Raw genomic sequence first — 228,745 nt, 5'->3', positions numbered from 1 at the left:
CAAGGGAATTTCATGCTTGAGCTGATCCGGAGTGATCAGGGTTTCGTTGGAGGCAACGTTAAGGTCGTCGATCGGTAAATCAGCCATCGTGTTACTCGTCAGGTCACGGGTGCCGGCCGCCAGCAATCCCCGTGCAGCGGAGCACAGCATGATTGAGCGCAACGGGGAGCGGAACCTTAGCGCGTTAACCCGCTGCTCGACAATGGGCAGCGACGGGTTTAATCCGCCCCCTGGCGCCTGAATAAACGGTTCACCTGCTCATGGGAGAACTCGGCGGCGTGTTGTTCGACCCATTCCAGGGCCAGGGCGGCAGGGTCGCAGGTGTTTGCCAGTTGCTGGCAGTGGCGTTCAATCCGGCAGATCTGTTCGACCATGCGTGCGCCAAACAGGGTCTGTTCATCGGTAAAGGCGATGCCGACCAGATAGCCCCGCTTGCGCTTTAGGCACCAGGCAACGAACCCGGAATAACAGGCCAGTGGACCCAGGCTGGGGATGCGCATCTGCAGGGCGGTGCCGCAGCGCCAGGCGCGTGGGGATTGGCAGGCCACACCGCCGAGGCTGATAGTGTGCAGCCGCCCCCGGGAAATATCGGGCTGCTCGCCCAGTGTCAGTTGGACTGGCACGTCACTGGGGTGGGGCAGGAAGCGCGCCATGGACGAGAACTCCTGTTGTGGGCTCTTCGATTTTGTTTTCGACCAGTATAGTGAAGGCCATGGAACTGACCGATTTCGATGTGGACAAGTGTCTGCTCGCCTTGCCAGGCGTATCCCTGCTGATTTTTACCAGTGCCGGTTGCGCCAGTTGTCGCTGGGCTCGTGTGCATTTACCGGGGCTGGCGCTGCCTGTCGCGCGCTTGTGCTGGATCGATGCCAGCGACAATGGTGGGGCGGTCGAGCGCTATGGGGTCTTTCATCTGCCGGCGCTGTTCGTTGTCCGCGATGGCGAGTTCTACGGGGCCCTGCACGCGCGGCTCGATGCCGCCGAGTTGAGTGCCCAGCTGGAAATGGCCCTGGGCCGGGTTCCCGAAGACCTGCCTTGAACGTGTTGCCAGATTTGCCCCAATCAATGATGAACCCGGAGAAGAACATGGCCAAAGGTTTGACTGACAAGCTGGTACTGGCGATTTCTTCGCGAGCGCTGTTCGATCTCAGCGATAGCCATAAGGTCTATCTGGCCCAGGGGGTGGAAGCCTATCGTAAGTACCAGATCGACCATGAGGAAGAGACGCTAGAGCCCGGGGATGCCTTCCCGCTGGTCAAGAAGCTGCTGAGCCTGAACGCCAGCCTGGGTCGTTCGCGGGTCGAAGTGGTCCTGGTGTCGCGCAACAGCGCTGATACCGGGTTGCGCGTGTTCAATTCGATCCAGCACTACGGGCTGGATATTTCCCGTGCGGCCTTTGTCGGTGGACGCAGCCCTTACCCTTATCTCGCGGCATTTGGCTGCCATTTGTTTTTGTCGACCCACGCCGATGATGTGCGCAGTGCCCTGGATGCCGGTTTTGCGGCGGCCACCATTCTTTCCGGAGGCGCACGGCGGGCGGCCAGCGGCGAGTTGCGGATCGCGTTCGATGGCGATGCCGTGCTGTTTTCCGACGAGTCGGAGCGTGTCTATCAGGCGGGCGGCCTGGAAGCGTTCCAGGCCAGTGAGCGACAGTCTGCCCGCGAGCCTTTACGGGGTGGCCCGTTCAAGGGGTTCCTGGCGGCGCTCAACCTCTTGCAGCGCGAGTTTCCCGAAGCCTCCTGCCCGATTCGCACGGCGTTGGTCACCGCGCGTTCGGCGCCGGCCCATGAGCGGGTGATCCGCACCTTGCGTGAGTGGGATATCCGTCTGGATGAGTCGCTGTTTCTTGGCGGCCTGGAAAAGTCGGCATTTCTCGAGGCGTTCGCTGCCGATGTGTTTTTCGATGACCAGGCCGGCCACTGCGAAAAGGCCCGGGAAGTGGTCGCCACCGGCCATGTGCCCCATGGCATCAGCAACGAGCAAGAGATTTAGGGATATTGCGTTGTTTCGCGTAAGACTTGTATTCGTCAGGGCGCTGCTAAGCTGAATCCATCTCCGTCATTTGGGCATTTGGGAGGTCGCATGATTCACTCCATGCTGTACGCCACCGACCTTGGTCTCTACGCTCCCTATGTCATGCAGCATGCACTGGCACTGGCGCGAACCTTCAAAGCCGACTTGTATGTGGTGCATGCCGTAGAACCCATGGGATTGTTTGCTGAATCGGTGTTGCAGAGTTATCTCGATGAACAGGCCCTGAATGATTTCCACAGCCAGGGGCTGAGCGCGGTAATGGCCAGTATCGAGCAGCGGGTACTGGACAGTTTTCGAGAGGAGTTGGGGGAGGGGCAGCAGGACCTGGCGACCATCCAGTCAGTGCGGGTGATTCAGGGCGACCCGGCCCAGGTGATTCTCGACCAGGCAGCCAAATTGTCGGTTGACCTGTTGATCGTCGGCAGCCATACCCAGGGAGCCGGTGGTGAGATCCCGCTGGGGCGCACGGCGGCGCGGGTTCTGCAGCTGTCCCAGGTGCCGGTTTACCTGGTGCCGCTATTGCAACGGCGCCGGCATGGCGATGTCTGAGGGGAGGCATCTGCGTCGTTTTGATAAAAAGTTCTAGATTTATTGCTTCAACCATTAATATAGTTATATACCGTCGCTGATACCTGTGGCGTCTATCTGCTTTGAGGGAATGATATGAAGCTTCAACAACTGCGCTACATCTGGGAAGTGGCGCACCACGACCTCAACGTTTCGGCAACCGCTCAAAGCCTTTACACCTCCCAACCGGGTATCAGCAAACAGATCCGCCTGCTCGAAGATGAGCTGGGCGTCGAGGTGTTTGCCCGTAGCGGCAAGCATCTGACCCGCGTGACGCCAGCCGGCGAGCGGATTATCACCACCGCTGGTGAGATCCTGCGCAAGGTCGAGAGCATCAAGCAGATCGCCCAGGAGTTCTCCAACGAGAAAAAGGGCACCCTGTCGATTGCTACCACCCACACCCAGGCGCGCTATGCATTGCCGCCGGTGATCAGCAACTTTATCAAGCAGTACCCCGACGTCGCGCTGCATATGCACCAGGGGTCGCCGATGCAGATCGCCGAAATGGCCGCCGACGGCACCGTCGACTTTGCCATTGCCACCGAGGCGCTGGAGTTGTTCGGTGACCTGGTGATGATGCCGTGCTACCGCTGGAATCGTTGCGTGGTGGTGCCCCAGGGGCACCCATTGACCAAGCTGCCGAAGTTGACCCTCGAAGCGCTGGCCGAATACCCGATCGTGACCTACGTCTTCGGTTTTACCGGCCGCTCTAAGCTTGACGAAGCCTTCAGCCACCGGGGGCTGACGCCCAAGGTGGTGTTCACCGCGGCCGACGCCGACGTGATCAAGACCTATGTGCGCCTCGGTCTGGGTGTGGGGATCGTCGCCAAGATGGCGGTCGATACCAAGCTCGACAGCGATCTGGTCGTGCTCGATGCCAGCGAGCTGTTCGAGTCCAGCGTGACCAAGATCGGTTTCCGTCGCGGCACCTTCCTGCGTGGCTTTATGTGCGACTTTATCGAGAAATTTGCCCCGCACTTGACCCGTGAAGTCATGGCCAAGGCGATCCAGTGCCATAACAAGCAAGAGTTGGAAGAGTTGTTCGAAGGCGTCGAATTGCCAGTGCACTGATACCGGCACAGATCAAAAAGCCCCGACTGGTTCGGGGCTTTTTGGTGAATGGCGCTTTGTCTTCTGTCGCGGCGGCCTCGCTTGCGAGCAGGTTTCCAGATCTCGCGCGCTTCAGGCCTTGCTGATCAGATTGCCAGCGTGCAGGCCACATTCCTTTTGCGTGGCTTCTTCCCACCACCAGCGACCTTCACGTTCGTGCTGGTTTGGCAGGACGGGGCGGGTGCAGGGTTCGCAGCCAATGCTGATAAAACCGCGCTCGTGCAGGCTGTTGTAGGGCAGCTCGAGCATGCGGATATAGCCCCAGATCTCCTCGCTGCTCATCTGGGCCAACGGGTTGAACTTGTACAGCGTGCGCTCGGGTGTGGAGAACGCACTGTCGATTTCCAGGACCGCGACCTGGCTGCGGGTGCCGGGGCTCTGGTCGCGGCGCTGGCCGGTCGCCCAGGCGGTCACGCCCGCCAGCTTGCGGCGCAGCGGTTCGATTTTGCGGATGCCGCAGCATTCGCCATGGCCGTCCTTGTAGAAACTGAACAGGCCCTTTTCCTTGACGAAGGGTTCGAGCCGGGTCTGGTCCGGCGAGACCAGCTCGATCTGGATCTGGTAGTGCTCGCGCACCTGCTCGATAAAGCGATAGGTCTCGGGGTGCAGGCGACCGGTGTCGAGGCTGAAGACCTTGACGTTCTTGTTCAGTTTCCAGGCCATATCGACCAACACCACGTCCTCGGCGCCGCTGAAGGAGATCCACAGCTCATCGCCGAACTGGGCGAAGGCCAGCTTGAGGATGTCCTGGGCAGACTTGTTGGCATATGTCGCGGCGAGTTCAGCGACGTCGAACGGTTGGCTCATCAGGCGGCTTCCTACAGTCATTGGCGCTTTGCGCTCGTATAGGCGGGCGATATTAACAAAAAACCAACGGCTACTGGCCCGTTCCTCTGCGTTGCAGAGCCCGCGACGAGTCGCTAGAGTGCCGGCTCGCTTCGTTCAACTACCTTTAAAAATCTAGGAGTGTCCTGTGGAAATTGCCTGTCTCGATCTGGAAGGGGTACTGGTTCCGGAAATTTGGATCGCCTTTGCCGAGAAAACCGGTATTGAATCGCTGAGGGCAACCACCCGGGATATCCCCGACTACGACGTGTTGATGAAGCAGCGCCTGCGGATCCTCGACGAGCATGGCCTCAAGCTGTCGGATATCCAGGAAGTGATTGCTACGCTCAAGCCCCTGGACGGTGCCATCGAGTTCGTCAACTGGTTGCGCGAGCGCTTCCAGGTGGTGATTCTCTCCGATACATTCTATGAGTTTTCCCAGCCGCTGATGCGTCAACTGGGCTTCCCGACGCTGCTGTGCCACCGCCTGATTACCGACGAGACCGATCGCGTGGTCGGCTATCAGCTGCGTCAGAAGGATCCCAAGCGTCAATCGGTACTGGCATTCAAGAGCCTGTACTACCGGATCATCGCTGCCGGTGACTCGTACAACGACACCACCATGCTGGGCGAGGCCGATGCCGGGATTCTGTTCCATGCCCCGGAGAATGTGATTCGCGAGTTTCCGCAGTTCCCGGCCGTGCACACTTTTGCCGACCTGAAGCAGGAATTCCTCAAGGCGTCCAATCGTAAGCTGAGCCTGTAAGGGCGATTTGGCCGCTGGCGGTGCATCGTGTGCCGCCAGCGGTTCCTGTTATCCCGATCCTAAAGACTCTGCAAGGTATCGAGCAGCACCTTCACCTTGGTGATCGACTCCTGATATTCGTCCTGCCACACCGAGTCGGCCACAATCCCGCCGCCGCCCCAGCAGCAGACCTGCCCCGCCTTGACCAGCAGGCTGCGGATCGCGATCGAGCTGTCCATTTCCCCCCGCACATCCAGATACAGCAGTGAGCCGCAGTAGAGGCCGCGTCGTGTCGGCTCCAGTTCGTCGATGATCTGCATGGCGCGAATCTTGGGCGCGCCGGTGATCGAGCCGCCGGGGAAGCTGTCGGCGATCAGGTCCAGGGCGTCCTTGTCGGCCGCCAGCTCGCCGGTCACGCTGCTGACCAGGTGATGGACATTGGGGTAGCTTTCCAGGCTGAACAGCTCCGGCACACGGACCGACCCTGTGCGGCAGGTGCGGCCCAGGTCGTTGCGCAGCAGGTCGACGATCATCAGGTTTTCCGAGCGATCCTTGGCGCTGGCCAGCAACTCGCTCGCATTGGCTGCATCCTCGCAGGGCTCGTGACTGCGTGGGCGGGTGCCCTTGATCGGACGTGTTTCGACCTGGCGCTGGCTGACCCGTACGAAGCGTTCGGGCGAGAGGCTCAGAATCGCATCGCCATCCGGCAGGCTCTGAAAGCCCGAGAATGGCGTTGGGCAGGCTCGGCGCAGCGCTTGATAGGCCACCCAGGGATCGCCCTGGCAGGCGGCGCGAAAACGTTGGGTAAAGTTGACCTGGTAGCAGTCGCCCGCCTGGATATAAGCCTGGATACGTTCGATGGCCTGGCGGTACTCATCGATGGCGAGGTCGGGGCGCATGGGGGCTGCCAGTCGGAAGGTGCTGCTCTGCACCACGGCTGGCTGGCCAAAACACTGGATCAATCGCTCGCGCTGGGCCGGCGCCAGGCTGGGATGAAACACCAGTTGGCTGGTGCCCAGTTGGTGATCGCTGATCAGGGCCCAGGCATATAGGCCGAAACGTGCGTCCGGCAGGTGCAGGTCATCCTGGGCCTGACCGGGCAGGTTTTCCAGGCGCCGGCCAAAGTCATAGCTCAGGTAACCGATCAGTCCGCCGGCGAATGGCAGCTCCAGGGGCGCTGGCAGGCAGGCGTCGCCCAGTGTGGCGAGGGCATTGCGCAGGCGGTGGGTAAAGGCGCGGCCGCTTTCATCCGGCAAGACCGTCAGTTCTTCTTCGGGCCAGGCACTCAGCAGATCGTAGCGCCCGCGCTCGGCCACGGGCCGGCCACTGTCGAGCAGGATCGCACCGGGGGCGTGGCGGATCACCGCGAAGTAGTCGGCGGGGTCAGGGCGATAAGGCAGGGGGTGTACGGAACAGGTCGACATGAGCGGGGTAAATCAGCCATGGAGTGCGCGGCTGGCGATTGTAGTCCCCTGTGGGACTGGCTCCTAGAGGGGATGTCGTCCAGGCATGCCGCGAGGGCGTTTGCCGAACAGGCCCGCGCCCTGGGAGGGGGCGGGCTCGATCATCGGCAGCGTCAGGCGGGCGGGACGTGCCCGAACAGCTCCTGGGCAAAACGTACGCGCTCTTCGGGGGTTTCCTGGATGCCTTTGGCTGCCAGCTCTTCCAGATGGGCTTCGACCGCGTGGGTGCGATGGGTCAGGCCGCAATCGTTGGCAATCTGGATATTCAGGCCGGGGCGGGCGTTGAGTTCCAGAATCAGCGGGCCCTTGTCCTGGTCCAGCACCATGTCCACGCCGATATAGCCCAGGCCGCACAACTCATAGCAGCCCGCGGCCAGCTTCATGAAGCCGTCCCAGTTGGGCAGTTGCACGCCGTCTACCGCATTGGTGGTGTCCGGGTGCTTGCTGATGATGTTGTTCAGCCAGGTGCCGCGCAGGGTCAGGCCGGTCGCCAGGTCGACACCCACGCCGATGGCGCCCTGGTGCAGGTTGGCCTTGCCGCCGGACTGGCGTGTGGGTAGGCGCAGCATGGCCATGACCGGGTAGCCCATGAGCACGATGATGCGGATATCCGGCACGCCTTCGTAGCTGATGCTCTTGAAGATCTGGTCGGGGGTGACCCGGTACTCGATCAGCGCCCGATCGCGGTGTCCGCCCAGGGAATAGAGGCCGGTCAGGATGCTGGAAATCTGGTGCTCGATTTCCTCATGGCTGATGATCTTGCCGGACACGGTGCGGTAGCGATCCTCGAAGCGGTCGGCGATCACCAGGATGCCGTCACCGCCGGCGCCCTGGGCCGGCTTGATCACGAAGTCGCTGCGCCCGCCGATGATTTCGTCGAGCTTGTCGATTTCCTTCTCGGTGGAAATGATCCCGTACATTTCCGGCACATGGATGCCGGCCTCGATCGCCCGCTCCTTGGTGATGATCTTGTCATCGACAATCGGGTACAGATGGCGCTTGTTGTACTTGAGGACATAGTCCGCATTGCGCCGGTTGATACCCATGATGCCCTTGGCTTCCAGGGCCTTCCAGGTTTTCCAGAAACCGAACATCAGGCTTTTTCCTTCAGGAAGGCCTTGAAGCGCACCAGCTCGGTCAGGCGGTAGCCGCGATAGCGACCCATCGCCAGCATGAAGCCGACCAGAATCAGCAGGACTGCCGGGAAGGTGAACACGAAGTAGATCAGTTCCGGCACGCTCATCAGCAGGTGGGCGATGGACGCGGCGAACAGCGTGCCGATCGCGACCTTCATGGCGTGGCCACCGCCGCGCTCTTCCCAGGTGATCGACAGGCGTTCAATGGTCATGGTCAGGATCACCATCGGGAACAGTGCGACCGACAACCCGCGTTCCAGGCCCAGTTTGTGGCTAAACAGGCTGATGGCGGCGATCAGCACGACCACAAAGGTCAGCACCACCGACAGGCGCGGCAGCATCTGCAGCTTGAGATGCTCCAGGTAGGAGCGTAGCGACAGGCCCAGGGCGGTAATGATGGTGAACAGCACAATACCGAAGCCCAGCTGGGTTTCACGGAAGGCCAGGGCGATCAGGACCGGGGTGAATGTGCCGAGGGTCTGCAGGCCGATCAGGTTGCGCAGGACCAGGATCACCAGGACGCCAATCGGGATCATCACCATGATCATGAAGGTCTGCTGGGTCTGCAGCGGCAGGCCGTACAGCGAGTATTCGAGGAAGTCGGCGTCGGTGTTCTCGTCGGTCAGCTTGGCCAGGCGGATGGCGTTCATCTCGCTGTTGTTCAGGCTGAAGCTGACGTTGGCTTTCTTGCCGCCATCGACGGTGATCAGGTTGTCATCGCCGGTCCACCAGAGCAGGCGGTCGCTGGGCAGGCCTTGTTCGCCGGTGTCCGGGTTGAAGTACAGCCAGTCCGTGCCATTGAAGCTGCGCAGCCACAATTCGGGGCTTTGCGGCTGATCGGCGACCAGGCGGATGGTATGGACTTTTTCCAGTGGCACGTGGGCAATCGACAGCAGGAGTTCGATGACCTTGGCCTTGTGCGGCGTCGACGTGTCGCCGGCCAGCAACAGCTTGACGTTGTCGTCGTTGAGATTGTTGACCCGCTTGATGGTTTCGCCAATAAAGGTCTCGACATCCGCCGAGTGCTGGCGGATCGGCGCGAGCAGGGCTTCGGCAGCGATTTTTTCCGGGCCTTCGATGGCAATGCTGTCGCGGAAGGTCGGGCCTTTGACCTTGACCTTCTCGGCGGTGTAGCGCTTGGTCAGCACCAGGCGGTAGTAGAGGGTCTGGTTGCCGTTGGCGCGGCGCGCGGACCAGGTCACCTTGCGGTTGCCGTCGACCCGATTGACGCTTACGCCATAGTTGTTGGAGATAAAGCTCTCATTGAGGCTGACGTAGTCGCGACTCAGTGGCGGCACGAACATCTGCACCTTCACCGGGTCCTTGCCCGTGGCGACGAACTCGACCTTGGCGTCGATGTTCCACAGGTCGTCGGTTTCATCCTCGGTCACCGGGATGCCGAGCACGAAGATCTGATAGGCCGTAACCGTGATCCCCAGAACGACCAGGATGGCGATCAGGACTTTCAGATGAAGGGTAAGAGAACGCATGTGAATTACTCTGCGGTTTGAGCGTCGGTGGCGCAGGCAGGCTTGCCAGCAGCGTATTTAAGGCTAGGGTCGACCAGCGCGTCGAAGTGTTTGAGCGCTTCGGAGCCAATCAGCAACGGGTATTGGAAGGCGCTGCGATCGGTCAAGTTCACTTCGATCGTGCGCAAGGCAGTGCCCATGCAGATATCCAGGTTGATCACCGGGCGGGCCGTGTAGGCCTTGCCCTCGTCCGGGTCGTAGTCGCCGGAGCGGCGCTTGATCTTGCTGACGCGGGCCAGCGGGCGTTCGATGGGGTGCGAGTGAGCGGCGTCGATGGCCAGGTAGAAACGGACCCAGCTCTCGCCATTGCGCTTGAAGCGCTTGATATCGCGGGCACTGAGGGAGGCCGTCTTGGCGCCGGTGTCGAGTTTGGCAGCGACCTCCAGGTCGAGCCCGGCCAGGCGCGCATATTCATTCAGGCCGTAGACGGTTTTCTCGCCCGCCACGCTGAGGCCTGGCAGGCAGAGTAGGCAACACAACAGGGGGAAATGCTTGAGTCTCATAAATCCAGACGCTGTCTCGTGCAATCTTGGTTCAAGGTGACCGGCAGTACAGCGCAAGCTTCCTCGTGCATCTGTCAGAAAAACATGACAGTTAAGGCGTCTCTCGACGCGGCCGGCATTCTAGCATGCTGATTGTGTGGCGCCAGCGTTGACGGGGCTCTTTATAGGGCAGGAGAAATCAGCGGTTTATTAGACGATTGTCGACAATAGCTATTTTTACTTTGACTGTATGCGGGTAAATCGCTAGTTTTGACGGTATTGATTTTTAAGGTGTCGACAATATGTTGGATCAGCTGGAATCTACGGCTTCTGCCCAGGTCGACTCGGAAACCCTCTCCGAGAACGTCTTCCGGCGTATCCAGGCGGCAATCGTCCAGGGCGATATCGCGCCGGGCAGCAAGATCTCGGAGCCGGAACTGGCGCGCACGTACGGTATCAGCCGTGGACCGCTGCGCGAGGCGATCCATCGCCTGGAAGGCCAGCGTCTCCTGGTGCGTGTGCCCCACGTCGGGGCTCGGGTGGTGTCCCTCAGCCAGGCCGAACTGATCGAACTCTATGAAATTCGCGAATCCCTCGAAGGCATGGCATGCCGCCTGGCAGCCGAACGCATGAGCGATGAGCAGATCGCCGAGTTGCGTCAGGTGCTCGACACCCATGAGCGCGATGCGGCGTTTCAGGCCGGCGTCGGCTACTACCAGCAGGAAGGTGATTTCGACTTCCACTACCGCATCATCCAGGGCAGCGGCAACCGCACCCTGACGCAGATGCTTTGTGGCGAGCTGTATCAACTGGTGCGCATGTACCGCATCCAGTTCTCCGCGACGCCCAACCGCCCACGCCAGGCGTTTGCCGAACACCACCGAATTCTCGATGCCATTGCCGATCGCGACGGCGAATTGGCCGAGTTGTTGATGCGCCGCCATATCGGCGCCTCGAAACGCAATATCGCGCGCCACTACCAGGACGGCGCCCAACAGACAGCCACTCCACGAGGTGAGTCATGACCCAGGGTTTCAACAAGAACACGCCCGGCCAACGTTTCCGCGATGCGGTCGCCAGCGAACATCCTTTGCAAGTGGTCGGCGCGATCAATGCCAACCATGCGCTGCTGGCCAAACGTGCCGGTTTCAAGGCGATCTACCTGTCGGGTGGCGGCGTCGCGGCGGGCTCCCTCGGGGTGCCGGACCTGGGCATTACCGGCCTGGATGACGTGCTCACCGACGTGCGCCGCATCACCGATGTCTGCGACCTGCCGCTGTTGGTGGATGTCGACACCGGTTTCGGTTCCTCGGCCTTCAACGTTGCCCGTACCGTCAAGTCGATGATCAAGTTCGGCGCTGCCGCGATCCATATCGAAGACCAGGTCGGGGCCAAGCGCTGCGGCCACCGTCCGAACAAGGAAATCGTGTCTCAGCAAGAGATGGTCGACCGCATCAAGGCCGCCGTCGATGCCCGCACCGATGACAGTTTCGTGATCATGGCGCGTACCGATGCGCTGGCGGTCGAAGGGCTGGAAGCGGCGTTGGACCGGGCGGCGGCGTGCATTGAGGCGGGCGCCGATATGGTCTTCCCCGAGGCCATCACCGAGCTTGAGATGTACAAGATCTTTGCCGACCGGGTCAAAGCCCCGATCCTGGCCAACATCACCGAATTCGGCGCGACCCCGCTGTACACGACCGAACAACTGAAATCGGTGGATGTTTCCCTGGTGCTGTACCCGCTGTCGGCGTTCCGCGCAATGAACAAGGCGGCCGCGAACGTCTACGGCGCGATCCGCCGCGACGGCACCCAGCAAAACGTGATCGACACCATGCAGACCCGCATGGAGCTCTACGATGCCATCGACTACCACGTCTTCGAACAGAAGCTCGATGCATTGTTTGCCCAGAAAAAAAGCTGAGCAGGATCCCGCCGGCGCCCCGAACCGTGTCGCCGCCGGCGGGAGTGGTACTCCCTAACAAATTCAAGATTGGAGCGAACAATGGCTGAAGCAAAAGTATTGAGTGGTGCCGGACTGCGTGGCCAGGTGGCCGGGCAGACAGCCCTGTCGACCGTCGGCCAGGCGGGTGCCGGCCTGACCTATCGTGGCTACGACGTGCGTGAACTGGCCGCCGAGGCGCGCTTCGAGGAAGTCGCCTACCTGCTGCTCTACGGCGACCTGCCAACCCAGGCCCAACTGGCGGCCTATATCGGCAAGCTGCGGACCTTGCGTGACCTGCCGCAAGCCTTGAAGGAAGTGCTCGAGCGCATTCCTGCCCAAGCCCACCCGATGGATGTGATGCGCACTGGCGCTTCGTTCCTTGGCAACCTGGAGCCCGAAGGCGATTTCTCCCGCCAGCACGATGCCACCGACCGGCTGCTGGCCGCGTTCCCGGCGATCATGTGCTACTGGTATCGCTTCAGCCATGAAGGCCTGCGCATCGATTGCGTGACCGACGAAGAATCCCTGGGCGGGCATTTCCTGCACCTGTTGCACGGCAAGACCCCGAGCGAGCTGCACCGCAAGGTGATGGACGTGTCGCTGATCCTTTACGCCGAGCACGAATTCAACGCCTCGACCTTTACCGCTCGGGTCTGTGCCTCGACGCTGTCCGACCTGTTCTCCTGCGTGACCGCAGCCATTGGTTCGTTGCGCGGCCCACTGCATGGCGGTGCCAACGAAGCCGCGATGGAGATGATCGAGCGCTTCCAGACCCCGGCAGAGGCCATCCAGGGCACCCTGGGCATGCTTGAGCGCAAGGACAAGATCATGGGCTTCGGCCACGCGATCTACAAAGACAGCGACCCGCGCAACGAGGTCATCAAGGGCTGGTCGAAACAGCTCGCCGATGAAGTCGGTGACACCGTGCTGTTCCCGGTGTCCGAAGCCATCGACAAGACCATGTGGGAGCAGAAGAAGCTCTTCCCCAACGCCGACTTCTACCATGCCTCGGCGTACCACTTCATGGGGATCCCGACCAAGCTGTTCACGCCGATCTTCGTGTGCTCGCGCCTGACGGGCTGGGCTGCCCACGTGTTCGAACAGCGCGCCAACAACCGCATTATCCGTCCGAGCGCCGAGTACATCGGCGTTGAACAGCGCAAGTTCGTGCCAATCGAACGCCGCTGACCGGCGCCGGCCACCACCCCGCGTCTACGGACGACGGGGTGGGGACTGGCCGGTTCCCCGACCTTACCGTGATCGAGTCCCCACACCATGAACACTGAACACCGCAAATCCTTGCCCGGCACCGCGCTGGACTATTTCGATGCTCGCGCGGCCGTCGAGGCGATCAAGCCCGGCGCCTACGACACGCTGCCCTACACCTCTCGCGTACTGGCCGAGAACCTGGTGCGTCGCTGCGATCCGGCGACGCTCAAGGCGTCCCTGGGGCAGTTGATCGAACGCAAGCGTGACCTGGACTTTCCGTGGTTTCCGGCGCGCGTGGTGTGCCATGACATTCTTGGCCAGACCGCACTGGTCGACCTGGCCGGCCTGCGGGATGCCATCGCTTCCCAGGGCGGTGATCCCGCGTTGGTCAACCCGGTGGTGCCGACCCAGTTGATCGTCGACCACTCCCTGGCCGTGGAATGCGGCGGCTACGACCCGGAGGCGTTCACCAAGAACCGTGCTATCGAAGATCGGCGTAATGAAGACCGTTTCCACTTTATCAACTGGACCAAGAAGGCCTTCAAGAACGTCGACGTGATTCCGCCAGGCAACGGCATCATGCACCAGATAAACCTGGAGAAAATGTCGCCGGTGATCCAGGCCCGTGAAGGCGTGGCATTCCCTGATACTTGCGTAGGCACCGACAGCCATACGCCCCATGTCGATGCGCTGGGTGTGATCGCCATCGGCGTGGGCGGCCTGGAAGCTGAAAGCGTGATGCTGGGGCGCGCCTCGTGGATGCGTTTGCCAGAGATCGTCGGCGTCGAACTGACCGGTCGCCTGCAACCGGGCATTACTGCCACCGATATGGTACTGGCGCTGACCGAATTCCTGCGCAAGCAGAAAGTGGTGGGGGCGTACCTGGAGTTCTTCGGCGAAGGCGCCGCGGCACTGACCCTGGGCGACCGGGCGACCATTTCCAACATGGCCCCGGAATACGGCGCCACGGCGGCAATGTTCTATATCGACCAGCAGACCATCGACTACCTCAAGCTTACCGGCCGCGAAGACGAGCAGGTGCGCCTGGTCGAGACCTACGCCAAGCAGACCGGGCTGTGGGCCGAGAGCCTCAAGCGCGCCGAATACGAGCGTGGCCTGCAATTCGACCTGTCCTCGGTCGTGCGCAATATGGCGGGCCCCAGCAACCCCCACGCCCGTGTCGCCACCAGCGACCTGGCAGCCAAGGGGATCAGCGGGCAATGGGACGAGGTGCCTGGGCAAATGCCGGATGGCGCGGTGATCATTGCGGCCATCACCAGTTGCACCAACACCAGCAACCCGCGCAACGTGATTGCCGCCGGCCTGCTGGCGCGCAATGCGAACAAGCTCGGGCTGACCCGCAAGCCGTGGGTCAAATCGTCCCTGGCGCCTGGTTCGCGAACTGTGGAAATGTATCTGGAGGAGGCCGGGCTGGGCAGCGATCTGGAGCAACTTGGCTTTGGTATCGTGGCGTTTGCCTGCACCACCTGCAACGGCATGTCCGGTGCGCTGGACCCGGTAATCCAGCAGGAAATCATCGACCGCGACCTGTATGCCACGGCCGTGTTGTCGGGTAACCGCAACTTCGACGGGCGTATCCATCCTTACGCCAAACAGGCGTTCCTCGCGTCACCGCCGCTGGTGGTCGCCTACGCCATTGCCGGGACCATCCGTTTCGATATCGAGAAGGATGTACTGGGCCTGGACACCGAGGGCCGGGAAATCCGCCTGAAGGATATCTGGCCCAGCGACGAAGAAATCGATGCGGTGGTCAAGGCGTCGGTCAAGCCGGAGCAGTTCCGCAAGGTTTATATCCCGATGTTCGCCGTTCAGGAAGACACCGGGCCGAAGGTCAGCCCGCTCTACGACTGGCGCCCGATGAGCACCTATATTCGCCGTCCGCCGTACTGGGAAGGGGCGTTGGCCGGTGCGCGGCCGCTCAAGGGCATGCGCCCGCTGGCGGTGCTGCCGGACAACATCACCACGGATCACCTGTCGCCGTCGAACGCGATCATGCTCGACAGTGCCGCTGGCGAGTACCTGGCCAAGATGGGCCTGCCCGAAGAGGACTTCAACTCCTACGCGACTCACCGTGGCGACCACCTGACGGCTCAGCGCGCAACCTTTGCCAACCCGAAACTGTTCAATGAAATGGTCACGGAAAACGGCAAGGTCAAGCAGGGTTCCCTGGCCCGTGTCGAACCTGAAGGCCAGGTGATGCGCATGTGGGAAGCCATTGAAACGTACATGGAACGCAAGCAGCCGCTGATCATCATTGCCGGTGCGGACTACGGTCAGGGGTCGTCCCGTGACTGGGCGGCGAAGGGCGTGCGCCTGGCCGGTGTCGAGGCGATTGCCGCCGAGGGCTTCGAGCGTATCCACCGCACCAACCTGGTCGGCATGGGGGTCCTGCCGCTGGAGTTTGCCCCGGGCACCACGCGTCTGACCCTGGGTATCGACGGCACGGAAACCTACGACGTGGTCGGTGAGCGCACGCCGCGTGCAACCCTGACTTTGGTCATCCATCGCCGTAATGGCGAGCGTCTGGACGTGCCCGTGACCTGCCGCCTCGATACCGCCGAAGAAGTCTCGATCTATGAAGCGGGCGGCGTGCTGCAACGCTTTGCCCAGGACTTCCTCGAATCGAGTTCGGCCGCCTAAGTGAATTGCCGGGGCCTGGTGCCCCGGTCTTAACAGGAATGACTTCCATGGCTCATGTTGCGCAAATCAAGATTCCCGCCACCTATATGCGTGGTGGCACCAGCAAGGGCGTGTTCTTCAGCCTCGAGGACCTGCCGGTCAGCGCCCAGATTCCTGGCGCGGCCCGTGATGCCTTGTTGATGCGGGTGATCGGCAGCCCCGATCCCTACGGCAAGCAGATCGACGGCATGGGCGCGGCGACTTCAAGCACCAGCAAGACGGTGATTGTCGCGCGCAGCGCGCGCCTGGAGCACGATGTCGATTATCTGTTTGGCCAGGTCTCCATCGATACCGCCTTTGTCGACTGGAGTGGCAACTGCGGCAATCTGTCGGCGGCGGTGGGGGCGTTTGCTATTGCCAGCGGCCTGGTGGATGGCAGCCAGATTCCGCGCAATGGCGTGGCCATCGTGCGGATCTGGCAGGCGAATATCGGCAAGACGATTATTGCCCATGTGCCGATCACCGATGGCATGGTCCAGGAGACCGGTGATTTTGAACTCGACGGCGTGACCTTTCCGGCCGCCGAAGTCCAGCTGGAATTCCTCGACCCTGCGGCGGATGAAGAGGGGGGCGGTGGTTCGATGTTTCCCACCGGCAACTTGGTCGATGAGCTGCAGGTGCCGGGTGTCGGTACCTTGAGCGTGACGATGATCAACGCCGGCATTCCGACGATTTTCGTCAATGCCCGGGATGTCGGCTATCAGGGTACGGAGTTGCAGGACGCAATCAACGGCGACGCCAAGGCCCTGGCCATGTTCGAGAGCATTCGTGCCCACGGTGCGGTGCGGATGGGACTGATTGCGCATATCGACGAAGCGGCCAAGCGTCAGCACACGCCCAAGGTGGCTTTTGTCGCCGGCCCGGCCGACTACGTGTCGTCCAGCGGCAAGGCGGTGGCGGCGGCGGATATCGATCTGTTGGTGCGAGCGTTGTCCATGGGCAAGTTGCATCACGCCATGATGGGCACCGCGGCGGTGGCCATTGGTACGGCGGCGGCGATACCGGGGACCCTGGTCAGCTTGGCGGCCGGTGGCGAAGCCCGCAGTGCCGTACGTTTTGGCCATCCATCGGGCACGTTGCGCGTCGGTGCCCAGGCCCGTCAGGTCGACGGCAACTGGGAAGTGACCAAGGCCATCATGAGCCGTAGTGCGCGGATTTTGATGGAAGGTTGGGTCCGCGTGCCTGGCGATAGCTTCTAACCTTTCACGCCATCACCTCTCCCTGCACCCGCTCGCGCCTGCCGGGAGAGGTGAATACCCAGAAAATAACAGTGAACAGCCTGATCGAGGAATGCCGAACATCCCACTGATTTGAATGGAGTGCATCACTCATGAGCGCCAATGTTGACCTCAACGATCGCCCCGACTACGACACCGTCCTGCAGACTATTGCCGACTACGTACTGAACTATCGCGTCGAGTCTCGCGAGGCCCTGGATACGGCCCGCAACTGTCTGATGGATACCCTCGGTTGTGGCCTGCTGGCCTTGCGTTTTCCCGAATGCACCAAGCATCTGGGGCCGTTGGTGGAGGGCACGATCGTGCCATTGGGCGCGCGAGTGCCTGGAACCTCGTTTCGCCTGGATCCGGTCAAGGCCGCCTGGGATATCGGCTGTATCGTGCGCTGGCTCGATTACAACGACACCTGGCTGGCCGCCGAGTGGGGCCATCCCTCCGATAATCTCGGCGCCATCCTGGCGGTCGCCGATCACCTTTCGCAGAAGCGCGTGGCCCAGGGCGAAGCACCACTGAGCATGCGGGCGGTGCTGGAAGCGCTGGTCATGGCTCACGAGATCCAGGGTGTGTTGGCCTTGGAGAATTCCTTCAATCGGGTCGGTCTCGACCATGTGCTGCTGGTCAAGGTCGCATCCACGGCGCTCACCGCCAAATTGCTGGGCGCCAATCGCGAGCAACTGCTCTCGGCACTCTCCCATGCCTTTGTCGATGGACAGGCCCTGCGCACCTATCGTCATGCACCGAATGCCGGTTCGCGCAAATCCTGGGCGGCGGGCGATGCCAGCAGTCGTGGTGTGCGCCTGGCGGATCTCGCAATGCGCGGCGAGATGGGCATTCCAGGGGTCTTGAGCGCGGCGCAATGGGGCTTCTACGATGTGCTGTTTTGCCACACCAATAAGGACCTGGCGCTAAAACCGGCGGATCAGCGGGTCTTTCGGCTGTCCCAACCCTATGGCAGCTATGTGATGGAAAACGTGCTGTTCAAAATCCGTTTCCCGGCCGAGTTCCACGCGCAAACGGCCTGTGAGGCTGCGGTGACGCTGCACCCGCAGGTCAAGGGCCGTCTGGCGCAGATCGAGCGGATTGTGATTACCACCCATGAATCGGCTATCCGCATTATTTCCAAGGTCGGCAAGTTGGCCAATGCCGCCGACCGTGACCATTGTCTGCAATACATGACGGCCGTGCCGCTGATTTTCGGCGACCTGGTGGCCGAACAGTACGAGGATGACTTTCACGCAGCCCATCCGCTGATCGATGAGTTGCGCGAGGAAATGGTGATTGTCGAAGAACCGCGCTACAGCCGCGAGTACCTGGAAGCCGACAAACGTTCCATCGCCAATGCCGTCCAGGTGTTTTTCAGCGATGGGACGAGCACGGAGCAGGTGGCGGTCGAGTATCCCATTGGCCATCGTTGGCGGCGTGCCGAGGGGATTCCACTGCTTGAAGAGAAGTTTCGCGCCAATCTGCTGACCCGCTTCACGGTCCGGCGCAGCGCCGAAATCCTGGCTTTGTGCAAGGACCAGGCAGCGTTGGAGGCGACGCCGGTCCGTCGGTTTGTCGACCGTTTCGTGAGCTGATCGAAGGCTGGCACGCAAAGGGCTCCCGGGCTTTTTGCGGGGCTTCCAGGCCCAGTTCAGGCCCTGCGGGTGGGTACCTTGCTGATGGCAAAGCCGGCCAGCAGCGTTATGCAATAGAGGATCAACTCCAGGGAAAGCACTTGGCCTTCGTACCAGGCGCCGATGATCACCGCGAACACCGGAAAAATAATAAACACAAACGACAGCACAACCGGACTCAGGCGCTTGAGCAGCACGAAGTAAGCGATAAAGCCGCCGACCGAGGCAACCAGGCCCAGGTACAGAAGGGCGGTCCAGGAACGCTGGCTGATCGCGCTGAGATCCGGCGCCTCCAGCCACAGGCCCGTGGTAAACAGCATCAGCCCGGCAATACCGATGGGTAGGGTGTTGTAGGTGATGACGCTGATGGCGCTGCCGCGGCGCTTGGTCAGCACGTAGCACAAGGCATGCATGATCGCGGCCGCAAGAATGGCCAGTACCCCCAGTCCGCTGGCGCTATCGAGGTGCAGACCCTGGCTGCGAATAATCATGAACAGGCTGGCGAAGCCCACGGCGATGCCGAGCATTTGCCGGCCCTGGATTTTTTCACGTAGCAGGATCGCGGAAAAAATCAGGATAAACACCGGCATGCAACTGAACAGTAGGGCGGTCAGGCCCGAAGAAACCTGCATTTCGCCATAGTTGAGCAGGTAGTACGGCAGGCTGAAGTAGCACAGCGTGACAAACGCCAGGAACCCGAACTGGCCTCGGGGAAACCGCAGCGGTTCGCCGCGCCAGTAGGCAAAGCCGAGAAACAACGGAAATGCGATCAAAAAACGCAGGCCGGCAGCGGTCAGCGGCGGCACGCTTTCGACGGCGATCTTGATGCCGAGCCAGGTCGTCCCCCAACTGAGGCAGACAACCAGAAACAGCGTGCAGGTGAGCAGGGACGCCAGTGTGGCAGTCTTGGGGGCGGGTAATGTATCGGTCGGACTTAATGACATGGTGTTATTCGCTCGCTGACAGGACGATGACCGCGATATTTGCGCTAATCTGCGCGGTATAACCGGTTAATCGACCCTATTGAGGCCAGCAATGACAGTCAAAGCCTATAACGACATGGTGGCAATAATGCGGGCCGGGCTGGTCTCGGGCGGCGGGCTCAAGTACCGACGCCTCTGTGAGGCCGTGGTGGCCGGTATCGACTCCGGGCGCATCGCCCCGGGCGGCAAGCTGCCGCCGCATCGCTGGTTGTCGTATCAGTTGGGGGTGACGCCGGGAACCATCAGCCGAGCCTATGGCGAACTGGAGCGGCTGGGGCTGGTGGTCGCGCGGGTCGGTGATGGCACCTTTGTTCGCCAGAGCGGCGTGGAGCGTCAGCGCGACGAAGGCTTTCGCAATGCCGATGATGAGGCGGCGACCTGCCTGGACATGAGTCGCAATATGCATATCCCCGTGGGCGAGCCCGATCTACTGGGGCGCAGCCTGCAAGCCCTGGCCGGTGATCCCCAGGCGTTGGGCGTGCTGGGAGGCTATGCCCCGGAGCAGGGCTATCTGCGGCATCGCCAGGCCGGAGCCGACTGGATGAGTCATGCCGGGTTTGTCGCCGATCCGGCGCGAGTCATCTGCGTCAACGGCGGCCAGCATGGATTGCTTTGCGCCTTGATGGGGTTGTTTCGCGCCGGCGATACCCTGGTGACCGAATGCCTGACCTATCCGGGGCTGATCAGCGCAGCGCGGATGCTTGGCCTGCGCCTGGTCGGGCTGGAAATGGACGAGCAGGGGGTGTTGCCTGCCGCGCTCGATGAGGCCTGCCGAGCCCATCGGGTGGCCGCACTGTATTGCACGCCAACCCTGCAAAACCCAACGGCAGCGGTGCTGGATGGGCGGCGGCGCCAGGCTCTGGTGGAGATTTGCCGTCAGCACAATCTGCTGATTCTGGAGGACGAAGCCGATGGGGTGCTGCTCCGGGAACGGCCGTTGCCGCTGAGTGACTTCGCCCCGGAGCGCACGGTGATGCTCGCGAGTCTGAGCAAGGCCCTGTCATCGGGGTTGCGGGTCGGCTATCTGCATGCGCCGCAACCCTTGGTCAGCCGTCTGGCGGCGGCGGTGCGGGCGACCTGCTGGATGGCGACGCCGCTGATGCAGGAGTTGGCGGCGCGCTGGATCGAGGACGGTACGGCGGCGCGCCTGCTGGCGCGACAGATCGACGAGGTGGCTCGGCGCAAGGCGCTGGTGGTGGACCGGTTGGCGGGGCTGGCTTATCGCACCCATGCCCGCAGCCCGCATTTCTGGATCGAGGTGCCGGCCCCTTGGCGGGCATCGCAGATCGAGCGTGAGTTGCGCGCCTGTGGCTATCGCATTGCCACGGCAGAAGCGTTTGCGGCAGGTCAGGGGGCTGTGCCGCAGTTTGTTCGGGCGAGCGTGTGCAACCAGGTCGCAGACGATGGGCGATTGATCGCCGGGTTCACGGCGCTGGCGGCAGCGCTAAAGCAGGATGAGGTGCATGGGCTGGGCTGAAGGCGCCGACTCGCACCCTGTGGCAGTGCGAGTCGGCGTGGCGCTTATTTGAAGCGGCGTTCGACGCCTTTTTCCACAAGGATCTTCGCGGAAATTTCTTCCACGGAGAAATGGGTGGAATTGATGTGGGGGATGTTCTCGCGGCGGAACAGGTTTTCCACTTCGCGTACTTCGAATTCACATTGGGCGTAACTGGAATACCGGCTGTTGGGCTTGCGCTCGTGGCGGATGGCCGTGAGGCGATCCGGGTCGATGGTCAGGCCGAAGAGTTTGTGCTGGTGGGCGCGCAGGGCCGTGGGCAACTGCAGGCGTTCCATGTCTTCTTCGGTCAACGGGTAGTTGGCGGCGCGGATGCCAAACTGCATGGCCATGTACAGGCAGGTCGGGGTCTTGCCGCAACGCGATACGCCGACCAGGATCAGGTCGGCCTTGTCGTAGTAGTGGGTGCGGGCGCCATCGTCGTTGTCGAGGGCGAAGTTCACCGCCTCGATGCGCTCCATGTAATTGGAGTTGTGACCAATGGAGTGGGACTTTCCTACGCTGTAGGAAGAATGCTCAGTCAGTTCCTGTTCAAGAGGGGCCAGGAACGTCGAGAAAATGTCGATCATGAAACCATTGGAAGTCGCGAGAATCTCACGAATATCCTGATTGACGATGGTGTCGAAAATAATTGGGCGGAAACCGTCTTTTTCGGCGGCGTTATTGATTTGTTGTACCATTGCGCGGGCTTTTTCCACGCTGTCGATGTACGGGCGCGTGAATTTGGCGAAAGTGATGCTTTCAAACTGCGCCAACAGGCTTTGGCCGAGCGTTTCGGCGGTAATACCCGTGCCGTCGGAGATAAAGAAGGCAGATCGTTTCATTTGCGCTTTGGGCCTTAAGCTGATGACGAATCTTGGATATGATAGGCAGGATTTGCCGGCCATGAATGGCGGGCATTCTCACTTATTTTCCAGGTCCAGGCCACCGTCGCTGAGCCGAGCTCCTACACCGTGAGCCGCCAGCACTTTGAGCTTTTCCAACACAGTTAGTGGAGAGATCACCTTGGTAGAGTACGTAGTTTCCCTCGATAAGCTCGGCGTCCATGATGTGGAGCATGTGGGGGGCAAGAACGCATCCCTGGGCGAGATGATCAGTAACCTCGCGGGCGCCGGTGTTTCCGTGCCCGGCGGCTTTGCGACTACGGCCCAGGCTTACCGTGATTTCCTTGAGTTGAGCGGTCTGAACGAACAGATCCACGCGGCGCTCGATGCCCTGGACGTCGACGACGTCAACGCCCTGGCCAAGACCGGCGCGCAGATCCGTCAATGGATCATGGAAGCCGAGTTCCCTGAGCGTCTGAACAGCGAGATCCGTACCGCGTTCGCCGCACTGTCGGCCGGCAACCCGGACATGGCCGTTGCCGTGCGCTCCTCGGCCACCGCCGAAGACCTGCCGGACGCCTCCTTCGCCGGCCAGCAAGAAACCTTCCTGAATATTCGCGGCGTGGAAAACGTGATCCGCGCAGCCAAGGAAGTGTTTGCCTCGCTTTTCAACGACCGTGCCATTTCCTATCGCGTGCACCAGGGCTTCGACCACAAACTGGTCGCCCTGTCGGCTGGCGTGCAGCGCATGGTCCGTTCCGAAACCGGCACCGCCGGTGTGATGTTCACCCTCGACACCGAGTCGGGTTTCCGTGATGTGGTCTTTATCACCGGTGCCTATGGCCTGGGCGAGACGGTGGTCCAGGGCGCGGTCAACCCGGACGAGTTCTATGTGCACAAGGGCACGCTGGAAGCCGGTCGTCCGGCAATCCTGCGTCGCAACCTGGGCAGCAAAGCGATCAAGATGATCTACGGCGACGAAGCCAAGGCTGGTAAATCGGTCAAGACCATCGATGTCGACAAGGCCGACCGTGCGCGTTTCTGCTTGAGCGACGCCGAAGTCAGCGAACTGGCCAAGCAGGCGATGATCATCGAGAAGCACTACAAGTGCCCGATGGACATCGAATGGGCCAAGGACGGTGACGACGGCAAGCTGTACATCGTCCAGGCACGTCCCGAGACCGTGAAGAGCCGCACTTCGGCCAATGTCATGGAGCGTTACCTGCTCAAGGAAACCGGCACCGTGCTGGTGGAAGGCCGGGCGATCGGTCAGCGTATCGGCGCCGGCAAGGTCCGCATCATTCGTGACGTGTCCGAAATGGACAAGGTACAGCCAGGCGACGTACTGGTCTCGGACATGACCGACCCGGATTGGGAGCCGGTCATGAAGCGCGCCAGCGCCATCGTGACCAACCGCGGCGGGCGTACGTGCCATGCGGCGATCATCGCCCGTGAGCTGGGGATCCCGGCTGTCGTGGGCTGCGGCAATGCGACGCAGCTACTCAAGGATGGCCAGGGCGTGACCGTTTCCTGCGCCGAAGGCGATACCGGTTTCATCTTTGAAGGTGAGCTGGGCTTTGATGTGAAGAAAAACTCCGTCGATGCCATGCCTGATCTGCCGTTCAAGATCATGATGAACGTCGGTAACCCTGATCGGGCCTTCGATTTTGCCCAACTGCCCAACGCGGGTGTGGGTCTGGCCCGCCTGGAATTCATCATCAACCGCATGATCGGCGTGCACCCCAAGGCACTGCTCAACTACGCCGGCTTGCCGCCAGAGATCAAGGACAGCGTCGACAAGCGCATTGCCGGTTACAACGATCCGGTGGGCTTCTATGTCGAGAAGCTGGTTGAAGGCATCAGCACACTGGCTGCCGCGTTCTGGCCGAAAAAGGTCATCGTGCGTCTCTCGGACTTCAAGTCCAACGAATACGCGAACCTGATCGGCGGCAAGTTGTACGAGCCGGAAGAAGAAAACCCGATGCTGGGCTTCCGCGGTGCGTCGCGCTACATCAGCGAAACCTTCCGTGACTGCTTCGAGCTCGAGTGCCGTGCACTCAAGCGCGTACGCAACGAGATGGGCCTGACCAACGTCGAGATCATGGTGCCGTTTGTGCGCACCCTCGGCGAAGCCAGCCAGGTGATCGATCTGTTGGCGGAAAATGGCCTGGCGCGCGGTGATAACGGCTTGCGCGTGATCATGATGTGCGAGCTGCCGTCCAACGCCATTCTGGCCGAGGAATTCCTCGAGTTCTTCGACGGTTTCTCCATCGGTTCCAACGACCTGACCCAGCTGACCCTGGGCCTGGACCGCGACTCCGGGATCATTGCGCACCTGTTCGACGAGCGTAATCCGGCGGTCAAGAAGCTGTTGGCCAACGCCATTCAGGCGTGCAACAAGGCGGGCAAGTACATCGGTATTTGCGGCCAGGGCCCGTCCGATCACCCGGATCTGGCCAAATGGCTGATGGAGCAGGGGATCGAAAGCGTTTCGTTGAACCCGGACTCCGTACTGGAAACCTGGTTCTTCCTGGCCGAAGGTCAGGGCGCGCTCTGATCCACGAGTGAAGTGCCGGCCAGCCCTAGTGGCTGGCCGGTATTTCTAAAGTTTGTAGGGCGGGTTCCATCACGAGCACCGCCCTTTTTTGTGCAAGAGCATTATGCAAAGCAGCAGTCATCTTTTTCCTGTCGCCTTGATCAGCGCCGAGCGTCGCGGCGATCTGAGCGAGGACGTCTATCGCCTGAAGCCGGGCAACAGCCCGGACAGCAGCGTCCAGTTGGCAGTGACCCGCCTGGGCATGGCCGACGAGCCCGCTGCGCGTGGCATTCCTGTGGTGTTGCTGCACGGCAGCTTCTCCAATCGCCGGTTCTGGTTTTCGCCCAAGGGCATCGGGTTGGGGGCTTATCTGGCCCGGGCGGGCTTCGATGTCTGGATTCCGGAGATGCGCGGGCATGGTCTGTCGCAGCGCAACCGCCTGTATAGCAAGAACCGAGTGGCCGATTATGCGCGCTACGACCTGCCCGCCATCGCTGCGTTTGTCCGCGAGCAAAGCGGCCAAGTGCCGCACTGGTTGGGGCATTCGCTGGGGGGCATTACCCTGGCCGCCGCCCTGGGTGGGCATTATCTCGGTGCGCCGGGAGTGGCTTCGGTGGCGTTTTTTGGTAGCCAGATCAGTCGTACCTACTGGCCGTTGAAAATCCCGCCGGTGGAGTGGGGCGGGCGTTTCCTGCTCAAGCGTTTTGCTCAGTTGTCGGGTTCGCGCCTCAAGCGTGGGCCGGAAGATGAGCCCATCGGGCTGGCGCTGGAAAGCATGCGCTGGCATGGTCTGTTCGGTCGCTTTGGTGATGCCGAGCGTGACTGGTGGGCGGGCCTGGCCGAAGTCAATCTGCCTGTGCTTGCGGTGAGCGCGGCCGCGGACGTGCAGGACCCGACCTGGGCCTGCCGCAAATTGTTCGAGCAGTTTGCCTCCGAGCAGCGCCAGTTTGTCTGCCTGGGCCGCAAGCAGGGCTTTACCTCGGATTTCGGGCATGTCGAGATGCTGGTCAGCAAAGCGGCGCAGGCTGAAGTCTGGCCGCTGGTCGCGCGCTGGCTGAACGATCAGACGAGCCCCGTGCTGACTGAAGCGCCCGCTCTGGAGCAGGTAACCTAGACGTTTTGGTCATTCCGCTTGGCACAGCTAACCGCTAAGATGTGACGCATTATGTCGTTCCGGTCATTTTCGGTTTCTGGTTCGACCTTGTGTTCGTTGTAGGCGGGTTCCGGCTTAAACATCATGGCCCGCAACTCGTTTCAGCCTACACAGACGATTTCTCGATGTTTCCCGTATTCCTTTTTTGATAGGAGTTTCTCGATGAATCATTACCTCACGCCTGATCTGTGCGACGCCTACCCCGAACTGGTGCAGGTGCTGGAACCCATGTTCAGCAATTTCGGCGGCCGGGACTCCTTTGGTGGTCAGATCGTGACCGTCAAATGCTTCGAGGATAACTCGCTGGTCAAGGAGCAGGTGGATGTCGATGGGACGGGCAAGGTGCTGGTCGTCGATGGCGGCGGTTCTCTGCGTCGCGCCCTGCTGGGTGACATGCTTGCCGAAAAAGCCGCCAAGAATGGCTGGGAAGGCCTGGTTATCTATGGCTGCATCCGTGATGTCGATGTGATCGCCCAGACCGACCTCGGCGTCCAGGCGCTGGCCAGCCATCCGATGAAGACCGATAAGCGCGGCATTGGCGACTTGAACGTGGCAGTGACGTTCGCGGGCGTGACGTTCCGTCCGGGCGAGTACATTTATGCTGACAACAATGGCGTGATCGTTTCGCCAAGTCCGCTGAAGATGCCGGAGTAACCAGGCGTTCGGGCCTGAGGGGTGAGGATGTTCGAAGAGGAAAACGCGCAGTGGGGGCTGGTTCATGCCCTGGTCCTGGACGGTAAGGGCGGTGCGCGTTCGATCGCTCGGACGCAGTTGGACGATCTGCAGTTGCAGCCTGAGGAAAGCCTCTGGCTGCATTGGGATCGTAGTCACCCGCAGACCCAGACCTGGCTGCGCAAGGAAAGCGGACTCAGTGAGTTCAGCTGTGACCTGCTACTCGAGGAGAACACCCGGCCGCGGTTGTTGCCGTTGCCCGAGCACGAATTACTGCTGTTCTTGCGTGGGATCAATCTCAATCCCGGTGCGGAACCGGAGGATATGGTCTCGGTACGAATCTTCGCCTCGGCCCGACGCGTGATCTCCCTGCGGCTGCGCCCGCTGCGGGCCACCGATGAACTGCTGGTGCAGCTCGCCGATGGCAAGGGCCCCAAGAACAGCTCCGAACTGATCCTCTACATGGCCCAGTACCTGACACACAAGGTTCAGGACCTGGTGGGCGAGCTGTCGGAAGTGGTCGACGCCGAAGAAGAAAAGCTTGATGCCGATGAACGGTATACACCGGAGCATGGCGAAATTTTGCAGATCCGGCGACGGGCCGCCGCCTTGCGTCGATTTCTGGCCCCGCAGCGGGATATTTTCGGCCAACTTACCCGAAGCAAGCTACCTTGGTTCGCGGACGATGATGGCGACTACTGGAATGAATTGAATAACAGCCTGACCCGCTACCTGGAAGAGCTGGAATTGACTCGCGAGCGGGTCGGGTTGGTGCTGGAGGCGGAAGACCGGCGGTTGAGCGTGCGTATGAATCGCACCATGTACCGTTTCGGTGTGGTTACCGGGATCTTTCTGCCGATGAGTTTTCTGACCGGTTTGCTGGGTATCAACGTCGGTGGCATCCCGGGTTCCGAGAGTCCATACGGTTTTCTGATTGCCTGCGTCATGATGATTGGCGTGGCGTCGGGGCAATGGTTGTTATTCCGACGATTGCGCTGGGTTTAATTCCCTGGGCCATGTGACCCGGTGATTTTTGATCGCGTCTTTCACAGACATCCCGAGAGGTGCGATATGCACGATCCGTTCGAACAGTCCCTGCGGGACATGCTTAAAGCGTCGCCGTCCTGCCGTGATGATGATGCGTGCCTCGGGCGAGTCCTGAAAACGGCCAATCGCCAGGTCGGGGCCGGTGATCTATTTGGTTTGCTGGGGCGCTGGCTGCAGGCAATGATGATTGCCCTGAACAATGGTTCGGCCCATGTGGCGCCGGTTTCGCGTCGTAAAACTACTGCTCGCACTGCTGATAAGGCTGATTGAATATGGGAATTGATCTCTGGACTCAGAGTCTCGTGGCAGCGATGACTGCCCTGTGGACCAAAGTGGCTAATTTTATCCCCAATCTGTTCGGGGCTCTGGTCGTTGTCTTGCTCGGCTTTGTGGTCGCCAAGCTACTCGACACGCTGCTGTCCAAGTTGCTGGCCAAACTGGGTCTTGATCGCCTGATGGGCGGGACCGGCCTGACGAAGCTGTTGGGGCGTGCCGGGATCCAGGTGCCGATCTCGACCTTGATCGGCAAGATCGTCTATTGGTTCATCCTGTTGATTTTCCTGGTCTCGGCAGCTGAGTCCCTGGGGCTTGAGCGCGTTTCCGCGACCCTGGACATGCTGGCGCTCTACCTGCCGAAAGTATTCGGCGCGGCGCTGGTCCTGCTGGTGGGGGTTTTGCTGGCCCAGTTGGTCAATGGCCTGGTGCGTGGCGCAGCAGAAGGCGTAGGGCTGGACTACGCTAGTGGGCTGGGGCGGATTGCTCAGGGGCTGGTCATTATCATCAGTATCTCGGTCGCGATCAGTCAGCTGGAAGTCAAAACCGATCTGCTGAACCATGTCATCGTCATTGTTTTGATTACCGTTGGTCTGGCCGTTGCCTTGGCAATGGGGCTGGGTAGTCGGGAAATTGCCGGGCAGATCCTGGCGGGAATCTATGTGCGCGAGTTGTACCAGGTTGGACAAGAAGTGCGGGTTGGCGAGGTCGAAGGCCAGATAGAAGAGATTGGCACGGTTAAAACCACGTTGTTGACCGAGGAGGGTGAGCTGATTTCCCTCTCCAATCGGATCCTGCTGGAGCAGCATGTGAGTAGCCGCTAATCCGGCAAACCCTGCTAATGTACGCCGCCGCAAAAAAGCCTGAGTTTCTCGGCTGCGGCGGACATTGACCTGACTGTCGGCCTGACTCGTTTTGAATAAGACCCAATCGCTGTCCATGCGTTACGACCCGCGCGAGCTCTCCGATGAGGAGTTGGTGGCGCGCTCGCATGTGGAGCTGTTTCACGTGACGCGCGCGTATGAAGAGTTGATGCGCCGCTATCAACGAACCTTGTTTAACGTTTGTTCTCGTTATTTAGGGAACGAACGCGATGCCGATGATGTCTGTCAGGAAGTGATGCTCAAGGTGCTCTACGGCCTGAAGAACTTCGAGGGTAAGTCGAAGTTCAAAACATGGCTATATAGCATCACTTATAACGAGTGCATTACACAGTACCGAAAAGAGCGGCGAAAGCGCCGCCTGATGGATGCGTTGAGTCTCGATCCACTTGAGGAAGCGTCTGAAGAGAAGGCGCCAAAGCCCGAGGAGAAGAGCGGACTTGACCGCTGGTTGGTTTATGTTAATCCGATTGATCGTGAAATTTTGGTGCTACGCTTTGTTGCGGAACTGGAATTTCAGGAGATTGCGGACATAATGCACATGGGTTTGAGTGCGACGAAGATGCGATACAAGCGTGCTCTTGATAAATTGCGTGAGAAATTTGCAGGCATTGCTGAAACTTAGTTCGGCGCAAATATCTCTTACGTGCAGGCAGGTTCTGTTAGACTTGCCGCCGAGTTGTCCCCCGGTATGCGGGACTGCTTCACAATCACCAGATGGGGATTTAACGGATGAAATTGAAAAACACCTTGGGCTTGGCCATTTCTACTCTTGTAGCCGCAGCTTCGTTCGGCGCTCTGGCACAAGGCCAAGGCGCGGTCGAAATCGAAGGCTTCGCCAAGAAAGAAATGTTCGACAGCGCCCGCGACTTCAAAAACAACGGCAACCTGTTCGGCGGCTCTCTGGGCTACTTCCTGACCGACGACGTAGAGCTGCGTCTGGCCTACGACGAAGTTCACAACGTTCGTAGCAATGACGGCCGCAACATCAAGGGCGCGAACACCGCTCTGGACGCTCTGTACCACTTCAACAACCCGGGCGACATGCTGCGTCCATACGTCTCGGCTGGTTTCTCCGATCAGAGCATCGGTCAGAACGGCAACGGCGGTCGTGACCGCTCCACCTTCGCCAACCTGGGCGGTGGTGCCAAGCTGTACTTCACCGACAACTTCTACGCTCGTGCCGGTGTTGAAGCGCAATACAACATCGACAAAGGCGACACCGAGTGGGCGCCAAGCGTCGGTATCGGCGTTAACTTCGGTGGCGGCTCCAAGCCAGCTGCAGCACCTGTTCCAGCTCCGGCTGAAGTGTGCTCCGACAGCGACAACGATGGCGTGTGCGACAACGTCGACAAGTGCCCGGACACCCCAGCCAACGTGACCGTTGATGCTGATGGCTGCCCAGCAGTTGCTGAAGTGGTTCGTGTTGAGCTGGACGTTAAGTTCGACTTCGACAAGTCGGTTGTTAAGCCTAACAGCTACGGCGACATCAAGAACCTCGCTGACTTCATGAAGCAGTACCCACAAACCAGCACCACCGTTGAAGGTCACACTGACAACGTCGGTCCTGATGCCTACAACCAGAAGCTGTCCGAGCGTCGTGCAAACGCCGTTAAACAAGTTCTGGTCAACCAGTACGGCGTTGGCGCTGGCCGCGTTAACTCGGTTGGTTACGGCGAATCCCGCCCAGTTGCTGACAACGCAACTGAAGCTGGCCGTGCCATCAACCGTCGCGTAGAAGCGTCGGTTGAAGCTCAAGCTAAGTAATTAGCTAAGCGCTCGGAAAAGCCCGGCTTATGTCGGGCTTTTCTTTGCCTGCGATTTTTGCGGTGTGCCTCGCTTGCGTGGCATTGCCCCGGCTATAATCGCCACCTATTTTGCCGCCACCCGAGGCCAATTCGCCCATGTATAACCTGGCCCGCCAGCTGTTGTTCAAACTCTCCCCGGAAACCTCCCACGATCTGTCGCTTGACCTGATCGGTGCTGGCGGCCGTTTGGGGCTCAACGGTCTGTTGTGCAAGGCGCCGGCGCAATTGCCAGTCAATGTCATGGGCCTGGATTTTCCCAATCCGGTCGGCTTGGCTGCCGGTTTGGACAAGAACGGTGCGGCCATCGATGGTTTTTCCCAGCTGGGTTTCGGCTTTATCGAAATCGGTACGGTAACGCCACGGCCTCAGCCGGGTAATCCCAAGCCACGGATCTTCCGCTTGCCTGAAGCCGAGGCGATCATCAATCGCATGGGCTTCAATAACCTGGGTGTGGACAATCTGCTGGCACGCGTCAAGGCGTCGAGCTACAAGGGCGTTCTAGGCATCAATATCGGCAAGAACTTCGATACCCCGGTAGAACGTGCGGTCGATGACTACCTGATCTGTCTGGACAAGGTGTATGCCCACGCCAGCTATGTAACGGTCAACGTCAGCTCGCCGAACACGCCCGGGCTGCGCAGCCTGCAATTTGGTGACTCACTCAAGCAACTGCTCGAGGCCCTGCGCCAGCGCCAGGAAGACCTTGCGCAGCAGCACGGCAAGCGCGTGCCACTGGCAATCAAGATTGCCCCGGACATGAGCGATGAGGAGACTGTGGAGGTCGCGCGCGCGCTGGTCGAGTCGGGTATGGATGCCGTGATCGCGACCAATACGACCCTGAGTCGTGTCGGCGTGGAGGGGTTGGAGCATGGCGACGAGGCGGGTGGTCTCTCCGGTGCGCCAGTGCGCGACAAAAGCACGCATACCGTGAAAGTACTCGCGGCTGAGCTGGCGGGGCGCTTGCCGATCATCGCCGCTGGCGGCATCACCGAGGGGCGCTACGCGGCGGAGAAAATGGCCGCAGGTGCGAGCCTGGTCCAATTGTATTCCGGCTTTATCTATAAAGGCCCGGCGTTGATTCGCGAGTCGGTGGATGCGATCGCGGCTTTGCCGCGCTCCTGATTGATTGGCCCCCATTAAAAAGGGCTCCTCGAAGGAGCCCTTGGGCCGCAGCCCGCCGCCTGGATGAGGCGTGCGTGGTGAAGGTTTACTGATTCAAATTGTAGTGTCGGTATGTGCCCTGATCAGCCGACCGCGTGAAGTTCGTTGAGTCTGTGGATGCCCGCAGTGCCGGTCATACCGTCCCAGTTGTCGCCGCGTCCTTCTCGCCAGCCGTTAATCCAGGCTTGGCGCACTGACGGTAGAGTAAAGGGGCAAAGCTCACGGGATTTGCCATGAACGCCGTATTGATATCCGCGTAAAAATGCTCTTTCCAACGGATCACGCTTAAGTCTTCTCATAGGGTGTTGCCCTCACTGGTTGACTGTAGTTATGTCCTGTCGGCCTCTGGAAAGGCCGGGCAGAATGTATCTGCCGTTGGTGCTCGCTGCCGGCGTCGCGAGCTTGCTGTTGCGGCCATTGCGGCTGCAACCTGTGTTGAGTTCTAACCAATGCGCCGTGGAGAGGGAATGATCGTTTTGTCATAAGGACGTAACGATAATGGTGCTAAGGCCATAAGGTGATTGGCTCCCATGGCCGGGTGTTAGCGGCAAAGCCAGCTATGATCAGGTTTTGGCGGGAAAATGAGGTTAATTCTCGCTCGCGAATACCGACCTGTTGCGCTCGGGTATTATTCGACGAAGGGTCTGCGTGAGACATTTTGTAGCAACTCTTTTTAACTGCCTTGCGTCTAATTTCATTCGACCTATGGGTCGGAGGGTATTTCGCGAGGTGGAAGGGCACAGATTCGTGCCGCACGGGCGCTCTTCAAGAAAAGCGCTCGATCGAAACCGAACGGGCAATGCGTTGCCCCTTCACTGATGGCTTCAAAGCCTTGGAATTCCCATGTCGGATCGTTACGAACTCTTCCTCACCTGCCCCAAGGGTCTCGAAGGCCTACTCATCGAGGAAGCCGTTGGGCTTGGCCTTGAAGACGCGCGCGAGCACACCTCGGCTATTCGCGGCACGGCCGATATGGAGACCGCCTATCGCCTGTGCTTGTGGTCGCGCCTGGCCAACCGCGTGCTGTTGGTCCTCAAGCGCTTCCCGATGAAAGACGCTGAAGACCTGTACCACGGTGTCCTCGATGTCGACTGGCAGGAGCATATGGTCCCGGATGGCACGCTGGCGGTGGAGTTCAGCGGGCACGGTTCGGGGATCGACAACACCCACTTCGGCGCCTTGAAGGTCAAGGACGCGATTGTTGACAAGCTGCGTACTCCAGCCGGTGAGCGGCCATCCATCGACAAGATCAGCCCGGACCTGCGCATTCACCTGCGCCTGGATCGCGGCGAAGCGATCCTGTCCCTCGATCTCTCCGGGCACAGCCTGCACCAGCGCGGATACCGTCTGCAGCAAGGTGCGGCGCCGCTGAAGGAAAACCTGGCGGCAGCGATCCTGATTCGTGCCGGCTGGCCGCGAATCGCCGCCGAAGGCGGCGCATTGACCGACCCGATGTGCGGTGTGGGTACTTTCCTGGTCGAAGGCGCGATGATCGCAGCCGACAGGGCGCCCAACCTCAACCGCGAGCATTGGGGCTTCGATGCCTGGCTGGGCCATGTCCCGGCGCTGTGGAAAAAATTGCATGACGAGGCGACGCAGCGCGCCGAGATCGGCATGGCGCAGCCGCCGCTGTGGATTCGCGGCTACGAAGCCGATCCGCGGCTGATCCAGCCGGCGCGTAACAATATCGAGCGCGCTGGGCTGAGCCACTGGGTCAAGATCTACCAGGGAGAAGTCGGGACTTTCGAGCCGCGCCCGGACCAGAACCAGAAAGGCCTGGTGATCTGCAACCCACCCTACGGCGAGCGACTGGGTGATGAGGCGAGCCTGCTGTATCTCTATCAGAATCTTGGCGAACGTCTGCGCCAGGCTTGTCTGAACTGGGAGGCGGCGGTATTCACTGGCGCCCCGGACCTGGGCAAGCGCATGGGGATTCGCAGCCATAAGCAGTATTCCTTCTGGAACGGCGCCTTGCCCTGCAAACTGCTCCTGATCAAGGTGCAGCCGGATCAGTTTGTCACTGGCGAGCGACGCACGCCCGAACAGCGTCAGGTCGAGCGCGAACAGGCCGAGGCCGTTGCCCCGGCCGATCTGGTCGCCCCTGGCAAGTACGAGAAGTACAACAAGAACGGCAATCCGATCAAGCCGGCACCCGCGCCCGTGGTCGAACAGGCTCGCTTGAGCGAAGGCGGACAGATGTTTGCCAATCGCCTGCAGAAAAACCTCAAGCTACTGGGCAAGTGGGCCAAGCGCGAAGGGATCGATTGCTATCGCGTCTACGATGCCGATATGCCGGAGTACTCCCTGGCCATCGACCTGTATCACGATTGGGTGCACGTCCAGGAGTACGCTGCGCCCAAGTCCATTGACCCGGAGAAGGCCCAGGCGCGTCTGTTCGATGCCCTGGCGGCGATTCCCCAGGCTCTGAATGTCGACAAGAGTCGTGTCATCATCAAGCGCCGTGAGCGCCAGAGTGGCACCAAGCAGTACGAGCGCCAGAGCGCCCAGGGCAAGTTAACCGAAGTCAGCGAAGGCGGCGTGAAGTTGCTGGTTAACCTGACAGATTACCTGGACACGGGCCTGTTCCTCGACCATCGGCCAATGCGCATGCGCATCCAGAAAGAGGCCGAGGGCAAGCGTTTCCTCAATCTGTTCTGTTATACCGCGACAGCCAGCGTGCACGCGGCCAAGGGTGGCGCGCGCAGCACCACCAGCGTCGACCTGTCGAAAACCTACCTCGACTGGGCGCGGCGCAACTTCTCGCTCAATGGTTTCTCCGACAGGAACCGGTTGGAGCAGGGCGATGTCATGGCGTGGCTGGACACCTGCCGCGATGAGTTCGATCTGATCTTTATCGATCCGCCGACGTTCTCCAACTCCAAGCGCATGGAAGGCGTGTTCGATGTGCAGCGCGACCATGTGCAGTTGCTGGATCTGGCCATGGCGCGTCTCGCTCCTGGCGGCGTGGTGTATTTCTCCAACAACTTCCGCAAGTTCCAGCTCGACGAGCATCTGGGCGAGCGTTATGCGGTGGAGGAAATCACAGCCAAGACCATCGATCCTGACTTCGCTCGCAACAGCAAGATCCACCGTGCCTGGAAAATAATGGCTCGTTGATAACCGCCAAGGCACCGGGACCGGTTTTTCCGGTTTCGGTGTCGTTTTACGGCTAGTCAAACAAGCGGCGAGTGGCTATAAATCTGTCAAAGCCTAGGTGACGCTCAGGTGCGCCGGCGTTGTGAGTTGCGCGTATGCCGTTGCCTGCCATCAAACAGAAGCAGTTGAACTTGATCAGCGAGCGGGCGTGGGCCTGGATCGTTGCGGTCTCGGCGTTGCTCATGGGCGGGCTGTTGAGCGCCTTGCTGGCGCTGGCGCTGGATCATCTCTATCAGCGTCAGTTGCAGCAGCGTTTCGATCTGCTGGTGGGCGAACGACTCAGTCGTATTGAAGAGCGCTTCGATGATCAGGTGCAACGCCTGGATAGCCTGCGCCGCTTCTTCGTGAGCTCCGATTCAATCTCCCGCCAGGAATTCGATGGCTTTGCCGGACCGTTGCTATTGCGCACTCAGGCGTATGCCTGGGCCCCGCGCGTTGCGGGTAACGAACGTGCGGCCTTCGAGCAGCAGGTGCGCGAACAGGGCCTAGTCAATTTTTCGATTCGTGAACTGGATGCCGATGGTGTGCTGCAGTTGGCCGGGCCGCGCGCGGAGTATGTGCCGCTACTGTACAGCCAGACCCTGAGCGTGCTCGATTCACCCCTGGGCTTCGATCTGCTGGCCCAGCCCTTGCGTCGCTTGACCCTGGAGCACGCCCGCAGCAATGGCAACATGGCTGTTTCGCAGCCGATGAGCCTGGTTGGGGTCGAGCCGGCGTATGCCCGGGGTGTTCTGTTGGTGGCGCCGGTTTCGCGGCTCCCGTCGGCGCAGGTTCCCTCGCCTCAACCCTATGGCTATGTCACGGCGGCGATCAGCATGCGCCAACTGCTGGCCGATGGTTTGCCGGCGCCGGGGGAAGACAATCTGGCGGTGCGGATTCTCGATCTTTCCACCGAGGGCGCGCGCGAAGTGCTGTTCGACTCAGTCAGTCCCGCCGCGCCGAGCTCGCTGAGGGCTACCAGGCGGTTGCGCCTGGCGGACCATGAGTACGAAGTGGATGTGCGTCCCAGCGAGGCGTTCTTTCTTGCCAATCACTCGTTTGCCAATGTGGTCGGGTTGCTGGGCGGCTTGTTGAGCGTGCTGCTCAGCATTCTGCTGTATGTGCTGGTCAGTCAGCGACGCCGGGCGTTGAGCCTGGTCGAGCAGCGCACCGCGCAGTTGCGCCAGCGCGAGCGAGAGTGGCGCGGCGTACTCGACGCGGCGACACAGGTGGCGATTATCGCTACCGATCTGCGTGGGGTCATCACCACATTCAATGCCGGTGCCGAACAGATGCTGGGGTATGTCGGCCCGCAAGTACTGGGACGATTGCGGCTCGAGGATCTGCTGCTGGCGGAAGAACTGCAGCGGCGGGCCCAGGTGCTGGGGCGTCAGCAGGGGACCCCGATACCGTTGTCCCAGGCGATGCTGGTCGAGATCAAGGAGGGCGATGGGCACGAAGGTCGGGAGTGGACGTTGGTGCGGCGCGACGGCAGTTGCCTGTCAGTGAGCATGCTGGTGACGCCCATGCTGGATGAGGATGGGGTATGCGCCGGGCATCTGGCGGTGTGCATCGATATCACTGAGCGCAAGCGCGTGCACGAAGCCCTGGCGGCTCGTGATCGCCTGTTGGAAAAACTCAGCGCCCATGTGCCGGGTGGGATTTATCAGTTCCGCCTTAGCCTCGATGGGCGTTCCTGCTTTAGCTACACCAGCGAAGGCCTGCGCGATATCTATGAAATCGAACCGCAAATATTGCGGCACGATGCCCAGCCGGTGTTCGAGCGTATTCACCCGCAAGACCTGTCTCGGGTGCTCGCATCGATCCGTCACTCTGCCGAGGGGCTTGGCCCCTGGCGCGAGGAATATCGCGTGTGCCTGCCCGCGCGCGGCGTGCGCTGGGTGCGTGGCGAAGCGACGCCGGAGCGGCTTCCGGGCGGAGATGTGCAGTGGCACGGCTATCTTTCCGATATCACCGATTTGAAGCGGGTCGAGGAGGAGTTGCGCACGCTATCGGTAACCGACGCCCTGACCGGTGTGCACAATCGTCGCTTTTTTCAGGAGCGTCTCCAGGCCGAGTTGACGCGGGTGGCGGAAGGAATGGGGGAACTGGCGGTGATCATGCTCGATATCGATCACTTCAAGCGGATCAATGATGTGCATGGTCATGCTGTCGGTGATCAAGTCTTGAAGGAGGTCTGCCTGCGCATTGGGCGGCGCTTGCGTAGCAGCGATGTGTTCTGTCGGTTGGGCGGCGAGGAGTTTTTGGTCTTGTGCCCGGCAACCAATGCCGCGCAGGCGCAGATGCTGGCTCGGCAGCTGTGGGAAAGCTTGCGCCAGGTGCCATTCGAAGCCGTGGGCAGTGTGACGGCAAGTTTTGGTGTGGCCTGCTGGCGTATGGGGGAGGGCGGCGATGCGTTGTTGCTGCGTGCAGACTCGGGCGTCTACGCGGCGAAGCAGGCGGGACGTGACCGGGTTCAGGCTGAGTTGGCTTAAAAAAAACAGCGACTAGGCAGCAAGCAGCAGCTTGCTGCTTAGTCGTTTGCGGTTGCTGTTAAGGCTGCTGGGCGACCAGCTTCGGTTGGCGATACAGGTCGAGCAGGACCTGGTCCAGCACCGACGAGGCGCCCCACGGTTTTGGATCGTTGAGGATCGCGACCACGGCCCAGGTATTGCCATTGCTGTCGCGGCTGAAGCCGGCAATGGCGCGGACGGTGTTCAGGGTGCCGGTCTTGATATGGGCTTCGCCGGACATGGCGGTGCGTTTCAGGCGTTTGCGCATGGTGCCGTCCATTCCCGCGATAGGCATGGAGCTGATGAACTCCGCGGCATAGGGGCTTTTCCAGGCGGCTTGCAGCATCGCCGCCATTTCTCGGGCGCTGACGCGTTCGGCGCGGGAGAGGCCTGAGCCGTTTTCCATGACCAGGTGCGGCGCGGTGATGCCTTTTTGTGCCAGCCACTGACGGATAACCCGCTGCGCGGCCTTGGCGTCGTCGCCATCGGCATCATTGCGAAACTTGGCGCCAAGGCTCAGGAACAACTGTTGGGCCATGGTGTTGTTACTGTATTTATTGATATCGCGGATGATTTCCGCCAGGTCCGGCGAGAAGGCGCGGGCCACGACGCGAGCGCTCTTGGGCACGGCGTCGAGGCGGTCCTTGCCATGGATGGTGCCGCCCAGTTCCTGCCAGATCGCGCGCACGGCGCCAGCCGCATAGGTGGCGTGGTCGAGCAGTGACAGGTAGGTCTGCGAGCTGCAGCCATCGGCCAGTTGCCCGCTGACGGTGACCAGCGTGGTGCCATCGGCCTGTGCTACCGGGTTGTAGCGAACATCGCCAGTGCATTGCTTGGTATTGGCAATCTTGACCTGGTTGTCGATGCGGATCCGGGCAATCGGTGGTTCGACCGAAATTAGTACCTTGCCGGCCTCGTTGCGCGCGACGAAACGCAGGGCCTTGAGGTTGACCAGCAGCGAGTCGGGCTTGACCAGGAAGGGCTTGTTTTCGTCATTGCCGTCGTCGTTGAAAACCGGCAGTTGCGGTTGCAGGAAGTGGCTGCGGTCGAGCACCAGGTCACCGGTGACCTGTTGTACGCCATTGGCGCGAAGGTCGCGCATCAGCAGCCAGAGTTTTTCCATGTTCAGCTTGGGGTCGCCACCGCCCTTGAGGTACAGGTTGCCGTTGAGCACCCCATTGGCCAGTGTGCCGTCAGTGTAGAACTCGGTTTTCCACTGATAGGTCGGACCAAGCATTTCCAGCGCAGCGTAGGTGGTGACCAGCTTCATGGTCGAGGCCGGGTTGACCGAGACATCGGCATTGAACACGGTCGGTGTGCCTGGGCCATTGAGTGGCAGCATGACCAGCGACAGCGCATCGTTCTGCAGCTTGTTGTTTTTCAGCGCCTGCTGAACCTTGGGCGAGAGCGTGGTGTTGACCGGTCCGGCATTGGCATTGATGGCCAAAGGCAGTAGCAGGCCGGCGAGAAGCAGTGGACGGAGCGATTTGAGCATATGAAATAAAACCCTGCTGCAAAGGGGAAACGAGGGCGTGTAAAAAAGCCCTCAGTGGTCATGAAAGTGTCGGCATTATGCCTTATGGCCGGTGTAGTTGCGCCGCTGCATGGCGGTCTGGGCAGCGTTTTTTTGCAGCGGGCGACCGAGGGTTCCGAGAGAGGCGGGCAATCGTCGGCCGAAGCTGCTAAAGTGCCGCGGTTATTACTCAAGAGGATTGTTTCATGGCCACTAACCGTTCCCAGCGTCTGCGCAAAAAACTCTGCGTTGATGAATTTCAAGAGCTGGGTTTCGAGCTGAACCTGGATTTCAAGGAAGATCTGGCTGAAGAGGCTATCGACGCATTCCTCGACGCATTCCTCAAAGAAGCCATGGAAGCCAATGGCCTTGGCTATGTTGGCGGCGATGACTACGGTCTGGTTTGCCTAGGCAAGCGTGGCTCGGTCAGCGAAGAGCAACGCGCGACTGTCGAAGCCTGGCTCAAAGGCCGCAGCGAACTGACCAATGTTGAAGTCAGCCCGCTGATTGACGTCTGGTACCCGGAAAAGCCGATCAATCCGGTAGCCTGATGTCATACAAAAAAGCAGCCGTTATCGGCTGCTTTTTTGTTTTCGCTCGCTGAACCCCTCGCTCCTCGCCTCGCCCTCGCGCCTTACCTCCCTCACTTCGTATTCCCTGACTGACCTTGCCGGGCATCTGCCGGGATAGCGTGTGGGCGACAGATACGAAAACGGACAGGTCAGGCCTGTCCGTTCTGGTCGTGCGCGCAGGGTTTAGTCGTAGATAACCTTCTTCTTCCAGTCATCGGCTGCATCGGTCTTCAGGCCTTCGGTCAGCTCGTTGGCATCGTCGGGTGCAGCTTCGTTCTTGCTCAGCACCATGGAGTTGGCGCGGGCCAGCAGCTTCTCCATGTACTGCAATTGCTCGGCATAGAGGGCCGGTTCCGTCTGCTTGCGCAGGTACTGTACGCCGCGCTCGAAGGCCAGGCGGGCCTGGCCCGGCTGGTTCTGCTGGAGGGCGTGCTGGCCGAGGTTGTTGAAAAACTCGATATGCAGCAAGACCAGGATATGGCGGATCTCCTTGACCCAGCGCTTGGCTTCATTGGCAGGCAAAACGCCGTCCTGGGCCGCGCGGACCACTTGGCCATGCAGTGCCTCCAATAGGAAGCGGACATCCTTGGCCTTGACTTCGGTCTGGATCGGGTTGGGCGGGTTGTTGATCGGGATGGACTCGCCTTGGCCGATCAGGGTTTCGAGCTCGCTCACTCGGGCTCTGAGGTTGGCATTGGATTTCTCCAGTTGGAGCAGGCGTTGAGTGGCATTGAGCTCCAGGCGAGTCAGCAGCAGCTTGAGTGCTGGCGACATCAATTGTCCGGGGAAGGTCTCGGAGATTTCACTGCAACGGCGCAGACGGTCGTTGAGTTCGATCTTGTGCCGGGCTTTCTCCAGTTTATTGTTCTCCACTACATGGTTCATGTAGCCAATGGTGATCAGTAAAAAGATCCCGGCTATGACTAGCAGGGTGATCATGAGTGGGGTCACCGTTAAAACCTCTTCGGGGTGGTGTATGCGAGTGTAGTGACTAGTCTTGCAGACGGATAGATTGGATGGTAGCGCAGGACCTGACGAGGACCAGGAGGGTCTTCTCTATAAAGAGGTGCACATTGCCATCAAATTTCGTGGGCGACTATAACGTCTAGTCGCTCGTCATAAAATAGACGTCAAAGGTCAGGCGTCGAGAATCTCTCTGTCAGCCCCAAAGTACCGGGAAGTCATTGATTTAAATAAATTTATATCTGGGGGTTGACGACTTCCCAATCCATCCATAGAATGCGCGCCACTTGCAGCGTAAAGCACACAGCGAAGCGCCAAAGAGTAGTGAATGTTGTACGTGTGTCCCCTTCGTCTAGTGGCCTAGGACACCGCCCTTTCACGGCGGTAACAGGGGTTCGAGTCCCCTAGGGGACGCCATATGCGGGAATAGCTCAGTTGGTAGAGCACGACCTTGCCAAGGTCGGGGTCGCGAGTTCGAGTCTCGTTTCCCGCTCCAATTTTAAACAGCTTTGCCTTCGGGTGAAGTTGAGTGAAACCAGAACCAAGTCTTCGGATGCGGATCTGGGCACTGGGACACACACCATGTGTTCCGGGCAGCGTGTCCCCTTCGTCTAGTGGCCTAGGACACCGCCCTTTCACGGCGGTAACAGGGGTTCGAGTCCCCTAGGGGACGCCATTTGCGGGAATAGCTCAGTTGGTAGAGCACGACCTTGCCAAGGTCGGGGTCGCGAGTTCGAGTCTCGTTTCCCGCTCCAATTTATACAAAAACGCCGCTCAATAGAGCGGCGTTTTTGTTTGTCTGCGATTTGCATTGTCCATTGCCGCAGCGCCCAGGCAGGCCGCTTAGATACCGGCTGCGCGGGGTTTCGCGGCAAGGATCAGAGTGTCAGCAGCAGTCGGGCGGCGAAGGCGATCAGAATCACCCCCATGGTTCGTTCGAACCAGTGGCCCAGGCGCAGAAATGCCTGGCGCACGCCAGGGCTAGAGAACAGCAGGCTGACCAGCACAAACCACAACGCATTGACGCCGCACATCCACACACCATAAAGGGCCTGAATGGGCAGGGGCGTTGAGGCACTGACGAGCGTGGTGAAGATGGCCAGGAAAAACAGCGTGGCCTTGGGGTTGGTGGCGTTAGTCAGGAAGCCGATCATAAAGGCCTTGCTCCAGCCTTGGCTGGCGGCCTCGTGCGTCGGCGCCTCGGTGTCGCCGTTCGTCGCACGTGGTTTGCTGCGTAGCAGGCTGATGCCCAGGTAAAGGATATAGGCGCCACCGACCAGTTTGGCGATATTCAATAGCCACGGCGCACTGTGCATCACGGCGCCAATGCCCAGTAGGGTGTACAGCACATGGACCGAAATCCCAGCGCCAATACCCAGGGCCGTCATCAGGCCGATCAGCCGTCCATAGCGCACGCTTTGGCGCACTGTCACGGCGAAATCGGGGCCTGGGGCGACGACGGCCAGGAAGTGGATACCCGCGAGGGCAAGAAATTCGGGAAGGTAATGAGAAAGCATGGCGGTTCCAGGGGGCGCGAGAGGTGCAGAGGGGGCAGCACGGGTTTATGTGCCGCTGTTTTTATTATAGGAACGGCCTTGTTCTGTGATAATCCATTCAGAAATCAATGGACCTGTGCGCTATGAGCATCAATCCCTCTCTGTCCCTGTTGCAGGAAATGGCCGTTTTCGTACGGGTGGTCGAGACCGGCAGTTTTTCCGAAGCGGCACGTCAACTCGATTTATCACCTTCGGCGGTCAGTCGGGCGATCTCCCGGCTGGAAAAGGCCCTGGCGACTCGGTTGATGCAGCGCACCACGCGCAAACTGCGCCTTAGCGAAGCCGGGGAAGAAGTCTTCAAACGCTGTCGAGAGATGGTGGATGCAGCGCGCTCGGTCATGGAGATCAGCGGGCAGCACACCCAGGAGCCCGAGGGCCTGATTCGAGTTAGTGTGCCCAAGGCGGTCGGGCGTTTTGTCATCCACCCCCATATCGCGGATTTTCTGCGGCTCTACCCGCGAGTCGATGTGCAGATGATTCTCGAGGATCGCTATGTGGATCTGATCGACGACAATGTCGACCTGACCATTCGCATCACCGATCGGCCGCCGCCAGGCCTGGTTGGGCGCCAGTTGCTACCCATCGAGCATTTGCTCTGTGCGACGCCGCGCTATCTGGCCGAGCATGGTACGCCGCAGCATCCCCATGACCTGCTGGAGCACAGTTGCATCTACCTGGGCGAAACGCCGAGCGACGCCCGCTGGAAGTTCAAGCAGGGCAGCAAGACCGTGACGGTCGGGGTGCGCGGTCGTTATGCGGCCAACCATGCCGGCGTTCGCCTGGATGCGGTGTTACAGCATGTCGGTATTGGCAGCTTGCCGTACTTCACGGCTCGCCATGCTTTGGAACAGGGAACGATTGTTCAGGTGCTGGCGGCGTGGAGTTTTCTGGCGTCCTACCATGGCGGTGCCTGGCTGTTGCATGCGCCAACCCGCTATTTGCCGCCCAAGTTGCGGGTCTTTATCGATTTCCTGGTCGAGCGTATGGCGCTTGAGCCGACCCTGGGCAAGCCGGAACGACAAGCATGAAAAAGGCCCGCCGGATGAGCCGTGCGGGCCTTGGTCTGCCCTGTTCAGTGGCTCAGTGCTTACTGTCCTGGGCGGAGAGCGCCAGCAGCTGTTTTTCCTGATTCCAGTCGAAGGGCTCGTCGTTTTGTTCGGCTTCAAAGCGCCGCTCTTCGAGGGCCTGATACAGCTCCAGCTCTTCGTCGGGCATAAAGTGCAGGCAGTCGCCGCCAAAGAACCACAGCAGGTCGCGCGGCACCAGGTGGGCAATCTGCGGGTAGCGCTGGATGACCTGGCACAGAATGTCCTGGCCCAGGTACTGGCTTTCGATCGGGTCTACCGGCAGAAGCAGCATCAGCTCATCGAAGCGCTCCATAAATAGCGTGTGGCTTTCTTCGGGTACCTGTTCGGCTTCACCCAGGGCGACCAGGATGCTGCGCAGGTGCGATAGCAGAACGAGATTGTGGTCGAGATCGGTGTTGGCCATGACAAGGCTCCTCAAGGGAAAAACGGGCGCGCGAGTATAAAGCCCTCGGCGCCCGCTGTCCTGTCGACTAGCGGATCTTTCCTGCGCTGGGCAGCAGTTCCTGCTTGCTGAACGCATCGACATCGATCACCTTGCGTCGCGCGGCTTCGGCGTCGCGCAGGCTTTGCGCCTCAGCGGGTTGCAGAACCCCGGCCTCGAGCGCTGCATCGATGCTCGATTCGCCTGGTGCCGGTTTGACTTGCCCGCTCTTGAGGGCCTGGTGGAGCTTTTTGTGCAGCGGTTGATTGGCGTTCAGCAGGTCGCAGGCGTGCTGCAGGGCACCCACCGGGTCATCTGCCGAGTGTGGGCGATAGCATCCGGCAAGCAGTTCTTCGAGTGCCGGGTCGCCCTTGGCGCGGCCGATGATGGCTGCGACCTCGGCGTCTAGTGTGTCCGACGGACCGGTATGCCGGCGGCCAAATGGAAACACCAGGACGCGCAGGAGGCAGCCCAGGGTCCGGCTCGGGAAGTTTTGTAGCAGCGCGTCCAGGGCATGTTCCGACTGACCGAGGCTTTCCTCCATGGCCCAGTGCAGCAGGGGCTGGAGATACTCCGGGGAGCCCTGGTCGTGGTAGCGCTTGAGCGCAGCCGAGGCCAGATAAAGGTGGCTGAGCACATCGCCAAGGCGTGCCGACAGGCGCTCGCGACGTTTGAGTTCGCCGCCGAGCAGCATCATGCTCAGGTCGGCGAGCAGGGCGAACGCGGCGGCCTGGCGGTTGAGCGCGCGGAAATACCCCTGGCTGATCCGATCACCCGGCGCGGGTTCGAAATGCCCCAGGCCCAGGTTCAAAACCAGGGTGCTCGCGGCATTGCTGACGGCGAAACCGATATGCCTGAGCAACAGGTCATCGAACTCGACCAGGGCCTGGTCGCGGTCTTCCCGCCCGGCCAGGGCCATTTCCTTGAGTACGAAGGGATGACAGCGAATCGCCCCCTGTCCGAAGATCATCAGGTTGCGCGAAAGGATATTGGCGCCTTCCACGGTGATGAAGATCGGCGCTCCCTGCCAGCTGCGGCCCAGATAGTTGTTGGGGCCCATGATGATGCCCTTGCCACCGTGTACGTCCATGGCATGGCCAATGCACTCACGGCCGCGCTCGGTCAGGTGATACTTGAGGATCGCCGACAATACCGAGGGCTTTTCCCCCAAGTCGACGGCATTGGCTGTCAGCATGCGGGCGCTGTCCATCAACCAGGCATTGCCACCAATGCGCGCCAGTGCTTCCTGGATGCCTTCGAAGGCGTTCAGCGGCACATTGAACTGCTCGCGGACCTGGGCATATTGACCCGTTACCAGGCTGGTGAACTTGGCCGCGCCGGTACCGACCGCCGGCAGGGAAATCGAACGCCCGACGGACAGGCAGTTCATCAGCATCATCCAGCCCTTGCCGAGCATCTTCTGGCCACCGATCAGGAAGTCCAGGGGGATGAACACATCCTTGCCCGAATTGGGGCCGTTCATAAAGGCGGCGCCCAGGGGCAGGTGGCGCTGGCCGATCTCTACGCCAGGCGTATCCGTGGGGATCAGTGCCAGGCTGATACCCAGGTCTGCTTCCTCGCCCAGCAGATGGTCGGGGTCGTGGGCCTTGAAAGCCAAGCCCAGTAGGGTGGCGACGGGGCCAAGGGTGATGTAGCGCTTTTCCCAGTTCAGGCGTAGGCCGATCACTTCTTCGCCTTGCCATTGGCCTTTGCAGATAATGCCGGTGTCCGGCATGGCGCCGGCGTCGGAGCCGGCGAGCGGGCCGGTCAGGGCGAAGCAGGGGATGTCATCACCGCGCGCCAGGCGTGGCAGGTAGTGGTTGCGTTGCTCGTCGGTGCCGTAATGCAGGAGTAATTCCGCTGGGCCGAGGGAGTTGGGCACCATCACGGTGGATGCCAAATCGCCACTGCGGGTCGCCAGTTTCATTGCGACCTGGGAGTGGGCATAGGCGGAAAACCCTTTGCCGCCGAACTCCTTGGGAATGATCAGGGCGAAGAAGCCATGTTCTTTGATATGGGCCCAGGCAGCGGGCGGCAGGTCCATGTGCTGGCCGATCTGCCAATCACTGACCATGGCGCAGAGTTCTTCGGTAGGACCGTCGATAAAGGCCTGTTCTTCTTCGGTGAGCGCGGCTTTGGGATAAGCCAGCAGTTGGTTCCAGTCGGGCCGGCCACTAAACAGTTCGCCATCCCACCAGACGGTGCCGGCATCGATGGCATCGCGTTCGGTTTCGGACATGGGGGGCAGCACATTCTGGAACCAGCGAAAGAGCGGGGCGCTGAAATAGCGGCGGCGTAAGTCCGGCAAGAGCAAGGGCGCTGCCACGGCGGCCAGCAGTAACCAGAAGATCACCAGCAGCCAGCCAGGGGCATGGCTGAACAGGCCCATGGCCAGTAGATAGGCCGCGACAACCCCCAGTGCCGGCAGGGGCGAAATCCGGCGATGGGCCAGGTAGGCGATTCCGATGACCAGAACCACTATCCACAACAGCAGCATATTTATTCCTCCGTGAAGACTAGGCAAAACATAGGTGAGTCTAGTCGGCATCTGACAAAGCAGGGGTTAGAACAAACCGCCACAGGTAGGCGCGAGCTTGCTCGCGATGGCGCCAAGTGCGTTGTGGCTGGCCAGGCGGCCCGGGGTTTTATCGCGGGCCAGCTGGTTTTCACAGCGCAATGGGCGCCCGGAACTTGGCGCAAACGTCGTTATCGGTGGCTCAGGCATCTGGCTAGACTCAAGTCTTCTCCGGGAGGGCATGTGAATGCACCAGTACCTGTGTCCAAGTCGCTTCATCGATAGTGACCACCCGTCAGTGGTGGAGTTCGCTGAACGTCATCGTGGTGTCAGTCGCGATCCGCGTGAGCAGGCCGTCAGCCTCTACTACGCGGTGCGCGATAGCGTGCGCTACAACATCTACGCATTCAGTCGCGACCCGCAGACCCTGCGTGCCAGCCATGCGCTGGCCGTTGGCCAGAGCTATTGCGTACCCAAGGCGACCTTACTGGCGGCCTGCGCTCGGCATTGCGGGATCGCGGCGCGTATTGGCCTGGCCGATGTGCGTAATCACCTCTCGACGCCCCGGGTACTGGCCTTGCTCAAGAGTGAGGTGTTCGCCATGCACGGGTATACGGAGTTGTATTTGCAGGGGCGCTGGGTCAAGGCCACGCCGGCCTTTGACCTGGGCCTGTGCGAGGCATTTAACGTAGCCCCGTTGGCGTTCGATGGCGAGACGGACAGCGTGTTTCAGGCCTACACCCAACACGGGCAGCGTCATATGGAGTATCTGCTGGACCATGGGCAGTTTCCTGACGTTCCCGAGGATCTTTTCTTTGGACATTTGGCGGTTTGCTATCCGCATTTGTTCACTGATCAGGCCGTCCCCATCAAAGGTGATTTGCGCGCAGATTTGAGCCGTGATTGATCGCGCGTAGACTGCTCCCGCCGTTCTTTTCCTATTTGGGTGTATCTGGGAGTAGGTAATGCTGAAGATCTGGGGTCGAAAAAACTCATCCAATGTCAGAAAGGTTCTGTGGTGTGCTGAGGAGTTGGGGCTGCCCTACGAATCACTGGCGGCTGGCGGTGCGTTTGGCGTAGTCGATACGCCGGAGTATCGAGCAATGAATCCCAATGGTCGGATTCCGCTGATCGAGGACGCCGGTTTTGTGCTGTGGGAATCAAACACCATCGTGCGTTACCTGGCCGATAAACATGCGCCAGGTACCGCCTGGTCGCCCCGGGACCCGCAGGCCCGTGCCAGCGCCGAAAAATGGATGGACTGGACGACCTCTTCCTTTGCCGGGCCGTTTCGCGACGTGTTCTGGGGCATCCTGCGTACCCCGGCCGAGCAACGGGATTGGCTGCAGATCAATGCTGCGCAAAAACGCTGTGCCGAGCTGCTGTCGATGGCAGATCAGGCACTGGCGACCCAGCCTTACCTTTGCGGCAGTGAAATAGGCGTTGGCGATATCCCCCTGGGCAGCTTTATCTATGCCTGGTTCGAGATGCCTATCGAACGCCCCCCAATGCGCCATTTAGAGGCGTGGTACACGCGCCTGAAAGAGCGTCCGGCGTATCAGCAGGCGGTGATGACCGCGTTGACCTGATAGTCATTATCGATTTTCGTGACTGTACTTGTGCGGCGCTGACAAGCACCATGCCGTCACGTGTCGCCATTGTATTTTCGTGACCCGCTCTTATTTGTATTTTTTTCCTCACTTCTTGGTGCGTAGATCCGTTATGAGTTCCGCTCTGTCAATCCGGCAGCTAACCAAAACCTACGGCAACGGTTTCCAGGCCCTGAGTGGTATCGATCTGGATGTAGCCGAAGGTGATTTCTTCGCTTTGCTCGGCCCCAACGGGGCCGGTAAATCCACAACCATCGGAATTCTCTCGACCCTGGTGAACAAGACCAGTGGCACGGTGAATGTCTTTGGCCATGACCTGGATCGCGAGCCCGCGGCGCTCAAGCGCTGCATTGGCGTGGTGCCCCAGGAGTTCAACTTCAATCAGTTCGAGAAGACCTTCGATATCGTGGTGACCCAGGCGGGTTATTACGGCATCCCCGCGAAGATTGCCAAGGAGCGCGCCGAGCAGTACCTGACGCAGCTCGGTCTGTGGGACAAGCGCGATACGCCTTCGCGGTCGCTGTCCGGCGGCATGAAGCGACGCCTGATGATTGCCCGGGCGCTGGTGCATGAGCCGCGCTTGCTGATTCTCGACGAGCCGACGGCGGGTGTGGATATCGAGCTGCGTCGTTCGATGTGGACCTTTCTGACCGAGCTGAACCAGAAAGGCATCACCATTATCCTGACTACCCACTATCTGGAAGAGGCCGAGCAGCTGTGTCGTAACATAGGCATCATCGACCACGGCACCATTGTTGAAAACACCAGCATGCGCCAGCTTCTGGGCCAGTTGCATGTCGAGACGTTCCTGCTTGACCTCAAGCACAGCCTGAAAGTCGCCCCGCAACTGGTCGGCTATCCGACGCGGCTGATCGACGAGCATACGCTCGAGGTGCAGGTGGACAAGGCCGTTGGCATGACTGCGCTATTCGGCCAGTTGGCCTTGCAGAACATCGAAGTCACCAGCCTGCGCAACAAAACCAATCGTCTTGAGGAGCTGTTTGTGTCCCTGGTGGAAAAAAACCTGGCGAAGGTGGCGATATGAGCGCCGAGCTGAAGCCCAACCTGGTCGCCCTCAATACCATCGTCTATCGCGAAATCCGCCGTTTTACCCGGATCTGGCCGCAAACGCTGCTGCCGCCGGCCATTACGATGGTCCTGTACTTCGTGATCTTCGGTAATCTGATCGGTCGGCAAATCGGTGATATGGGTGGCTTCACCTATATGGAGTACATCGTGCCGGGGCTGATCATGATGTCGGTGATCACCAATGCTTATGGCAACGTGGTTTCCAGTTTCTTTGGCGCCAAGTTCCAGCGCTCCATCGAAGAGCTGATGGTGTCGCCGGTATCACCCCATACCATCCTGATCGGCTTTACCCTGGGCGGCGTGCTGCGCGGATTGATGGTGGGCGTGATCGTCACGCTGCTGTCGTTGTTCTTCACCCAGTTGCAGGTTCATCATCTGGGCGTGACAGTTCTGGTGGTGGTACTGACCGCGACGATCTTCTCCCTGCTGGGGTTTATCAACGCGGTCTTTGCGCGCAATTTCGATGATATCTCGATTATCCCGACCTTCGTGCTGACACCGTTGACCTACCTGGGTGGCGTGTTCTACTCGATTACGCTGCTGCCGCCGTTCTGGCAGACCGTGTCGCTGGCCAATCCGGTCCTGCATATGGTCAATGCCTTTCGCTACGGCATTCTCGGGGTGTCTGATATTCGTATCAGCATTGCTATTGCCTTTATGGTGGTGGCCACCATCGTGCTGTATATCGGTTGCGCTAGATTGCTGGTCAGCGGGCGTGGCATGCGTCAGTAAAACGAGCTACTGAAACGCCAACGGCCTCCCTAGGGAGGCCGTTGGCGTTTTTTAAGGGCGGTTTTTGCGGCGTTTCCACTGCCTGGCCACCCACCAGCGCCAGTAAAGCATGGTCAGGCAATAGGCAAGGGCGCCAAGCACCAGGCCAGAGACCACCGAACCGAGCAGAAAGGGTTGCCAAAGGGTCGACAGCTGGCTGCTGATCCATTCCCAGGTCAACTCGTCCGGCAGGGTTCTGGCCGGCGTATTCATCAGCCAGGCCCCGAGCTGGTAGGTGCAGAAAAAGACCGGCGGCATGGTGATCGGGTTGGTCAGCCAGACCAGGCTCACGGAGATCGGCATATTGGCGCGCACCGAGATCGCCAGGGTGGCTGCCAGCAGCATCTGCATGGGAATGGGGATAAAGGCCGCGAACAGACCAACCGCCATGGCCCTGGCTACCGAGTGGCGATTGAGGTGCCAGAGGTTCGGATCATGCAGCAGGGTGCCGAGAAAGCGTAAGGATTTATGTTCCCTGATGCTCGTGGGCTCTGGCATGTAGCGTTTGAATAATCGACGCGGCATAAGGGTTCTCGCTCGGTCCAGCGCACAAGTATGCCCGGATTCTATGGGTGGAAAATTCAGACTTTGTGACAAAAAATAATGCAGCGCCGCCCCTGCTGCGCTAAGCCGGGAGAAGGACCCGCTCAAAGGCTGCTTGATATGCGCACAGGGATGTTTGCGTTGGGGTTGGGCCTGTTGGCCCTGCGCTTTACCCCGGTTCTGCCGCCGGGCTGGGTACTGCTGCTCTGGGCAATATTGGGGCTGATGCTGCTGCCTTTTCGCAGCTATCCGGTGGCATTGTTTCTATGGGGCTTCAGCTGGGCCTGTTTCAGTGCGCAACAAGCGTTGGATCAACGTTTGGATGGCGCACTGGAGGGGCGCACGTTGTGGGTTGAGGGGCGAGTCGTCGGATTGCCCGAGCGCGGGGAGGCAACGGTGCGCTTTGAGCTGCTGGACGCCCAATCCAGGCGCGCGCGCTTGCCTCAGCGCATACGACTGTCCTGGCCGGCAGGGCCGCCGGTGCTCAGTGGCGAACGCTGGCGGCTGGCCGTGACCTTCAAGCGTCCGGTCGGGCTGCTCAACCCCCATCTCTTCGATTACGAAGCCTGGCTGTTGGCCAAGCGCATCGGGGCCATTGGCTCGGTCAAGGCCGGGCATCGGCTCACGTGCGCCCAAGGTAGCTGGCGCGATCCGCTCAGGCAGCGTTTGGCCCGGGTCGACACCCAGGGGCAGGGCGCCGGGCTGGCGGCATTGGTGCTGGGCGACGGTTCCGGATTGCAGCGTGAAGACTGGCAGGTGTTGCAGGAGACCGGCACCGTGCATCTGCTGGTGATCTCCGGCCAGCATATTGGTCTGTTGGGAGGGCTGGTTTATGCGCTGGTTGCCGCCCTGGCGCGCTATGGATTATGGCCCAAGGGCTGGCCGTGGCTGCCTTGGGCCTGCGGCTTGGCGTTTGTCGCGGCGCTGGGATACGCCGCGCTGGCGGGCTTTGGCGTGCCGGTCCAGCGCGCCTGCCTGATGTTCGCCATGGTGTTGTTGTGGCGTTTGCGCTTTCGCCATCTGGGTGTCTGGTGGCCTTGGCTGGTGGCCTTCGACGTCGTGCTACTGCTGGAACCCCTGGCCAGCCTGCAGCCGGGCTTCTGGCTGTCATTTGGGGCTGTGGCCATTTTGCTGTTCGGCTTTAGCGCGCGTCTGGGGGGCTGGAGCCTGTGGCAGACGGTGTGGCGTCCGCAATGGCTGATTGCTTTGGGCCTGTTGCCGCTGTTGTGGGGGCTGGATTTGCCGATCAGCTTCAGTGCACCCCTGGCCAATCTGCTTGCGGTGCCCTGGCTGGGGTTCCTGGTGCTGCCCTTGGCCTTGCTCGGTACCTCGCTGTTGCCGGTGCCCTATGTGGGAGAAGGTCTGCTTTGGCTGGCGGGAGGCCTGCTCAAGCTGCTGTTTCAGGTGCTGGCAGTCTTGGCCGGCTGGCTGCCGGCCTGGACGCCGCCCGCCATTGGCCTGTGGTTCTGGCTGGCGACAGTGCTCGGGGTCTGGCTGCTGCTATTGCCCAAGGGGGTGCCCCTACGAGTGCTGGGGTGGCCGCTTTTGCTGTTGGCGATCCTCGCACCGGTGGAGAAACTGGCTTATGGGCGGGCCGAGGTCTGGCAACTGGATGTCGGCCAGGGATTGGCAATTCTGGTGCGCACGCGCAATCACGCGATGTTGTACGACGCGGGGCCGCGTGTCGGTGATTTCGATCTGGGCGAGCGCGTGGTGTTGCCGTTTTTGCACAAGCAGGGGGTGGCTGGGTTAGACGTGATGCTCATTAGTCATGCCGATAGCGATCATGCCGGGGGGGCATTGGCGGTGCAGCGTGGTATCCCGGTCAAGCGGGTTCTGAGTGGTGACGCACCGGCCTTGCCCGAGGCTTTGGCGGCGCTTCCTTGTGCGGGGGCGGCCGACTGGCACTGGGATCAGGTCAGTTTTTCGCTGTGGCAATGGCCCGAGGCGGTCGATAGCAACCAGCGCTCATGCGTGCTGCAGATCGAAGCCAATGGCGAGAAGCTGCTGCTGACCGGAGATATCGACATCCATGCCGAACGGGCCTTGTTGGCGAGCCCCTTGGGTGTGCCAAGCCATTGGTTGCAGGCGCCGCACCATGGCAGCCGCAGTTCATCGTCGATGGGCTTCCTCAAGGGCGTGGCACCCAGGGCGGTACTGATCTCTCGCGGTCGTAGCAATTCGTTCGGGCATCCCCATCCCTGGGTGATGGCCCGTTATCGGGCGTTGGGTATGCAGGTCCATGACAGTGCGCAGGCGGGGGCCGTGCGCTTGCGCCTGGGCGAGTTCGGGCCCGCCGAACCTGAGCGTGAGCGGCGGCGCTTCTGGCGTGGCGCCGGATCGGGCGGTGAATAGCCCGAGTATTTATGCGACATCTCGACCTTCGGTGCCAGGTCGCCCCTATGTTAGAGTGACGCACTTTTTCGAAGGGGCTTTCACTGTGTGGGAATTGGTTAAATCCGGTGGCTGGATGATGTTGCCGATCATTCTGAGCTCGATCGCTGCGCTGGGCATCATTGCCGAACGCCTGTGGACCTTGCGGGCCAGTCGCGTGACCCCGGAGCATTTGCTCGGGCAGGTCTGGCGCTGGATCAAGGACAAGCAGCTGGACAAGGAAAAACTCAAGTTGCTGCGCGCCGATTCGCCATTGGGCGAGATCCTCGCCGCCGGTCTGGCCAATTCCAAGCACGGCCGTGAAATCATGAAGGAGTGCATCGAGGAGGCCGCGGCTCGGGTGATCCATGAGCTGGAGCGCTACCTCAATGCCCTGGGCACCATTGCCGCGATGGCGCCGCTGCTCGGCCTGCTCGGTACCGTGCTGGGCATGATCGATATTTTCAGCTCGTTCATGGGCTCGGGCATGACCACCAATGCGGCGGTGCTCGCGGGGGGGATTTCCAAGGCCCTGATCACTACGGCGGCGGGTCTGATGGTCGGGATTCCTTCGGTCTTCTTCCATCGATTCCTGCAGCGCCGTGTCGATGAGCTGGTGGTCGGCATGGAGCAGGAAGCGATCAAACTGGTTGAAGTCGTCCAGGGGGATCGCGATGTGGACTTGGCTGGGAGCAACGCGTGAAATTCCGCCGCAAGCCCCGGGAGACCGTTGATATCAACCTCGCGTCGTTGATCGATGTGGTGTTTATCCTGTTGCTGTTTTTTGTTGTGACCACCACGTTCACCCGTGAAACCCAATTGCGTGTCGAGCTGCCTGAAGCCGTGACGGGCGCCTCGGCCGATGACCAGAATGCCAAGCAGTTGGACATTGCCATCAGTGCCGACGGCGTGTTCTCGGTAAACAACCAGGTGCTGCCGAGCAATGACCTGGCCAGCCTGGTGGAGGCCTTGCAGAAGGAATCCGCGGGTGACACCAGCCTGCCACTGTCCATCAGTGCCGACGGCAAGACCCAGCACCAGGCGGTGATTACCGCAATGGATGCGGCCGGTAAGCTGGGCTTCAGTCATTTGCGCATGACCACTGTTGAGGCAGCATCGGCACCCTGATGGCCATGACCGACCGATTGCTCGACGCCTGGTATCGAGGGCATCCGGCCCTGACACTGTTGCGCCCGTTGGAAGCGCTCTATCGCCGCGTCGTGCTGCGCAAGCGTGAACGTTTCGTGGCGGGCGAGGGCACGATCTATCGACCTGCCGTGCCGTTGATCGTGGTGGGTAACATCACGGTGGGCGGGACCGGCAAGACGCCGCTGATTCTCTGGTTGATCGAGCACTGCCAGCGCCAGGGCCTGCGGGTCGGGGTGGTCAGTCGTGGCTATGGCGCCAAGCCGGCGCAACTGCCGTGGCGGGTTCGCGCCGAGCAGAGCGCGCAAGAGGCCGGGGACGAGCCTTTGCTGATCGTTCAGCGCAGTGGTGTGCCGCTGATGATAGATCCGGACCGTGGGCGGGCCGTCGACGCGCTGCTGGCTGCCGAGTCGCTGGACCTGATTCTGTCCGACGACGGTCTGCAGCACTATCGCCTGGCGCGTGACCTTGAGCTGGTCCTGATCGACGCGGCGCGAGGCCTGGGCAATGGGCGCTGCTTGCCGGCCGGACCTTTGCGCGAGCCAGCCGAGCGTTTGGCGACAGTCGATGCGGTGCTATTCAATGGCGCTGGCGAGGACCGCGAGCAGGGCTTCGCGTTTCATCTGCAGCCTAGTGCATTGGTCAATTTATGCACCGGCGAGCGCCAGCCCCTGCAGTACTGGCCTGCGGGCCAGGCGCTGCATGCGGTGGCCGGAATAGGTAATCCGCAACGTTTCTTCAGTACCCTTGAAACGCTACACTGGCGGCCGGTCAGGCATGCATTTGCCGATCACGCCCAATACAGTGCGGCGCTGTTGAATTTCACCCCGTCATTGCCGCTGGTGATGACCGAGAAGGACGCGGTGAAGTGCCGTGCCTTCGCCGAACCGCACTGGTGGTATCTGGCGGTCGATGCCGTGCCCTCGCCGGCATTTATCGCCTGGTTCGACACGCAGCTGCTGCGTTTGCTACCGGGGCGTCTCTCGCCTTAACCCCGCTTTTAATCAGGGAAACTCCATGGACACCAAACTGCTCGACATCCTGGCTTGCCCGATTTGCAAGGGCCCGCTCAAGCTCAGCGCCGACAAGACCGAGCTGATCAGCAAGGGCGCCGGCCTGGCATACCCGATTCGCGATGGCATCCCGGTGATGCTCGAAAGCGAAGCCCGTACCCTGAGTAACGACGAGCGTCTGGATAAATGAAGCCGGATTTCACCGTCGTCATTCCATCGCGCTTCGCCTCCACGCGTCTGCCTGGCAAGCCCCTGCAAATGATTGCGGGCAAGCCGATGGTTCAGCACGTCTGGGAGCAGTCCTGCAAGAGCAGCGCCCAGCGTGTGGTGATCGCCACTGACGATGCGCGCATTGTCGACGCCTGCCGGGCCTTTGGTGCCGAAGTGGTGCTGACTCGCGAGGATCATGAATCCGGCACTGATCGTTTGGCCGAAGTCGCGAGCCAGCTGGGTCTGGCGCCGGACGCGATCGTGGTCAATGTGCAGGGCGACGAACCGCTGATTCCGCCAGCGGTCATCGACCAGGTGGCGGCCAATCTGGCGGCTCATGGCGAGGCACAGATGGCCACTCTGGCCGAGCCGATCGATAGCCTGGAAGCGTTGTTCAATCCGAATGTGGTCAAGGTGTTGAGTGATATCAACGGTCTGGCCCTGACCTTCAGCCGTGCGACGCTGCCCTGGGCGCGGGACGACTTTGCCGTGAGCCGCGAGCAAATACCGCAGGGCGTGCCGTATCGTCGGCATATCGGCATCTACGCTTACCGTGCTGGTTTCCTCCACGACTTCGTGGCATGGGGGCCGTGCTGGCTGGAAAATACCGAGCGGCTGGAGCAGCTTCGCGCGCTTTGGCATGGCGTGCGGATCCACGTCGCTGACGCGCTGCAAGCGCCACCGGCGGGGGTGGATACGCCTGAAGATCTTGAGCGCGTTCGGCGCCTGCTGGAGGCCTGATGCGGGTTCTGTTTGTCTGCCTGGGAAATATCTGCCGTTCGCCTACTGCTGAAGGTGTGTTGCGGCATAAATTGCGCGCGGCCGGTTTGGCTGAACGGGTCAATGTGGCCTCCGCGGGTACGGGTGACTGGCATGTTGGCAAGGCGCCGGACCGGCGCAGCCAGGCGGCGGCGTTGCGCCGTGGCTACGACCTGTCTGCCCAGCGGGCACAGCAGGTGAGTGGCGCAGACTTCCAGCGCTATGACCTGATCCTGGCGATGGATCAGAGCAACCTGCGTAATCTCGAGGCATTGCGCCCGGTCCACGGCACGGCCGATCTGGACCTGTTTCTACGTCGCTACGAAGGGGTGGTGGATGAAGTGCCCGATCCCTATTACGACGGTGACCAAGGTTTTGAACAGGTCCTGGATCTGATCGAGCGCGCCTGTGATCGGCTGGTGGTCGAATTGAAGGGGCGTCTATGACCCTGCACCTGCAAACGGCGGTGTCTCTCAAGCCTTACAACAGTTTTGGGGTCGACGTACGCGCGCAACTGTTTGCCGAGGCCCATAGCGATGCCGACGTGCGTGAAGCCCTGGCATGCGCCCAATCCCGTGAGCTGCCATTACTGGTTATCGGTGGCGGCAGCAACCTGCTGCTGACGGCCGATATTCCGGCGCTGGTGCTGCGCATGGCAACGCGTGGGTTGCGGGTGCTGAGCGATGACGGTGTGCGGGTTATCGTCGAGGCGGAAGCGGGGGAGGCCTGGCATCCCTTTGTCCTGTGGACGCTGCAGCAGGGCTTGTCCGGGTTGGAGAATCTCAGCCTGATTCCTGGGACCGTCGGCGCTGCGCCCATGCAGAATATCGGCGCCTATGGGGTGGAGATCAAGGATGTGTTCGCCGGCCTGACCGCGCTGGATCGCCAGAGCGGTGCCTTGCGCGAGTTCACGCTGGAGGAGTGCAATTTTGCGTATCGCGACAGCCTCTTCAAGCACGAAGTCGGCCGTTGGCTGATTTTGCGCGTGCGCTTCGAGCTCAAGCGCACGACGCAGTTGCATCTGGACTATGGTCCAGTGCGTCAGCGTCTGAGTGAGCAAGGTATCGAGCAGCCGACGGCCAGTGATGTCAGCCAGGCCATCTGCAGTATTCGCAGCGAGAAACTGCCGGACCCGGCTGTGCTGGGCAATGCCGGTAGCTTCTTCAAGAACCCGATCGTGTCCGCGGTGTTGGCGGCACAGATCAAACTCAGTTACCCGGGCCTGGTCGGTTATCCACAGGCTGATGGCCAGGTGAAGCTTGCGGCGGGCTGGTTGATCGAGCAAGCCGGCTGGAAGGGCTTTCGTGAGGACGATGCCGGTGTGCATCGCTTGCAGTCGCTGGTGTTGGTCAACTACGGCACGGCCACGGGCCTGCAACTGTTGCACCTGGCGCGGCGGATTCAGCAGGACGTCTGCGAGCGCTTCAATGTGAGCTTGGAGATGGAACCTAATCTGTACTGAGTGGCAGAGGTAAACCAAAGGCCCCGCACGGAGAACCGTACGGGGCCTTTTTTGTGAGCTTTACGCTGACGACTTCTGCGCGTTCCTGGACTCGCTGGGCTGCGGGCAGGCATAAAAAAGCCCCGCCTGGCTAACCAGGCGGGGCTTTTAGTGGCGCAGGGAATCAGGCGAGGGGTTTAGGCTCGTGCTCTTCTTCCTGGGCCTTGGCGTTGTGCTCTACCACTTCCTCTGCCGATTGCAGGTTCTCGTCGATCACCGGGGCAGTTTCCTGCGCGGCTTCGGCAATGACGGCAACGGGTTCGGCGACGGCTTCGACCGCCGGTGCTGCAGCAGCGGCCAATTCGGCCTCTTTCTGCAGGCGCTCGGCTTCACGCTTACGACGACGCACTTCGCGTGGGTCGTTCGGCGCTCGGCCATTGCTGGTCAGCGCGTTGGCGGGGGCTGCTTCGGCAACGGCTTCGGCAGGCGCTTCGACCACGGCAACCGGCTCGACCACTGGCGCTTGCGGCGCTTCCTGGACGGCGATCACTTCGGTGACGGCTTCAGCAGTCACTGCAACAGGCTGCGGCTCGATAGTGGCTTCGATCTGCGCGGCTTCACTGGCTTGAGCTTCGACAACAGGCTCGGCAGCAACCGCCACGGCGGGTTCGAAAGCCGCTTGTTCGCGGACAGGCTCTTGGGCGACGGCTTCAACCGCTACAGGCTCGACGACTGGAGTGGCTTCAACGACAGCCTGGGCTTCGGTAGCTGGAGCTTCGACAACCTGAGCCTCGATAACCTGAGCTTCGTGCGATGCCTGGGCAGGGACCTGTTCGGCCTGCGGTGCGCTTTCGGCCTGCGGTGAAGGTGTGTGAGCGACCTCGGCTGTTTCTACTTCGCCGCTTACTGGCGTTTCAATGACAGCGGCCGTGGCGCGCTCGGCTTGCTCGTGCGCCTGGGCTTCAGCCGGAGCGCTGATGACCGAGCTGGCGACTGCGGCGGTAACGGCCAGGCCGGCAGCCAGTTCGGCGCTGGTGGCTTCGCTGCCTTCTTCGCCGGACTCTTCCGAGCCTTCGATGACATTGCCGTCGGCATCGCGTTGACGCTCGCGACGGTTACTGCGACGACGCTGGCCACGGGAGCGGCGGCGTGGACGATCGCCTTCGGCGTTGTCCTGGCTTTCGTCCTGCAGTTGCTCTTCGCCTGGCAGCACTTCTTCTTCGCTCGACGCGGCGACCACTTGTTCAGGGCGCGGCTGGCGCTCTTCACGTGGGGTGCGTGGCTGACGCTCTTCGCGTGGCGGACGGGCTGGACGCTCTTCGCCGGCAGCTGCTGGAGCTGCTGGAGCTGCGTCGAGTGGCTCGCGCAGTTCGCGGACGCGCTCCTCACGGCCTTCGCCGCGTGGCTTGCGGTCTTCACGTGGCGCGCGTGGTTGACGCTCTTCACGCGGAGCGCGAGGTGCGCGTTCTTCGCGGGCGACTGCTGGAGTCTCTTCGCGGGTCTCGCGTGGGGCACGCTCTTCACGTGGTGCGCGCTCTTCACGTGGGGCACGTTCTTCGCGTGGCTTGCGCTCGTCATCGCGACGGTTGTTGCGATTGCGGCTCTGCTGGCGGCCGTTGCGACGCTCTTCATTACGTGGCTGGCGTTCGGTGGTCGGCTTCTCGACCACGGCGGGAGCGGCAGGCTCTTCCTTGGTAGCGAACAGGCTGACCAGCGATTTCACCAGGCCCTTGAACAGGCTTGGCTCGGCAGGGGCGGCAACCGGTGCGACAGGGGCGGCGGCTTCGCTTGGAACCGGTGCGTTGGCACGGGCCGGCGCGGTCTTCACGGCGGCTTCCTGGCGGACCAGGGTGCGGGTCGCGGCGGCCGGCTGGACTTCCTCGACTTCGGCGGCTGCCGCTGCGATTTCGTAGCTGGACTGGTTGGTGTGAGCTTCCGGGCTGTCGTCACGCAAGCGCTGCACTTCGAAGTGCGGCGTCTCGAGGTGATCGTTCGGCAGGATCACGATACGGGCGCGGGTGCGCAGTTCGATCTTGGTGATCGAGTTGCGTTTTTCGTTGAGCAGGAACGCAGCGACCGGGATCGGCACCTGGGCGCGAACTTCGGCAGTGCGGTCTTTCAGGGCTTCTTCTTCGATCAGGCGCAGGATCGCCAGGGACAGCGATTCAACGTCACGGATGATGCCGGTGCCGTTGCAACGCGGGCAGACGATGCCGCTGCTTTCACCCAGGGAAGGGCGCAGACGCTGACGGGACATTTCCAGCAGGCCGAAACGCGAGATACGGCCGATCTGGACGCGTGCACGGTCAGCTTCCAGGCATTCGCGGACTTTCTCTTCCACGGCCCGCTGATTCTTGGCAGGGGTCATGTCGATGAAGTCGATGACGATCAGGCCGCCGATGTCGCGCAGGCGCAACTGACGGGCGATTTCTTCGGCGGCTTCAAGGTTGGTCTGCAGTGCGGTCTCTTCGATGTCGCTGCCTTTGGTGGCACGCGCCGAGTTGATGTCGATGGACACCAGGGCTTCGGTCGGGTCGATCACGATGGAGCCGCCGGAAGGCAGTTCGACGACGCGCTGGAAGGCGGTTTCGATCTGGCTTTCGATTTGGAAGCGGTTGAACAGCGGAACGCTGTCTTCGTACAGTTTGATCTTGCTGGCGTACTGCGGCATCACCTGGCGAATGAAGGTCAGGGCTTCGTCCTGGGCTTCGACGCTGTCGATCAACACTTCGCCGATGTCCTGGCGCAGGTAATCGCGGATGGCGCGGATGATCACGTTGCTTTCCTGGTAGATCAGGAATGGCGCGGAGCGATCCAGCGAGGCTTCTTTGATGGCGGTCCAGAGTTGCAGCAGGTAATCGAGGTCCCACTGCATTTCTTCGCTGCTGCGGCCCAGGCCGGCAGTGCGCACGATCAGGCCCATGTCGGCTGGAGCGACCAGGCCGTTCAGCGCTTCGCGCAGTTCATTGCGCTCTTCGCCTTCGATGCGGCGCGAGATGCCGCCGGCGCGTGGGTTGTTCGGCATCAGGACCAGGTAACGGCCGGCGAGGCTGATAAAGGTGGTCAGGGCTGCGCCCTTGTTGCCACGTTCTTCTTTCTCGACCTGAACGATCACTTCCTGGCCTTCGGTCAGGACGTCTTTGATGTTGACGCGGCCTTCGGGGGCTTTCTTGAAGTATTCGCGGGAGATTTCTTTGAGGGGCAGGAAGCCGTGGCGCTCGGAGCCGAAATCGACAAAGGCAGCCTCAAGGCTTGGTTCGATACGAGTAATCCGGCCTTTATAGATATTGGCCTTCTTCTGCTCGCGGGCACCGGATTCGATATCCAGATCATAGAGGCGCTGGCCATCTACCAGTGCAACACGCAACTCTTCGGGTTGAGTTGCGTTAATCAACATTCTTTTCATGTAGTACCGTCGGTTTCCGGGCTGCCGGAAACGGCGTTCGGCACACACGACTTCTCACGGTCGGTGTCAGGTGCGTCAGGAGTGGTTGGCCACTCCAGTGTCTAGCGAGGTTCGACCAAAGGGGGCGAAGTCGCGACTGACACGTCCTGCTTGCTGTGGTGACCAAAGGCACCTGTTAGCAAAAGCTTGATCAGGAGGAGGAATCAACCGCGGCTGTGGACGATATGAAGCGTCTTGATAAAGCCTAGTGCTACACAGTCCGACGGTTGTGCATCTCCACCCTACACGTATCCCTGATAATTCGGGTGCTGCCGCGCGCAGAATCCGCAACGGGTTGGCATTTACCGTGTTCTTCACAAAGGAAGTTCACGCATCATGGCTAATTTAGGCGTTGTTTCCGAAGCATTCGTCGAGGTGTGGTTCGGGACTGACTGCACTTTGTGAACTGGCCGTAAATATCGGCGCGGTAGGCGAGTAGTTACTCTGCTTTCCGGCTCGCTTCAGGCCTCATGTCACCTGCGCTTGTTACAGTCCAGAACTTCCCTTTAATAATGAAAGCCCCGTAGGACGGCCTCGCGTCCTGATGAATTGCGTTGGTCAGGGCCGGCTGTTTGCCGTTTGTCCTCTGTCCAGGCCGCTTTTGGCGGCGTTCGCGACTATAGCAGCAATGATTAAGTGCTTCAATTCCATAAAAAATTGTTATGATTCGCACCATGACGACTACTGCCCCCTCGACCCCAGGCGTCCAACTGCTTGAGGTCTCGCCGGAATATGCCGGCCAAAGAATTGATAATTTCCTACTTGCCCGACTCAAGGGCGTTCCCAAGACCTTGATTTATCGCATTTTGCGTAAAGGCGAAGTGCGCGTGAACAAGGGGCGGATCAAGCCCGAATACAAGTTGCAGGCCGGCGATATCGTGCGTGTTCCGCCGGTACGGGTACCCGAGCGCGATGAGCCGGTGCCTTTGGCTCAGGGGTTGCTGCAGCGCCTGGAGGCTTCGATTGTTTTTGAAGACAAGGCGCTGATCGTGATCAACAAGCCGGCCGGTATTGCGGTGCACGGTGGCAGCGGACTGAACTTCGGGGTGATCGAGGCGTTTCGCCAGTTGCGCCCGGATGCCAAGGAGCTCGAACTGGTTCATCGCCTGGATCGGGATACGTCGGGTCTGCTGATGATCGCCAAAAAGCGCAGCATGTTGCGCCATTTGCACGCGGCACTGCGCGGCGATGGTGTCGACAAGCGTTACATGGCGCTGGTCCGCGGTCACTGGGCAACTTCGATCAAGCAGGTGCGCGCGCCGCTGCTCAAGAGCAATCTGCGCTCTGGCGAGCGGATGGTTGAGGTCAACGAGGAAGGCAAGGAAGCGTTGACCGTGTTCAAGGTGCTGCGTCGCTTCGGCGAGTTCGCCACGATGGTCGAGGCCAAACCGGTGACGGGACGGACCCATCAGATTCGTGTGCACACCTTGCATGCCGGGCACTGCATTGCCGGCGACAGCAAGTATGGCGACGAGGATTTCTCCCGCGAGATTCGCGAGTTGGGGGGCAAGCGGTTGTTTTTGCATGCCTACATGCTGACGGTGCCGCTGCCCGAGGGTGGCGAGCTGAAATTGCAGGCGCCAGTGGATGACATGTGGGCCAAGACGGTGGAGCGCCTGAGTGCATCCTGATTACCAGCTGCTGATTTTCGATTGGGATGGCACCCTGGCCGACTCCATTGGTCGGATTGTCCAGGCGATGATCGAGGCGTCCGTCACTTTCGGTTATGCACCGCGGGATGAGTTGGCCATCAAAGGCATTATTGGCCTGGGTTTGCCTGAGGCGATACGCAGTCTCTATCCGCATATCAGCGATGATGAGCTGGTCGCGTTTCGTCAGTGCTATGCCCAAAGCTATATGGCGCTGGATGTTGAGCCCTCGCCACTGTTTCCCGGTGTGGTCGAGTCGCTAGAGGCGTTTCGTCGCCAGGGCTACAAACTGGCGGTGGCTACCGGCAAGGCGCGGCGTGGGCTGGATCGGGTGCTCGGCGCCCATGGGTGGCAGGGTTATTTCGATATCACGCGCGCGGCGGATGAGTCGGCCAGCAAGCCGCATCCGTTGATGTTAGAGCAGATTCTTGACCATTGCGGTGTTGCGGCGCGCCAGGCCTTGATGGTGGGTGATTCCTCGTTCGACTTGCAAATGGCCAACAATGCCGGCATGGATTCGGTGGCGGTAGGCTATGGGGCGCTGGATCTGGGGGCGTTGCAGGCCTATCGGCCGCGGCTGGCGATAGAGCGTTTTTCCGAGCTGCAGACCTGGCTGGGCCGGGGTGTTGCTTAAATACGGTATTGGGGTGAGTGGACATGGCTGACGAATGGAAGGCTCCGGCCCCGGCAAACACCGAGGGCGGCGAAGATAAAAGCTGGAAGTTGCTGGAAAAAACCCTCTTGGTGGGTGTTCAGGAGCAGCGTCGTTCGCGGCGTTGGGGGATCTTCTTCAAGCTGCTGACCTTTGTGTATCTGTTTGTCGCGTTGGCGCTGTTCACGCCACTGATGGATATGGAAAAAAATGCCGCGAGCGGTGCCAGTTATACGGCCTTGATCGAGCTGCGCGGGATGATTGCGGACAAGGAGTCGGCCAGTGCCGATAACCTGGTCGGTAGCCTGCGGGCGGCCTTCGAGGATCCCAGGGTCAAGGGGATTGTGCTGCGCATCAATAGCCCGGGCGGCAGCCCGGTGCAGTCGGGTTATGTCTATGACGAGATCCGGCGCCTGCGTGGCTTGCATCCGGATACCAAGGTGTATGCGGTCATCAGCGACCTGGGCGCCTCCGGCGCTTACTACATTGCCAGTGCGGCGGACCAGATCTATGCCGACAAGGCCAGCCTGGTGGGCTCCATTGGCGTAACAGCGGCAGGCTACGGCTTTGTTGGCGCGATGGAGAAGTTGGGGGTTGAGCGGCGTGTCTACACCTCGGGTGAGCACAAGTCGTTTCTCGATCCGTTCCAGCCGCAAAAGCCCGATGAAACGCAGTTCTGGCAGGGCGTGCTCGACACCACTCATCGTCAGTTCATTGCCAGCGTCAAGCAGGGGCGTGGTGAGCGCTTGAAGGACAAGGAGCATCCCGAGCTGTTCTCGGGGCTGGTCTGGTCCGGCGAGCAGGCTTTGCAGCTGGGGTTGATCGATGGGTTGGGCAGTGCCAGTTCGGTGGCGCGTGATGTGGTCGGTGAAAAGGACCTGGTGGACTTTACCGTGCAGGAGTCGCCTTTTGATCGTTTCTCCAAAAGACTGGGAGCCAGCGTTGCCGAGCATCTGGCAATGTGGATGGGCTTTCAGGGGCCAAGCTTGCGGTGAACCTGATGCGAGTATGAAAAAAACCGGTCTTTTGACCGGTTTTTTCAATTCGGGTGTGGGGCTTTAGGGGAGGTCGACGCCTTCTGTGAGCAGCATGTCTACCAGGCGGATGAGTGGCAGGCCGATCAGGCTGGTGGCGTCGGGTCCTTCGGTGCTTTGAAACAGGCTGACGCCCAGGCCTTCAGCTTTGAAGCTGCCGGCGCAGTCATAAGGCTGTTCTGCCAGCAGATAGCGCGTGATCCGCTCGGGGCTGAGTTCGCGCATATGAACGGTGAAGGGAATGCAGTCTACCTGGCAGTGCCCGGTCTGGCTGTTGAGTAGCGCCAGGCCAGTCTGGAAGGTTACGCGGGTGCCGCTGGCGGCGCTAAGCTGCTCAAAGGCCTTGGCGAAGGTGTGAGGCTTGCCGAGTATGCGGCCATCGAGCACGGCAACCTGGTCCGAGCCGATGATCAAGTGGCTTGCATGGCTACCGGCAAGGGCTTGGGCCTTCTCGCGTGCCAGGCGTTGAACCAGGTCGCTGGCCGTTTCGCCAGGGCGAGGGGATTCGTCGATATCCGGCGAGCTGCAAGTAAAGGGCAGGCGCAGGCGGGCGAGCAATTCGCGGCGATATATCGAGCTTGAAGCGAGCAGCAGCGGCAGCATGAGTCTCTCCTGAAGATGGACGCTGATTCTAGCCAGCTGGTCAGCGGGCGGACAGGGCTGAATTTCCTTTGACATGGCTGGGGGCATCCCTATAATGCTGCGCCTATGTTGAATGACCCGATTCCACCTCACGTTGACCCGCGCAAATTGGCTGACCGTGGCACCACCCTTCAAGGTGAACTGCTGCTGGCCGATTTGGAGAGACTCTGCGACCCGCTTTCCGACACTGTCGGTACGGTGCAGGCGAAATTCATTTTTGAGCGCGACGAACGTAAATCTGTGGTTATCCACAGTGCTATCGACGTCGAAGTCAAAATGGTTTGCCAGCGTTGTCTTGAGCTGGTCACCCTGCCGATCCACAGCGAATGCAGTTACGCTGTGGTGAAAGAGGGTGCGAATACCCAGTCGTTACCGAAAGGTTATGACGTGCTGGAACTGGGCGAGGATCCTTTGGATCTGCAGGCTTTGATCGAGGAAGAGCTTTTGCTTGCCTTGCCCATTGTGCCTGCTCATCATCCGGAAGAATGCCAGCAGCCGGACGGGCTCGAAGAGCCTGAGCCGAGCGAGGACGAGGTAACGCGGTCCAACCCGTTCAGTGTATTGGCGCAGTTAAAGCGTGACCCAAACGTTTAGGAGTTAATCAATTATGGCTGTTCAGCAGAACAAAAAATCCCGCTCCGCCCGTGACATGCGTCGTTCGCACGATGCTCTCGAGGCAAGCACTCTGTCCGTAGAAAAGACCACCGGTGAAGTTCACCTGCGTCACCACGTATCGCCAGAAGGCGTATACCGTGGCCGTAAAGTGATCGACAAGGGCGCTGACGAGTAAATCTTGTCCGCTCAGATCATCGCGATCGACGCAATGGGCGGGGACTTCGGTCCCCGCAGCATTGTCCAGGCCAGCCTCGCCTGCCTGTCTGCTACGCCCTCGTTACACCTGGTCCTTGTCGGCCAACCCTCCCTCATTGAAGAACTGATCGCCAGCCAATCGGCTGTGGATCGCTCGCGCCTGACGATTGTGCCGGCCATGCAGGTTATCGGCATGGATGAGCGGCCGGCGCAGGCCTTGCGCGGCAAGCCGGACTCCTCGATGCGCGTGGCGCTGGAGTTATTGCGTGATGGCAAGGTCCAGGCCTGTGTCAGCGCGGGCAATACCGGGGCGTTGATGGCCTTGTCGCGCTACATCCTCAAAACCCTGCCGGGCATCGATCGGCCGGCGATGGTCGCAGCGATTCCGACCGAGGCCGGCTATTGCCAGTTGCTTGACCTGGGGGCGAACGTTGATTGCAGTGCCGAGCACTTGCTGCATTTTGCCGTGATGGGCTCGGTGGCGGCCGAGGCGCTCGGGGTCGTGCGTCCGCGTGTTGCCTTGCTGAATATCGGGACCGAAGAAATCAAGGGGAATCAGCAGGTCAAGCTGGCGGCGAGCCTGCTGCAACAGGCGCGTGGCTTGAATTACATCGGTTTTGTCGAGGGCGATGGCTTGTATCGCGGCGAAGCGGATGTGGTGGTGTGCGACGGGTTTGTCGGCAATATCCTGCTCAAGTCCAGCGAAGGTCTGGCCACGATGATTGCGGCGCGGATCGAACGTCTGTTCAAGCGTAACCTGGCGTCGCGCATGGTGGGGGCTTTGGCATTGCCGTTGATGAGGCGCCTGCAGGCCGATCTGGCGCCGGCCCGACACAATGGTGCGAGCTTTCTGGGCTTGCAAGGCATTGTCGTAAAGAGCCATGGCTCGGCCGGCGTGCAGGGGTTTCAAAGTGCGATTCAGCGGGCGTTGATCGAGATTCAGGAAAACCTGCCGGAGCGCTTGCATGGCCGCCTGGAAGATCTGCTGTCTTAGGCGATTTTTTGGGTAAGTGCTTAAATGTGACCGCTGGGAACCTTTAGCCATCCAACTGTCAGTTTCTCGCGTCCGCGTTGGCGGAACGTCAATTCTTCGACGACCAGATTATTAGGGGCTTGTTACATGTCTACATCCCTCGCATTCGTCTTTCCGGGACAGGGATCGCAGTCCCTCGGCATGCTGGCCGAGTTGGGCGCGCAGTACCCGGTGATTATCGACACTTTTAAAGAGGCCTCCGCGGCTTTGGGTTACGACCTGTGGGCATTGACCCAGGAAGGCCCGGTTGAACTGCTTAACCAAACCGATAAAACCCAGCCCGCCATTCTGGCCGCCTCCATTGCGCTGTGGCGCCTGTGGTTGGCCGAAGGTGGTGCGCGTCCGGCTTATGTGGCCGGTCACAGCCTTGGCGAGTACAGCGCACTGGTTGCCGCCGGCAGCCTGAGCCTGGGTGATGCGGTCAAGCTGGTCGAGCGTCGTGGGCAATTGATGCAGGAGGCCGTGCCGGCCGGGCAGGGCGCCATGGCGGCGATCCTGGGGCTGGACGATGCCGATGTGATTGCTGCTTGCGCCGAATCGGCCCAGGGTGACGTGGTCAGTGCGGTGAATTTCAATTCCCCTGGCCAAGTGGTTATTGCGGGTAGCAAGGCGGCGGTCGAGCGGGCAATGGACGCGTGCAAGGCGCGAGGCGCCAAGCGTGCCTTGCCGTTGCCGGTCAGCGTGCCTTCGCACTGTGAGCTGATGCGTCCGGCTGCCGAGCGCTTTGCCGAGTCGATCGCGGCGATCGACTGGCAGGCCCCGCAGATCCCTTTGGTGCAGAATGTCAGCGCAGCCGTGGCTGCCGACCTCGAGACACTCAAGCGTGACCTGCTCGAACAGCTCTATAAGCCGGTACGCTGGGTCGAATCGGTCCAGTGCCTGGCGGCCAACGGCGCGACAGAACTGGTCGAGTGCGGTCCGGGTAAAGTCCTGGCGGGCCTGAACAAGCGTTGCGCCGATGGCGTGAACACTTCCAACCTGAATACCCCGGATGCCTTCGAAGCCGCTCGCGCGGCACTGGTCTGAATTAGGAGAAGCCTGCATGAGTCTGCAAGGTAAAGTTGCACTGGTTACTGGCGCCAGCCGTGGTATTGGCCAAGCCATCGCTTTGGAATTGGGGCGTCTGGGCGCTGTGGTGGTGGGTACCGCCACTTCCGCTTCCGGTGCCGAGCGTATCGCGGCGACCCTCAAGGAACATGGTATCCAGGGCACGGGCCTGGAACTCAACGTCACCAGCGATGAGTCGGTAGCGGCGGTGTTGGCGAGCATCCAGGAGCAATTCGGTGCGCCGGCGATCCTGGTCAATAATGCCGGTATCACCCGCGATAACCTGATGATGCGCATGAAAGACGACGAGTGGCACGATGTCGTCGACACCAACCTGAACAGTCTGTTCCGCCTCTCCAAGGGTGTTTTGCGTGGCATGACCAAGGCGCGTTGGGGGCGAATTATCAGTATTGGTTCGGTTGTGGGTGCCATGGGCAACGCAGGCCAAGTAAACTATGCCGCCGCCAAGGCCGGTCTGGAAGGTTTCAGCCGCGCGCTGGCGCGTGAAGTCGGTTCGCGGTCGATTACGGTCAATGCGGTAGCGCCTGGGTTTATCGATACCGATATGACGCGTGAACTGCCGGAAGCACAGCGTGAAGCGCTACTGACACAGATTCCGCTGGGCCGTCTGGGGCAGGCACAGGAGATCGCGCAAGTGGTCGCTTTTCTGGCGTCGGACGGTGCGGCATACGTTACCGGGGCTACAATCCCGGTGAACGGCGGGATGTACATGAGTTAAATGTGACGGATTGCATCAAAAAAATGTCATACGAGCTGTCTAAAATCCGTTATAAAGCTGCAATTAATTTATAGGCAGGTGGTGGGTGCGGTTCGAGGAGGAAGCTTTCAGTTGAAAAGCTGAAAAGCCTTTCTATACACTTACCCACTGGCCAGCTGCCTGAATTTGTCCATTAGGAGTGAAAACAAGGTATGAGCACCATCGAAGAGCGCGTCAAGAAAATCGTTGCCGAGCAATTGGGCGTTAAAGAAGAAGAAGTGACCAACAGCGCTTCCTTCGTTGAAGACCTGGGTGCCGACTCGCTTGACACCGTTGAGCTGGTGATGGCTCTGGAAGAGGAATTCGAGACCGAAATCCCTGACGAAGAAGCCGAAAAAATCACTACTGTACAAGCTGCAATCGATTACGTTACTAGCCACCAGGCTTAATAGCTTGTAATCGTCGCTTGCTGTCATGGAAAAACCGCACTGCCATCATGGCGTGCGGTTTTTTCTTTAGGCGTGATGCAAAGTGTCGTCAATAGAATAAAGGAGAGTGCTGTGTCGCGTAGACGCGTCGTAGTCACCGGTATGGGGATGTTGTCGCCACTGGGTACGGATGTTCCGAGTTCCTGGGAAGGCATTCTGGCTGGTCGCAGTGGCATTGGTCTGATCGAACACACGGACCTTTCTGCCTATACCACCCGTTTTGGCGGCTCGGTAAAAGGCTTCAACGTCGAGGAATACTTGTCGGTCAAAGAGGCCCGCAAGCTCGACCTGTTTATCCAGTACGGATTGGCGGCAGGTTTTCAGGCTGTGCGTAATTCCGGCCTGGAAGTGACCGATGCCAACCGTGAGCGCATCGGCGTGGCCATGGGGTCGGGTATTGGCGGTCTGACCAATATCGAAGAAACCAGCCGCACGCTGCACGATCAGGGCCCACGACGGATTTCGCCGTTTTTTGTGCCAGGCTCGATCATCAATATGATTTCCGGCTTCCTGTCCATCCATCTGGGTGTCCAGGGGCCTAACTACGCCATCGCCACCGCCTGTACCACCGGTACGCACTGCATTGGCATGGCGGCGCGCAACATTGCCTACGGCGAAGCCGATGTGATGATTGCCGGCGGTGCCGAAATGGCGGCTTGTGGCCTGGGTATGGGCGGCTTCGGCGCTTCGCGCGCACTGTCCACTCGCAATGACGAGCCGGCCCGTGCCAGCCGTCCATGGGACAAGGGCCGTGATGGCTTTGTATTGTCCGATGGTGCCGGTGCGCTGGTACTCGAAGAGCTGGAGCATGCCAAGGCGCGTGGTGCGACCATCTATGCCGAGCTGATCGGCTTTGGCATGAGTGGTGATGCTTACCATATGACATCGCCACCGGCTGATGGTGCAGGCGCGGCGCGTTGCATCGCCAATGCCCTGCGCGATGCCCGCCTGAACGCTGACCAGGTGCAGTACGTCAATGCCCACGGCACTTCGACGCCGGCTGGCGATCTGGCTGAAGCTGAAGCGATCAAGACTGTCTTCGGCGAGCACGCCTACAAACTGGCGGTCAGTTCGACCAAGTCCATGACTGGCCACTTGCTGGGCGCCGCAGGCGCCATCGAGGCGATCTTCAGTGTGCTGGCGATCAATAGCCAGGTGGCTCCGCCGACCATCAACCTCGATGAGCCCGATGAAGGCTGTGATCTGGACTTCGTCCCGCACGAGGCACGCAATATGCCGATCGATGTGGTGCTGTCCAACTCCTTCGGCTTTGGGGGAACCAATGGTTCCCTGGTGTTCCGCCGGTTCGCCGAGTAATGCAAAGCTGGGTCGACGGCCTTCCGGTCGATGATCTGCCGCTCAAGGATCGCGGCCTGGCTTACGGTGATGGTCTGTTCGAGACCATCGCCGTCACGGCCGGGCAGCCAATCTTGCTGGAGCGGCATCTGCAACGTCTGGGCGATGGCGGTACCCGCCTGGGCATTGCCCTTGACCTGAGGCTGATTCGCGCTGAAATCCTCGCGTATGCCGGCGGTCTGGATAATGGTGTCCTCAAGCTGATCATCACCCGCGGTGATAGCCTGCGTGGTTATGCAGCGGTGGTGGGCGCGCAGCCGCGACGGATTCTGCAAGGCAGCCCGCCTGCGGCCTATCCGGCGAGCCACGGTAAAGACGGTATTCGCTTGTTTCCCTGCACGACACGTCTGGCCGAGCAACCGTTGCTCGCCGGCCTCAAACATCTGAATCGGCTGGAGCAAGTCTTGGCGCGTGCCGAATGGCACGATAGCGAACATGCCGAAGGTTTGATGCTGGATGTTTCTGGGCGGGTGATCGAAGGGGTATTCAGCAATCTTTTCCTGGTGTGCGGTGGCGTGCTGCTCACTGCTGACTTGCGTCGCTGCGGTGTGGCGGGGGTCATGCGTGCCGAGCTGCTGGCCCAGGCCGAGCAGTTGGGGCTTGAGGTCAGCGTGACCGATATCAGCCTGGAGCAGTTGCGCCAGGCCGATGAAATCTTCCTGTGCAATAGCGTCTACGGTGTCTGGCCGGTGCGTGCTTTTGCCGACCTGAGCTGGCCGGTTGGGCCGCTCACCCGTAAACTGCAACGCATTGCCCGTGTGCTACTGGATGCCTGATTCGTGAGACGTAAACTCTTGGTGCTGCTGGAAATCGCGTTGGTGCTGGCAGGCTTGCTGCTGGCTGGCGCGGCGTGGAAGGTGCACTCGGTGCTGGAGCAAAAACTGGACGTGAGCCAGGAGCAATTGTTGGATGTCCCCAATGGCTCGACGCCTGGCGGTACCTTCAATCGTTTGCAGGCCAGCGGGATTGTCCAGGACGCGTTTTGGCTGCGCCTGTATTGGCGGTTCAACCTGGACGGCCAGCCACTGCACAGTGGTGAGTATCGCCTGGCCCCTGGTATGAGTGTCCGCGACCTGCTGGGCCTCTGGCAGCGAGGCGAGGTGGTTCAGTACAGCCTGACGCTGGTCGAGGGTTGGAACTTTCGCCAGGTTCGCACAGCGCTCGCCAAGCATGAAAAGCTGGAACAGACTCTGGCCGGCTTGAGTGACAGCGAGGTCATGGAAAAGCTGGGTCACCCCGGTGTTTTCCCCGAAGGCCGCTTCTTCCCGGATACCTATCGTTTTGTACGGGGCATGACCGACGCCGAATTGCTGAAAAAGGCATACGAGCGCCTGGAAGATGTTTTGGCTCAAGAGTGGGATAAGCGCGCGCCTGATTTGCCTTACACCGAACCCTATCAGGCGCTGATCATGGCCTCCCTGGTGGAAAAGGAAACAGGGGTGCCCCATGAGCGTGGGCAGATTGCCGGTGTCTTTGTGCGACGTATGCGTATTGGCATGCCGTTGCAGACTGATCCAACCGTGATCTACGGCCTGGGCGAACGCTACAACGGCAAGCTGAACCGTGCCCATCTGCGCGAACCAACGCCCTACAACACTTATGTTATTGCCGGTCTTCCGCCGACGCCCATTGCCATGGTCGGTCGCGAGGCCATTCATGCGGCCTTGCATCCGGTCGCGGGCAGTAGCCTGTATTTTGTCGCCCGTGGCGATGGTAGCCATGTGTTCTCCGATGATCTGGATGCCCACAATTCGGCCGTGCGCGAGTACCAGCTCAAGCGCCGCGCAGACTATCGCTCCAGCCCGGCGCCCGCCGCACCGAGTGCAACGCCGCCCGCGAGCGTACCCGCCGACCCCGAGCCGCAAGGCCGGCCATGACTTTTATTAAGGACCGCCCGTGACTGGCTTGTTTATTACCCTGGAAGGCCCCGAAGGGGCTGGCAAGAGCACCAATCGCGAGTACCTGGCCGAGCGCCTGCGCGCCGCCGGCATCGACGTGGTGCTGACGCGTGAACCCGGTGGTACGCCGCTGGCGGAGCGTATTCGCGAGCTTCTTCTGGCGCCTAGTGACGAGGCCATGTGTGCCGATACCGAGCTGTTGCTGGTGTTTGCTGCGCGGGCCCAGCATCTGGCCGAAGTGATTCGCCCCGCGCTGGCCCGTGGCGCCGTGGTGCTTTGTGATCGTTTCACCGATGCCACTTACGCTTACCAGGGCGGTGGACGCGGCTTGTCGCCTGAGCGTATCGCGGTGCTCGAACAGTTTGTCCAGAACGGTCTGCAGCCGGACCTGACGCTGGTCTTCGATCTGCCGGTGGAAGTCGGCCTGGCCCGGGCCAGTGCCCGCGGTCGGCTGGATCGTTTCGAGCAGGAAGGCCGGGTGTTTTTCGATGCGGTGCGCAGTACCTACCTCAAGCGTGCGGCCGCTGATCCGGTGCGTTACCGGTTGGTTGATGCGGCGCAATCGCTGGAGCAGGTTCAGCAGGCGCTCGATGTGCTGATGCCGCACCTGCTGGAGCGCTACCGTGGCTGAGGCCTACCCCTGGCAGGAGAGTCTCTGGCAGCAATTGGCCGGACGTACCCAGCACGCCCATGCCTATCTGCTGCACGGTCCGATCGGTATCGGCAAGCGTGCCCTGGCCGAACGGCTGATGCACCGCCTGCTCTGTCAGCGTCCCGTTGGCCTGAATGCCTGCGGTGAGTGCAAGTCCTGCCTGCTGCTGGCGGCCGGCAGCCATCCGGATAACTACATTCTCGAGCCGGAAGAGGCGGACAAGGCGATTAAGGTCGACCAGGTGCGTGATCTGGTCAGTTTCGTCGTGCAGACCGCCCAGTTGGGCGGGCGCAAGGTCGTGCTGATCGAGCCGGTCGAGTCGATGAACATCAATGCCGCCAACGCCTTGCTCAAGAGTCTCGAAGAGCCGTCGGGCAATACCGTGCTGCTGTTGGTTAGCCATCAGTCCAGCCGGCTGCTGCCGACCATTCGCAGTCGTTGTGTGCAACAAGCTTGCCCGCTGCCCAGTGAAAGCATCAGTCTGGAGTGGCTAGCCAAGGCCCTGCCGGACTGTTCCGCCGAAGAACGCGTGGAACTGCTGACGCTGGCCGCAGGTTCGCCTCTGGCGGCGGTCAGGCTGCAAGCGCAGGGCATACGCGAACAGCGGGCCCAGGTTGTGGAAGGGGTCAAGAAACTCCTCAAGCAGCAGCAATCGGCGACCCAGTTGGCCGAAGGCTGGAATGCGATTCCCTTGTTGCTGCTATTCGATTGGTTCTGTGACTGGTCGAACCTGATGTTGCGTTATCAGCTGACTGAAGATGAAGAAGGCCTGGGGTTGCACGATATGCGCAAAGTCGTGCAGTACCTGGCGCAAAAGAGCGCGCGAACCAAGGTGCTGAATATTCAGGACTGGATTCTCGCCCAGCGCCAGAAGGTCTTGGGCAAAGCTAATCTCAATCGCGTGTTGCTGCTTGAAGCGCTGCTGGTGCAATGGGCCGCTTTGCCTACCCAAAACTGACCGCCAGCGCCTAGAATCAACCGTCTAGCCTTACAAGGGAGTTTGCATGAACGAGCCCATCAGCCCAGGTCCACGCAATGGCATCCTGTCCCTGACGATCAAGGACAAATCCGTGCTCTATGCCGCCTATATGCCCTTTATCAAGAATGGCGGTCTGTTTATCCCCACCCATAAGCATTACCGGCTGGGTGATGAGGTGTTCATGCTGCTCAACCTGATGGACGAGCCGGAAAAACTCCCGGTGACCGGCAAGGTCACATGGATCACACCCAACGGAGCGCAGGGTAATCGTGCCGCCGGTATCGGGGTGCAGTTCAATGAAGACGACAACGCCGCGCGCAGTAAAATCGAAACTCACCTGGCGGGCGCCCTGAAGTCCGACCGTCCCACCCACACCATGTAGTTGCCGCTTCCCATGTTGGTAGATTCTCACTGTCACCTCGATCGCCTTGACCTGAGCGCCCACGACGGCTCCCTGGATGCTGCACTGGACGCCGCCCGCCAGCGAGGTGTCGGGCATTTCCTGTGCATTGGCGTGAGCGTCGACAATGCCGCTGAGGTCAAATGCCTGGCCGAGCGTTATGCCGATGTCGATTGTTCGGTGGGGGTGCACCCACTGGATGTACAGGCCGACGCCGTGCCGGCCCTCGACTGGTTGTTGGCTGAGCTGGAGCACCCGCGGGTGGTGGCCATCGGCGAGACGGGCCTGGATTATCACTACGAGCCCGAGGCGGCCGAACTGCAGCAAGCGTCTTTCCGTCTGCATCTGCAAGCAGCGGCGCAGACCGCCAAGCCGGTTATTGTCCATACCCGGGGTGCCCGCGCCGATACCCTGGCCCTGCTGCGCGAAGCACAGCTGCCCCATGCCGGCGTCCTGCACTGTTTTACCGAAGACTGGGAGATGGCCAAGGCAGCGCTGGACCTGGGGTTCTATATCTCGTTGTCCGGCATTGTCACCTTCCGCAATGCGGATGCGCTGCGCGATGTGGCGAGGCAAGTACCGGCCGATCGCCTGCTGGTGGAAACCGACTCGCCGTACCTGGCGCCGATTCCCTATCGAGGCAAACCCAACCTGCCGCAGTATGTGCGTGAAGTGGCCGAGTACCTGGCGATGTTGCGCGGTGTGCCTTTCGAGCGCTTCGCCGAGCAGACCACGGAGAATTTCTGTCGTTTGTTTCCCCTGGCCCACGTCGCGGGGCGGGGCTAGGCGCTGAATCGCAGGCAAAAAAAACCCGGGTTCTGGGGGGTGAATCCGGGTTAAGACCATTAGGAGTAAAACAAAGGCACGCTGTCCGTTGGCGCCTTTATCGGCGAGGCACTTGGGGGAGATGCCGCGCCGACATCTCAAGTATTGGCCAGGATTGCGTTGCGTCCAGTCGCGACTGTCTATTTTTTAAACAGATTTGGAATACAGGCGCTTCGGAAGTGTTCTCATCGACGCGGCTTGTTTGCCCGACACTGGGGCGACGCGATTGCGAGGTGGCGAGGTATTTCTGACTGCTGTGGCCCTATTCGTTGGCGCTGAAAACAAAACGGGCTCGGATGTTCCGTGCAATTTGGCCCAAGTTAGGCATAATACCCGGCTCCGATTTTAGCCCCTACAGACCTTTTCTCATGCAAAAAGAACCTCGTAAGGTCCGTGAGTTTCGTCGCCGCGAGCAAGAAATTCTCGATACCGCGCTCAAGCTGTTCCTTGAACAAGGCGAAGATAGCGTCACCGTCGAGATGATCGCGGATGCCGTCGGCATCGGCAAAGGGACTATCTACAAACACTTCAAGTCCAAGGCCGAGATTTATCTGCGGCTGATGCTCGACTACGAGCGCGACCTCAACGAGTTGTTGCACTCGGCCGATGTCGACAAGGACAAGGAAGCGCTGTCGCGCGCCTACTTCGAGTTCCGCATGCGTGACCCGCAGCGCTATCGGCTGTTTGATCGTCTTGAAGAAAAGGTGGTCAAGGGCAATCAGGTGCCGGAAATGGTCGAGGAGCTGCACAAGATTCGAGCTTCGAATTTCGAGCGCCTGACCCTGTTGATCAAAGGCCGGATCAGTGAAGGCAAGCTAGAAGACGTGCCCCCCTACTTTCATTACTGCGCGTCCTGGGCGCTGGTCCACGGTGCGGTGGCGCTCTATCACTCGCCGTTCTGGAGTAATGTGCTGGAAGATCAGGAAGGCTTCTTCCAGTTCCTGATGGACATCGGCGTGCGTATGGGCAACAAGCGCAAGCGCGACGGCGATACTCCCCCGGCCGTCGAATGATTCACCCATGAGTGCGCCATGTTTGTGGTCCCTGGCGCCTGACTCCGGGAATATACTGAGGGGTGGGGCTTGCTAAAAACTGATTTTGAAGTCAGCTTTTAATCGGGCTCGATAATCCACTCCGGAGTGCTTCATGATCGTTGATCGTCAAGGCAGGCGTTTTCGCAATCTGCGCATCAGCCTGACCGCCGCCTGCAACTACGCCTGTACTTACTGCGTGCCCAACGGCAAGCGGCTGGTGGCTGCACAGGATGAGCTGTCGGCCGAGGCGATGGCGCGTGGGGTGGCGTACCTGATCGAGGCGGCCGGGATTGAACGCCTGCGGATTACCGGCGGCGAGCCGTTGGTCAGCCCCAAGCTGGAAGCCTTTATGGCGGCGGTTGGCGGTATGGGGCTGGACGATATCAGCCTGACCACCAATGGCCAGCTCCTGGCGCGCAAGTTGCCGCTATTGCTGGGCGCGGGCATCCGCCGTTTGAATGTCTCCCTGGATACACTCGACCCGCAGGTCTTTCGCGATATTGCCCGGGGTGGCGATCTGGCCACCGTGCTGGACGGTATGCGCCAGGCAAAAGCGGCGGGGATGAAAATCAAGGTCAATATGGTGCCGTTGCGCGGGCAGAACCTCGATCAGGTCATGCCGTTGCTGGAGTATTGCCTTGAGCATGGCTATGAACTGCGGTTTATCGAGTTGATGCGCATGGGCCACCTAGCCCGGGAGCCCAATGCTTTTCTCCAACAGTTCGTTAGCCTGCAGCAATTGCTCGATCTGATTGGTGCGCGCTACGAATACCTGCAGGCCTCGGCGCCGATCGACGCCACGGCGATACGCTACGAGATCCCCGGGCAGGGTTACTTTGGCGCGATTGCCAATGAAAGCGTGCCGTTTTGCCGAACCTGTTCGCGTCTGCGTCTGTCTTCCACGGGCTGGTTGCACGGCTGCCTGTCCTCAAGCAATCGCCACTACATCGGTGACTTGCTCGACAAGCCACGCCACGAGGCGTTACCGGCCTTGCAGGGACTGTTGGTCAAGGCGCTGGGTGACAAACAGGACGTGGCTTTCTCCGGCGGTGCCACGGTCATGAAGATTATTGGCGGTTGATAAGCGCAGGTGCTTCCCGGCGTCGATTGACTGATCTGGCGCGGAAGCTGCATCCCTGGCGCATTCGCCGGTTTTCCGTCACCGGCCACTGGAGGTTAGGATGCGTAGCCTGGTTTTGCTGCTGACGTTTATGGTGTTGGGTGGCTGCATGAAAGTCAGCGATCTGGGTGAGGGCGCCCGCTATCATTTGAGCGATGCCGGGATTCTGGATCATAGCGATACCCGTCGGACCAGCTCGTTTCGTTTGCAGCCCGATTCCTTTATCTATATTGCCCAGGGCGCCTTTGTACCGCCAGGCGGCGCCTACCCGCGACCGAACGTAGTGGCTGAAGAAGCCTTCGACGGTTTTGTCGAGTATTTCCCCATGGTCCGCCGTGCCCGTGCGCCCGTCGGTTTGAACCAGGCGATGGGCGAGGCGCGTGATGCCGGTGCCCATTATCTGCTGTACACCCGTTTTGCCAAGGCCGATGACCGCATTGGCAACAGTGATGAGTGGCTCGACCAGGAAGCCGTCGATCGCTTGGGGATCGACACTGGCGTGATTCAGATCATGTTGATCGAGACCAGTACCCAATATCTGATCGACACCGCACGCATTCGCAGCCGCGGCGGTTTACTGACGTTCCACGACAACAAGCCGCAGGACCAGATCGGTGCGCCACTGGCACAGTACGCCCGTAGCCTTCTGGGCCTGAGCGACTGAAGCCATACAGGGAGAACACTATGAGTGGCGCAGGCAAGGCCAACGATTTGTTGGCGCAGATTCCCAGCTCGGGCAAAGGCTTGCCGCCAGTGCATTTGTGGAACCCGGATTTCTGTGGCGACATCGATATGCGTATCGCCCGTGATGGCACCTGGTACTACCTGGGCACGCCCATCGGGCGTAAGCCTATGGTCAAGCTGTTCTCCACGATCATCCGCCGCGATGGCGACGATTACTTTCTGGTGACCCCGGTGGAAAAAGTCGGCATCAAGGTTGACGATGCGCCTTTTGTGGCCGTGACCCTGGATGTCGAAGGCGCGGGCGAGCAGCAGGTGTTGTACTTCAATACCAACGTCGAGGAGCGGGTCGAGGCCGGCCCTGAGCACCCGTTGCGGGTGATGCTCGATCCGCTGACCGGCGAGCCTGCGCCCTATATCCATGTGCGCAGCAATCTCGAGGCGTTGATCCATCGCAATGTCTTTTATCAACTGGTCGAGTTGGCCGTCCCGCGGCAGATCGCAGGGCAGTCGTGGCTGGGTGTCTGGAGCGCCGGCGAGTTCTTTGCGATCGGCGTGGAGCCTTGAGGCCAGGTGCGTCTTGCGCGATGGCCCTTCTGCGGCGTTCCATCGGCCCTGTTTCTCCTGATCCGGTGCTAGGCGTATCGGTCCGCGCGCCTTAGCATGGCGCCTTCTGATCCAAAGCGGAGTGGCGTTGATGCCTTTTGAAATACGTGAAGCCCGGCCCAGCGATGCGCCACAGATCCTGGCGTTCATCACCGAACTGGCCGAGTACGAGCGCGCCCGTCATGAAGTGATCGCCAGCGTGGTGGATATCGAGCGCAGCCTGTTCAGCGAAGGGGCCACGGCTCATGGGCTGATTTGCCTGCGTGAAGGTCAGCCGGTGGGTTTTGCGGTGTTCTTCTTCAGCTATTCGACCTGGTTGGGGCGCAACGGCCTGTACCTGGAAGATCTGTACGTCACGCCCGAGCAGCGAGGTACGGGGGCCGGCAAGAAGTTGTTGCGCCACTTGGCCCGCATCGCCTGTGCCAATGACTGCGGTCGGTTGGAGTGGAGTGTTCTGGACTGGAACGAGCCGGCGATCAACTTCTATAAATCCATCGGTGCGCAGCCCCAGGATGAGTGGGTGCGCTACCGCATGGACGGTGACGTCCTCAGGCACTTCGCCGAGTCGAGCGAGTAAGTCTGCGCTCAATGCGCTGGCATGGGGGGCAGGGTTCCCAGCAGGGACACGGCCGCCACGGCCGCGAGGCCGAACAGCCATTCGAAGGTCACGCTGGTGCGCAGCACTGGCAGGCGCCCGGCACGACTGCTCAGCAGATTGAACAGCGCCAGCAGCAACATGACCGCCACCAAGGCGGCCTTGATCAGCAGGATCAAGGCAAAGCCCTCGAATAGCGGACTGGGCCAGTAGGTGCCAGTCATCATGCGAATATTGACCAGGCCGCTGAGCAGGATACCGGCGACCAGTGCATAACCCAGAGTGCTGAAGCGCCGCAGGAGCGCGGCAAGGTCCTTTCCGGCGCGCTGCGACAGTACGTAGAGCAGTAGCAGCAGGCCGCCAAGCCAAGCCCCGACACAGGTCAGGTGGATCACTTGATTGAGGATCAGCAACTGGCCGCTCACGCCTTCGAGCATTGCTCCGTGGCCAATCGGGGCGAGCGTGGCCAGTAGCGCGAAACTGAGGGGCAGGTTGAGCGCCAGCTTGGTCGTGCCTAGCAGGCAGCCTAGAAGCAGCAGGCTCAGCCCCAGGTGCCAGCTCCAGACCTGGCCGAACAAGGTGCTGCCCAGCACCAGGCCCAGCGTTGCCGGATCCAGCGCATCCGATGGGTTGCCGGTCATCGATACCGTGACCAGTAGCAACCAGGCCACGGCGCTGAGCAGGCCCAGCCACGCCAGTACTTGCAGGCCTCTACGCAGTGCACGGTCCAGCCCAGGCAAAGGGGCGCTTCCCAGTAACAGGGGCCTGAACAGGCAGGCCCCGAACAGCAACAGCACTGCGGAAAAATGGACGAAGCGACAAGCAATCATTGCGTCGTGCATGGGCTCAGGGCATGACCTTGAACGAGTAGTTGCCGCTGCTCTTGTGGGTGTCGACGGACACGGCCTGCCACTCGACCACGTAGTCGCCGGCGGTCAATGGCTGCTCGGGTGTGACAATCAAGGTTTTCTTGTCGCCGGGGGCTGTGGCGATGCTCTTGAGGACGAGCAGGGCATTGTCGCGGCGCAACACGACGTTGGTGAATTTCTCTTCGACGCCTTCGCTGAACACCAGTCGCAGTTCCTGGGTCGGGCCAGCGTGGCTGCCGGAAGCGGGCGTGGCGCTTTGCAAATGGGCGTGGGCGAGGGCGCCTGTTGCAGTGCCCAGGCAGAGGAGCAGGGTGCTGGTACGGAGCAGGCGATGGAAGAGTGAAGCAGGCATGGTCGATAACCTCGGCAGAAGAAAACGAGGCCGATTGTAGGCGCGTGCGCTGCCCAGGTCGCTACAGGATGTTATTTCTGTGTGTTTGTTTCGTGCGTCATGGGCTTCAGGTGATTTAAAATCACGCCCTGTATTTTGCCCACTGCGCTTTTGGCGCCAGAGAACATTTTTTCATGCCGACCCGCCTGAGCCTTGTTTGTCATGCCCGTACCGAGGCTCAGCGCCTGGGGCAGTTTCCGCTGGATGAGTCGGTCGAGCCCAAGGGGCTGGCCAAGGCCGCCGAGCTTGCCAGTAGCCTGAAGAAACCGGTGCGCATCCTCAGCGCGCCGGAAGCGCGTGCCTGGCAAACGGCCGAAGCCCTGGGCAGCAGTATCGAGATCGTTCCCGAATTGGGGGATTACGACTTCGGCGAGTGGCAGGGCCAGCGCCTGATCGACCTGCAGGAAAGTGCCGAACACAGCCTTGCCGCCTGGCTCGACGACCCACAGGCGGCGCCCCATGGCGGAGAATCGCTGCAACAATTGTGCAGCCGGGTTGGCGCCTGGCTCGATGGCTTTCGCGAAGACGGCCACTTTATTATCGTCAGCCACCCGTTTGTGATTCGTGCAGCGATTCTGCATGCCTTGGAGGCAGGTCCAGCCTCGTTCAACTTTATTGATGTAGCGCCGCTGGCGGTGGTCGATCTGCGTTTTCAGGGGCGCTGGCGATTGCGTCTCTGATCCATCGCTCAAAGGCCCCGGTAGGGAACTGAAACATGACACAGAATATCTACGACACGCCGGCTTTCTTCGAGGGCTACAGTCAGCTGGAGCGTTCGCGTCATGGCCTCAGTGGCGCGCCGGAATGGCCGGCGCTGCGCGCGTTGTTGCCGGATTTGCAGGGCGCGCGGGTGATTGATCTGGGGTGCGGCTACGGTTGGTTCTGTCGCTGGGCGGCAGAGCAGGGCGCGTCTTCGGTGCTGGGGCTGGATGTCTCGCAAAAGATGTTGGCGCGGGCACAGTCAAGCAATGACGCGGCCTCGATTCGCTATGTCAGAGCGGACCTGGAGCATCTGGAACTGCCTGGCGCCAGTGCCGAATTGGTGTACAGCTCGCTGACGCTGCATTACATCGAGCATTTGGCGCACCTGTTCCGCCAGGCTTATCAGGCTCTGGTGCCGGGCGGATGGCTGGTGTTTTCCATCGAGCACCCGATCTTCATGGCGCCCGTCGAGCCGGGTTGGTTGATCGCTGCTGATGGGCGCAAGGTCTGGCCGCTGGACAGCTATCAGGTGGAGGGCCCCAGGGTGACTGACTGGTTGGCGAAGGGAGTGATCAAGCAGCATCGCACTGTGGGAACCCTGCTCAATCTGTTGATCGGTGCCGGATTCATGCTCAAACACGTCGAGGAGTGGGGGCCGACGGACGCCATGATCGCCGCGCAGCCGGCGCTGGCAGAGGAGCGCGAGCGGCCGATGCTGCTGTTGGTGGCGGCGCAGCGTCCTCGGTAGTGGTAAAGCCCGTGTCTGCCAGGCAGGCACGGGCTTTGTCGTCAGGCCTTGAGGCTGGCCATATCGATCACGAAGCGATACCGCACGTCGCCCTGGATGACCCGGGTAAAGGCTTCGTTGATCTGGCGGATATCGAGCATTTCGATGTCACAGGTGATGCCGTGTTCGGCACAGAAATCCAGTACCTCCTGAGTCTGCGCCATACCGCCGATCATCGAGCCGGCCAGCACCCGACGCTGGGTTACCAGGTTGGCCGCATGCAAGGGCGGTTCAACAGGCTCGATCAGGCCGACCAGGATATGCACGCCGTCGAAGCTCAGGGTTTCCAGGTAGGGGTTCAGGTCGTGCTGCACCGGGATGGTGTCCAGCAGGTAGTCGAAGTGGTTGGCTGCGGCCTTCATCTGTTCGGGGTCGGTGGAGACGATCACGTGATCGGCGCCCTGGCGGCGGCCTTCCTCTGCCTTGGCTGGCGAGCGAGTGAACAGTGTGACTTCGGCGCCCATGGCCTTGGCGAACTTGATGCCCATATGGCCGAGGCCGCCCATGCCGAGAATCCCGACCTTGTCGCCGGCCTTGATCCCGTAGTGCTTGAGCGGTGCATAGGTGGTGATGCCGGCGCAGAGAATCGGCGCGGCACTGGCCAGGTCGAGGGCATCGGGAATGCGCACGACGAAATGCTCGCTGACCACGATGCTGTTGGAGTAACCGCCCATGGTGTTGCTGCCGTCGACTCGATCGGGCGAGGCGTAGGTCAGCGTCGGACCTTGCAGGCAATACTGTTCAAGGTCGGCCTTGCAGGCTTTGCACTCGCGGCACGAGTCGACCATGCAGCCGACGCCGACCCGGTCGCCGACCTTGTAGCGCGTGACGCTGCTGCCGACGGCGGTGACCTTGCCGACGATTTCATGCCCGGGCATCAGTGGATAAACAGCAATGCCCCATTCATTGCGGGCCTGGTGAATGTCGGAGTGGCAGACGCCGCAGTAGAGAATGTCGATGGCGACATCGTCGGCGCGGGGCGTGCGTCGTTCGAAGGTCATGGGGGCGAGGGGGGCGGTGGCCGATTGAGCGGCATAGCCGATGGCGGTGTACATAGTGATAAGCCTCGCAAAGATGACGACAGGTGAGGCGAGTCATTTTCCCCGGCATCGGGCGTAGCGACCATGACGAATCCTCCGTGTGTTTTGCCTATTCCTCCGGCATCACCGGGTTGGCGCTCGAAATGCGCGGCTAACCTGCGATGATGCCGTCATTCCTTTTTTGTGAAGTTGTTGCCATGCAGTTGACCCGTCATCTCGATGCCAATGCCGCGCTGGTCGCGTTGCTCGAACCCCTTGCGACCCGCGATGGATTTGCCCCCACGGGGCTGCGCGGCGTGCAGGTGCTGCGGGCCAGCTGCGATGTCGCCCGGGGGCCGCAGATCTACGAACCGAGCCTGATGATCATTGTTCAGGGCAGCAAACTGGCCTATCTGGGGCCGCGTACCCTGGAATATGGCGCGGGGCACTATCTGGTGCAGGCGATGCCTGTGCCGTTCGAATGCGAAACCTTTGCGGCGCCCACCGGGCCGTTGCTGGGAATTGCCGTGGGGATTGACCGGGCGGTACTGGGTGAGCTGGTTCTGGCCATGGGCCTGATGCCCGGGCGACCGGCATCGGTCCAGACGCCGGAGTCGATGAGCTCGGCGGTACTCGATGATGGGATGCGCGGGTGTGTCGAGCGGCTGCTGCATTGTCTGCACGATCCGCTGGAGTGCCAGATCATGGGCGCGGCGCGCATACGCGAGCTGCTCTTTGCCGCTTTGCGCGGGCCCCAGGCCGATGTGTTGCGCGCGCTGGTCGAACAGCAAGGGCAATTTGCTCGGATTGCGCTCTCGTTAAACCACCTGCATGCCCATTACACCGAGCCGCTGAATGTCGACACCCTCGCGGGGTGCGCGAATATGAGCGCCTCGACCTTCCACGAGCATTTCAAGCGCAGCACGTTGCTGTCGCCGGTGCAGTATCTCAAGCGCCTGCGCCTGCTGCGCGCACGCCAACTGCTCCTGGGTGAGGGCATGGGCGTGGCGCAGGCGGCGCATCGGGTCGGCTATCAGAGCACGTCGCAGTTCAGTCGCGAATACAAACGCTACTTCCAGCGTAACCCGGGCGAAGAAGGTGGTTTGCCTGTGGCTTCGGCCTGGTCCTGATCCGGCCTGAGCCCAGCCCATGAAAAAAGGCTCCCGAGGGGAGCCTTTCTATCTGACTTACATATTCGGGTAAGTCGGTCCGCCAGCGCCTTCGGGAGTGACCCAGGTGATGTTCTGGGACGGGTCCTTGATGTCGCAGGTCTTGCAGTGCACGCAGTTCTGCGCGTTGATCTGGAAGCGCTTCTCGCCGTCTTCCTGGGTGACGACTTCGTACACGCCGGCCGGGCAGTAGCGCTGCGCAGGCTCGTCATAGAGCGGCAGGTTCTTGCTCAGCGGAATGCTTGGGTCAGTCAGCTTCAGGTGGCAAGGCTGTTCTTCTTCATGGTTGGTGCCGGAGATAAACACCGAGCTCAACTTGTCGAAGCTCAATTTGCCATCGGGTTTGGGGTAGTCGATCTTCTTGCAATCGGCCGCCAGCTTCAGGCAGGCATAGTCCGGCTTGGTGTCGTGCAGGGTAAACGGCAGCTTGCCGCCGAAGATATTCTGGTCCACGAAGGTGAAAGCTGCGCCCAGCAGGGTGCCGTACTTGTGCATCGCCGGGCCGAAGTTACGGCTGGTGAACAGTTCTTCATGGAGCCAGCTGGATTTGAATGCATCGACGTAGCCAGTGAGCTCATCGCCACCTTCGGAACCGCCAAACAGCGCCGTCGCCACCGCTTCGGCGGCGAGCATGCCGGACTTCATGGCCGTGTGGCTGCCTTTGATCTTGGCGCCGTTAAGGGTGCCCAGGTCGCAGCCGATCAGGGCGCCGCCCTTGAAGACCATTTTTGGCAGCGAGTTCAGGCCGCCCTTGGCCAGGGCGCGGGCGCCGTAGCTGATGCGCTTGCCGCCTTCCAGGTATTGCTTGAGGACCGGGTGATGCTTGAGGCGCTGGAACTCGTCGAACGGCGACAGGTAGGTGTTGCCATAGGACAGGTCGACGATGAGGCCGACCACCACCTGGTTGTTTTCCAGGTGATAGAGGAACGAGCCGCCGGTGTTCTCGTTGCCCACGATATCCAGCGGCCAGCCGGCGGTGTGGACCACCAGGCCTGGTTGGTGCTTGGCCGGGTCGATTTCCCAGATTTCCTTGAGGCCAATGCCGTAGTGCTGGGCATCCGCGTCGCTGTCGAGGTCAAAGCGTTTGATCAGTTGCTTGCCGATATGGCCACGGCAGCCCTCGGCGAACAGCGTGTATTTGCCGCGCAGTTCCATGCCGGGGGTATAGAGGCCTTCCTTGGGATGGCCTTCACGGTCGACGCCCAGATCACCGGTAACGATGCCTCGGACCACGCCGTTCTCATCGAACAGGGCTTCCTGGGCGGCGAAGCCCGGGTAGATTTCCACGCCCAGGTTCTCGGCCTGCTGGGCCAGCCAGCGGCACAGATTGCCCAGGGAAATGATGTAGTTGCCATGGTTGTGCATGGTCTTGGGGACAAACAGGTCGGGTACCTTGATTGCGCTTTCGCCGTTGCGCAGTACGTAGATATCGTCGCGTTTGACTTCGGTGTGCAGTGGCGCGCCGAGTTCTTTCCAGTCCGGGAACAGTTCGTTCAGAGCGCGAGGCTCGAATACGGCGCCGGACAGGATGTGGGCGCCGACTTCGGAGCCTTTTTCGACAACGCAAACGCTGATTTCCTGGCCAGCCTCGGCGGCTTTCTGCTTCAGGCGGCAAGCGGCGGACAGACCTGCGGGGCCGGCACCGACGATAACCACGTCGAATTCCATATATTCGCGTTCCACAGACTCTCTCCTACTCAAGGCTCAACAGGTTTTTCTAATTTTGGAGTTTTGGTGATCGGCTTCGCTATCGCTACGTCCAGATGGACGGGATCGTGAAACAGCCATCGTTCTCTCTTGGCGGCGCATTATATCTACACCACTATCAGCGTCCAATACAAACGTTTGTTTGAATTTCCCGCAAGCCAGGTAAATCAAAGAAGCGCGGCTTAAAACTGGCCGTTTTGCCGTATTGACCAGAAAAGGCGATCCGGTCAAGATACGGTCGGTTTTGCGCTCGCCGTAGGCTGACTGTGGGTTCCAAGAGCACCTCGAAAGACCGGGCAAGGGCAGTACAAGCAAGGCGATAGGCCGCTTGGGCGCGAAGTTTACACGTCGAAGGGATGAATGACCCGCGGGTCACGCCTGACCGACGGTCGTTACCGGCGAATCGTTTGCGCACTGTGGCAGTGCCGGCGTTTTTGGAGGTGCCCTTGAGCGCCGATGAGCATCAACCGCCAGGTTCGCCTAGGCGACTTTCTTTTCACCGGAGAGTAACGAGGAATCCATGAAGGTTCTTGTAGCTGTCAAACGAGTGGTCGACTATAACGTCAAGGTTCGCGTCAAGGCGGACAACTCCGGCGTCGACCTCGCCAACGTCAAGATGTCGATGAACCCTTTCTGCGAAATCGCAGTGGAAGAAGCCGTCCGCCTGAAAGAGAAAGGCGTAGCGACTGAGATCGTCGTCGTCTCCATCGGTCCGACCACGGCTCAAGAGCAACTGCGCACCGCGCTGGCTCTGGGTGCCGATCGCGCCATCCTCGTCGAATCCGCTGACGAACTGAACTCCCTAGCCGTGGCCAAGCTGCTCAAGGCCGTGGTCGACAAGGAACAGCCTCAACTGGTGATCCTGGGCAAACAGGCCATCGACAGTGACAACAACCAGACCGGCCAGATGCTGGCTGCGCTGAGCGGTTACGGTCAGGGCACTTTCGCCTCGAAAGTCGAAGTCAGCGGCGACAAAGTGGCCGTGACCCGCGAAATCGACGGCGGCGCGCAAACAGTCTCCCTGAGCCTGCCTGCCATCGTCACCACCGACCTGCGTTTGAACGAGCCGCGTTATGCGTCCCTGCCAAACATCATGAAAGCCAAGAAGAAGCCTCTTGAAGTGCTGACTCCAGACGCTTTGGGCGTTTCCACCGCCTCCACCAACAAGACCCTGAAAGTCGAAGCGCCGGCGGCACGCAGCGCTGGCATCAAGGTCAAGTCGGTGGCTGAACTGGTCGAGAAACTGAAAAACGAAGCGAAGGTAATCTGATCATGACTATCTTGGTAATCGCCGAACACGATAACAAGGCCGTTGCGCCGGCCACGCTGAACACCGTGGCGGCTGCCGCGAAAATCGGTGGCGACATTCACGTGCTGGTTGCCGGCCAAGGCGTAGGCGCCGTGGCTGAAGCCGCCGCGAAAATCGCTGGCGTGGCTAAAGTGCTGGTGGCCGACAACGGCGCCTACGCACACCAACTGCCGGAAAACGTCGCTCCGCTGGTCGCCGAGTTGGGCAAGGGCTACAGCCATATCTTGGCTGCCGCGACTTCCAACGGCAAAAACATCCTGCCACGCGTTGCCGCGCAGCTGGACGTTGACCAGATTTCCGAGATCATCTCGGTTGAAAGCGCTGACACCTTCAAGCGTCCGATCTATGCCGGTAACGCCATCGCTACCGTGCAGTCGTCGGCGGCCGTGAAAGTGATCACCGTGCGTGCCACCGGTTTCGACCCGGTTGCAGCTGAAGGTGGTTCCGCGGCTGTTGAAGCCGTTGGTGCTGCGCACGATGCAGGCAAATCGTCCTTCGTTGGCGAAGAGCTTGCCAAGTCCGATCGCCCTGAGCTGACCGCTGCCAAGATCGTCGTTTCCGGCGGCCGTGGCATGCAGAACGGTGACAACTTCAAGCACCTGTACGCACTGGCCGACAAGCTGGGCGCGGCAGTCGGCGCTTCCCGCGCTGCAGTCGACGCCGGTTTCGTGCCGAACGACATGCAGGTCGGTCAAACCGGCAAGATCGTCGCACCACAGCTGTACATCGCCGTCGGTATCTCCGGCGCGATCCAGCACCTGGCCGGCATGAAGGACTCCAAGGTGATCGTTGCGATCAACAAGGACGAAGAAGCGCCGATCTTCCAGGTGGCCGATTACGGCCTGGTCGCAGACTTGTTCGAAGCCATCCCTGAGTTGGAGAAGCTGGTTTAATCCAGACGCTTCACTTATAAAGAGCCCGGTCATTCCGGGCCGTGGAACGCGATGGGCACTACGGTGTGTCAGCGCGATCGCCGCGGCTCGGGATGGCCGGGTTTTTTATTGTCTTTGGTTTTAAGTGAAGAGGTGTGCCATGGAACTGCGTCGCTTGAGAGGCCTGTTTTTGCTGCTGGGCCTGTCGGTCTTGCCTGCGCTGGGGCTGGCCGCTGGCAAGTGCGAGCGTCTGGTGGTCACCGGCAGCCCGGATGCCCCGCCTTATCTCTGGCAGGACCCCCAGGACCCCAAGCACCTGATCGGTGCCAGCGCCGACCTGCTGCAGCAGGTGGCGCAGGAACTGGGGCTCAAGGTCGAGTTGCTCTATGCCGGCAAGCGCTCCCAGGCGCTCGACGAGGTGCGTGCCGGACGCATGGATATGTTGGTCGATGCGCCCCTGACGCTCAGTGAACTGGAGTCGCTGGACTACATTCACCCGCCGTTGGTGCGCAATGACTACTTGGTCTGGACCCGCAAGGATTCGAGCCTGGTCTACAACGGTGTGGCGGACCTGCATGGGCATGTCGGCGGGGTGTCGGCCAAGGCACGCCTGACCCAGCCTTTCCAGGCCTATGCCAAGGCGCAACTGACGCTGCATCCGGCGCCGACTCTGACCGAGGCCTTCCAGAAGCTACTGCTGGGCGAGGTCGAGTACATTTTGGCGGGGCGCTATTCCGGCATGGCCATGGCCCAGACCCTGGGCATGGCCGACGACTTGCTGGTGCACAGCCAACCGGTCGACGAGCCGGGGCTGTTTCTCGCGCTCTCCCACAACTCCGCCTGCAATGATCCCTGGTTGCGCGGACAGTTGGCCAAAAAGATGACAGAATTGCCCGCGTCCGGCCTGTCCGAAGCCGTTCTGCAACGCAATCTGGAGCGCTGGAAGGCACAGCTTCAGCAAGCCCCAAGTGCCCCAAAACAGTAGGGATATTTAGTGAGTATTCGACCTCTATTCGTGGCCGTGAGCCTGGTCGCCCTGGCAGGTTGTGCGGCCGATCCAGTACCGACCGAACAATTGCGCCTGACCGAGCAAGCCGTGGAGCAGGCCCGGGCTGTGGGGGCGAGCGCCGATCAGGTGCCTGAATTGAAACTGGCCGAAGACAAGCTCGCCAAGGCCCAGCGCAAAATGAACAGCCGATCCTATCGCGATGCGCGCCGCCAGGCCGAACAAGCCGAGCTGGATGCCCGATTGGCAGCGGCGCGTGTGCTGACCGAGAAGAGCCAGGAAGAATTGAATGTGCTGAACACCCGGATCACGCGTTTGCGCAAGCAGTTGGGAGATGTTCAATGAACGCCTCCAGCCGATTGGCCAGCCTTGCGTTGCTACTCGCTTGCAGCAGCCTCTACGGGTGCGCCAGCCAGCAGAGCAGCGAAGCGGCACTGCAACAGGCAGCCAATGATTTTCAGACCGTCAGGGAAGATGCCAATGTGCTGCGTATCGCGCCCAAGGACGTGATACGGGCCGGCGAATCCCTGGCCCGCGCTGATCGCCTGTCCAGCTATTGGGGCAGTGGTGATGATGTGGTGCATTACGCCTACTTGAGCCAGCGCTACAGCGAAATCGCCCGGGAAAACACCGAGATGGCGATGAACCAGGAGCGTGCGGCCAAGCTCGAACTGGAGCGTCAGCGTCTGCAACTGGCGTTGCGCGAGTCCAAGTTGCTCAGCGTTCAGCAGCAAGGCAAATGGCTTGAGGAGCAGATCATCAGCCTGGCGACCACGCAAAGTGATCGCGGTCTGGTGATGACCCTGGGCGATGTGTTGTTCGATACGGGCGAGGCGGACCTGAAGCCTTCGGCCAACCGTACCGTGCTCAAGCTGGTGCAGTTTCTGCAGCTCAACCCCAAGCGGGTGATCCGGATCGAGGGTTACACCGACAGCACCGGCGGTCATGAGGACAATCTGAAGCTGTCTCGCGATCGCGCCCAGGCCGTGGCCGATGTACTGGTTGATCTGGGGATCAACGAGAAACGCATCGAAGTCCAGGGCTATGGCGACGAGTATCCGGTGGAGGCCAATGCGTCCGAGCGCGGGCGCGCGCAGAATCGTCGGGTGGAGATCGTGTTCTCCGATGAGAGCGGCCAATTGGGTGCGGCACGCTAGTCTCCCCAACCGCTCAATCGACCCGGCCTCGTCAGACGCCGGGTTTTTTGTGTCCGGCCGACGTGAGGCCGGTTCTCGATGGTCGGGATTATCCTGGCGCAGCCGTACAGTTTTTCGTCGCGTGCCACTGTAATGTCGACTATTGTGCAAACTGTGCCAGTACACTTCCAAACTGTTCCGGTATCTTTTGCGCCAAGAATAAAATGCCCGTGAAATCGAGTGCTGCGTCATGACCAATCTTTTGCTCTATCAACGTATTGCTCAGCAACTGGCCGAGGATATTCGCCGTGGCGTCTATCAGCCGGGAGAGCGGGTGCCTTCGGTGCGCAAGATGAGCTCGCAGCTCAATGTCAGCCATGCCACGGTGCTCCAGGCGTATGCCAACCTGGAGGATCAGGGGCTGATTCGCGCCCGGCCGCAATCCGGCTACTACGTACACCAGACGCCGGCCCTGACCGCACCGACTCCGGACATCGCCCGTGTCGAGCGTCCTGGCCTTGTCACGCGCAGCAGTATCATCCAGCAGGTCTTGGTCGAGTCCCGGCGCGAAGGGGTATTTCCCTTTGGGGCGGCGGTGCCTTCGGTCGATTATTTGCCGGTACGGGCGCTGCACCAGCAGTTGGCCAAGGTCACGCGCTTCCATAGTCCGCGGGCCTTCAGCTATATGTTCAGCCCGGGCTTCGAGCCCCTGCGACGCCAGGTGGCGATCCGCATGCGCGACGCCGGGGTGGTGGTCGACCCTTCGGAAGTGGTCATTACCCATGGTTGCGTCGATGCCCTGCAGATGTCCCTGCGGGTGCTGACCCGTCCGGGCGATCTGATTGCCGCCGAATCGCCGACCTATTACGGCCTGCTGCAACTGGCCGATCTGCTGGGGCTCAAGGTTATCGAGATTCCCAGCGACCCCTCCACGGGCATGAGCCTGGAAGCCCTGCAACTGGCGGCCAACCAGTGGTCGATCAAGGCCCTGGTGTTGACCACGCGCCTGAGCAACCCCCTGGGCGGCACCATGCCGGAAGAGCGGCAAAAGCAGCTGCTGCGCCTGGCATCGGATTTCGATATCCAGATTGTCGAGGACGATATCTATGGCGAGCTGATGTTCGAAGTCGGCCGAACCAAGGCGCTCAAAGCCTACGACCGTCTGGACCGGGTGATCTACTGTTCAAGCTTCTCCAAGACACTCTCACCCGGTGTGCGGATCGGCTGGATGATCGCCGGCAAGTTCCAACAGGAAATTCAGCGGCTGCAGACGTTCAGTACGCACTCGGCTTGCAGCGTGACACAGATGGGGGTCGCGGCTTACCTGGAAAACGGTGGTTACGACCGGCATCTGCGCTTTATCCGTCAGGAGTACCGCAAGAACCTCAGTGCGTTCCAGCTGGCGGTGCAGCAGTACTTCCCCGAAGGCACGCAAATGACCCGTCCGACGGGCGGTTTTATCCTTTGGGTCAGCCTGCCGGGACGGGTCAATACTCAGGAGCTGCATGTGCGTGCACTGCAGCAGGGGATCAGCATCGCGCCGGGGTTGATCTTCAGTAATACCGAGCAGTTCAACCATTGCATCCGCCTCAACTGCGGTATTCCCTGGAACCGCGAGGCCGAGCGGGCGCTGATGACCTTGGGGATGCTGGCCAACCAGCTGTGCCAGGAAACCGCCAGCGGGATGCTCTAGTAGGCCGCTTATCGAGACTTGTCATGGGGCGCACAACAAGCGAGCATATTGTTCCTTTGTTGTTAGCGCCCGTGTGTTCATGAAATTGATTCGCCCCCTGGTTCTGTTGTTGACCTGCCTGCTGGGTACCCTGAGTGCCAGCCACGTCGCGGCAGCGCCCCAGGAAAAGCCTAAGGCGAGCGTGCCAGCCAAGGCGCCCACCGCAGCGAAGAAGCCGGCGGCCAAGAAAGCCAGCGTGTCGAGCAAGCCTGTGGCGAAAAAAGCCGCGCCGGCCAAGAAGCGCCCGCCCATTGCGAGCAAGTCCAAGTCGGCCCGGGAAGTTGCCAAAACGAAGCTCAAGTCGGCCAAGCTGGACCTCAGCCTGCCACCGGAACTGGTCAAGGAACTGTCCCCCAAGGGCGCGGTACCCTTGCCCAAGCATGAGCCGCTGCTTCCGCCGATGTTCGGCGAAAAACCTGCGCCTGAAAGCCCGTTCCAGCTCAACGGACGGCTGCTGAGCAATGAAATGAACCTGCAATTGCGCAACGAGAGCCGCCAGGACATCGAAGGCGCGGCCATCGATTTCGAATTCAAACAGTAAGTAGCGACCGTCTGTCGGTATCTGCCCGTTGACCGGGCAGTCATCTGTTGTGGGTCGGCAAAACCATTGAATGATTCTTTTAAAACAGCTGTTTTAGCGAGTAGTATGCCGTGTCGTCAAAATATTTGGTTACATTCCGGGGGCTGTGTCCATGAACTGCCGTGAAGGTTGTGGTGCCTGCTGTATTGCGCCATCCATCAGTTCCGCAATTCCCGGGATGCCCAATGGCAAGGCTGCGGGTGAGCGTTGCGTGCACCTCTCGCCGGAGTCGCTTTGTGCGCTGTTCGGCCAGCCCGAACGGCCCGCCGTTTGCGGCGCTTTCCAGGCGGACCCGCAGGTGTGCGGCGAGAGTCGGGAGGAGGCGATCCGCTTGCTTGGCTGGTGGGAAGAAATGACGGCAGCCTAGGGTTTGATGACCTTAAATGAACGGAACTTCGACAATAAGGAATAAGACAATGGTTTCGCTGCATAAAATGGCTGTGATCTGCGGTTTGACGGCCTTGCTGGCCAGTGTGGCCCAGGCTGAAGACTGGCAAGTCGCCAAGGATCAGGACGGCATCAAGGTTTCCCTGAGCGAAGTGGCCGGCTCCAAGTACAAGGCTTACCGGGGTGTCACCACCATCAAGGCCAGCATGGCCAAGGTGCGCGGTTTGCAGGAAGACGTTGCGGGAGCTTGCGCGTGGATCCACGAGTGCAAGTCGCAGAAGGTGCTCAAGCACGAAGGCGACCAGAGCTGGACCTATACGCAGTTCAATACGCCGTGGCCGGTGACGGCGCGCGACTCGGTGCTGCATATCACCACCAGCGAAGCGGCAGATGGCAGCGTGACCCGCAAGCTTGAAGGTGTGCCGAGCTATATTCCGGAAGAGAAGGGCTTTGTCCGGGTCGCTCAGGTCGAAGGGTTCTGGAAGCTGGTGCCCAAGGGTGACCTGATCGAAGTGACTTACCAGGTCCACACCGAGCCGGGCGGTAGCGTGCCTTCCTGGCTGGCGAACAAGTTCGTCGTCGATGCGCCGTTCAACACCCTGCAAGCGCTCAAGCAGCGCGCTGAAAAACCTTAACGTCACGCTCTGGAAAACGGCAGGCGCGGGCGGCCTCGCGATGGGTCCTAGTACCCCGCGGGGCTGTTTGCCCCGGGCCAGGGCCGGCTGCTCGCTCTTGCAGATTGTTGACGTAAAACGGCGCCTTTATCCCTTACACCTGAACGATTCATCCTTGCTCCGGGTCGACATGCTGTGGGCCCATTTTGCGGCCTGCCCTGGAGGCTTAGATGCAACAGTGGCAAGTCACCTTTGTCGATGACCATGGTGTAAAAACGGTCGAGTGCTTTGATTGCGAGTGGGAACCGAGCCTGGAAGAGGCGGCGCGGCTGGTACGTGCAAAGCTGCTGCCGGTAACGGCGAAACTGGACCTCAATGACCTGGAAGGGCGGGCGTCGGACCCGACCGTGAAAAGCCTCAAGGAACAGAACAGCATCCAGATCCTCGGTATCACCCGGCGGCCATGAGCCGTGCCTTGCCTATCGTGCTCGCCGCTCTGGCGCACGCACGGCCCCCGCGCTACTCTGCAAGCAAGATCAGCGAATGATTCGCTAAGGTCTGGTCTTGTCAGCTACATGCTTGTTTCCCGTCGGCCCGTTTCACGGGTTATCGCTCGCCACGTTCTGTGACGGGCGCGGGAATGCGGAAAAGTCTATCCATCGGTTTTGAGGAGGACGTTTCATGAGCACAGCCTATCAAGAAGACATCAGCAGCCACGTACTGCGCCGCATGAAAGAAGGCGGTTTCGATTTTGCCCGTATCCACCCCATTGAGTTCTACGCGATCTTTCCCGACGAGGAGCGGGCCCGCAGGGCGGCTGGACAGTTTCGCGGTGAGTCCCTGAATGCCCAGGTTGGCCTGAGAGATGACGGTGCCTGGTGCCTGGAACTGAGCAAATTGATGTTCGCCACTTATGGGGGAATTGGCGATTTTGAGCAGAACTTCGAAGCGGTCGTCGCGCCTCTGGGCGGGATTGCCGAAGGCTGGGGCGTCAAGCACGAGATTCGCCCGATGCATGCCTGACCTTCCACGCACGTTTGAATAACGGCTGACCTTCGGGTCGGCCGTTTTTATTTGCCCAAAAAAAGGCCACCCAAGCAGGTGGCCAAAAGGGAAGTTCGTGGACGGCGCGCATCCTGTCTGCCGGCGCAACCCACCTTGGGACTGCGCTCGCTTGCCGCGTGCTGGCCATTCTCTGCCATCCGTCTGCTGCGATGAAATCAACTCTGTCTATGCTGGTCATAGTGACCAGTCTGCTTCGCAATGAGGCGCGGGTGATTGCGTTGGGGCATTTACCGCACAGCAATGGTGCGGTGTTTGTCAGGAGATTATCCAACCGATTGATATTAAAGCGTTTATGCCAATGGCACGGGCCTTGCGAAGGCCCTATGACCGGGTGACAAGGAGTACGGCATGATCCGCACCTATTTTGACGAGATGTACGATGCCGGCGGCCAGGTCCGCCCGCATTACCGGGAGTTCGCCCGCTGGCTGGCAGAGACGCCACAGGAGTTGCTGGCGCAGCGGCGACGCGAGGCCGACCTGCTGTTCCATCGCGCCGGGATCACGTTCACCCTGTATGGGGATGAGCAGGGCACGGAGCGGCTGATTCCGTTCGATACCATTCCGCGCAGTATCCCGGCCAGTGAATGGCGGACGGTCGAGCGCGGCTGCATCCAGCGGGTCAAGGCCTTGAACATGTTTCTGGCCGACCTGTATCACGGGCAACGCATTATCAAGGCCGGAATCATCCCAGCCGAGCAGGTGCTTGCCAACGAGCAGTATCAGTTGGCCATGCAGGGGCTGGACCTGCATCGCGATATCTACTCGCATATTTCCGGCGTCGATCTGGTGCGTGATGGCGACGGTACCTACTACGTCCTCGAAGATAATTTGCGTACCCCCAGCGGTGTCAGCTACATGCTCGAAGACCGCAAGATGATGATGCGCCTGTTCCCTGAGCTGTTTGCCGCCCAGCGCATTGCGCCCATCGATCATTATCCGAACCTGCTGCTCGATACCCTCAAGAGTTCCAGCCCGCTGGATGACCCCAGCGTGGTCGTGCTGACGCCCGGGCGCTTTAACAGCGCGTTCTTCGAACATGCGTTTCTGGCGCGGGAGATGGGCGTCGAACTGGTCGAGGGCGCGGACCTGTTTGTGCGCGATGACAAGGTGTTTATGCGCACCACCGACGGGCCCAAGGCGGTCGATGTGATCTACCGTCGGCTCGACGACGCCTTCCTCGATCCGCTGGCCTTCAATCCTGACTCGATGCTGGGGGTGCCCGGGCTGCTGTCGTCCTATCGCTCCGGCAATGTCGTCCTGGCCAACGCCATCGGCACCGGGGTGGCGGACGACAAGTCGGTCTACCCGTTCGTGGTCGACATGATCCGCTTCTATCTCGACGAGGAGCCGATCCTGAAAAATGTACCGACCTGGCAATGCCGCAAGCCGGATGAACTGTCCCACGTGTTGGCCAATCTGCCCGATCTGGTGGTCAAGGAAACCCAGGGCTCCGGTGGTTACGGGATGCTGGTCGGGCCAGCCTCGACCCGCGCGGAAATCGAAGCGTTCCGGGCGCGGATCAAGGCCAAGCCCCACGCGTATATCGCCCAGCCGACGCTGTCATTGTCGACGTGCCCGACGTTTGTCGAAAACGGTATCGCCCCACGCCATATCGATCTGCGCCCGTTTGTGCTGTCGGGCCGCGAAACCCGTGTCGTGCCCGGCGGGCTTACCCGTGTGGCGTTGCGCGAAGGCTCCCTGGTGGTCAACTCGTCCCAAGGGGGCGGTACCAAGGACACCTGGGTGGTCGAGGATTAAGGAAGCCTGCCATGTTAAGTAGAACTGCCTCGGATTTGTATTGGATGTCGCGTTACCTGGAGCGTGCGGAGAATCTCGCCCGCATGCTGGATGTCGGCTATTCGCTGTCGCTGATGCCCCAGGATGGTCGCGGGGATGGCCTGCACGAAGTGGCGATGCCGCTGCTGATTACCGGCACCCTCGACGATTACCTGGAGCGCCACGGCGAGTTGCATGCCGAACGGCTCCTACATTTTTTTGCTCTGGACGCGGCCAACCCGGCCAGCATCTACAGCTGCCTCGGCGCAGCGCGCGCCAGTGCCCATGCGGTACGCGGGCGGATTACCGCGGACATGTGGGAAAACATCAATTCGACCTGGCTGGAGATCCGCGGGATCGCCGAGCAGGGCCTGGGTCGCTATGGTATGAGCCGTTTCTGCGAGTGGATCAAGGAGCGTTCACACCTGTTCCGCGGGGCTTCCTACGGCACCATCATGCGCAATGATGCCTTTCGCTTTATTCGCCTCGGGACCTTTATCGAGCGGGCCGACAACACTCTGCGTCTGCTTGATGCCCGCTATGAAATGGCCGGCGACCAAGGCGAAGCGGTCAGCGATGGCACCGCTCATGCCTACTACCAGTGGAGCGCGCTGCTGCGGGCGCTGTCCTCGTTCGAGGCCTATACCGAAATCTATCGGGATGCGCCCGGTGCCCGGCATGTCGCCGAGCTCCTGCTGTTGCGTGCGGATGTGCCGCGCTCACTGCGCGCCTGTACCGAGGAGATCGACCAGATACTCGCCAGCCTGCCTGGCACCAACGGTCGTACGGCCCAGCGCCTGGCGGCGGAAATGGACGCCCGGCTGCGTTACACCGGCATCAACGAAATCCTCGACGAAGGCCTGCATGCCTGGCTGACCGAGTTTATCCCGCTGGTACGCCAGCTGGGCAACGCTATTCACAGCTCCTACCTGGAGGCCGCATGAGACTTTCCATCAGCCACGAGACCACCTATCACTACGAAAATCAGGTGCGGGCAAGCATTCAGTATCTGCGCCTGACGCCCCATGACAGCGAACGTCAGCATGTGCTCAGTTGGCAGCTCGAACTGCCCCGGCCGGTACGCGCCCAACTCGATCCCTTTGGCAATATTCTCCATGTGCTGACCCTGGACGAACCCCATGAAGCCATCATCATCGGTGCCCGTGGCCAGGTGGATATCGACGAGCTGCGCGAGGCCGAGCACGAGAGCCAGTCCGCGCTGCCGTTCCTGCGTATGACCCGGCTGACCGAACCCGATGAGGCCTTGCGAGCGTTTGCCGAGCAGCAATGTCGCCAACGCCGCGATCGCACGGCGCTCATCGACCTGATGCAGGGTCTCAACCAGCAGATGGCCTATACCCCGGGAGCCACCGAGGTCGACACCAGTGCCGCCGAGGCGTTTGCGCGCCGGGCCGGGGTCTGCCAGGACCATACCCATGCGTTCCTGGCCTGCGCCCGCAGCCTGGGCATTCCTGCACGCTATGTGTCGGGCTATCTGTACAGCGAGAGCAGTGAGCACCTGGCCAGCCATGCCTGGGCCGAAGCCTGGCTCGAGGGTGCCTGGTACAGCTTCGATGTGACCAACCAATTGTCCCGGCCCGAGCGCCATCTCAAGCTGGCGGTGGGCCTGGATTACCTGGATGCCTGCCCGGTCCGTGGCATGCGCCGAGGCGGTGGCTGCGAGCAGATGCACGCCAAGGTGCTGGTGGCGCCGATGCCCGTGCTCAGCGTCCAGCAGCAGTAAGTAGTGGCGTCATGGGCCGGGAGCCACCGGCAGGGGCACTTTGCGCCCGGCCATGTGGCGTATGTAGCTGATCAGTGCCGTCAGGTCGTCGTCCGATAAGACCTCGGCGGAGAACCCCGGCATCTTCGCCTCGGGCCATTGGCGCAAACTCTGCGGGTTGCGGATATAGCGCTCGAGTGTGCCCGCGACAAAATACTCGGTGGGGTTGAACGGCAGGTTCAGGTCCGGGCCCATCCGTGCATCGCCTGCGCCGTTGAGGCGATGACAGGCCAGGCAGTTCTGCTGGAAAAGCGCGTAGCCGCGAGTGATCGGGTCATCGTCCGCCAACCCTGGTGCCGGACGCAAGGCCGGGAAACGGCTGTCCAGAGGCGGCAGACGGCGGATGCTGGCCAGTTGAAAGGGCCACTGCTCGGGGCTGATCGGCCCGGCCTGAGGATCGGTCCAGATCAAGTAGAACGGCCCGGCACTGGGTTTACCGCGGGCAATGGGCGGCCAGGGTGTGGCGGGATCTTCAATGGCCAGCCAGGCCCTGGCCCCCTGGGTGGCGAGCAGGGGCTTGGCGGCCATTTCCGCGGCAAAGCCGTCGCTGGCGCGGGCCTGCAGGTGATCTTCGGGTTGGACACCTTCGAGCAGCGCCTTCAGCGGCACCGCACGATAGCGCATCGTGCGTTTGTAGGTGACGTCGTTATCGACCTGCACCGTCTGCGCCAGGGGGTGTTCCAGCAGTTCGCGGGTCTGCCAGGTCTGGGACGAATCGCCCAGGTCCACGGTCAGTTCGCCAGCGTGCAGGGCGGTGGTGTTTAGCAGGGCGCTGATCAAGGTCAGCAAGACGAACTGGCGCATGGTGCGAGTGGTGCATCCTTAAGGGGCAAGCCTGGTTGATAGCCTTTTGAATGGCGATGGGCAAGGGGCTTGTTGATGATGTGGCGGGTGGGGCAACAACGCGCGAGCACGTTGGCTTCTGCAGCAAATGCGCAGGGCGCCCAGCCCGGCTGTTAGCCGGGGGCACTAGGGGAGGGACGGAGTCGCCATTGGTTTACCCGAGGACCTTGCTCAGGTTCGGCAAAATCAATAGCAGCGTGGTCGCGAAAACAATAAGACTCGCCTGGCGGAGCTTCGATGGTTTAAACATGGCTGACTGCCTTTTGTTGTTATTCCTGAGTGCTGCGCGCTCGTTCTGTCATTCACTGCCCACATTGCCCCTGGATAACATCCGCCTCGCAAACCGGTAATCGAGGCAGTGAAAGTGCGCAGATTTAACCTTAGGGCCCGCGCCGCCCATGGCTTAGACCCATTCAATTGCGATTTTTTGGTTTTTTCGACTAAAAAGAAATAAGGCTCCGTGCCATCCATCAAGCAAGCCTTCTGCTAGACACTTTCGACCTGTCGAAGGGCTGTTTACGCGCGACCTACCGTTCGTCTGAGCAGCACCGTCAAGGGGGCTGAGCGTATCGGTCATTGCATCCGCCGCTGCCGAGCCTATGGTGAAGGCGCTGTATTCCCTAGCCGTGCACTGGTTCGAGGATGTCATGACCCAAGCCTTTATTTTCGATGCGATACGCACGCCCCGTGGCAAGGGCAAGGCCGACGGCGCGCTGTACAGCGTCAAGCCGGTCAACCTGTTGGCCGGATTGCTCAAGGCGCTGCAACAGCGCAATTGCCTGGATACCCGCGAGGTGGACGATATTGTCCTGGGCTGCGTGACGCCGGTCGGCGACCAGGGGGCTGATATCGCCAAGACGGCGGCCTTGGTGGCCGATTGGGATGTCAGTGTGGCGGGGGTGCAGATCAACCGATTCTGTGCTTCAGGGCTGGAGGCGGTGAACCTCGGGGCGATGAAGGTGCGTTCCGGCTTCGAGGACCTGGTGGTGGTCGGCGGTGTCGAATCGATGTCCCGGGTGCCGATGGGCAGCGATGGTGGGGCCTGGGTCCTCGATCCGCAGACCAATCTGCACAGCCATTTCACGCCCCAGGGGATTGGCGCCGACCTGATCGCCACCCTGGAAGGCTTCAGTCGCGAAACGGTCGACGGTTTTGCCCTGCGTTCCCAGCAACAGGCTGCGCGCGCTCGGGCCGAGGGCGCCTTCGCCCGCTCCCTGGTGCCGGTTATCGATCAGAACGGCATTGTTCTGCTCGACCACGATGAGTTTATTCGTGCCGACTCGACCCTCGAAGGCCTGGGCAAACTCAAGCCGAGCTTCGAGGCGGTTGGCCAGATGGGCTTCGATGCCACGGCATTGCGGGTCTACAGCCATGTCGAGCGAATCAATCATGTCCACACCCCTGGCAACAGCTCGGGCATTGTCGATGGGGCGGCTTTGATGCTGATCGGCTCCGAGGCCAAGGGCCAGGCGCTGGGCCTGCGCCCACGGGCGCGTATTATCGCCACGGCGGTAACCAGCACCGACCCGACCATTATGCTGACCGGTCCGGCGCCTGCCACACGCAAGGCCCTGGCCAAGGCCGGCCTGCGGATCGAGGATATCGACCTGTTCGAGGTCAACGAGGCATTCGCCTCGGTGGTCCTGAAATTTATCAAGGACCTGCGCGTCGACCCGGCGAGGGTCAATGTCAACGGCGGTGCCATTGCCCTCGGGCACCCTCTGGGGGCCACCGGCTGCGCGATTCTCGGCACCCTGCTCGACGAGCTGGAGGCACGGCAATTGCGCTATGGCCTGGCCACGCTGTGCGTCGGCGGCGGCATGGGTATCGCCACCATTATTGAACGTCTTTGACTCCGACCGGGAAGCTCACCATGACCGAAGCCATCCGTTACGCCGTGGACCAGGACCGGATTGTCGTACTGACCCTCGATATGCCCGGCCAGACGGCCAACACCATGAACGCGCAATACCGTGAAGCCATGCAGCGCTGCGTGGCGCGTTTGCAGGCTGAGCGGGAGAACATTGCCGGGGTGATCATCACCTCGGCCAAAAGCAGCTTTTTCGCCGGTGGCGACCTCAATGAACTGATCAAGATCACACCGAACGATGCCCAGGCTTTCTACTCGATGGTGCTGCAACTCAAGGCGCAACTGCGGGCGCTGGAAACCCTGGGCAAGCCCGTGGTCGCCGCGATCAATGGCACGGCCCTGGGCGGTGGCTGGGAGATCTGCCTGGCGTGCCATCAGCGCATCGTGCTGGATCATAAGGCTGTGCGTCTGGGCTTGCCGGAAGTGACCCTGGGCCTGCTGCCGGGCGGTGGGGGTGTGGTGCGGATGGTGCGTTTGCTGGGTCTGGAAAAAGCCTTGCCGTATTTGCTCGAAGGCAAACAACTGACGCCGACCCAGGCCTTGCAGGCCGGGCTGGTGGATCAACTGGCCAGCGATCCGGCCGATTTGCTGGCAAAGGCACGGGCCTGGATTCTGGCTAATCCCGCGGCTCAGCAGCCCTGGGATGCTCGGGGCTATCAGATCCCCGGCGGTACGCCGGCCAGCCCCAAGGTGGCGCAGATGCTGGCCATCGCCCCTTCGATTTTGCGCAGCAAAACCCAGGGCTGCCTGCCGGCGCCGGAGAAAATCCTCTGTGCGGCGGTGGAGGGCGCCCAGGTCGATTTCGCGACGGCGCAATTGATCGAAACCCGCTACTTCACCGAGCTGACCACGGGCCAGGTGGCCAAGAACATGATCGGCACCTTCTGGTTCCAGCTCAATGAAATCAAGGCGGGTGGCTCGCGCCCCGAGGGTTTCGCGCCTTATGTGACACGCCGGGTCGGCGTGCTCGGTGCGGGCATGATGGGCTCGGGGATTGCTTATGTCAGTGCTCTGGCGGGCGTTGCCGTGGTCCTCAAGGACTTGACCCTGGCTGCGGCGCAAAAAGGCAAGGACCACTCGGCGGCGCTGCTCGACAAACAGCTCGCGCGCGGGCAGATCAGTCAGGAGCGCCGTGACGCGCTGCTCGCGCTGATTCAACCCAGTGACGACGAGGCTGACCTGGCGGGCTGTGATCTGGTGATCGAAGCGGTGTTCGAGGACCGTGCGCTCAAGGCCCAGGTCTCGGCTGCCGCCCAGCGCGTGGTGGGCAATGATGCGGTCATTGCCTCCAACACCTCGACCTTGCCCATCAGTGGACTGGCCAAGGCAGTGGCACGCCAGGAGCGCTTTATCGGCCTGCACTTCTTCAGCCCGGTGGACAAGATGCCGCTGGTGGAAATCATTCGGGGTGCCCGCACCAGCGATGAAACGCTGGCGCGGGCTTTCGACTTTGTGTTGCAGATCCGCAAGACGCCCATTGTGGTCAACGACAGTCGTGGTTTCTTTACCTCGCGGGTCTTCGCCACCTATACCAACGAAGGCATTGCCATGCTGGGTGAGGGAATTGGCGCGCCGATGATCGAGACCGAGGCGCGCAAGGCCGGTATGCCGGTTGGGCCTCTGGCGGTGTCCGACGAGGTGTCGCTGAGCCTGATGAGCCATATTCGCCGGCAGACCGCCAGCGATCTGCAGGCTGAAGGGCTGCCAGTTGTCGAGCATCCGGCCACGGCGGTGATCGACCTATTGGTGGAAGAGTTCAAGCGCCCGGGCAAGGCGGCTGGCGGCGGTTTTTATGATTATCCGGCCGGCGCGCCAAAGCACTTGTGGCCGGGGCTCAAGGCCCGCTTCGAGCAAGCCGATCGGCAGATCAGTCCGCAGGATGTGCGCGACCGTCTGTTGTTTATCCAGGCGTTGGAGACGGTACGTTGCCTGGAAGAGGGGGTGCTGCAATCGACGGCCGATGCCAATATCGGCTCGATCTTCGGCATCGGCTTTGCCAGTTGGACGGGCGGCGCGCTGCAGTTTATCAATCAGTATGGCCTGAAGGATTTTATTGCCCGCGCCCAGTACCTGGAGGCGCAGTACGGCACACGTTTCGCGCCGCCGGCACTGCTATTGAACAAGGCCGCCGTAGGCGAACACTTCTGATCCTGCCCTTGTAGAGACGAGCGTACTGGCGATCTTTTAGCGCTTGCTGACAGGCTAGAAAATCGCCAGCGCGTCGGCTCCTGTAACCCTTCGCCCGGTTGTTTCCTGACCTGAACGGCATTAGGCTCACCACTCCCTTATTGGCCTAATCGTGTCGGGTACTTTTTATGTCGTTACGCATCTGTATTCTGGAAACCGATGTCCTGCGTCCGGAACTGGTCGATCAATATCAGGGCTACGGGCAGATGTTCGAGCGGCTGTTCTCGCGCCAGCCGATTGCCGCCGAGTTCACGGTCTATAACGTGTTGCAGGGCAACTATCCCAGCGATGACCAGGTGTTCGACGCGTATCTGGTCACCGGCAGCAAGGCCGACTCCTTCGGCACCGACCCCTGGATCCAGACCCTCAAGAGCTACCTGCTGACGCGTTTCGAGCGCGGTGACAAATTGCTGGGCGTATGCTTCGGCCATCAGTTGCTGGCGCTGCTGCTAGGGGGCAAAAGCGAGCGAGCCAGCCAGGGTTGGGGTGTCGGCACGCATAACTATCAAATGGCCGCCAAGGCGCCGTGGATGAGCCCGGTCGTCGAAGAACTGACCCTGCTGATCAGCCACCAGGACCAGGTCACCGCATTGCCGGACAATGCCACGGTCATTGCCTCCAGCGAGTTCTGCCCGTTCGCGGCTTACCATATCGACGATCAGGTGCTGTGCTTCCAGGGGCACCCGGAATTTATCCACGACTACTCCCGTGCCCTGCTCGATCTGCGCCAGCAGGCCCTGGGCGAGCAGATCTACCAGACGGGCGTGGCCAGCCTTGAGCGCGACCATCACGGCACCACGGTCGCGGAGTGGATGATGCGTTTTGTCGCGCACAAGGCCTCTTGAAGCCCAGTGCGCCGGCTCACTCGAACTGACACCGAGCGGCTGGCGCCAACTCAGAGCCAGCCGGACCGCTTGAAGCTGGCCCACAAGGCCGTGCAGCCGCAGGTGATGAACCCCAGCACGCCGAAATAGCCGTAGTGCCATTGCAGCTCCGGCATATTCTGGAAGTTCATCCCATAGATCCCGGCCACCGCTGTCGGGAACGCCAAGATCGCCGCCCAGGCCGCGAACTTGCGTTGCACGATACTCTGGCGCGATGCCTCCAGCAGCACACCGATCTCGATGGTCTGGCTGGCAATGTCGCGCAGGGTGGTCAGGTCTTCCATCTGCCGCGTGACATGAATCTGCACATCGCGGAAGTAGGGGCGCATATTCTTGTCGATAAACGGAAAGGTCAGGCGTTGCAGTTCTTCACTGATCTCGACCATCGGCGCCACATAGCGCCTTAGACGCAATACATCGCGGCGCAGACCGTGCAGGCGTTGCAGATCGCCTTCGCTGAGGGAACTGTTGAGGATGTTCCGTTCCAGTTCGTCGATTTCGGCATGGATCGCTTCACTGACCGGCTGATAGCACTCGGTCACGAAGTCGAGCAGGGCGTAGAGCACGAAGTCCTCGCCATGTTCGAGTAGCAGCGGTCGCGCTTCGCAGCGCTGGCGCACAAAGGCATAGGACGCCGAGTGGCCATTGCGGGCGGTAATGATGTAGCCGTTGCCGGCAAAGATGTGGGTCTCGATAAACTCCAGCTTGCCCGCCGTGCGCACGGGCGAGTAGGTCACGATAAACAGGGCGTCGCCAAAGGTCTCCAGCTTGGGTCGGCTGTGCTTCTCCAGGGCATCTTCGATGGCCAGTTCATGCAGGTTGAACTGGCGCTGCAGATTGCTCAGTTCCTGGGCGTTGGGCTCTTCCAGGCCGATCCAGACAAAGTGGTCGGGCTTGGCGGCCCAGGCGCTGCCCTCGTCGAGGGTAATTGAAGTGACTTTCTTGCCGGCGCTGTATACCGCCGCTGCAACGACTCTACCCATAGTGCTGATCGCTTCTTCTTGTCAGGTCCTTGTGACCGGCAAGCTTAGCCCTCAACCCCCTCCGGGAGCGAGCGGCCCGGCGAAATGCTCAGTGGGCGAGGAGTTGGCGGTCCATGGCTTCGATGCATTCGCGCATCTGCTCGCGGCACTGTTCGATCAACTGCGGCAGATCATCCAGGCTCAGCCCGGCGGTGGGAATGGCCGGCAGGGAGCGGATCAGGATCTCGCCACTGTGCCAGCGATTCAGGTGCATATGCTTGATATAGCTGCTGACACAGACCGGGACAATGGGCACGCCGGCGGCGATAGCCATCTGGAAGGCGCCTTTTTTGAAGGGCAGCAAGGCTTCGCCAAAATTGCGTGTGCCTTCCGGGAACACCCAGATCGAGGTGTCCTTGTGTTGCAGGGTCTCGGTGGTGGTCAGCATCGACTCGCGCGCCTTGCGGCCATTGCTGCGGTCGATCAGCACATTGCCGGCCAGCCAGAACAACTGGCCGAACAGCGGTACCCACTTCAAGCTCTTCTTGCCGATGCAGACAGTGCGGCGCGGCACCACATTGCCGAAGACGAAGAGGTCGTAGTTGGATTGGTGATTGGCCACGATCACGCAGCTATTGGGCTTGTCCATCAGGGGGCCGACTTCGGCCCTGACCTTCAGCCCGAGGATGCGCATGGCGGGCCAGGCATAGAGGCGGGCACACAGACGACTATTGTCCGGGTTGAAAGGGCGGCAGAGCCCCAGCAACACGCCGAGTATCCCGGCAACGACGAAATGCAGCCCCATCAACAACATACGCACGAGAAAAAGCATCAATGGGGCTCACTGGGACAAAAGGTCGCGCAGTGTACGGATGTGCTCTGTTTTCGGCAATTGCCTACAAATGTGTAAGAGATCAGCTGTTTATAAGTAGATGTTTCAGCTTTGTCGGCAGGAACGAGCGTGCTGGCGATGGAATCCCGGACTAGAGCCTCATCGCCAGCCTGACGTCGGTCAATCAGCCCAGATGGCCCTGGTCGAGAATGATCGCGTCATCCAGGGCTTCAAGCAGTGCCTTGCGCACCTTGAGCTTGGTGTTCTTGTGCGCCGTCATATTGATCTTCTTCAACTGGCGTGCGGCGGCCAGCGCTGCGGCCTGCAATTCACCGACCGGCACCACCTTGTCGAGGAAGCCGGCATCCACGGCGTTTTGCGGGTCGAACATCTCGCCGTTGATCACTGAGCGATGGAAGGCCGACTTGCGCAGGCGGTCGCGGGCCAGCTCGATGCCGGCATGGTGCATGGTCATGCCGATCTGCACTTCATTCAGGCCGATGCTGAAAGCCCCCTCGACCCCGATCCGGTAGTCGGCGGACAACAGTAGGAACGCACCCTTGGCCACCGCGTGGCCGGGGCAGGCGACGATTACCGGGAAGGGGTGGGACAGCAGGCGCCGAGACAATGTCGAGCCTGCCGTGACAAGGCTGACCGCCTCCTTGGGGCCGGCCGTCATGACCTTGAGGTCATAGCCGCCGGACAGAATGCCAGGCTGCCCGGTGATGATCACAATGGCCCGGTCGGTCACGGCCTGATCCAGCGCCTGGTTAAAGGCGGCGATGACGTCCGGAGAAATGGCATTGACCTTGCCGTTGCTCAAGGTCAGGGTCGCGATACCGTCTTCCAGATGGTAAGAGATCAACTCACTCATGACGCAATTCCTTGTAATAGAAGTGAGGCAGACGTTACCCAGCCCGCGCACGCAGGTAAAGCACCAAGGCTGACTGGTGAGTCAGGGCTTGCGCCCGGACCGCCGTGATCCGGCGGCGAGGCCTAAGCGCTAAAGCGCTTGGCCCGAAGAATGGCGGTTTTGCCCTGAGCGGCGGGCGTCAGGATTGGGCGGATGCGTTAAGCGCATGAAAATTCTGAAAAAAACCTTTGCCATCGAAAGACCTTTCGACTACATTAGCGCGCCTCGACAGACTGAACTGGTTTGACGAGATACGGTGAAGTGTCCGAGTGGCTTAAGGAGCACGCCTGGAAAGTGTGTATACAGGAAACTGTATCGAGAGTTCGAATCTCTCCTTCACCGCCACATTCTGAAAACGCAAACCCCTGATTTTCCTAGAGAAAGTCGGGGGTTTGTGGTTTTTGGTATCTGAAAAATGGCCATATGGGACTGATATGGGACTGAACGGCAAATTCTGACCTTGGATTGTGGTGCCTTGGCGACGTCTCACGACCATCAACGGCCTCTCTTTGGAAACAACACCGAGAGCAATTCAGAGTCATGAAAGCTTTCTTCAAAGATAAGAAACGAGTGGTAGCTCTCTTGCGACACTCTTGAAGTCGCCGTAACCTAAAGCGTGTATCAAAAAAATATCGGTAAAATGCCTAAGGAAACTCAGTGCTCTTTCTCCATTCTGCTGAGCTTGTTACAAATATAAAAGGCTCCAAGGTGTAAGCTGATAGGCACCTTGTTAACATTAGTCCATAAGGAATAAGGCAATGTCTGTAACTGCTAAGGATCAAGCTGATGTTGAACCACAGTTTGTCAATGAGGAGCCTCTTGAAGCTAGTAAATCTTCGCAGCAAAGAAGGTCGTTCTCGAAGCTTCGTAGAGAGTTAAGTGATGATGAGCTATTGTCCCCAGCAGTTCAGCGGCTATTGATAGATGAGATTGAGAGGTTGGAGAAGGTTGCAGTTGAGCTTTCTTGTTTTAAAGAAGAGTTTCACAAGGCGGACAAAAGGACTGGAGTTCTTGAAGAACGCTTTAAGGTTAAAATTAGTGTAGAGCTAATACATTTTGCTTCGCTTTCAGCCGGCGCCGCGCTTCTAGGTTTCGCCCCATCAATATGGGAGAACCAACCCACAGCGACTGTTTTGTTTGTTGTTGGTGCGATTTTGGTGTTGGTGGGAATAATTGCAAAGGTAGTAAAGCCATGAAATTTAAAGTTTTGAGAGTTGCGGAGCCAGGGTCTCTTGAGAAAGAACGAGTAGTCCTAAAGGCCGTTACTGAAGTAGACATTGGTGACTACCTTCTAGCTCAGACAGGGAAGGGTAAAGACACAGGTGTTACTAACAAAATTCACAATGCCTACTGGTTTCCAGATAGAGAGATTGAAGCTGGGGATTTAGTTGTTCTATATACCAAGGCGGGAAAGCGTTCAGTAAAAGAGAATGAGCAGAATAAATCGTACTTTTATTACTGGGGTAAAACGGCTCCGGTGTGGGATGCCTCCGACAGATCTGTTGTTCTTATGGAAATTAGCTCCTGGGAAAGCTTAAAGGAAAGCACATAGTGATCGCGCAATATTGCAAGTGATTATTTGTCGGTAATAGGTGGTAGTCGGCCAGAAGCGGGGTTTAATTTCTCCAGACTAATGCATTGCATAAGCGTTGGAATGTTCAGGATGCCGCTTAAATTAAAAATCCCCCCGTGCTTTGTCTAAGTTTGGGGGGGCTTTCATTAATCCACGGATACCACACTCCATGAACTGGTATTTCCCAGCCGGTTGGATTGCTATAGCTTTAGCGCTAGCTGCAGCATCCCCACGACATCCGGCCCGTCCTCATTGATCCACGTCCCATAGTGCTGTCGGATCATATTCCCGTTGGTGTGTCCCATCTGTTCGGCGATCCAGTCGATTGACGCTATCCCCGTGGTCAGCAGCTGACTGGCGTACGTATGCCGGCACTGGCCTGGCCCACGATAGCGGACCCCGGCCGCGAGCAAGTGAGCCTTGAAAAACCTGTCGCGCACCACGAAGTCGCTGACATGCGGTAGGCCGCTTTTCGTATTCAAGAAGACAAAGTGCAGGTTGTGCTGCCTTACCGTCTTGTTGTCCCGCTCAACAATATCAACGGTTTTCGCCTTCTTTTTTCGATTCAATGTATCGATCTTCTGCAGCGCATCCCAGGCCGGGGCCAGCAGGCGAACCTTGCGCGTCGATCGCCGGGTTTTCGTCACGCGGTAAGCCCCGCGCACCTTGGACCGGCGGAACGTCACCGTACCTTGTTCCACGTCGACATCCTCCCAGGCCAGGGCGATGGTCTCGGATACCCGGGGTCCGGCCCATATCATGAACTGAACCATCAACAGTTCTTGCGTGCGGTTGGTGGGGATTTCCAGGATCTGTTTGATTTCCGCCCTAGTGAACGGGTCCGGCGCTTCGGGATCTGGCAGACGCACCATCAAACCCTCGGTCGGGTCGTGGGCAACTTTCATCCTGGTGCGATACAGCTTGAACACCTGGCGCACGTTGCTGATGATGTCGCGGATGGTCTTGTTCTTGAGCGTTTTAGATAGGGGCCCCTGGATCCACTCCTGCAGGTCCAGATGGTCGATCCTGTTGATCTGTACCGTCCCCCAGCGCGGCCGCACGTGAACTTCTGCCTTGTTGGCGTAGCCCCGATAGCTCGACGCCGCCACGCTGTTGGCCTTGATCTTTAACCACAGGTCTAGATAGTGCCCGAAGGTGTTTTCCATCGGCTTGGTCAAATTGGGGAAGTGCCGTGCCTCCCCGCTCTTATCTGGTGCTAAGTAGGGTGGCAGCTAGGTGTTCCTAGACTGTTTGGCTGAGAGCTTCTTCGGCGTTCGATTACCTCTGCAACTGCCCGTCGAACTGTTCGAGGGCTACCAGGGCAATCAGAGCGCCATGATCGCGGTCCTTCCAGGACTGCGCCCGGGCGCCACCATCAACCAGGGCGAGCGGATCACCAGCGTGACCCTTGCCGGCAATCAAATGGCGATCAAATGGACGACGCAATCCGTCGCAGCGTAGAGCGGCAATTCCCTGAACTGAGCGGCGGCTACCATCTGCCGCGCTTCGGCCGCGTGGTCGCGGTCCTGGATGCGCCGGCGGCGCCCGGGCTGTGCGACGACTTTCGCCCGCGCTTCGGCGTCGACGTGGAAGTGCTGACCGCCGATGGCGAGCCAGATCCGGACCTGCCGATCCTGACTGGCGTGCCACTGCCGGCACCCATGGGCGGGCAAGAAGCCGGTATGTATGGCTTTCCGGAGGAAGGCACCATCGTTGTGGTCAGCTTTGCCTATGGCCTGCCGAACAAACCCTTCATCACCCAAATCCTGCCCCACGGCCTGAGCCTGCCCCGGGTGCTGAAGGGCGACATGGTGTGGCAGCACAGCGAGGCCTGCCAGCAACGTGTCGACGCCGACGGCAACTGGTTGCGCCAGACTGACGGCAAGATCCAGGACCAGGCGATCGAGCGGGAAGTGGAAGCGCTGGAGAGCAGTGAGCGCTTCCAGAATCACACCAGAACGGTGGACGACCATTCGACCGAGTCAGTGGGTGGGATCAAGAAGATCGAGGCGCTGGGAGCACTCAAGCTGTTCTCGGGTGGGTCTGCGAGCCTGGCGGCTGTAGACGACCTGCACCAAGCGACTGGTCGGGATCTGAACGTGGTGGTCGCGCAGAAGCACAACGCCACCGTGGGCGGGGACATGCAGCAGCGGATTCAGGGCTTGCGTGAGAGTGTGGCGAGTGGCAGCCAGAGACTGCAGGCGCCGAAAAACTGGGTGGGGTCTAGCAGCGTTAACATCTTCAGGGCGGTTGGTGACCTCCTCGATTTGGTGCAGGAAATGAATAGCCAGCTCGCCATACACACTCACGGGCCGACACCAGTACCGTCAAACACAGCAGCATTTGTACAAGGCGCCGCAAAGGCGGCGGTGATGTCTGCGAAATTGGGAGCTATCACTCTGTAACTCCACGTGGATGCCTTATTTTCGAAAATAATAGTATGCTCATTGCCATAGGGTATTAATACTGAGCGATTGTGAAGGGAGCAGCTCTGCATGGAAGAAGATTTACTCTTGCCTGAAACTGCTCGGCAAGTAGTTTTCGCTTGGTGGAATACAAGCTTAGCGCCTTCTGGGGTGAGTAGGTCCACTGCCGAGCAAAGAGTTATTGCGTGCTCAGTTGTGATGTATTTGATTAAGGTATGCGAGGCGGATTTTATTGCGCTTGGTGAAATGTCGGAAGAAGATTTGAAGTATCTGGAGAATACTTGTGACCTTTCGGGTTATTCGTTTTCGTCGGAAATAACTTCAGCAGGTAAATCTGTTTTTGATATTTGTTATATTTATAATCGGCAAAAAATATTTGTTAGCGATAGTAAGGATGTGTTGTCTGTTAAAGGCACTTCCACTTTGAAGATAGCAAAAAAACTTGAGCTGGTTGTGAATGGCTCTGAATCGCTTTTTTATATTTTTGTTTCACACTGGCCTAGCCGACTTTGGTGCGCGCAAAATGATGCGGATAGGCACGTGTTTGGTATTCGTCTTCGCGACTCAATCGACCAGATTGCGGCAGATACAGGCTCAAGCCAATTTATTGTTCTACTCGGAGATTATAACGACGACCCCTTTGACTCATCTCTGAGTCAGCAGGTTATGGCGAGTAGGGATATAGATTTGGTGGAGCGCAGACCTCATCTATTTTATAATCCATTTTGGAAATATTTGTCGAAGCAAACCAGCGAACATCAGGTTTCGGGAAGTTACTACTATAAGTCCGGAAAGATAACAAGGTGGCATACTTTCGATCAGATTATTTTTTCTCACGCATTTGTTAGTTCGAATGAGTGGTCTTTATCTAAGAACTGCGATCATGTTGTTGAAATCCCGGAATTTACGAATTTAGTGAAAAGCGCTCATTCAAAATTTGATCATCTCCCAGTCTTTGGGATTATTGAGAAGGTTGCTCATAATGGTTGACTTTATTGGTTCGTTCAACAAGGGGCAGGAAGCAGCAAAAAAGGCTGAGGATAATAAAGATGAAATTGATTCGGTTTTTGAAATCATGAATCAGCAGCTCGGGGATGCAAGCGAGGGGAAGCTGAAGGTTGAGATAATTTTTAAGTCAAATCCATTTCTTGATTTTCTTACAGTCGCTGCAAAATCTGCATCTAGTGGTAGTTATTGGGCAATAGCGGCCCTGAACCCGCTGGCCGAGAGTTACGCGCCTAAGGAAATCGCAAAATGGAAATCTGATCCAAATGGTTACCCTTGTTTGGTAATCACTGATGCGGAAGAGATGTATTGCGAGGATAAAGCAGCCTTAGAGAAAGCGCTTAGCTACCTGCTCGCTCGCCCAGAGGTCGGTAAAATATTCCGGTCTGTAATGAATCAAAAGCGAAAGGTAGAATCCGATAGTCAGCCTGACCGATAAAATATCATGAGTTTGTATCCGCGTTGCGGAGCCCTGACTCTAAAATCTTGGAGGCAGGGCTCGCCCAAAACCAGAACAACGGTCTAGGTAGTGATTACTGTGAGTCGTCGTCCTCAAATCTCTTCTTGATGAAATCTTTCGCAACAGGACCGAGCGCGTCGGTGATGACCTTGATTTCGGCCTTCGCCTTCGCATTTTTTCCGGATAACGTACCTGTCTCCGCCACTGCGAATTTCACGTACAGCGGAGTGATTTGACGGGAGTATTTACCTGGTTCGTCATGTTTGTCAGCCTTACTGTCGAAGGGGTAGGTGACTGGCTTGGTCGCGTTCGATCCGCCGTATCCTAGTGACTTGACCATCAGGGGTGGATTGCTCCCTGTCTCGCCTACCGTAACTCCCGAGACGCTGATTGCATCTGGCATTGATTCTTTAAGCTCGCCGTCAACGTAATAAGATATTGCACCCGCAGCGGAGAGGCCTATCTTGCCCAGGCCTTTCCCCTCGTCTTTGGTCAGTGCCGCGCTAGTTCTTGAGGCAGCGAGCATTGGCACAAACTGAACGGCTGCCAGCTTGTCTTTCTTCGGGTCGAACTCAGTAAGTTTGAGTAGCAATATCATCTGGGGGACAGTTACGCTTTCCGGTTGCGTACCTTTGGCCTCTGTCGTGGTGTATCTGTATCTGACTAGGGCAAGGCATGGCAGCCTCTTCAACTCATCTGAAGTCGTAGTCCATGTTGCATTCCAAGTACTGCTTGACCGTTCTTGAATCTTCTCGACTTTGTCATTTACCGCCATGACCCCCAAATCCCATGCGGCACTGCCGATAGCGGTAAGCACTGCCGCCCCGGCCGGGGCAACGAGGCCCGCTTTGACACAATTGCTCCTGTAGTTTTCAGCAGTCGGATCTTTGCCGAACAGCGTGTCCCAGCTCCCATCCCTATCCACGGGCACTACAGCGCTGTATTCCGCATCTGTAGCGGAAGGCTCTATTTTTGATGAGGTAATTATTGACCACGATTCACAACCAGTTAACGCCAAAGAAAATACTGCTACTACTACAGTTTTGAGGCGCTTCATATGTGACGCTCCATGTGTCAGATATAGCTTATGTGGCAATGTGCTATCGCCAGTTTAGGTATAGCCAACTGTAGAAGTACCTGCAACAAATTGGCGTTGGGCTTTGTTTGGTGAACAGAAAACTCGCGCGCTTCGTGCAAACACCTTCTACTGGCCAACTTCTGCCGCGTAAACCGGCTGGAGCGGGTCGACTTCTGCTTCTGTTGGCAAGAAGAGTGCTGGTCAAATCGAATGCAAATCGGTCGTCAGATACGGTGCAATTTCCCACTACCGCATAGATTCGCCCGAGAAGTATGAAAAATGGCTCACGACAAAAAAACTTTTTGAAAAACCACTTATCCCCCTCCCGCCGATGGGCCTTGCGTCCCTTTTTTGTGCAAACGGGTAGTGTGGTGAAAACGGTGCCTCCGCCCAGGCCCGCTGCGGGCTCCGGGGGATATTTTGTAATTGCACAGAGTGCAAGGCTTTGCAAAAAAGTGTAGTGGCCTTGCACATGCGTCACGGGGCGGCAGAGGCGTGGCCAAACAGGCGAGGTGCCCGGTTTACGGGGACTATGGTTTTGAAAACCTACTGCAGGCGGTGTTTTAGTTTTTGGAACCGTTCGGATCAGGGGCCTACCAGCCGCTATAGATGCCTACGCAAAAACGACTGCGAGGCCCAGCCTGTCTAGGTTTTAAGCATTCTGAGGCATTGCACAGCATCACCATCAATTTCAGGCTGACACTACTAATCAACGGCGCATGGAAAAAAGCACCGGAACGATGGGGTGCATGGCTATTTTTCTGGCGAGGGGCGGGAAAAGGGTAATTTTAGTAATCGGTGGGTCAGAACGGGCTGGAGCCCTTATAGGTCGTGGCTTTCAGTCATTACCTTGGGGGGTAATATTAGGTAATGGACGAGGTAATATTTTGCTCAGGCCCCCATTTTGCTGGGGTTGGCGGCTCACTGGCATTACTCGCTGTGAAAGTAATTTCCTAACCACTTAATTACCTTTTTATTACCTCTATAAAACCCTATCAACTATCTGATTTTATTGGGCTTTATCCGAGTTTTGACAGCTCATTACCAAAATTACCTTTTTCCCATGCCTCAACATAAATCGTTCAAAACGCCTGTTGTGACCGTTTTCTGCAACCTGGTGCATTTAAGCCATGGGACTGGCATGGGACTGATCCGGCGCACACCATCGGGCTGCAGCCCTTATAAACCGGGGGGGCTTGGTTTCGAAAACCGCGAACGGGTAGTTTCGAATCTCTCCTTAACCGCCACATTTAGAGAAGCCCCGGTAGTTAACAGCTCCGGGGCTTTTTGCTGTCTGGCTTTCACAAAGCTGGCCTGAAAAGCCTGTTGCGCGCGGCGTAAGTTGCCCCCGTGATGCGTAGGGGCAGGCTCGTATCGAAGGTGCGGTCTGCTTTGCTGCTCAGATCGAGCGCTGATTGACTCGTTGCGATAGCGCTTCAGCGGACTCCTTGCGTTCTGAATAGCGATCGACCAGGTCGGGGCGCTCGCGTAGCAGCAGGGTGAACTTCACCAATTCTTCCATGACGTCGACCACCCGGTCGTACAGCGCTGACGGTTTCATCCGGTTTTGATCGTCAAACTCCAGGAAGGCCTTGGGCACCGACGATTGGTTTGGGATGGTGAACATCCGCATCCATCGTCCCAGGACCCGGAGTTGGTTGACCACGTTGAAGGATTGCGAGCCGCCGCTCACCTGCATGACCGCCAGGGTCTTGCCCTGGGTAGGGCGCACGGCCCCCATGGCCAGGGGAACCCAGTCGATCTGGGCCTTGAATACCGCGGAGAGGGCGCCGTGTCGCTCGGGCGAGCACCAGACCTGGCCTTGCGACCACTGCATCAGCGCCAGCAGTTCCTGCACTTTTGGGTGCTCGACGGGGGCGTCATCAGGCAGTGGGAGTCCGCAGGGGTTGAAGATGCGTGTCTCAGCGCCGAAGTGCTCCAGCAAGCGGGCGGCTTCCTCAACCAGAAGTCGACTGAAAGAGCGGGGGCGGGTCGACCCATATAGCAACAGGATGCGGGGCTTGTGGTCTTGGCTCTGTGTGTCTTGAACCAGGGCGTCATTCAGGTTGGGAAGGTGTTGCGGCATGGACGTCTCCGGGCTACAGGGTGCCGATATGTTTAAGTGCCAGGTGCAGGTCGTTTCTGCTTAGTTGGTCAAGGGGCAGCGCCAGGAATGCCCGGCAGCGCACCTCGATGTGGGCAAGGGTGGTATGAAAGGCGGCTGAGATCGCGTCTTCGCTGCCTATGACCTCGGATGGATCTTCTAGGCCCCAATGCGCTTTCAAGGCGGGACCGAAGTACACCGGGCAGGCTTCACCTGCGGCCTGGTCGCAGACGGTGATGACAATGTCCGGCGGGGCGCTCTCAAAATATTCGACCCCTTTGCTGCTTAAGCCATCGGTGGCAATGCCCGCTTCCTCAAGGGTTTTCAGGCTGCGGGGCAGTACTCGCCCCTTGGGAACGCTGCCAGCGCTGACCGCGTGATACCCCGCCGGCGCAAGGTGGTTGAACAGGGCTTCAGACAAAATGCTGCGACAGCTATTGGCGGTACACATGAAAAGAACGTTCACCGTTCTTCCTCCATGGCGTGGCGATATCGGGTTCCGCTCGGATCGCCGAGGCGGATCGGTTTATTCACAACCGCCAGTGTGACGAGTGTGGTCCAAATGTCGGATCAGCAGCAGGCCGCCGTTCGAACAGGGCGGTCGCCCATAAGGTGCAGTCGCGCACTGTCCTGGTGGAGCCACTCGGCATTGGCATGCAGCGTCGTCTGCAGGACAGCGCGAACCCAGTCCGCAAGATCGGGATTGAGTCTGTAGTACACCCATTGGCCTTGCCGGCGGTCGGTCAGCAACCCGCAAGCGCGCAGTTGGGCGAGGTGGCGGGAGACCTTTGGCTGGCTGTCGTTGAGCGCGCAGACCAGTTCGCATACACAGAGCTCGCCTTCGCGGGCAATAAGCAGCGTGGCACGGGCTCGGGTTTCATCGGCCAGGCACTTGAACACGGCCGGTGGGGTCAGGGTTGGTGTCATCGCAAGGGATCGCTATTAAATATGGAGGTATGAATATTCGTATTTCCATATATTAAAACAAATCCTGCTCTATCGTGCACAAAGGCTGCGCTCGCTGAAGGGGGCAGGGCGGTGATGGACGATTGGAATTCGCTGGGGTGCTACTTGTCACGGCTTTGATTGAAGAGCCCCGAAGCGCTGACGGGCAGGAATTGCCGTTCGTCGGTCATCTCGATTTCGTTTAAACCTTTGCGGCATTGGGTCTTCAGAACTTATGCGGGAAATAAACTCGCCACTGTTCTGGAGATTGTTTTATGCCACGCAATGCCGTGAAGTCCGTTCTCGTTTCCTGCGTGTTTAGCCTGTGGGCATGTGCCACGGGGAGTGCGCTTGCCGCAAGCCCCGTCGAGTTTATCGAGCAGGCCAGGACCGCGGGTATTGCCGAGATTGAAAGCAGCCGGCTGGCTATTCAGAGAACTTCGGCGACGGACATCAATAGTTTTGCCGTTGAGATGATCAAGGATTACACCAATACCAATCGTCACTTATCGGAGTTGGCCGATCGCCTCGGGTTGAGCCTGGCGCCTGTCGAGCAGTTGGAGCAGCAGGCCAGGGCGGCCATGTTCGAGGCTCCGCAAGGGGATGGATTCGATGCGGCTTATGTCGTCCATCAGATCGAAGCGCATGAGGCGATGATCAAGCTGTTTCAGCAGCAAGCCGAGGATCCCGAGGTTCCGGCTTTGCAGGAACTGGTCAGACAGACCTTGCCCACGCTGGAAATGCATTTAGCCATGGCGAAAAAGCTGCAGATGACTCATCGCCAGGACGAGTAAGGGACGGCTAACCAGGGCTAGCCTGGGCGGCTTGAGGCCGCCCAGGTCGCGATTGACCAACAGCCTCAGCTCAGGCAGTCAGGGCCAATGTGGGCGTATCGGCTTGCGCGGTGCTCTCGACGACAGGAGGTTCATCCTCTTCGCGTACTCGCGAGGCACGACCCACGAGCAGCGGGTCGGGGGCGTAGGCGATACTGAGGTCCTTGTCCGGATAGTCCAGCTCATGCAGGAAGTGGCGGATGCAGTTGATCCGTGCACGTTTCTTGTCGTCGGACTTGATCACCGTCCACGGTGCATCGGCGGTATCGGTGTGGAAGAACATCGCCTGTTTGGCGGCGGTGTACTCGTCCCACTTGTCCAGGGACTTGATGTCGATGGGCGAAAGCTTCCAGTGCTTGAGCGGGTCGTCGCGGCGCGAGATAAAGCGGCGCAGTTGCTCTTCGCGATTGACCGAGAACCAGAACTTGAACATCAGCACGCCGCTGTTGCAGAGCATGCGCTCCAGTTCCGGGGTCTGGCGCATGAATTCCAGGTACTGCAGAGGGGTGCAGAACTCCATGACCCGCTCGACCCCGGCGCGGTTGTACCAGGAGCGATCAAAGAAGACCATTTCCCCGGCGGTGGGCAGGTGCTGGATATAGCGCTGGAAGTACCACTGGCCTTTTTCCTGCTCCGAAGGTTTTTCCAGGGCCACGATTCGCGCGCCGCGCGGATTGAGATGCTCCATAAAGCGCTTGATGGTGCCGCCTTTGCCGGCAGCGTCACGCCCTTCGAACAGGACCACGATGCGCTGCCCGGTTTCCTTCACCCAGTTCTGCACCTTGAGCAGTTCGATCTGCAGTTCGTTCTTGGCCTTTTCGTACTCGGCACGGCGCATGCGGCTTTGATAGGGGTAGCTGTCCGGCAGTTGGGCCGAGACGCTGTCCTCGATGGCGGCTTGAGGTGCTTTGCTGATTTGCAGGGCCTTGGACTCTACGCCAGCGGCGTCGGTCTTCACCTCGGCAACGGCAACGGCAACGGTTACCGGGGCGGGCTTGGCCGTGCGTGGGCGACGGGGGCGTGGTGCGGTGGCTTTGCGCGGTGCAGTCTTGCTGGCGGTGGTGCTGGCGACCGATGCCTGCTTCGTGCTGGCAGTGGGCAGGGGTAGGGCGGTGGAATCTTCACTCATGGGAGGGCCTGTTTCTCGTTCAATGTCCTCCGGTCATTCTTAGGGCTACGAAGCAAAGGGCCGTTGATCCTGGTCAAGTTTCTTACAAGGAAAAGGCGGTAATGGGGTGGGATTTTTCCCTGCGCTCTACGACCCTTTCCCCTGGCGACGTATTACTCGTCAATTTCGTTGAAAGAACAGTATTCCTGCCAGTCCATTCCCAGGGCTTCGGCCACTTCGCGATGGACCTCCAGGCGCATGGCGTGGAGCTCTTCCGGGGTCTGGGCGACCAGTTGCAGGGTCAGTTCCCAGGGCTCGATGCCTTGCGCTTGCGCTTCGTCTTCAAACGCCCATTGAAATTGCTGGGCCTGTTCGGTCGGGCTCAGGGCCTGGGTTTCTTCGCGCAGATGGGGGTTGGCATCAAGGAACCGGGCGAGGGCGAGCTCGTTTCTGGATTCTTTGGCGATCATGGGGCGCTCACAGGGCAGGGATTCGGGGCGGCTACGCTAACGATTTCGCCCAGGGAAGAAAAGCCCCGGCGGCGCGAAGGTTGCCAGCGGCTTCAGGCTGCGCGCGTCTTGCGCTCGCACAGCCTGAATGGGGTTTGTGGGGCGCGGCCTTGGTTAGTTGCGCCGGCCCAGCAGCAGGCCGACGACCAGCCCGAAGCCTGCCGAGATCGCTACGGTCTGCCAGGGGTGGCCACCGATGTAGGTTTGCGTGGCCTCGACCATCGGCTTGGCGCTTTCACGCACGTTGCTGACCGAGTCCAGGGCCTGTTTGAGTTTCAGGCTGACCTGCGCACGCAGGGTTTCGCCTTCCTCGCCGACGAGGTTCGCACTGCTCCTCAGGAGTTTTTCCGATTCCTCGATCAGCGCTTGCAGGTCGCTGAACGCCTGGTCCTTGATTTGCTCACCGTTGGCTTGTGCGGCGGTTTTCCGAGCCATTGCAGTACTCCTTGCGGGTCAATGATGGGTCGGACAGTGGAGTCGATTGCGGGCGGAAAAGTTGCAAACTTTCTAATTCGCCCATCAGTCGGCTTACAATCCCGACCTGGAAATATCGCTATACAGTGTAAGATATTGCTTATTTTGCGCTGTAGGAATTCTTATGAGCTTCAATCTGGCCAACAAATCCCTTCCCGAACGTGCGGCCCTGGAAGACGAGAAGGCGCGCCTGTTCGATCTTTGGCAGAACAACCTCGGCAAGGCCAAAGGCGAGGCGGCCCGTCTGTTTGGCGAGCGCTCCAAGCGCAAGGGCAAGTGGGCCGAATGGGTGCGGGCGGAGTTGGATGGTATGTCGCCGCCGGAGTTTTCCAATATGGTCCGCAGTGAAGTCAATCGTCTGATGGCGGCCAAGTAAGGCGCTTGGCGCCTACTGGACCGCGATAATGCTGAAGCCCTGACGGCTGCCGGCGACCACTATTTCCACTTCATCCTCTTCCCGTTTGCCCAGCAGGCTTTGGCCCAGCGGCGCGCGCGGCGTGATCACCGTGACCTGCTGGCCTTCGACGTCGAGCTTGAGCCCCGCACCCGCGGGGGCTAAAAACAGCTTCTGCTGCTGGCCGTTGCTATTTTCCAGGGTGAGCAGAGCGCCAAGGTGAATGCCCTGTGCATCGTCGTAGGGTTGGGCGTCCAGTTCCTGGCAGGCTTTGAGTGCGGCTTTTATCTCTTCGACGCGTCTGGCTTGGCCGGTTGCCAAGTAGGAAGCTTCCAGCCCTAGGGTGTCGTACTTGTTCTCCGCAATGTTTTCTTCGTGGGTCGCTGCTTCATAGGCGGTTTGTGCGGCGCGCTGGGCGACTTGCAGATCGGCGCTCAGCTTGGCGAGCAGGGCCTGGTGCAGGGTGAGCTTGTTCATGGGGGCGGGCTACTCAATCGCACAATTGCAGGACATTGGCCCGGCTCTTGTCGCTGGGGGCCGTCTGGTCCTGTTGCAGCCAGAACTGGCATTGGGGGTTGGACAGGTTGCGCGGATTGCTGCGGGCCTGTTCGAGGTTCTGTTGCTGCTGCTGTTTGTGCAGGTTTTGCTGGTATTGCTCGAACATCGGGTTGCTCGGTTCGGCCGTTTTTGGCGTGGCGACAGGTGCTGGCTCCAGGTGTCTGGCCATTACGGCCAGGGGTTGAGGCCACACCAGGGTTGCCAGTAGCCAGGCGCTGATTAACAGGGCCAGGCCTCCCAGCCAGATCCCCAACGCGATGCTGGCGATCAATTGCCACGGGTTGAGGTTGATGGTGTGTGGGCGCCGAGGTGCTGGGCGATGGGGCATGATGGCCTCCTGGCAGGCTCATTAGGTTGGGCTGACGGCGATTGTCGCACGGGGTGCCGACAGAAAAACCCACTTAGCCCTTCTGTACGCGATGATTTATGCGGACAATCGCCGCCTTTTAGTTGGAGAGCCCGGAATGCGAGTGACCTGGGATATTTTTTGTACCGTGGTGGATAACTTCGGCGATATCGGGGTGACCTGGCGCCTGGCCCGACAATTGGTCGCGGAGCATCAATGTGCCGTGCGCTTGTGGGTTGATGATCTGCGTGCCTTTGAGCGTCTGTGCCCGGCCATCCAGGTCGATGCCGCCAGGCAATGGCAGCAGGGTGTCGAAGTCTGTCGCTGGCAGGGCGAATGGCAACCCACGGCTAGCGCCGATGTGGTGATCGCTGCGTTCGCCTGCCAGTTGCCCGACGCCTACCTGGAGGCCATGGCGGCGCGGGAGCAAGCGCCGCTGTGGCTCAATCTCGACTATCTGAGTGCCGAAGACTGGGTGGTGGGGTGTCATGGTTTGCCCTCGCTGAAGCATAAAAACGTACAGAAATACTTTTTCTTTCCCGGGTTTCAGGCGGGTACGGGCGGTTTGCTGCGCGAAGGCGGCTTGCTGCTCCAGCGTGAGGCTTTTCAGGCGGATGCCGCGGCGCGCAGCGTTTTTCTCGCCAGCCTGGGCGTGGTGCCGGCGCCCGACGCGCGGTTGGTTTCTTTGTTTGCCTACGAAAACACCGGGCTGGCCAGTTGGCTTGACGCCATGGCGACAGGGGGAACACCTACCCATCTATTGGTGCCTGAGGGGCGGGTACTTGCGGATGTACTGCGCTGGCTGGACCTGGAGCAGATGACGCCGGGAATGGTACAGGTGCGTGGCGCGCTGACCCTGCAGGTGCTGCCTTTTGTCCCGCAGGATGACTACGATCGCCTGCTCTGGAGCTGTGACTTCAACGCGGTGCGCGGCGAGGATTCCTTTGTCCGGGCCCAATGGGCGGCCCGGCCGATGCTGTGGCATATCTACCGTCAGGAAGACGATATTCATCTGGATAAACTCGAGGCGTTTCTGCACCTCTATACGGCGGGCCTGTCGCCGGACGCTCGGTTGGCGCTGCAAGGGTTGTGGCGGGCCTGGAATGTGGGCGGGGAGATGGCTGGGCACTGGCGCGAAGCCGAGCGGCACTGGCAGGAATGGTTCGAGCACGCTGAACGCTGGTGTCTGGAGCAGGCCTCGCGACCTGATCTTGCAGCGGCGCTGGTACAGTTTTATCGAAATTGGCTATGATACGCGGCCTAGCGATTTGTAAACTCCATCCAAATTCGGATATTCGTAATGAAAACTGGTAAAGAACTGAAACCCGGTACCGTGATCCGTATCGACAACGACCCTTGGCTGGTTCAGAAAGCTGAGTTCACCAAGTCCGGTCGTAACAGCGCAATCATGAAGACCAAGCTGAAGAACCTGTTGACTGGTTACAAGACCGAAACCGTTTACAGCGCCGACGACAAGCTGGATGACGTAATCCTCGACCGTAAAGAAGCGACCCTGTCCTTCATCAGCGGCGACACCTACACGTTCATGGATACCACTGACTACACCATGTACGAGCTGAACGCCGAAGACATCGAAAGCGTTCTGCCATTTGTTGAAGAAGGCATGACCGACGTTTGCGAAGCCGTGTTCTTCGAAGATCGTCTGGTTTCCGTAGAGCTGCCGACCACTATCGTGCGTCAGGTTGACTACACCGAAGGTTCCGCCCGTGGCGACACCTCCGGCAAGGTCATGAAGCCTGCCAAATTGAAAAACGGTACCGAGCTGTCGGTTGCTGATTTCATCGAAATCGGTGACATGATCGAGATCGATACTCGTGAAGGCGGTTCCTACAAAGGCCGTGCTAAATAAGCGCTGCTTTTACCGCTTCCACAAAAAAGCCCGACCTTTGAGTCGGGCTTTTTTGTGGGCGCTATTGGGTGGGCGTTCCAGCGATGGCGCGTATCAGACGGTCACATGCAGGCGCACATCGACATTGCCGCGGGTGGCGTTGGAGTAAGGGCATACCTGGTGCGCGGCTTCGACCAGGGCTTGGGCGGCTGCCAGCTCCAGGCCGGGCAGGTTGATATGCAGGTCGATGTCCAGGCCGAACCCGCCCGGAATCTGCCCAATGCCTACATGGGCAGTGATCGAGGCGTCGTTGGGGATAGGTTGTTTGCCTTGGTTGGCGACGAATTTCAGGGCACCGATAAAGCAGGCAGCGTAGCCGGCGGCGAACAGTTGTTCCGGGTTGGTGGCCTGGTCACCGGCACCGCCCAGCTCTTTGGGGGTGCTGAGTTTGACGTCGAGGATGGTGTCGCTGGAGATCGCGCGGCCATCACGGCCTCCGGTGGCGGTGGCGACGGCGGTATAGAGCGTTTGCATGATGGCTTTCCTTATTTGTCCGCAAATAGTTTGCGCGCTAATCAATTGAGTGGTTAATTTATAGCGCAAATATATTGTGCGCAAGATAAATTTTCGTCGGCAGCGTTTCGCCGTGCGCGCGTGATGGGGGGCAAGTCTAGGGTCTGCAGGCCTCGACGCCGCGGTACCGCGACGTCGCTCGGTCTGTCAAAGGCTGTTTTGCAGGTTGTTGCGTAGCGCCAACAGTTCGTTCTGCAGCGTGCGCAGTTGCTCCACGGAACGGCCGCTGCTGCTGTGGATGCATTGCGGAATGTCCGTGGCCTGGTCGCGTAGCACACGGCCTTTGTCCGTCAGGGTGACGATGACCACGCGCTCATCTTCGGTGCTGCGGGTCCGGCTCAGCAGGCCTTCGGCTTCCAGGCGCTTGAGCAGTGGCGTCAGAGAGCCGGGATCGGTCAGCAAGCGGTTGCTGATCTCGCCTACCGTCAGCCCATCTTTTTCCCAGAGCACCAGCATGGCCAGGTACTGCGGATAGGTCAGGCCGAGGGCTTGTAGCAGGGGTTTATAGATTTTGGTCATCAACAGCGAGGTGGAATGCAGGGCAAAGCACACTTGGTTGTCGAGGAGCAGGGCGTCGCAGGTGTCCGGGGAAGCACTTTTCATGGTGAAACCTATGTCGTGGCTGCGATGAATTTAGCGGGCGAGCCTTTAATGCGCCAGATAAAGCTGTGGCTCAGTGCCAGTTCAGATCACTGAGCAGGGCGAGATCCCAGGGTGGAATGGGGCAGAATCGGCTTTTCAGGAACTCCAGCAGCAAGTGGCTGCGCGAGTCGGTGTTGTGCTCCAGGCGCAAGGCATAGATGCCGCTAGCTTCAGCCTCCGGCAGCCCGCTTTCACAAAACAGTGGCTGCAATTCACCGCGCAGCAGGTACTCACTGGCCAGCCAGGTTGGCAGGTGGGCAATGCCCAGGCCGGCCAGCGCCCCGCACAGCAGGGTTTCGGCGTTGTTAGCGCTCATGCGCATGCGGCGCGGACGGTGCAGTTGCATCTGGCCATCAATCTTGAAGCGCCAGGCGAAGGGCGGCGCCAGGGTGTCCCAGTCGAGGCCGTCGTGCTCGCTCAACTGGGTCGGGTGCTCGGGTACGCCGTGTTGCTGCAGGTACTGCGGGCTGGCGCAGGCGATCCGCACCATATGGGCCAGGGGGGTGGCGACCAGGCGCGTGTCGGCCAGGGGGCCGGCGCGCAGGACCAGGTCGACCTTGCCCAGGCTGCTGCCGTGCATGTCGACGAAGCTGTCGATCAGATGCAGTTGCACATCCAGCCCCGGGTAGACGACCAGGAAGTCGGCGATTGCCGGTGCCAGATGGCGACGCCCGAACGGGGCGGGCGCATCGACGCGAATCAGGCCTTCCGGCGCATTACTCAGCGAGACGGCTTCGGCCCTGGCCAGGCGCAGTTCGGCGACGATGCGGCGGGCGCGCTCGGCAAAGGCCAGGCCCGCCGCAGTGGCTCGCACCGCATGGGTGCTGCGGATCACCAGGCGGCTGCCGACGGCACTTTCCAGGCTGTCTATGCGCCGTGCCACGGCCGAAGGGGTCAGTGGGTGGCGTCGGGATGCCGCCGAAAAGCTGCCGGTTTCCAGTACGTCGAGAAACAGGCCCAACTGTTCGGTGAGGGTATTGGGGTTCATGGAAATGACCGGCTATGCGAGTTTGGCACAGCCATTGTGCGCGGCTGTGCGTTTCCGCGCTAGCCTGGACTCGATAGCATGTAGCGCTCTGCTGGGGGAATGACTGTGATCGATTTGGTGATGTATGGGCTGCTTGGGGCGGCGCTGGGGACGCTGGGCGGGCTGTTTGGCATCGGTGGCGGGCTGATTGCCATTCCGGTGCTGGGGCTCTTGTTCGGCCTGGACCAGCAACTGGCCCAAGGGACGGCACTGGTTATGGTGGTCCCCAATGTGCTGCTGGCGCTGTGGCGTTATCACCAGCGGACGCGGATCGAGTTGCGCCACGCGCTGCCGTTGGCGTCCATGGGCTTTTGCTTTGCCTGGCTGGGCTCGATCTGGGCGGTCGGGGTGGATGCACAAAGCATGCGGCTGGGGTTTGTCGTCTTTCTGCTCGCACTGGGTGGCTACAATCTGCTGCGGATGTTTATGGCCAGCCCCAAGGCCAGTGGCGAGATGCGCTACGCCTGGCCTTGGCTGGGCGTTTTGGGGGCGGCGTCGGGGACCATGGGCGGCGTGTTTGGCGTCGGTGGGGCGGTGGTCGCCACGCCGCTACTGACCAGCGTATTCGGCACCAGTCAGGTAGTGGCCCAGGGCTTGTCCCTGGCCCTGGCGGCGCCCAGCACCACGGTAACGCTGGTGACCTACGGCGTGCATGGCCAGGTGGACTGGCGGATGGGGGCGGCCCTGGCAGTCGGTGGTTTGCTGAGTATCAGTTGGGGAGTGAAGTTGGCCTACGCAATGCCGGAGAAACTTCTGCGTGGGTTGTTCTGTGGCTTTCTGGCGCTGTGCGCGGTGATGCTGGCCTTCAAGGTCTGACCCGGGCCCTGAGCCTGCATAGGAGCGAGCAGCCTCGCTCCTGTGGGAAGCGGCGCTAGCGTTTGACCTGCTTCAAGGTCTCGGCAATCAGGAAGGCCAGCTCCAGGGACTGGTCGGCATTCATGCGCGGATCGCAGTGGGTGTGGTAGCGGTCCGACAGCCCATCCTCGGTAATCGGTCGTGCGCCGCCAATGCATTCGGTCACGTTCTGGCCGGTCATTTCGATATGGATGCCGCCGGCATAACTGCCTTCGGCCTGGTGGACCTGGAAGAACTGTTTGACCTCGGTCAGGATCTGGGCGAAATCCCGGGTCTTGTAGCCGCTGCTGGCCTTGATGGTGTTGCCGTGCATCGGATCGCTGCTCCAGAGCACCTGCTTGCCTTCGCTTTCCACCGCGCGGATCAGCCCCGGCAGATGGTCGCCGACCTTGTTCGCGCCCATGCGCACGATCAGGTTGAGGCGGCCCGGATCGTTGTCCGGGTTGAGCGTGTCGATCAGGCGAATCAGCTCCTCGGTCTTCATGCTCGGGCCGACCTTGACCCCGATCGGATTGTGCACCCCGCGCAGGAATTCGACGTGCGCGCCGTCGAGTTGGCGGGTACGGTCGCCGATCCAGAGCATGTGCGCGGAGCAGTCATAGTAATCGTTGGTCAGGCTATCGCGCCGTACGAAGGCTTCCTCGTAGTTGAGCAGCAGGGCTTCGTGGGCGGTGAAGAAACTGGTTTCGCGCAGTTGTGGCGAGCTGTCCATGCCGCAGGCGCGCATGAACGCCAGGGTTTCGTCGATGCGGTCGGCCAGTTGGCTGTATTTTTCGGCCAGGGCGGAGTTGGCGATAAAGTCCAGGTTCCATTTGTGCACCTGGTGCAGGTCGGCAAAGCCGCCCTGGGCGAAGGCGCGCAGCAGGTTCAGCGTGGCAGTGGCCTGGTGGTAGGACTGGAGCAGGCGCTCCGGGTCTGGCACGCGGCTCTTTTCATCGAAGCCAATGCCATTGACGATATCGCCGCGATAGGCCGGCAGGGTGATGCCGTCGATGGTTTCGTCATTGGCCGAGCGCGGCTTGGCGAACTGGCCAGCCATGCGCCCCACTTTTACCACCGGGCAGCCGGCGGCAAACGTCATGACAATGGCCATCTGCAGCAGCACCTTGAAGGTGTCGCGGATTTTCGCGGCCGAGAACTCGGCGAAGCTTTCCGCGCAATCGCCGCCCTGGAGCAGGAAGGCGCGACCCTGGGTGACTTCGGCAAACTGGCGGCGCAGTTCCCGGGCTTCGCCGGCGAATACCAGCGGCGGATAGCTGGCCAGGCTTTGCTCGACGCGCAGCAAATGGGCGGCATCGGGGTAGTGCGGTTGCTGCTGGATCGGCAGGGCGCGCCAGCTGTCGGGGCTCCAGGGTTGGCTCATCACGGACTCTAGTGTTTTACGGGCGGAGCGCTATGTTAGCAGTAATTAGTGCGTGACCTGCTCCGCCAGCCTGGCTGACAATTAGCCCTTTTGTGCCCCCTGGCGGGCGACTGCGGCAAGGAGATGAAATGACCGAGGAGCGCGTCGAGCGGCTGCTCGCCGAAGTGCATGACGACTTCGGCATGATCCGGGTGTTGGAAGTGGACGACTATCGCTTCCTGGAGTTCGGTGATGCCATCGAGCAGAGCTGCGTCTTCACGGCCGACCCCAGTTGGCTGGAGTACGACTACACCCGAGCAATGCTGATCGGTGCGTTGTGCCATGAGGCGCCGGAGACGGCGCTGTTTCTCGGGCTGGGCGCGGGAACCCTGACCCAGGCCTGCCTGAAGTTCCTGCCACTCGAAGATGTCGAAGCCATCGAGCTGCGTCCGGACGTACCGCGCTTGGCGATTGAATACCTGGGACTGGACGATGATCCCCGGCTCTATATCCGGGTTGGCGATGCCCTGGAACTGCTCGATAGCGCCGAGCCTGCGGACCTGATCTTTGTCGATCTCTATACCGACCTTGGCCCGGGAGCGGGTCACCTGGCCTGGACCTTTCTGGAAAACTGTCAGAAACGTCTGAATCCCGGCGGCTGGCTGGTGATCAACCAGTGGGCCACGGATGATGGCAAGCCGTTGGGCGCCGCCCTGTTGCGCGGTTTGTATCACCGTCACTACTGGGAGCTGCCGGTGAAAGAGGGCAATGTGATCCTGATTGTGCCGGCGGACCTGGAGCAGACGCTGGATCATCAGGCGCTGGCGGAAAGGGCGCAGGCCCTGGCGCCACGGCTGGGCTATTCGCTGCAGTCGTTGATCAGCGATATTCGCCCGGCCACGTGAGTGACGGGGGCGCTTTTACGGCTTTTCGCGATGATTGCCGGAGATTGTGCTCGGCGTGAAATGACCGGCTGTCTTGTAGGTTGCGCTCGTGAACAGTGAAACGTTTAAGCGCCAGCCCTCGTGGCGCCGGTACTTTGCCCCCTCCGAGGTGCGCTGAGACGGTGCAAAGCCCGCAACAATGAGGGGCGTAGCGATTTATTCTGTTAAATAAATCTCCCTTTTTTGGCTATTTCCGGTATAGTGCGCGCCGGCCTTTCACCGGGCCACGTTTAGGTAGATGCAATTCCCCGAAGTCAGCTTCGGCTGCTTGCCCGTTTCGCGGGCTATCCTTGACGATCCATTCATTTAATCGTTTTCGCAAATCCCCGCCGACAAAGCTGCCAGGGCGACTCTTGAGTCTTACACGGCATGCGCAGCTTTGGAGCATGGGTCTTTGCGGATGCACTTAGAGGCAGACCCATGACCCAGGAAATCGGCGGCTTCGCCGCTCTTGAACTTCATCCCAATATTGTCGCTGCAGTAGTCGCTACCGGCTATGAAGAGCCTTCGGCCATTCAGCAGCAGTCAATCCCGATCATCCTTGCCGGTCATGACATGATTGGTCAGGCGCAAACCGGTACGGGTAAAACCGCTGCGTTCGCCCTGCCGATTCTGCACCGCATCGATCCGTCCAAGCGCGAGCCGCAAGCTCTGATCCTGACCCCAACTCGCGAGTTGGCGTTACAAGTTGCAACCGCTTTCGAAACCTATGCCAAGCAAATGCCGGGCGTAACTGTTGTGGCTGTCTACGGCGGCGCGCCGATGGGCCCACAATTGAAAGCTATCCGTAATGGCGCACAGATCGTTGTCGCCACTCCGGGTCGTCTGTGCGACCACCTGCGTCGCGACGAAAAAGTCCTGGCGACCGTGAACCACCTGGTTCTCGACGAAGCGGACGAAATGCTCAAGCTGGGCTTCATGGATGACCTTGAAGTGATCTTCAAGGCCATGCCGGAAACCCGCCAGACCGTACTGTTCTCGGCGACCCTGCCGCAGTCGATCCGGGCGATCGCCGAGCGTCACCTGAAAGACCCGAAACACGTCAAGATCCAGAGCAAGACCCAGACCGTGACCGCGATTGAGCAGGCTCACCTGCTGGTGCATGCGGACCAGAAGACCTCGGCGGTGCTGAGCCTGCTGGAAGTCGAAGACTTCGACGCGCTGATCATGTTCGTCCGTACCAAGCAAGCGACCCTGGACCTGGCCAGCGCCCTTGAAGCCAAAGGCTACAAAGCGGCTGCGCTGAACGGTGACATCGCCCAGAACCAGCGCGAGCGCGTGATCGACTCCCTCAAGGATGGCCGCCTGGACATCGTGGTCGCGACCGACGTTGCTGCCCGTGGTCTGGACGTACCGCGCATCACTCACGTATTCAACGTGGACATGCCGTACGACCCGGAATCCTACGTTCACCGTATCGGCCGTACTGGTCGTGCAGGTCGCGAAGGTCGTGCACTGCTGCTGGTAACGCCGCGTGAGCGTCGTATGCTGCAGGTGATCGAGCGTGTGACTGGTCAGAAAGTGGCTGAAGTCCGCCTGCCGGATGCCCAGGCCGTTCTCGATGCGCGCATCAAGAAACTGACCAACAGCTTGGCGCCACTGGTTGCCGATGCCGAATCGAGCCATGGCGAGCTGCTGGACCGTCTGACTGCCGATATCGGTTGCACGCCACGCGCCCTGGCCGCCGCTCTGCTGCGCAAAGCCACCAATGGTCAGGCCCTGACCCTGGCGGCCATCGAGCGCGAGCGTCCATTGGTGCCGAACAGCGCGCCACGTGGTGATCGTCCTGAGCGTTCGGGTGACCGTCCGGATCGTGGCGACCGCGAGCGTCGTGCGCCGATCCCGCTGGCCGAAGGCCGTGCACGTTGCCGTACCGCGCTGGGTGCGCGTGATGGTATCGCTGCCAAGAACCTGCTGGGCGCAATCCTCAACGAGGGTGGCCTGGCACGTGAAGCGATCGGTCGCATCCAGGTACGCGACAGCTTCAGCCTGGTAGAACTGCCGGAAGAAGGCTTGGAGCGTTTGCTGGCCAAGCTCAAGGACACGCGTGTTGCCGGTAAGCAGCTGAAGCTGCGTCGCTATCGCGAGGACTGATCCGCGTTGAGCTGATCGTCTGAAGAAAAAATCCCCGACTGGTTCGGGGATTTTTTTTGTCTTGGGCAAAGGCACGCATCAGTCGAAGCGGTAGATGTCCATGCCTAGCGCCCCCAGAGTGAAGCCTTGGTGGGCGACGGCAAAGTGCTCGCCGGCGCCGCGGGCAAAGTACAGCGGCAGCAGGTGTTCGTCGCTGGGGTGGCTGCGCACGGCGTAGGGGGCCTGGCGACGGTAGTCATGCAGGGCGGCTTCGTCCTGGCTGGCGAGTTTGTCGACCATCCAGTCGCGAAAGGTCTTGGCCCAGGGTTCGACGCTTTCCGGGCCAGCATTCCAGTGCAGCTCGCCCAGGTTGTGGGTGATGCTGCCGGAGCCGATCAGCAGCACATCCTGCTCGCGCAGGACGCTGAGCACATGTCCGATGCGGGTCTGTAGCGCTGGCCCGGCACGGCTTGGCAGCGAGACCTGGACCACCGGGATATCGGCCTTGGGGTACATCAGCGACAAGGGCACCCAGGCGCCGTGGTCAAAGGGGCGTTGTTCGTCGATACGGGTGGGCAGGCCATCGGCTTGCAAAAGCTGGCAGACCTGCCTGGCCAGTTCGGGGTCGCCGGGGGCGGGGTACTGTACGGCGAAGAGCTCGGCCGGGAAGCCGCCGAAGTCGTGCCAGGTCTCTGGGTGCGCATGGCCGCTGACCAGCAGCTCATGGCTTTCCCAATGTGCAGAGACCACTACAATGGCCTTGGGCTTTGGCAGTTCTGCGGCGAGGCGCGCAAGGGCCGGGCCGCTGGCACCGGGGTGCAGGGCAAGCATGGGCGAGCCGTGAGAAATAAACAGGCTGGGAAGCATGAACTGACTCCTGAGCGTTAAGATGGCGCCATCTTCAGGCAGTTCATTGATCTAAATCCAATATAAGTTTTAGCGGTTTCCTATCGAATTTAAGGATCAGTCATGCAGGCAGAATTTTGGCAACAACGCTGGGAGAGCAATCAGATTGGTTTCCATCAGGAGGCGGTCAATCCCTGTCTGAAGCGCCATTGGCCTGACCTGGGGCTGGCGGCCGATAGCCGAGTGCTCGTGCCGTTGTGCGGCAAGAGCCTGGACCTGAGCTGGCTGGCTGCCCAAGGCATGCGGGTGCTGGGCGTGGAGCTGACGCAGAAGGCTGTCGAAGACTTTTTCACGGAGCACCGCCTTGAGCCGCAGATCCGCCAACACGGGGCGTTCCAGGTGTATGAGGCGGGGCCGGTGGAGCTCTGGTGCGGAGATGTTTTTGCCTTGAGCGCGGCCGATGTTGCCGACTGTCGCGGGCTGTACGACCGAGCAGCGTTGATTGCCTTGCCGCCGCCGATGCGCGAGCGCTATGCCGCCCATTTGAATCGGATCATGGTGCAGGGCGCTCGGGGGCTGCTGATTACCCTGGACTACGATCAGGCGCAACTGGATGGGCCGCCGTTTTCAGTGCCGGACCAGGACGTTCAAGCGCTGTTTGCGCAGAGTTGGCAGTTGCAGGGGCTTGAAGTTCGCGATGTGCTTGGCGAGAACCCGAAATTCGTCAAGGCCGGCGCGAGCCGGCTGGAAGAGCGGGTCTACCGGCTGAGTAAACGCTGAGCGACACGCACAAAAAAGGGCGACCAGAGTCGCCCTTTTTCGTTGTTGCGAGGAGATGATCAGCCGCGACGGCGCAATGCGTCGATACGCTCTTCCAGTGGTGGGTGGCTCATGAACATCTTGGCCAGACCCTGTTTCAAACCACCGTTGATGCCGAAGGCGTTCAGGGTGTCGGGCATATGCACCGGCAGACCCTGCTCGGAGCGCAGGCGTTGCAGCGCACTGATCATGGCGCTGGTACCGGCCAATTGGGCACCGGCTTCGTCAGCGCGGAATTCGCGTTTGCGCGAGAACCACATGACGATCGCGCTGGCCAGGAAGCCCAGTACCAATTCAGCAAAGATGGTCGCGATGTAGTACGCGATACCCTGGCCTTCCTCGTTCTTGAAAATAACCTTGTCGACGAAGTTGCCGATGATCCGGGCAAAGAACATCACAAAGGTGTTCACCACGCCCTGGACCAGCGCCAGGGTCACCATGTCGCCATTGGCAACGTGGCCGATTTCGTGAGCTAGCACGGCTTTCACTTCATCCGGCGAAAAGCGCTCCAGTAAACCCTGGCTGACCGCGACCAGGGCGTCATTCTTGTTCCAGCCCGTGGCGAACGCGTTCGCCTCATAGGCCGGGAAGATACCCACTTCGGGCATCTTGATCCCGGCTTCGCGGGAGAGTTGCTCGACCGTTTGCAGCAGCCATTGTTCGTGGCGGGTGCGGGGTTGGGTGATGATCTGGGTGCTGGTGCTCATCTTCGCCATCCACTTGGAGATGAAGAGCGAGAACAGCGAGCCGGCAAAACCAAAGACGGCACAGAAGATCAGCAGCTGATTGAGGTTGAGATCAACCCCATTGGCCGCCATGAACCCATTGAAACCAAAAAGGCTCAGGGTAATGCTGGCAATCAGCACGACCGCCAGGTTTGTGGCCAAGAACAGCAGAATGCGCATCATGGTTAAAAGATTCTCCTCATCTAAAGATGTCGCGTGATGGGGGGTATATAAGGTGCGACTACGGGCTATTCAACCAGGGGACTATTTCAAACTGTGTCCTACGGCAAAATGACTCTTGGTTGCAGGTTATTTCCCAGCGAAATAGCGTGTGGCAATACTGCACGCTAGCCCAAGAATGGCCTCTGAGTCGCGTGCTATCAAGGTTTGGCGTGGATTTCGGCGATCTGCCCAGTGTAGAGCCTTTGGCGGAAAAGCCCTCTGGGGCGCGTCTGCCGCCCGATACATCAAGAATCTGGCGGCAGGTAATGTCCTTATTGGCGGTAGGACTTCAAGAAGTTACCTATGCGACCGATCGCTTGTTCAAGGTCGTCCACGCGCGGCAGGGTCACCACGCGGAAATGGTCTGGCCATGGCCAGTTGAATGCGGTGCCTTGCACGACCAGCAGCTTTTCCGAGAGCAGCAGATCAAGGACGAACTTCTCGTCGTTGAAGATCGGGCAGACTTTTGGGTCGATCCGCGGGAAGGCGTAAAGAGCCCCCATGGGTTTGACGCAACTGACGCCGGGAATGTCGTTGAGCAATTCCCAGGTGCGGTTGCGCTGTTCCAGCAGGCGACCGGGCGGCAGGACCAGGTCATTGATGCTCTGGTAGCCGCCGAGTGCCGTCTGGATGGCGTGCTGGCTCGGCACATTGGCGCACAGGCGCATGTTGGCCAGTATGTCGATGCCTTCGATATAGCTCTGGGCATGATGCTTGGGTCCGGAGATCGCCACCCAGCCGGAGCGGAAGCCCGCGACACGGTAGGACTTGGACAGCCCGTTGAAGGTCAGGCACAACAGGTCCGGGGCCAGGGACGCGGTGCAGATATGTACGGCATCGTCGTACAGGATCTTGTCGTAGATCTCATCGGAGAACACCACTAGATTGTGCTGGCGGGCCAGCTCGAGCATGCCCAGCAGCACTTCGCGCGAATACACGGCGCCGGTCGGGTTGTTCGGGTTGATGATGACCATGGCCTTGGTGTTCGGCGTGATCTTGGCCTTGATGTCGGCCAGATCAGGCCACCAGTTGGCTTGCTCGTCGCACAGGTAGTGCACCGGATTGCCGCCGGACAACGCGACGGCGGCGGTCCACAGCGGGTAGTCCGGGGCCGGGACCAAGACTTCGTCGCCGTTGTTGAGCAAGGCCTGCATCGACATCACGATGAGCTCGGAGACGCCGTTACCCAAGTAGATATCTTCAATGCCGACGCCTTCCACCTGCTTTTGCTGGTAGTACTGCATCACGGCCTTGCGGGCGCTGAACAGGCCCTTGGAGTCGCTGTAGCCCTGGGCGGTTGGCAGATTGCGGATAACGTCCTGGAGAATTTCATCCGGGGCTTCGAAACCAAAGGGGGCCGGGTTGCCGATATTCAGCTTGAGGATGCGATGGCCTTCCTCCTCCAGACGTTTGGCGTGCTTGAGCACCGGGCCGCGAATGTCGTAGCAGACGTTGGCGAGCTTGTTCGATTTGCTGACCTGCATGGCGATGTGATCCCGAAAAAGTACGATCCAGACGGCGAGGAGGGCTAACCGCTGTGGGAGGCTGGGTCTGGGCGTGGCGGCTGCGAACCTGGAAAATCCGTTTGAATGCAGGTAGCGCGGCTGCCAGACTGGCGTTTAACGAGGCGCAATCATACGTGCCACCCGATTCCGCGAAAAGATACAGATCCGGCTTTTTGCGCAGTAGAGGCCCAACCATGGACAAGTTGCACAAGACCCTAGATGAATGGCGCGCCATGCTCGATCCCGAGCAGTACAACGTCTGCCGCTTGAAGGGCACTGAACGCCCGTTTTCGGGCAAGTACAACGCCACCAAGACCCCGGGTGTCTATCACTGCGTCTGCTGCCAGACACCGTTGTTCGATTCCGCCGCCAAGTTTGACTCCGGCTGCGGCTGGCCCAGCTTCTATGAGCCGATTGGCGAGGGCGCCATGGTCGAGGTACGGGATATCAGCCACGGCATGATCCGTACCGAAGTGGTGTGCGCGGGCTGCGATGCGCACTTGGGCCATGTATTCCCGGATGGCCCGCCGCCGACGGGGTTACGCTACTGCATCAACTCGGTGTGCTTGGACCTGGTGCCGCGCGACGCGTGACGGCGCTGCCCTCGACGGGGCGGCCATGGTGACTGCGCCTGCGCGCGATGGACGAGGCGGGCGCAGGCCGGTATTGGCGTGGGAAGTGCCGATTATTAAATTGTATGCAATTTAATTGATTGCTATCTTTCGTCGACTTTCACTGGAGGTTTGGCCATGAGCGACAACCTGTTCTCGATTCCCTGCACCACCATCAAGGGTGAGCAAACGACCCTCGGCGACTTCGCCGGCAAGGCGGTCCTGGTGGTGAATACCGCGAGTAAATGCGGCTTTACCCCGCAGTATCAGGGGCTTGAACAGCTCTGGCAGACCTATAGGGATCAGGGGCTGGTGGTACTCGGGTTTCCCTGCAATCAGTTCGGCAAGCAGGAACCGGGCAATGAAGGGGCGATTGAGCAGTTCTGCGAGCTGAATTTCGGCGTCAGTTTCCCACTGTTCAAGAAGATCGATGTGAACGGCCAGGCGGCCCATCCGCTATTTGTGCAGTTGAAGAAACGCGCCCCCGGGCTGCTCGGCTCCCAGGGCATCAAGTGGAACTTCACCAAGTTTCTGATCGGCCAGGACGGCCAGGTGGTCAAGCGTTTTGCCCCGACGACCAAGCCTCAGGATCTGGTGGGCGAGATTGAAGCCCTGTTGAAATGATGGACTCGAGTCATGACGGCCTGGAGCTCGACAGCCAGCTGTGCTTCAAGTTGTACGCGGCTTCGCGCGCGGTCATCCGGGGCTACAAGCCGATGCTGGATCAGTTGGGACTTACGTATGCGCAGTACCTGGTCATGCTGGTGTTGTGGGAGTGGCACGTGCGGCCAGCAGACGCGCCCACGGTCAAGGCGCTGGGTGAGCGCCTGATCCTCGACTCCGGGACGCTGACGCCACTGCTCAAGCGTCTTGAGGCCCTTGGACTGGTCGAGCGGCGACGGTCGATTGCGGATGAGCGCGAAGTGCATCTGAGCCTGACCGAGAAAGGCGTGGTCCTGCGTGAGCAGGTCGGGCCGCTCAAGGCTCGGCTCTTGTGTGAACACGGGGTCGATCTGCGCTCCCTCGATACCCTGCGCCAGGGCCTTGACCGACTGCTGTTGCAGCTCAGGATGCCGGCGTAGCCGGTAGCCACTGATCGAGCAGGGCAATCAGTTCTTCGCGGCGAAAAGGCTTGGCCAGATAGCCGTTCATCCCGGCGGCGCGACAGCGCTCGCGTTCCTCGGGCATGGCGTTGGCGGTCAGGGCGATGATCGGTAAATCCGGCCAGCGCCCGCTGCGACGGATCTGTCGGCTGGCTTCATAGCCATCCATCACGGGCATATTGCAGTCCATCAATACCAGGTCGAAATGGCTGTGCTCGAGATGTTCGAGTGCTTCGCCGCCGTGGGCGGCAATGCTGACTTCGCAGCCGAGCTTGCTCAGCATGCCTTTGGCCACCAGTTGATTGACCGGGTTGTCCTCCACCAGCAGGATCCGCGCCTGGCGCTGCGGCAGGGTGTCGGTCTGCTGGGCCTGGGCGTGCGCCGGGTCGTCGGGCAGCAATGTCCGCCAGAGGACCTGGTACAGGGTGTGGCGCGCCAGTGGCCGGGCCTGTTGTTGCAAGGGGGCGAGGGCGGCGGCCTGTTCGCTGGGCATGAAGTTGCCATAGGCGGTGACCAGCAGCACTGGGGTGCTGATCTGCGGCCGCAAGCCAAACAGGCATTGCGGGCAATCGGTGATCAGCAGGTCGGGGGCCAGGCCGTCGAGGCTGTCGTCGATGTTGCACCGAATCAACTCCAGGCCCCAACCCGGCAACAGGCTCTCCAGCAGTTCGCTCAAGCCGCTGCCGGCGGGGCTGATGGCGATGACCCGGCCGCTCAGAGGCGTCAATGGCTGGGCCTGCGTATGCGTAGGCAGGGGCAGCTCGACCGCGAACTGGCTGCCGAAACCGGCTTCCGATTGAATGCTCAGGCGGCCGTGCATGGCTGCGCAGAGTTTGTGGGTCAGTGCCAGGCCCAATCCGGTCCCGCCAAACTGGCGGGTAATCCCTGCGCCTGCCTGGGTAAAGGGTTGGAAAATCCGCGCCTGGGCTTCCTGGGCGATACCGATGCCGGTGTCGCTGATCTCCAGCCGAATCCCGTCACCGTGGCTTTTCAGGCGCACGTCGACGCGGCCGAACCGAGTGAATTTCAAGGCGTTGGACAGCAGGTTGCTGACAATCTGCCGGACCCGGGTCGGGTCGCCGAGTACCAGGGCGGGGAAGTTCGGCTCGATCAGGCAGGTCAACTCGACCCCTGGCGCGGCGTTCTGCGACAACAGGTTGGCGGTGTCCTCGATCTGCGCGCCGAGGTCAAAGGGAATGCGTTCGAGCTCCAGCTGGCCCGCGTCGAACTTGGACAGGTCGAGAATATCGTTGAGCAGCTCCACCAGAACCTTGCCGGAGTCGTGGGCGATCGATAGCTGCTGGCGCTGCTCGTTGTTCAGTGGGCTGTCGAGCGACAGTGCGATCATGCCGAGCAAACCGTTGAGCGGCGTGCGGATCTCGTGGCTCATATTGGCGAGGAACGCAGAGCGCGCCTGCGCCATATCGAGCGCGGTCTGGCGGGCAATTTCCAGCTCTGCGTTGGACTGGCTCAGGCGCGCATTGCTGGCCTTGAGTTCGGTGGTGCGCTCGGAAACGATATGTTCGAGCTGGGCAAGGTATTCGGTCAGGCGATTCTCGGCATGACGTCGCTGCTCGATCTCGATGGCCATGTTTTCGAACTGCTGGTTGGCGACCTTGACCAGGACGCCGATCTCATCATTCTTGTGCCCTGGCGGGAATTCCAGGGGGGCCTGGTTGGGGCTGCGCGGATTGCGGCTGCTGATTTCCTCGATCAGGCGCACCAGAGGTTTGGTCAGCATCACGTAGAACAGGGCAAGCAGGATGCCCGACAGGAGCAGGCTGCGGGCGAAGCCATTGAGCAGGGTGACTTCGGCACGGCGCAGAAACCGCGTGCCGAAGGCGAAGGTGTCCACGTCCAGGCGCAGGGTGCCGAGGGTTTCGCCGGGCATATGGTCCAGGTACAGCCGGTCTTCAAAATGCCGGTTGGCGCCAAACAGGAAGTCACTCAGGACCCGATAGGAGCTGGTCTGCGGCTCACGCTCTAGGCTGGCGAGCACCATGCCGCTGTTGTCGATCAACTGGGCGCGAACAATGGCAGGCGAACGCAATAGGCCGTGGGCCAGTTCCAGTGCCAGTTCGGCATCGATGTTGTAGGCAATCCGTGAGGCCGGGTTATGGCTGATTTCCAGCAGGGAGGCGATTTCCCGGTTGATGGACTCGTCTTCACTGGCATAATCGATGCCGATTTGCACCAGGCTGAGCAGGGTCCCCAGAATGAAGCCGGCCAGCACTGTCGACCTGGCTTGTTTATAGGACAGGCGGTGGGTGAATTTGATATCCATGGGTGGCCGTGTCGTTTCCGTGTCCCTACGCCGGGCAAGCATAGCTGATGATGAAGGCTGTATCGGCGGTGTTTTGCGGCGATGCAGTGTTGTACCTGAAAATGATGCCTAACGGGCCTGAGGAGATATCGTGGATTCCCGATTGAATGCTTTTCTTGAACGTGCCGATGCCGTTCTCGCGCGTCTCGAACCGTTACTGCCCGCGCCTCGTCAGGCTGTTGATTGGGACCGTTGCCTGGCTGCTCGTTGGCAGCGTGAAGGGCGCAGTGGCTACCTGTTGCCGCTGGAGGTCAGCCTGGACATGCGTCTGTCCGACCTGATCGGCGTCGACAAGCAGCGCGAGCAACTGGCGCGCAATACCCAACAGTTTATCCAGGGCCTGCCGGCCAACCATGCATTGTTGTGGGGATCGCGCGGGACCGGCAAGTCTTCGCTGGTGCGCGCCCTGCTGGCCGAGCATGCATCTGCCGGTTTGCGCCTGATCGAAATCGAGCGTGATCACCTGGCGGACCTGCCGCGTGTGGTCGAACAACTGACCAAACTGCCCCAGCGCTTTGTGTTGTTCTGTGATGACCTGTCGTTCGAGGCCGGCGAGGGCGATTACCGAGTGCTCAAAAGCGTGCTCGACGGTTCGCTGGAGCAGGCACCGGACAATGTGCTGCTTTACGCCACCTCCAACCGTCGTCACCTGGTGCCGGAAAATCAGAGCGACAACGACAACTGGAAGCGTGTAGACGGCGAGTTGCATCCCAGTGAGGCGGTTGAGGACAAGATTGCCCTGTCCGACCGGTTCGGCTTGTGGCTGTCGTTCTACCCGTTTACTCAGGAACACTTCCTCGATGTGGTCGAGCACTGGATCGGCGAGCTGGCGGCCAAGGCCGGCCTGAGTTGGCAGCGCGACGAGGCGTTGGAAATCCTAGCGGTTCGCTGGGCGACCGGGCGGGGCAATCGCAATGGTCGTTGCGCCTATCAGTTCGCGCGGTACTGGGTCGGTCTGCAACTGCTGGAGCAGGAATCTTGATCAAACTGGACACAGTCGGTGGTGGCCTGGAGGGCTACCGTATGCTTTGCGCGCAATTGGAGGCCCTGCTGGCCGACGAGCGTGATTTCATCGCCAATGCCGCGCAGTTTTCGGCGTTCCTGTTCAGCCAAATGGACGACCTGAACTGGGCCGGTTTCTATCTCAATCGTCACCAGGAACTGGTGCTCGGGCCTTTCCAGGGGCAGGTCGCCTGTGTGCGAATTCCCTTTGGGCGGGGTGTTTGCGGTGCGGCGGCTGCGTCGTTGCAAACGCAGCGGGTCGAGGATGTTCATGCCTTCGCCGGGCATATCGCCTGTGACAGCGCCTCCAACAGCGAGTTGGTGGTGCCGTTGGTCAAGGACGGGCATTTGCTCGGTGTATTGGACCTCGATAGCCCGCGTCTGGCGCGTTTCAGTCCTGCCGATCAGGCGGGCGTCGAGCAGTTGGTGGCGATCTTCCTGCGCCTGACCGATTGCCGCTCGCTGATGCCGCCAGCGGCCTAAGTGCCGCGTCTCTAGTTTGATCGGGCCGGGTTGAGACCGGCCTTGTCGAGCAAGGCGGCGATATCGACCGTATCGATCTGCTCGTCGCTCAGGTGAACTTCACCGTAGCGCTGGTAGATGCGCTGGTGGATAAACAGCTCGAACAACGGCGCATCGATATGAGCGTCGCGGCACATGCCAGCCATGATGCCCAGCGCTTCGCTCAGGGTCTTGGCTTTCTTGTAGGGCCGGTCGGCGGCCGTGAGCGCCTCGAAGATATCGGCGATCGCCATCATCCGCGCGGGCAGGCTCAATTGCTCTCGGCACAGGCGCTTCGGATAGCCGCTGCCATCCATCTTTTCATGATGCCCGCCGGCGATTTCGGCCACGTTGCTCAGGTGTTCGGGAAACGGCAGGCCGCTGAGCATGCGGATGGTTTGCACCATATGGTGATTGATGATGTAGCGTTCTTCGGCGGTTAGCGTGCCCCTGGCAATACTCAGGTTATACAGCTCGCCGCGGTTGAATTTGTAGGCCGGCACATCGAGTTTGAAACCCCAGGGGTTGTCATCCGGGATCAGTTCGGCCGCAGGACGTTCGATCAGGTACTCAGGCTTGTCAGCCAGCAGATACTCGGTCGCCGGCAGTGGGCGGGCGGGTTCGCGTGCCTGGCGCCGGTTTTCTTCCCAGGAGACGCCGAGGCGGTCGTCCAGGGTCCGGCTCCATGTGCGTTGGGCAATGGTTTGCAGGCGTTGCAGGTCCGCCTGCGCCATGGCTTCGCCGCCGAGGTTGCAGTGCGCGATAAACCTGAAGTCGTCGTCCAGGGCCAGCAGGCTGGCGTCGCGGGTGTTACGGGCCGACGCTTCGTCCTGTCCCTGGGCGACGGATTGCCAGTAGGTGATTAAGGCATCGCGTTTCAGGACTTCGACCCGGGTGCGGATTTCGTGGATGCGGTCGTTCAGGGTTTCCAGTTTGGTCGCCTTGTCGACGACGTATTCGGGGGTGACGATCTTGCCGCAATCATGCAGCCAGGCGGCGACATGCAAGGCTTCCCATTCTTCATCGTCGGGCTGGTAGGCTTTGAAGGCTGGCTCTTCACTGTCCGCCGCGGCCTGGGCAAGCATCAGCATCAGCGCAGGAACTCGCTGGCAGTGGCCGCCGGTGTAAGGGCTCTTGGCGTCGATCGCGCCGGCCAGCAGTTGGATGAAAGAGTCCAGTAGCTGTTTCTGCCGGGCTTGCAGGTGTTGGCTTTCGATACACAGCGCCGCGGCGCCGGACACCGCCTGGATAAAGGCGATGCGGTCTGGTTGCAACGTGTCCATATCGGTTTCATCACCGCTGTCGGACAACACCAGGAGCAGGATGCCAATGGTTTCATTGCGCCGGTTATGCAGGCGAATGGCAATTTGATGGACGCTAGGGCACTCCATGGCCTGCAGTATTCCCTTCAGCTCGGGGGCCTGCTCGAATCCGCGGGTATCGACCCGGCTATTAATGTCGTGCGTCAACCCGAGCAGCCAGCCAGGTCGCTGTGGATCGTTGATATCGAGGTTGGCGACCGCGTAATCACTGGGCACGCGCGAAGTGCCATCAATCACCAGGCCGTGCGGCTCGAGCTGCCCGCTGGGGGCATCCAGCAGGTAGATCAGGCCGCTTCTGGCCTGGGCGATTTTTACGGTTTCGAACAACACCCGTTGCAGCAACTGCTCGAACCGGGTCTCCGCCGAAAGGCTGGCGGTGATTTCAAAGAAGCTGGCCAGGGTGTCCTTTACTCGCACCATGGAGAGCGCCAGTTGGTCGATTTCCAGAACCGGAGATCGGCGGCTCGTCGGGTAGTTGAAGTCGAAGCTGCGAATGGCATCGGCTTCACGCACCAGAGCACGCAGCGGCTTGACCATCACACGGGAAATCAGCCAGCCCAGCGGTAAGCAGACCAGCAGAATCGCCAAGGTAATCATGCCGCCCTGCCAGCGCAGGCGATAAGCATCGACCAGCAGCTCATCCTCCGGCACCAGCAGGGCGAGGTGCAGGCCCTGGGGCCCGCCCTCGGCCAGGTCACTGCGCGATACGACCCAGCGGCGCTGGTCTACGTGCAGGCGATTGCCGTGGCCGGCCCCAGGCTTGAGCAGGGCGGCCAGCGGTGCCGACAGATCGCTGGCCTTGGCAAGCAGCGCGGTGTCCGCCTCGACAATCAGACGAGCGTAGTCCGGGTAGGCCACGGCTCTGCCCCTGGCGTCGTATAGAACAATCTCGGTGCTGGGGGTGACTTTGTTCTTGAGCAGGGTGGCGGACAGCTCGGCGAGGGTCAGGTCGGCGCCGATGACTGTCTGGTTGCCACTGGTGCGGGCCAGTGTGGTGCCGACATCGCGGCTCGAGAAAAAGACGTAGGGTGCGGTGGTGATCTGGTCGGCGTCGCTGCCGGGGCTGCCGTGGGTGCCTGCGCGGGCATCGATGTACCAGCTTCGGCTACGCGGATCATAGGTCTCGTTCGGTTTCTCCCGATGCTCCAGCAGCTTGAGTGTCTTGTCGAAAAACAGATACTCGGCTCGTACACTGCCGGGCTCCTGGCGTTGGATAGTCCAGACTTGATAGGTGGCAGATTCCGGTGCCTTGAAGCGCTCTCTCAGTTGTGCCGTACGCAGGGGGCGGACCATGAAGAAGCTGCCAGCGGTGTCACCCACGTACAGCGAGGCCAATTGAGGGTGATCCTCGAGTGCCTTGGTGAAGGGCGCGAGGAGTTTCAGTCGTTCGCTTTGCTGGGGAACGTCGATACTGAGCAGGTTTAACAGTTGGCGGATGGGCTGATAGGTGTGCTGCAGGTCCAACTGCACATCCTGGGCGATTCGCTCGAAGAGGTTTTCGCTGCTGGCGAGAATAATCCGCGTGGTCTGCTGATAGTTGAAGAGCCCCAGCACCACGCCCGCCAGGAGCAATAGGCAACTGAACATGACGGCGATATGAACGTGCAGCGGCAAGCGACGCCTTTGCGACCCCTTGGGGTTGGGCATATCGAACTCTCCATGATGTTGCTTTGATGGCTCTTGCGTGCAGAAGCATAGTAAACGGCGGCGCCCGGGCGTGCCGTTTTTTCGGTGACTTTCTTCGGCGTGTCGCCTGGACGCTTTAGGCGTATGAGAGGGTCAGGGTTGGGCGGATAAATCGCCGGGAGGTGTCGCTGACGCCAACTGATGCAGCAGCGCCTTGTCGAGCGTGATCAAGGCCTGCTCGACCGCCAGTCGCGCAGGAAGGATGATGTCGGCTGAGGCCCTCTCCTGGCAGAGCTGTTCGAGGTGTTCGCAGTGTTCGATCAATGGCATCGCCTTGATGATCCTGGCGGCGCCTTTTATGCGGTGCGCGATCTCGATGAGCGCCGACAGGTCCTGCCCTTGCGCGGCTTTCTGCAGTTCCAACCGATCAAGGCGATTACTTTTCAGCAACTCGTTCAACAAGCGGCTGACCAGGCTGGGATCACCACCGGTCATGGCGTCCAGCCCCCGGAGGTCGAATGGGTCGTTGGTGCGCTGCGATTGCAGGTTGGCCAGGCGCTCGTGCAGGGCGGCGAGGCTGATGGGCTTGAAGAGGCAATCATCCATGCCCGCCGCCAGGCAGCGCGTGCGTTCTTCCTGCTGGGCATTGGCGGTGAAACCGAACACCTGGCAATGGGGGAGTTGGTTGAGGCGTTCGTGTTCGCGGATGGCCCTGGTCAGGTCGTAGCCATTCATCACGGGCATATTGCAGTCGGCGATTACCAGGTCAAAGGTTCCGGCCATCCATTTATCCAGGCCGGCCCGGCCGTTTTCAGCGATCTCGCACAAGTGGCCGATAAAGCCCAGTTGCTGGCACATCAGCAGGCGGTTGGCGGGATGATCGTCGACTACCAGCACGCTCAGAGTTTGTTGGGTGGTCAGGGTGGGCGGGGCGATAGCGGGTGTGGGGGGCGGGCTTGTCAGGCGTTCCAGGGCTAACGCGACGGTGACCTGGGTGCCGACGCCGAGCGTGCTGTGCAGCGCCAGGGTACCGCCCATCATTTCGCACAGGCTACGGCAGATCACCAGGCCCAGACCGGCCCCGCTTCTGGCCAACTGGCCGCTGTTGTCGGCCTGGGCAAAAGGCTGGAACAGGTGCTGCTGGTCTTCCTGGCTGATCCCGATACCGCCGTCCTGGACCTTGAGCTCCAGCTGGACATTCTCGGACGTGGTGCACTCTGTCAGGCTGATTTTCACGGTGATCTGCCCGCGCTCGGTGAACTTGATGGCATTGCTGATCAGATTGGACAGGATCTGCTTGAAGCGCAGCGGATCCAGCAGGACATCTTCCGTGCCGTGGGCCGGATTGAACTCCAACTGCAGCGTCAGGCTTTTCTGGCGTGCCAGGCCATCGAAGACCCTGACCACCGAACTGACCAGTTCGCGTAGGTTGACCCGCTCCGGTGACAGGCTCAGGCGCCCCGACTCTATCCGGGCGATATCCAGGATATCGCCTATCAGCTCCAGCAAATCGGTGGCCGAGTTGTAGGCAATCTCGATCGAGGGGCGATCGAAATGCCCTTGATCGGCGCGTTTTAATGTCAGCTCCAGCATGCCGATCACTGCATTCATGGGGGTGCGTATTTCATGGCTCATGGTTGCCAGGAAGGTACTTTTGGCTCGGCTGGCTTCATCGGCCAAAGTCTTGGCCACGCGCATCTTTTCGATCAGTTGGCGGCGTTCGCTGATATCGACCCAGCCGCCGATAATGCCCTGGATCTCACCCAGGGAGTCGCGATAAGGCAGGATCCAGTGGTAGATCGTCAGTGTGCGCGTGCCCACCCGCAGGGGACGATCGGTTATCTGCGGGGTACCGTCCTTGAGTACACGCTGATAGTCAGCCTGGTACTGCAGTGCTTCGAGTTCACCATGCAGGGCGCTGTCGATGACGTCCTTGCCGATAACGTCTTCCCGGGCGACGGAAAAAGTCTTCAGGTAGCTGTCGTTGCAGGTGGTCAGCCGTCCAGCGCAATCGCGGACGTAAATGGGGTGGGGCGTCAGGTTGATCAGGACGTGCATGAACTCGATCTGGTCGTTGAGCGCGCGTTCGGCAATCTGCCTTTGTCGGATCTGCTGGCGCATGTAGGCATTCCAGATCAATGAAAGGCTGAGCAGGAGAGTCGCCGTCCCAATGACCTGGTAGATCAGGCGTGAGTGCTTGCGCCAGTAGTCGTTGGCATCAGGCTTGTAGTTGCTCCAGCGGCTATTGATAAGCTCCATCTCCACGGGGGTAATGCTCAGCAGGGCCTTGTCCAGAAGGGAGCCGAGTTCGTTGGCGGTATCGGCGGTTGCCAGGGTGAACTCTTCCTGATGGGTGCCGACCGTGGCGCTGATGCGCAATGATTCGAATGCGCTGAGCGCGCGGTAGTAATTGGCGAGGAGCAGCGGCGCTACGCTCCCTTCAACCTGATTGTCGGCCAGTAGTTTCGTGGCGCTCAGTATGTCGGGGGTCTCGATCAGGCTGATGTCAGGGTGATGTTCGCGGAGAAAGGTGACCAGAGGGTTGGCCTGGTTGATGGCTATACGCTTTCCGGCCATCTGCTCCAGTGTTGCGGGCGCATCGGCTGTTTTCCTGGTTAGCAGGACAGACGGGCTTTTCAAGTAGGGGCGGGAAAAATCAAGGCGCGTCTGGGGCGCGAGGGCCGGGGTTATGGCCGCAATGATGTCGGCCTGGCGCTGGTCGATCCCCTCTACCATCTGTTGGTCGTTGGAGGCTTGCTGGACCTCGAAGCGCAAACCCGTGCGCATCCTGATCAGTTCCAGCAAGTCGGCACTGATACCGCGAAAGGTGCCTTCGGCGTCAAAGAAGCTCACCGGTGCCAGGTTCTCCGGGGCGAGGACACGCACCACCGGGTGGGCACTCAACCAGTGCTGCTCACGTTTGCTCAAATGCAGTTTCTGGTCCTTGAGCAAGATATCGCTGCCGGGGCTCCAGCGTTTGAGGATACTTTCCTGCTGGCTTGCTGGGGTGGCGGCAAGTGCCTGATTGATCAGTTCCAGCAGTTGCAGATTGTCGTGGCGCACGGCAAAGCTGAAGCCGTTGGCTTCATGCTTGCCGAAGCGGGTCATCTGGATATTGCTGAGTTGGCCCTTGCTGATCACGTAGTGGGCGGAGAGGGTGTCACCAAGAAACACATCGGCCTGTTCGAATGCCACGGCATTCATGGCACTGTGCAATGACGGATAAAGCTGGACGGTCACTGACGGGTAGAGCGCCTTGACCATGTCCATGGGCAGATAGTGATGGAGCATGCTCATGCGCATCTTATGAGGGGGGTCGATCCGCGAGCGAGTTTCATCCTTGCGGGTAACCAGTACCGGCTGGTCCACGGCGTAAGGTGTCGAGAGCCTTATATTCTGGTGGGTTGCCTCGAAGCCATTGGCACTGCCCAGCATATCGATCTCGCCGTCCTCAAGCGCCTGCATTGCCGCAGCCCGTGAGTTGAACCGCAGAACTTCAAGTGGCAGATCAAGGGTCTGGGCGACAATGCCGGCGTAGTCGGCGGTCAAGCCCTCGTAGATACGACCTCTGTTGGTAATGTCGAAAGGAGGGTAGTCAGGTGCCGAGGTACCCAGCACCAACCGACCTCTGTTTTTTAGCCAATGCTGCTGGAGCTCGGTGGGCTCTATGTTCAAGCAGTTGCCATGCTCTCGGCTTAACGCAATGTAGCCACTGGGTGTTGCCGTATCTGCGATTACCAGTGTGCTTAAACATAGGCCCGCCATAAGTAGTAAATAGTCCTTTAACTGCGTGGGCATCCTGTTTCTCACACTAGGGCATTACGTTTGGCTAGTTCTATTAGTTCTACAAGAGTGTCGGCATTTAGTTTTTGCATGAGGCGTTGCTTATAAGTGCTAACGGTTTTGTTGCTGAGAAACATCCCGGTGGCAATTTCCTTGTTTGTCCTGCCTTGGGCGAAGAGCTGCAGGACCATGAGTTCCCGGTCATTGACTGATTTGAGTAACTCTATGTCAGGCGCGGAAAACGCCTCGGTGTTTAATGTGTTTAAGGCCTGGCTGGGAAAATAATTGTAACCAGCTAGCACCGCCTTGATCGCACTGAGCAGTTCGGTGAAGTCTTCCTGTTTGCCGACATAACCCGATGCTCCTGACTGCATGCACCGAATGGCGAAAAGTGCGGGGGATTGTGCGGTGAGTACCAGCGTTTTCAGAGGTGTGCCCATGGCATTGAAGCGGGCGAGGACCTCCAGGCCGTCGAGTTTTGGAATGCCGATATCTAGGATGATCAGGTCTGGAAGACACTCGCGGACCATCTGCATGGCGTCCACGCCGTTATCGGTTTCGCCGACGACTTCATAACCTTCATGCTCAAGTAACATGCGTACTGCAAGACGAATGACTGGGTGGTCGTCGATAATAAAAACCGAGCTCATAAAGAAATCCCATACAGCTGTAATAAGGTGCAAACCTTAGCTCAGATAGATGCAAGGGCATATGAAGGCTTTTCGCAAAAAAATCAATATCGGATGTTTCTTACGTTAAACAAAGCTGTTTCTAGCATTGTTGTCATGATTAACGCCTGAAAAGTGCGATATACGAAGTTCCTTGTTACATGTTTATAGGGGGGAGTGTTTTGAGTCGCTGTTTGGGTGGAAAATTTCTGGCTCCTGCAATGAGTTATTCTTCGGTGCAGCAGGGTATTTGCCGTAAGTGTGTCTGAACGTTCGCGTGCTGAATTTCCCACGGTCGTGCAGGAATATGAACGGTTGCTTGGGTAGAGGGCGGGACGAGCTTTCACGGGCGTGCCGATAAACGCATTCGTTGAGCTGTTTCTGCGACAACTGCATCGGTCGCGGGAGCCGGTCCCAGGAGCCGTTTTCAGGCGGCGACCCCGGGCGTTGATGTCAGACTCCTGATTACTGAGGGCTGGAACGGCCGGTCATTTCTCTGGCCATTTCAGTGGCATAGCTGTCGGTCATCCCGGCAATGAAGTCAATCATGCGCAAGAATGAACTATGCAGTGATGCGCTCGGGCTGGGCGCATTATTGCCCAGCAGGTCGAGAATGCGCCGGTTCTTGAACGACGGCGTACGCCCGCCATGCTGCTCCAGAGCTGCACCGCAAAAGGCATTCAGAAGAATTTCCAGGGTGGTGTAGGCGCCAATCTCGTGCAGGGTCTTGCGCTTGTCCTGAAAGATCTTCTGGCGAGCGATATCCTTGGCATCCAGCACGCAGCGTTTGGCCGGACCGTGCATGTGCTCGACCAGATCACCGGGCAGGGTTCCCGCCAGCAAGGCATCCTGTTGCTCGACGAACGCGCGAGCGGCAGCGTTGGTCAGGTGTTCGATGGCCTTGCCCCGCAAGATAGCCAACTTGCGCCGTCGCGAATCGCCCGGCCCCAGTTGCCGGTAGGTCTCGGGCAGGTCGTCGCCGACCAGGCCGAGGAGCAGTGACTCCACTTCGCTATAGTCGAGCAGGTCCATTTCCAGGCCGTCTTCAAGGTCGATCAGCGCGTAGCAGATGTCGTCGGCGGCTTCCATCAGGTAGACCAGCGGGTGACGTGCCCACCGCTGCTCCTCAAGCTGCGGGAGGCCGAGCTTGTGGGCGATCTGCTCGAGAATCGGCAGCTCACTCTGGTAGCAACCGAACTTGTGCTTTTTGTAGCCCAGGGAGTCGGCATGGCGGGCCGTCCATGGGTACTTCAGGTAAGTACCGAGGGTGGCGTAGGTCAGGCGGGTGCCGCCGTCGAACTGATGATATTCAAGCTGGGTCAGCACCCGAAAACCCTGGGCATTGCCCTCGAAGTTGAGGAAGTCATTGCGTTCGGCTTCACTCATGGCGTCCAGCCAGCCCCGGCCCGCGGCTTGTTGGAACCAGTGGCGGATCGCATCTTCGCCGGAGTGGCCAAAAGGTGGGTTGCCAATATCGTGGGCCAGGCAGGCCGACTGTACGACCATCCCCAGATCGCTTGGATCACACCAATCCGGCAGTGCACTGCGCAGGGTTTCACCGACGCGCATGCCGAGGGAGCGGCCGACGCAACTGACTTCCAGGGAGTGGGTCAGGCGGGTATGGATATGGTCGTTGCTGGTCACCGGGTGGACCTGAGTCTTGCGGCCCAGGCGGCGAAAGGCGCCGGAGAAGATGATCCGGTCGTGGTCCTTGTGGAAGGGGCTGCGGCCCAGCTCTTCGGAGCTGTGCAGGGGTTTGCCGAGACGTTCGCGGGTAAGCAGGGTAGGCCAATCCAAGGCGGGGATTCTCCGTAGGGTGACTGGATAGCCCCAGCTTCGTGTTTCACGCTCATTGTCGCAAGGGCTTATAGCCCGGCAGCGTCGATATCGATCAGCAACAGGCGCTGGCCATTGTCGAAAAACTGCCCGGCCGTCAGGCAATACTGGTTGCTGGTGGCGTCGCGATAGGTGTTGGACAGGGTCAGTCGCCGTTCCTCCCAGCCTTCGGCAAGCAGGTGGTAGAAGTACGGCCGCCATGACCAGTTGTGGCCGACATAGCTGTCATCGGCATGCCAGGCATTGTCGCGCCATTCCAGGTTCGGCGTCAGTTGGGTGCCGTGCCGGTCGCATTGGTAGAAACGCAGCAGCCAGGGGAATGCATCCGGCTGGGGAAGTTGCTCGAGTGGTGCTTGGGTACTGGCCCATTGCTGCAGAAGTTGCATCAGCTCGCCGAGTTGCTGGCGCAGCACCATCATCTGAGCACGCTCGCCGAGTTTTTTTTGCACATAACGCTGACGCAACAGAGCAAAGCGCTCGACGAAAGCGTCGGGGGCGAAGAAGGCCTGTTCGGCCCTGGCGAATAGAAAGCCCTGTACATAGCGTGAGCCACATTCCAGGGCGAAATCCAGTTCGGCTTCGGTCTCCACACCTTCGGCAATGATCCAGCAGCCGGTTTTCTCCGCCATCTGTGCGAGGGCCTTGACCACTTCGCTGCTTGGACCGCCCCGGGCCGCCGCCTGGAACAGGCGCATGTCGAGCTTGAGAATATCGGGCTGCAGGGCCAGGACGCGGTCGAGCTGGGAATACCCGGCGCCAAAATCATCGATGGCGATACGCGCGCCGACTTGCCGATAGCGACTGACAACGTCGGCCAGCCGCTGGATATCGCCACCCAGCTCGGTAATTTCAAAGACTATGCGCCGTGGGTCGACGCCATGTTGGTGCAATTGCTTGAGGCTGGGCAGTGCCTGGCCTGCGCGCAGGCGGCTGATCCAGCGGGGCGAAATATTGAGACTGAGAAACCAGTCGGCTGGCGCTTCATGCAAGCGTGCCAAGGCGTCGTCGCGCAACTGCCGATCAAGGCGCCGCAGGGCGGCCGGTGGCGTTTTCGGGTCGGCGAACAGGGGGCCGACGCTACTCAGTTGGCCGTTCTCCTGGCGTAGTCGGCCCAAGGCTTCGATGCCAGCGATGCGGCCGGTGGCGGTATCGATGAACGGCTGAAAACAGGCGAGAGGTTGCCCATCGAACACGGAGACTCCTTAGTGATTCTTGTTGGTTTTGGTACTGCTGCGCAGGTCGGCAGGCAGCAGCGCAAAGTCTCTGGAGTGGGGCTCCAGGCTTTGCGCCCAAACACTTTGCAAGAACACAGCCAGAATCCGACCGTTCAGTTTTTTCGCATCGCCAGTTTGATCAGTGGCAACAAACTGGTTCCCAACTGGACTATCCGGGCCAAGCCGCCGCCTTTGGCCCCCTTGCCGGACAGGAAGCCCAACAGGGTAACGATGCCGATGCCCCAGAGCGGTGCGTGCTTGATACCCAGGCTTTGCTGCCAGTGACTGGCCAGGCCCCGTGCCCGGTTCAGCGGTTGCAGCAGCTCCCGGGATTCATGCCGAATCTCCTGGCGGTGCATCTCCATGCGCAAGCGGATCAGGGCCTTGCGCATTTCCTGGCGGCTTTGGTTTCGCGGAATTTCAGGCAGGCTCATGGCAGCAGTCGCTCGCGGTCGTTGGCCAGTTCTTCGAGGGTGGCACTGAAGGGCGATGATTCGTCGAACACTGCAGATTTCAAGCGCAGGCCGCAGAACAGTGCCGCCAGTGCATAGAAGCCGCAAAGGCCGAGAATCCCGGCCAGCCGGTAGCTATCCCAGACCAGGACCAGCACCAGCGCCGACAGGCCAATCAATAGCAGCAGGGCGAAAACCAGGGCCAGGCCGGCAAACAGCAGCAGGCTGACAGTTCGGGCTTTCTGCTCCTGCAACTCGATCCCGAACAGTTCGACATGGCTGTGCAACAGGCCCAGAAATGCAGCGCCCAGGCGCCGCGGCGAAGAGGCTCCGGTCGCGCCGGAATCGTCGATTGCCATATCAGCGCCGTGTGGCCAGCAGGCCGATCAGGAAGCCCACGCCCGCCGCGATGCCGACCGATTGCCAAGGGTTGGTCTGGACATAGTCTTCAGCGGCAATCACGGCAGCCTGGCCGCGATCGCGCAGCGATTGTTCGGTCAGTTGCAGGGTTTCGCGGGCCTTGAGCAGGCTCTCGTGGATCTGTCCACGCAGTTCGTCGGCCTGCTCACCGGCCAGGGAAGCCGTGTGCTCCAGCAGGCGTTCGGTGTCGCTGACCAGGGCCTGGAAATCCTCCATCAATATCTCTTGAGCAGTCTTTGCTGTTTTGCGGGCCATGGTGATCTCCGTGAGTGGCTTGTGAGGGGTTCGAGTGTGGTGTCCCGCCGAAGGTTCAGTGGGATCGCCTGGTACAGCTTTTGCTTTGTGCTGGTGCGCGAGCCGGGAGGCCTGCGCGGTATTCGGGCGTGGAATGGCCCGTAGCCGTGAAAACCTTACCTTAAATATTCGAAACGAGCGCAAATAAACCCAGCGACCATTTGCCCTATCGTCCCTGTTGCGCCAATTCGGTTCGTCGCCGTCTCGGGTTGCGCCAAACCAGTGCGAAGTGGTCCGGTCTGGATGCCTTTTCCCTGATCTCAGGTCTGCCCAATCCATGGAAAATCTGCAAAGTGCTGTGGACACCCTGGTTCACAGTTCCAATACCCTGTTTATCCTGATCGGTGCGGTCATGGTTCTGGCCATGCACGCCGGCTTTGCTTTTCTTGAGGTCGGTACGGTCCGGCAGAAGAATCAGGTCAACGCCTTGTCGAAAATCCTCAGCGACTTTGCCGTCTCGGCACTGGCCTATTTCTTTATAGGCTATTGGATTTCGTACGGCGTGCATTTTCTGCAGCCGGCCGCCGTGCTGAGCGCCGACCATGGTTATGGCCTGGTGAAGTTCTTCTTTCTGCTGACGTTCGCGGCGGCGATTCCGGCGATTATTTCCGGTGGGATCGCCGAGCGTGCGCGTTTTGCGCCGCAACTCTGCGCCACGGCGCTGATCGTGGCCTTTATCTATCCCTTTTTCGAAGGTGTGGTCTGGAATGGCAATTTTGGCGTCCAGGCCTGGTTGGCGGCGCACTTTGGTGCCGGCTTCCATGACTTTGCCGGCTCCGTGGTGGTCCATGCCATGGGCGGCTGGCTGGCGCTGGCGGCCGTGTTGTTGCTGGGCCCGCGACAGGGACGTTATCGAGACGGGCGGTTGGTCGCTTTTGCGCCGTCGAGTATTCCGTTTCTGGCCCTGGGTTCGTGGATTCTGATCGTCGGCTGGTTCGGCTTCAATGTGATGAGCGCCCAGACCTTGCAGGCCGTCAGCGGGCTGGTGGCGGTCAATTCATTGATGGCGATGGTCGGCGGGACGGTCGCCGCGCTGATTGTCGGGCGCAATGACCCGGGCTTCCTGCATAACGGCCCGCTGGCTGGGTTGGTGGCGATTTGTGCGGGCTCAGACCTGATGCATCCGGTGGGCGCGCTGATGACCGGGCTGATCGCGGGCGGCCTGTTTGTCTGGTGCTTTATCGCAGCCCAGGGCCAATGGAAGATCGACGACGTGCTGGGGGTCTGGCCGCTGCACGGGTTGTGTGGTGCCTGGGGGGGAATCGCCTGCGGGATTTTTGGCCAGGATGTGCTGGGTGGGTTGGGGGGCGTCAGCCTGATCAGTCAGGTGATTGGCACCGGGCTGGGGGTGCTAGTGGCGCTGTTGGGCGGCTTCGCGGTCTACGGCCTGATCAAGGGCTGCACCGGCTTGCGCTTGAGCCAGGAGCAGGAGTACTACGGCGCCGACCTGTCGATTCACAAGATCGGCGCCATCAGCCAGGACTGAGGCGTTGGTCCAGCGAGCGCGCTACTGGCCACCCAGCAGGCGCGACTCACAGGCCTCGATGGCCGCCAGCGGGCCGGACATCAGTACGGTATCCCCGGGCTGCAGGGGCGCACGGGTGTCCAGCGCCAGTTCCTGGCTGCCCCGGTGCAGGCCCTGAACCTCGACGCCCATTTTCTCCAGGGCCAGGGCATCGAGTGTCTGGCCGCAGGCATGGGCATCGCCACTCAGGTTGACCGCATGCATCAGCGTCTTGGGCTGGCCCTGGCTGTCCAGCAGGTTGCTTTGGGCGCCGTGGTAGAAGCCGTGCAGCAGGCGATAGCGCGTATGGCGCACCTCATCGACCTTGGCTTGGACCTGGCGCTCGGGCACGCCCAGCATGATCAGTGCATGGGAGGCGAGCATCAGGCTCGATTCCAGCAGTTCAGGCACCACTTCCGTAGCGCCGGCGGCCTTGAGTTCGGCGTGCTGGCTGTCATCGCGGGTGCGGACCAGGATCGGTACCTGGGCATTGAGGTGCCGTGCAGCCCTGAGCACCTCCATGGCGACATCGGTCTTGTCCACGGCCACCACCAGCAGGCGAGCGCGCTCCAGGCCGACGGCGGCGAGCAATTCGCCGCGGCGTGAATCGCCGTAGTGCACGTTGCTCTCGCCCGCAGCGGCTTCCTGCACGCGGACCGGATCATCGTCCAGCGCGATAAAACGCAGTTGCTCGCGGCGCAGGAATCGGCCGATGGATTGGCCCACGCGGCCGTAACCGCAGATCACCACGTGGCCGTTCAGCTCGGCGCTGATCGCGGCGATTTCGTCGAGCTGGGCTTCCTGGTTTGGTTTGCGGTGCAGGCGTGCCGCCACTTTTGGCGCGGCGCGCAGCAGCAGTGGCGTCAGGAGCATCGAGCAGAAGGTCGCGGCCAGCAGCAGGCCGCTGATGGAGTCCGGCATCAATTTGTTCTGTTGCATCTGGGCCATCAGGGCAAAGCAGAATTCACCGCCCTGGGCCAGGGCCAGACCGCTACGCCAGGCGGTTTCGCTGTCCTTGCCACGCAGCTTGAGCAGCAGGGCGACCACGCCGCCTTTGAGCAGGAGCAGGCCCAGCGTCAGGCCAAGTATGAGCAGGCCATGGCTGGCAAACAGTTCCAGGTCGATCAGCATGCCGATGCTGACGAAGAACAGCCCGAGCAGGATGTCGCGGAACGGGCGGATATCGGCTTCGATCTGATGACGGTAATGGCTTTCGCCCAGCAGCATGCCGGCGAGGAAGGCTCCCAGCGCCGGGGACAGGCCGAGCAAGTGGGTCAGCCAGGCCGTGAGCAGAACAATAACCAGCGCCAACAGGACGAACAGTTCGGCGGAGTGGGAGGCCGCGACTTCATGGAACAGGCGTGGCAGCAGCAAGCGACTGGCCAGCAGCAAGCCGACAAACAGCAGCACGGTCTTGCCCAGGGTGATCGGCAGTGCCCAGTACCAGGCTTGATCGCTACTGCCGGCGAACACGGGAACGAGTGTCAGCAGCAGGACCGCGACCACATCTTGGAACAACAGCACGCCAATCGCGTTTTGCCCGTGGGTGCTGAAAATTTCGCCAAGGCTGGTCAGTTCCTTGCTCACGATGGCGGTAGAAGACAGGGCGAGGCCAGCACCCAGTAGCAGGGCCGCGTTGGCGGGTACGCCAAAGGCGTAGAGCAGGCCGCCGAGCAGCGCGCTGGAGCACAGTACCTGCAGGCTGCCCAGGCCGAACACTACGCGCCGCAGGGCGAGCATTTTCGAGAGGGAGAACTCCAGCCCCAGGGAAAACAGCAAAAACACCACGCCCAGCTCTGCAAGGTCCGGCAGCGCCTCATTTTCGTTCACCCAGTGAAATGCCTTGGGGCCGACCAGCAGGCCGACGCACAGGTAGCCGAGCACCGGCGGCAGGCGCAGGCGGCGGAACAGGGCAATCACCACCAGTGATGAGGCGAGGATGATCAACAGGTTTGCAAACACAAGCGTCTCCGGACAGGATCAATCGACAAAAAAACCACCATCATCGTGCAACTCGGCAGCCCGAATCATGATCGGGATCAGGGTTTTCGCACAAGGCCATCTTTAGCCTGCAACACTGGTCGACGCTAGGCCGGGTGCGGCTTAAAATGCATGCCTGTTCGATGCTCAGGTATTTGTGTCATGTCCCCGGAATGTCAGCTGTTCGGTACTCTTGGTTGCCACCTTTGCGAGCTCGCGGAAGCGCAACTGATGCCGCTGGTCGAGCACGGCCTGCTGGTGGAGTTGGTGGATATTGCCGAAGACGGGCCGGGGCTGGTCGAGGCTTACGGCCTGCGCATTCCGGTGTTGCGGCGCATGGATACGGGCGCGGAGTTGAACTGGCCGTTCGATGCCGAACAGGTCGTCGCTTTCCTTGGTTGATCGAGATCCCCAAGTCGATTTCGCCTGTGTACGCAATGCCCCTGTCTAATTTCTTGGCGGGACATTCGTTTTTCGTTTACTGTATGCATGTACAGTTATCGAGTTGTCCTGTGTGCCTCTGACCGTTTCTGGCGCAGCAGACGCTGCTGGCGTCATTTCCCTTGTGGCCAGGCAATCGATGACCCGAATCATCATCGGTGGCAAAACTGGTGAACGAGAGAAGAGGGCCGCACGATGGTCAATGTCGAACAACTGAAAAACAGCGTCAATCGCATGTCCACCGATGTCATCAGCGAGGCAGTGCTGGAGTTGCGCCTGGATGGCCTGGTCACTGAAGGCAAGACGCCCTTTAACAAGGTGCACTTCAATACCTGTTTTGCGGAAATCGAAGCCTTGTTCCAGCGTGCCGGTTATCACCGCGCCCTCGATGTGGTGGGTTATCAGGGCCTGCTCTATGCCCTGTATGACCCGGGTCGCTGGGAGGCTGTCGAGGTGCTGCGCTGGTTGAAGGAGTTTACCGAGGCGCGCGGGATGACCAACAAGGCATCGCTGCGCGGTTGATCTGGCCGGTTGATCGCGACGTTCGTGACGGCCCGCAACCCTTGGCGGATAATGCCGACCCGCATCGATGGCCAGAGCCTTTCCATGAGCACCCGCGTTTTTTCTGCAGCACACTCCCAGGCCAGTACTCTTTACCTGCCGCCCGGTGCCTGGCCAACGGTGCTGGAGTGCCTGTGCGCGCATTTTCACGCGATCAGTCGCGAGCAGTGGCTGGATCGCTTTGCCAGGGGCCGGGTTCTGGATGCCGACGGGCAGCCGATGAGCCCTCAGCAGCCTTATCGCGAAGGGTTGCGCGTGCACTATTTTCGCGAGGTGCCGAACGAGGCGCCGATTCCGGTGACCGAAACGATCCTCTATGCCGATGAACATATTGTGGTGGCGGACAAGCCGCATTTTCTGCCTGTTACCCCAGCCGGTGAGTATGTCGAGCACACCCTGCTGCGCCGCCTGATCCGGCGTCTGGATAATCCCCATCTGGTGCCCCTGCACCGCATCGACCGGCATACCGCCGGGCTGGTGCTGTTCTCGGCCAACCCCGAGTCCCGTTCCGCCTATCAATCGCTGTTCCCCACCCGACAGATCGAAAAACGCTACGAAGCCATTGCCCGAGCGTTGCCCGAACTGGAGTTTCCGCGCGTGCACAAGAGTCGGCTAGTGGCCGGGGAACCGTTCTTTCGGATGCAGGAGGGGGCGGGGGCAAGCAATACCGAGACGGCAGTGGCCGTAAGTGAGCGTAACGGCGAGTGGTGGCGTTATGCGCTTTACCCGGTCACGGGCAAGAAGCATCAGTTGCGGGTGCATATGGCGGCGCTGGGGGCGGCGATTCAAAACGACCCGTTTTATCCTCAGGTCCTCAAGGACGCCGAGGATGATTATGCCAATCCATTGAAGCTGCTGGCTCAGGGTTTGCGTTTTACCGATCCATTGAGCGGGGTAGAGCGCCAGTTTACAAGTTCGATCACACTGCAATGGTAAAGGGCCGCGGCGATTTCGCTTCGCCGCGGCCCAGGGTTTTTACAGCTCTTTGACGGTGCGGACCTGATCCTTGTTGATCTTGGTGCGCTTGCCATCCAGTTGTTCGAATTCGTAGAAGCCGGTGTCGGAGTCAAACTTGGGGGAGTCCACCGTCTGCAGTTCACGACCGTCATTGAGGGTGATGACTGATGGCGAAGAGCAGCCGGCGAGGGTGGCAAGGCCCGCTGCGAGCAGAAGGGTGGCAAGGATCCGATGCGTCATGGTCTTTCTCCATTAATGGGCGTTTTGATAACTGTCCTTGAGACGTATACATCCTCGGCAAGTTCCTTGCCTAGTGTCAATCTGACACAGCTTGCGCCTGCTGTAACAGCTCCGGGGTATTGAGGTTGGCCAGGCGCGGATCGTAGGCCCGGCACTGCAGGGCCTGGGCACCGATCTGGCGCATGAGCCTCCCCGGGCTACGCTCGCCTGCTTGCCAGGCCGTTTCAAAGGCCTCGCAAAGTGCCGTCGGAATTACGCAGATCAGCGGCTCCCAGTGTTCGCCGTGGCGCAACATCAGCGGTTTTTCGGGCTGGCATGCAGCGCTTTCAAGCAGGGTACGAATCAAATCGGCGTCGATGCCCGGTACATCGCAGGGCAGCACCAGCAAATGCGCATGGCGCGCGGCTAGCAAACCCGCACGGATGCCCGCCAGGGGGCCGGGAAAATCATCACTGTCGTCATGCACCAGGCGGTCGGCATAGGCAGCATAGATATCGTGATTGCGGTTGCAGGAAATGATCAACTCGTCGCTAAACGGGCGCACCGTCTTGTGCAACTGGGCAATCAACGGCTGGCCATGCCAGGCCAGCAGGCCCTTGTCCTGGCCGCCCATGCGCTGGCCGCGCCCGCCGGCCAGCAGCAGGATGGAACAAGGCAGTAGTGTCGGGTGCATGGGTGTCTCCAGGCGGGCGTTGAAAAGGATCGCTGTGATATAACACCGGCCTGTTTCTCCTACAACCGGACCTCGCCTATGAAAGCCAAGGCTGATGTACCTTTCGCGCCGCTCAATATCGCGGTGCTGACAGTCAGTGACACCCGTACCCTGGACACCGATACCTCCGGGCAAGTCTTTGTCGATCGTCTGACCGCTGCCGGCCACCGTTTGGCTGAAAGGGTGCTGCTCAAGGATGACCTCTACAAGATTCGCGCGCAGGTTGCCCACTGGATCGCCGAGGATGTTGTGCAGGTGGTGTTGATCACTGGCGGCACCGGCTTTACCGGTCGCGACAGCACGCCGGAAGCCGTGAGCTGCCTGCTGGACAAGCTGGTCGATGGCTTTGGCGAGTTGTTCCGACAGATATCCGTGGCCGATATCGGTACCTCGACCGTGCAATCGCGGGCGCTCGCCGGCCTGGCCAATGGCACGCTGGTGTGCTGCCTGCCGGGTTCGACCAACGCGGTGCGCACCGGCTGGGATGGCATTCTGGCCGAGCAGTTGGACTCACGTCATCGCCCGTGCAATTTCGTTCCCCATCTGAAGCAGGCCGCACCCTGTGAATCCCGTGGATAAGCCGGGCAAGTCAGGCGCATTGCTACCGGTTGAAACGGCCCTGGCGCGCCTGCTGGAAATGGCTGAAGCAACGCCGATCCTGGAGCGTGAAGTGCTGCCCCTGGCGCTGGCCGAGGGGCGGGTGCTGGCCGCTGACCTGGTGTCCTCCCTGGATCTGCCGCCCTGGCCGAACAGCGCCATGGATGGCTATGCCCTACGCCTGTCCGATTGGACCGGCGCACCACTGCCGGTCAGCCAGCGTATTTTTGCCGGGCAGGCGCCGCTGCCGTTGGCCGCTGGGACCTGCGCCCGGATCTTTACCGGTGCTCCGGTCCCCGAAGGCGCTGACTGCGTTGAAATGCAGGAAAACGCCGAGGTCCTGGACGATCAGCGCGTGCGCTTTACCGAAGTGCTGCAGGTTGGCCAGAACATCCGTGCGCAAGGCCAGGAAACCACGGTCGGCGAAACGGTACTGGACGCAGGCACGCGCCTGGGGCCGATAGAGCTGGGGCTGGCCGCGTCCCTGGGGTGCGCGCAGTTGGAAGTGGTGCGCAAGGTGCGCGTGGCGGTGTTGTCCACTGGCGACGAGTTGATTGAGCCTGGCCAGGCACTGGGTCCCGGGCAGATTTATAACAGCAATCGGGTTTTGCTCTGTGGCTGGCTGCAGCGCCTAGGGTGTGAAGTGGTGGATGCCGGCATCCTCCCCGATGACTTGCCGACGACCCGTCAGCGCCTCGCGGAGCTGGGCGATGTCGATTTGATCCTGTCCACCGGCGGTGTGTCGGTGGGTGAAGCGGACTTCCTGGGGATCGCCTTGCGTGAAGAGGGTGAACTGGCGCTCTGGAAGCTGGCGATAAAGCCGGGCAAGCCGCTGACCTTCGGGCATTTCCGTGCGGTGCCGGTGATTGGCCTGCCGGGTAACCCGGCTTCGACCCTGGTGACTTTTGCCCTGTTGGCCCGCCCCTATCTGCTGCGTCGCCAGGGCGTGCAGGCGGTGCGGCCGCTGCAGTTTCAGGTGCCGGCCGGTTTTGTCTGGAGCAAGCCAGGCAATCGGCGCGAATACTTGCGTGGGCGCCTCGAGCAAGGCCGTGCGGTGATTTATCGCAACCAGAGCTCCGGCGTGCTGCGTAGCGCCGCCTGGGCCGAAGGACTGGTGGAAGTGCTTGAAGAGCGGACGCTGGTCGAGGGGGACTGGGTCAACTTCATTCCCCTGAGCGAAGTGCTCGGCTAGGGCGCTAGCCGGGTCATGGATCGACCCGGCCGTAGGCGTCGGTAAAGCGCTCTATATCGTCTTCGCCCAGGTAATCGCCGCTCTGCACTTCGATGATCACCAGGTTGTCGTCGCCAGGGTTGGCCAGGCGATGACGCTGACCTGGGCTGATAAAGGTCGACTCGTGAATGCCGAGGACGAACTGGCGCTCACCGTGAGTGACCTGGGCGAGGCCGCTGACCACGATCCAGTGTTCGCTGCGATGCTGGTGCCGTTGCAGGGACAGCGCGGCGTGCGGATGCACGACCAGCCGCTTGACCTTGAAGCGCGGGCCCTCTTCTAGCACGGTGTAGTTGCCCCAGGGGCAACTGACACTGCGGTGCAGGCGATAGGCCGCATGGCCTTGGTGTTTGAGCTCGCGGGCCAGGTGCCCGACTTCCTGGGTGCGCGAGGCGTCGGCGATCAGCAGCGCATCAGGGGTATCCACAATCACCAGATTGCGCAGCCCAATCGCACCGACCAGACGCTGGGGCGCGTCGATAAAGCAGTGACTCACGTCACGCAGCAGGGTTTCGCCAGTGCATTGGTTGCCCAGGGCATCGCTCGGGCTCAGTTCGCGTACCGCCTCCCAGGAGCCGATATCGCTCCAACCCAGCTCGCAGGGGATCACCGCGACTCGGGAAGAGTGCTCCAGCAGCGCATAGTCAATCGAGATATCCGCGACATCGGTGAAACGGTGACCATCGAGTTCCAGTTGCAGGGGCCCCTCGGCATGGCGTCCGTGGCTGTGGGCGAGGCAGTTTTCCACCGAGGCCAGCAACTGCGGGGCGTGGATGGCCATTTCCTGCAGCAGGGCGTCGACGCGCAGGCAGAGCATGCCGCCATTCCAGAGGTGCCGGGCGCCCTCGAGATAGCCCTGAGCGGTAGCGCGGTCCGGTTTTTCAACGAAGCGCGCGACCTTGAAGCCACCCTGGCCCAGGCTTTCACCTTGCTCGATATAGCCGAAGCCGGTTTCGGCCCGGCTCGGCACCAGGCCGAACGTCACCAGCCAGCCTTGCTCGGCCAGCGAGCGGGCATTCTCCACGGCATTGGCGAAGGCCTGAACGTCATGGATCAGATGGTCTGCGGGCAGCACCAGCAATTGCGTTTCGGGGCCATGGCGCTGGAGCGCGTGCAGGGCGGCGGCAGTGATGGCGGCGGCGGCGTTGCGGCCAAAGGGTTCGAGAATGAAATCCAGCGCCAGCGATGGTGTGTTCAGCGGGCGGTAATCGTCCAGCGTGCGAAAGTACAGATCGCGATGGGTCACGGTCAGCAACCGCTCCACGCCGCGCAGGTGCTGAAGCCGTTGAAAGGTTTTCTGCAGCAGGCTCATGCCATCGGGCAGGCGCATAAAGGGTTTGGGCAAGGCTTCGCGTGATACGGGCCAGAGCCGGGTGCCGGCGCCGCCGGCGATGATGCAGGGAATGAGGGTGCCCATTCGCAGGGTCTCGCAAGTCTGGAGCGCCGCTCGGGCGGCGGGCGCCTGGGGGGCAATGGAAAGTGCGACACGGTAACCCATGCATCCCGAGTTGCTGAGCTTTTTCCACTACGCTGGGGTCAATATCCTCCATCGCGAATCCATTCACGGAGCAAAAACCAATGAGCGAGCGCAAGGCACTTTTGATTCTGCACGGCAAACAGGCGCTCAACGAGGCCGTCCGCACGGCCGTTCAGCGCCGGCGCGATCTGGGCTGGGAACTGGCGGTGCGCTTGACCTGGGAAGCCGGCGACGCCCGGCGCCTGGTAGGCGAAGCCCTGGCGGCAGGCTATCGATACCTGATTGCGGGTGGTGGCGATGGCACCTTGCGTGATATCGCCGAAGCCATGGCGCTGGCGGACCCATCGGCGAGCCTGGTACTGCTGCCCCTGGGGACAGCCAATGACTTTGCGCGAGCGGCGGGTGTGCCATTGGAACCGGATGCCGCGCTGGCCTTGCTCGATGTGCCACCACGGGCCATTGACCTAGGGGAGGTGGGCGGTCAGTTGTTCCTCAATATGGCCACTGGAGGCTTTGGCAGCCAGGTGACGGCCAATACCTCGGAAGACTTGAAAAAGGTGCTGGGTGGCGCCGCCTACCTGTTTACCGGGTTGTCGCGTTTCAGCGAGCTGCATGCGGCCTACGGTGAGTTGCAGGGGCCGGGCTTTCACTGGCGCGGCGAGTTGCTTGCGTTGGGGATCGGCAATGGTCGCCAGGCGGGAGGTGGCCATGAACTTTGCCCACAGGCGCTGGCGGATGATGGCTTGCTGGATATCAGTATCCTGCCGGCCCCTCAGGAAGTGGTCTCGACCCTGCGCGACTTGATGGCGGGTGGTTGGGGCATCGAGAACCTGTTTGTGCGGGCTCGTCTGCCTTGGGTCGAGATTAAGGCGGCCGAGGGGTTGGATATCAATCTCGATGGCGAGCCATTGCAGGGCGAGAGCCTGCGTTTCGTCGCGCGCCCGCAGGCGTTGCGGGTGCACCTGCCAGAGGGCTCGCCGCTGCTGGCTAATCGTCGAGACTGATGATCCGCTCACGCACGGCGAACAGCACCAGGCCTGCCACATCGTAAATCTGCAGGCGTTTCATGATCTGCGAGCGGTGGCTTTCCACGGTCTTGATACTCAAGTCGAGGCCGTGGGCAATCTCCCGGGTGGATTTGCCGCGCACGACCAGCCGCAGGATTTCCAGCTGGCGGGCGGTCAGGTTATGGGTGGCGTCCACGGGCTCGGGGATTTTCTGCGCGCGGGTCAGGGCTTGGTTGATCACGGTGTGGGCAATGGCCGGGCTCAGGTAGCGCTCGTCGTTGCGCAAGGCTTCCAGGGCCTGCTGCAGTTCGGTGGCGCTGGTGTCCTTGAGCAGATAGCCATGGGCACCCATTTCCAGGGCGCGCATGATCATCTCCGGATCGGTGTGCATCGATAAAATCAGCACTTTGTTGCGTGGGAAGCGGCGCTTGAGTTCGCCCAGTGTGTCGAGCCCGCTGGTGTCGCGCATGGAGATATCGAGCAGGATGATATCGGGGTTCAGCGCCGCGACCATTTCGATCACCTGCGAGCCATCGCTGGCTTCGCCGACCACGGCGTAACCGGGAATATCCAGGACAAGGGCGCGCACGCCGGCCCGGATCAGTGAGTGGTCATCCACCAGAAGTAAATTGCAGGTCATAGAACCTTATTCGTGCTGGCTCGTTCGAGGGCCCTTGGAGCCCAGGGGAAAAGTGCGTCAATTCGAGTGCCCTGGCCGGGCTGGCTGCTGACGGTCAGGGTGCCGCCCAGTTGTTCGCAGCGCTCAAGCATGCCGGCCATGCCGCGCTGACCTTCACGGGCCGGGTCAGCAGCCGGGACGAAACCCTGGCCATCATCGACGATATGCAGTCGCAACCCCTCGGGCAGGCGTTGCACATTGACCAACAGGTTGCGTGCCTGGGCATGGCGCAGCAGGTTGGTAATGGCTTCCTGGGTGATGCGAAAGGTGGCGACGGCCATCTCTTCGGGAATACCGGTCAACCGTTGCTGGCACTCCAGGCTCCAGTGCACGTCGGTGTTTTCCAGGGCGCGCAGCAGGTGCGCGCGCAAGCTGGCTTCGAGACCCAGGCTGGTCAGTTGTCGCGGGTTGAGAATGGCCGAGACATCACGCACCTTCGCCAGGGTTTCATCCAGGGTGGCGCTGATCGTTGCGCACTGTTGATGCAGTGCCTCGGGGGCGTGGCGCAGGAGCCACTGGCTTTGCAATTTGGCGGCGGTCAGTAGTTGGCCGATATCGTCGTGCAGCTCACGGCTGAGTCGATGGCGCTCGTTTTCCTGGACCTCAAGCAGGCGCTCAGCCAGTTCCTGCGGCTGGAAATTGATGGCCTTGCGGGCATGGCGATAATGCAGCCAGGCACAGCTCAAGGCCGCCAGGTTCAGGGCCAGCAGGGACAGGGGCAGGGTGGTCGAGGTCAGGTAGATCAGCAGGTTGCCGCTCATGGATCCGATGCAGAGCAGGAAGGTCAGCCGGCGTGCGGCTTTTTGCGTACTGGGCCAGGGTTTGAAGGAGCTCAGGCGAGCGGACATAGTGCAAGGCGCCGTGTGATGTTCGCTGCGGGCTGAATGCTTGGGCCCGGGTTCGGATAATGGATGCGCTTTTATGTTCGACCTCAATTTGGCGCTGTCCGTATAGCGAGTTTAGTTATGCACTGATTCGGGGCGCAAACGTCTTGAGCCAAAACAAGTGTCAAATAATATGCGAAATAGTGCTGCATAGTAACACTTCGCCACGTGCAGGTCGCCTCCCGCCAATGTTTGCTCGAACATTCGTGTAAGTCCGTGTTTTAAAAAGGCTTAACTTTCAAGAGAACGATGGGCGAATGTCTTGATCTTTCGCCAGTAATGGCGAAAAAACGTTTTAGTGCAACGTATGTGCAGGGCAAGGAATAACAGTAAATAAAGTTAATGCAGTGATTAGTTGACTAATTAGTTCAACTAATCTGGCATCGCTCCAAAGAAGCCTGTCGAGGCTCTATGGCAGTTATTTCAGCGCAAGCACGAGCTGATTGCACCAGACTGGCAGCAGGTCGGGACAGCTTTGAGCTGGCTCGCCAGTACATCGAGCAGGGTGTTCTGTTCTTCATCGTCAAGGAGGAGTTGACCGGTGGTGCGATCGACCAGCTCCAGTTGCCAGGCCAGCAGGCTGAAGCAGTCCTTGAGGGCCATCAGGGCGTTGGTATGCAGGTCCAACTGGGCCAGGGGCTGATCGAGCAGGGCGTGCAGTTGCTGGGTAAAGCTGGCAATTGCCCGAAGGGCCAGGGATTGTGCCTGCCGGGTCAGTTGCAGCAGGGCGGCGCGCAGGCAGTCGATGGCATCCGCGTCATTGGCGATTAGCGCCAGGTGTTCGAGGCATTCCTGTGACCTGATGAACAAAAGGTCGGCCTCGTTCAGGAACTCGTTGAGTTCGCAGGGCAATTCAGCGCCATTGGGCATACTTGACTCTCCACTACTGAGGCGCTCGGAAAAGCTGGAACTGAACGAAGGGTCGGTCGCGGCGTGTTGTGACAACGGAGCAGAACTGGACGTGTTCGGGCTTTTACTCACAATGGAAAATCGAGTATCTTCGGATCTTGTCAATGGTGGCATATTGCCTTTAAGCCTTTCGTCGTTCATGTCGCTGGCGCTGGCGACAAAGCGCAGTGGCCAAGGGTAGTGGCGGGTTGCCATTGCTTCACGAGCGAACAAAAGCGGACTCCATTCATTAATTTGAGAATGGCGTCACATTAATGTCTATTAGATATTGCGCAAATCAGGTTGGGCCTGACTGGGGCTAGGGGAATCCCTTAGTTTTTCGCTTTGGGCTTAGTATTTATAAGGGCTTGGCGGAAAAGTTGCCATATGTTGCGCGAGCCAGTAAAGCATGATGTTAATGTGACATCAATGCCTTTCAGCGGTATTTTCCCCAGGGTAAAGGTCCCGCAATTGCAGCCGATAAGTCTTTCCATGCCCTTCAATCGAACCACGCCCAGGAGTTATCAATGGCCGGCATTCTCGACACGGTAGACCAACGCACCCAGCTGGTGGGTGAGAATCGCCTGGAAATCCTTATGTTTCGCCTGGCCGGGCGCCAATTGTTCGCGATCAACGTGTTCAAAGTGCAGGAAGTCCTGCAACTGCCCAAGCTGACACTGATGCCCCAGCGCCATCCGTTTGTCTGCGGTGTCGTCAATCTGCGCGGCCAGACCTTGCCGGTGATCGACCTGTCCCAGGCCATTGGCATGCGCCCACTGGTCCCAGGCCCGAACAGCACCATCATCGTGACCGAATACAACCGCTCGGTGCAGGCTTTCCTGGTCGGTGGCGTCGACCGGATCGTCAACATGAACTGGGAAGCCATTCTGCCCCCGCCGACCAGTGCCGGACGCCAGCATTACCTGACGGCCATCAGCAAGGTCGACGACCAGTTGGTGGAAATCATCGACGTGGAAAAAGTGCTTGCCGAAATTGTCCCTTACAACGCCAAGGTGTCCCGGGAGAAGCTCGACGATCCTGTACTGGAACGCGCGCGCGGTCGCGAAGTGTTGCTGGTGGACGACTCCAAGGTGGCGCTCAGCCAGTTGCGCGACACCCTGTCCCAGCTGGGCGTCAAGATGCATATCGCCAGTGATGGCCTCAAGGCCTTGAACATGCTCAAGGGCTGGGCTGACAGCGGCGAGGTCATGACCGACAAGTTGCTGATGATCTTCACCGATGCCGAGATGCCGGAAATGGACGGCTATCGCTTGACCACCGAAATTCGCCATGACGCGCGGCTGAAGGATCTGTACGTGGTGCTGCACACCTCGTTGTCCGGCAGTTTCAACGAGTCGATGGTAAAGAAGGTCGGGTGCGACAACTTCCTCTCCAAATTCCAGCCGGACAAGCTGGTCGACGTAGTGCGCGAGCGCCTGCTGCTCGACGAAGTCATGGCCTGAGCCAAACGCTCCCGGCAGGCCTATGGCCTGCCTAGGATTCGGTGGCCGGCTCGTATAAGGTGGCGGTTTTTGCCCCCTACGGAGCCAGCCCATGCTGCGTCTGAGTGCGCTTTACCGCTACCCCCTCAAATCCGCCAAGGGCGAAATGCTCCAGCGCAGTGGGCTCGATCAACTGGGCCTGGTCGGCGACCGGCGCTGGATGCTGGTGGATGAGGCCAGCGGACGTTTCCTGACCCAGCGTGCCGAAGCCCAGATGAGCCAGCTTTCAGCCACCTGGAACAGCGCGGGCGGGCTGACGCTGGCAGCGGCCGGGCACGAGCCCCTAGATATCGCACTGCCCAACCCCGACGAGCATCTGCGCGGCGTCACCATTTGGCGTGACACCTTGCGTGTGCCCGATGCCGGTGATGCGGCGGCGCGCTGGGTCAGCGCCTTTATCGGCAAGCCAACCCGCCTGGTGCATGTGCCCCGCGAGCGAGCGCGGTACACCCAGGCCGGCGTTGGCGAGGACGCCGACCGGGTGGCGTTCGCCGATGGTTTTCCGTTGTTGCTGATCGGCCAGGCCTCGCTCGAGGATATTTCTGCCAGGGTTGGTCGCCCTCAGGAGATGCTGCGTTTTCGGCCCAACCTGGTGATCGAAGGCGCCGAGGCGTTTGCCGAGGATGGCTTCAAGCGGCTGCGCATCGGTGATGTGGAGTTTCGCGTGGTCAAGTCCTGCTCGCGCTGCATCCTGACCACCATCGACCCGGCCACTGGCGAGCGCAGCCCTGACCGCGAGCCGCTGGCAACGCTCAGCACGTATCGCCAGCGTGAGGACGGCGTGATGTTTGGGCAGAACCTGGTCAATGACGGCATCGGTGAACTGGAGGTGGGTATGCCGGTCACCGTGCTTGATTGACGCGCTTCAGTCCCACTGCGGAGCCAGGCCCTCGGGGCTGGTCAGGCGATAGCCACGATCCAGTGCGTCGATCCGGGCCATCTGCTCCGGGCTCAGGTGCACTTCCACCGCCTTGAGGTTGCTCGCCAGGTTTTCCCGGCGGGTCGAGGATGGAATCACCGAGTAACCCGATTGCATGGCCCACGCCAGGGTGACCTGGGCGGGCGTCGCGCCCAGCTGTGCGGCGATCTGCTGGATGACCGGGTCTGCCAGGACCTCGCCGTAGGCCAAGGTCATATAGGAGGTGATAGGGATCCCCTGGCTGCGGGCGAATGCCACCACCTGGCGATTTTGCAGGTAGGGGTGCAGCTCGATCTGGTGGGTTGCGATGTTTTGTGCGCCGACTGCCGCGATGGCGCGCTGCATCAGATCGATGGTGAAGTTGGAGATACCAATCTGCCGGGTCAAGCCTTGCTCGCGGGCTTCAAGCAGCGTGGCCATAAAATCTTGCACCGCCACTTCGTCGTTGGGCGATGGCCAGTGGATCAGGGTCAGGTCCAGGTAATCGGTGCGCAGTTTGCGCAGGCTTTCCTTAAGGCTGCTGATCAACTGATCACCGGCGTAGTGGGCGACCCAGATCTTGCTGGTGAGAAACAGTTGCTCGCGGGCAACGCCGCTGGCGGCGATGGCCTGGCCGACCTCGGCCTCGTTGTTGTAGATCTGCGCAGTGTCGATGGCCCGGTAACCCAGTTCGAGGGCGTTGCTGACCGAATCGATGGCGACCTGGCCTTGCAGGCGGAAGGTACCGAGACCCAGTGGAGGAATGGACATTGAGAAACTCCTGAAATATGCCGTGGGGAATGCCGTGCAGTATCGGTGCGCAGCTTCCCGGGAAAAACCGCAAGGCGGGCAAAGGAGTTTTGATCCGGGGGCACGAGTCTTCGCGCCTAGGCCATATTGCTCTGGCTGAATTCCTCGGCGAGAAAGTCGATCAGCGTGCGCACCGAAGGCAGCAGGCCGCGTCGGGACGGGAAGATGGCATGGACGATGCCACACTTGGGAGCCCACTGCGGCAGTAGATTGACCAGGCGCCCCGCCTCCAGGTCTTCATGTACCAGAACATTGGGGAAATGGGCGATACCCAGCCCGGCCAGCGCGGCCTGGCGCAGTGCGATCAGGTCGTCGGTCACCAGCCTCGGCGCATAACGGATCAGAGCGCGGGCGTCCTGGGGGCCATACAGCTCCCAGTGGTATTCGCGTTGAGCCGTGCCCCAGTGCAGGCTCGGCAGATCGCCAAGGTCGGCGGGGATTGCCGGGTTCGACAAGTGTTCGATAAAGCGCGGATGGCCGATCAGGCTCTGGGTGCTATTGCCAAAGACTTTCATCACCAGGTCGCTGTTTTCCAGGGGCGGGACCCGTACCCGGAGGGCCAGGTCCAGGCCCTCGTGGATCAGGTCGACGCGCCGATTGGTGCTCTCGACATGCAACTCCACCAGTGGGTATTGGAGCATATAGCGCACCAGCATCGGTCCAACCCAGGCATTGAGCAGCGAGGTCGGGCAGCTCAATCGCACAATGCCCTGGGGTTCGGCGCGATTGCGCTCAATCACTTCGGCGGCCGCTTCGGCTTCGACGCGCATGGCCAGGCAGCGTTGGTAATACGCCTGACCGATTTCCGTCAGCGAGCAATGCCGGCTGGTGCGGTTGATCAGCCGCACGCCGAGGCGCTCTTCCAGTTGCGCAATCCGCCGGCTCAGTTTCGACTTCGGGATACCCAACGCTCGCCCGGCGGCGGCGAAACCTTTGTGTTCAACCACTTGAGTGAAGTAGTAGAGGGTGTTGAGGTCTTCCACCATCGTTCTCCAAATAGAACGCTAAGGCTGATTTTTGCAGTCTGGTGCATGAAAGCCGGGGAATCTAGTCTATGCCCATGGTTTACAGGAGGACCCACCATGAAAAAAATTATGGGTATCTACACCAGTCCGCGTCCCCATTGGGTGGGCGACGGCTTTCCGGTTCGCACACTGTTTTCGTATGACAACCTGGGCAAGCATATCAGCCCGTTCCTGCTGCTCGATCACGCCGGTCCCGCAGAGTTCTCGCCGACCGAGCAACGCCGTGGCGTCGGCCAGCATCCCCACCGCGGGTTCGAGACTGTGACTATCGTCTACAGCGGCGAAGTGGAACACCGCGATTCCACCGGTGCCGGGGGTGTTATCGGACCGGGTGACGTGCAATGGATGACCGCTGGCGCCGGGATCATCCACGAGGAGTTTCACTCCGAGGCGTTCTCCCGGCGTGGCGGCAGCCTGGAGATGGTCCAGTTGTGGGTCAACCTGCCGGCGCGAGACAAGTCGGCCCCGGCGGGTTACCAGAGCATCCTGGCCTCGGATATTCCGAACGTGGCGCTCAAAGGTCAGGCTGGCAGCCTGCGGCTGATTGCGGGGGAGTTCGCTGGACAGCACGGCCCGGCCCGGACGTTTACCCCCATGGATGTGTGGGATATCCGCCTCAATAGCGGTGCGACCACCACCCTGGATCTGCATGCAGGCCGTAATACGGCGCTGGTGGTACTGCGCGGGACAGTGCAGGTCAATGGCCAGGAGCGGGTGCAGACCGGGCAGTTGGCCTTGTTCGAGCGCGAAGGCGAGACGCTGTCGCTGCAGGCTGAGGGCGATGCGATTGTGCTGCTGCTGAGCGGTGAGCCTATCGACGAGCCGATTGTCGGGCATGGCCCCTTCGTGATGAACAGTGAGGCGGAAATTCACCAGGCGTTCGTCGACTTTCAGTCGGGCCGCTTCGGCAGGATGCAGGAGTAGGGACTAGGCTCCTTCAGCCTGAATGGACAGGCAGGTTTCGGCGCCATGGACGGCGCCCGTCTGAAAATCCTAATGACCCGTGACGCGGCGTGGAGCCGCATGTCCGCCGCCGGGGCGCAACGATGTCGAAGGGCTGGCCACGCTGTTTTCCAACCCTATCCCCGACTATCGCAATCTGGTGACCAGTTACGACGCGCTGACGGTCAGCAAGTGATCTAACCGCTGCTCCGGCTCGTTTCTGTGCCTGGTCAGGTGCAGGAACGAGCAGGCGCGCGCCGCCTTATGCGCGTTTCAAACCCGGCAGTTGCCAAGGGATTTGTTATGCTTTGCGCCTTTGCACAAGCGCCAGCATAGGCGCGCCCTGCCTACAGCCGAGTCTTTCGATGCCTGCCGATATTCAACCGCGAGCCGCGCACCTGTCGCGTTCGGACTACAAAACCCTGGGCCTGGCCGCCCTGGGCGGAGCGCTGGAGATCTACGATTTCATTATTTTCGTGTTCTTCGCCCTGACGCTCAGCCAACTCTTCTTTCCCCCGCAAATGCCGGAATGGCTGCGCTTGCTGCAAAGCTTCGGGATCTTCGTTACCGGTTATCTGGCGCGCCCGCTGGGCGGGATCCTGATGGCGCATTTCGCCGATCACTTGGGCCGCAAGCGGGTCTTCAGCCTCAGCATTTTGATGATGGCCCTGCCTTGCCTGCTGATCGGCCTGATGCCGACCTACGCCGAGATCGGTTATTTCGCGCCCTTGATCCTGCTGGCCTTGAGGATTCTCCAGGGCGCGGCGGTGGGTGGCGAAGTGCCGAGCGCCTGGGTCTTCGTGGCCGAGCACGCGCCGCGCGCCCATCGCGGCTATGCCCTGGGGTTTCTGCAGGCCGGGCTGACCTTTGGCTATTTGCTGGGCGCTTTGACGGCCACGCTGCTGGCACAGGTTTTTACCGCTGAAGAAATTCTCGACTACGCCTGGCGCTTTCCTTTTCTGTTGGGCGGTGTGTTCGGTGTACTGGGCGTCTGGCTGCGCCGCTGGCTGAGCGAGACTCCGGTGTTTTTGGCCTTGCGCGAGCAGCAGCAAGCGCGAATCGAACTGCCATTGCGCCGGGTGCTGCGCGATCACCGGGGCGCTTTGCTGCCAGCCATGCTGCTGACCTGTGTGCTGACCTCGGCCGTCGTGGTGTTGGTGGTGTTGACCCCCACGCTGATGCAGCAGCGTTTTGGCATGAGCGCCAGCTATACCTTTGCCCTGAGCAGCTTGGGCATCGTTTTTCTGAATTTCGGCTGTGTGCTGGCGGGCTGGGTGGTTGACCGGATCGGCGCCTGGCGCAGCGTGCTGCTCTACAGCCTGCTGTTGCCGCTGGGCATTGCCCAACTGTACGCCAGCCTGATCGGCGGCTGGGCCTGGCCGGGGCTGTCCTATGCCCTGGCCGGACTGGCGTGCGGCATCGTCGGGGTGGTGCCTTCGGTGATGGTTGGGCTGTTTCCTGCCTCGATTCGGGTGTCGGGGATTTCCTTTACCTACAACATTGCCTATGCACTGTGGGCCAGTACCACACCGTTGTTACTGATTGCCCTGGTGCCCTGGAGCCCCTGGGTCTGCGTCGGTTACTGCGTGCTGATGGGCGGTGTTGGGCTGTTGACCACACTGGGGTTTGGCTTTGGGCGCAAGTCAGAAACCGACTGCGCAGTGGTTTAGTGGGGCGAGGGGAGAATGCGACGGAGTGGATTGTCGGCATTAATAGGAAGCATTACTATTCACACCCCGTCCTCATAGCGCTCTCGCGATGACCCCCCAGCCGCCACGCCGCCCAGGCTTTCTTGCGCATTACGAAGAACTGATCGGCACCTGGACACGCCGCTTGAAGAATCGCCAGCAGGCCGAGGACCTGGCCCACGACACTTTTGTGCGGGTGCTGGAGTCCGAGGGGGCGACCGTCGAGCAGCCGCGGGCCTATTTGCACCAGACCGCGCGCAACATCGCGGTGGATGCCTATCGACGCCAGGACCGCCGCGACGCCTTGGAGCAGGACGCGGTCTATGACGAAGTGCCGCCGGCCGGTGATCCGGAGCAATACATGCACGCGATCCAGTTGGCCGACTCCATTGAAAAAGCCCTGAGCGAACTGCCGCTTAATTGCCGCAAGATTTTTGTCTGGCAGAAAATCGAAGGCCTGACCCAGGCCGAAATCGCTGAGCGGTTGGGGCTGTCCAAGAACATGGTGGAAAAGTATATGATCCGCACCCTGCGGCATCTGCGCGACCGCCTTGATCGGCCTTCGCCATGAACAGGACGCGGCGGGCGCCTTCTTCCAGCCCACTCCGAAACAGGACATTCCATGATGGATAGCCGTGATTGTGCGTGCGGTTCCCTGACGATTCGCGAGGCGGCGGCGCACTGGTTTGTACGCCTGCAGGATGGCGCGCTCAGCCCGCAAGAACAGGCGGATCTCGCCGCCTGGCGGGCCAAGCACCCGCAGCACCAGGATGAACTCGATCTGCTCCAGGGCCTGTGGAGCGCTGCCGATCTGTTGCCTGCCATCCGTCTGCAGGCGCTGTGTGTCGAGGCACCGGCGCGTCGCCGGCGGCCATTGTTGCGCTATGCCGTCGCGGCCGGCGTCGTCGCGGTGGCTGTCGGCCTGGGGCTGTTCAGCGGCGTGCAACGACCTGCCGACTACCGCGCCGAATTCACCACGGCCAGTGGTGAGCGTCGGCATATTGCCTTGCCGGATGGATCGGTGGTCGACCTCGATGCGCGCAGCCATCTGGTCGTGCATTACCAAGCGGGTCGCCGCGCGGTGGCGTTGAGTCAGGGCGAAGCCATGTTCAGTGTCGAGCACGACAGCAGCCGTCCTTTCGTGGTCGATGTGGGGACCGGCCAGGTCACGGTGACGGGCACCCGTTTCGATGTCCGCCGCGATGCGCATGAAACCCAGGTTGCGGTGGCCGCCGGGACGGTCAAGGTCCAGGGCCGCGACGCGCCGGCGGATCAGTTTGTCAGCCTGAGTGCCGGGCTGGGCAGCCGGATTGATGGGCGAGGGCGAGTCAGCCCGGCCCAGGCGGTCAACATCGAGGACTTCACCGCCTGGCGCAGCGGCAAGCTGGTGTTTCGCGATGCCAGCCTGTACGAAGTGGCGGCCCAGGTCTCGCGGTACAGCGCACAGCCGCTGCGGGTCAACGACCCAGCCATTGGTGCGCTGCGCTTGAGCAGCGTGTTCAAGGCCGACGATACCGCGGCCTTGCTGCGGGCCTTGCCGAACATCCTGCCGGTGGCGATAAGAACGCTGGACGATGGCAGTGTGGAAATAATTGCACGTTAGATTCAGGTTTTTTTCGAGCCACTCGTCTTCTTGTCCAACTGCAACTGGTTTGCATTAACGACTGCTTGCGCAGCGCTCTACAGGACAAGGTCTGACGTGAATAAACACCTGCCCCTCGCTCTTCCTGCCGCTATTCGCCGGGCCCTTGGCCCGCGCGCGCTGCCGTTGGCCTTGGCCCTGGCTTTCAGCGGCCCGATGGCGTTCAGTTTTACCGCCCAGGCGGGCGAAACCTTTCAGATCCAGGCCCAACCGTTGGCCGATGCCTTAAGCCAACTGGCTCGCCAGAGCGCCCTGCAAGTGTTCTTCAGCCCGCAACTGGTGGCCGGTAAACAGGCCCCTGCGGTGAGCGGCGTGCTGTCGCCGGAACAGGCACTGCGGGCGCTGCTGCAAGGCAGTGGCCTGACCTATGACTTGCAGGGTGATTCGGCGACCTTGCACCCAGCGCCGGCTGCCAGTGCCGATGGTCCGCTGGAACTGGGCCCGGTGGCAGTGCAGGTGGTGGGCGACTGGCTGGGCGATGCCGATGCGGCGGTGGTCCAGAACCATCCAGGCGCGCGGACCGTGGTGCGCCGTGAAGCGATGGTCGAGCAGGGGGCGATGAACGTGCGCGATGTGTTGCGCAACGTGCCTGGCGTGCAAGTGCAGGAGAACAATGGCACCGGCGGCAGCGATATCTCGTTGAACGTCGGTGTGCGTGGCTTGACCTCGCGGCTGTCGCCACGCTCGACGGTCCTGATCGATGGCGTGCCGGCGGCCTTCGCGCCCTACGGGCAGCCGCAGTTGTCCATGGCCCCGATTTCCGCCGGTAACCTGGACAGTATCGATGTGGTGCGTGGCGCCGGTTCCGTGCGTTATGGACCGCAAAACGTCGGCGGCGTGATCAACTTCGTGACCCGGGCAATCCCCGAGACCTTCTCCGGTGAAGTGGGCAGCACCCTGGAAACCAGCCGCTACGGTGGTTGGAAGCATTTGGACACGGCTTTTCTGGGCGGCACCGCAGACAACGGCCTCGGCGCGGCCCTGCTGTACTCCGCGGTCAAGGGCGATGGCTACCGGCGTAGCAACAATGACAACGATATCGAGGACATCCTGCTCAAGACCCACTGGGCGCTGACCGAGCAGGATGAGTTGTCATTGAACTTCCACTACTACGATGCCAAGGCTGATATGCCCGGGGGGCTGACCCAGAAACAGTACGATGCCGACCCTTACCAGTCGGTGCGTGACTGGGACAACTTCAGTGGCCGGCGCAAGGATGTCTCCCTCAAATACCGTCGCCAGATCGACGACCAGACTCAAGTCGAGGTGCTGACCTACTACACCGACAGCTTTCGCGGCAGCTCGATCGCCGATCTTCCCATGAAGTATCAGTCTTCATTCCCGCGCACCTACCACACCTTCGGTATCGAGCCCCGGGCCTCGCGGGTGTTCACGTTCGGCCCGACCACTCAGGAAGCCAGCATCGGCTATCGCTACCTGAAGGAAGGCATGCACGAACAGGCCAGCCGCCTGTTGCTGGTCAACAATGTCCCGGTGGCCGCTCCCGACGCCGACGGCCACTTTTATCAGGACCGCACGGGCGGAACGCAAGCCCATGCGTTCTATATCGACGACAAGATCGATATTGGCAACTGGACCGTTACCCCGGGGATTCGCTTCGAGCGCATCAGCACCCAGTGGCACGATCGCTCAGTGCTCGATAACACCGGTGTGCCGGTCCCGGAAAAAAATCGCAGTGTCGACAACAATGAAGCGCTGCCGGCGCTGAGTGTGATGTACCACCTGTCCGACGCCTGGAAGCTGTTCGCCAACTACGAAACCTCATTTGGCAGCCTGCAGTATTTCCAGTTGGGCCAGGGCGGGACGGGCGACCAGACGGCCGCAGGGCTACAGCCGGAAAAGGCCAAGACCTACGAGCTGGGCACACGGTATGACAACGGTGTGTGGGGCGGTGAGGTCACGCTGTTCTACATCGACTTTGCCGATGAACTGCAATACATCAGCAATGCGGTGGGCTGGACCAATCTGGGGGCGACCAAGCACCAGGGGGTGGAGACTTCTGCCCATTACGATCTGGGGGATCTGGACGCGCGTCTCGAAGGCCTGAGTGCCAATGCCGGGTTTACCTACACCCGTGCAACGTCCGAGGGCGATATCGACAACTTCAAAGGCCGCGACCTGCCGTTGTACTCGCGCCAGGTGGCCAATGTGGGGCTGCGCTACGCGGTCAATCGCTGGACCTATAACCTGGATGGCTATGCACAGTCCGGCCAGCGTGCGCCGGGTAACGGCAAGACCTATATCACCGAGCCGACGGCCGATGGCCGCTACGGCGATATTCCCGGTTATGTGACCTGGAGCCTGCGCGGCGGCTATGACTTCGGCGAGCAGATGTCGAACCTGAAGCTGGGCGCCGGGGTGAAGAACCTCTTTGACAAGCAGTACTACACCCGCTCCAGCGACAACAATGCCGGGCTCTATGTGGGGCAGCCGCGCACGTTCTACGTCCAGGCCAGCGTCGGCTTTTAAGCGCAGGTTTGCCGCCTTGCAGGAGACAGCCTGCTCCTGCAAGGCGGTAGACGCTCTTAGGTACTACGCCTCACGCGCGCAATTGACCCAGAAATTCACCGAAAGCGAGGTCGACACCGACTCGACCTGATGGAACCAGCCTTCGGGCAGAAACAGCAGGTCACCCGCTTCCAGCACTATCCGCAAAAAGGTCACGTCGCGGGCCTGGGGGAAGCGCTGGTAGTCCGGGGTATCCGGGTTGAAGTCACAGCCATCCAGCCCACCTTTGGGCGCCGTGGACCAGGTGCCCAGTGCCGGTCGATGGTGCGGCGCTGCCAGGATGAAGGACTTGCGGCCCCAAACCTGGGCAAACAGATTATCGGTGTCGTCGCGATGCAGTGGGGTCAGGGTTCCCTTGGGACCGATCCAGATACGCGGTGCGATATACAACGCCGGGTCGTAGTACGCGGGGTAGCGGATCTGTTCGAGCAATTTGGCCGGGACGATATTGTTGCCCATATAGGGCGGGGGTTCGCCTTCGGCGCGCGGAGCGGCGGGCGCATCCAGGGCGGCAATGAATTCGGCCATGGAGGTCGAGCGGAAATCGCGGTCGGTGGAGAAGGTCTTCTCGGCATAGTCGCCATGGCGGGTAATGCCCTGCAGTTCGGCGAAATGCACCAACGACTCCTCGCGGCTGAGCGTGAACAGCGGCCAGTCCTGCAAAGCATCGCTGATAATCACGGGAATCCCAGCCGCCAGGTAGTCGGCCCGAAAGGTCGCCACCGACAACGCTGCGTGCGGAATGCGGCGTACCTGGGTCAGGGGCAGTTGGCCGGCCGAGAGGGCTTCGCTGGCCCGGGGCGGGGTCGGGTAGCGGGTGTTCATTTCGACCTTGGCCGCCGGCGCGTTGATGCCGCGACGCGCGCTGTCGATGATCTGCGGCAGCAAGGTGGCCAGGCCCAGGTTGCCACCAATCTTCAATCGGCCGCTGGCAAACAGTTCCTCGATATTGGCGCCGCCGCCCATGATGCCGAGAAAGTCCGCCGCGTCGATTTCGATGGTCACATCGGGGGCGGGGTGCCGGCCGGCCTCCGTGACGGGGTTGGCGTCGATCTTCGACCAGAACGTCAGGTCGGGGGCAAAGATGAACTGGAACACGCCCTCGATACCGACGGCTCCGGCATTGGCAAAGAGTTTTGCGAGGATGCTCTGCAGGTCCATGGCGTTCCTTCAGGTTTTGATTGGTCTGAAGACGGAACGAGCTGCTGTAGGACAAAATTACCGAGAGCTGTAGGAGGAAGGTTTTCCGCGATCTTCGACGAGGACTGACACGCCAAGGATCGCGGGCACGGGGGAGGGTATGACGGGCTACTTCAGTGCTTGCAGTACCTGCTCGATGTCCGCCTGCAGCCCGCTAAACGGGTCCGCACCCTCGCTGTCGAGGACCACCAGCGTGCTGCCGCCCGCGCTGATCGCGGCCTTGACCGGCTCAGGTGGCTGGCGATGGTCCAGGACCACGGCAACCTCATTGTCCTTGAGGGTCGCCGTCAACTGCGCCAGGGCCTCGGGCGTCCATTGTTCATCGCTGTGGACGATCTGTTCGATCAGCTCCAGGTTGAGCCCGCTGAGCAGATAGCCAAAGCGCTCGGACAGGCTGACCACGCTGAGGTTGTCGACCTTGGCCAGGCGCGCCTCGCTGTCGGCGCTGAGCTTGAGCAGGCGTTGCTTGAGATCGGCCAGGTTGGCGTCGATCTTCGCCTTGGCTGCGGGTGCCAGGCGCACCAGGTCGGCGGCCGTCACATCGGCCATACGCCCCAGGTTGTTGCTCGACAGCCATGGCTGGCTGTTCAGCCCGTACTGGGACGTTGCGGGTTGTACGGCGATCCCTGGCAAGCCGCCATCCACCGGGCGGGCCGCATCGACTTCAACGATACGGATATTGCTGCGTCGTGCCATGGGGTAGAGCGGGTCATCGCTCCAGATCGAACGCAGGCCGATCACGGCGTCGGCCTGGGTTGCCAGCTTGTGCAGCGCCGGGGCGCCACGCCCGCTGAAATAGGCGCTCTGACGCGAACCGGGCAGGTTGGCGGCGGCTGCGCGTTCCAGTTGCACGCCGCTGTCTTTAAGCAGCAGTGCGCCCAGGCCATAGGTGATCGGCAGCGCGGCGAGGATGCGTACCGGTTGCGTCGTTTCGGTCGCGGCCTGGGCCGTGCCGCACAGCAGGCCGGCCAGGGTGAGGGCCAGGGTCAGTTGGCGAAAAATCTGCATTATCCGATATTCCCTTTCAGGCTGGGCACGACGCCGCGCGCGATGGCGGCCAGGGCAAAGGCGCACCCGGCCATCAGGATGATCGCCGCGCCCGATGGCACCGGCAGGTCGAAGACGATCGGCAGCAGGATGCCGCTCAGGGTGCTGATCGTGGCGATCAGCACGGAGATCCAGAAGAAGCCCTTGAGCGACTGGCTCAGCAGCCGTGCGGCGGCGGCCGGAATCACCAGTAGGGCGCCCACCAGGATCGCGCCGATCACCTTGACTGCCGCCACGGTAATCAGCGTTACCAGGATCACGAAAAGGTAGTCCAGGGACTTGACTGCCACGCCGCGCACCGCCGCCAGTTGCGGGTTGAAACTGGCCAGCATGATGCGGTTGTACAACGGCAGGCTCAGCCCCAGGACCAGGGCGCCGACCACGGCCAGGACCAGCAGGTCGTTGCCGTTGACCGTCAGCACCGAGCCGAACAGGACGTTTTCAAGGATGTGCACATTGATCTTGCCGGCCAGGGTCAGTAGCAGGCTGGCGCCCAGTGCCAGGGACACCGACAGGAACACCCCGATCAGCGTGTCCGGCGCCAGGCCGGTGCGGTTGCGCAGGTAGTTGAGCAGGATGCCGAACAGCAGGCAGTAACCGAACAGGCTGCCATAGGGGCCGGTATACGGCTCGCCCAGCAGGATGCCGATGGCCACGCCGGTCAGCGCCGCATGGCCGACGGCTTCGGAGAAGAACGCAAAGCGCTTGACCACCACCAGGGTGCCGAGGCCGCCCAGGACCGGGCCGATCAACAGGCCGGCAAGCAGGGCATTGACCACAAAGCCATAGGCCAGGGCTTCGGGCAGGTAGCCGGACGATGCCCAGCCCTGGATCATCAGGCGAAAACTCTCATAACTCATCAGGCATGGCTCCCGGTGGCCGCTGCGCTGCTGCGCGGGTGGCTGGAGAACAACGTCAGCAGCCGTTCTGGGGTCAGGGTCTGGTCGGGTGAGCCGTCGAACAGCACGCGCCGGTTGAGGCCGGTGACCCGGTCGGCGAGGCGCTTGACCGCTTCCAGATCATGCTCGATCCACAGCACGGTAATCCCGGCGCGCTGCCAGTCGCCGAGCAGGCGCTCGAAGACCTGGATCCCGGCTTCGTCGAGGGCCGACATCGGCTCGTCGAGCACCAGCAGTTGCGGCGCCGGGATCAGTCCCTGGGCCAGCAGCACGCGCTGGCGTTCGCCGCCGGACAGCGCGCCCATGCGGCGCTTGCGCTTGTCCTGCATGCCGACCCGCTCCAGGGCCTCGCCAATGGCCTTGGCATAGTGGCGCGACAGGCCGAGAAAAGCCGGTCGGCGTTGGCACATGGCGGCCATGAAATCATCCACGGTCATCGGCAGGCCGCGGTCGAACTCCAGGGCCTGGGGCACATAGCCAATGCAGCCAGGGGCGTCGGGCCATTGCAGGCTCAGGCGGCCCTGGTGGGGCATCTGCCCGAGCAAGGTCTTGATCAGCGAGCTCTTGCCGCCGCCATTGGGGCCGACCAGCGCATGCACGCTGCCGGGGCGAACTTGGAAGGTGACCTGATCGAGGATGGTGGTGCGCCCCAGCACCAGGCCGACATCGGCAAAGTCCAGGGTCGGGCCGCTGACGGGGGCGACAAGCGTTTCGGCGACGGTCATGCGCCCGCCTCCTGGATGGCCCGAACCACGGTGTTGAGGTTGCCGGTCATTTCCTTTTCATACTTGTCGGCGGTGTATTCGCCATAGGAAATATGCGACAGCGGGTAGAGCTTGACCCCGGACTCGCGCTGGATGGTCTCGACGTAGGTGGACGGGAAGTCCATTTCCGAGAAGATCACTTTCACATCCAGTTCGCGCAGTTGGTCGATGGTCTTTTTCAATTGGCTCGGGCTCGGCTCGATACCGTGGGCCGGCTCGACCACGGCGGTGACTTCCAGGCCGAACTCGCGCAGCAGGTAGTCATAGGCGGCGTGGACCGTGGCGACCCGCAGGTCGGCATTGGGCTTGTCGGTGAGCTTGGCCAGGGCGTCGGCGCGCATCTGGCGCAGGCGTTTGCCATAGGCGCGTGCGTTGGCGGTGTAGGTCTTGGCATTGGCCGGGTCGAGCTTGCCCAGTTCCCGGGCGATGTTGTTGACCTGGGCAATGGACGCGCTGATCGACAGGAAGGTGTGCGGGTTGACCACCTTGCCGGCGCCGCGTGCGGCAATTCCGGTGGCGGCCAGCAGCGGCACGTTCTGGTTGGCTTCGATCACCGTGATGTCGGGCTTCTCGCTGGCCTCGATCATGCGATCGGCAAAGTCGTCATGGCCAACGCCGTTAAGCACGATCACGTCCAGTGAGCCAATGCGCTTGATGTCGTCGGCCCGGGGTTCGTAGGCGTGGGGGTTGAACCCGGCCGGAATCAGCGGCACCACTTCGGCCTTGTCGCCGACGATATTCGCCACGTAGCTGTAGTACGGATGCAGGGTAATGCCAATGCGTAGGCGCTTGGCCTCTTCGGCGCTGGCCAGGGGGGCGAGCAGCAGGGCCAGCAGGCCGACGAGCAGCACGCGGCGTCGAGCGAATACGGAGGAAATAGACATGGGGGAACGGTCTTCTCTCAAGTGAGTCCGTGGGTTCAGTGCCGATGCTGGCGAGTCACCCCGGCATCGAATTGCGCAACGATCGGCTGCCAGCCGGCGGCCGTCAGGGTGGCGTCGTCGAGGGCGGCCGGCGCCTGGAGGCCCTCGGCACGATTGAGCCAGATGTCGATGGTGTCGCTGTCGGCGGGCGTCATGCGCAGCAGGAAGGCCCCGGCCACACTCGGTGCCTGGCTCAGGCCCAGGTAGGCTTGGCCGTCGAGCAACTGCCAGGCGTGATCGCCCCGGGCAACCGAGCTGGCATCCTGGGCAAACGGCGCGAAGCCTTCTTCACCCAGGGCCTGGGGCGCGGGCAGGGCGGCGACTTCCTGGTGCAGCAGGCGGATTTCGTCGAGGGTGACGCGCAGGTCGGCGTAGATCCCCTGTTCGCTGGCGCTCAGGTCGCGGCGGGCATCGAACTGATTGCTCGCCACATTGCTGACGGTTTGCGGCTCGCCATGCCAGGCCACTACGCCACCGGCCACCAGCAGGATCAGCAGGCAGAGCGCCAGGACGTAGAGGGTCTCGTGGCCGGCCCCGGCGGGGCGTACGACCTGGGTGGTTGGCGTACTCATGGGGCCTCGATATCGGCTTGGTCGATTTCGACGACATGGCCGGGGCCGGCATCGAACAGCACGTAGAATTCGCTGCTGGGTTTCTTGAAGGTCAGGCTGGAGTCGGCGCCCAACTTGCCGGGCACCAGGATGCTTTCGTCATAGCCAATCACATCCAGGGTCACCCCTGGCGCGCCACTACCATCGGAAAAACCGCCGGTGCAGCGGATCTGCTCGCCGTCGATTTCCTTGCATTCGCACATCGGGTTGTGGGCCAGGGCCAACGGGCTGAAGCCCGCGCATAGGGCGATCAGGGCGCTGGCGCCCAGTGTGCGCAACGGGCGTTTACCGGGTTTGCCAATCATGGTTTTTCTCCTTGGTCTTTGAGCCAGGCGATGGTCGCGGGCGACGCCTGGCTCAGGGGAATGGCGGCCTGGTGCATGGAGCCGTCCCAGCCTTCCATCGTCACCCAGATCTGTGCATCCAGCGGGGTGCGCACGGGAATCGGCAGGGTGGCGCCCATGGCGTAGGGCGTGCCGAAGAAGATCACGCCGGCGGCCCGCAGGCTGCGCGGTTTGCCGATGCGCAGGTAGGTGGCCTTGACCTGGTCGATGCAGGTGTCGCACAGGGCCGCGTTAAAACTTTTCATATAGCCGGCCGAGCCATCGAGGCGCGGGGCCTCATTGCGCAGCTCGGCAATGCGCAGGCTCCAGGGGCCGACCTGGAGTTCGCCGATTTCCCGCTCGCCCAGGCCCGTCTCGCCGCGAAACAGGGCGGCATCGGCCAGGTACTTGGGCATAAACCCCAGGGGGATCAGGAGCAGCAGGACATTGATATGAAAACGCCATTTGTGCCAGAACTGGCCCAGGGCCGACGGCGGTGTGGTGGAAGCTGCCTTGCTCATGAATTGCCCTCTGCTGTTTCCGTGCCGAGATTGCCGACGGTCTTTTGCGTCCTGGCGGCGGCCTTGGCGTCACGCTTCAGGGCGTTGGCGGTGGCCAGGGCGGTGCGTTTGGTCCAGATCAGCAGGCCGCTGAGGACCATCATGCTCAGGATCAGGCCGAAGAAGGTCCAGATCAGCTTGATCCAGATACCGCCGAAGTCGCCGGTGTGCAGTGGCCGCATGGACTCGGTGACGAACTCCAGCTTGGAGCGGTCCGAGAGCAGGCGCGAGGCTTCGACTTCCCCGTTGTAGGGGTTGATGCGGGCGGTCTGGTACATCAGTGGGTACCAGCCACGGCCACCGACCGCGAGGTGGTCGTAGGCGTTGCCGGGCATGCTGACAAAACTGGCTTCCAGCCCCGGGATCTTTTCCTGGGCGATGCTGACGGCTTCGTCGATGCCGACGGTCTTGACCGGTTCGCCGTCGCGCGACACCGGCACGTCTTCCCGGGCGATCACTGCCACCGGTGGGCGTGTGGTGTAGCTGATCTGGTTGTCGGCGAGCAGCGCCTGGATCAGGAACCAGGTGCCGGTGATCGAAATCACCGCGATAAACCAGATTGACCAGATGCCGGACAGGCGATGGAAGTCGCCCCAGAAAATCCGCGCGCCGTGGTTGAAACGCAGGGTCGGTTTGAAAAAGCCTTTCCAGAAGCGTTTGTAGACCACCAGGCCGGTGACCAGGGACGCGAGCATCGGCAGGCCGAGGATCGACACCAGGTACCAGCCCCAGCTGTAGCCATTGGTAAAGGGCACCAGCCACCAGCCGTGCAGGGCGCGGGTGAACTGCTCGAAGTTGAACGGTGGGCTGACACCCTGGATCGCCCCGGTATAGGGGTTGACGTAGAGGGTCGGCGAACGCCCGTCGGGGTAGACCACGTGGGCCAGCAGGGCGAAATGCGACTCGTCCGGACGGATCAGGGTCTCGACCTGGATCTGGGGATCGATCTTGTGGATGGCATCGATGGCCTGCTCGAACGTCAGCAGCGGCGCATCGTCCGAGGGCTTGGGCGCCCGCACATCGGGGTTGGCCAGCCACACGATTTCCTGGCTGACCACGGCCAGGGTGCCGGTGAAGCAGACGATCAGCACAAAGAACCAGATGGGCAGTGCCAGCCAGCTATGCACGAGAAACCACAGTTTTGAACGAGACTTTTTCGACATGAGGTGAGGTCTTGCTTCCAGGGCAAAGCGGCCTAACCCTGCGCATACGCTGCCCAGGAGCGGTGTATCGCGGCCGTGATTGCAGAAAAAAGCCACGTATCGATGGACGAACGTGGCTCTATGTATCCATTAAGACGAACGAGAAGCGTAAAACCCGCAATTTAGATTGAAGGCAAATGTATCTGATTGTGTCTGTTCTTTGCTAATAAGAATTGTTATTGATTGTATATCATTCCAGGGAACGGCCCAACCGCCAATAGCCCATCAAGGTCAGGGCGCGGCGGTCGAGGCCGCGTTCATTGAGCAGGTAGCGGCGGATCGCCATGACCGCTGCCGACTCTCCAGCAACCCAGGCATAGAACGCGCGGTCGGTCGGCGCGGCGCGGTCCCAGAGGATTGTGCGGTCGATATCCACCTCCTTGGCTGGTTTGTGCCCCGGGCCGGTACTGGCAGGCGGTGGCAGGTTGGCCAGGGTTCGTGCCGCCTCGATCATCGCTTGGCCATGGGCCTGGGCGCTGCGATCGCGGGGCATCCAGTGCAGGCGAGTCTCCGGGCCGCAGGGCAGCTCCAGGCAATCGTCCGCGTGCGGCACTTCGATAAAGGCTTCGACCCGGGGCGGGTCCGGCTGGGCCGCCAGTTGTTCGAGAATCCCGGCAATCGCCGGCAGCGCGGTTTCATCGCCGATCAGCAGGACCTGGCGAATGCCGAAGGGCGGTTGCCATTCATAGCCACCGGCATCGCCGGTGTGTTCGCGGTTGGGCGCGACGATCTGCAGGGGCGCGCCGAGGACGGCGTGGGTGGCCCAGGCCGAGGCGGGGCCGTTGACCCCGTGCAGGACAAAATCCACCTCCAGTAAGCCGTTCTGCGGGTGCAGCGCGCGAATGGTGTAGGTCCGCATGGCCGGGCGCTTCGACTCGGGCAGGGCGCGGCGCGCGGCTTGCCAGTTGCCGTGCAGGGGCAGCTCGCTGGGGCTGCCGTCGGGCGCCGGGAAGAACAGCTTGATGCGTTGGTCAGCGGCCCGGGTGGTCATCTGCTCGATGTCCGCGCCGGTAAACACCAGCCGTGTCAGTGATGGGCTGATGGCGATGCGCTGCTTGAGGTGGACATTGAACAGGCGGTAGGGCGCCGGCGTCTTGGGCGCGAGGCTGACCAGCTTGTTCAGGCCGGCGATCAGGGAGTGGGTCAGGGAGGCGGCGGACATGGGGCAGGGCCTTGTACCAGTGGGCTCCTGTAATGAACGAAGCACGCCGGGGGGAATTTAGGCGCGGCACCTGGCGGTCTTCAGCCGGCCTTTTGCGGTGCGCGCCGGGCTTAATTTTCACGGCCCTTTATCCGTCCCGTAGGGATAGCCGAGCCAATGCTCGATAGCCAACGTGTACGGATGAAACAAGATGAATGCTGAGCAGTCGTTGAAACTGGCCCGCCGCTTTATAGAGTTGCCGCTGGAAAAGCGTCGCCTGTTCCTGGATGGCCTGCGGGCAGAAAACATCGACTTTTCGCGGTTTGCGATTCCGGCCGGCGTCGAGGTCGAGGATCGCCTGGCCCTGTCCTATGCCCAGCAGCGCATGTGGTTTCTCTGGCAGTTGGAGCCCCAGAGCGCGGCCTATAACCTGCCCAGCGCCGTGCGCCTGGACGGCCGGCTCGATGACGCAGCGCTGGTGCGCGCCTTCGAGTGGCTACTGGAGCGCCATCAGGCCCTGCGTACGGTGTTTCGCCAGCAAGGCGACCTGCCGCGCCAGGTGATCCTGCCGGTTGACCTGGACCTGGTTCGCGAGGATTTCAGTGAGCTCGATGCCGTCGGGCAACAGGCCTGGGTAGAGGCTGCGATCCAGGCCGAGGCCCGTGCACCGTTCGATCTGCAGGATGGGCCGCTGTTGCGGGTCAAGCTGTTGCGCCTGGGTGAGCAGGCGCATGTCCTGCTGCTGACCCTGCACCATATCGTCGCCGATGGCTGGTCGATGAATGTGCTGATCGAGGAATTCGTGCACGCCTATGACGCTTTTTGCGCGGCAACCCAGCCGACGCTGGCGCCCTTGGCCATCCAGTATGCCGACTACGCCCTGTGGCAACGGCGCTGGCTCGAAGCTGGGGAGCAGGAACGCCAACTGGACTACTGGCGCGCCAAGCTGGGGGACGCGCACCCCGTGCTGCAATTGCCGGTCGATCATCCACGCCTCCCGGGCGGCAGCCGCCAGGGCCAGCGCCTGGATATCGCCATCGAGCCGGCCCTGGCCGAGCGCCTCGGCGCGCTGGCGCGCCAGCAGGGCGTGACCCTGTTTGCGGTGTTGCTGGCCGGTTTCAAATTGCTGTTGCAGCGCTACAGCGGCCAGCAGGATATCCGGGTCGGCGTGCCCATCGCCAACCGCAATCGCGAGGAGTCCGAGGGGCTGATCGGCCTGTTCGTCAATACCCAGGTGCTGCGCAGCGAACTGGACCCGACCCAGAGCGTCGAGCAACTGCTCAGCGCCCTCCGTGAAACCACCCGCGATGCCCAGGCCCACCAGGATCTGCCGTTCGAGCGCCTGGTCGAAGGCCTGCAGGTGGAGCGCAGCCTGCACCATACGCCGCTGTTCCAGGTGCTCTATAACCACCAGGCGAGCGTGGCCGAAGTCGGTGCGCTGCGCAGTCGCTCCGGGCTGGCCTTGCAGGCCCTGGGCCGGGGCGAACGAACGGTGCAGTTCGAGCTGACCCTGGACACCCTGGAGCGCGGCGGCGAGCTGAGCGCCGCCTTTACCTACGCCAGTGCGCTGTTCGAACCCGCAACCATCGAGCGCATGGCCGGCCATTGGAAAAACCTGCTCCAGGCCATGACTCGTGAACCGCGGGCGGCCATTGGCGAGTTGCCGATGCTGACGGACGCCGAGCTGCAACAGGCTCGGGCTGACAGCCAGGGCCCGCTGGCCGCGTTTGCGGCGAGCGACGTGCTGGCGCTGTTTGCCGCCCAGGTCCAGCGCGATCCTGAGGCTCCGGCGCTGGTGTTTGCCGAGCAGTCATTGAGCTACGCGCAATTGGACCAGCGGACCAATGCCCTGGCGCGACGTTTGCTCGAGCAGGGCGTCGGCCCCGACAGCGCGGTGGGCATCGCGGTCGAGCGTTCGCTGGAGATGGTGATCGGCGTGCTGGGCATTCTCAAGGCCGGGGGTGCCTATGTGCCGCTGGATCCCGATTATCCGGCGCAGCGCCTGGCCTATATGGCCGAAGACAGTGGTATTCGCTGGCTGGTGACCCAGGAGAAGCTGCTGGCGAATTTGCCGACCCTGGCCGGCGTCACGCCATTGTTGTTCGAGTCCCTCGATGCCCTGGACGTCGACGCTGATCGGCCGCTTCCTGGGGTCGAGCCGCAGCACCTGGCCTACAGCATCTACACCTCGGGCTCCACGGGCCAGGCCAAGGGCGTCGGCATCAGCCATGGGGCGCTGGCCAACTATGTGCAGGCCTTGTTGCAGCGCCTTGCACTGGACGACGTGCGCAGCATGGCGGTGGTCTCGACCATCGCCGCCGACCTGGGCCATACCACGCTGTTTGGCGCGCTCTGTTCGGGCGCCTGCCTGCATGTGATCGGCCTGGACGTCAGCCTCGATGGCGCACGCTTTGCCGAGTACATGAGTGGCCATGGCATCGAGATGCTGAAAATCGTGCCATCCCATCTGGAGGCGTTGCTGGGCGCGGAGGACGAGGGTGGGGCCTTGCCGCGGCGCTGCCTGGTCCTGGGCGGCGAAGCCTGTGCACCGGGGCTGATCGAGCGGATTCAGCGGGCCGCACCCCAGTGCCGGGTCTTTAACCACTACGGGCCGACCGAGACGACGGTGGGCGCCTTGATGCAGGCCGTCGACCAGCCTCACGCCACTGTGCCCCTGGGCACGCCGCTGGCCAATGTCTGCGCCACGGTGCTCGACGAGGCGCTACAGGTCGTGCCGGCGGGCACTGCTGGCGAGTTGTACCTGGGTGGCGCCGGCCTGGGTCGGGGCTACCACCGTCGCGCGGCGCTGACCGCCGAGCGCTTCATTCCCGATCCCCTGGGCACTGCCGGCCAGCGCCTGTATCGCACCGGCGACAGCACCCGCCGCCGCTTGGGCGGGCAGATCGAGTACCTGGGGCGCATCGACCAGCAGATCAAGATTCGCGGCTATCGCATCGAACTGGGCGAGATCACGGCCGCGCTCAAGCAGTGCCCCCAGGTACGCGAAGCAACGGTGCAGGTGGTGGGCGCGAGCCAGCAGGTGGTCGCGTATCTGGTTCTGGTCGACGCTGCCCAGGAGCAACAGGTGTCTACGCTGCTGCGCGAGCAACTGGCCGCCGTACTGCCGGACGTGATGTGTCCAACCCATTACGTGATGCTCGACCGCCTGCCGCTGACCCTCAATGGCAAGCTCGACCTGCGCGCCTTGCCCCTCCCGGGCCTTGCCGCGACCAGCCAGGCCTATCGCGCCCCGGCCACTGAGCTTGAGCAGCAACTGGGCGAGATCTGGCAACAAGTGCTCAAGGTCGAGCGTGTCGGCCTGGATGACAATTTCTTTGCCCTGGGCGGTCATTCGTTGCTGGCGACCCAGATCATTTCCCGGGTCCGGCGCGTGCTGGCGGTGGATATTGCCCTGCGTTGCTTGTTCGAAACGGCCAGCCTCGAACAGTTTGCCCGGGAGGTCCAGAGCGCTGCGACCGGCCCGGCCCCCGTGCAGATTCGCCGCCTCGACCGCGACCTGCCGCTGGCGGTCTCCCATGCGCAGCAGCGGCAATGGCTGTTCTGGCAACTGGAGCCCGAGAGCACGGCTTATCACACGCCGATTGTCGTGCGCTTGCAGGGGCAACTGGACCTCGTAGCGCTGGAGCGGACCTTTGCCGCACTGGCGGCGCGCCATGAGGCGTTGCGCACCACCTTTGTCGAACAGGCCGGGCAACTGACCCAGCGGATCGCGCCCACCCTTGACGCGGTGCTCGAACATGAACGCCTGGCCCCCGGAACGCCACGCGACGCCATCGAGGCCCGCGTGCTGGCCGAGACCCAGCGCCTCTTCGATCTGGCCCAGGGGCCGTTATGGCGCGCGCGGCTGATGGAAGTCGAGGCGCATGACCATCTGCTGGTCGTGACCCTGCACCATATTATTTCCGACGGCGGTTCCATGAGCGTACTGGCCCGTGAGTTCGTCCAGCTCTATGGCGCCTTCAAGGCCGGGCGCGAGCCGGTTCTGCCGGTGTTGCCCGTGCAGTACGCCGACTACGCCGGCTGGCATCGCGATTGGCTGGAACAGGGGGAAATGCAACGCCAGCTTGGTTACTGGCGCGAGCAATTGGGCGACGAGCACCCGCTGCTGGAACTCCCCACCGCGCACTCGCGCCAGGCGTTGCGCAGCCATCGTCTGGGCCGTGTGGGCATGCGCCTGGAGGTTGGGTTGGAACGCGATCTGCGGCAACTGGCGCGAGCCCACGAACTGACCCTGTTCCAGGTGTTTCTGGCGGCCTTTGCCTTGCTGTTGCAGCGCTATACCGATCAGTCGGATATCCGCATCGGCATCCCGGTGACCAACCGCAATCGCCTGGAACTGGAAGGTGTGCTCGGCTTTTTCGTCAACACCCTGGTGATGCGCGTGCCCCTGGCGCCCCAGCTCAAAGCCGATGCATTGCTGCGTCAGGTCAAGGCCACGGTACTTGGTGCCCAGAGCCATCAGGACCTGCCGTTCGACCGGCTGGTCGAAGCGCTGAATCCGCCACGTACGCCGGGCCAGAACCCGTTGTTCCAGGTGATGTACAACCATCTCTCGATTGCCGGCGAAAACGTGGGCGGGCGTAGCCTGCCGGGGCTTGCAGCCCGGGAGATGATCCTGGAGGGCGGTACGGCACAGTTCGACCTGACGCTGGAAACCCTGGAAACCAACGATGGCATCCAGGTTTCGCTGCTCTATGCCGCCGAGTTGTTCGACGCCCCGGCCATGGCCCGGATGGCTCGGCATTGGCAGCAGCTGTTGCGGGCGCTGGTGGCGCAGACGCAGCAGCCGATTGCCGTCTTGTCGATGCTCGACGCCGGCGAGCAGGCGCAGACCCTGGCCGATTGGCCAAGCGGCGCGCTGCCGCCCGAGGCGCATGCTCGGCCGGTGCACCAGTTGATTGCCGAGCGCGCGCAACTGACGCCACAGGCGGTGGCGGTGATCGTCGGCGAGCAGTCACTGAGCTATGCCGAGCTTGATCATCAGGCCAATCGTCTGGCCCATAGCCTGATCGCCCGTGGGGTCGGCCCGGAGGTATTGGTGGCGATTGCCCTGGAGCGTTCGGTGGAGATGCTGGTGGGGCTGCTGGCAATTCTCAAGGCCGGCGGTGCCTTTGTGCCGCTGGACCCGGAGTATCCCCAGGAGCGCCTGGCCTACATGCTGCGCGACAGCGGTGTGGCCCTGCTGCTGACGCAGACCCGTTTGCTCGGCAGCCTGCCGGTGGTGGAGGGCGTCGATACGTTATTGCTCGACCCACTGCGCGATGTACCCGGCCTCGACAGCGAGCCGGTGGTTGCGTTGCACGCCGGCAATTTGGCCTATGTGATCTACACCTCCGGCTCCACTGGTCAGCCCAAGGGCGTGAGCGTGGCCCATGGCCCGCTGGCGATGCACTGCCTGGCGACCGGGCAGAGCTATGAAATGAGCGCCGCCGATTGCGAGCTGCATTTCCTGTCCTTTGCCTTCGATGGCGCCCATGAGCGCTGGTTGACCACGCTGATTCATGGCGGTCGCTTGCTGCTGCGTGATGATGAGTTGTGGAGCCCGGAACGCACCTACGAGGAAATCCGTCGCCATGGCGTGACCATGGCCGGCTTCCCGCCGGTCTATCTGCAGCAACTGGCCGAGCATGCCCAGCGGGTGGGCAATCCACCGCCGGTGCGGCTCTACAGCTTTGGCGGCGACGCCATGCCGCGCGCCAGTTTCGAGCTGGTCCAGCAAGCGCTGCGCCCGCAGTTGATGATCAATGGCTACGGGCCGACCGAAACGGTGGTCACACCTATGGTGTGGAAGACCCGGGCGGCGGACCGCTGCACCAGTGCCTATGCACCGATTGGCGAATGCGTGGGCGAGCGTCGTGCCTGTGTGCTGGATGCCGGGCTCGGGTTGTTGCCGGCGGGACTGCCCGGCGAGTTGTACCTGGGCGGTGAAGGTCTGGCCCGAGGCTATCTGCACCGTGCGGCCATGACCGCCGAGCGCTTTGTCCCCGATCCCTTTAGCGAGCAGGGCGCGCGGCTCTACCGTACCGGCGACCAGGTATGCCAGCGTACCGATGGGGTCTTCGACTACCTGGGACGGATCGACAACCAGGTGAAGATCCGTGGTTTTCGCGTTGAACTGGGCGAGATCGAGGCGCGCTTGCGTGCCCAGGCATCGATTCGTGAAGCCGTGGTCCTGGCCAAGGACGGGCCGAGCGGCAAGCAACTGGTGGCCTATGTGGTGAGCGCGGTGCCGGTCGACGGCAATGGCGCGGCCCTGCGTGAAACCCTCAAGGCGTGCCTGGGGGAGAAGCTGCCGGACTATATGGTGCCGGTGCACTGGTTGTTCCTGGAGCAACTGCCGGTCACGGCCAATGGCAAGCTGGATCGCCAGGCCCTGCCGGCACCGGATGCCAGCCTGCTGCAACAGCACTACAGCGCCCCACAAAATGCCCTCGAGCAGCAGCTTGCGACGATCTGGCAGGACGTTTTGAAGCTGGCGCGAGTCGGTATCGACGATAACTTTTTCGAACTGGGCGGCGACTCGATCATCTCGATCCAGGTGGTCAGTCGGGCGCGCCAGGCCGGGGTGCATTTCACGCCCAAGGACCTGTTCCAGCACCAGACCGTGCGTGGCCTGGCCAGTGTGGCCAGCCAGGGCGCAGCCCGCATTCAGGCCGATCAGGGCCCGGTCAGCGGGGTACTGCCGCTGCTGGCGATCCAGCAGCTGTTTTTTGCCGAGAGCATTGCCCAGCGGCATCACTGGAACCAGTCGGTGCTGCTCCAGCCATTGCAGGCGCTGGACCCCGAGCGGCTGGAGGCGAGCCTGCGGGCTTTGGTCGAGCATCACGATGGCTTGCGCCTGAGTTTTAGCGAAGGGGCCGAGGGCTGGACGGGCGAATACCGTGGGCTGGCGCAGCAGCGCCAGGCCTGGGCGCAGGCGCCGATACTCTGGCAGGCGCAACTGCAGAGCCCGGCCGATATTGAGGCCCTGGCCAATCAGGCCCAACGCAGCCTAAGCCTGGCAGACGGGCCGTTGCTACGCGCCGTGCTGATCAGCCTGGGCGACGGCACGCAGCGTTTGCTGCTGGTGGTCCACCATCTGGTGGTGGATGGCGTGTCCTGGCGCATCCTGCTGGAAGATTTGCAAATGGCCTACAACCCGTTGGCCAGCGCTACACCCAGCTTCCCTGCCAAAAGCCATTCGGCGCAGGCCTGGGCCGAGCGTCTGCAAGACTATGCCCGCAGCGCGCCGGTGCGCCAGGAGCTGGCTTACTGGCAGGCACAATTGCAGGGCGGTGGTGACCTGCCGTGCCGTGACGCGCAGGGGCGCCGGGAGCAACGCGATGCGGTCACGGTGCACAGCCGGCTGTCGGCGAGCCTGACTCACCAACTGCTGCGCGAGGCGCCGGCCGCCTACCGAACGCGGGTCAACGACCTGCTCCTGGCGGCTCTGGCCCGGGTGGTCAGCCGTTGGAGCGGCGCGCCAGACGTGCTGGTCCAGCTCGAAGGCCACGGGCGCGAAGGGTTGTTCGAAGACCTCGACCTCAACCGTACGGTCGGCTGGTTCACCAGCGTCTTCCCGGTGCGCCTGAGCCCGGCGAGCAGCCTGTCGACCACTCTCAAGCAGATCAAGGAGCAACTGCGGGCGGTGCCGCACCATGGCATCGGTTTTGGCCTGCTGCGCTACATGGGCGCGGCATCGAGCCGCGAAACACTGGCGGCCTTGACGCCGCCGCGCATCACCTTCAACTACTTGGGCCAGTTCGACGGCAGCTTCGATCAACAGGACGCGCTGTTTGTCCCGGCCACCGAGCCCAAGGGCGCGGACCATGACGCGTGCGCGCCCCTGGGCAACTGGCTCAGCCTCAATGGCCAGGTCTACGGCGGCGAGCTGAGCATGGGTTGGACCTTCAGCCGGGCGATGTTCGACCCCGCCGTGATCGAACGCCTGGCCGACGACTACGCCCGTGAGCTGCAGGCGCTGATCGAGCATTGCTGCACCGAAGGCGTGGGCGGTGTGACGCCGACGGACTTCCCCCTGGCGCGTCTGAGCCAGCCGCAGCTCGACGCCTTGCCGATAGCCGCCGAGGCCATCGACGATCTCTACCCCTTGTCGCCCATGCAGCAGGGCATGCTGTTCCATTCCCTCTATGAGCCCGAGGGCGGTCATTACATCAACCAACTGCGCGTCGACATCGCGGGCCTGGACGTCGAGCGCTTTATCGGCGCCTGGCAGGCGGCAGTGGACAGCCATGACATCCTGCGCACCGCTTATGTGTGGCAGGGCGAATTGGAGCAGCCGGTCCAGGTGGTCCTGCGCCAGGCTCGCCTGGCGTGCCGCGTGCTGGACTGGCGCAGTGAACCGGCCCTGGATACGGCCCTGCAGGCGCTGGCCGACGCTGACCATCAGCAGGGCTTCGACCTGCTGGTCGCGCCGTTGCTGCGCCTGACCCTGGTGCGCACGGCTGCTGACAGCTATCACCTGATCTGCACCAACCACCATGTGCTGATGGATGGCTGGAGCAGTTCCCGGCTGCTGGCCGAAGTGTTGCTGCGCTATAACGGCGTGCAGCCCGAGCGGCCATTGAGTCGTTATCGTGACTATATCGCCTGGCTGCAAGCCCAGGACGCACAGCAGGCCGAGGGCTTCTGGCGCGCGCGCCTGGCCGGGGTCGAGGAGCCAACCCTGCTGGCGCGGGCCATGGCCCGGGTCAAGGCGGGCGGCGTCCTGAGCGGTCACGCCGAATGGGCCGCCGCGCTGGATGCCGGGCGCACCCGGCAACTGGTCGAATTTGCCCGCCAGCAGAAAATCACCCTCAACAGCCTGGTGCAGGCGGCCTGGTCACTGCTGTTGCAACGCTACAGTGGGCTGGAGACGGTGATGTTCGGCGCCACGGTCTCGGGGCGTCCGCCCGAGCTGCCCGGTGTCGAGCAACAGCTGGGCCTGTTTATCAACACGCTGCCGGTGATCGCCACGCCGTGCCCGCAGATCCCGGTTGCCGACTGGCTGCAACAGATGCAGGCCGACAGCCAGGCCCTGACCGAACACGGGCACACGCCGCTGTACGATATCCAGCGCTGGGCCGACCTGGGTAGCCAGCCACTGTTCGACAGCCTACTGGTGTTCGAGAACTACCCGGTGTCCCAGGTGCTGAGCGAAGGTACCGGGCCGCAGTTGCAGTTCAGCCACCTCAACAACCACGAACAGACCAATTACCCGCTGACCCTGGCGGTCAGCCTGGGCGAGGAACTGTTGCTGCACTACGGCTACGATCAGGGCCATTTCAATGAGCCGCAGGTTCGCCAGTTGCAAGCCGATCTGCTGGATCTGTTGCAGCAATTGGTCAGTGCGCCGGGCGTCAGGTCCCTGGGCGAATTGACATTGGCGAGTACCTTGGCGATTCCGGCGGCGGCCCCGACCGTCGCCGACGGCGAGTCCCTGGCACGGTTGATCGAGCGTCAGGCACTGAAGACGCCGCACGCCATTGCCTTGATCGCCGACCACCAACAGCTCACGTATGGCGAGTTGAACCGCCAGGCCAATCGCCTGGCTCATCGTTTGATCGAGTGGGGCGTTGGCCCCCAGGTGCTGGTGGGGATCGGCGTCGAACGCGGGCTGCAGATGGCCGTCGGCCTGTTGGCGATCTTCAAGGCCGGCGCCGGCTATCTGCCGCTGGACCCGGCGTACCCGACTGAGCGGTTGCTGGACATGCTCGATGACAGCGGCGTGGAGCTGTTGCTGGGCCAACCAGCGCTGCTGGATCAGTTGCCCGCTACCGGCCGGGTCCGCGCCGTCGACCTGGCGCTGGCCTGCACCCAGCTCGATGATTGCCCTGACGGCGCGCCGCCGCTTGACTGGGCGCCGCAGGACCTGGCGTACGTGATCTACACCTCGGGTTCGTCCGGCCGGCCCAAGGGCGTGGTGGTCAGCCATGGCGCGCTGGCCATGCACTGCCAGGCGGCGGCCGCCTGCTACGGCCTGCAGGCCAGCGATACGCTGCTGCAATTTGCCTCGATCAGTTTCGACGCCGCCGCCGAGCAGCTGTTTATGCCGCTGATCCGTGGTGCCCGCGTGGTGCTGGGGGAGGTGGGCCAATGGTCGATCGAACAGTTGCTGGCGCGTATTGCCGAGTGCCGGATCAGCCTGCTGGACCTGCCGCCCAGCTACCTGGCCCAGGTGGCCGAGTACCTTGAAGGCAGCGGCCAGCGCTTGAGCGTCAAGACCTGCATCCTGGGGGGCGAAGCCTGGCATCCGCGCACGTTCGAGCGCCTCGACGCGCTGCAGATCGGCCAGCTGTTCAATGCCTATGGTCCGACCGAAGCGGTGATCAGCCCGCTGATTTGGCCTGTGGAGTCCGGTGTCACGCAGGACTACGCGCCCATTGGGCGAGCGGTGGGCGCGCGAACCGCCTACTGCCTCGACCCGCAGTTCAATCCACTGCCCGCCGGTGTGGCCGGGGAGCTGTTGATGGGCGGCGAAGGGCTTGCCCGTGGTTATCTCAATCGGCCGGCGATGACCGCCGAACGCTTTGTCCCCGATCCGTTCAGCACCGGCGGGCAACGCCTGTATCGCAGCGGGGACCGGGTCAGCCAGCGCGAAGACGGGCTGTTCGACTTCCTGGGGCGGATCGACAGCCAGGTGAAAATCCGTGGGCTGCGGGTCGAGCTGGGGGAAATCGAGTCGGCCCTGCTCGGGCTGGCGGCGGTTCGCGAGGCCGTGGTACTGGCACGTGAAGGTGCCAGTGGCAAGCAGTTGGTGGCCTATGTCGTCGCCAGCGATGGGGCGCGTGATTGCGCTCCGACGGCGCTCAAGGCGGCGCTCCAGTTGCAGTTGCCCGATTACATGGTCCCAGCGCATCTGCTGTTGCTCGACAGCATGCCCCTGACCGTCAATGGCAAGCTGGACCGTCGCGCACTGCCCGAGCCCCAGGCCGGTTCGAGCACGGTGTTCGTGGCCCCGCAAACGGCCTTCGAGGTGCAGATTGCGGCGATCTGGCAGGACGTGCTCAAGCGCGAAGCGGTCAGTGTCACGGACAACTTCTTCGAACTGGGCGGCGACTCGATCATCTCGATCCAGGTGGTCAGCCGTGCGCGGCAGGTCGGGGTGTACTTCACGCCCAAAGAGCTGTTCCAGCACCAGACCGTCCAAGCCCTGGCGGCCGTCGCACGGTGCGGCGCGCAAGGCTTGCAGATCGATCAGGGTGCGGTGACGGGGACGATGCCATTGCTGCCGATCCAGCAGCAGTTTTTCGACACGGCGATCCCTCAACGTCATCACTGGAATCAGTCGGTGCTACTCAAGCCGGCGCAGGCGCTGCGGGCCGAGTGGCTGGAACAGGCGCTGGGCGCGCTGGTGAGCCATCACGATGCCTTGCGCCTGGGCTTTGGCGAAGGCGCCGCTGGCTGGAGCGCCGAACACCGTGGGCTTGGGCATGAGACGTCCCTGTGGTGCGCCCCGGCGGCGGACGCGGCTGAACTGCAACGCCTGTGTGAGCAGGCCCAACAAAGCCTGAACCTGCAGGCCGGGCCGCTATTGCGCGCGGCCTTGTTCACATTGGCGGACGGCAGCCAGCGGTTGTTGCTGGTGATCCATCACCTGGTGGTCGACGGGGTGTCCTGGCGGGTGCTGTTCGAGGACCTGCAAACGGCGTATGGCCAGTTGGCCCAGGGCGGGCCGGTGGTGCTGGCGAACAAGACCAGTGCCTACAAAAGCTGGGCTGAACAGTTGCATCAGCATGGGCGCAGTGACGCGCTGCGGGGCGAGTCGGCCTACTGGCTTGCCCGCTTGCAGGGGGTCGAGGCGGACTTGCCGGACGCCAACCTGCAGGCCAGCCAGCAAGGCCAATATGGCCGTACGGTGTTCAGTGCCCTGGACCAGACGCTGACGCGTCAACTGCTGCAGGAGGCTCCGGCGGCCTATCGGACCCAGGTCAATGACCTGTTGCTGGCGGCCCTGGTTCGGGTGATCGGCCGCTGGACCGGGCGCGATGATGTGCTGATCCAGCTCGAAGGGCACGGACGCGAAGAGCTGTTCGACCACCTCGACCTGAGTCGCACCGTCGGCTGGTTTACCAGTGTCTTCCCGGTCCGGCTCAGTGCCGGCCCCGATCAGGCTGCCACGCTCAAGCAGGTCAAGGAAACACTGCGGGCGGTGCCAAACAAGGGCATCGGTTTTGGCCTGCTGCGCTACTGCGCCGACGCGGACCTGCGTGCGCAGATGGCCGAGTTGGCGCAGCCACGGATCACCTTCAACTACCTGGGGCAGTTCGATGGCAGCTTCGATGCCGAGGATGCCCTGTTCGTGCCGGCGCTGGACCACAAGGGCGCCGAGCAGGACAGCGCGGCGCCGCTGGGTAACTGGCTGTCGCTCGATGGCCAGGTCTACGGTGGCGAACTGCGCATGGGCTGGACCTTTAGCCGGGAGATGTTCGACCCCGCCGTGATCGAACAACTGGCCGATGAATACCGCCGCGAATTGAGTGCATTGATCGCCCATTGCTGCCAGCCGGACAACCGTGGCGTGACGCCATCCGATTTCCCACTGGCCAACCTGACCCAGGCCCAGCTCGACAGCCTGCCGGTGGCCCCGGGCATGATCGAAGATGTCTACCCGCTGTCGCCGATGCAGCAGGGCATGCTGTTTCATTCGCTCTATGAGCAGCAGGGCGGCGACTACATCAACCAGATGTGCGTCGATGTGCAGGGCCTGGACGTGGAGCGTTTTCGCGAGGCCTGGCAGGCGGCGATTGATCGCCACGAGATCCTGCGCACCGGGTTTGTCTGGCAGGGGGCGCTGCAACAGCCGGTGCAGGTTGTCCTGCGCCAGGCCAGCCTGGCGCTGATGCAGTTGGATTGGCGCAGCCAGGCCGACCCGGCCGCGGCCCTGCAGGCCCTGGCACGCGAGGAACGCCAACGCGGTTTTGCGCTGGAGCAGGCGCCGCTGTTGCGGTTGTTGATCGTGCGGGTGGCCGATGATCGGCATCACTTTATCTGCACCAACCACCATATCCTGATGGATGGCTGGAGCAATGCGCAGTTCCTCGGTGAGATTCTCCAGCGCTATGCCGGCCAGCCGCTGGCGCGCCAGAGCGGCCGTTATCGCGACTATATCGCCTGGCTGCAACGCCAGGATGGCGAGGCCAGCCAGGCGTTCTGGAAAACCCAGTTGGCCGATCTGCAAATGCCCACTCGCCTGGCCGCCAGCGGCGCGGCGCCGGATGCCCAAAACCAGGGCCATGGCGATCACCTGGTCAGCCTGGACCTGGAACAGACCCGGCAACTGCGGGCCTGTGCCCAGGCCCACAAGGTTACGGTCAATACCCTGGTCCAGGCGGCGTGGCTGGTGTTGCTCGGGCGTTATACCGGGCAGCGCACCGTGGCGTTTGGCGCCACGGTGTCGGGGCGTCCGGTGGAGCTCAAGGGGATCGAGCAGCAGATCGGGCTGTTTATCAACACCCTGCCGATTATCGCCAGCCCCGAGCCGGGCCTGAGCGTGGCCGATTGGCTGGGGCTGATCCAGGGGCAGAACCTGAGCCTGCGTGAGCATGAGCACACGCCGCTCTACGATATCCAGCGCTGGGCCGGCCAGGGCGGCGAAGCGCTGTTCGACAGCCTGCTGGTGTTCGAGAACTACCCGGTGTCCCAGGCCCTGGAAACCGCGCCGTCGGGCCTGCGTTTCGGCGCCATCAGCAACCTGGAGCAAAGCAACTATCCGTTGAGCCTGGCGGTCGGCCTGGATCAGCAGTTGGGCTTGCAGTTTGGTTATGCCCGGGCCGCGTTCAGTGCCGAGCGCGTGGCTGGCATGGGCCGGCACCTGATGCAGCTGTTGGTGCAAATGGCCGCCGATCCGCAGCGGCGCCTGGGCGATCTGCAACTGCTCGATGATGCCGAGCAAGCCGCCCAACTACTGGGCTGGGATCGGATGACGGTGCCGAGCGAGCAGACGGTCCATGGCCTGATTGCCGAGCGTGCGCGGCAGACACCGGATGCCGTGGCCGTGATCGTCGGCGAGCAGCAACTGAGCTATGCCCAGCTCGATCGCCAGGCCAATCGCCTGGCCCAGACCCTGATCGCTCGCGGGGTTGGCCCGGAAGTGTTGGTGGCGATTGCCCTGGAGCGCTCGGTGGAGATGCTGGTGGGCTTGCTGGCGATTCTCAAGGCTGGCGGTGCCTTTGTGCCGCTGGACCCGGAGTATCCCCAAGAACGCCTGGGCTACATGCTGCGCGACAGCGGGGTCGCGTTGCTGCTGACTCAGACCCGTTTGCTCGGCAGCCTGCCGGTGGTGGAGGGCATCGACACGCTGTTGTTGGATCAACTGCGCGATGTGCCCGGTGACGACCGCGAACCCCGGGTCTCGCTGCATGCCGGCAACCTGGCGTATGTGATCTACACCTCCGGCTCCACCGGGCAACCCAAGGGCGTGAGCGTGGCCCATGGCCCGCTGGCGATGCACTGCCTGGCGACCGGACAGTGCTATGAAATGAGCGCCGCCGATTGCGAGCTGCACTTCCTGTCCTTTGCCTTCGACGGTGCCCATGAGCGCTGGCTGACCACGCTGATTCATGGCGGCCGGCTGCTGCTGCGCGACGATGAACTGTGGGGCCCGGAACGCACCTACGAGGAAATCCGTCGCCATGGCGTGACCATGGCCGGCTTCCCGCCGGTCTACCTGCAACAACTGGCCGAGCATGCCCAGCGGGTGGGCAATCCGCCGCCGGTACGGCTCTACAGCTTTGGCGGTGACGCCATGCCGCAGGCCAGTTTCGAGCTGGTCCAGCAAGCACTGCGCCCGCAGGTGATGATCAATGGCTACGGCCCCACCGAAACCGTCGTCACGCCCATGGTCTGGAAGACCCGGGCGGCGGAGCGTTGCACCAGCGCTTATGCGCCGATTGGCGAATGCGTGGGCGAACGCCGTGCCTGTGTGTTGGATGCCGGGCTGGGCTTGCTGCCGCCCGGATTGTCCGGTGAGTTGTACCTGGGCGGTGAAGGCGTGGCGCGCGGCTATCTGAACCGGGCGGCGATGACCGCCGAGCGGTTTGTCCCTGATCCATTCAGTGCCCATGGCGCGCGCCTGTACCGCAGTGGTGATCTGGTCTGCCAACGTCCGGACGGGGTTTTCGATTACCTGGGGCGGATCGACAATCAGGTGAAAATCCGTGGTTTCCGTGTCGAGCTGGGTGAGATCGAGGCCCGGTTGCGCGCTCTGGAAGGCGTTCGTGAAGCCGCCGTCCTGGCCAAGGAGGGGCCCAGCGGCAGGCAACTGGTGGCGTATATCGTCAGTCGCGAGGCTGTCGCAGGATCGGAGGCCAGTCTGCGTGAAACCCTCAAGGCGCGCCTGGGGGAGAACCTGCCGGACTATATGGTCCCGGTGCATTGGTTGTTCCTGGAGCAACTGCCGGTCACGGCCAATGGCAAGCTGGATCGCCAGGCGCTGCCGGCACCGGATGCCAGCCTGTTGCAGCAAGACTACAGCGCGCCGCAGAACGCCCTGGAGCAGCAACTTGTCACGATCTGGCAGGAGGTCCTGAAGCTGGAACGCGTCGGTACCCGCGATAATTTCTTCGAGCTGGGCGGCGACTCCATTGTGTCGATGCAGGTGGTCAGTCGGGCGCGCCAGAGGGGGATTCACTTCACGCCCAAGGACCTGTTCCAACACCAGACCGTGCAAGCCCTGGCCGCCGTGGCGACGTGTGGCGATAGCGTCATTCGGATCGATCAAGGGCCGGTCAGCGGCACGCTGGCACTGTTGCCGGTGCAGCAGTTGTTCTTTGCCGAGGCGATCCCCGAGCGTCATCAATGGAACCAGTCGGTTCAGTTGCAGACCCGTCTGAGCCTGGATGCTGGGTTGCTGGAGCAGGCGCTGCGCGCCTTGACCCACCATCACGACGCCTTGCGCCTGGCGTTTGTCGAAGACGCCCAGGGTTGGTCGGCAAGCTACCGCACCCCGGCGCAGGCCGATGCCCAGACGCTGCTCTGGTCGGTCCGGGCCAGTGAGGTGGCCGATTTGCCTGCTCTCTACGAGCAGGCCCAGCGCAGCCTTGACCTCAGCGCCGGGCCGTTGCTGCGAGCGGTGCTGGTGGATGGCGAGGACGGCAGCCATCGGTTGCTGCTGGTGATCCATCACCTGGTGGTCGATGGCGTGTCCTGGCGGGTGTTGCTTGAAGACCTGCAAAGCGTCTATCAACAATTGAGCCAGGGCCACGCGATTGTGTTGCCGGCCAAAACCGTCTCGGGCCAGGCCTGGGCCGAGAGCCTGTGCCGCTATGCACAGAGCGAGGCGGTGCAAGGCCAACTGGGTTATTGGCAGGCGCAACTTGAGGGCAGCATGGCACTGCCCCGTGACCGCCTGAGCGATGATCGGCGCAATCGCCAGGGTCAGACGCTGTATAGCCGCCTGGATAAAGCGGCGACCCGCCGGTTGCTGCAAGAGGCGCCGGCGGCCTATCGCACCCAGGTCAACGATCTGCTGCTGACGGCATTGGTGCGGGTGATCGGGCGCTGGGCGCGGCAGGATTCGGTCAGTGTGTTGCTGGAAGGGCACGGTCGCGAAGAATTGGGCGAAGGGCTGGACCTGACGCGCACCCTGGGCTGGTTGACCAGCCTGTTCCCGGTAAAACTCGCGGCCAGCAATGCCATCGCGGAGTCGATCAAGCAAGTCAAGGAGCAACTGCGCGGCATTCCCGACAAGGGCATGGGCTATGGCGCGTTGCGCTATCTGGCTGGCCACAATGCGCTGGCGAACCTGGCGCTGCCGAAAATTACCTTCAACTACCTGGGGCAACTGGACAGCGGTTTTGCCGACGCTGATGAGGCGCTGTTCCTGCCCGTGGGCGGTGCAGTCGGGGCCGAACAGAGCCTCGATGCGCCGCTGGGCAACTGGCTGACGCTCAATGGCCAGGTGTTTGGAGGTGAGCTGAGTATTGGCTGGACCTTTAGCCGGGCAATGTTCGACGCAGCGACGATCCAAGGGCTGGTCGATGCGTACACCCAAGAGCTGGGGCAACTGATTGAGCACTGCTGTACCGCCGGGCACCATGGCGTGACCCCGTCGGACTTCCCGCTGGCGGGCTTGAGTCAGGCGCAACTGGATGGGCTGCCACTGGCACCGGAGCAGATTGAACATCTGTATCCCTTGACGCCTATGCAGCACGGCATGTTGTTCCATGCCGTGCACGAGCCGCAGGTCGGTGACTATGTCAACCAGTTGCGGGTCGATGTCGAGGGCCTGGATGTGGGGCGTTTCCAACAGGCCTGGCAGGCGGCGGTCGATGCCCATGGGGTGCTGCGTACTGCGCTGCTGTGGCAGGGTGACCTGGCGCAGCCGTTGCAGGCGGTGCGCAAGCACATGCGTCTGCCGTTCAGCGAGTTCGACTGGCGCGAGCGGGAGGCCCAGGAGGTGGCTCTGGAGCAGTTGGCACTGAGCGAGCGGGCACAGTGCCTGGGTGTGGATCAGGCTCCGTTGATCCGACTGGTGGCCGTGCGGCTTGCCGATAACCGCCACCACCTGATGTGCACCAACCACCATATCCTGCTTGATGGCTGGAGCGGTTCACGCTTGCTCAGCGAGATTCTGCAGCGTTACCAAGGCAGCCCGCCGGCCCATCAGCCAAGCCGTTATGGCGCGTTTATCGAGTGGCAGCAACGCCAGGATCACCGGCCGGCAGAAGCGTTCTGGGACGAGCAACTGGCGCGTCTGGATCGCCCGACACGGCTGGTCGAAGGCTGTGAGGTAAACGTGGCGGCTGGCGAGCGCTCGCACCACGATCACTATGTGACGCTGGACGCGACCCGCACCGAGGGGCTCAAAGCGTTTGCACGCCATGGCAAGGTCACGGTCAACACGCTGGTGCAATCGGCCTGGCTCCTGCTGCTACAGCATTACACCGGGCAAGCCACGGTCGCGGTGGGCACCACGGTCGCCGGGCGTCCGGCCCAGTTGCCGGGGATCGAGCAGGAGCTGGGGCTGTTTATCAATACGCTGCCCCTGATTGCCACGCCCGAACCGCAGCATTCGCTCGGGCACTGGATCAGCGAGGTGCAGCAACAGAACCTGGTCGCCCGCCAGCATGAGCAGGTCCCGCTGTATCGCCTGCAACGCATGGCCGGCAAGGCCGGGCGGCAGTTGTTCGACACGGTGATGATCTTTGAGAACTACCCGGTCTCCGATGTGCTCAAGCAAAAGGGCAAGGGCGAGCTGAGTTTTGCCGAGGTCGTCTTCCATGAGCAGACCCACTACCCGCTCACGCTCTACGTCACCCTGGGGGAGGTGTTGGTGCTGAACTTCAGCTACAAGCAGATGTTTGCGTCCACCGTGATCGCCACCCTGGGCGAGCAGTTGGCGTGGCTGCTGGGGCAGATGGTCGACAGCGGAGAGGCTGTCGCGCTGGGTGATCTGCAAGCACGTCTGGCGGACCGTTGGGGGCAGGCTGCGGCGCGGCCATCCACCGAACCGTTGCCTGTTGCCACGGCCTACCGGGCGCCGGTGACACCCTTGCAGAAGACCCTGGCAACGCTCTTGCGGGAGTTGCTGGGGATCGAAGATCTGGGTTTGGATGATGACCTGTTCGAACGCGGTGTCGACTCCATCAGCGGCTTGCAACTGGTGGTCAGGGCGCGTCAGCGCTTGGGGACGGGTTTCACCCTCAGCCTGGCGGATGTATTCGAGCAGCCGACGCTCGGGCGGTTGAGCGCCTGCCTGGAGCACGCTCGGGTAAGCGGGCCGCTCGAACGGGTGTGACGGTAACGGTGACGGCTGGCGGGGAAGTACCCCGGCTGGCCGTTGGCCTAACCGGTAACCGGGCGTCTTTCCGAGACCCGTCGTGCGCTGAGCAGCAGCGACGCCGGTAGCAGCGCGTCCGGCCGTTGCGGTTCGGCAATGGCTTGCACCCTCCAGCCGGGTGCCAGGGTGTTGAACCAGCTCTCCAGGGTACGGTAGTACCAGGGCATGGCGTGCCAGCCATCGCCACCCAACGGTTCGAAGCGTTCCAATCGCCAGCCATCCCGGTACGGCGGTTCCACACTGAGCGGATGCAGGGTCTGGATAATCAGATGCGCATCCGGCGTGGCGATGTGCGCGAGGGCATTGAGCAACTCGCTGACACGCTCATCCAACAGTGAAAAATTGCAGGTGATCACATCGAATGCCGTGCCGACCTGCTGTGGCTGCTCGATCACCTGCGCATAGGGCAGACAGTGCACCTCGGCATAGCCCTCTTCACCTGCCAGGGCCGCCAGTTCGGCACAGGCATCGATCCCGGTGATCCGGGCGCCGCTGTCGACCAGGGCCCGGCCCAGCCACCCTTCACCGCAGCCGAGATCCAGCAGGGAATTGGGCTTGCAGGCCAGAACGGCCTGGACCATGGCGTTGTTGGTGACCTCCAGGCGGCTGCGAATATGCCCTTGGCGCACGGCTGTCGCCCAGGCCTGGGCATTGCGGGACCAACTGGCGAGCAGGGCAGCGGAAGGTGCGTGCATCAGGAACGTTCCTCCAGGACACGGTATGACGAGCCATGAGGATAGCGCTGAAAGGACGGGCGGGGGCAAGGAGGGGAGCGGGAGGAAGCGAGTAGGCCCGGCGGTGGGCCGGGCCTGGAGCAGAGTGGGGATCAGAAGTCGTATTTGACGGTCAGGGCCAGATTACGCGGGTCGCCGTAGAGGTTGGCGCGGTCTTCCAGCAGGTCGATGCTCTGGTAGTACTTCTTGTCGAAGACGTTGTTCAGGTTGACCCGTGCCTGCAGATTGTCCATCGGCTTGTACGCCACCATCAGGTCGACCAGGGTGTAGGCTTCCTGTTCGATGCGGTAGCTGCGGTTATCACGCCAATGGGTGCCTTCGCTGTAGATCGCGTTCTGGCGATAGAGGCTGCCGCCCACCCGCCAGCGATTGAGCTGCCCGGGCAACTGGTAGCTGGTCGCGAGCTTGAACAGATGGCGCGGGATCTTCGAGTCGAAGAGGGTGCCTTCCTTGTTGGGATCCTTGTCCTTGGTGTACTTGGCCGCCGCATAGGTGTAGCCGGCCGACAACTGCCAATCAGGAGTGATTGCGCCGTTGATTTCCAGTTCGACCCCTTCGCTGCGCACTTTGCCCGCCGCGTCATAGCAGGTGCGGGTACCTGCGGCGCACGGTACGTTGCTGACCTGGTAGGCACGATTTTCCTGATCGATCCTGAACACCGCGGCACTGGCGTTCAGCGCGCCGTCGAAGTATTCGCCCTTCAGGCCGATCTCGTAGTTCTTGCCCTTGATCGGGTCCAATACCTTGTTCGAGGGATCGAGTTCGGATTGCGGCTTGAAGATATCCGTGTAGCTGACATACACCGAGTGGTTGGCATTGAGGTCATAGATCACCCCGGCGTATTTGGTCAGTTCCTTGTTCAGCGAGTAACCGCTCTGGGTCTTGCTGGACAGGGTCTTGACGTCGTAGTCATACCAGTCGAGGCGCGAACCGAGGATCACCTTCAGCGGGTCGGCGATATTCAGGCGCGTGGTGACATACACGCTGTCGCTGCTCGAGTTGGTTTTCTGGTGAAAGCGGTACATGTCGTAGTTGGGCTTGGGGACCGTGCTGTGGCTCCAGTTGTACGGGTCGACATTGGTCGCGGTCGGGACCGCGCCGCCGCTGCCGCCATGGCCGTTGAAGTGTTCTTCGCGGCTGCTGGCCCCGACCACCAGCTCATGGGTGCGGCCCAGCAGGCTGAAGGGGCCGTCGGCAAACACATCGTAGGTGTCCTGGGTGGTCTTGTAGCGGTAGTCACCGGTGTACTGGTTCAGGCCGGTGGGCACATAGGAGTTGTAGGAGCCGAGAAAGTCCAGGTCCGCCCAGACCTTGGTCGCCGCCATGCGCAGCTTCCAGTCGTTGTCGAAACGGTGTTCGAGCTCGGCGAAGGCCGAGGTGTTTTTCTGGTTCCAGTAGGCCCACTTGTTGCCCAGGAAGGTCGAGCGCGACAGATGCAGGTCGCTGCCGTCGGCGGCGGTAGGGATACCGCCCCAGTCGTTGGTGTTGTTGTCCTTCTGGTTCGAGACGCCGAGGGTCAGGGTGGTGCTGTCGTTGAGGTCCGCCTCGCCGATGGCATAGAACAGGATCCGCTCCGCATCGACCACGTCCTGGAAGCTGTTCTTGGTCTGGTAGGCCATGACGGTGCGGCCGCGCAGGGTGCCTTGCTCGTTCAGCGAGCCGGACAGGTCCAGCTCCGAGCGGTAGTTGTCCCAACTGCCGGCCAGGCCGGTGATGCTGGCCTGGGTTTCCTTGGTCGGGCGCTTGCGGACCAGGTTGATGGCGGCCGACGGGTTACCCGCACCCTGCATCAAGCCGGTGGCGCCACGCACGATCTCCACGCGGTCGTAGATGGCCAGGTCGACCGACGAGGTGACGTCCGGGGTGTAGCGCGAAATGGTGGTGGGCAGGCCGTCGTACATCAGGTTGTCGACTTGGAAGCCCCGGGACATAAAGGTGGTGCGCTCCGGGCCCCACTTCTGCACGGTCAGGCCGGGGGTGTTTTTCACCGCATCGTTCAGGCTGCTCATGCCCTGATCGTCCATGCGCTGGCGAGTGATCACCGTGACGGACTGCGGTGTTTCCCGTTGGGTCAGCGCCATCTTGGTCGCGGTCTTCATCGGCCCGGTCGTGTAGGAACCGGAATTTTCCGTGACGCTCCCCAGCGCACGGGCATTGACGTTGGTTGCATCCAGCTCCAGGCCGGCGCCCTGACGGCGTAGCGTCAGGGAGTTGCCTTGCAAACTATAGGAAACCCCGGTGCCTTTAAGCAGCTCGGCGATGGCCTGCTCAGGCTCCAGGTGACCACGCACTGCCTGGTTGCGCACGCCCTGCACATCTTCCGGGCTGTACAGCACCTGCACATCGGCCTGTTGGCCAAATACCTGCAGGGCGCTGGACAGCGACTGCGCCGGGATATCGAAGCTCACCGCCTGGGCCTGGACCTGTGCGGCATAGGGTGCGGCCAGTGCCAGGCCCAGGAGCAGGGCCTGGCGCGTGGGGGTGAAGGAGTGGCGTAGCAGGGCGCTTGCCAGGGGCGTAAGACGTTGCAGTGCGGGCATTTTTATCGGTCTCAAGTCAGCAATGGGAACGTTTCTTTAATGATAATTTTTATCAACTGAGCATGAGACGTTTCATCCTCCGTAAACCGGAAAAACTTTTTACAGTTCTCTGGCCACGCGAAATCCCAGGTAGTCGCCACGGGCGGTTCGGTCTCGGTCATTGCGGTTGCCGGAGCGGGAAAACACCGGGGCCTCGCCCCAGTCATTGCCCCGAATATGGGCGCCTTCGCAGTTGCCGCCGTTGGCCTCCATCCAGGCACTGCCATCGGTGGGGGCACCCACATAGTCGCGATGCCAGCAGTCGGCGACCCATTCGTAGACATTACCGTGCATGTCGTACACGCCAAAGGCATTGGGCGGGTAGCTGCCGACCGGCGAGCTGTAGCTGTAGCCATCTTTGGGGCCATAGGTGTTGGCGTGCTTGCTGATCTGGTACTGGCCTTCTTCATCGAACGGGAAGGGGAATGGTCCGGTTGATCCGGCGCGGGCGGCGTATTCGCGTTCGGCCTCGCTGAGCATCCGGTAGGGGTGACCGGTTTTTTTCGTCAGCCAGGCGGCGTAGGCCTGGACGTCGTGGTAATCGATGCAGACCGCCGGTTGGCGCGGACCCTGTTTATAGCGTGGCTTGCTGGCTTGGCACAGTCGCCCGGGGCGGGTATCGCCATCCTTGATCACGACGCCGGTCTCGCGGATATAAGCATCCAGTTCGCCGGCGGTCACGTGGTAGCGGCTGATAGCGAAGGGCTTCTGGAAGGTCACGGTATGTTGCGGGCTTTCATCGGGCTCCTTGCCCACTTCGCCTTCGGGCGTGCCCATCAGGAAACTGCCGGCGGGCAGCACGACCATCTGCGGGCAGGTTTTGCAGTCGCTGAATACAGTGCCGGGCGAGGGCGGCTCGCCGGCCTGGGACGCGGTGACGGGCAGGCTGGCCAATAGGGTGGCAACTGAATAGAAAACGCTGGGTTTCATGGAAATCACTCCGGCTTTGACATCACAAAAGTGGTGAGTGGCGGTGTAGACGCGAGCGTCTGGATGCGCGCTGCGAGCTTTCGCAACGGCCGCGTAGGCGCCTGCTGGCCGCTCGCGGCTACAGGGGCGCTGTTCGCGCTTAGAGCTTTTTGGCCAGTAGCGCCAGGGTCCGGTCGATATCGGCCTCGCTGTTCAGCACGCTCGGGGCCATGCGGACCACCGGGCCGACATCCCGGGACACGGCGTCGACCAAAATGCGATTGGCCATCAGGTAGGCCGCGGTCGCATCGGTATCCAGGCCCTTGCCGCGAAAGAAGGTAAAACCGGCCGAATACTCGGGGCTGAGCGGCGTCACCAGTTCGAGCTGCGCGAACTCGCCCAGGCGCTGCTTGAGGTAGCTGTTGAGCCCATGGGTACGTGCCTGCACATTGGCCTTGCCCAGTTGCAGGTGCAGCCTGAAGGCCTCGCCCACCGCCCAGCGGTGCTCGAAGCTGTGGTAGCCGCCCGGGGTCATGGTGGTGGCGAAGTTATCGTCCTGGGAGAAGGTCGCCACGCTGGGCGTCAGGTGTTCCAACTGCGGCGAGCGCGAGCAGAAAATACCGGTGCCACGTGGCCCGAACATCCATTTGTGGGTGCCGGCGACAAAGAAGTCACAGTCCAGGTCGGCAAAGGTCACGTCCTCGATCCCCAGGCCATGTACGCCGTCGACGCAATAGAGCAGGCGTTCGCGCTCGTCACGGTTACGGTTGTGTTCACGCACCAGTTGGCCAATGGCCCCGATGGGCAGTTTGACGCCACTGCCCGAATGCACCCAGGTCATGCCCAGCACGCGGGTATGGGGGCGAATATTGCGGTCGATGGTGCCCAGCACTTCATCGGTGGAGACCCGTTGCGGCGACTCGAACAGGCGAATCTTGCGCACCTGGGTGCCGTCGCGCTGGGTTCGGTATTTCAGGGCGTTGCGCGTCGAATAGTGCTCGTGTTCGGTGGTGAGGATCTCCTGGTGCGGCAGCACATGGATGCCGCCGTAGAGCATGGCCAGGCCTTCGGTGGTGCTGCCGGTCAGGGCGATCTGGGCGGGCTCGATCTGCAGGTAGCGGGCCACCCAGTCGCGCACCTCGGCCTCGCGCTGCCAGGTGTACTGGCTGTCGTAGTCCATGGCCTGGGCCGGGTTGCGGTCGAGCAGTGCGCGATAGCGCTCGATGGCCTGGCGCACTGGCCGAGGGTGGGAGGCGATCAGGAAGTTGGACAGATGGACATAATCCGGGTCGAGGTCGAACTGCTCGCGCAGTGCGGCCCATTGATCGTGCCCGGCACTCGTGGCCGTGGCCGCCGCCAGCAGTGGATTGAAGGGCCCCGCGCCCAAGGGCAGGGTAGCGGCCAGCAGGCCGGCGTGCTTGAGGAAGGTTCGACGGTCAGTCACGGGCGATCTCGCGGTGGTGAGCGGGCTGGTTGGCAATGGGCGTGGCGGTGGGGCGGGCGCGTTGTTGCACCTGCTCCCAGACCCGCAGGTAGTTTTCGCCCCAGAGCTTGGCGATCTCGCTATCCGAGTAGCCGCGCTGGATCAGCTCGGCGGTGACATTGCGATTCTGCGAGACATCCTGCCAGCCCTCGACACCGCCGCCCTCGTTGAAGTCCGAACCGATGCCGACATGGTCGATGCCGACTTTTTTCACCACGTAGTCGATGGCGTCGCCGTACTCCTTGAGGCTGGCCTTGGGCTCGTCGTCGATAATCGCGTAGAGGCTGCTGGCGTATTCGCCAAAGCGCTTTTCCGGCCAGACGGTGATCACTGCATCGCCGGGCATCAGGGCATTTTCCAGGCCCTGGAGGGGGGGCAGGTCGAAGCGCTGGCGCAGCGCATTGAGCTTGTCCAGGGACGGCTGGCTCAGGGGCTTGAGGTAGGTGGAAAAACCGACCACCTGGATCACCCCGCCGGTGGCCTTGATGGTCTGCAGTTCCGCGTCGCTGAGATTGCGCGGGATATCGACCAGCGCCCTGGGCGCCGAATGCGAGGCGACGATCGGCGCACGGCTCAGCGCGGCAACATCGTTCAGGGCCAGGGTCGACATCTGCGACACATCGATCACTACGCCCAGATCGTTGAGACGCCCCACGGCCTGCTTGCCAATGGGCGAAAGGCCGCCGAGGACATCGCGGGTGTCATTGAAAAACGGCAAGGGCCGCGACGAGTCGGCCCAGTCGTTATTGCCCACATAGCTGAAGCCGAACAGACGCATGCCCCGTGCCGCCCATTTATCCAGCTGGTCCAGATCGTTGCCCAGCGGGTAGGCATTGAGCAGGCTGACGACAATGGCCAGCTTGCCCTCGGCGGCGATGCGGCGCAGGTCCGCCGGGGTGTAGGCAATGGCGACCTGGTTAGGGAAGTCGCGGACCATGCCCTGGATGATCCGGTAGCGGATTTCCTGTTGATGGCGCGCCTCCTCGACAAAGCCCGGGGTCGGCCGATGAGGCGCATTGGGGCCGTTCCACATCTCCGGCCAGGCCAGGATGCTCAGCGCTGCGGCGGACATCCGCCCGCGGCCGGCCTTGACCAGGTCGAACTGGCGGCGGCCATCCTTGTCGGCCTCGCTGCCTTCGGTGCCGAAGTCCAGGGGTACGGTGATATGGCTGTCGAAGGAAATGATCCGCTCCTGCAGCTCGTTGGCATGCCGGGTGATCTCGCGGGGGTAGGGCGAACGGCCTTTCCAATAGAAATGCCAGGCCGCGCCGGCGCCGATGCCGACCCCCAGCACGATCAGAATCAGCAGGGTCAGGTAGAGGGTCTTCTTGGTGGACGTTGTGCTCATGCTTATCCCAGTCACAGGCGGGCGGATGACAAGACCGGGGCGGTGGTGGAGCGGCCGGGTCCTTTGTGAACTGCTATGGGCGTTAAACGAGCCGCGGCGGGCAAAATTTACCTGGGCATTGGCCGCTCTTCGGTAAATTTCCCCGTAAATCCAACGTTCTAGCTAGATGCGTGATGCGCCACGGAGATAGGTAGAGCGATGAGTTTTTCCCGACGAGGATTCCTGACCGGGCTGGCCGTGACCGGAGCGGCGCTGCCCGTAGCCGTCTATACCCAGCATTACCTGAACAAACGCGAGATCCGCCGCCAGCGTGACCGCGAGATCACCCCCGGCGAAGCCACACTTGAGCTGGCCTCGACGGAAGGCGTACGCCTGGGCGATCAGTTGCGCGGCATCTGGGACCTGAGCTTTCTCGATGCCCCAGGGCTGGTCGGGTTGCCCCTGGCGGGCAACCAACTGCTCCTCGATATCGGCCCGAGCGGTCGCGGGGTGCGCGGTTACCTGGGACGGCCCGACACGCTGCGGAGCATGGGGCCGGCGGAGTTTTTCGTGCAGGGCGACCTGGTGCCCAACGATACTGCGCACATCCGCTGGCGCCTGTATGCCGGTGGTCACTCGGGCCAGGCGCCGAGCCATGAATGCCGGATGGTGCTCGATGAGGTCTGGGGGCTGTGGGCCAGCGCCGGCAGCGGCACCTTGAGTGGCACGCTGCGGGCCCTGGATCGCGCCCTGTTACTGCCCGAACAGGCCGTGCGGTTTGTCGCGCACAAACGTGCTTTTCCCGAGGCACGGGAGACCAATCCGTTGCAGCCGGCGCTGCTGGCCTGGCTGATTTCGCCCCAGCATCGGCTTTTCCACCAGCTCTGGCATGCCGCGCGCGACCGTTGGCATTCCCTGCCCAAGGACAAGCGCAACAGCCTGCGCGGCCTCGGCTGGCAGCCCGGGCCACTGGATGCCGAGCGCGGCGCCCGTGGGCGGCGCAAGCACCGCAATGCCTCGGGAATCGACTTCTTCTTTATGCACCGCCACATGTTGCTGCAGGCCCGGGCCCTGCAACCTGATTTGCGCTCCTGGGCGCAGCTGCCGTTGCCGCCCGCGTCCATCGAACATGACCGCCAGGGCTTTGTCCGTTACTACGAGAACCAGGATGGCAGTGCCGTACCGCCGGCCTGGGTGGCGCGCAACGATCCGCCGTTCAGCCAACTGCTGCACGAGCTCAAGAGCGACCAGGCCTTCCATGGCAATTTCCAGGTCTGGGAATCCCAGTACCGCGACCCCGAGTATCTCAGTGGCCTGACCCTGGGTGAGTTCGGCTCGGAGATTGAGCTTGGCATGCATGACTGGCTGCACATGCGCTGGGCCGGAGTCGCGCGTGATCCGTCCAATGGCATGCCGGTAGCCGGCGCGCGGCTGTCCTCGGACTTTGCCGGGCGTTGGTACGAGGCCGACAATGACTTTCTCGGCGATCCGTTCTCCTCTCACGTCAATCCGGTGTTCTGGCAGTTTCATGGCTGGATCGATGATCGGCTTGAAGACTGGTTTCGCGCGCATCAGCGTTACCACCCCGGTGAGGTGTTGCGCAGTGAGGTCAATGGCGTGCCGTGGTTTGCCGCCGGACGCTGGGTCGAAGTCGCCGACCCCTGGCTCGGGCCCTCGACCCATGGTTGCGGACCGCTGGATACGCCGGCCGGGGATGCGTCGCTGGAGATGGATGTGGAAGTGATGAAGCTGGCACTGCGCATTGCCTTGAGCCGTGATACCGAGGTGCCGCAACTGCTCAAGCGTGCGCCGCGTCGGCCTTGGTACGCGCAGCATCTACTCGAGGATTGAGGCAGGTTTAACCGCACAAAAAAAGGCGACCCGCTAATAACGGGTCGCCTTTTTACTGCCGGGGGTTCAGGCCGGTTGGCCCTGGGCCATGACCTTGCCGCTGTGCATGCGCACCAGTTGGTCGGCGCAGTCGAAGTACCGGTCGTCATGGGAGATCACGATAATGGTCTTGCCCAGGCGTTTGAGGTCCGGCAGCAACTCGGTATAGAAGATCCGCCGGAACGTCGGGTCCTGGTCGGCCGCCCATTCATCGAATACCAGGATCGGCCGCTGTTCCAGCCAGGCGTTGATCAAGGCCAGGCGCTTGCGCTGGCCGGTGGACAGATCGGTGGTGGTAAACACCCCGTCACGCACGCTGACCTTGTGCGCAATCTCCAGCCGTTCCAGGTACTGCGTGGCATCGGCCGGGATCTGTGTGTCGCCCTGGACCACATCATCGAACAGGTAGTAGTCGGCGAAGATGGTGGTGAACAGCTGGCGATAATCGTCCCGGGTCTGTGCGGTGACCGCCTCGCCGTTCAGGCGGATCTCGCCCGTCTGGGGAGGGTAGAGGCCCAGCAGCAGTTTGATCAGGGTGGTCTTGCCGCAACCGTTCTCGCCGACGATAAACACGATATCGCCCTGGTTGATGGTCAGGTTGACCGGCCCCAGGCGAAACGCCTCGCCACCGTCAACGGCAGGAAAGCTGTACTGCACATTGCGCAGTTCCAGGCTCTGGATGTGTTGCTGGGGCGCGCCCTGTTCGCTGAGCAGCAGGTGCGGCTCAGGGGAGGAGAACTGTTCGGACAGCTCGGCAATCCGGCGAAAGGCAATCTGTGCGCGGCTGATGATCGGCAGCACACTGACCAGATGGTCGAGCGGGCCCTTCATGTACAACAGCACCAGTACAAAACCGCTCATGGCTGCCTTGTCGCTGCTCGGCCAGGTGTTTTCCAGCAGCAGGGCCAGGCCTATCACGATAAAGAACAGGGTCGAGCCAAAGGTCTTGGCCAGGATAAAGGTGTTCACCGCCTTGACCTGGGTTGCGCAGATCAGGTCGCTGATCTGCTGGATCCGCTGGGTGAACATGCGGTGCCGACGTGGGCGATGGATGCGCAGTTCCTTGGCGCCCTGGGCGATGGCGTGGTAGTGCTTTTGCAATTCGTCCTCGGCCTCGCGGGCCGCTTCGAAGCCGTGGATGCCGCGGGTCCGCGCCAGTACCTGGGCGCCGATGCCAATGCCCATGGCCAGGAGCATCAGGACGAATAGCGGCCAGGAGAGCAGCGCCAGGTAGCCGAGGCAACCCAGGGTCACGGTCATGGAAATGGTCAGTGGGGCGAAGGCGAAGGAGAAGTCGCTGATGGTGTCGATATCGTGGGTCAGCACCGGGATCAACCGGTGGCTGCGATAGCGTTCGATCTGGGCGATGGGGGCTGAGAGGACTTTCTCGCCCAGCTCCTTGCGCAACTGGGCGATGATTTTCTGGCCGACGGCATTGCTGCTCATATCCGAGATGATCGCACTGACCAGCGACAACAGGCACAAGCCGGCGAAGGCGAACATCACCCCTTGGGTCAGGCCGTTTTCGCTATTGAGGGCCAGGTTGATGGTGGCCAGCAGCACGGTGACGCTAAAGCCGCCGAGGATGCCCAGGGCGATGGACAGGGCGACGATGGGCCAGAAGGGTTTGAGCAGGATAAAGAGCTCGCCGATGGCGCTGAGCGGTTTGCGGGTCATGAACGCGGCTTCTCGAATAGGTTTAAAGGGCGTGGTCGTCAAAGAAGGCTTCACGTTCCAGGCGCAGCAGGGCGGCTTTCTTGTGGGCCAATTGGATGTCCTTCAGATGGCCGAAACCCTGGGATTTGAGAAAGTCGATCTGACGGTCATGGTCGATCCGCGGTTCGCCGAGAATGCGCTGGGTGCGCGGGTCGTCGAGGAACATGTAGTGCATCAGCGAGCGAAACCAGGCACGTAGCTTGCCAATGCCCTGGTGCTTGCTTTCGCCGACCACCACATGCCAGCCACGGTCGAAGTCGGCGACATCGTAGTAGGGCGCGATCCGGTCTTCCTTGCACCAGTACACCTCGAAATAGGCGAAGGGCTCGTCGTCGAAGCAGCCGATCAGCGGGTGTACGCGCGGGTCGTCGAGCATCTCGCGCAGGTAGGCCGCATGTTCTTCAAGGCTGCCGGTCTGTTCCCAGAAAAACGCCACCTGCTCCAGGTTCATCCAGCGGTTGAATGCCTCCAGGTCCTTGTGCGGATCGATGGTGCGCAGGCTGAACGTGGTGTTCAGCCGTGGCAGCCAGCGCCGGTAGACTTCGCCGGCGGGAATCGGTGGGCGCTGGGGGTGGCGTTTTTCGCCGCTAAAGCGGTAGATCGGTGCGGTGTGCACGCTAGCCGGCGCTGTGAGCCAGGGCTGCGGCTGTTGCCAGAACGTCTGGCGCAGGCAGCGCAGTTCGAAGGCGCCGTCATCGGTTTCGCTGAGCCTGTCGAAAATCCCCTGGCGCACGGCATTGACCGCGTACTCGCGGCCTACCGGCAACACCACGTTCAGTTGCGCGCATTTGTTGCGCTGGCAAAAGCGGCTCGCCAGCAGGGCCAGCAGGGCACTGGCGGGCAGGGTTTCGGGGAACTGTTCGAAGCGGATAAAGGCCTCGGTTTCACGGTAGGGCAGCAGGAGGCCGCCGTCGATGCGCAGGTGGCCGCTGTCGGCCGTTTCATCCTGGGCGGTGGCCTGGCGCCCGTCGGCCAGGGTCAGGCTAAAGGAGGGTAGGTTCATGAGGCTTCCTATGGAGGGTCGTTCGCGACCGAGACTCAGGTGCTGTCCATAGATAAAGACGAACGACCCTCCACGATGTTTAAGCGCTCAGCGTACCTGCCATCCCCCGCCCAGTGCCTTGTACAGCGCGACGCTGGCCTTGATCCGCGAGAGGCGCAGTTGCACGTCCAGATCCTGGGCCTGGTAGAGCGTGCGCTGGGTTTCGAGCACCGTGAGCAGGTCTTCGGCACCGGCCTGGTAGCGGCTTTCGGCGATGTCGAAGGCAATCCGCGCCTGGCTCAGTTCCTCGCTTTGCCACAGGCGCTGGCGGTCGAGGCCATCAATGCTGTTCAGGGCTTTTTCGACATCGGCAAAGCCGGCGATGATGCTGCCCCGGTAGGTGGCCAGCAGCTCCTGCTGCACCGCGCTGGCCTGGTCGCGCTCGGCGCGCAGGCGACCATTGTTGAAGATCGGCGCCGTCAGGCCGGCGGTCAGGGTGTAGAAGGGGCTGCGTAGTACCTCGGGGAAGCGATCCGCGCCCGAGCCCAGGGTCGCGCCGAGGTTGAGCTTGGGCAGCAGCGCCGCGCGGGCCACGCTGACATCGGCCTGGGCGGCGGCGAGGCGCGCTTCGGCGGTGGCGATATCGGGACGCCGGCTCAGCAGTTCACTGGGCACGCCGGCGCCGATGTCGGGCCACTGCACCTGGTCGAAGCGCTGGCCGTCCAGGCGCAGGTTCTGCACCGGCTCGCCGAGCAGGGCCGCCAGGACAATCAAGGCTTCGCGGGCCTGCTGTTCGAAGAGCGGCAACTGGCGTTGCTGGGTCGCGACCAGGCTTTTCTGCTGGGCCAGTTCCAGGGCGGTGGCCGAGCCCGAGTCGTAGCGGGTTTGTACCAATTGCAGGACGTGCTCGGCATTGCGCAGGTTGAGCGCGGCAATCGCCCCTTGTTCGTGCAGGGCCAGGGCCTGCATGTAGCTGTCGGCGACATTGCCCAGCAGGGTCAATTCCACCGTGGCCCGGTCGAACTCGCTGGCCCGCAGCAGAAATTCGGCGCTGTCGCGGGCGGCCGCGTTGGCGCCCCAGAAATCGACTTCGTAGCTGGTGCTTAGCGAGGCGCTGAAGCTGTTCACGGCCTTGCGGCCGGCACCGGCATCCAACTGGCTGTAGCCATCGCCGCGCAGCAGTCGTTCGCGGTTGCCCGTGAGGCCGGCGTTGACTTGTGGCAGCAAGGGGCCGCCGGCCATGACGCGAGCGGCCCGGGCCTGTTCGATCCGGGCTGTAGCCGCTGCAATGTCATAGCTGCCCCGTTGGGCCTGCTCGATGAGTTTTTGCAGCTGCGGGCTGGCGAACCGTTGCCACCATTGGGCATTGTCCTGCCGGGCCGCGCGGGCCGTCGGCGCGTGCCAGGCAGCGGGTGGTAGCAGGCCACTGGCGGGCGGCGTCACAGGCGCGGCGCAGGCGGCCAGCAACAGGCCGGCGGGCAAGAGGTAAACCGGTAAGGGGTGTCGGCGCGACTTCATCAAGGGCAGGCTCGTCATACGCTGGTCAGGGCCGCGACGGGGTCGAGGCGGGCGGCTTTGCGGGCGGGCATAAACCCGAAGATCACCCCTGTGACCAGGGCGCAGGAGAAGGCGCCCAATGCCGCTTCCAGGGAAAAGGCCACGGCCACCTTGCCCAGGGTCAGCGCACCGCCGACCAGCAAGGCCAGGCCGATACCGACCACGCCGCCGACCACGGTAAGCATCACTGCCTCGGTCAGGAACTGGCGCAAGATGTCGCGCTGGCGGGCACCGGTAGCCATGCGAATGCCGATCTCGCGAGTGCGCTCGCGCACCGTCATCAACATGATGTTCATCACGCCGATCCCGCCGACCAGCAGGGAAATCGCGGCAATGGCGCCGAGCATCAGCGACAGGGTGTTCTGGGTCCTGGCCTCGGCCTGGATCATCGCGGCATTGTTGGTCAGCTCGTAGTCATGGACCCCGTGGTGCAGCTTGAACAGCAGGCGGTCGATCACCTGTTCGGTCTCCTTGACCCGGCGCGCATCGGCGGCGCCGATCACCACGTATTCGGGATCATGGTTGCCGAACAGGCGGATGGCCGCAGTGGAGTAGGGCACCATCACGCGCTCGTCGCTGTCCGTCTCACCCGAACTGGCGCCCTTGCCCATCAGTACGCCGATCACCTGGAAGGGCACGTTCTCGATCAGCAGGTATTGGCCGAGCGGGTCGCTGCCGGCAAAGAACTTCTCTTTGGTTTTTTGCCCGATCACCGCCACGGCCGCTGCCGCCGCTTCGTCAGCCGCGGTAAAGAAACTGCCCTCGACCACCGGCCAGTTGAAGATCCGCATGAAGTCGGTGTTGGCGCCGCCGACATAGGTGGTCTGGTCGATATTGCCGTAGCGCACGCCGGCGTAGCCACCGTTGACCGGCATGATCATCTGCACCTGGGGCAGGGTGCCGATGGCGCGGGTGTCGTCCAGACTGATGATCCCTGAAGGTGCGCGCGGCGCCGCCGGCTTGCCGTTGAGGTAGATGATGTTCGAGCCGAAGGCGCCCATTTGCGCCATGACTTGGCGCTTGCTGCCTTCGCCGACGGCCAGCATCACCACCACCGAGGCCACGCCGATAATGATCCCCAGCAGGGTGAGGGCGGTGCGGAAGCGGTTGATCCACATCACCCGCCAGGCGGCCTTGAGCGCATCGATCAACTCGCCTTTCCAGGCGCCATTGTGTTCGCTGCCATCGTTCAGGCGCTGGCGCAGGTCGACGGCTTGCAGGGCAGGCGCGGCGGGGGCCGCACGCTCAGCCTGGGCGTTGTCGCTGATAATCAGCCCGTCGCGAATCTCGATGATGCGCTTGGCCCGCGCGGCGACTTCACGGTCATGGGTGATCAGGATCACCACGTGGCCCTGGCTGGCCAGTTCGTCGAGCAGGCTCATCACTTCGGCGCCGCTCTGGCTGTCGAGCGCGCCGGTGGGTTCGTCGGCCAGAATGATATGGCCACCGTTCATCAGCGCCCGGGCAATCGAGACCCGCTGCTGCTGGCCCCCGGACAACTGGTGCGGGCGGTTGCCGGTGCGCTCGCCAAGGCCCAGGCGGGTCAGCAGGGCGTTGGCCCGGGCATGGCGCTCGATAGCGGGGGTGCCGGCGTAGATGGCCGGCATCTCGACGTTTTCCTGGGCCGAGCCAGAGGGAATCAGGTGGTAGCCCTGGAACACGAAACCAAAGGCTTCGCGGCGCAGCCAGGCCAGTTCGTCGCCTTGCAGTTCGGCGACGTTTTCCCCGGCGAACAGATAGCGCCCACTGGTGGGGCGGTCGAGGCAGCCGAGGATATTCATCAGGGTCGACTTGCCCGAACCGGACGCGCCGACGATGGCGACGAATTCACCCGGATAAATACTCAGGCTGATCCCGCGTAGCACCTGGACCTCGGGGGTCTCGCTGCCGCCATAGGCCTTGCGGATATCCTGTAGGTCGATCAGGGGTGTGGGCATTCAACCACCACTGCCGACAGGTGCACCGATCAACAGGTGGTCGCCTTCGGCCAGCCCGTCGAGCACTTCGACCCGCAGACGGTCGCTGATGCCGGTGCGCACTTGGCGGGTCTCGACCTTGCCGTTGCGGGTCACCACCTGGGCGATCTGCTGCGTGCTGCGCGACGTGCCCTGCAGGGCGGCGACCGGGGCGGTGAGCACGTCGCGGGCCTGGTTGGCGACAAAAAACACCTGGGTGGTCATTTCAGCCATCAGCGCCTGATCGTCGTTGTCCACATCCAGCAATACGGTGTAAAGCACCACCCGCGCGCTGCCGCTCTTGGCACTGCTGGCCGGGCTGCCGCCGCCCTGGCTGACTTGCTCCAGCGGTTTGGGGGGCACCGGGAGAATCTGCCGGACCCGGCTTTCCCAGCGCCGCGTGCCACCGCTGAGCGTGGTGAAGTAGGCCTGCATGCCCCGTTTGACATGGCCGATATCGGCTTCGGAGACTTCAGCCCAGACCGTCATCGGCGACAGTTTGGCGATCCGCAGGATCAGCGGGGTTTGCTGCTGGGCGTTGAGGGTCTGGCCTTCGCGGGCGTCGAGGGCGACCACCGTGCCGGACATGGGGGCATAGATGCGGGTATAGCCCAGTTCGGCTTCGTCGCTGCGCAGGCTGGCCTGGGCCTGACGGATCTGGGCCTGGTACATGTCGATGCGGGCCTGGGCCTTGCGGGTCTCGGCGGCGGCGGTCTGCACGTCTTCTTCGCGGGTCGCGCCGCCGGCGGCCAGATTGCGCTGGCGCTGGTATTTCTGCTGCGCCAGGTCCAGTTCGGCCCGTTGCTGCTGGAGCTGGGCCTTGAGGTTTTCGATGGAGAAGCGCCCGGCATCGAGGCGGGCCTTCTGGGTCGAGGGATCGATTTCCACCAGCAACTGGCCTTCCTTGACCTCGTCGCCGACCTCGACATGAATACGCTGGATTTGCCCCGACGCCTGGGCGCCGACATCTACGTAGCGGCGCGGTTGCAGCGTGCCGATGGCGGTCACGCTGCTCTCGATATCACCCCGGCTGACCTGGACGGTAGCCAGGCCATCGCGGCCGGTCGGCCACCATTGCCAGGCGCCAAAGGCGAGGACGGGCAGCAGGCAGAGTGCGACAAGCAGGGTGCGACGGGCAGGGCGAGGGCGTTTCATGCAGGGTTCCGGCCAATGAACGTTGGCCCGTCTTTGTGCGGCGGCAGGCACCGACAGGCACGGGAGCTGTCAGTTAAACGAAAGCGGCAGACGGGAAATTAAACCCCGCTCGAACATCCGTTGGCTGAATGTTGCGGCGGGCAGTCGGCGGCTCTTTGAATCTATATGATAATTACTATAAATTACGCCGCAGCAAACTGCCATCATCGTATGTCCACCCGAGCGGTGTGCCATTTGTGCTCTAGGGAACGTTGCCGTCGAGATCGCGGCCGGGAGTCATGTTGGAAAGCTACTACCGCGAACTGGTGAATTTTCTCAGCGCCAGACTGGGTAATTCGCAGCAAGCCGAAGATGTGGTGCATGACGCTTACGTTCGCGTGCTGGAACGTTCCAGCCAACAGCCTATCGAGCAGCCGCGCGCGTTTCTGTACCGCACCATGCTCAATCTGGTGATCGACGGCCATCGGCGCAATGCCCTGCGCCAGGCCGAGCCGCTGGAAGTGCTCGACACCCATGAGCACTGCTTTATCCCCTCACCGCAGACCAGCCTCGATCACAGCCGGCGCCTGGAGCAACTGCAGGAAGCCTTGGCCGAATTGCCCGAGCGTTGCCGCGAATGCTTTCTGTTGCGCAAGATCGAAGGGTTGTCCCACCCGCAGATTGCCGAGCGCCTGGGCATCTCCCGCAGCCTGGTGGAAAAGCACATTGTCAGCGCCATGAAGCATTGCCGCATCCGCATGCGCCAATGGGATGGAGACTGATCCAGGTCAGTAAATTTCCCTTCAGCGTCCTCGTTCCTCTCAACAGACGGCCTGCTGTCGCGCTTTCGGGCAGCGGGCTCCCGTGCTTTTCCCTCTCTATCTGTTGAGAGATCTCTCCCGAGGACACTGCAAATGACCCAGGCAATCGCATCGGCCGTCGTTCATGATCTGATCGGCGTTGGTTTCGGCCCCTCCAACCTGGCACTGGCCATCGCCCTGCAAGAGCAGCAGCGCAGTCGAGGCGAACTGGATGTGCTGTTCCTCGACAAACAGGCCGACTACCGTTGGCATGGCAACACCCTGGTGACCCAGAGCGAGTTGCAGATCTCCTTTCTCAAGGACCTGGTGACCCTGCGCAACCCGACCAGCCCCTATTCGTTCGTCAACTACCTGCGCCATCACGGGCGGTTGGTGGACTTTATCAACCTGGGCACCTTCTATCCGTGCCGCATGGAGTTCAACGACTACCTGCGCTGGGTGGCCGAGCACTTCCAGGCCCAGAGCCGCTATGGCGAAGAAGTGCTGGCCATCGAGCCGGTGCTGCACCAGCAGCAGGTCGAGGCGTTGCGGGTGATCTCCTGCGATGCCCTGGGCCAGCAGCATGTGCGTACCACCCGTGCGGTGGTGGTCAGTGCCGGGGGGACGCCACGGGTGCCCGAGGCGTTCAAGGCCCTGCGCGACGATGGCCGGGTGTTCCATCATTCCCAGTACCTGGAGCGCATGGCCCAGCAACCCTGTGTCAATGGCCAGCCGATGCGCATCGCGATCATCGGGGGCGGGCAGAGTGCGGCGGAGGCCTTTATCGACCTTAACGACAGTTACCCGTCGGTGCAGGTCGACTGGATCATGCGCGGGTCGGCGTTGAAGCCGGCGGATGACAGCCCGTTCGTCAATGAAGTGTTTGCGCCGGCCTTTACCGACCTGATCTACCAACAGGACCGCGCCGAGCGCGAGCGACTGATCAACGAGTACCAGAGCACCAACTACTCGGTGGTCGACATTGACCTGATCGAGCGCATCTACGGTGTGTTCTATCGGCAGAAGGTCTCGGGTGTTGCCCGTCATACCTTCCGCAACCTGACGTCGGTGGAAAAAGCGGCGAGCACCGCCCAGGGCATCGAGCTGGCACTGCGCAACACGGCCAGCGGCGAGGCGAGTGTCCAGGGGTATGACCTGGTGATCCTGGCAACCGGCTATGAGCGTCAGTTGCATCGCCAACTGCTGGCGCCGCTGGCGGACTACCTGGGTGATTTCGAGGTGGGTCGCGATTACCGGTTGGTAACGGATGAGCGCTGCAAGGCGGGTATCTATATGCAGGGCTTCTGCCAGGCGAGTCATGGCTTGAGCGATACGTTGCTGTCGGTGTTGCCGATTCGCTCCGAAGAGATCGCCCTGTCGCTCTACGCGCATGCGCAGCGCCAGGGCAGCGAGCAGACGGTGCAGGAGTTGTTGCTGGCCACCGCCTGAGTCTGACGCCACTACCCAATGGCTCGCGGCGATGCCCACTGCGCCGCGAGCCCGCTGGTCTGGGTCGCAGCCTGACACTGGCAGCTACGTTCGGTGATACGACGGGTTCAGTCGCCGCTGCCCCAAGGCCGCGATGCTGAACCCCGGCTGAAGAAATGTGCGTTGCTTCGGCGAAGTACTTTCTGACGGTTTACTCTCCCAAAACCGAGGCGTAAGCTTCGCGCGTTTTCATCAATTGCGGAGACCCTCAGTGGGTACTAGTTCGAGTGACAGTAGTCGGCCGGTGTATTTGACCGGCACAGCTTCGGCTCGATAACGCGCAGTTTCCCCTGCCGTTGTCTCGCCGAAAAGCGAGAAGCGGCTTCCTGAAGCAGTCCTGCGGACAGCTTCGCGATTCCCCCTTTCAATCGACGCTGAATACCGTGTGACAGTCCGGCCTCGCCCGACTGCTGCGCTGGTTTGGACACGCCTGTCGTTCGCGACGGACGAACCCTGCCTGCCTGATCTTCGCGGTCCAGGCACGACGGGTGGTACCCGCCAGAAGGTTTCCCTTTCCGCCGCCATAAAGGGAGCAGCGCCATGCGCACTATCGCCATCCCATTGCGTCGCCAGCGACACCGCCCGGCACTGCCGGCCAGCCCGCGATCATTCCATTGACTGGCGGGCCAACCGCCCGCCCCGAAGAGCACTGAAACCATGACCGACTGTTCAAGATCTAGGCTGCTCGCGTAGTCACCCGTTGAGGGTGAGCGCGAGCAGCGCGGGAGTAGACAATGAAACTCACCCTACTGAAAGAATTCTTCGCCGGCTTCCTGCGGACCCGGCACTTTGCCCGGCACTTCCGGCGCCTGGCCCTGCTCGAAAGCCTGGGCGACAGCAATGTCAGCCGCGACGTCCCACCCACCTTGGCGCAAACCCTGGTGGCGGCCGCCCATGACACGGCCCCGCGCGCAATGGAAAAGCTCGCCGCCCACTCCGACGGCCTGAGCGAGCAGCAAGCCGATGCCCTGCGCCAGCAGTACGGCCTCAATGAAGTCGAGCACGAACAACCGCTGCGCTGGTGGACCCACCTGTGGCACTGCTACAAAAATCCGTTCAACCTGCTGCTGAGCCTGCTGGCCGTGATCTCCTGGTTGACCGAAGACATGAAGGCCGCCGTGGTGATTTTCGCCATGGTGGTGCTTTCGACCCTGCTGCGTTTCTGGCAGGAAGCCAAGTCGAACAAGGCCGCCGATGCCCTCAAGGCCATGGTCAGCAACACCGCTACGGTGCTGCGCCGGGATCTGGACGCCGGTGCGAGCCGACGTATCGAGTTGCCGATCAAACAGTTGGTGCCAGGCGATCTCATCGTGCTGTCGGCGGGCGACATGATTCCTGCCGATTGCCGGGTCTTGAGCGCCAAGGACCTGTTTGTCAGCCAGGCTGCGATGACCGGTGAGTCGATGCCAGTGGAGAAGTTCGCGCGGCAGGGGGATGCCCAGGCGCGCAATCCCCTGGACCTGGAAAACATCCTGTTCATGGGCACCAACGTGGTCTCCGGCGCAGCCACCGCACTGGTGCTGACCACCGGTAACAGCACCTACTTCGGTGCCCTGGCCCAGCGCGTCAGCGCCACCGACCGTGGACCGACCTCGTTCCAGGCCGGGGTCAATAAAGTCAGCTGGCTGTTGATTCGCTTCATGTTCGTGATGGCGCCCCTGGTGCTGTTTATCAATGGCTTTACCAAGGGCGACTGGATGGAAGCGCTGCTGTTTGCGCTGTCGGTCGCGGTGGGGCTTACCCCGGAAATGCTGCCGATGATTGTCACCTCGACCCTGGCCAAGGGCGCGGTGTTTCTATCGCGCAAAAAAGTCATCGTCAAACGCCTGGATGCGATCCAGAACTTCGGTGCCATGGATGTGCTGTGCACCGACAAGACCGGCACCCTGACCCAGGACCGGATTTTCCTGGCCCGGCATGTGGATGTCTGGGGCGAGGAATCCGATGACGTGCTGGAAATGGCCTACCTCAACAGCTACTACCAGACCGGCCTGAAGAACCTGCTGGACGTGGCGGTGCTCGAACATGTGGAAGTGCACCGCGAACTGCAAGTCGCCACGGCGTTTCGCAAGGTCGACGAGATTCCTTTCGACTTTACGCGTCGGCGTATGTCGGTGGTGGTGGCCGAGCAGGGTCGCCCGCACGTGCTGATCTGCAAGGGCGCAGTGGAAGAAGTGCTGGCCGTTTGCACCCGGGTGCGCCATGGCGAAGCCGAAGGGGCCCTGAGCGATAGCCTGTTGGCGCGGATTCGCCAGGTCACGGCGGCGTTCAATGAAGAGGGCCTGCGCGTCGTTGCGGTGGCGGCCCGGCCCATGCCGGACGGGCGCGATACCTACAACCTGGCCGATGAGCAGGGGTTGACCCTGATTGGCTATGTGGCATTTCTCGATCCACCCAAGGAAAGCACCGCGCCTGCGCTACGGGCGCTGGCCGAGCATGGCATTGCGGTCAAGGTGTTGACCGGCGACAACGAGCGGGTGACCGCGAAGATCTGTCACGAGGTCGGCCTGGCGCAACAGGGCGTGCTGCTGGGCAATGATGTCGAACGCATGAGCGATGCCGAACTGGCCGAGGCTGTGGAGCGCACCAATGTGTTTGCCCGCCTGACTCCGGCCCACAAGGAACGCATTGTGCGGTTGCTCAAGGGCAATGGCCATGTGGTCGGCTTTATGGGCGACGGGATCAACGATGCACCGGCCCTGCGCACCGCCGATATTGGTATTTCGGTGGACAGCGCGGTGGATATCGCCAAGGAAGCGGCCGATATCATCCTGCTGGAAAAAAGCCTGATGGTGCTGGAAGAGGGTGTGCTGGAAGGGCGTCGGACCTTCGCCAATATGCTCAAGTACATCAAGATGACCGCCAGTTCGAACTTCGGCAATGTGTTCTCGGTGTTGGTGGCCAGTGCCTTTATTCCGTTCCTGCCGATGCTGCCGATGCACCTGCTGGTACAGAACCTGCTCTACGATATTTCGCAAATCGCCATTCCGTTCGACAACGTGGACGAGGAGCTCCTGAGAAAACCCCAGCGTTGGCAGCCTGCCGATGTCGGGCGCTTCATGTTGTTCTTCGGCCCGATCAGTTCGATCTTCGACATCAGCACATTCGCCTTGATGTGGTATGTCTTTGATGCCAACACCCCGGACCACCAGACATTGTTTCAGTCGGGCTGGTTCGTGGTGGGGCTGCTGACCCAGACGTTGATCGTGCACATGATCCGCACGCCAAAGATTGCGTTTGTGCAAAGCCGCGCGGCCATGCCGTTGATGGTCATGACGGGCGTCATCATGGCGGTGGGGATCTTCCTGCCGATGGGGCCGTTGGCGCACTACTTTAAATTGCAGGCGCTGCCGTCGCTGTACTTCGTCTTTCTGCCGGTGATCCTGCTGGCTTACATGGCCCTGACCCAGGCGGTGAAAGGCTTCTACGTACGCCGGTTCGGCTGGCAGTAATCAACGGATAGACGCAGCGGCAAGTGACCAGCTTCAAGTGCAGGGCGTGCCCTTGCTGGCAGCTTGAAGCTTGCCACTGCGACCTAAAGGAAACGCTATGCAAGCCATCAATAACATCAACCTGACGTCCCTGGTCGACACCCTGGTCAGCCTGAGCGCGGCCTTTATTCTTGGCGGGGTGATCGGTTTCGAGCGCCAGTACCGCCAGCGCACCGCCGGTTTGCGCACCAATGTGCTGGTGGCGGTGGGCGCGGCGATCTTTGTCGATATGGCCAACCGCCTGGGCGGCGCCGAAGGCGCGGTACGGGTGGTCGCCTATGTGGTCTCGGGGATCGGTTTTCTCGGGGCCGGTGTCATCATGCGCGAAGAGGGCAATGTGCGCGGCCTCAATACCGCCGCGACCCTCTGGGCCTCGGCAGCCGTGGGCGCCTGCGCTGGCGCGGACCTGGTGCTCGAGGCCTTTCTCGGCACGTTGTTCGTGCTGGCGGCCAATACGCTGCTGCGTCCAATCGTCAACAACATCAACCGCCAGCCACTGGACGTGGTGTCGGCGGAAGTGACCAATATCGTCTACCTGATTGCCCGCCGCTCCGAGCAAAAGGCCGTGCTGGCCTTGCTGGAAGCCGAACTGGAGCGCAGCAACTACCCGGCGAGCGATATCGACGTGCATGCCTTTGGCGCTGACGAAGTGGAGATCGAAGCGACGCTGGCCACCACTTCGGTCGATGGCGACGAACTGGATGCGCTGATTGCGCGAATTTCCCGGTCGAGCCTGGTGGTCCAGGCGTTCTGGAGTCCCAGTACCACGGAATAAGGGGCTGCAAGCGACAAGCGGGCCGTTGCTGGCCGCTTGCTGCTCAGCGCGTGTTACTGATCGTCGAAATAGCGTTCGTGCCAATCCACCAGCGGTTGCGGTGAGTTGAGTTTTTGGCCGTAGATCACCGAGTAGGACAGGACGTTCTGCACGTACTGGCGCGTTTCGTCGAACGGAATGCTTTCGACCCAGACATCGAAGCCCAGGTGGTTGGCGCCCTTGAGCCACTGACGCACGCGGCCCGGGCCGGCGTTGTAGGCGGCAGAGGCGAGGACCCGATTACCGTTGAACTGGCCGTGGACCTGGCTCAGGTAGGCCGCCCCCAGTTGGATGTTCTTATCCGGGTTGAGCACTTGCTGGGGCGAGGCCAGAGGGATGCTGAACTTGCGTGCGGTTTCCTTGGCGGTTGCCGGCATCAACTGCATCAGGCCGCTGGCTCCCACGCCGGAGCGCGCGTCGTCCATAAAGGCGCTCTCCTGGCGGGTAATGGCAAATACCCAGCTTGAATGCAGGCCGCGGACCTTGGCTTCACGTACCAGGGTGTCGCGGTGGGCCATGGGGAAGCGGATATCCAGGTCATCCCAGTACTGGGCCTGGCTGATGGTACGGATCGCCGGGAAATACCATTTCAGGTCGTAGGCCAGCTTGGCCTGGGCGACCATTTCATCGCGATTGAAGACCCGGCTGACGTGGTACCACTCGCGCCGACCGTCGACGATCTGGCCGCGGTCATGGAACTCCAGCGCGCGGCGTACGCCCGGGGTGTTGCGCACCTTGTTGATCAACTGCTGGCTCAGCACCAGTGGCTTGTTATTGAGCTGGTAGGGGGTCTGCGAGCGATCGGCGGCGAGGAAGCCGTAGAAATCCCGCTCTTTGGCCACATCCTTGAACAACGCGATGGCTTGGGGGTTTTGTGGTTCGGCGAGTTCCAGGCTGCGGGCTTGCCAGTAGCGCCAGCGGTTGGTGCTGGCCAGGTCCTGGGGCAGCTTGCGGGTCAACTGGTAGGCGTCTTCCCAGCGGGCCAGGCGCAAGAGCAGGCGCAGGCGCCACTCGGTGACGGTGTTGTCACGCAGTTCCGGGTCGTACTGGGTCATGACATCCAGGGCGCGGCTGTCGAACCGCCGGGCCAGGGTCAGGCCGATTTCACGGGCAATCGCCACTTTTTCGTCACGGGAGAAGTGCATGCTGCTGGCATAGCCATCGAGCAGCGACAGGGCTTTTTGCGGGTCCTGGCGTGCCAGGCGGCGCAGGCCCAGGCCGACCACATCGGACATGGCCTCATTGACCGGGGTGAAGCGTGCCGGGTTGCTCAGCAACTCCGGCTTTTGCGCCACTTCGATCAACAAGCGGCCCTGGGCGCCCAGGGTCGGTAAGCCGTTGACCAGGCTGGTGGCCAGGCTGTAATTGCGGGCTTCGGCGGCCAGCTTGACGCGCTGCCAGCGTTTTTGCTCGGTCAACTGGCCCTCGGCGGCCCAGCGTTCGAACAGGGCGTCGCAGGCGCTGGGCTGGGACTTGCCGCTCAGCCAGAGTTTTTCCGCGCTGGCATAGCCTTCGGCGCGCAGGCCGTGGCTGAGTTGGTACTGGCCGTTGAGGCAGTCCAGCTCGGTGAAATTCATTTTCGGGTCGTAGTATTTGACGAAGGGTTGCCAGTCACCACGGTCTGCCAGCCAGCGCAACCAACGCAGCTTCATCCAGTTGGCCTGGGGCAGGTCGCCGTGTTCGGCGAGGAATTTCTCGATTTCGGCATTGCTGGCGGTTTTCAGGCGGGCAGTGAGCTCGTCGTAGGCCAGGTAAGGCGTCAGTGGGTAAGTGCGCAAGGCTTCGGCGTAACGCCGGTAGGGCCCGGTGTCGCCCTTGGCCAGCGCGCGCTTGGCTTCGTCGTAGTACTGGCGTTGTTGCGAGAGGTCGGCGGCCTGGGCGCTCTGGACAGCGCAGGTGGAGAGAAGCAGGCAGGATAAAAAGCTGACAAGACGGCTGCGCATGAGACTTCCGAACAGAAAACGTGGCGAGTGCCGACGGTGCCGACACTGATTGAACCGTAGCTTAGCCTTTTGCCAGCGACCGGTGAAAGCTTTGCAGGCCTGCAAGGGCACAGATGCAGGCAAATCCTGTCGCGGCGTCGGCCCGGGCGAAAATGCCGGCCGCCTGGGGGCGTAACTCAGGTAGAATGCGCGCCCGGTTTTTGGAGAAGATCATGACCCTGCTCAAATTCAGCGATGTGTCCCTTGCTTTCGGCGCGATGCCGTTGTTGGACAAGGTGTCCTGGCAGATCGCCCGTGGTGAGCGGGTGTGCATCATCGGCCGCAACGGCACAGGCAAATCCAGCATGATGAAGCTGGTCAAGGGCGATCAGAAGCCCGATGACGGCTCGGTCTGGCGTGCGCCCGGCCTCAAGATCGGCGAATTGCCGCAAGAATTGCCGGTCGCCGACGGGCGGACGGTGTTCGACGTGGTTGCCGAGGGCCTGGATGGTGTGGGCGAGCTGCTTGCGCAGTATCACCACCTGAGCCAGAACATCGTCACCGACGCTGATCTGGAAAAGCTGATGCACGTTCAGCACGACCTCGAAGCCCGTGACGGCTGGCGCCTGCAGCAATTGGTCGACAGCACCCTGAGCCGCCTGCAACTGCCGGCCGACAAGACCCTCGCCGAATTGTCCGGTGGCTGGCGTCGTCGTGTGCTGCTGGCCCAGGCCCTGGTGTCCGAGCCGGATCTGCTGCTGCTCGACGAACCGACCAACCACCTGGATATCGGTGCAATCGCCTGGCTGGAAGAAGCGCTGAGTGCCTTCCAGGGCGCGGTGCTGTTTATCACGCACGACCGGTCCTTCCTGCAGAACCTGGCGACCCGCATCCTCGAACTGGACCGTGGCGGTCTGATCGACTGGAACGGCGACTACGCGAGCTTCCTGGTACACAAGGAGGCGTCGCTGGCGGCGGAAGAAACTGCCAACGCGCTGTTCGACAAGCGCCTGGCCCAGGAAGAAGTCTGGATTCGCCAGGGCATCAAGGCTCGTCGCACCCGTAACGAAGGCCGCGTGCGTGCCCTCAAGGCCCTGCGCGTCGAGCGTAGCGAACGCCGCGAGCGCACCGGCAAGGCGAATATCCAGCTCGATACCGCCGACAAGTCCGGCAAGCAGGTGATGGTTCTCGAGAACGTCAGCTTTGCCCATCCGGGCGGCCCGTTCCTGGTCAAGGACTTCTCCATGGTCCTGCAGCGCGGCGACCGTATCGGCTTGCTCGGCGCCAACGGGACCGGCAAGACCACCTTGCTCAAGTTGATGCTGGGCGGGCTGGAGCCGGTCAGCGGCAAGGTCGAGGACGGGACCAAGATCGAAGTGGCCTATTTCGACCAACTGCGCCATCAGCTCGACCTGGAAAAGACCGTCATCGACAACGTGGCCGAAGGCCGCGACTTTATCGATATCGATGGCCAGAGCCGTCATGTATTGAGCTACCTGGGCGACTTCCTGTTCAGCCCGGCGCGTGCGCGTACCCCGGTCAAGGCGCTGTCTGGCGGCGAGCGTGCGCGCCTGCTGCTGGCCAAGCTGTTCAGCAAACCGGCCAACCTGCTGGTACTCGATGAGCCAACCAACGACCTCGATGTGGAAACCCTCGAGTTGCTCGAAGAGGTCCTGCTGACCTTCCAGGGCACGGTGCTGATGGTCAGCCACGACCGGGCTTTCCTCGACAACGTGGTGACCAGCACCCTGGTCTTTGAAGGTGAAGGCAAGGTCCGCGAGTACGTGGGGGGTTACCAGGATTGGCTACGCCAGGGCGGTTCGCCGCGTTTGCTGGGCGTTACTGAGAACAAGTCGGGCAAGGCCGAGCTGAATTCGGCTGTGGTCACGGCAGCCCCTGCACCCGTGGCTGCGGCGGTGGAGGCTCCGGTGGCGAAGAAGAAACTCAGCTACAAGCTGCAGCGCGAGCTGGAAGCCTTGCCGGGTGAGATCGATGCCAAGGAACAGCAGATTGGCGCAGTAGAAGCGGAAATGGCCGATAGCGGTTTCTATCAGCGTCCAGTGGCCGAGACGGCCGCAGTGATTGCGCGCTTGGAAACCCTGCAGGCCGAGCTGGATGCACTGGTCGAGCGCTGGGCTGAACTGGACGCCTGAACGAACGCCGGGCAATAAAAAGCCCGACCCCACGGA

General features: G+C 61.3%; 199 protein-coding genes, 5 tRNA genes and 3 pseudogenes (1 of these 207 only partly in view). 124 read left to right on the top strand and 83 right to left on the bottom strand.

Annotated features, from left to right (window positions below):
* On the bottom strand, window positions 1-87 hold the beginning of the coding sequence (locus NPS46_RS01345; protein ID WP_274104592.1) for a 3-deoxy-7-phosphoheptulonate synthase. Its footprint begins 990 nt before the window's first position; the window shows 87 of its 1,077 coding nt (coding positions 1-87); the start codon lies at window positions 85-87; its stop codon lies beyond the left edge, outside the window.
* A gap of 131 nt (window positions 88-218) precedes the next feature.
* Window positions 219-653 carry a PilZ domain-containing protein gene (locus NPS46_RS01340; protein ID WP_274104591.1) on the bottom strand — a complete coding sequence of 145 codons (435 nt, stop codon included), beginning with the start codon at window positions 651-653 and terminating at the stop codon, window positions 219-221.
* 59 nt (window positions 654-712) lie between these two features.
* Here NPS46_RS01340 and NPS46_RS01335 point away from each other — a divergent pair, with 59 nt between their 5' ends.
* The 4 genes from NPS46_RS01335 (at window position 713) to cysB (ending at window position 3,672) form a co-directional block, all read left to right on the top strand.
* Window positions 713-1,039: a thioredoxin family protein gene (locus tag NPS46_RS01335; protein WP_274104590.1), complete on the top strand. Its 327-nt coding sequence runs from the start codon at window positions 713-715 to the stop codon at window positions 1,037-1,039.
* 47 nt (window positions 1,040-1,086) lie between these two features.
* Window positions 1,087-1,992: a 5'-nucleotidase gene (locus NPS46_RS01330; protein ID WP_274104589.1), complete on the top strand. Its 906-nt coding sequence runs from the start codon at window positions 1,087-1,089 to the stop codon at window positions 1,990-1,992.
* A gap of 90 nt (window positions 1,993-2,082) precedes the next feature.
* Window positions 2,083-2,583 carry a universal stress protein gene (locus tag NPS46_RS01325; RefSeq protein WP_274104588.1) on the top strand — a complete coding sequence of 167 codons (501 nt, stop codon included), beginning with the start codon at window positions 2,083-2,085 and terminating at the stop codon, window positions 2,581-2,583.
* Window positions 2,584-2,697: 114 nt separating this feature from the next.
* A complete protein-coding gene (gene cysB / locus NPS46_RS01320) occupies window positions 2,698-3,672 on the top strand; it encodes an HTH-type transcriptional regulator CysB (protein WP_230732430.1) in 975 nt (324 codons plus the stop codon).
* A gap of 111 nt (window positions 3,673-3,783) precedes the next feature.
* On the opposite strand, the gene NPS46_RS01315 is transcribed toward cysB, so the two are convergent.
* Window positions 3,784-4,518 (bottom strand): phosphoadenylyl-sulfate reductase, encoded by a 735-nt coding sequence (locus NPS46_RS01315; protein ID WP_274104587.1) that lies wholly within the window; start codon window positions 4,516-4,518, stop codon window positions 3,784-3,786.
* 166 nt (window positions 4,519-4,684) lie between these two features.
* Here NPS46_RS01315 and thrH point away from each other — a divergent pair, with 166 nt between their 5' ends.
* Window positions 4,685-5,302: a bifunctional phosphoserine phosphatase/homoserine phosphotransferase ThrH gene (gene thrH, locus NPS46_RS01310; RefSeq protein WP_274104586.1), complete on the top strand. Its 618-nt coding sequence runs from the start codon at window positions 4,685-4,687 to the stop codon at window positions 5,300-5,302.
* Window positions 5,303-5,361: 59 nt separating this feature from the next.
* Here the strand turns inward: thrH and pabB are convergent, their stop codons facing one another.
* The 4 genes from pabB to NPS46_RS01290 form a co-directional block, all read right to left on the bottom strand.
* Window positions 5,362-6,705 (bottom strand): aminodeoxychorismate synthase component I, encoded by a 1,344-nt coding sequence (pabB, locus tag NPS46_RS01305; protein WP_274104585.1) that lies wholly within the window; start codon window positions 6,703-6,705, stop codon window positions 5,362-5,364.
* A 152-nt stretch (window positions 6,706-6,857) separates the two neighbouring features.
* Window positions 6,858-7,838, bottom strand: a complete 981-nt coding sequence (locus NPS46_RS01300; RefSeq protein WP_274104584.1) for an alpha-L-glutamate ligase-like protein — start codon at window positions 7,836-7,838, stop codon at window positions 6,858-6,860.
* Complete coding sequence (locus NPS46_RS01295; protein ID WP_274104583.1) at window positions 7,838-9,370, bottom strand: inactive transglutaminase family protein; 1,533 nt, start codon at window positions 9,368-9,370, stop codon at window positions 7,838-7,840. The genes NPS46_RS01300 and NPS46_RS01295 overlap by 1 nt, the downstream gene beginning before the upstream one ends.
* 5 nt (window positions 9,371-9,375) lie before the next feature.
* The gene (locus NPS46_RS01290; RefSeq protein ID WP_274104582.1) at window positions 9,376-9,912 is read right to left on the bottom strand and encodes an ATP-dependent zinc protease family protein; all 537 of its coding nucleotides are present in this window, start codon (window positions 9,910-9,912) and stop codon (window positions 9,376-9,378) included.
* Between the two features lie 281 nt (window positions 9,913-10,193).
* Here NPS46_RS01290 and NPS46_RS01285 point away from each other — a divergent pair, with 281 nt between their 5' ends.
* From NPS46_RS01285 to prpD, 6 genes are all read left to right on the top strand, one after another.
* Window positions 10,194-10,916: a GntR family transcriptional regulator gene (locus NPS46_RS01285; RefSeq protein ID WP_274104581.1), complete on the top strand. Its 723-nt coding sequence runs from the start codon at window positions 10,194-10,196 to the stop codon at window positions 10,914-10,916.
* Window positions 10,913-11,812: a methylisocitrate lyase gene (gene prpB / locus NPS46_RS01280; RefSeq protein ID WP_274104580.1), complete on the top strand. Its 900-nt coding sequence runs from the start codon at window positions 10,913-10,915 to the stop codon at window positions 11,810-11,812. Before NPS46_RS01285 ends, prpB begins: the two co-directional genes overlap by 4 nt.
* 81 nt (window positions 11,813-11,893) lie before the next feature.
* Window positions 11,894-13,021, top strand: a complete 1,128-nt coding sequence (gene prpC / locus NPS46_RS01275; protein WP_274104579.1) for a bifunctional 2-methylcitrate synthase/citrate synthase — start codon at window positions 11,894-11,896, stop codon at window positions 13,019-13,021.
* Between the two features lie 87 nt (window positions 13,022-13,108).
* Complete coding sequence (gene acnD, locus NPS46_RS01270; RefSeq protein ID WP_274104578.1) at window positions 13,109-15,703, top strand: Fe/S-dependent 2-methylisocitrate dehydratase AcnD; 2,595 nt, start codon at window positions 13,109-13,111, stop codon at window positions 15,701-15,703.
* 47 nt (window positions 15,704-15,750) lie between these two features.
* Complete coding sequence (gene prpF, locus NPS46_RS01265) at window positions 15,751-16,941, top strand: 2-methylaconitate cis-trans isomerase PrpF (RefSeq protein WP_274104577.1); 1,191 nt, start codon at window positions 15,751-15,753, stop codon at window positions 16,939-16,941.
* A 131-nt stretch (window positions 16,942-17,072) separates the two neighbouring features.
* On the top strand, window positions 17,073-18,557 hold the full coding sequence (gene prpD / locus NPS46_RS01260; RefSeq protein WP_274104576.1) for a 2-methylcitrate dehydratase: 1,485 nt from the start codon (window positions 17,073-17,075) through the stop codon (window positions 18,555-18,557).
* Between the two features lie 56 nt (window positions 18,558-18,613).
* Here the strand turns inward: prpD and NPS46_RS01255 are convergent, their stop codons facing one another.
* A complete protein-coding gene (locus NPS46_RS01255) occupies window positions 18,614-19,492 on the bottom strand; it encodes a DMT family transporter (protein WP_274105373.1) in 879 nt (292 codons plus the stop codon).
* A 139-nt stretch (window positions 19,493-19,631) separates the two neighbouring features.
* Here NPS46_RS01255 and NPS46_RS01250 point away from each other — a divergent pair, with 139 nt between their 5' ends.
* Window positions 19,632-21,056, top strand: coding sequence for a PLP-dependent aminotransferase family protein (locus NPS46_RS01250; protein WP_274104575.1), 1,425 nt, complete (start codon window positions 19,632-19,634; stop codon window positions 21,054-21,056).
* A gap of 44 nt (window positions 21,057-21,100) precedes the next feature.
* Here the strand turns inward: NPS46_RS01250 and ppsR are convergent, their stop codons facing one another.
* Window positions 21,101-21,919 (bottom strand): posphoenolpyruvate synthetase regulatory kinase/phosphorylase PpsR, encoded by an 819-nt coding sequence (ppsR, locus tag NPS46_RS01245; RefSeq protein ID WP_274104574.1) that lies wholly within the window; start codon window positions 21,917-21,919, stop codon window positions 21,101-21,103.
* A 181-nt stretch (window positions 21,920-22,100) separates the two neighbouring features.
* On the opposite strand from ppsR, the gene ppsA reads away from it, so the two are divergent.
* The 9 genes from ppsA (at window position 22,101) to NPS46_RS01200 (ending at window position 31,411) form a co-directional block, all read left to right on the top strand.
* Window positions 22,101-24,476, top strand: a complete 2,376-nt coding sequence (gene ppsA, locus NPS46_RS01240) for a phosphoenolpyruvate synthase (RefSeq protein WP_274104573.1) — start codon at window positions 22,101-22,103, stop codon at window positions 24,474-24,476.
* 103 nt (window positions 24,477-24,579) lie between these two features.
* Complete coding sequence (locus NPS46_RS01235; protein WP_274104572.1) at window positions 24,580-25,569, top strand: alpha/beta fold hydrolase; 990 nt, start codon at window positions 24,580-24,582, stop codon at window positions 25,567-25,569.
* Window positions 25,570-25,770: 201 nt separating this feature from the next.
* Entirely contained in the window at window positions 25,771-26,262 is a 492-nt protein-coding gene (gene rraA, locus NPS46_RS01230) for a ribonuclease E activity regulator RraA (RefSeq protein ID WP_274104571.1), read from the top strand.
* Between the two features lie 27 nt (window positions 26,263-26,289).
* Window positions 26,290-27,285 carry a CorA family divalent cation transporter gene (locus NPS46_RS01225; RefSeq protein WP_274104570.1) on the top strand — a complete coding sequence of 332 codons (996 nt, stop codon included), beginning with the start codon at window positions 26,290-26,292 and terminating at the stop codon, window positions 27,283-27,285.
* A gap of 66 nt (window positions 27,286-27,351) precedes the next feature.
* Complete coding sequence (locus tag NPS46_RS01220) at window positions 27,352-27,597, top strand: CrfX protein (protein WP_274104569.1); 246 nt, start codon at window positions 27,352-27,354, stop codon at window positions 27,595-27,597.
* A gap of 2 nt (window positions 27,598-27,599) precedes the next feature.
* Window positions 27,600-28,424, top strand: coding sequence for a mechanosensitive ion channel family protein (locus NPS46_RS01215; RefSeq protein WP_274104568.1), 825 nt, complete (start codon window positions 27,600-27,602; stop codon window positions 28,422-28,424).
* Window positions 28,425-28,515: 91 nt separating this feature from the next.
* Entirely contained in the window at window positions 28,516-29,106 is a 591-nt protein-coding gene (gene sigX / locus NPS46_RS01210; protein ID WP_274104567.1) for an RNA polymerase sigma factor SigX, read from the top strand.
* A 107-nt stretch (window positions 29,107-29,213) separates the two neighbouring features.
* Window positions 29,214-30,248, top strand: a complete 1,035-nt coding sequence (locus NPS46_RS01205; RefSeq protein ID WP_274104566.1) for an OmpA family protein — start codon at window positions 29,214-29,216, stop codon at window positions 30,246-30,248.
* Between the two features lie 137 nt (window positions 30,249-30,385).
* Window positions 30,386-31,411, top strand: coding sequence for a quinone-dependent dihydroorotate dehydrogenase (locus NPS46_RS01200; protein ID WP_274104565.1), 1,026 nt, complete (start codon window positions 30,386-30,388; stop codon window positions 31,409-31,411).
* Between the two features lie 122 nt (window positions 31,412-31,533).
* Here NPS46_RS01200 and rmf read toward each other — a convergent pair whose 3' ends face one another.
* A complete protein-coding gene (rmf, locus tag NPS46_RS01195) occupies window positions 31,534-31,749 on the bottom strand; it encodes a ribosome modulation factor (protein WP_002553055.1) in 216 nt (71 codons plus the stop codon).
* 544 nt (window positions 31,750-32,293) lie between these two features.
* Here rmf and rlmKL point away from each other — a divergent pair.
* Both rlmKL and NPS46_RS01185 read left to right on the top strand, forming a co-directional pair.
* Window positions 32,294-34,567: a bifunctional 23S rRNA (guanine(2069)-N(7))-methyltransferase RlmK/23S rRNA (guanine(2445)-N(2))-methyltransferase RlmL gene (rlmKL, locus tag NPS46_RS01190; protein WP_274104564.1), complete on the top strand. Its 2,274-nt coding sequence runs from the start codon at window positions 32,294-32,296 to the stop codon at window positions 34,565-34,567.
* Window positions 34,568-34,701: 134 nt separating this feature from the next.
* Window positions 34,702-37,080, top strand: coding sequence for a sensor domain-containing diguanylate cyclase (locus tag NPS46_RS01185; protein WP_274104563.1), 2,379 nt, complete (start codon window positions 34,702-34,704; stop codon window positions 37,078-37,080).
* 58 nt (window positions 37,081-37,138) lie between these two features.
* Here NPS46_RS01185 and dacB read toward each other — a convergent pair whose 3' ends face one another.
* Window positions 37,139-38,593, bottom strand: coding sequence for a D-alanyl-D-alanine carboxypeptidase/D-alanyl-D-alanine endopeptidase (gene dacB / locus NPS46_RS01180; protein WP_274104562.1), 1,455 nt, complete (start codon window positions 38,591-38,593; stop codon window positions 37,139-37,141).
* A gap of 224 nt (window positions 38,594-38,817) precedes the next feature.
* On the opposite strand from dacB, the gene NPS46_RS01175 reads away from it, so the two are divergent.
* Window positions 38,818-39,162 (top strand): YggL family protein, encoded by a 345-nt coding sequence (locus NPS46_RS01175; protein ID WP_274104561.1) that lies wholly within the window; start codon window positions 38,818-38,820, stop codon window positions 39,160-39,162.
* A 204-nt stretch (window positions 39,163-39,366) separates the two neighbouring features.
* Here the strand turns inward: NPS46_RS01175 and NPS46_RS01170 are convergent, their stop codons facing one another.
* Entirely contained in the window at window positions 39,367-40,122 is a 756-nt protein-coding gene (locus NPS46_RS01170; RefSeq protein ID WP_274104560.1) for a hypothetical protein, read from the bottom strand.
* A 365-nt stretch (window positions 40,123-40,487) separates the two neighbouring features.
* Between NPS46_RS01170 and NPS46_RS01165 the strand changes: the two genes are divergently transcribed.
* The 4 genes from NPS46_RS01165 to NPS46_RS01150 all read left to right on the top strand — a co-directional run bounded on the left by NPS46_RS01165 (window position 40,488) and on the right by NPS46_RS01150 (window position 40,901).
* A tRNA-Glu gene (locus NPS46_RS01165) sits at window positions 40,488-40,563 on the top strand.
* 3 nt (window positions 40,564-40,566) lie between these two features.
* Window positions 40,567-40,642, top strand: a tRNA-Gly gene (locus NPS46_RS01160).
* A 104-nt stretch (window positions 40,643-40,746) separates the two neighbouring features.
* Window positions 40,747-40,822, top strand: a tRNA-Glu gene (locus tag NPS46_RS01155).
* Window positions 40,823-40,825: 3 nt separating this feature from the next.
* Window positions 40,826-40,901: transfer RNA gene (locus tag NPS46_RS01150), tRNA-Gly, on the top strand.
* 123 nt (window positions 40,902-41,024) lie between these two features.
* On the opposite strand, the gene NPS46_RS01145 is transcribed toward NPS46_RS01150, so the two are convergent.
* Window positions 41,025-41,663, bottom strand: coding sequence for a LysE family translocator (locus NPS46_RS01145; protein ID WP_274104559.1), 639 nt, complete (start codon window positions 41,661-41,663; stop codon window positions 41,025-41,027).
* A gap of 122 nt (window positions 41,664-41,785) precedes the next feature.
* Here NPS46_RS01145 and NPS46_RS01140 point away from each other — a divergent pair, with 122 nt between their 5' ends.
* The gene (locus tag NPS46_RS01140; RefSeq protein WP_274104558.1) at window positions 41,786-42,730 is read left to right on the top strand and encodes a LysR family transcriptional regulator; all 945 of its coding nucleotides are present in this window, start codon (window positions 41,786-41,788) and stop codon (window positions 42,728-42,730) included.
* Between the two features lie 52 nt (window positions 42,731-42,782).
* Here NPS46_RS01140 and NPS46_RS01135 read toward each other — a convergent pair whose 3' ends face one another.
* Together NPS46_RS01135 and NPS46_RS01130 are read right to left on the bottom strand one after the other, a co-directional pair.
* Complete coding sequence (locus NPS46_RS01135) at window positions 42,783-43,193, bottom strand: PA2817 family protein (RefSeq protein WP_274104557.1); 411 nt, start codon at window positions 43,191-43,193, stop codon at window positions 42,783-42,785.
* 67 nt (window positions 43,194-43,260) lie between these two features.
* Entirely contained in the window at window positions 43,261-45,708 is a 2,448-nt protein-coding gene (locus tag NPS46_RS01130; protein WP_274104556.1) for an acyl-CoA dehydrogenase, read from the bottom strand.
* Between the two features lie 265 nt (window positions 45,709-45,973).
* Between NPS46_RS01130 and NPS46_RS01125 the strand changes: the two genes are divergently transcribed.
* The 4 genes from NPS46_RS01125 (at window position 45,974) to NPS46_RS01110 (ending at window position 49,157) form a co-directional block, all read left to right on the top strand.
* Complete coding sequence (locus NPS46_RS01125) at window positions 45,974-46,633, top strand: transglutaminase-like domain-containing protein (protein ID WP_274104555.1); 660 nt, start codon at window positions 45,974-45,976, stop codon at window positions 46,631-46,633.
* A gap of 58 nt (window positions 46,634-46,691) precedes the next feature.
* A complete protein-coding gene (locus tag NPS46_RS01120) occupies window positions 46,692-47,315 on the top strand; it encodes a glutathione S-transferase family protein (RefSeq protein WP_274104554.1) in 624 nt (207 codons plus the stop codon).
* 133 nt (window positions 47,316-47,448) lie between these two features.
* Entirely contained in the window at window positions 47,449-48,381 is a 933-nt protein-coding gene (locus NPS46_RS01115; RefSeq protein ID WP_274104553.1) for an ABC transporter ATP-binding protein, read from the top strand.
* Window positions 48,378-49,157, top strand: coding sequence for an ABC transporter permease (locus tag NPS46_RS01110; RefSeq protein ID WP_274104552.1), 780 nt, complete (start codon window positions 48,378-48,380; stop codon window positions 49,155-49,157). Before NPS46_RS01115 ends, NPS46_RS01110 begins: the two co-directional genes overlap by 4 nt.
* A 51-nt stretch (window positions 49,158-49,208) precedes the next feature.
* Here the strand turns inward: NPS46_RS01110 and NPS46_RS01105 are convergent, their stop codons facing one another.
* On the bottom strand, window positions 49,209-49,721 hold the full coding sequence (locus NPS46_RS01105) for a DUF2062 domain-containing protein (protein ID WP_274104551.1): 513 nt from the start codon (window positions 49,719-49,721) through the stop codon (window positions 49,209-49,211).
* Between the two features lie 138 nt (window positions 49,722-49,859).
* Here NPS46_RS01105 and NPS46_RS01100 point away from each other — a divergent pair, with 138 nt between their 5' ends.
* The 8 genes from NPS46_RS01100 to murB all read left to right on the top strand — a co-directional run bounded on the left by NPS46_RS01100 (window position 49,860) and on the right by murB (window position 56,702).
* Window positions 49,860-52,094: a DNA internalization-related competence protein ComEC/Rec2 gene (locus NPS46_RS01100; RefSeq protein ID WP_274104550.1), complete on the top strand. Its 2,235-nt coding sequence runs from the start codon at window positions 49,860-49,862 to the stop codon at window positions 52,092-52,094.
* Between the two features lie 85 nt (window positions 52,095-52,179).
* Window positions 52,180-52,815: a MotA/TolQ/ExbB proton channel family protein gene (locus tag NPS46_RS01095; RefSeq protein ID WP_274104549.1), complete on the top strand. Its 636-nt coding sequence runs from the start codon at window positions 52,180-52,182 to the stop codon at window positions 52,813-52,815.
* Window positions 52,812-53,240: an ExbD/TolR family protein gene (locus tag NPS46_RS01090; protein ID WP_274104548.1), complete on the top strand. Its 429-nt coding sequence runs from the start codon at window positions 52,812-52,814 to the stop codon at window positions 53,238-53,240. The genes NPS46_RS01095 and NPS46_RS01090 overlap by 4 nt, the downstream gene beginning before the upstream one ends.
* Window positions 53,240-54,250, top strand: coding sequence for a tetraacyldisaccharide 4'-kinase (lpxK, locus tag NPS46_RS01085; protein ID WP_274104547.1), 1,011 nt, complete (start codon window positions 53,240-53,242; stop codon window positions 54,248-54,250). The genes NPS46_RS01090 and lpxK overlap by 1 nt, the downstream gene beginning before the upstream one ends.
* A 25-nt stretch (window positions 54,251-54,275) precedes the next feature.
* The gene (locus NPS46_RS01080) at window positions 54,276-54,461 is read left to right on the top strand and encodes a Trm112 family protein (protein ID WP_274104546.1); all 186 of its coding nucleotides are present in this window, start codon (window positions 54,276-54,278) and stop codon (window positions 54,459-54,461) included.
* On the top strand, window positions 54,458-55,222 hold the full coding sequence (kdsB, locus tag NPS46_RS01075; protein ID WP_274104545.1) for a 3-deoxy-manno-octulosonate cytidylyltransferase: 765 nt from the start codon (window positions 54,458-54,460) through the stop codon (window positions 55,220-55,222). Before NPS46_RS01080 ends, kdsB begins: the two co-directional genes overlap by 4 nt.
* Entirely contained in the window at window positions 55,222-55,686 is a 465-nt protein-coding gene (locus NPS46_RS01070; RefSeq protein ID WP_274104544.1) for a low molecular weight protein-tyrosine-phosphatase, read from the top strand. Before kdsB ends, NPS46_RS01070 begins: the two co-directional genes overlap by 1 nt.
* Window positions 55,683-56,702: a UDP-N-acetylmuramate dehydrogenase gene (murB, locus tag NPS46_RS01065; RefSeq protein ID WP_274104543.1), complete on the top strand. Its 1,020-nt coding sequence runs from the start codon at window positions 55,683-55,685 to the stop codon at window positions 56,700-56,702. Before NPS46_RS01070 ends, murB begins: the two co-directional genes overlap by 4 nt.
* A gap of 163 nt (window positions 56,703-56,865) precedes the next feature.
* Here the strand turns inward: murB and rne are convergent, their stop codons facing one another.
* The gene (rne, locus tag NPS46_RS01060; protein ID WP_274104542.1) at window positions 56,866-60,087 is read right to left on the bottom strand and encodes a ribonuclease E; all 3,222 of its coding nucleotides are present in this window, start codon (window positions 60,085-60,087) and stop codon (window positions 56,866-56,868) included.
* 713 nt (window positions 60,088-60,800) lie between these two features.
* Here rne and rluC point away from each other — a divergent pair.
* Genes rluC through NPS46_RS01045 form a run of 3 tightly spaced genes read left to right on the top strand, consistent with a single transcriptional unit; the run spans window position 60,801 to window position 63,422 of the window.
* Window positions 60,801-61,757 carry a 23S rRNA pseudouridine(955/2504/2580) synthase RluC gene (gene rluC / locus NPS46_RS01055; RefSeq protein ID WP_274104541.1) on the top strand — a complete coding sequence of 319 codons (957 nt, stop codon included), beginning with the start codon at window positions 60,801-60,803 and terminating at the stop codon, window positions 61,755-61,757.
* Window positions 61,747-62,409, top strand: coding sequence for an HAD-IA family hydrolase (locus NPS46_RS01050; protein WP_274104540.1), 663 nt, complete (start codon window positions 61,747-61,749; stop codon window positions 62,407-62,409). The genes rluC and NPS46_RS01050 overlap by 11 nt, the downstream gene beginning before the upstream one ends.
* Window positions 62,410-62,432: 23 nt before the next feature.
* Complete coding sequence (locus NPS46_RS01045) at window positions 62,433-63,422, top strand: S49 family peptidase (RefSeq protein WP_274104539.1); 990 nt, start codon at window positions 62,433-62,435, stop codon at window positions 63,420-63,422.
* 63 nt (window positions 63,423-63,485) lie between these two features.
* Here NPS46_RS01045 and NPS46_RS01040 read toward each other — a convergent pair whose 3' ends face one another.
* Entirely contained in the window at window positions 63,486-64,064 is a 579-nt protein-coding gene (locus NPS46_RS01040) for a Maf family protein (protein WP_274104538.1), read from the bottom strand.
* A gap of 105 nt (window positions 64,065-64,169) precedes the next feature.
* On the opposite strand from NPS46_RS01040, the gene NPS46_RS01035 reads away from it, so the two are divergent.
* The 18 genes from NPS46_RS01035 (at window position 64,170) to NPS46_RS00950 (ending at window position 78,327) form a co-directional block, all read left to right on the top strand.
* Window positions 64,170-64,697, top strand: coding sequence for a YceD family protein (locus NPS46_RS01035; protein ID WP_274104537.1), 528 nt, complete (start codon window positions 64,170-64,172; stop codon window positions 64,695-64,697).
* A gap of 13 nt (window positions 64,698-64,710) precedes the next feature.
* Window positions 64,711-64,893, top strand: a complete 183-nt coding sequence (rpmF, locus tag NPS46_RS01030) for a 50S ribosomal protein L32 (protein ID WP_003179396.1) — start codon at window positions 64,711-64,713, stop codon at window positions 64,891-64,893.
* Between the two features lie 3 nt (window positions 64,894-64,896).
* Window positions 64,897-65,907, top strand: coding sequence for a phosphate acyltransferase PlsX (gene plsX, locus NPS46_RS01025; protein WP_274104536.1), 1,011 nt, complete (start codon window positions 64,897-64,899; stop codon window positions 65,905-65,907).
* A gap of 126 nt (window positions 65,908-66,033) precedes the next feature.
* Window positions 66,034-66,972, top strand: a complete 939-nt coding sequence (gene fabD, locus NPS46_RS01020; RefSeq protein ID WP_274104535.1) for an ACP S-malonyltransferase — start codon at window positions 66,034-66,036, stop codon at window positions 66,970-66,972.
* A 16-nt stretch (window positions 66,973-66,988) separates the two neighbouring features.
* Entirely contained in the window at window positions 66,989-67,732 is a 744-nt protein-coding gene (gene fabG / locus NPS46_RS01015) for a 3-oxoacyl-ACP reductase FabG (protein WP_274104534.1), read from the top strand.
* 191 nt (window positions 67,733-67,923) lie between these two features.
* A complete protein-coding gene (gene acpP, locus NPS46_RS01010) occupies window positions 67,924-68,160 on the top strand; it encodes an acyl carrier protein (protein ID WP_004371293.1) in 237 nt (78 codons plus the stop codon).
* A 111-nt stretch (window positions 68,161-68,271) separates the two neighbouring features.
* Entirely contained in the window at window positions 68,272-69,516 is a 1,245-nt protein-coding gene (fabF, locus tag NPS46_RS01005) for a beta-ketoacyl-ACP synthase II (RefSeq protein ID WP_274104533.1), read from the top strand.
* Entirely contained in the window at window positions 69,516-70,331 is an 816-nt protein-coding gene (gene pabC, locus NPS46_RS01000; RefSeq protein ID WP_274104532.1) for an aminodeoxychorismate lyase, read from the top strand. The genes fabF and pabC overlap by 1 nt, the downstream gene beginning before the upstream one ends.
* A gap of 3 nt (window positions 70,332-70,334) precedes the next feature.
* Window positions 70,335-71,432, top strand: coding sequence for an endolytic transglycosylase MltG (gene mltG, locus NPS46_RS00995; protein WP_274104531.1), 1,098 nt, complete (start codon window positions 70,335-70,337; stop codon window positions 71,430-71,432).
* 19 nt (window positions 71,433-71,451) lie between these two features.
* Entirely contained in the window at window positions 71,452-72,084 is a 633-nt protein-coding gene (gene tmk / locus NPS46_RS00990) for a dTMP kinase (RefSeq protein ID WP_274104530.1), read from the top strand.
* Complete coding sequence (locus NPS46_RS00985) at window positions 72,077-73,063, top strand: DNA polymerase III subunit delta' (protein ID WP_274104529.1); 987 nt, start codon at window positions 72,077-72,079, stop codon at window positions 73,061-73,063. The genes tmk and NPS46_RS00985 overlap by 8 nt, the downstream gene beginning before the upstream one ends.
* 46 nt (window positions 73,064-73,109) lie before the next feature.
* Window positions 73,110-73,466 (top strand): PilZ domain-containing protein, encoded by a 357-nt coding sequence (locus tag NPS46_RS00980; RefSeq protein ID WP_274104528.1) that lies wholly within the window; start codon window positions 73,110-73,112, stop codon window positions 73,464-73,466.
* Window positions 73,467-73,478: 12 nt separating this feature from the next.
* Complete coding sequence (locus NPS46_RS00975) at window positions 73,479-74,270, top strand: TatD family hydrolase (protein ID WP_274104527.1); 792 nt, start codon at window positions 73,479-73,481, stop codon at window positions 74,268-74,270.
* 407 nt (window positions 74,271-74,677) lie between these two features.
* Window positions 74,678-75,322: a TetR/AcrR family transcriptional regulator gene (locus NPS46_RS00970; RefSeq protein WP_274104526.1), complete on the top strand. Its 645-nt coding sequence runs from the start codon at window positions 74,678-74,680 to the stop codon at window positions 75,320-75,322.
* Window positions 75,323-75,455: 133 nt separating this feature from the next.
* Window positions 75,456-76,424: a GTP 3',8-cyclase MoaA gene (locus tag NPS46_RS00965; protein WP_274104525.1), complete on the top strand. Its 969-nt coding sequence runs from the start codon at window positions 75,456-75,458 to the stop codon at window positions 76,422-76,424.
* A 100-nt stretch (window positions 76,425-76,524) separates the two neighbouring features.
* A complete protein-coding gene (locus tag NPS46_RS00960; protein WP_274104524.1) occupies window positions 76,525-77,127 on the top strand; it encodes a DUF4823 domain-containing protein in 603 nt (200 codons plus the stop codon).
* A gap of 20 nt (window positions 77,128-77,147) precedes the next feature.
* Window positions 77,148-77,711 (top strand): DUF1285 domain-containing protein, encoded by a 564-nt coding sequence (locus NPS46_RS00955; RefSeq protein WP_274104523.1) that lies wholly within the window; start codon window positions 77,148-77,150, stop codon window positions 77,709-77,711.
* Window positions 77,712-77,841: 130 nt separating this feature from the next.
* The gene (locus NPS46_RS00950) at window positions 77,842-78,327 is read left to right on the top strand and encodes a GNAT family N-acetyltransferase (RefSeq protein ID WP_274104522.1); all 486 of its coding nucleotides are present in this window, start codon (window positions 77,842-77,844) and stop codon (window positions 78,325-78,327) included.
* 8 nt (window positions 78,328-78,335) lie between these two features.
* Here NPS46_RS00950 and copD read toward each other — a convergent pair whose 3' ends face one another.
* Complete coding sequence (gene copD / locus NPS46_RS00945) at window positions 78,336-79,187, bottom strand: copper homeostasis membrane protein CopD (protein ID WP_274104521.1); 852 nt, start codon at window positions 79,185-79,187, stop codon at window positions 78,336-78,338.
* Between the two features lie 4 nt (window positions 79,188-79,191).
* Complete coding sequence (gene copC / locus NPS46_RS00940) at window positions 79,192-79,566, bottom strand: copper homeostasis periplasmic binding protein CopC (RefSeq protein ID WP_274104520.1); 375 nt, start codon at window positions 79,564-79,566, stop codon at window positions 79,192-79,194.
* 173 nt (window positions 79,567-79,739) lie between these two features.
* Between copC and NPS46_RS00935 the strand changes: the two genes are divergently transcribed.
* Window positions 79,740-80,285: a histidine phosphatase family protein gene (locus tag NPS46_RS00935; RefSeq protein WP_274104519.1), complete on the top strand. Its 546-nt coding sequence runs from the start codon at window positions 79,740-79,742 to the stop codon at window positions 80,283-80,285.
* A gap of 35 nt (window positions 80,286-80,320) precedes the next feature.
* Complete coding sequence (locus NPS46_RS00930; RefSeq protein ID WP_274104518.1) at window positions 80,321-81,055, top strand: class I SAM-dependent methyltransferase; 735 nt, start codon at window positions 80,321-80,323, stop codon at window positions 81,053-81,055.
* Window positions 81,056-81,096: 41 nt separating this feature from the next.
* On the opposite strand, the gene NPS46_RS00925 is transcribed toward NPS46_RS00930, so the two are convergent.
* A complete protein-coding gene (locus NPS46_RS00925) occupies window positions 81,097-82,149 on the bottom strand; it encodes an NAD(P)-dependent alcohol dehydrogenase (RefSeq protein ID WP_274104517.1) in 1,053 nt (350 codons plus the stop codon).
* Between the two features lie 182 nt (window positions 82,150-82,331).
* Between NPS46_RS00925 and NPS46_RS00920 the strand changes: the two genes are divergently transcribed.
* Complete coding sequence (locus NPS46_RS00920; RefSeq protein WP_274104516.1) at window positions 82,332-83,243, top strand: AraC family transcriptional regulator; 912 nt, start codon at window positions 82,332-82,334, stop codon at window positions 83,241-83,243.
* Window positions 83,244-83,300: 57 nt separating this feature from the next.
* Here the strand turns inward: NPS46_RS00920 and NPS46_RS00915 are convergent, their stop codons facing one another.
* Window positions 83,301-84,965: an electron transfer flavoprotein-ubiquinone oxidoreductase gene (locus tag NPS46_RS00915; RefSeq protein ID WP_274104515.1), complete on the bottom strand. Its 1,665-nt coding sequence runs from the start codon at window positions 84,963-84,965 to the stop codon at window positions 83,301-83,303.
* 544 nt (window positions 84,966-85,509) lie between these two features.
* Here NPS46_RS00915 and NPS46_RS00910 point away from each other — a divergent pair.
* From NPS46_RS00910 to NPS46_RS00845, 14 genes are all read left to right on the top strand, one after another.
* Window positions 85,510-86,259: an electron transfer flavoprotein subunit beta/FixA family protein gene (locus tag NPS46_RS00910; protein ID WP_274104514.1), complete on the top strand. Its 750-nt coding sequence runs from the start codon at window positions 85,510-85,512 to the stop codon at window positions 86,257-86,259.
* Between the two features lie 2 nt (window positions 86,260-86,261).
* On the top strand, window positions 86,262-87,191 hold the full coding sequence (locus NPS46_RS00905; RefSeq protein ID WP_274104513.1) for an electron transfer flavoprotein subunit alpha/FixB family protein: 930 nt from the start codon (window positions 86,262-86,264) through the stop codon (window positions 87,189-87,191).
* Window positions 87,192-87,330: 139 nt separating this feature from the next.
* Complete coding sequence (locus tag NPS46_RS00900) at window positions 87,331-88,155, top strand: substrate-binding periplasmic protein (RefSeq protein WP_274104512.1); 825 nt, start codon at window positions 87,331-87,333, stop codon at window positions 88,153-88,155.
* 9 nt (window positions 88,156-88,164) lie between these two features.
* Window positions 88,165-88,521, top strand: a complete 357-nt coding sequence (locus tag NPS46_RS00895; RefSeq protein WP_274104511.1) for a DUF4398 domain-containing protein — start codon at window positions 88,165-88,167, stop codon at window positions 88,519-88,521.
* On the top strand, window positions 88,518-89,333 hold the full coding sequence (locus NPS46_RS00890; RefSeq protein WP_274104510.1) for an OmpA family protein: 816 nt from the start codon (window positions 88,518-88,520) through the stop codon (window positions 89,331-89,333). Before NPS46_RS00895 ends, NPS46_RS00890 begins: the two co-directional genes overlap by 4 nt.
* 229 nt (window positions 89,334-89,562) lie before the next feature.
* The gene (locus NPS46_RS00885; RefSeq protein WP_274104509.1) at window positions 89,563-91,005 is read left to right on the top strand and encodes a PLP-dependent aminotransferase family protein; all 1,443 of its coding nucleotides are present in this window, start codon (window positions 89,563-89,565) and stop codon (window positions 91,003-91,005) included.
* A 79-nt stretch (window positions 91,006-91,084) separates the two neighbouring features.
* Window positions 91,085-91,585 carry a translation initiation factor 2 gene (locus NPS46_RS00880; protein ID WP_274104508.1) on the top strand — a complete coding sequence of 167 codons (501 nt, stop codon included), beginning with the start codon at window positions 91,085-91,087 and terminating at the stop codon, window positions 91,583-91,585.
* Between the two features lie 151 nt (window positions 91,586-91,736).
* Window positions 91,737-91,991, top strand: coding sequence for a YkgJ family cysteine cluster protein (locus tag NPS46_RS00875; protein WP_274104507.1), 255 nt, complete (start codon window positions 91,737-91,739; stop codon window positions 91,989-91,991).
* Between the two features lie 49 nt (window positions 91,992-92,040).
* A complete protein-coding gene (locus NPS46_RS00870; RefSeq protein WP_274104506.1) occupies window positions 92,041-92,646 on the top strand; it encodes an START domain-containing protein in 606 nt (201 codons plus the stop codon).
* A gap of 209 nt (window positions 92,647-92,855) precedes the next feature.
* Window positions 92,856-93,092: a hypothetical protein gene (locus NPS46_RS00865; RefSeq protein ID WP_274104505.1), complete on the top strand. Its 237-nt coding sequence runs from the start codon at window positions 92,856-92,858 to the stop codon at window positions 93,090-93,092.
* Window positions 93,093-93,306: 214 nt separating this feature from the next.
* Window positions 93,307-93,648, top strand: a complete 342-nt coding sequence (locus NPS46_RS00860; RefSeq protein WP_274104504.1) for a ribonuclease E inhibitor RraB — start codon at window positions 93,307-93,309, stop codon at window positions 93,646-93,648.
* Window positions 93,649-94,038: 390 nt separating this feature from the next.
* Entirely contained in the window at window positions 94,039-95,448 is a 1,410-nt protein-coding gene (locus tag NPS46_RS00855; protein WP_274104503.1) for a circularly permuted type 2 ATP-grasp protein, read from the top strand.
* 11 nt (window positions 95,449-95,459) lie between these two features.
* Window positions 95,460-96,410, top strand: coding sequence for an alpha-E domain-containing protein (locus NPS46_RS00850; protein WP_274104502.1), 951 nt, complete (start codon window positions 95,460-95,462; stop codon window positions 96,408-96,410).
* Window positions 96,407-97,210, top strand: coding sequence for a transglutaminase family protein (locus NPS46_RS00845; RefSeq protein ID WP_274104501.1), 804 nt, complete (start codon window positions 96,407-96,409; stop codon window positions 97,208-97,210). Before NPS46_RS00850 ends, NPS46_RS00845 begins: the two co-directional genes overlap by 4 nt.
* 9 nt (window positions 97,211-97,219) lie before the next feature.
* Here NPS46_RS00845 and NPS46_RS00840 read toward each other — a convergent pair whose 3' ends face one another.
* A complete protein-coding gene (locus NPS46_RS00840; RefSeq protein WP_274104500.1) occupies window positions 97,220-98,053 on the bottom strand; it encodes a c-type cytochrome in 834 nt (277 codons plus the stop codon).
* 686 nt (window positions 98,054-98,739) lie between these two features.
* Here NPS46_RS00840 and NPS46_RS00835 point away from each other — a divergent pair.
* From NPS46_RS00835 to NPS46_RS00825, 3 genes are all read left to right on the top strand, one after another.
* Entirely contained in the window at window positions 98,740-99,945 is a 1,206-nt protein-coding gene (locus NPS46_RS00835; protein WP_274105372.1) for an acetyl-CoA C-acetyltransferase, read from the top strand.
* A 20-nt stretch (window positions 99,946-99,965) separates the two neighbouring features.
* Window positions 99,966-102,110 (top strand): 3-hydroxyacyl-CoA dehydrogenase NAD-binding domain-containing protein, encoded by a 2,145-nt coding sequence (locus NPS46_RS00830; protein ID WP_274104499.1) that lies wholly within the window; start codon window positions 99,966-99,968, stop codon window positions 102,108-102,110.
* A gap of 167 nt (window positions 102,111-102,277) precedes the next feature.
* Window positions 102,278-102,994 (top strand): amidotransferase, encoded by a 717-nt coding sequence (locus NPS46_RS00825; protein ID WP_274104498.1) that lies wholly within the window; start codon window positions 102,278-102,280, stop codon window positions 102,992-102,994.
* Window positions 102,995-103,044: 50 nt separating this feature from the next.
* Here NPS46_RS00825 and NPS46_RS00820 read toward each other — a convergent pair whose 3' ends face one another.
* From NPS46_RS00820 to NPS46_RS00810, 3 genes are all read right to left on the bottom strand, one after another.
* Entirely contained in the window at window positions 103,045-104,016 is a 972-nt protein-coding gene (locus NPS46_RS00820; protein ID WP_274104497.1) for a magnesium and cobalt transport protein CorA, read from the bottom strand.
* 88 nt (window positions 104,017-104,104) lie between these two features.
* Window positions 104,105-104,827 (bottom strand): lysophospholipid acyltransferase family protein, encoded by a 723-nt coding sequence (locus tag NPS46_RS00815; RefSeq protein WP_274104496.1) that lies wholly within the window; start codon window positions 104,825-104,827, stop codon window positions 104,105-104,107.
* 184 nt (window positions 104,828-105,011) lie between these two features.
* Window positions 105,012-105,701: a crotonase/enoyl-CoA hydratase family protein gene (locus NPS46_RS00810; protein WP_274104495.1), complete on the bottom strand. Its 690-nt coding sequence runs from the start codon at window positions 105,699-105,701 to the stop codon at window positions 105,012-105,014.
* 294 nt (window positions 105,702-105,995) lie between these two features.
* Here NPS46_RS00810 and NPS46_RS00805 point away from each other — a divergent pair.
* The 3 genes from NPS46_RS00805 to NPS46_RS00795 all read left to right on the top strand — a co-directional run bounded on the left by NPS46_RS00805 (window position 105,996) and on the right by NPS46_RS00795 (window position 107,292).
* A tRNA-Ser gene (locus tag NPS46_RS00805) sits at window positions 105,996-106,085 on the top strand.
* A gap of 413 nt (window positions 106,086-106,498) precedes the next feature.
* A complete protein-coding gene (locus NPS46_RS00800) occupies window positions 106,499-106,936 on the top strand; it encodes a hypothetical protein (protein WP_274104494.1) in 438 nt (145 codons plus the stop codon).
* The gene (locus tag NPS46_RS00795; RefSeq protein ID WP_274104493.1) at window positions 106,933-107,292 is read left to right on the top strand and encodes a hypothetical protein; all 360 of its coding nucleotides are present in this window, start codon (window positions 106,933-106,935) and stop codon (window positions 107,290-107,292) included. The genes NPS46_RS00800 and NPS46_RS00795 overlap by 4 nt, the downstream gene beginning before the upstream one ends.
* Window positions 107,293-107,513: 221 nt before the next feature.
* Here NPS46_RS00795 and NPS46_RS00790 read toward each other — a convergent pair whose 3' ends face one another.
* On the bottom strand, window positions 107,514-108,479 hold the full coding sequence (locus tag NPS46_RS00790) for a tyrosine-type recombinase/integrase (protein ID WP_274104492.1): 966 nt from the start codon (window positions 108,477-108,479) through the stop codon (window positions 107,514-107,516).
* Between the two features lie 88 nt (window positions 108,480-108,567).
* Here NPS46_RS00790 and NPS46_RS00785 point away from each other — a divergent pair.
* From NPS46_RS00785 to NPS46_RS00770, 4 genes and pseudogenes are all read left to right on the top strand, one after another.
* Window positions 108,568-108,774: pseudogene (locus tag NPS46_RS00785) on the top strand (hypothetical protein); the annotation flags it as partial.
* A complete protein-coding gene (locus tag NPS46_RS00780; protein ID WP_274104491.1) occupies window positions 108,747-109,718 on the top strand; it encodes a hypothetical protein in 972 nt (323 codons plus the stop codon). The pseudogene NPS46_RS00785 and the gene NPS46_RS00780, both read left to right, overlap by 28 nt.
* A 90-nt stretch (window positions 109,719-109,808) precedes the next feature.
* Window positions 109,809-110,729 carry a hypothetical protein gene (locus NPS46_RS00775; protein ID WP_274104490.1) on the top strand — a complete coding sequence of 307 codons (921 nt, stop codon included), beginning with the start codon at window positions 109,809-109,811 and terminating at the stop codon, window positions 110,727-110,729.
* A complete protein-coding gene (locus tag NPS46_RS00770; RefSeq protein ID WP_274104489.1) occupies window positions 110,722-111,183 on the top strand; it encodes a hypothetical protein in 462 nt (153 codons plus the stop codon). Before NPS46_RS00775 ends, NPS46_RS00770 begins: the two co-directional genes overlap by 8 nt.
* A gap of 94 nt (window positions 111,184-111,277) precedes the next feature.
* Here NPS46_RS00770 and NPS46_RS00765 read toward each other — a convergent pair whose 3' ends face one another.
* From NPS46_RS00765 to NPS46_RS00750, 4 genes are all read right to left on the bottom strand, one after another.
* Window positions 111,278-112,261 (bottom strand): hypothetical protein, encoded by a 984-nt coding sequence (locus tag NPS46_RS00765; protein ID WP_274104488.1) that lies wholly within the window; start codon window positions 112,259-112,261, stop codon window positions 111,278-111,280.
* 1,420 nt (window positions 112,262-113,681) lie between these two features.
* Window positions 113,682-114,368, bottom strand: a complete 687-nt coding sequence (gene arsH / locus NPS46_RS00760) for an arsenical resistance protein ArsH (protein ID WP_274104487.1) — start codon at window positions 114,366-114,368, stop codon at window positions 113,682-113,684.
* A 13-nt stretch (window positions 114,369-114,381) separates the two neighbouring features.
* Complete coding sequence (locus NPS46_RS00755; RefSeq protein ID WP_274104486.1) at window positions 114,382-114,852, bottom strand: arsenate reductase ArsC; 471 nt, start codon at window positions 114,850-114,852, stop codon at window positions 114,382-114,384.
* A 104-nt stretch (window positions 114,853-114,956) separates the two neighbouring features.
* Complete coding sequence (locus NPS46_RS00750; protein ID WP_274104485.1) at window positions 114,957-115,313, bottom strand: metalloregulator ArsR/SmtB family transcription factor; 357 nt, start codon at window positions 115,311-115,313, stop codon at window positions 114,957-114,959.
* A 293-nt stretch (window positions 115,314-115,606) separates the two neighbouring features.
* Here NPS46_RS00750 and NPS46_RS00745 point away from each other — a divergent pair, with 293 nt between their 5' ends.
* Window positions 115,607-116,125, top strand: a complete 519-nt coding sequence (locus NPS46_RS00745) for a DUF4142 domain-containing protein (RefSeq protein ID WP_274104484.1) — start codon at window positions 115,607-115,609, stop codon at window positions 116,123-116,125.
* Window positions 116,126-116,195: 70 nt separating this feature from the next.
* Here the strand turns inward: NPS46_RS00745 and ppk2 are convergent, their stop codons facing one another.
* The 3 genes from ppk2 to NPS46_RS00730 all read right to left on the bottom strand — a co-directional run bounded on the left by ppk2 (window position 116,196) and on the right by NPS46_RS00730 (window position 118,216).
* On the bottom strand, window positions 116,196-117,293 hold the full coding sequence (gene ppk2 / locus NPS46_RS00740; protein ID WP_274104483.1) for a polyphosphate kinase 2: 1,098 nt from the start codon (window positions 117,291-117,293) through the stop codon (window positions 116,196-116,198).
* Between the two features lie 152 nt (window positions 117,294-117,445).
* Complete coding sequence (locus NPS46_RS00735; RefSeq protein WP_274104482.1) at window positions 117,446-117,742, bottom strand: DUF6388 family protein; 297 nt, start codon at window positions 117,740-117,742, stop codon at window positions 117,446-117,448.
* A 153-nt stretch (window positions 117,743-117,895) separates the two neighbouring features.
* Window positions 117,896-118,216: a DUF883 family protein gene (locus NPS46_RS00730; RefSeq protein WP_274104481.1), complete on the bottom strand. Its 321-nt coding sequence runs from the start codon at window positions 118,214-118,216 to the stop codon at window positions 117,896-117,898.
* A 163-nt stretch (window positions 118,217-118,379) separates the two neighbouring features.
* On the opposite strand from NPS46_RS00730, the gene NPS46_RS00725 reads away from it, so the two are divergent.
* On the top strand, window positions 118,380-118,631 hold the full coding sequence (locus NPS46_RS00725; protein WP_274104480.1) for a hypothetical protein: 252 nt from the start codon (window positions 118,380-118,382) through the stop codon (window positions 118,629-118,631).
* Window positions 118,632-118,643: 12 nt separating this feature from the next.
* On the opposite strand, the gene NPS46_RS00720 is transcribed toward NPS46_RS00725, so the two are convergent.
* Together NPS46_RS00720 and NPS46_RS00715 are read right to left on the bottom strand one after the other, a co-directional pair.
* Window positions 118,644-119,126, bottom strand: a complete 483-nt coding sequence (locus NPS46_RS00720; RefSeq protein WP_274104479.1) for a GreA/GreB family elongation factor — start codon at window positions 119,124-119,126, stop codon at window positions 118,644-118,646.
* A 13-nt stretch (window positions 119,127-119,139) separates the two neighbouring features.
* On the bottom strand, window positions 119,140-119,535 hold the full coding sequence (locus NPS46_RS00715) for a hypothetical protein (protein ID WP_274104478.1): 396 nt from the start codon (window positions 119,533-119,535) through the stop codon (window positions 119,140-119,142).
* 136 nt (window positions 119,536-119,671) lie between these two features.
* Between NPS46_RS00715 and earP the strand changes: the two genes are divergently transcribed.
* Together earP and NPS46_RS00705 are read left to right on the top strand one after the other, a co-directional pair.
* Window positions 119,672-120,805 carry an elongation factor P maturation arginine rhamnosyltransferase EarP gene (gene earP / locus NPS46_RS00710; RefSeq protein WP_274104477.1) on the top strand — a complete coding sequence of 378 codons (1,134 nt, stop codon included), beginning with the start codon at window positions 119,672-119,674 and terminating at the stop codon, window positions 120,803-120,805.
* Between the two features lie 48 nt (window positions 120,806-120,853).
* On the top strand, window positions 120,854-121,423 hold the full coding sequence (locus tag NPS46_RS00705) for an elongation factor P (protein WP_274104476.1): 570 nt from the start codon (window positions 120,854-120,856) through the stop codon (window positions 121,421-121,423).
* 93 nt (window positions 121,424-121,516) lie between these two features.
* On the opposite strand, the gene NPS46_RS00700 is transcribed toward NPS46_RS00705, so the two are convergent.
* From NPS46_RS00700 to NPS46_RS00690, 3 genes are all read right to left on the bottom strand, one after another.
* Window positions 121,517-121,936, bottom strand: coding sequence for an organic hydroperoxide resistance protein (locus NPS46_RS00700; protein ID WP_274104475.1), 420 nt, complete (start codon window positions 121,934-121,936; stop codon window positions 121,517-121,519).
* 186 nt (window positions 121,937-122,122) lie between these two features.
* Window positions 122,123-122,578, bottom strand: coding sequence for a MarR family winged helix-turn-helix transcriptional regulator (locus NPS46_RS00695; RefSeq protein WP_274104474.1), 456 nt, complete (start codon window positions 122,576-122,578; stop codon window positions 122,123-122,125).
* Between the two features lie 70 nt (window positions 122,579-122,648).
* Entirely contained in the window at window positions 122,649-123,605 is a 957-nt protein-coding gene (locus NPS46_RS00690) for a LysR family transcriptional regulator (RefSeq protein WP_274104473.1), read from the bottom strand.
* 105 nt (window positions 123,606-123,710) lie between these two features.
* Between NPS46_RS00690 and NPS46_RS00685 the strand changes: the two genes are divergently transcribed.
* Complete coding sequence (locus tag NPS46_RS00685; RefSeq protein WP_274105371.1) at window positions 123,711-124,460, top strand: sulfite exporter TauE/SafE family protein; 750 nt, start codon at window positions 123,711-123,713, stop codon at window positions 124,458-124,460.
* Between the two features lie 55 nt (window positions 124,461-124,515).
* Here NPS46_RS00685 and NPS46_RS00680 read toward each other — a convergent pair whose 3' ends face one another.
* A complete protein-coding gene (locus NPS46_RS00680; protein ID WP_274104472.1) occupies window positions 124,516-125,862 on the bottom strand; it encodes a class II 3-deoxy-7-phosphoheptulonate synthase in 1,347 nt (448 codons plus the stop codon).
* A 128-nt stretch (window positions 125,863-125,990) separates the two neighbouring features.
* Between NPS46_RS00680 and NPS46_RS00675 the strand changes: the two genes are divergently transcribed.
* Together NPS46_RS00675 and NPS46_RS00670 are read left to right on the top strand one after the other, a co-directional pair.
* A complete protein-coding gene (locus tag NPS46_RS00675) occupies window positions 125,991-126,746 on the top strand; it encodes a spermidine synthase (RefSeq protein WP_274104471.1) in 756 nt (251 codons plus the stop codon).
* A gap of 425 nt (window positions 126,747-127,171) precedes the next feature.
* Window positions 127,172-128,879, top strand: a pseudogene (locus tag NPS46_RS00670) (DEAD/DEAH box helicase).
* A gap of 78 nt (window positions 128,880-128,957) precedes the next feature.
* Here the strand turns inward: NPS46_RS00670 and NPS46_RS00665 are convergent.
* A complete protein-coding gene (locus NPS46_RS00665) occupies window positions 128,958-129,725 on the bottom strand; it encodes a DODA-type extradiol aromatic ring-opening family dioxygenase (protein WP_274104470.1) in 768 nt (255 codons plus the stop codon).
* A 102-nt stretch (window positions 129,726-129,827) separates the two neighbouring features.
* Between NPS46_RS00665 and NPS46_RS00660 the strand changes: the two genes are divergently transcribed.
* On the top strand, window positions 129,828-130,484 hold the full coding sequence (locus NPS46_RS00660; RefSeq protein WP_274104469.1) for a thiopurine S-methyltransferase: 657 nt from the start codon (window positions 129,828-129,830) through the stop codon (window positions 130,482-130,484).
* Between the two features lie 59 nt (window positions 130,485-130,543).
* Here the strand turns inward: NPS46_RS00660 and htpX are convergent, their stop codons facing one another.
* Both htpX and NPS46_RS00650 read right to left on the bottom strand, forming a co-directional pair.
* On the bottom strand, window positions 130,544-131,431 hold the full coding sequence (htpX, locus tag NPS46_RS00655) for a protease HtpX (protein ID WP_274104468.1): 888 nt from the start codon (window positions 131,429-131,431) through the stop codon (window positions 130,544-130,546).
* A gap of 311 nt (window positions 131,432-131,742) precedes the next feature.
* Entirely contained in the window at window positions 131,743-132,954 is a 1,212-nt protein-coding gene (locus NPS46_RS00650) for a pyridoxal phosphate-dependent aminotransferase (protein ID WP_274104467.1), read from the bottom strand.
* A 215-nt stretch (window positions 132,955-133,169) separates the two neighbouring features.
* Between NPS46_RS00650 and msrB the strand changes: the two genes are divergently transcribed.
* The 3 genes from msrB (at window position 133,170) to NPS46_RS00635 (ending at window position 134,668) form a co-directional block, all read left to right on the top strand.
* Window positions 133,170-133,568, top strand: coding sequence for a peptide-methionine (R)-S-oxide reductase MsrB (gene msrB, locus NPS46_RS00645; RefSeq protein WP_274104466.1), 399 nt, complete (start codon window positions 133,170-133,172; stop codon window positions 133,566-133,568).
* Window positions 133,569-133,724: 156 nt separating this feature from the next.
* Window positions 133,725-134,210, top strand: a complete 486-nt coding sequence (locus NPS46_RS00640; RefSeq protein WP_274104465.1) for a glutathione peroxidase — start codon at window positions 133,725-133,727, stop codon at window positions 134,208-134,210.
* Window positions 134,207-134,668, top strand: coding sequence for a MarR family winged helix-turn-helix transcriptional regulator (locus NPS46_RS00635; RefSeq protein ID WP_274104464.1), 462 nt, complete (start codon window positions 134,207-134,209; stop codon window positions 134,666-134,668). The genes NPS46_RS00640 and NPS46_RS00635 overlap by 4 nt, the downstream gene beginning before the upstream one ends.
* Here the strand turns inward: NPS46_RS00635 and NPS46_RS00630 are convergent.
* On the bottom strand, window positions 134,652-136,973 hold the full coding sequence (locus NPS46_RS00630; RefSeq protein WP_274104463.1) for a hybrid sensor histidine kinase/response regulator: 2,322 nt from the start codon (window positions 136,971-136,973) through the stop codon (window positions 134,652-134,654). The genes NPS46_RS00635 and NPS46_RS00630 overlap by 17 nt on opposite strands.
* A gap of 130 nt (window positions 136,974-137,103) precedes the next feature.
* Between NPS46_RS00630 and NPS46_RS00625 the strand changes: the two genes are divergently transcribed.
* Together NPS46_RS00625 and NPS46_RS00620 are read left to right on the top strand one after the other, a co-directional pair.
* Window positions 137,104-137,994: an ATP-binding protein gene (locus NPS46_RS00625; protein WP_274104462.1), complete on the top strand. Its 891-nt coding sequence runs from the start codon at window positions 137,104-137,106 to the stop codon at window positions 137,992-137,994.
* A gap of 41 nt (window positions 137,995-138,035) precedes the next feature.
* Entirely contained in the window at window positions 138,036-138,497 is a 462-nt protein-coding gene (locus tag NPS46_RS00620; protein WP_274105370.1) for a GAF domain-containing protein, read from the top strand.
* A gap of 11 nt (window positions 138,498-138,508) precedes the next feature.
* Here the strand turns inward: NPS46_RS00620 and NPS46_RS00615 are convergent, their stop codons facing one another.
* The 8 genes from NPS46_RS00615 to NPS46_RS00580 all read right to left on the bottom strand — a co-directional run bounded on the left by NPS46_RS00615 (window position 138,509) and on the right by NPS46_RS00580 (window position 150,091).
* Window positions 138,509-141,484 (bottom strand): HD domain-containing phosphohydrolase, encoded by a 2,976-nt coding sequence (locus NPS46_RS00615; RefSeq protein WP_274104461.1) that lies wholly within the window; start codon window positions 141,482-141,484, stop codon window positions 138,509-138,511.
* A 132-nt stretch (window positions 141,485-141,616) separates the two neighbouring features.
* Complete coding sequence (locus NPS46_RS00610) at window positions 141,617-145,261, bottom strand: transporter substrate-binding domain-containing protein (protein WP_274104460.1); 3,645 nt, start codon at window positions 145,259-145,261, stop codon at window positions 141,617-141,619.
* A gap of 8 nt (window positions 145,262-145,269) precedes the next feature.
* Window positions 145,270-145,896 carry a response regulator transcription factor gene (locus NPS46_RS00605; RefSeq protein WP_274104459.1) on the bottom strand — a complete coding sequence of 209 codons (627 nt, stop codon included), beginning with the start codon at window positions 145,894-145,896 and terminating at the stop codon, window positions 145,270-145,272.
* A 483-nt stretch (window positions 145,897-146,379) separates the two neighbouring features.
* Window positions 146,380-147,711, bottom strand: a complete 1,332-nt coding sequence (locus NPS46_RS00600) for a deoxyguanosinetriphosphate triphosphohydrolase (RefSeq protein ID WP_274104458.1) — start codon at window positions 147,709-147,711, stop codon at window positions 146,380-146,382.
* Window positions 147,712-147,779: 68 nt separating this feature from the next.
* Complete coding sequence (locus tag NPS46_RS00595; protein WP_274104457.1) at window positions 147,780-148,943, bottom strand: EAL domain-containing protein; 1,164 nt, start codon at window positions 148,941-148,943, stop codon at window positions 147,780-147,782.
* 134 nt (window positions 148,944-149,077) lie between these two features.
* On the bottom strand, window positions 149,078-149,398 hold the full coding sequence (locus tag NPS46_RS00590) for a hypothetical protein (protein WP_274104456.1): 321 nt from the start codon (window positions 149,396-149,398) through the stop codon (window positions 149,078-149,080).
* On the bottom strand, window positions 149,395-149,775 hold the full coding sequence (locus NPS46_RS00585; protein WP_274104455.1) for a phage holin family protein: 381 nt from the start codon (window positions 149,773-149,775) through the stop codon (window positions 149,395-149,397). Before NPS46_RS00585 ends, NPS46_RS00590 begins: the two co-directional genes overlap by 4 nt.
* 1 nt (window position 149,776) lies before the next feature.
* Window positions 149,777-150,091, bottom strand: coding sequence for a DUF883 family protein (locus tag NPS46_RS00580; RefSeq protein WP_274104454.1), 315 nt, complete (start codon window positions 150,089-150,091; stop codon window positions 149,777-149,779).
* A gap of 316 nt (window positions 150,092-150,407) precedes the next feature.
* Here NPS46_RS00580 and NPS46_RS00575 point away from each other — a divergent pair, with 316 nt between their 5' ends.
* Entirely contained in the window at window positions 150,408-151,616 is a 1,209-nt protein-coding gene (locus tag NPS46_RS00575) for an ammonium transporter (RefSeq protein ID WP_274104453.1), read from the top strand.
* 21 nt (window positions 151,617-151,637) lie between these two features.
* On the opposite strand, the gene NPS46_RS00570 is transcribed toward NPS46_RS00575, so the two are convergent.
* Window positions 151,638-153,596 (bottom strand): monovalent cation:proton antiporter family protein, encoded by a 1,959-nt coding sequence (locus NPS46_RS00570; RefSeq protein WP_274104452.1) that lies wholly within the window; start codon window positions 153,594-153,596, stop codon window positions 151,638-151,640.
* 180 nt (window positions 153,597-153,776) lie between these two features.
* Here NPS46_RS00570 and NPS46_RS00565 point away from each other — a divergent pair, with 180 nt between their 5' ends.
* The 3 genes from NPS46_RS00565 to NPS46_RS00555 all read left to right on the top strand — a co-directional run bounded on the left by NPS46_RS00565 (window position 153,777) and on the right by NPS46_RS00555 (window position 155,552).
* Entirely contained in the window at window positions 153,777-154,016 is a 240-nt protein-coding gene (locus NPS46_RS00565; protein WP_274104451.1) for a glutaredoxin family protein, read from the top strand.
* 234 nt (window positions 154,017-154,250) lie between these two features.
* The gene (locus NPS46_RS00560; protein ID WP_274104450.1) at window positions 154,251-154,577 is read left to right on the top strand and encodes a transcriptional regulator; all 327 of its coding nucleotides are present in this window, start codon (window positions 154,251-154,253) and stop codon (window positions 154,575-154,577) included.
* Between the two features lie 84 nt (window positions 154,578-154,661).
* On the top strand, window positions 154,662-155,552 hold the full coding sequence (locus NPS46_RS00555) for a pseudouridine synthase (protein ID WP_274104449.1): 891 nt from the start codon (window positions 154,662-154,664) through the stop codon (window positions 155,550-155,552).
* A 39-nt stretch (window positions 155,553-155,591) separates the two neighbouring features.
* Here NPS46_RS00555 and NPS46_RS00550 read toward each other — a convergent pair whose 3' ends face one another.
* Both NPS46_RS00550 and mobA read right to left on the bottom strand, forming a co-directional pair.
* Entirely contained in the window at window positions 155,592-155,813 is a 222-nt protein-coding gene (locus tag NPS46_RS00550) for a YgdI/YgdR family lipoprotein (protein WP_274104448.1), read from the bottom strand.
* 76 nt (window positions 155,814-155,889) lie between these two features.
* Entirely contained in the window at window positions 155,890-156,486 is a 597-nt protein-coding gene (mobA, locus tag NPS46_RS00545; protein WP_274104447.1) for a molybdenum cofactor guanylyltransferase MobA, read from the bottom strand.
* Between the two features lie 78 nt (window positions 156,487-156,564).
* Here mobA and moaB point away from each other — a divergent pair, with 78 nt between their 5' ends.
* Together moaB and glp are read left to right on the top strand one after the other, a co-directional pair.
* On the top strand, window positions 156,565-157,104 hold the full coding sequence (gene moaB / locus NPS46_RS00540; protein ID WP_274104446.1) for a molybdenum cofactor biosynthesis protein B: 540 nt from the start codon (window positions 156,565-156,567) through the stop codon (window positions 157,102-157,104).
* Entirely contained in the window at window positions 157,088-158,314 is a 1,227-nt protein-coding gene (glp, locus tag NPS46_RS00535) for a gephyrin-like molybdotransferase Glp (RefSeq protein ID WP_274104445.1), read from the top strand. Before moaB ends, glp begins: the two co-directional genes overlap by 17 nt.
* A gap of 13 nt (window positions 158,315-158,327) precedes the next feature.
* On the opposite strand, the gene NPS46_RS00530 is transcribed toward glp, so the two are convergent.
* Window positions 158,328-159,770, bottom strand: a complete 1,443-nt coding sequence (locus tag NPS46_RS00530; RefSeq protein ID WP_274104444.1) for a mannose-1-phosphate guanylyltransferase/mannose-6-phosphate isomerase — start codon at window positions 159,768-159,770, stop codon at window positions 158,328-158,330.
* Between the two features lie 161 nt (window positions 159,771-159,931).
* Here NPS46_RS00530 and yegS point away from each other — a divergent pair, with 161 nt between their 5' ends.
* Complete coding sequence (yegS, locus tag NPS46_RS00525; protein ID WP_274104443.1) at window positions 159,932-160,834, top strand: lipid kinase YegS; 903 nt, start codon at window positions 159,932-159,934, stop codon at window positions 160,832-160,834.
* On the opposite strand, the gene NPS46_RS00520 is transcribed toward yegS, so the two are convergent.
* From NPS46_RS00520 to NPS46_RS00510, 3 genes are all read right to left on the bottom strand, one after another.
* Entirely contained in the window at window positions 160,818-161,477 is a 660-nt protein-coding gene (locus tag NPS46_RS00520) for a response regulator (protein ID WP_274104442.1), read from the bottom strand. The genes yegS and NPS46_RS00520 overlap by 17 nt on opposite strands.
* The gene (locus tag NPS46_RS00515) at window positions 161,474-162,364 is read right to left on the bottom strand and encodes a sensor histidine kinase (RefSeq protein WP_274104441.1); all 891 of its coding nucleotides are present in this window, start codon (window positions 162,362-162,364) and stop codon (window positions 161,474-161,476) included. Before NPS46_RS00515 ends, NPS46_RS00520 begins: the two co-directional genes overlap by 4 nt.
* 459 nt (window positions 162,365-162,823) lie before the next feature.
* Window positions 162,824-163,270: a hypothetical protein gene (locus NPS46_RS00510; protein ID WP_274104440.1), complete on the bottom strand. Its 447-nt coding sequence runs from the start codon at window positions 163,268-163,270 to the stop codon at window positions 162,824-162,826.
* 545 nt (window positions 163,271-163,815) lie between these two features.
* On the opposite strand from NPS46_RS00510, the gene NPS46_RS00505 reads away from it, so the two are divergent.
* Together NPS46_RS00505 and NPS46_RS00500 are read left to right on the top strand one after the other, a co-directional pair.
* Entirely contained in the window at window positions 163,816-164,751 is a 936-nt protein-coding gene (locus tag NPS46_RS00505; protein ID WP_274104439.1) for a chemotaxis protein CheV, read from the top strand.
* Between the two features lie 91 nt (window positions 164,752-164,842).
* Complete coding sequence (locus NPS46_RS00500; RefSeq protein WP_274104438.1) at window positions 164,843-165,649, top strand: MOSC domain-containing protein; 807 nt, start codon at window positions 164,843-164,845, stop codon at window positions 165,647-165,649.
* 6 nt (window positions 165,650-165,655) lie between these two features.
* Here the strand turns inward: NPS46_RS00500 and dkgB are convergent, their stop codons facing one another.
* Both dkgB and NPS46_RS00490 read right to left on the bottom strand, forming a co-directional pair.
* Window positions 165,656-166,459, bottom strand: a complete 804-nt coding sequence (gene dkgB, locus NPS46_RS00495; protein WP_274104437.1) for a 2,5-didehydrogluconate reductase DkgB — start codon at window positions 166,457-166,459, stop codon at window positions 165,656-165,658.
* 116 nt (window positions 166,460-166,575) lie between these two features.
* Entirely contained in the window at window positions 166,576-167,484 is a 909-nt protein-coding gene (locus NPS46_RS00490; protein ID WP_274104436.1) for a LysR family transcriptional regulator, read from the bottom strand.
* A 96-nt stretch (window positions 167,485-167,580) separates the two neighbouring features.
* On the opposite strand from NPS46_RS00490, the gene NPS46_RS00485 reads away from it, so the two are divergent.
* The 6 genes and pseudogenes from NPS46_RS00485 to NPS46_RS00460 all read left to right on the top strand — a co-directional run bounded on the left by NPS46_RS00485 (window position 167,581) and on the right by NPS46_RS00460 (window position 174,285).
* On the top strand, window positions 167,581-168,447 hold the full coding sequence (locus tag NPS46_RS00485; protein WP_274104435.1) for a pirin family protein: 867 nt from the start codon (window positions 167,581-167,583) through the stop codon (window positions 168,445-168,447).
* Between the two features lie 115 nt (window positions 168,448-168,562).
* Window positions 168,563-168,661 (top strand): annotated as a pseudogene (locus NPS46_RS00480) (hydrolase); the annotation flags it as partial.
* A gap of 169 nt (window positions 168,662-168,830) precedes the next feature.
* Window positions 168,831-170,135 (top strand): MFS transporter, encoded by a 1,305-nt coding sequence (locus NPS46_RS00475; RefSeq protein ID WP_274104434.1) that lies wholly within the window; start codon window positions 168,831-168,833, stop codon window positions 170,133-170,135.
* Window positions 170,136-170,223: 88 nt separating this feature from the next.
* Window positions 170,224-170,724, top strand: a complete 501-nt coding sequence (locus tag NPS46_RS00470; RefSeq protein WP_274104433.1) for a sigma-70 family RNA polymerase sigma factor — start codon at window positions 170,224-170,226, stop codon at window positions 170,722-170,724.
* A gap of 51 nt (window positions 170,725-170,775) precedes the next feature.
* The gene (locus tag NPS46_RS00465; protein WP_274104432.1) at window positions 170,776-171,756 is read left to right on the top strand and encodes a FecR family protein; all 981 of its coding nucleotides are present in this window, start codon (window positions 170,776-170,778) and stop codon (window positions 171,754-171,756) included.
* A gap of 195 nt (window positions 171,757-171,951) precedes the next feature.
* Window positions 171,952-174,285 (top strand): TonB-dependent siderophore receptor, encoded by a 2,334-nt coding sequence (locus tag NPS46_RS00460; RefSeq protein WP_274105369.1) that lies wholly within the window; start codon window positions 171,952-171,954, stop codon window positions 174,283-174,285.
* 63 nt (window positions 174,286-174,348) lie between these two features.
* Here the strand turns inward: NPS46_RS00460 and NPS46_RS00455 are convergent, their stop codons facing one another.
* From NPS46_RS00455 to NPS46_RS00410, 10 genes are all read right to left on the bottom strand, one after another.
* Window positions 174,349-175,485 (bottom strand): cupin-like domain-containing protein, encoded by a 1,137-nt coding sequence (locus NPS46_RS00455; RefSeq protein WP_274104431.1) that lies wholly within the window; start codon window positions 175,483-175,485, stop codon window positions 174,349-174,351.
* Window positions 175,486-175,632: 147 nt separating this feature from the next.
* Window positions 175,633-176,532, bottom strand: coding sequence for a metal ABC transporter substrate-binding protein (locus NPS46_RS00450; RefSeq protein WP_274104430.1), 900 nt, complete (start codon window positions 176,530-176,532; stop codon window positions 175,633-175,635).
* Window positions 176,532-177,431 carry a metal ABC transporter permease gene (locus NPS46_RS00445; RefSeq protein ID WP_274104429.1) on the bottom strand — a complete coding sequence of 300 codons (900 nt, stop codon included), beginning with the start codon at window positions 177,429-177,431 and terminating at the stop codon, window positions 176,532-176,534. The genes NPS46_RS00450 and NPS46_RS00445 overlap by 1 nt, the downstream gene beginning before the upstream one ends.
* Window positions 177,431-178,195, bottom strand: a complete 765-nt coding sequence (locus NPS46_RS00440; protein WP_274104428.1) for a metal ABC transporter ATP-binding protein — start codon at window positions 178,193-178,195, stop codon at window positions 177,431-177,433. The genes NPS46_RS00445 and NPS46_RS00440 overlap by 1 nt, the downstream gene beginning before the upstream one ends.
* Entirely contained in the window at window positions 178,192-179,118 is a 927-nt protein-coding gene (locus tag NPS46_RS00435) for a metal ABC transporter substrate-binding protein (protein ID WP_274104427.1), read from the bottom strand. The genes NPS46_RS00440 and NPS46_RS00435 overlap by 4 nt, the downstream gene beginning before the upstream one ends.
* Window positions 179,119-179,153: 35 nt before the next feature.
* Window positions 179,154-179,729, bottom strand: a complete 576-nt coding sequence (locus tag NPS46_RS00430; RefSeq protein WP_274104426.1) for a DUF6162 family protein — start codon at window positions 179,727-179,729, stop codon at window positions 179,154-179,156.
* Window positions 179,726-180,073 (bottom strand): hypothetical protein, encoded by a 348-nt coding sequence (locus NPS46_RS00425; protein ID WP_274104425.1) that lies wholly within the window; start codon window positions 180,071-180,073, stop codon window positions 179,726-179,728. Before NPS46_RS00425 ends, NPS46_RS00430 begins: the two co-directional genes overlap by 4 nt.
* Window positions 180,070-180,612, bottom strand: a complete 543-nt coding sequence (locus tag NPS46_RS00420; RefSeq protein WP_274104424.1) for a thiamine pyrophosphate-binding protein — start codon at window positions 180,610-180,612, stop codon at window positions 180,070-180,072. The genes NPS46_RS00425 and NPS46_RS00420 overlap by 4 nt, the downstream gene beginning before the upstream one ends.
* Window positions 180,609-181,814, bottom strand: a complete 1,206-nt coding sequence (locus tag NPS46_RS00415; RefSeq protein WP_274104423.1) for a PepSY-associated TM helix domain-containing protein — start codon at window positions 181,812-181,814, stop codon at window positions 180,609-180,611. The genes NPS46_RS00420 and NPS46_RS00415 overlap by 4 nt, the downstream gene beginning before the upstream one ends.
* 229 nt (window positions 181,815-182,043) lie before the next feature.
* A complete protein-coding gene (locus tag NPS46_RS00410) occupies window positions 182,044-183,015 on the bottom strand; it encodes a siderophore-interacting protein (RefSeq protein WP_274104422.1) in 972 nt (323 codons plus the stop codon).
* A 190-nt stretch (window positions 183,016-183,205) separates the two neighbouring features.
* Between NPS46_RS00410 and NPS46_RS00405 the strand changes: the two genes are divergently transcribed.
* Complete coding sequence (locus tag NPS46_RS00405) at window positions 183,206-201,733, top strand: non-ribosomal peptide synthase/polyketide synthase (protein ID WP_274104421.1); 18,528 nt, start codon at window positions 183,206-183,208, stop codon at window positions 201,731-201,733.
* 47 nt (window positions 201,734-201,780) lie between these two features.
* Here NPS46_RS00405 and NPS46_RS00400 read toward each other — a convergent pair whose 3' ends face one another.
* The 5 genes from NPS46_RS00400 to pvdM form a co-directional block, all read right to left on the bottom strand.
* Window positions 201,781-202,470: a class I SAM-dependent methyltransferase gene (locus NPS46_RS00400; RefSeq protein WP_274104420.1), complete on the bottom strand. Its 690-nt coding sequence runs from the start codon at window positions 202,468-202,470 to the stop codon at window positions 201,781-201,783.
* Window positions 202,471-202,601: 131 nt separating this feature from the next.
* Window positions 202,602-205,049, bottom strand: a complete 2,448-nt coding sequence (locus NPS46_RS00395) for a TonB-dependent siderophore receptor (protein WP_274104419.1) — start codon at window positions 205,047-205,049, stop codon at window positions 202,602-202,604.
* 99 nt (window positions 205,050-205,148) lie between these two features.
* On the bottom strand, window positions 205,149-206,018 hold the full coding sequence (locus NPS46_RS00390; RefSeq protein WP_274104418.1) for a formylglycine-generating enzyme family protein: 870 nt from the start codon (window positions 206,016-206,018) through the stop codon (window positions 205,149-205,151).
* A gap of 139 nt (window positions 206,019-206,157) precedes the next feature.
* Window positions 206,158-207,441, bottom strand: a complete 1,284-nt coding sequence (locus tag NPS46_RS00385; RefSeq protein ID WP_274104417.1) for an aminotransferase class V-fold PLP-dependent enzyme — start codon at window positions 207,439-207,441, stop codon at window positions 206,158-206,160.
* Window positions 207,434-208,828, bottom strand: a complete 1,395-nt coding sequence (gene pvdM / locus NPS46_RS00380) for a pyoverdine-tailoring dipeptidase-like protein PvdM (protein WP_274104416.1) — start codon at window positions 208,826-208,828, stop codon at window positions 207,434-207,436. Before pvdM ends, NPS46_RS00385 begins: the two co-directional genes overlap by 8 nt.
* A 198-nt stretch (window positions 208,829-209,026) precedes the next feature.
* On the opposite strand from pvdM, the gene NPS46_RS00375 reads away from it, so the two are divergent.
* A complete protein-coding gene (locus tag NPS46_RS00375) occupies window positions 209,027-210,658 on the top strand; it encodes a twin-arginine translocation signal domain-containing protein (protein ID WP_274104415.1) in 1,632 nt (543 codons plus the stop codon).
* Between the two features lie 66 nt (window positions 210,659-210,724).
* Here NPS46_RS00375 and NPS46_RS00370 read toward each other — a convergent pair whose 3' ends face one another.
* The 5 genes from NPS46_RS00370 to NPS46_RS00350 all read right to left on the bottom strand — a co-directional run bounded on the left by NPS46_RS00370 (window position 210,725) and on the right by NPS46_RS00350 (window position 218,062).
* Window positions 210,725-212,374 (bottom strand): cyclic peptide export ABC transporter, encoded by a 1,650-nt coding sequence (locus NPS46_RS00370; RefSeq protein ID WP_274104414.1) that lies wholly within the window; start codon window positions 212,372-212,374, stop codon window positions 210,725-210,727.
* A gap of 22 nt (window positions 212,375-212,396) precedes the next feature.
* A complete protein-coding gene (locus NPS46_RS00365; protein WP_274104413.1) occupies window positions 212,397-213,416 on the bottom strand; it encodes a GNAT family N-acetyltransferase in 1,020 nt (339 codons plus the stop codon).
* 87 nt (window positions 213,417-213,503) lie between these two features.
* A complete protein-coding gene (locus tag NPS46_RS00360) occupies window positions 213,504-214,931 on the bottom strand; it encodes an efflux transporter outer membrane subunit (RefSeq protein WP_425312669.1) in 1,428 nt (475 codons plus the stop codon).
* On the bottom strand, window positions 214,928-216,889 hold the full coding sequence (locus NPS46_RS00355; RefSeq protein ID WP_274104412.1) for a MacB family efflux pump subunit: 1,962 nt from the start codon (window positions 216,887-216,889) through the stop codon (window positions 214,928-214,930). Before NPS46_RS00355 ends, NPS46_RS00360 begins: the two co-directional genes overlap by 4 nt.
* A complete protein-coding gene (locus NPS46_RS00350; RefSeq protein ID WP_274104411.1) occupies window positions 216,890-218,062 on the bottom strand; it encodes an efflux RND transporter periplasmic adaptor subunit in 1,173 nt (390 codons plus the stop codon).
* 278 nt (window positions 218,063-218,340) lie between these two features.
* On the opposite strand from NPS46_RS00350, the gene NPS46_RS00345 reads away from it, so the two are divergent.
* From NPS46_RS00345 to NPS46_RS00330, 4 genes are all read left to right on the top strand, one after another.
* Window positions 218,341-218,823: a sigma-70 family RNA polymerase sigma factor gene (locus NPS46_RS00345; RefSeq protein WP_274104410.1), complete on the top strand. Its 483-nt coding sequence runs from the start codon at window positions 218,341-218,343 to the stop codon at window positions 218,821-218,823.
* A 132-nt stretch (window positions 218,824-218,955) separates the two neighbouring features.
* Window positions 218,956-220,290 (top strand): lysine N(6)-hydroxylase/L-ornithine N(5)-oxygenase family protein, encoded by a 1,335-nt coding sequence (locus NPS46_RS00340; protein WP_274104409.1) that lies wholly within the window; start codon window positions 218,956-218,958, stop codon window positions 220,288-220,290.
* Between the two features lie 773 nt (window positions 220,291-221,063).
* A complete protein-coding gene (mgtA, locus tag NPS46_RS00335) occupies window positions 221,064-223,781 on the top strand; it encodes a magnesium-translocating P-type ATPase (RefSeq protein ID WP_274104408.1) in 2,718 nt (905 codons plus the stop codon).
* A 97-nt stretch (window positions 223,782-223,878) separates the two neighbouring features.
* Window positions 223,879-224,595: an MgtC/SapB family protein gene (locus NPS46_RS00330; protein WP_274104407.1), complete on the top strand. Its 717-nt coding sequence runs from the start codon at window positions 223,879-223,881 to the stop codon at window positions 224,593-224,595.
* A gap of 53 nt (window positions 224,596-224,648) precedes the next feature.
* Here NPS46_RS00330 and NPS46_RS00325 read toward each other — a convergent pair whose 3' ends face one another.
* Window positions 224,649-226,577, bottom strand: a complete 1,929-nt coding sequence (locus NPS46_RS00325; RefSeq protein WP_274104406.1) for a transglycosylase SLT domain-containing protein — start codon at window positions 226,575-226,577, stop codon at window positions 224,649-224,651.
* A gap of 61 nt (window positions 226,578-226,638) precedes the next feature.
* The gene (locus tag NPS46_RS00320; RefSeq protein ID WP_274104405.1) at window positions 226,639-226,791 is read right to left on the bottom strand and encodes a hypothetical protein; all 153 of its coding nucleotides are present in this window, start codon (window positions 226,789-226,791) and stop codon (window positions 226,639-226,641) included.
* On the opposite strand from NPS46_RS00320, the gene NPS46_RS00315 reads away from it, so the two are divergent.
* Window positions 226,790-228,709, top strand: coding sequence for an ATP-binding cassette domain-containing protein (locus tag NPS46_RS00315; protein ID WP_274104404.1), 1,920 nt, complete (start codon window positions 226,790-226,792; stop codon window positions 228,707-228,709). The two genes, NPS46_RS00320 and NPS46_RS00315, sit on opposite strands and share 2 nt — an antisense overlap.
* Window positions 228,710-228,745: the final 36 nt, after the last annotated feature.

Source organism: Pseudomonas putida, from assembly GCF_028682395.1.
GTDB classification, from domain to species: Bacteria; Pseudomonadota; Gammaproteobacteria; order Pseudomonadales; family Pseudomonadaceae; genus Aquipseudomonas; species Aquipseudomonas putida_AB.
This window is presented reverse-complemented; position numbering and strand designations above follow the sequence as displayed.

Excerpts from the sequence above, each read along its gene's own strand:
- NPS46_RS01340 (WP_274104591.1), bottom strand. The coding sequence starts at position 653 with ATGGCGCGCTTCCTGCCCCACCCCAGTGACGTGCCAGTCCAACTGACA.
- NPS46_RS01335 (WP_274104590.1), top strand. The coding sequence starts at position 713 with ATGGAACTGACCGATTTCGATGTGGACAAGTGTCTGCTCGCCTTGCCA.
- NPS46_RS01330 (WP_274104589.1), top strand. The coding sequence starts at position 1,087 with ATGGCCAAAGGTTTGACTGACAAGCTGGTACTGGCGATTTCTTCGCGA.
- NPS46_RS01325 (WP_274104588.1), top strand. The coding sequence starts at position 2,083 with ATGATTCACTCCATGCTGTACGCCACCGACCTTGGTCTCTACGCTCCC.
- cysB (WP_230732430.1), top strand. The coding sequence starts at position 2,698 with ATGAAGCTTCAACAACTGCGCTACATCTGGGAAGTGGCGCACCACGAC.
- NPS46_RS01315 (WP_274104587.1), bottom strand. The coding sequence starts at position 4,518 with ATGAGCCAACCGTTCGACGTCGCTGAACTCGCCGCGACATATGCCAAC.
- pabB (WP_274104585.1), bottom strand. The coding sequence starts at position 6,705 with ATGTCGACCTGTTCCGTACACCCCCTGCCTTATCGCCCTGACCCCGCC.
- NPS46_RS01300 (WP_274104584.1), bottom strand. The coding sequence starts at position 7,838 with ATGTTCGGTTTCTGGAAAACCTGGAAGGCCCTGGAAGCCAAGGGCATC.
- NPS46_RS01295 (WP_274104583.1), bottom strand. The coding sequence starts at position 9,370 with ATGCGTTCTCTTACCCTTCATCTGAAAGTCCTGATCGCCATCCTGGTC.
- NPS46_RS01290 (WP_274104582.1), bottom strand. The coding sequence starts at position 9,912 with ATGAGACTCAAGCATTTCCCCCTGTTGTGTTGCCTACTCTGCCTGCCA.
- NPS46_RS01285 (WP_274104581.1), top strand. The coding sequence starts at position 10,194 with ATGTTGGATCAGCTGGAATCTACGGCTTCTGCCCAGGTCGACTCGGAA.
- prpB (WP_274104580.1), top strand. The coding sequence starts at position 10,913 with ATGACCCAGGGTTTCAACAAGAACACGCCCGGCCAACGTTTCCGCGAT.
- prpC (WP_274104579.1), top strand. The coding sequence starts at position 11,894 with ATGGCTGAAGCAAAAGTATTGAGTGGTGCCGGACTGCGTGGCCAGGTG.
- acnD (WP_274104578.1), top strand. The coding sequence starts at position 13,109 with ATGAACACTGAACACCGCAAATCCTTGCCCGGCACCGCGCTGGACTAT.
- prpF (WP_274104577.1), top strand. The coding sequence starts at position 15,751 with ATGGCTCATGTTGCGCAAATCAAGATTCCCGCCACCTATATGCGTGGT.
- prpD (WP_274104576.1), top strand. The coding sequence starts at position 17,073 with ATGAGCGCCAATGTTGACCTCAACGATCGCCCCGACTACGACACCGTC.
- NPS46_RS01250 (WP_274104575.1), top strand. The coding sequence starts at position 19,632 with ATGACAGTCAAAGCCTATAACGACATGGTGGCAATAATGCGGGCCGGG.
- ppsR (WP_274104574.1), bottom strand. The coding sequence starts at position 21,919 with ATGAAACGATCTGCCTTCTTTATCTCCGACGGCACGGGTATTACCGCC.
- NPS46_RS01235 (WP_274104572.1), top strand. The coding sequence starts at position 24,580 with ATGCAAAGCAGCAGTCATCTTTTTCCTGTCGCCTTGATCAGCGCCGAG.
- rraA (WP_274104571.1), top strand. The coding sequence starts at position 25,771 with ATGAATCATTACCTCACGCCTGATCTGTGCGACGCCTACCCCGAACTG.
- NPS46_RS01225 (WP_274104570.1), top strand. The coding sequence starts at position 26,290 with ATGTTCGAAGAGGAAAACGCGCAGTGGGGGCTGGTTCATGCCCTGGTC.
- NPS46_RS01220 (WP_274104569.1), top strand. The coding sequence starts at position 27,352 with ATGCACGATCCGTTCGAACAGTCCCTGCGGGACATGCTTAAAGCGTCG.
- NPS46_RS01215 (WP_274104568.1), top strand. The coding sequence starts at position 27,600 with ATGGGAATTGATCTCTGGACTCAGAGTCTCGTGGCAGCGATGACTGCC.
- NPS46_RS01205 (WP_274104566.1), top strand. The coding sequence starts at position 29,214 with ATGAAATTGAAAAACACCTTGGGCTTGGCCATTTCTACTCTTGTAGCC.
- NPS46_RS01200 (WP_274104565.1), top strand. The coding sequence starts at position 30,386 with ATGTATAACCTGGCCCGCCAGCTGTTGTTCAAACTCTCCCCGGAAACC.
- rmf (WP_002553055.1), bottom strand. The coding sequence starts at position 31,749 with ATGAGAAGACTTAAGCGTGATCCGTTGGAAAGAGCATTTTTACGCGGA.
- rlmKL (WP_274104564.1), top strand. The coding sequence starts at position 32,294 with ATGTCGGATCGTTACGAACTCTTCCTCACCTGCCCCAAGGGTCTCGAA.
- NPS46_RS01185 (WP_274104563.1), top strand. The coding sequence starts at position 34,702 with ATGCCGTTGCCTGCCATCAAACAGAAGCAGTTGAACTTGATCAGCGAG.
- dacB (WP_274104562.1), bottom strand. The coding sequence starts at position 38,593 with ATGCTCAAATCGCTCCGTCCACTGCTTCTCGCCGGCCTGCTACTGCCT.
- NPS46_RS01175 (WP_274104561.1), top strand. The coding sequence starts at position 38,818 with ATGGCCACTAACCGTTCCCAGCGTCTGCGCAAAAAACTCTGCGTTGAT.
- NPS46_RS01170 (WP_274104560.1), bottom strand. The coding sequence starts at position 40,122 with ATGATCACCCTGCTAGTCATAGCCGGGATCTTTTTACTGATCACCATT.
- NPS46_RS01145 (WP_274104559.1), bottom strand. The coding sequence starts at position 41,663 with ATGCTTTCTCATTACCTTCCCGAATTTCTTGCCCTCGCGGGTATCCAC.
- NPS46_RS01140 (WP_274104558.1), top strand. The coding sequence starts at position 41,786 with ATGAGCATCAATCCCTCTCTGTCCCTGTTGCAGGAAATGGCCGTTTTC.
- NPS46_RS01135 (WP_274104557.1), bottom strand. The coding sequence starts at position 43,193 with ATGGCCAACACCGATCTCGACCACAATCTCGTTCTGCTATCGCACCTG.
- NPS46_RS01130 (WP_274104556.1), bottom strand. The coding sequence starts at position 45,708 with ATGCTGCTGTTGTGGATAGTGGTTCTGGTCATCGGAATCGCCTACCTG.
- NPS46_RS01125 (WP_274104555.1), top strand. The coding sequence starts at position 45,974 with ATGCACCAGTACCTGTGTCCAAGTCGCTTCATCGATAGTGACCACCCG.
- NPS46_RS01120 (WP_274104554.1), top strand. The coding sequence starts at position 46,692 with ATGCTGAAGATCTGGGGTCGAAAAAACTCATCCAATGTCAGAAAGGTT.
- NPS46_RS01115 (WP_274104553.1), top strand. The coding sequence starts at position 47,449 with ATGAGTTCCGCTCTGTCAATCCGGCAGCTAACCAAAACCTACGGCAAC.
- NPS46_RS01110 (WP_274104552.1), top strand. The coding sequence starts at position 48,378 with ATGAGCGCCGAGCTGAAGCCCAACCTGGTCGCCCTCAATACCATCGTC.
- NPS46_RS01105 (WP_274104551.1), bottom strand. The coding sequence starts at position 49,721 with ATGCCGCGTCGATTATTCAAACGCTACATGCCAGAGCCCACGAGCATC.
- NPS46_RS01100 (WP_274104550.1), top strand. The coding sequence starts at position 49,860 with ATGCGCACAGGGATGTTTGCGTTGGGGTTGGGCCTGTTGGCCCTGCGC.
- lpxK (WP_274104547.1), top strand. The coding sequence starts at position 53,240 with ATGGCCATGACCGACCGATTGCTCGACGCCTGGTATCGAGGGCATCCG.
- NPS46_RS01080 (WP_274104546.1), top strand. The coding sequence starts at position 54,276 with ATGGACACCAAACTGCTCGACATCCTGGCTTGCCCGATTTGCAAGGGC.
- kdsB (WP_274104545.1), top strand. The coding sequence starts at position 54,458 with ATGAAGCCGGATTTCACCGTCGTCATTCCATCGCGCTTCGCCTCCACG.
- NPS46_RS01070 (WP_274104544.1), top strand. The coding sequence starts at position 55,222 with ATGCGGGTTCTGTTTGTCTGCCTGGGAAATATCTGCCGTTCGCCTACT.
- murB (WP_274104543.1), top strand. The coding sequence starts at position 55,683 with ATGACCCTGCACCTGCAAACGGCGGTGTCTCTCAAGCCTTACAACAGT.
- rne (WP_274104542.1), bottom strand. The coding sequence starts at position 60,087 with ATGAAAAGAATGTTGATTAACGCAACTCAACCCGAAGAGTTGCGTGTT.
- rluC (WP_274104541.1), top strand. The coding sequence starts at position 60,801 with ATGACGACTACTGCCCCCTCGACCCCAGGCGTCCAACTGCTTGAGGTC.
- NPS46_RS01045 (WP_274104539.1), top strand. The coding sequence starts at position 62,433 with ATGGCTGACGAATGGAAGGCTCCGGCCCCGGCAAACACCGAGGGCGGC.
- NPS46_RS01040 (WP_274104538.1), bottom strand. The coding sequence starts at position 64,064 with ATGCTGCCGCTGCTGCTCGCTTCAAGCTCGATATATCGCCGCGAATTG.
- NPS46_RS01035 (WP_274104537.1), top strand. The coding sequence starts at position 64,170 with ATGTTGAATGACCCGATTCCACCTCACGTTGACCCGCGCAAATTGGCT.
- rpmF (WP_003179396.1), top strand. The coding sequence starts at position 64,711 with ATGGCTGTTCAGCAGAACAAAAAATCCCGCTCCGCCCGTGACATGCGT.
- fabD (WP_274104535.1), top strand. The coding sequence starts at position 66,034 with ATGTCTACATCCCTCGCATTCGTCTTTCCGGGACAGGGATCGCAGTCC.
- fabG (WP_274104534.1), top strand. The coding sequence starts at position 66,989 with ATGAGTCTGCAAGGTAAAGTTGCACTGGTTACTGGCGCCAGCCGTGGT.
- acpP (WP_004371293.1), top strand. The coding sequence starts at position 67,924 with ATGAGCACCATCGAAGAGCGCGTCAAGAAAATCGTTGCCGAGCAATTG.
- pabC (WP_274104532.1), top strand. The coding sequence starts at position 69,516 with ATGCAAAGCTGGGTCGACGGCCTTCCGGTCGATGATCTGCCGCTCAAG.
- NPS46_RS00980 (WP_274104528.1), top strand. The coding sequence starts at position 73,110 with ATGAACGAGCCCATCAGCCCAGGTCCACGCAATGGCATCCTGTCCCTG.
- NPS46_RS00975 (WP_274104527.1), top strand. The coding sequence starts at position 73,479 with ATGTTGGTAGATTCTCACTGTCACCTCGATCGCCTTGACCTGAGCGCC.
- NPS46_RS00970 (WP_274104526.1), top strand. The coding sequence starts at position 74,678 with ATGCAAAAAGAACCTCGTAAGGTCCGTGAGTTTCGTCGCCGCGAGCAA.
- NPS46_RS00965 (WP_274104525.1), top strand. The coding sequence starts at position 75,456 with ATGATCGTTGATCGTCAAGGCAGGCGTTTTCGCAATCTGCGCATCAGC.
- NPS46_RS00960 (WP_274104524.1), top strand. The coding sequence starts at position 76,525 with ATGCGTAGCCTGGTTTTGCTGCTGACGTTTATGGTGTTGGGTGGCTGC.
- NPS46_RS00955 (WP_274104523.1), top strand. The coding sequence starts at position 77,148 with ATGAGTGGCGCAGGCAAGGCCAACGATTTGTTGGCGCAGATTCCCAGC.
- NPS46_RS00950 (WP_274104522.1), top strand. The coding sequence starts at position 77,842 with ATGCCTTTTGAAATACGTGAAGCCCGGCCCAGCGATGCGCCACAGATC.
- copD (WP_274104521.1), bottom strand. The coding sequence starts at position 79,187 with ATGCACGACGCAATGATTGCTTGTCGCTTCGTCCATTTTTCCGCAGTG.
- copC (WP_274104520.1), bottom strand. The coding sequence starts at position 79,566 with ATGCCTGCTTCACTCTTCCATCGCCTGCTCCGTACCAGCACCCTGCTC.
- NPS46_RS00935 (WP_274104519.1), top strand. The coding sequence starts at position 79,740 with ATGCCGACCCGCCTGAGCCTTGTTTGTCATGCCCGTACCGAGGCTCAG.
- NPS46_RS00930 (WP_274104518.1), top strand. The coding sequence starts at position 80,321 with ATGACACAGAATATCTACGACACGCCGGCTTTCTTCGAGGGCTACAGT.
- NPS46_RS00925 (WP_274104517.1), bottom strand. The coding sequence starts at position 82,149 with ATGTACACCGCCATCGGCTATGCCGCTCAATCGGCCACCGCCCCCCTC.
- NPS46_RS00920 (WP_274104516.1), top strand. The coding sequence starts at position 82,332 with ATGCAGTTGACCCGTCATCTCGATGCCAATGCCGCGCTGGTCGCGTTG.
- NPS46_RS00910 (WP_274104514.1), top strand. The coding sequence starts at position 85,510 with ATGAAGGTTCTTGTAGCTGTCAAACGAGTGGTCGACTATAACGTCAAG.
- NPS46_RS00905 (WP_274104513.1), top strand. The coding sequence starts at position 86,262 with ATGACTATCTTGGTAATCGCCGAACACGATAACAAGGCCGTTGCGCCG.
- NPS46_RS00900 (WP_274104512.1), top strand. The coding sequence starts at position 87,331 with ATGGAACTGCGTCGCTTGAGAGGCCTGTTTTTGCTGCTGGGCCTGTCG.
- NPS46_RS00890 (WP_274104510.1), top strand. The coding sequence starts at position 88,518 with ATGAACGCCTCCAGCCGATTGGCCAGCCTTGCGTTGCTACTCGCTTGC.
- NPS46_RS00885 (WP_274104509.1), top strand. The coding sequence starts at position 89,563 with ATGACCAATCTTTTGCTCTATCAACGTATTGCTCAGCAACTGGCCGAG.
- NPS46_RS00880 (WP_274104508.1), top strand. The coding sequence starts at position 91,085 with ATGAAATTGATTCGCCCCCTGGTTCTGTTGTTGACCTGCCTGCTGGGT.
- NPS46_RS00875 (WP_274104507.1), top strand. The coding sequence starts at position 91,737 with ATGAACTGCCGTGAAGGTTGTGGTGCCTGCTGTATTGCGCCATCCATC.
- NPS46_RS00870 (WP_274104506.1), top strand. The coding sequence starts at position 92,041 with ATGGTTTCGCTGCATAAAATGGCTGTGATCTGCGGTTTGACGGCCTTG.
- NPS46_RS00865 (WP_274104505.1), top strand. The coding sequence starts at position 92,856 with ATGCAACAGTGGCAAGTCACCTTTGTCGATGACCATGGTGTAAAAACG.
- NPS46_RS00860 (WP_274104504.1), top strand. The coding sequence starts at position 93,307 with ATGAGCACAGCCTATCAAGAAGACATCAGCAGCCACGTACTGCGCCGC.
- NPS46_RS00855 (WP_274104503.1), top strand. The coding sequence starts at position 94,039 with ATGATCCGCACCTATTTTGACGAGATGTACGATGCCGGCGGCCAGGTC.
- NPS46_RS00850 (WP_274104502.1), top strand. The coding sequence starts at position 95,460 with ATGTTAAGTAGAACTGCCTCGGATTTGTATTGGATGTCGCGTTACCTG.
- NPS46_RS00845 (WP_274104501.1), top strand. The coding sequence starts at position 96,407 with ATGAGACTTTCCATCAGCCACGAGACCACCTATCACTACGAAAATCAG.
- NPS46_RS00840 (WP_274104500.1), bottom strand. The coding sequence starts at position 98,053 with ATGCGCCAGTTCGTCTTGCTGACCTTGATCAGCGCCCTGCTAAACACC.
- NPS46_RS00835 (WP_274105372.1), top strand. The coding sequence starts at position 98,740 with ATGACCCAAGCCTTTATTTTCGATGCGATACGCACGCCCCGTGGCAAG.
- NPS46_RS00830 (WP_274104499.1), top strand. The coding sequence starts at position 99,966 with ATGACCGAAGCCATCCGTTACGCCGTGGACCAGGACCGGATTGTCGTA.
- NPS46_RS00825 (WP_274104498.1), top strand. The coding sequence starts at position 102,278 with ATGTCGTTACGCATCTGTATTCTGGAAACCGATGTCCTGCGTCCGGAA.
- NPS46_RS00820 (WP_274104497.1), bottom strand. The coding sequence starts at position 104,016 with ATGGGTAGAGTCGTTGCAGCGGCGGTATACAGCGCCGGCAAGAAAGTC.
- NPS46_RS00815 (WP_274104496.1), bottom strand. The coding sequence starts at position 104,827 with ATGCTTTTTCTCGTGCGTATGTTGTTGATGGGGCTGCATTTCGTCGTT.
- NPS46_RS00810 (WP_274104495.1), bottom strand. The coding sequence starts at position 105,701 with ATGAGTGAGTTGATCTCTTACCATCTGGAAGACGGTATCGCGACCCTG.
- NPS46_RS00800 (WP_274104494.1), top strand. The coding sequence starts at position 106,499 with ATGTCTGTAACTGCTAAGGATCAAGCTGATGTTGAACCACAGTTTGTC.
- NPS46_RS00795 (WP_274104493.1), top strand. The coding sequence starts at position 106,933 with ATGAAATTTAAAGTTTTGAGAGTTGCGGAGCCAGGGTCTCTTGAGAAA.
- NPS46_RS00790 (WP_274104492.1), bottom strand. The coding sequence starts at position 108,479 with ATGGAAAACACCTTCGGGCACTATCTAGACCTGTGGTTAAAGATCAAG.
- NPS46_RS00780 (WP_274104491.1), top strand. The coding sequence starts at position 108,747 with ATGGACGACGCAATCCGTCGCAGCGTAGAGCGGCAATTCCCTGAACTG.
- NPS46_RS00775 (WP_274104490.1), top strand. The coding sequence starts at position 109,809 with ATGGAAGAAGATTTACTCTTGCCTGAAACTGCTCGGCAAGTAGTTTTC.
- NPS46_RS00770 (WP_274104489.1), top strand. The coding sequence starts at position 110,722 with ATGGTTGACTTTATTGGTTCGTTCAACAAGGGGCAGGAAGCAGCAAAA.
- NPS46_RS00765 (WP_274104488.1), bottom strand. The coding sequence starts at position 112,261 with ATGAAGCGCCTCAAAACTGTAGTAGTAGCAGTATTTTCTTTGGCGTTA.
- arsH (WP_274104487.1), bottom strand. The coding sequence starts at position 114,368 with ATGCCGCAACACCTTCCCAACCTGAATGACGCCCTGGTTCAAGACACA.
- NPS46_RS00750 (WP_274104485.1), bottom strand. The coding sequence starts at position 115,313 with ATGACACCAACCCTGACCCCACCGGCCGTGTTCAAGTGCCTGGCCGAT.
- NPS46_RS00745 (WP_274104484.1), top strand. The coding sequence starts at position 115,607 with ATGCCACGCAATGCCGTGAAGTCCGTTCTCGTTTCCTGCGTGTTTAGC.
- ppk2 (WP_274104483.1), bottom strand. The coding sequence starts at position 117,293 with ATGAGTGAAGATTCCACCGCCCTACCCCTGCCCACTGCCAGCACGAAG.
- NPS46_RS00735 (WP_274104482.1), bottom strand. The coding sequence starts at position 117,742 with ATGATCGCCAAAGAATCCAGAAACGAGCTCGCCCTCGCCCGGTTCCTT.
- NPS46_RS00730 (WP_274104481.1), bottom strand. The coding sequence starts at position 118,216 with ATGGCTCGGAAAACCGCCGCACAAGCCAACGGTGAGCAAATCAAGGAC.
- NPS46_RS00725 (WP_274104480.1), top strand. The coding sequence starts at position 118,380 with ATGAGCTTCAATCTGGCCAACAAATCCCTTCCCGAACGTGCGGCCCTG.
- NPS46_RS00720 (WP_274104479.1), bottom strand. The coding sequence starts at position 119,126 with ATGAACAAGCTCACCCTGCACCAGGCCCTGCTCGCCAAGCTGAGCGCC.
- NPS46_RS00715 (WP_274104478.1), bottom strand. The coding sequence starts at position 119,535 with ATGCCCCATCGCCCAGCACCTCGGCGCCCACACACCATCAACCTCAAC.
- earP (WP_274104477.1), top strand. The coding sequence starts at position 119,672 with ATGCGAGTGACCTGGGATATTTTTTGTACCGTGGTGGATAACTTCGGC.
- NPS46_RS00705 (WP_274104476.1), top strand. The coding sequence starts at position 120,854 with ATGAAAACTGGTAAAGAACTGAAACCCGGTACCGTGATCCGTATCGAC.
- NPS46_RS00700 (WP_274104475.1), bottom strand. The coding sequence starts at position 121,936 with ATGCAAACGCTCTATACCGCCGTCGCCACCGCCACCGGAGGCCGTGAT.
- NPS46_RS00695 (WP_274104474.1), bottom strand. The coding sequence starts at position 122,578 with ATGAAAAGTGCTTCCCCGGACACCTGCGACGCCCTGCTCCTCGACAAC.
- NPS46_RS00690 (WP_274104473.1), bottom strand. The coding sequence starts at position 123,605 with ATGAACCCCAATACCCTCACCGAACAGTTGGGCCTGTTTCTCGACGTA.
- NPS46_RS00680 (WP_274104472.1), bottom strand. The coding sequence starts at position 125,862 with ATGAGCCAACCCTGGAGCCCCGACAGCTGGCGCGCCCTGCCGATCCAG.
- NPS46_RS00675 (WP_274104471.1), top strand. The coding sequence starts at position 125,991 with ATGACCGAGGAGCGCGTCGAGCGGCTGCTCGCCGAAGTGCATGACGAC.
- NPS46_RS00665 (WP_274104470.1), bottom strand. The coding sequence starts at position 129,725 with ATGCTTCCCAGCCTGTTTATTTCTCACGGCTCGCCCATGCTTGCCCTG.
- NPS46_RS00660 (WP_274104469.1), top strand. The coding sequence starts at position 129,828 with ATGCAGGCAGAATTTTGGCAACAACGCTGGGAGAGCAATCAGATTGGT.
- htpX (WP_274104468.1), bottom strand. The coding sequence starts at position 131,431 with ATGATGCGCATTCTGCTGTTCTTGGCCACAAACCTGGCGGTCGTGCTG.
- NPS46_RS00650 (WP_274104467.1), bottom strand. The coding sequence starts at position 132,954 with ATGCAGGTCAGCAAATCGAACAAGCTCGCCAACGTCTGCTACGACATT.
- msrB (WP_274104466.1), top strand. The coding sequence starts at position 133,170 with ATGGACAAGTTGCACAAGACCCTAGATGAATGGCGCGCCATGCTCGAT.
- NPS46_RS00640 (WP_274104465.1), top strand. The coding sequence starts at position 133,725 with ATGAGCGACAACCTGTTCTCGATTCCCTGCACCACCATCAAGGGTGAG.
- NPS46_RS00635 (WP_274104464.1), top strand. The coding sequence starts at position 134,207 with ATGATGGACTCGAGTCATGACGGCCTGGAGCTCGACAGCCAGCTGTGC.
- NPS46_RS00630 (WP_274104463.1), bottom strand. The coding sequence starts at position 136,973 with ATGGATATCAAATTCACCCACCGCCTGTCCTATAAACAAGCCAGGTCG.
- NPS46_RS00620 (WP_274105370.1), top strand. The coding sequence starts at position 138,036 with ATGCTTTGCGCGCAATTGGAGGCCCTGCTGGCCGACGAGCGTGATTTC.
- NPS46_RS00615 (WP_274104461.1), bottom strand. The coding sequence starts at position 141,484 with ATGCCCAACCCCAAGGGGTCGCAAAGGCGTCGCTTGCCGCTGCACGTT.
- NPS46_RS00610 (WP_274104460.1), bottom strand. The coding sequence starts at position 145,261 with ATGCCCACGCAGTTAAAGGACTATTTACTACTTATGGCGGGCCTATGT.
- NPS46_RS00605 (WP_274104459.1), bottom strand. The coding sequence starts at position 145,896 with ATGAGCTCGGTTTTTATTATCGACGACCACCCAGTCATTCGTCTTGCA.
- NPS46_RS00590 (WP_274104456.1), bottom strand. The coding sequence starts at position 149,398 with ATGAGCCTGCCTGAAATTCCGCGAAACCAAAGCCGCCAGGAAATGCGC.
- NPS46_RS00585 (WP_274104455.1), bottom strand. The coding sequence starts at position 149,775 with ATGGCAATCGACGATTCCGGCGCGACCGGAGCCTCTTCGCCGCGGCGC.
- NPS46_RS00580 (WP_274104454.1), bottom strand. The coding sequence starts at position 150,091 with ATGGCCCGCAAAACAGCAAAGACTGCTCAAGAGATATTGATGGAGGAT.
- NPS46_RS00575 (WP_274104453.1), top strand. The coding sequence starts at position 150,408 with ATGGAAAATCTGCAAAGTGCTGTGGACACCCTGGTTCACAGTTCCAAT.
- NPS46_RS00565 (WP_274104451.1), top strand. The coding sequence starts at position 153,777 with ATGTCCCCGGAATGTCAGCTGTTCGGTACTCTTGGTTGCCACCTTTGC.
- NPS46_RS00560 (WP_274104450.1), top strand. The coding sequence starts at position 154,251 with ATGGTCAATGTCGAACAACTGAAAAACAGCGTCAATCGCATGTCCACC.
- NPS46_RS00555 (WP_274104449.1), top strand. The coding sequence starts at position 154,662 with ATGAGCACCCGCGTTTTTTCTGCAGCACACTCCCAGGCCAGTACTCTT.
- NPS46_RS00550 (WP_274104448.1), bottom strand. The coding sequence starts at position 155,813 with ATGACGCATCGGATCCTTGCCACCCTTCTGCTCGCAGCGGGCCTTGCC.
- mobA (WP_274104447.1), bottom strand. The coding sequence starts at position 156,486 with ATGCACCCGACACTACTGCCTTGTTCCATCCTGCTGCTGGCCGGCGGG.
- moaB (WP_274104446.1), top strand. The coding sequence starts at position 156,565 with ATGAAAGCCAAGGCTGATGTACCTTTCGCGCCGCTCAATATCGCGGTG.
- NPS46_RS00530 (WP_274104444.1), bottom strand. The coding sequence starts at position 159,770 with ATGGGCACCCTCATTCCCTGCATCATCGCCGGCGGCGCCGGCACCCGG.
- yegS (WP_274104443.1), top strand. The coding sequence starts at position 159,932 with ATGAGCGAGCGCAAGGCACTTTTGATTCTGCACGGCAAACAGGCGCTC.
- NPS46_RS00520 (WP_274104442.1), bottom strand. The coding sequence starts at position 161,477 with ATGACCTGCAATTTACTTCTGGTGGATGACCACTCACTGATCCGGGCC.
- NPS46_RS00515 (WP_274104441.1), bottom strand. The coding sequence starts at position 162,364 with ATGTCCGCTCGCCTGAGCTCCTTCAAACCCTGGCCCAGTACGCAAAAA.
- NPS46_RS00510 (WP_274104440.1), bottom strand. The coding sequence starts at position 163,270 with ATGCCCAATGGCGCTGAATTGCCCTGCGAACTCAACGAGTTCCTGAAC.
- NPS46_RS00505 (WP_274104439.1), top strand. The coding sequence starts at position 163,816 with ATGGCCGGCATTCTCGACACGGTAGACCAACGCACCCAGCTGGTGGGT.
- NPS46_RS00500 (WP_274104438.1), top strand. The coding sequence starts at position 164,843 with ATGCTGCGTCTGAGTGCGCTTTACCGCTACCCCCTCAAATCCGCCAAG.
- dkgB (WP_274104437.1), bottom strand. The coding sequence starts at position 166,459 with ATGTCCATTCCTCCACTGGGTCTCGGTACCTTCCGCCTGCAAGGCCAG.
- NPS46_RS00490 (WP_274104436.1), bottom strand. The coding sequence starts at position 167,484 with ATGGTGGAAGACCTCAACACCCTCTACTACTTCACTCAAGTGGTTGAA.
- NPS46_RS00485 (WP_274104435.1), top strand. The coding sequence starts at position 167,581 with ATGAAAAAAATTATGGGTATCTACACCAGTCCGCGTCCCCATTGGGTG.
- NPS46_RS00475 (WP_274104434.1), top strand. The coding sequence starts at position 168,831 with ATGCCTGCCGATATTCAACCGCGAGCCGCGCACCTGTCGCGTTCGGAC.
- NPS46_RS00470 (WP_274104433.1), top strand. The coding sequence starts at position 170,224 with ATGACCCCCCAGCCGCCACGCCGCCCAGGCTTTCTTGCGCATTACGAA.
- NPS46_RS00465 (WP_274104432.1), top strand. The coding sequence starts at position 170,776 with ATGATGGATAGCCGTGATTGTGCGTGCGGTTCCCTGACGATTCGCGAG.
- NPS46_RS00460 (WP_274105369.1), top strand. The coding sequence starts at position 171,952 with ATGGCGTTCAGTTTTACCGCCCAGGCGGGCGAAACCTTTCAGATCCAG.
- NPS46_RS00455 (WP_274104431.1), bottom strand. The coding sequence starts at position 175,485 with ATGGACCTGCAGAGCATCCTCGCAAAACTCTTTGCCAATGCCGGAGCC.
- NPS46_RS00450 (WP_274104430.1), bottom strand. The coding sequence starts at position 176,532 with ATGCAGATTTTTCGCCAACTGACCCTGGCCCTCACCCTGGCCGGCCTG.
- NPS46_RS00445 (WP_274104429.1), bottom strand. The coding sequence starts at position 177,431 with ATGAGTTATGAGAGTTTTCGCCTGATGATCCAGGGCTGGGCATCGTCC.
- NPS46_RS00440 (WP_274104428.1), bottom strand. The coding sequence starts at position 178,195 with ATGACCGTCGCCGAAACGCTTGTCGCCCCCGTCAGCGGCCCGACCCTG.
- NPS46_RS00435 (WP_274104427.1), bottom strand. The coding sequence starts at position 179,118 with ATGTCTATTTCCTCCGTATTCGCTCGACGCCGCGTGCTGCTCGTCGGC.
- NPS46_RS00430 (WP_274104426.1), bottom strand. The coding sequence starts at position 179,729 with ATGAGTACGCCAACCACCCAGGTCGTACGCCCCGCCGGGGCCGGCCAC.
- NPS46_RS00425 (WP_274104425.1), bottom strand. The coding sequence starts at position 180,073 with ATGATTGGCAAACCCGGTAAACGCCCGTTGCGCACACTGGGCGCCAGC.
- NPS46_RS00420 (WP_274104424.1), bottom strand. The coding sequence starts at position 180,612 with ATGAGCAAGGCAGCTTCCACCACACCGCCGTCGGCCCTGGGCCAGTTC.
- NPS46_RS00415 (WP_274104423.1), bottom strand. The coding sequence starts at position 181,814 with ATGTCGAAAAAGTCTCGTTCAAAACTGTGGTTTCTCGTGCATAGCTGG.
- NPS46_RS00410 (WP_274104422.1), bottom strand. The coding sequence starts at position 183,015 with ATGTCCGCCGCCTCCCTGACCCACTCCCTGATCGCCGGCCTGAACAAG.
- NPS46_RS00405 (WP_274104421.1), top strand. The coding sequence starts at position 183,206 with ATGAATGCTGAGCAGTCGTTGAAACTGGCCCGCCGCTTTATAGAGTTG.
- NPS46_RS00400 (WP_274104420.1), bottom strand. The coding sequence starts at position 202,470 with ATGCACGCACCTTCCGCTGCCCTGCTCGCCAGTTGGTCCCGCAATGCC.
- NPS46_RS00395 (WP_274104419.1), bottom strand. The coding sequence starts at position 205,049 with ATGCCCGCACTGCAACGTCTTACGCCCCTGGCAAGCGCCCTGCTACGC.
- NPS46_RS00390 (WP_274104418.1), bottom strand. The coding sequence starts at position 206,018 with ATGAAACCCAGCGTTTTCTATTCAGTTGCCACCCTATTGGCCAGCCTG.
- pvdM (WP_274104416.1), bottom strand. The coding sequence starts at position 208,828 with ATGAGCACAACGTCCACCAAGAAGACCCTCTACCTGACCCTGCTGATT.
- NPS46_RS00375 (WP_274104415.1), top strand. The coding sequence starts at position 209,027 with ATGAGTTTTTCCCGACGAGGATTCCTGACCGGGCTGGCCGTGACCGGA.
- NPS46_RS00370 (WP_274104414.1), bottom strand. The coding sequence starts at position 212,374 with ATGACCCGCAAACCGCTCAGCGCCATCGGCGAGCTCTTTATCCTGCTC.
- NPS46_RS00365 (WP_274104413.1), bottom strand. The coding sequence starts at position 213,416 with ATGAACCTACCCTCCTTTAGCCTGACCCTGGCCGACGGGCGCCAGGCC.
- NPS46_RS00360 (WP_425312669.1), bottom strand. The coding sequence starts at position 214,931 with ATGACGAGCCTGCCCTTGATGAAGTCGCGCCGACACCCCTTACCGGTT.
- NPS46_RS00355 (WP_274104412.1), bottom strand. The coding sequence starts at position 216,889 with ATGCCCACACCCCTGATCGACCTACAGGATATCCGCAAGGCCTATGGC.
- NPS46_RS00350 (WP_274104411.1), bottom strand. The coding sequence starts at position 218,062 with ATGAAACGCCCTCGCCCTGCCCGTCGCACCCTGCTTGTCGCACTCTGC.
- NPS46_RS00345 (WP_274104410.1), top strand. The coding sequence starts at position 218,341 with ATGTTGGAAAGCTACTACCGCGAACTGGTGAATTTTCTCAGCGCCAGA.
- NPS46_RS00340 (WP_274104409.1), top strand. The coding sequence starts at position 218,956 with ATGACCCAGGCAATCGCATCGGCCGTCGTTCATGATCTGATCGGCGTT.
- mgtA (WP_274104408.1), top strand. The coding sequence starts at position 221,064 with ATGAAACTCACCCTACTGAAAGAATTCTTCGCCGGCTTCCTGCGGACC.
- NPS46_RS00330 (WP_274104407.1), top strand. The coding sequence starts at position 223,879 with ATGCAAGCCATCAATAACATCAACCTGACGTCCCTGGTCGACACCCTG.
- NPS46_RS00325 (WP_274104406.1), bottom strand. The coding sequence starts at position 226,577 with ATGCGCAGCCGTCTTGTCAGCTTTTTATCCTGCCTGCTTCTCTCCACC.
- NPS46_RS00315 (WP_274104404.1), top strand. The coding sequence starts at position 226,790 with ATGACCCTGCTCAAATTCAGCGATGTGTCCCTTGCTTTCGGCGCGATG.
- NPS46_RS00320 (WP_274104405.1), bottom strand. The coding sequence starts at position 226,791 with ATGATCTTCTCCAAAAACCGGGCGCGCATTCTACCTGAGTTACGCCCC.